The sequence below is a fragment of the Streptomyces sp. TAA486 genome (assembly GCF_000426165.1).
In genome coordinates this window covers 115,344-291,689 of record NZ_AUEV01000013.1, presented here as the reverse complement: position 1 = coordinate 291,689, position 176,346 = coordinate 115,344, and the positions used below count along the sequence as shown (strand labels likewise).

153 protein-coding genes, 4 pseudogenes and 1 riboswitch (1 of these 158 cut by a window edge) are annotated in these 176,346 nt (G+C 71.4%); of the genes and pseudogenes, 81 read left to right on the top strand and 76 right to left on the bottom strand.

What is annotated here, in order from left to right; translation table 11 throughout:
* From I004_RS0118845 to I004_RS38280, 6 genes and pseudogenes are all read left to right on the top strand, one after another.
* The coding region (locus tag I004_RS0118845) for an Hsp70 family protein (protein WP_028436774.1) at positions 1–627 on the top strand (627 nt) is incomplete at its 5' end.
* 9 nt (positions 628–636) lie between these two features.
* Positions 637–1,230 (top strand): nucleotide exchange factor GrpE, encoded by a 594-nt coding sequence (locus I004_RS34760; RefSeq protein ID WP_037976765.1) that lies wholly within the window; start codon positions 637–639, stop codon positions 1,228–1,230.
* 6 nt (positions 1,231–1,236) lie between these two features.
* Positions 1,237–2,229, top strand: coding sequence for a J domain-containing protein (locus I004_RS0118835; protein ID WP_028436773.1), 993 nt, complete (start codon positions 1,237–1,239; stop codon positions 2,227–2,229).
* On the top strand, positions 2,226–2,597 hold the full coding sequence (locus I004_RS0118830; RefSeq protein ID WP_028436772.1) for a chaperone modulator CbpM: 372 nt from the start codon (positions 2,226–2,228) through the stop codon (positions 2,595–2,597). The genes I004_RS0118835 and I004_RS0118830 overlap by 4 nt, the downstream gene beginning before the upstream one ends.
* Positions 2,588–2,710 carry a hypothetical protein gene (locus I004_RS40375; protein WP_486580121.1) on the top strand — a complete coding sequence of 41 codons (123 nt, stop codon included), beginning with the start codon at positions 2,588–2,590 and terminating at the stop codon, positions 2,708–2,710. The genes I004_RS0118830 and I004_RS40375 overlap by 10 nt, the downstream gene beginning before the upstream one ends.
* Positions 2,711–2,731: 21 nt before the next feature.
* Positions 2,732–2,968: pseudogene (locus I004_RS38280) on the top strand (DUF2267 domain-containing protein); the annotation flags it as partial.
* Positions 2,969–3,056: 88 nt separating this feature from the next.
* On the opposite strand, the gene I004_RS0118820 reads toward I004_RS38280, so the two are convergent.
* Positions 3,057–3,593 (bottom strand): DUF488 domain-containing protein, encoded by a 537-nt coding sequence (locus tag I004_RS0118820; RefSeq protein ID WP_028436771.1) that lies wholly within the window; start codon positions 3,591–3,593, stop codon positions 3,057–3,059.
* 276 nt (positions 3,594–3,869) lie between these two features.
* Here I004_RS0118820 and I004_RS0118815 point away from each other — a divergent pair, with 276 nt between their 5' ends.
* From I004_RS0118815 to I004_RS0118800, 4 genes are all read left to right on the top strand, one after another.
* Positions 3,870–4,649 (top strand): uracil-DNA glycosylase, encoded by a 780-nt coding sequence (locus tag I004_RS0118815; protein ID WP_028436770.1) that lies wholly within the window; start codon positions 3,870–3,872, stop codon positions 4,647–4,649.
* 149 nt (positions 4,650–4,798) lie between these two features.
* Positions 4,799–5,653 (top strand): lysozyme, encoded by an 855-nt coding sequence (locus tag I004_RS0118810; RefSeq protein WP_028436769.1) that lies wholly within the window; start codon positions 4,799–4,801, stop codon positions 5,651–5,653.
* Positions 5,654–5,844: 191 nt separating this feature from the next.
* A complete protein-coding gene (locus I004_RS0118805) occupies positions 5,845–6,201 on the top strand; it encodes a cupin domain-containing protein (protein ID WP_028436768.1) in 357 nt (118 codons plus the stop codon).
* 177 nt (positions 6,202–6,378) lie between these two features.
* Positions 6,379–7,068 (top strand): pentapeptide repeat-containing protein, encoded by a 690-nt coding sequence (locus I004_RS0118800; protein WP_051345165.1) that lies wholly within the window; start codon positions 6,379–6,381, stop codon positions 7,066–7,068.
* 48 nt (positions 7,069–7,116) lie between these two features.
* Here I004_RS0118800 and I004_RS0118795 read toward each other — a convergent pair whose 3' ends face one another.
* Together I004_RS0118795 and I004_RS0118790 are read right to left on the bottom strand one after the other, a co-directional pair.
* Complete coding sequence (locus I004_RS0118795; RefSeq protein ID WP_028436766.1) at positions 7,117–7,614, bottom strand: hypothetical protein; 498 nt, start codon at positions 7,612–7,614, stop codon at positions 7,117–7,119.
* A 143-nt stretch (positions 7,615–7,757) separates the two neighbouring features.
* Positions 7,758–8,333 carry a TerD family protein gene (locus I004_RS0118790; protein WP_028436765.1) on the bottom strand — a complete coding sequence of 192 codons (576 nt, stop codon included), beginning with the start codon at positions 8,331–8,333 and terminating at the stop codon, positions 7,758–7,760.
* 171 nt (positions 8,334–8,504) lie between these two features.
* Between I004_RS0118790 and arfB the strand changes: the two genes are divergently transcribed.
* Positions 8,505–8,954, top strand: a complete 450-nt coding sequence (arfB, locus tag I004_RS0118785) for an alternative ribosome rescue aminoacyl-tRNA hydrolase ArfB (RefSeq protein ID WP_028436764.1) — start codon at positions 8,505–8,507, stop codon at positions 8,952–8,954.
* A gap of 37 nt (positions 8,955–8,991) precedes the next feature.
* Here arfB and I004_RS0118780 read toward each other — a convergent pair whose 3' ends face one another.
* Positions 8,992–9,525, bottom strand: a complete 534-nt coding sequence (locus I004_RS0118780) for a flavin reductase family protein (RefSeq protein ID WP_078511419.1) — start codon at positions 9,523–9,525, stop codon at positions 8,992–8,994.
* A 561-nt stretch (positions 9,526–10,086) separates the two neighbouring features.
* Here I004_RS0118780 and cdgB point away from each other — a divergent pair.
* Entirely contained in the window at positions 10,087–11,730 is a 1,644-nt protein-coding gene (cdgB, locus tag I004_RS0118775) for a diguanylate cyclase CdgB (RefSeq protein ID WP_028436762.1), read from the top strand.
* A 137-nt stretch (positions 11,731–11,867) separates the two neighbouring features.
* Positions 11,868–12,830 (top strand): hypothetical protein, encoded by a 963-nt coding sequence (locus tag I004_RS0118770; protein WP_028436761.1) that lies wholly within the window; start codon positions 11,868–11,870, stop codon positions 12,828–12,830.
* Positions 12,831–12,863: 33 nt separating this feature from the next.
* Here the strand turns inward: I004_RS0118770 and I004_RS0118765 are convergent, their stop codons facing one another.
* From I004_RS0118765 to I004_RS0118755, 3 genes are all read right to left on the bottom strand, one after another.
* Entirely contained in the window at positions 12,864–13,805 is a 942-nt protein-coding gene (locus I004_RS0118765) for a 1-phosphofructokinase (RefSeq protein ID WP_028436760.1), read from the bottom strand.
* A gap of 150 nt (positions 13,806–13,955) precedes the next feature.
* A complete protein-coding gene (gene nagA / locus I004_RS0118760) occupies positions 13,956–15,119 on the bottom strand; it encodes an N-acetylglucosamine-6-phosphate deacetylase (RefSeq protein WP_028436759.1) in 1,164 nt (387 codons plus the stop codon).
* The gene (locus I004_RS0118755; protein WP_051345186.1) at positions 15,116–16,021 is read right to left on the bottom strand and encodes an ROK family protein; all 906 of its coding nucleotides are present in this window, start codon (positions 16,019–16,021) and stop codon (positions 15,116–15,118) included. The genes nagA and I004_RS0118755 overlap by 4 nt, the downstream gene beginning before the upstream one ends.
* A 365-nt stretch (positions 16,022–16,386) precedes the next feature.
* Between I004_RS0118755 and I004_RS0118750 the strand changes: the two genes are divergently transcribed.
* From I004_RS0118750 to otsB, 4 genes are read left to right on the top strand one after another with little or no spacing between them, the layout of a single operon-like run.
* Positions 16,387–17,676, top strand: a complete 1,290-nt coding sequence (locus I004_RS0118750) for an extracellular solute-binding protein (protein WP_037976760.1) — start codon at positions 16,387–16,389, stop codon at positions 17,674–17,676.
* A gap of 29 nt (positions 17,677–17,705) precedes the next feature.
* The gene (locus tag I004_RS38275; RefSeq protein ID WP_078511417.1) at positions 17,706–18,029 is read left to right on the top strand and encodes a DUF3263 domain-containing protein; all 324 of its coding nucleotides are present in this window, start codon (positions 17,706–17,708) and stop codon (positions 18,027–18,029) included.
* Between the two features lie 46 nt (positions 18,030–18,075).
* The gene (locus I004_RS0118740; protein ID WP_028436755.1) at positions 18,076–18,816 is read left to right on the top strand and encodes a peptidase E; all 741 of its coding nucleotides are present in this window, start codon (positions 18,076–18,078) and stop codon (positions 18,814–18,816) included.
* Between the two features lie 9 nt (positions 18,817–18,825).
* Positions 18,826–19,689, top strand: coding sequence for a trehalose-phosphatase (gene otsB, locus I004_RS0118735; RefSeq protein WP_028436754.1), 864 nt, complete (start codon positions 18,826–18,828; stop codon positions 19,687–19,689).
* A 1-nt stretch (position 19,690) separates the two neighbouring features.
* Here otsB and I004_RS0118730 read toward each other — a convergent pair whose 3' ends face one another.
* Positions 19,691–21,229: a trehalose-6-phosphate synthase gene (locus I004_RS0118730; RefSeq protein ID WP_028436753.1), complete on the bottom strand. Its 1,539-nt coding sequence runs from the start codon at positions 21,227–21,229 to the stop codon at positions 19,691–19,693.
* An 89-nt stretch (positions 21,230–21,318) separates the two neighbouring features.
* Positions 21,319–22,278 (bottom strand): glucosyl-3-phosphoglycerate synthase, encoded by a 960-nt coding sequence (locus I004_RS0118725; protein ID WP_028436752.1) that lies wholly within the window; start codon positions 22,276–22,278, stop codon positions 21,319–21,321.
* 146 nt (positions 22,279–22,424) lie between these two features.
* Positions 22,425–22,576, top strand: a riboswitch (SAM riboswitch).
* A gap of 19 nt (positions 22,577–22,595) precedes the next feature.
* On the opposite strand from I004_RS0118725, the gene thrC reads away from it, so the two are divergent.
* The 4 genes from thrC (at position 22,596) to groL (ending at position 26,896) form a co-directional block, all read left to right on the top strand.
* Positions 22,596–23,897: a threonine synthase gene (thrC, locus tag I004_RS0118720; RefSeq protein ID WP_028436751.1), complete on the top strand. Its 1,302-nt coding sequence runs from the start codon at positions 22,596–22,598 to the stop codon at positions 23,895–23,897.
* A complete protein-coding gene (locus I004_RS0118715; RefSeq protein ID WP_028436750.1) occupies positions 23,894–24,172 on the top strand; it encodes a MoaD/ThiS family protein in 279 nt (92 codons plus the stop codon). Before thrC ends, I004_RS0118715 begins: the two co-directional genes overlap by 4 nt.
* Before the next feature lie 471 nt (positions 24,173–24,643).
* Positions 24,644–24,847: a cold-shock protein gene (locus I004_RS0118710; protein ID WP_028429801.1), complete on the top strand. Its 204-nt coding sequence runs from the start codon at positions 24,644–24,646 to the stop codon at positions 24,845–24,847.
* Positions 24,848–25,267: 420 nt separating this feature from the next.
* The gene (groL, locus tag I004_RS0118705) at positions 25,268–26,896 is read left to right on the top strand and encodes a chaperonin GroEL (RefSeq protein ID WP_028436749.1); all 1,629 of its coding nucleotides are present in this window, start codon (positions 25,268–25,270) and stop codon (positions 26,894–26,896) included.
* A gap of 135 nt (positions 26,897–27,031) precedes the next feature.
* Here the strand turns inward: groL and secD are convergent, their stop codons facing one another.
* Entirely contained in the window at positions 27,032–29,404 is a 2,373-nt protein-coding gene (gene secD / locus I004_RS0118700; RefSeq protein WP_028436748.1) for a protein translocase subunit SecD, read from the bottom strand.
* 143 nt (positions 29,405–29,547) lie between these two features.
* Here secD and I004_RS0118695 point away from each other — a divergent pair, with 143 nt between their 5' ends.
* A complete protein-coding gene (locus I004_RS0118695; RefSeq protein ID WP_158677052.1) occupies positions 29,548–29,898 on the top strand; it encodes a hypothetical protein in 351 nt (116 codons plus the stop codon).
* A 205-nt stretch (positions 29,899–30,103) separates the two neighbouring features.
* Here I004_RS0118695 and I004_RS0118685 read toward each other — a convergent pair whose 3' ends face one another.
* Together I004_RS0118685 and I004_RS34755 are read right to left on the bottom strand one after the other, a co-directional pair.
* Positions 30,104–30,946: a class I SAM-dependent methyltransferase gene (locus I004_RS0118685; RefSeq protein ID WP_037976888.1), complete on the bottom strand. Its 843-nt coding sequence runs from the start codon at positions 30,944–30,946 to the stop codon at positions 30,104–30,106.
* A gap of 83 nt (positions 30,947–31,029) precedes the next feature.
* On the bottom strand, positions 31,030–31,815 hold the full coding sequence (locus tag I004_RS34755) for an IclR family transcriptional regulator (RefSeq protein WP_051345164.1): 786 nt from the start codon (positions 31,813–31,815) through the stop codon (positions 31,030–31,032).
* A 311-nt stretch (positions 31,816–32,126) separates the two neighbouring features.
* Here I004_RS34755 and I004_RS34750 point away from each other — a divergent pair, with 311 nt between their 5' ends.
* Positions 32,127–33,458 carry an MFS transporter gene (locus tag I004_RS34750; protein ID WP_037976756.1) on the top strand — a complete coding sequence of 444 codons (1,332 nt, stop codon included), beginning with the start codon at positions 32,127–32,129 and terminating at the stop codon, positions 33,456–33,458.
* 37 nt (positions 33,459–33,495) lie between these two features.
* Here I004_RS34750 and I004_RS0118670 read toward each other — a convergent pair whose 3' ends face one another.
* Positions 33,496–34,731 (bottom strand): MFS transporter, encoded by a 1,236-nt coding sequence (locus I004_RS0118670; protein WP_051345163.1) that lies wholly within the window; start codon positions 34,729–34,731, stop codon positions 33,496–33,498.
* Positions 34,732–34,860: 129 nt separating this feature from the next.
* On the opposite strand from I004_RS0118670, the gene I004_RS34745 reads away from it, so the two are divergent.
* Both I004_RS34745 and I004_RS39515 read left to right on the top strand, forming a co-directional pair.
* Positions 34,861–35,613 carry a collagen-like triple helix repeat-containing protein gene (locus I004_RS34745; RefSeq protein WP_199779419.1) on the top strand — a complete coding sequence of 251 codons (753 nt, stop codon included), beginning with the start codon at positions 34,861–34,863 and terminating at the stop codon, positions 35,611–35,613.
* Entirely contained in the window at positions 35,600–35,815 is a 216-nt protein-coding gene (locus tag I004_RS39515; protein ID WP_158677051.1) for a hypothetical protein, read from the top strand. Before I004_RS34745 ends, I004_RS39515 begins: the two co-directional genes overlap by 14 nt.
* A 203-nt stretch (positions 35,816–36,018) precedes the next feature.
* On the opposite strand, the gene I004_RS34740 is transcribed toward I004_RS39515, so the two are convergent.
* The 3 genes from I004_RS34740 to I004_RS0118650 are packed head-to-tail and all read right to left on the bottom strand — an operon-like array spanning position 36,019 to position 37,798.
* Positions 36,019–36,420: a Uma2 family endonuclease gene (locus I004_RS34740; protein WP_078511413.1), complete on the bottom strand. Its 402-nt coding sequence runs from the start codon at positions 36,418–36,420 to the stop codon at positions 36,019–36,021.
* Positions 36,417–37,340 (bottom strand): virginiamycin B lyase family protein, encoded by a 924-nt coding sequence (locus tag I004_RS0118655; RefSeq protein WP_028436744.1) that lies wholly within the window; start codon positions 37,338–37,340, stop codon positions 36,417–36,419. The genes I004_RS34740 and I004_RS0118655 overlap by 4 nt, the downstream gene beginning before the upstream one ends.
* Positions 37,337–37,798 (bottom strand): ATP-binding cassette domain-containing protein, encoded by a 462-nt coding sequence (locus I004_RS0118650; protein ID WP_028436743.1) that lies wholly within the window; start codon positions 37,796–37,798, stop codon positions 37,337–37,339. Before I004_RS0118650 ends, I004_RS0118655 begins: the two co-directional genes overlap by 4 nt.
* A 266-nt stretch (positions 37,799–38,064) precedes the next feature.
* On the opposite strand from I004_RS0118650, the gene I004_RS0118645 reads away from it, so the two are divergent.
* Positions 38,065–38,730: a TetR/AcrR family transcriptional regulator gene (locus I004_RS0118645; protein WP_028436742.1), complete on the top strand. Its 666-nt coding sequence runs from the start codon at positions 38,065–38,067 to the stop codon at positions 38,728–38,730.
* A 31-nt stretch (positions 38,731–38,761) separates the two neighbouring features.
* Here the strand turns inward: I004_RS0118645 and I004_RS0118640 are convergent, their stop codons facing one another.
* The 4 genes from I004_RS0118640 to I004_RS34730 form a co-directional block, all read right to left on the bottom strand.
* A complete protein-coding gene (locus tag I004_RS0118640) occupies positions 38,762–40,288 on the bottom strand; it encodes a membrane protein (RefSeq protein WP_028436741.1) in 1,527 nt (508 codons plus the stop codon).
* A 166-nt stretch (positions 40,289–40,454) separates the two neighbouring features.
* Positions 40,455–42,128 (bottom strand): PTS transporter subunit EIIC, encoded by a 1,674-nt coding sequence (locus tag I004_RS34735; protein ID WP_051345161.1) that lies wholly within the window; start codon positions 42,126–42,128, stop codon positions 40,455–40,457.
* A gap of 96 nt (positions 42,129–42,224) precedes the next feature.
* Positions 42,225–43,181, bottom strand: a complete 957-nt coding sequence (murQ, locus tag I004_RS0118630; protein WP_028436740.1) for an N-acetylmuramic acid 6-phosphate etherase — start codon at positions 43,179–43,181, stop codon at positions 42,225–42,227.
* 330 nt (positions 43,182–43,511) lie between these two features.
* Entirely contained in the window at positions 43,512–44,558 is a 1,047-nt protein-coding gene (locus I004_RS34730; RefSeq protein WP_028436739.1) for a MurR/RpiR family transcriptional regulator, read from the bottom strand.
* Between the two features lie 210 nt (positions 44,559–44,768).
* Here I004_RS34730 and I004_RS0118620 point away from each other — a divergent pair, with 210 nt between their 5' ends.
* Positions 44,769–45,125 carry a hypothetical protein gene (locus tag I004_RS0118620; RefSeq protein ID WP_028436738.1) on the top strand — a complete coding sequence of 119 codons (357 nt, stop codon included), beginning with the start codon at positions 44,769–44,771 and terminating at the stop codon, positions 45,123–45,125.
* 105 nt (positions 45,126–45,230) lie between these two features.
* Entirely contained in the window at positions 45,231–45,509 is a 279-nt protein-coding gene (locus tag I004_RS0118615; RefSeq protein WP_028436737.1) for a DUF4031 domain-containing protein, read from the top strand.
* Here the strand turns inward: I004_RS0118615 and I004_RS34725 are convergent.
* From I004_RS34725 to I004_RS0118595, 4 genes and pseudogenes are all read right to left on the bottom strand, one after another.
* Positions 45,469–46,680, bottom strand: a complete 1,212-nt coding sequence (locus I004_RS34725; protein WP_051345160.1) for a Cmx/CmrA family chloramphenicol efflux MFS transporter — start codon at positions 46,678–46,680, stop codon at positions 45,469–45,471. The genes I004_RS0118615 and I004_RS34725 overlap by 41 nt on opposite strands.
* Before the next feature lie 302 nt (positions 46,681–46,982).
* Positions 46,983–47,546, bottom strand: a complete 564-nt coding sequence (locus I004_RS0118605; protein ID WP_028436736.1) for a TIGR03086 family metal-binding protein — start codon at positions 47,544–47,546, stop codon at positions 46,983–46,985.
* A gap of 273 nt (positions 47,547–47,819) precedes the next feature.
* Positions 47,820–49,045: pseudogene (locus I004_RS34720) on the bottom strand (RNA-guided endonuclease InsQ/TnpB family protein).
* A 290-nt stretch (positions 49,046–49,335) separates the two neighbouring features.
* Entirely contained in the window at positions 49,336–50,079 is a 744-nt protein-coding gene (locus I004_RS0118595) for an HD domain-containing protein (RefSeq protein ID WP_486580108.1), read from the bottom strand.
* A gap of 69 nt (positions 50,080–50,148) precedes the next feature.
* Between I004_RS0118595 and I004_RS0118590 the strand changes: the two genes are divergently transcribed.
* The gene (locus I004_RS0118590; RefSeq protein WP_486580106.1) at positions 50,149–50,937 is read left to right on the top strand and encodes a copper homeostasis protein CutC; all 789 of its coding nucleotides are present in this window, start codon (positions 50,149–50,151) and stop codon (positions 50,935–50,937) included.
* Positions 50,938–51,012: 75 nt separating this feature from the next.
* Here I004_RS0118590 and I004_RS0118585 read toward each other — a convergent pair whose 3' ends face one another.
* The 3 genes from I004_RS0118585 to I004_RS0118575 form a co-directional block, all read right to left on the bottom strand.
* The gene (locus I004_RS0118585) at positions 51,013–51,603 is read right to left on the bottom strand and encodes a GNAT family N-acetyltransferase (RefSeq protein WP_028436733.1); all 591 of its coding nucleotides are present in this window, start codon (positions 51,601–51,603) and stop codon (positions 51,013–51,015) included.
* 193 nt (positions 51,604–51,796) lie between these two features.
* Positions 51,797–52,588 (bottom strand): VOC family protein, encoded by a 792-nt coding sequence (locus tag I004_RS0118580; protein WP_028436732.1) that lies wholly within the window; start codon positions 52,586–52,588, stop codon positions 51,797–51,799.
* A 218-nt stretch (positions 52,589–52,806) separates the two neighbouring features.
* Complete coding sequence (locus I004_RS0118575) at positions 52,807–53,817, bottom strand: LacI family DNA-binding transcriptional regulator (RefSeq protein ID WP_028436731.1); 1,011 nt, start codon at positions 53,815–53,817, stop codon at positions 52,807–52,809.
* Between the two features lie 389 nt (positions 53,818–54,206).
* Here I004_RS0118575 and I004_RS0118570 point away from each other — a divergent pair, with 389 nt between their 5' ends.
* Entirely contained in the window at positions 54,207–55,697 is a 1,491-nt protein-coding gene (locus I004_RS0118570; RefSeq protein WP_028436730.1) for an FGGY-family carbohydrate kinase, read from the top strand.
* 370 nt (positions 55,698–56,067) lie between these two features.
* Here I004_RS0118570 and I004_RS0118565 read toward each other — a convergent pair whose 3' ends face one another.
* The 3 genes from I004_RS0118565 to I004_RS0118550 all read right to left on the bottom strand — a co-directional run bounded on the left by I004_RS0118565 (position 56,068) and on the right by I004_RS0118550 (position 60,091).
* Positions 56,068–57,027, bottom strand: a complete 960-nt coding sequence (locus I004_RS0118565; protein ID WP_028436729.1) for an NAD-dependent epimerase/dehydratase family protein — start codon at positions 57,025–57,027, stop codon at positions 56,068–56,070.
* 47 nt (positions 57,028–57,074) lie between these two features.
* Positions 57,075–57,734 carry a DUF6226 family protein gene (locus I004_RS34715; RefSeq protein WP_051345159.1) on the bottom strand — a complete coding sequence of 220 codons (660 nt, stop codon included), beginning with the start codon at positions 57,732–57,734 and terminating at the stop codon, positions 57,075–57,077.
* Between the two features lie 287 nt (positions 57,735–58,021).
* Positions 58,022–60,091, bottom strand: coding sequence for a helicase domain-containing protein (locus tag I004_RS0118550; protein ID WP_028436728.1), 2,070 nt, complete (start codon positions 60,089–60,091; stop codon positions 58,022–58,024).
* Positions 60,092–60,351: 260 nt separating this feature from the next.
* On the opposite strand from I004_RS0118550, the gene I004_RS34710 reads away from it, so the two are divergent.
* Positions 60,352–61,542, top strand: coding sequence for a glycosyltransferase 87 family protein (locus I004_RS34710; RefSeq protein WP_078511431.1), 1,191 nt, complete (start codon positions 60,352–60,354; stop codon positions 61,540–61,542).
* On the opposite strand, the gene I004_RS0118540 is transcribed toward I004_RS34710, so the two are convergent.
* Positions 61,470–63,146 carry a DNA repair helicase XPB gene (locus tag I004_RS0118540; protein ID WP_028436727.1) on the bottom strand — a complete coding sequence of 559 codons (1,677 nt, stop codon included), beginning with the start codon at positions 63,144–63,146 and terminating at the stop codon, positions 61,470–61,472. The two genes, I004_RS34710 and I004_RS0118540, sit on opposite strands and share 73 nt — an antisense overlap.
* 291 nt (positions 63,147–63,437) lie before the next feature.
* Here I004_RS0118540 and I004_RS0118535 point away from each other — a divergent pair, with 291 nt between their 5' ends.
* The gene (locus tag I004_RS0118535) at positions 63,438–63,929 is read left to right on the top strand and encodes a hypothetical protein (RefSeq protein WP_037976754.1); all 492 of its coding nucleotides are present in this window, start codon (positions 63,438–63,440) and stop codon (positions 63,927–63,929) included.
* Between the two features lie 37 nt (positions 63,930–63,966).
* Here the strand turns inward: I004_RS0118535 and I004_RS0118530 are convergent, their stop codons facing one another.
* The 3 genes from I004_RS0118530 to I004_RS0118520 form a co-directional block, all read right to left on the bottom strand.
* Positions 63,967–64,284 carry a DUF4326 domain-containing protein gene (locus tag I004_RS0118530; protein ID WP_028436725.1) on the bottom strand — a complete coding sequence of 106 codons (318 nt, stop codon included), beginning with the start codon at positions 64,282–64,284 and terminating at the stop codon, positions 63,967–63,969.
* A 26-nt stretch (positions 64,285–64,310) separates the two neighbouring features.
* Entirely contained in the window at positions 64,311–64,844 is a 534-nt protein-coding gene (locus I004_RS0118525; RefSeq protein ID WP_028436724.1) for a PaaI family thioesterase, read from the bottom strand.
* Between the two features lie 191 nt (positions 64,845–65,035).
* Entirely contained in the window at positions 65,036–65,335 is a 300-nt protein-coding gene (locus tag I004_RS0118520; protein WP_028436723.1) for an antibiotic biosynthesis monooxygenase, read from the bottom strand.
* 104 nt (positions 65,336–65,439) lie between these two features.
* On the opposite strand from I004_RS0118520, the gene I004_RS0118515 reads away from it, so the two are divergent.
* A complete protein-coding gene (locus tag I004_RS0118515; RefSeq protein WP_028436722.1) occupies positions 65,440–66,405 on the top strand; it encodes a helix-turn-helix domain-containing protein in 966 nt (321 codons plus the stop codon).
* A 15-nt stretch (positions 66,406–66,420) separates the two neighbouring features.
* On the opposite strand, the gene I004_RS0118510 is transcribed toward I004_RS0118515, so the two are convergent.
* Positions 66,421–68,973, bottom strand: coding sequence for a helicase-associated domain-containing protein (locus I004_RS0118510; RefSeq protein ID WP_028436721.1), 2,553 nt, complete (start codon positions 68,971–68,973; stop codon positions 66,421–66,423).
* A gap of 120 nt (positions 68,974–69,093) precedes the next feature.
* Here I004_RS0118510 and I004_RS0118505 point away from each other — a divergent pair, with 120 nt between their 5' ends.
* From I004_RS0118505 to I004_RS0118495, 3 genes are all read left to right on the top strand, one after another.
* A complete protein-coding gene (locus I004_RS0118505) occupies positions 69,094–70,152 on the top strand; it encodes a hypothetical protein (protein WP_028436720.1) in 1,059 nt (352 codons plus the stop codon).
* 33 nt (positions 70,153–70,185) lie between these two features.
* Positions 70,186–71,106: a carbon-nitrogen hydrolase family protein gene (locus I004_RS0118500; protein WP_028436719.1), complete on the top strand. Its 921-nt coding sequence runs from the start codon at positions 70,186–70,188 to the stop codon at positions 71,104–71,106.
* A gap of 76 nt (positions 71,107–71,182) precedes the next feature.
* Positions 71,183–71,848, top strand: coding sequence for a haloacid dehalogenase-like hydrolase (locus tag I004_RS0118495; protein ID WP_051345157.1), 666 nt, complete (start codon positions 71,183–71,185; stop codon positions 71,846–71,848).
* Here I004_RS0118495 and I004_RS0118490 read toward each other — a convergent pair.
* Positions 71,830–72,054, bottom strand: coding sequence for a hypothetical protein (locus I004_RS0118490; protein ID WP_028436717.1), 225 nt, complete (start codon positions 72,052–72,054; stop codon positions 71,830–71,832). The two genes, I004_RS0118495 and I004_RS0118490, sit on opposite strands and share 19 nt — an antisense overlap.
* Before the next feature lie 228 nt (positions 72,055–72,282).
* On the opposite strand from I004_RS0118490, the gene I004_RS0118485 reads away from it, so the two are divergent.
* Positions 72,283–72,666 (top strand): cold-shock protein, encoded by a 384-nt coding sequence (locus I004_RS0118485; RefSeq protein ID WP_028436716.1) that lies wholly within the window; start codon positions 72,283–72,285, stop codon positions 72,664–72,666.
* A 112-nt stretch (positions 72,667–72,778) separates the two neighbouring features.
* On the opposite strand, the gene I004_RS0118480 is transcribed toward I004_RS0118485, so the two are convergent.
* Genes I004_RS0118480 through I004_RS0118470 form a run of 3 tightly spaced genes read right to left on the bottom strand, consistent with a single transcriptional unit; the run spans position 72,779 to position 75,739 of the window.
* Positions 72,779–73,666, bottom strand: coding sequence for a 1,4-dihydroxy-6-naphtoate synthase (locus tag I004_RS0118480; RefSeq protein ID WP_051345184.1), 888 nt, complete (start codon positions 73,664–73,666; stop codon positions 72,779–72,781).
* Complete coding sequence (locus I004_RS0118475; RefSeq protein ID WP_028436714.1) at positions 73,663–74,328, bottom strand: futalosine hydrolase; 666 nt, start codon at positions 74,326–74,328, stop codon at positions 73,663–73,665. Before I004_RS0118475 ends, I004_RS0118480 begins: the two co-directional genes overlap by 4 nt.
* Positions 74,329–74,353: 25 nt before the next feature.
* The gene (locus tag I004_RS0118470) at positions 74,354–75,739 is read right to left on the bottom strand and encodes an MFS transporter (RefSeq protein WP_028436713.1); all 1,386 of its coding nucleotides are present in this window, start codon (positions 75,737–75,739) and stop codon (positions 74,354–74,356) included.
* A 311-nt stretch (positions 75,740–76,050) separates the two neighbouring features.
* On the opposite strand from I004_RS0118470, the gene I004_RS34705 reads away from it, so the two are divergent.
* From I004_RS34705 to I004_RS0118445, 5 genes are all read left to right on the top strand, one after another.
* Entirely contained in the window at positions 76,051–77,067 is a 1,017-nt protein-coding gene (locus I004_RS34705; RefSeq protein ID WP_037976751.1) for a DUF3027 domain-containing protein, read from the top strand.
* Positions 77,068–77,381: 314 nt separating this feature from the next.
* Positions 77,382–80,531, top strand: a complete 3,150-nt coding sequence (locus I004_RS0118460) for a sacsin N-terminal ATP-binding-like domain-containing protein (protein WP_028436712.1) — start codon at positions 77,382–77,384, stop codon at positions 80,529–80,531.
* Between the two features lie 99 nt (positions 80,532–80,630).
* Complete coding sequence (locus I004_RS0118455; RefSeq protein ID WP_028436711.1) at positions 80,631–81,275, top strand: dihydrofolate reductase family protein; 645 nt, start codon at positions 80,631–80,633, stop codon at positions 81,273–81,275.
* 50 nt (positions 81,276–81,325) lie between these two features.
* On the top strand, positions 81,326–82,231 hold the full coding sequence (locus I004_RS0118450; protein ID WP_037976749.1) for an aminoglycoside phosphotransferase family protein: 906 nt from the start codon (positions 81,326–81,328) through the stop codon (positions 82,229–82,231).
* 484 nt (positions 82,232–82,715) lie between these two features.
* A complete protein-coding gene (locus I004_RS0118445; RefSeq protein WP_028436709.1) occupies positions 82,716–84,422 on the top strand; it encodes a thiamine pyrophosphate-binding protein in 1,707 nt (568 codons plus the stop codon).
* A 167-nt stretch (positions 84,423–84,589) separates the two neighbouring features.
* Here the strand turns inward: I004_RS0118445 and I004_RS34700 are convergent, their stop codons facing one another.
* The 4 genes from I004_RS34700 to I004_RS0118425 all read right to left on the bottom strand — a co-directional run bounded on the left by I004_RS34700 (position 84,590) and on the right by I004_RS0118425 (position 88,796).
* Positions 84,590–87,112 (bottom strand): HAD-IC family P-type ATPase, encoded by a 2,523-nt coding sequence (locus I004_RS34700; protein ID WP_051345156.1) that lies wholly within the window; start codon positions 87,110–87,112, stop codon positions 84,590–84,592.
* A 21-nt stretch (positions 87,113–87,133) separates the two neighbouring features.
* On the bottom strand, positions 87,134–87,427 hold the full coding sequence (locus I004_RS34695; protein ID WP_051345155.1) for an ANTAR domain-containing protein: 294 nt from the start codon (positions 87,425–87,427) through the stop codon (positions 87,134–87,136).
* A 204-nt stretch (positions 87,428–87,631) separates the two neighbouring features.
* A complete protein-coding gene (locus I004_RS0118430) occupies positions 87,632–88,360 on the bottom strand; it encodes an antibiotic biosynthesis monooxygenase (RefSeq protein ID WP_028436708.1) in 729 nt (242 codons plus the stop codon).
* 178 nt (positions 88,361–88,538) lie between these two features.
* Complete coding sequence (locus I004_RS0118425) at positions 88,539–88,796, bottom strand: hypothetical protein (protein ID WP_028436707.1); 258 nt, start codon at positions 88,794–88,796, stop codon at positions 88,539–88,541.
* A gap of 216 nt (positions 88,797–89,012) precedes the next feature.
* Here I004_RS0118425 and I004_RS0118420 point away from each other — a divergent pair, with 216 nt between their 5' ends.
* On the top strand, positions 89,013–89,186 hold the full coding sequence (locus I004_RS0118420) for a permease family protein (RefSeq protein WP_158677050.1): 174 nt from the start codon (positions 89,013–89,015) through the stop codon (positions 89,184–89,186).
* Here the strand turns inward: I004_RS0118420 and I004_RS34690 are convergent.
* Positions 89,149–89,394, bottom strand: coding sequence for a hypothetical protein (locus I004_RS34690; protein ID WP_051345154.1), 246 nt, complete (start codon positions 89,392–89,394; stop codon positions 89,149–89,151). The two genes, I004_RS0118420 and I004_RS34690, sit on opposite strands and share 38 nt — an antisense overlap.
* 136 nt (positions 89,395–89,530) lie before the next feature.
* On the opposite strand from I004_RS34690, the gene I004_RS0118410 reads away from it, so the two are divergent.
* The 3 genes from I004_RS0118410 (at position 89,531) to I004_RS0118400 (ending at position 92,289) form a co-directional block, all read left to right on the top strand.
* A complete protein-coding gene (locus tag I004_RS0118410; protein WP_051345153.1) occupies positions 89,531–89,998 on the top strand; it encodes a MarR family transcriptional regulator in 468 nt (155 codons plus the stop codon).
* A gap of 96 nt (positions 89,999–90,094) precedes the next feature.
* Positions 90,095–91,549, top strand: a complete 1,455-nt coding sequence (locus I004_RS34685; RefSeq protein ID WP_037976747.1) for an MFS transporter — start codon at positions 90,095–90,097, stop codon at positions 91,547–91,549.
* Between the two features lie 104 nt (positions 91,550–91,653).
* On the top strand, positions 91,654–92,289 hold the full coding sequence (locus tag I004_RS0118400) for a 2'-5' RNA ligase family protein (protein ID WP_028436704.1): 636 nt from the start codon (positions 91,654–91,656) through the stop codon (positions 92,287–92,289).
* Positions 92,290–92,489: 200 nt separating this feature from the next.
* On the opposite strand, the gene I004_RS0118390 is transcribed toward I004_RS0118400, so the two are convergent.
* Complete coding sequence (locus tag I004_RS0118390; RefSeq protein WP_028436703.1) at positions 92,490–93,491, bottom strand: aldo/keto reductase; 1,002 nt, start codon at positions 93,489–93,491, stop codon at positions 92,490–92,492.
* A 150-nt stretch (positions 93,492–93,641) separates the two neighbouring features.
* Here I004_RS0118390 and I004_RS0118385 point away from each other — a divergent pair, with 150 nt between their 5' ends.
* Both I004_RS0118385 and I004_RS39060 read left to right on the top strand, forming a co-directional pair.
* Positions 93,642–94,700: a hypothetical protein gene (locus I004_RS0118385; RefSeq protein WP_051345152.1), complete on the top strand. Its 1,059-nt coding sequence runs from the start codon at positions 93,642–93,644 to the stop codon at positions 94,698–94,700.
* Between the two features lie 100 nt (positions 94,701–94,800).
* Positions 94,801–94,911, top strand: a pseudogene (locus I004_RS39060) (ABC transporter permease); the annotation flags it as partial.
* 92 nt (positions 94,912–95,003) lie between these two features.
* Here I004_RS39060 and serC read toward each other — a convergent pair.
* The 3 genes from serC to I004_RS0118365 form a co-directional block, all read right to left on the bottom strand.
* Complete coding sequence (serC, locus tag I004_RS0118375; protein ID WP_028436701.1) at positions 95,004–96,122, bottom strand: phosphoserine transaminase; 1,119 nt, start codon at positions 96,120–96,122, stop codon at positions 95,004–95,006.
* 280 nt (positions 96,123–96,402) lie between these two features.
* On the bottom strand, positions 96,403–97,110 hold the full coding sequence (locus I004_RS0118370) for a DUF1990 family protein (RefSeq protein WP_028436700.1): 708 nt from the start codon (positions 97,108–97,110) through the stop codon (positions 96,403–96,405).
* A 19-nt stretch (positions 97,111–97,129) separates the two neighbouring features.
* Positions 97,130–97,345 carry a hypothetical protein gene (locus I004_RS0118365; RefSeq protein ID WP_028436699.1) on the bottom strand — a complete coding sequence of 72 codons (216 nt, stop codon included), beginning with the start codon at positions 97,343–97,345 and terminating at the stop codon, positions 97,130–97,132.
* Positions 97,346–97,420: 75 nt separating this feature from the next.
* On the opposite strand from I004_RS0118365, the gene I004_RS34680 reads away from it, so the two are divergent.
* The 11 genes from I004_RS34680 (at position 97,421) to I004_RS0118310 (ending at position 114,359) form a co-directional block, all read left to right on the top strand.
* A complete protein-coding gene (locus tag I004_RS34680) occupies positions 97,421–98,167 on the top strand; it encodes a DUF1990 family protein (protein WP_051345183.1) in 747 nt (248 codons plus the stop codon).
* Positions 98,168–98,333: 166 nt separating this feature from the next.
* Entirely contained in the window at positions 98,334–101,228 is a 2,895-nt protein-coding gene (locus I004_RS0118355; RefSeq protein WP_028436698.1) for an FAD-binding and (Fe-S)-binding domain-containing protein, read from the top strand.
* Positions 101,229–101,701: 473 nt separating this feature from the next.
* Complete coding sequence (locus I004_RS0118350; RefSeq protein WP_028436697.1) at positions 101,702–102,508, top strand: TIGR03084 family metal-binding protein; 807 nt, start codon at positions 101,702–101,704, stop codon at positions 102,506–102,508.
* Positions 102,505–104,250 carry an acyclic terpene utilization AtuA family protein gene (locus I004_RS0118345; RefSeq protein ID WP_028436696.1) on the top strand — a complete coding sequence of 582 codons (1,746 nt, stop codon included), beginning with the start codon at positions 102,505–102,507 and terminating at the stop codon, positions 104,248–104,250. Before I004_RS0118350 ends, I004_RS0118345 begins: the two co-directional genes overlap by 4 nt.
* Positions 104,247–105,848, top strand: coding sequence for a carboxyl transferase domain-containing protein (locus I004_RS0118340; protein WP_028436695.1), 1,602 nt, complete (start codon positions 104,247–104,249; stop codon positions 105,846–105,848). Before I004_RS0118345 ends, I004_RS0118340 begins: the two co-directional genes overlap by 4 nt.
* 117 nt (positions 105,849–105,965) lie before the next feature.
* Entirely contained in the window at positions 105,966–108,158 is a 2,193-nt protein-coding gene (locus tag I004_RS34675; RefSeq protein WP_078511403.1) for an ATP-binding protein, read from the top strand.
* Positions 108,155–109,330, top strand: a complete 1,176-nt coding sequence (locus I004_RS0118330; RefSeq protein WP_028436694.1) for an acyl-CoA dehydrogenase family protein — start codon at positions 108,155–108,157, stop codon at positions 109,328–109,330. Before I004_RS34675 ends, I004_RS0118330 begins: the two co-directional genes overlap by 4 nt.
* A gap of 144 nt (positions 109,331–109,474) precedes the next feature.
* Positions 109,475–111,049: a 4-coumarate--CoA ligase family protein gene (locus I004_RS0118325; RefSeq protein WP_028436693.1), complete on the top strand. Its 1,575-nt coding sequence runs from the start codon at positions 109,475–109,477 to the stop codon at positions 111,047–111,049.
* Between the two features lie 73 nt (positions 111,050–111,122).
* Positions 111,123–111,938, top strand: coding sequence for an enoyl-CoA hydratase family protein (locus tag I004_RS0118320; RefSeq protein WP_078511401.1), 816 nt, complete (start codon positions 111,123–111,125; stop codon positions 111,936–111,938).
* On the top strand, positions 111,926–112,534 hold the full coding sequence (locus tag I004_RS0118315; protein WP_028436691.1) for a TetR/AcrR family transcriptional regulator: 609 nt from the start codon (positions 111,926–111,928) through the stop codon (positions 112,532–112,534). Before I004_RS0118320 ends, I004_RS0118315 begins: the two co-directional genes overlap by 13 nt.
* Positions 112,535–112,802: 268 nt before the next feature.
* Positions 112,803–114,359, top strand: coding sequence for a sodium:solute symporter family protein (locus I004_RS0118310; RefSeq protein WP_028436690.1), 1,557 nt, complete (start codon positions 112,803–112,805; stop codon positions 114,357–114,359).
* Between the two features lie 123 nt (positions 114,360–114,482).
* Here the strand turns inward: I004_RS0118310 and uvrA are convergent, their stop codons facing one another.
* Complete coding sequence (gene uvrA, locus I004_RS0118305) at positions 114,483–117,128, bottom strand: excinuclease ABC subunit UvrA (protein WP_078511399.1); 2,646 nt, start codon at positions 117,126–117,128, stop codon at positions 114,483–114,485.
* A 134-nt stretch (positions 117,129–117,262) separates the two neighbouring features.
* On the opposite strand from uvrA, the gene I004_RS0118300 reads away from it, so the two are divergent.
* Complete coding sequence (locus tag I004_RS0118300) at positions 117,263–117,991, top strand: MerR family DNA-binding transcriptional regulator (RefSeq protein ID WP_486580099.1); 729 nt, start codon at positions 117,263–117,265, stop codon at positions 117,989–117,991.
* Positions 117,992–118,065: 74 nt separating this feature from the next.
* On the opposite strand, the gene I004_RS0118295 is transcribed toward I004_RS0118300, so the two are convergent.
* Both I004_RS0118295 and I004_RS0118290 read right to left on the bottom strand, forming a co-directional pair.
* Positions 118,066–118,419, bottom strand: coding sequence for a VOC family protein (locus I004_RS0118295; RefSeq protein ID WP_028436687.1), 354 nt, complete (start codon positions 118,417–118,419; stop codon positions 118,066–118,068).
* A gap of 190 nt (positions 118,420–118,609) precedes the next feature.
* Positions 118,610–119,710 carry a citrate synthase 2 gene (locus tag I004_RS0118290; RefSeq protein WP_028436686.1) on the bottom strand — a complete coding sequence of 367 codons (1,101 nt, stop codon included), beginning with the start codon at positions 119,708–119,710 and terminating at the stop codon, positions 118,610–118,612.
* Positions 119,711–120,092: 382 nt separating this feature from the next.
* On the opposite strand from I004_RS0118290, the gene pdxH reads away from it, so the two are divergent.
* Together pdxH and I004_RS34670 are read left to right on the top strand one after the other, a co-directional pair.
* Entirely contained in the window at positions 120,093–120,764 is a 672-nt protein-coding gene (pdxH, locus tag I004_RS0118285) for a pyridoxamine 5'-phosphate oxidase (RefSeq protein WP_051345181.1), read from the top strand.
* A 393-nt stretch (positions 120,765–121,157) separates the two neighbouring features.
* A complete protein-coding gene (locus tag I004_RS34670; RefSeq protein WP_051345150.1) occupies positions 121,158–122,684 on the top strand; it encodes a PAS domain-containing protein in 1,527 nt (508 codons plus the stop codon).
* A 62-nt stretch (positions 122,685–122,746) separates the two neighbouring features.
* Here the strand turns inward: I004_RS34670 and I004_RS0118275 are convergent, their stop codons facing one another.
* The gene (locus I004_RS0118275) at positions 122,747–123,499 is read right to left on the bottom strand and encodes an SIS domain-containing protein (protein WP_028436684.1); all 753 of its coding nucleotides are present in this window, start codon (positions 123,497–123,499) and stop codon (positions 122,747–122,749) included.
* Positions 123,500–123,739: 240 nt separating this feature from the next.
* Between I004_RS0118275 and I004_RS0118270 the strand changes: the two genes are divergently transcribed.
* The 4 genes from I004_RS0118270 to I004_RS0118255 all read left to right on the top strand — a co-directional run bounded on the left by I004_RS0118270 (position 123,740) and on the right by I004_RS0118255 (position 129,590).
* A complete protein-coding gene (locus tag I004_RS0118270) occupies positions 123,740–124,435 on the top strand; it encodes an iron-dependent transcriptional repressor DtxR (protein WP_028436683.1) in 696 nt (231 codons plus the stop codon).
* Between the two features lie 670 nt (positions 124,436–125,105).
* A complete protein-coding gene (locus I004_RS0118265) occupies positions 125,106–126,023 on the top strand; it encodes an alpha/beta fold hydrolase (RefSeq protein ID WP_028436682.1) in 918 nt (305 codons plus the stop codon).
* Between the two features lie 222 nt (positions 126,024–126,245).
* Positions 126,246–127,634 carry an NsdA family TPR-like regulatory protein gene (locus I004_RS0118260; RefSeq protein WP_028436681.1) on the top strand — a complete coding sequence of 463 codons (1,389 nt, stop codon included), beginning with the start codon at positions 126,246–126,248 and terminating at the stop codon, positions 127,632–127,634.
* Positions 127,635–127,772: 138 nt separating this feature from the next.
* Positions 127,773–129,590, top strand: a complete 1,818-nt coding sequence (locus I004_RS0118255; protein WP_051345149.1) for a hypothetical protein — start codon at positions 127,773–127,775, stop codon at positions 129,588–129,590.
* Positions 129,591–129,670: 80 nt separating this feature from the next.
* On the opposite strand, the gene I004_RS0118250 is transcribed toward I004_RS0118255, so the two are convergent.
* Positions 129,671–130,972, bottom strand: a complete 1,302-nt coding sequence (locus tag I004_RS0118250; protein ID WP_028436679.1) for an ABC transporter substrate-binding protein — start codon at positions 130,970–130,972, stop codon at positions 129,671–129,673.
* A gap of 215 nt (positions 130,973–131,187) precedes the next feature.
* Between I004_RS0118250 and I004_RS0118245 the strand changes: the two genes are divergently transcribed.
* Positions 131,188–131,634 (top strand): SCO4402 family protein, encoded by a 447-nt coding sequence (locus I004_RS0118245; RefSeq protein ID WP_028436678.1) that lies wholly within the window; start codon positions 131,188–131,190, stop codon positions 131,632–131,634.
* A gap of 54 nt (positions 131,635–131,688) precedes the next feature.
* The gene (gene purU / locus I004_RS0118240) at positions 131,689–132,645 is read left to right on the top strand and encodes a formyltetrahydrofolate deformylase (protein ID WP_078511397.1); all 957 of its coding nucleotides are present in this window, start codon (positions 131,689–131,691) and stop codon (positions 132,643–132,645) included.
* Positions 132,646–132,697: 52 nt separating this feature from the next.
* Here the strand turns inward: purU and I004_RS0118235 are convergent, their stop codons facing one another.
* Both I004_RS0118235 and I004_RS0118230 read right to left on the bottom strand, forming a co-directional pair.
* On the bottom strand, positions 132,698–134,212 hold the full coding sequence (locus tag I004_RS0118235) for an MDMPI N domain containing protein (RefSeq protein WP_486580097.1): 1,515 nt from the start codon (positions 134,210–134,212) through the stop codon (positions 132,698–132,700).
* On the bottom strand, positions 134,209–134,793 hold the full coding sequence (locus tag I004_RS0118230) for a sigma-70 family RNA polymerase sigma factor (RefSeq protein ID WP_028436675.1): 585 nt from the start codon (positions 134,791–134,793) through the stop codon (positions 134,209–134,211). The genes I004_RS0118235 and I004_RS0118230 overlap by 4 nt, the downstream gene beginning before the upstream one ends.
* A gap of 413 nt (positions 134,794–135,206) precedes the next feature.
* Here I004_RS0118230 and I004_RS38265 point away from each other — a divergent pair, with 413 nt between their 5' ends.
* The 3 genes and pseudogenes from I004_RS38265 to I004_RS0118215 all read left to right on the top strand — a co-directional run.
* Positions 135,207–135,584, top strand: a complete 378-nt coding sequence (locus I004_RS38265; protein WP_028436674.1) for an STAS domain-containing protein — start codon at positions 135,207–135,209, stop codon at positions 135,582–135,584.
* Positions 135,585–135,947: 363 nt separating this feature from the next.
* Positions 135,948–136,442: an ATP-binding protein gene (locus tag I004_RS34665; RefSeq protein ID WP_051345148.1), complete on the top strand. Its 495-nt coding sequence runs from the start codon at positions 135,948–135,950 to the stop codon at positions 136,440–136,442.
* A 60-nt stretch (positions 136,443–136,502) separates the two neighbouring features.
* Positions 136,503–136,817 (top strand): annotated as a pseudogene (locus I004_RS0118215) (alpha/beta hydrolase); the annotation flags it as partial.
* A gap of 51 nt (positions 136,818–136,868) precedes the next feature.
* On the opposite strand, the gene I004_RS0118210 reads toward I004_RS0118215, so the two are convergent.
* Complete coding sequence (locus tag I004_RS0118210; RefSeq protein ID WP_028436672.1) at positions 136,869–137,918, bottom strand: helix-turn-helix domain-containing protein; 1,050 nt, start codon at positions 137,916–137,918, stop codon at positions 136,869–136,871.
* Between the two features lie 70 nt (positions 137,919–137,988).
* Here I004_RS0118210 and I004_RS34660 point away from each other — a divergent pair, with 70 nt between their 5' ends.
* Entirely contained in the window at positions 137,989–139,428 is a 1,440-nt protein-coding gene (locus tag I004_RS34660) for an MFS transporter (RefSeq protein WP_486580096.1), read from the top strand.
* Here I004_RS34660 and I004_RS0118200 read toward each other — a convergent pair.
* Positions 139,425–140,375, bottom strand: a complete 951-nt coding sequence (locus tag I004_RS0118200; protein WP_051345176.1) for a helix-turn-helix domain-containing protein — start codon at positions 140,373–140,375, stop codon at positions 139,425–139,427. The two genes, I004_RS34660 and I004_RS0118200, sit on opposite strands and share 4 nt — an antisense overlap.
* Before the next feature lie 184 nt (positions 140,376–140,559).
* Here I004_RS0118200 and I004_RS0118195 point away from each other — a divergent pair, with 184 nt between their 5' ends.
* Positions 140,560–141,345: an NAD(P)H-dependent oxidoreductase gene (locus I004_RS0118195; RefSeq protein WP_028436670.1), complete on the top strand. Its 786-nt coding sequence runs from the start codon at positions 140,560–140,562 to the stop codon at positions 141,343–141,345.
* 40 nt (positions 141,346–141,385) lie between these two features.
* Here the strand turns inward: I004_RS0118195 and I004_RS0118190 are convergent, their stop codons facing one another.
* Both I004_RS0118190 and I004_RS0118185 read right to left on the bottom strand, forming a co-directional pair.
* Positions 141,386–142,528 carry a flavin-containing monooxygenase gene (locus I004_RS0118190; protein ID WP_037976743.1) on the bottom strand — a complete coding sequence of 381 codons (1,143 nt, stop codon included), beginning with the start codon at positions 142,526–142,528 and terminating at the stop codon, positions 141,386–141,388.
* Positions 142,529–142,718: 190 nt separating this feature from the next.
* Positions 142,719–143,366: a TetR/AcrR family transcriptional regulator gene (locus tag I004_RS0118185; protein WP_037976740.1), complete on the bottom strand. Its 648-nt coding sequence runs from the start codon at positions 143,364–143,366 to the stop codon at positions 142,719–142,721.
* A 650-nt stretch (positions 143,367–144,016) separates the two neighbouring features.
* On the opposite strand from I004_RS0118185, the gene afsK reads away from it, so the two are divergent.
* Together afsK and I004_RS0118175 are read left to right on the top strand one after the other, a co-directional pair.
* Positions 144,017–146,626, top strand: coding sequence for a protein serine/threonine kinase AfsK (afsK, locus tag I004_RS0118180; RefSeq protein ID WP_028436667.1), 2,610 nt, complete (start codon positions 144,017–144,019; stop codon positions 146,624–146,626).
* Between the two features lie 36 nt (positions 146,627–146,662).
* Positions 146,663–147,046: a VOC family protein gene (locus tag I004_RS0118175; protein WP_486580095.1), complete on the top strand. Its 384-nt coding sequence runs from the start codon at positions 146,663–146,665 to the stop codon at positions 147,044–147,046.
* A gap of 63 nt (positions 147,047–147,109) precedes the next feature.
* Here I004_RS0118175 and I004_RS34655 read toward each other — a convergent pair whose 3' ends face one another.
* Positions 147,110–148,030 carry a hypothetical protein gene (locus I004_RS34655; protein ID WP_051345147.1) on the bottom strand — a complete coding sequence of 307 codons (921 nt, stop codon included), beginning with the start codon at positions 148,028–148,030 and terminating at the stop codon, positions 147,110–147,112.
* Between the two features lie 197 nt (positions 148,031–148,227).
* On the opposite strand from I004_RS34655, the gene I004_RS0118165 reads away from it, so the two are divergent.
* On the top strand, positions 148,228–148,761 hold the full coding sequence (locus tag I004_RS0118165; protein ID WP_028436665.1) for a hypothetical protein: 534 nt from the start codon (positions 148,228–148,230) through the stop codon (positions 148,759–148,761).
* 388 nt (positions 148,762–149,149) lie between these two features.
* Here the strand turns inward: I004_RS0118165 and I004_RS0118160 are convergent, their stop codons facing one another.
* From I004_RS0118160 to I004_RS34640, 9 genes are all read right to left on the bottom strand, one after another.
* Positions 149,150–149,374, bottom strand: a complete 225-nt coding sequence (locus I004_RS0118160; RefSeq protein WP_028436664.1) for a hypothetical protein — start codon at positions 149,372–149,374, stop codon at positions 149,150–149,152.
* Positions 149,375–149,592: 218 nt separating this feature from the next.
* Positions 149,593–152,547 carry an SARP-family global regulator AfsR gene (gene afsR, locus I004_RS0118155; protein WP_028436663.1) on the bottom strand — a complete coding sequence of 985 codons (2,955 nt, stop codon included), beginning with the start codon at positions 152,545–152,547 and terminating at the stop codon, positions 149,593–149,595.
* Positions 152,548–153,014: 467 nt separating this feature from the next.
* Positions 153,015–154,325 carry a cytochrome P450 family protein gene (locus I004_RS34650; RefSeq protein WP_486580116.1) on the bottom strand — a complete coding sequence of 437 codons (1,311 nt, stop codon included), beginning with the start codon at positions 154,323–154,325 and terminating at the stop codon, positions 153,015–153,017.
* A gap of 221 nt (positions 154,326–154,546) precedes the next feature.
* On the bottom strand, positions 154,547–155,122 hold the full coding sequence (locus I004_RS0118140) for an ATP/GTP-binding protein (protein WP_028436662.1): 576 nt from the start codon (positions 155,120–155,122) through the stop codon (positions 154,547–154,549).
* 97 nt (positions 155,123–155,219) lie between these two features.
* Positions 155,220–155,588, bottom strand: a complete 369-nt coding sequence (locus tag I004_RS0118135; RefSeq protein ID WP_028436661.1) for a DUF742 domain-containing protein — start codon at positions 155,586–155,588, stop codon at positions 155,220–155,222.
* Positions 155,585–156,010, bottom strand: a complete 426-nt coding sequence (locus I004_RS0118130; RefSeq protein WP_028436660.1) for a roadblock/LC7 domain-containing protein — start codon at positions 156,008–156,010, stop codon at positions 155,585–155,587. Before I004_RS0118130 ends, I004_RS0118135 begins: the two co-directional genes overlap by 4 nt.
* Positions 156,007–157,989 (bottom strand): ATP-binding protein, encoded by a 1,983-nt coding sequence (locus tag I004_RS34645; RefSeq protein ID WP_078511391.1) that lies wholly within the window; start codon positions 157,987–157,989, stop codon positions 156,007–156,009. The genes I004_RS0118130 and I004_RS34645 overlap by 4 nt, the downstream gene beginning before the upstream one ends.
* Positions 157,990–158,301: 312 nt before the next feature.
* A complete protein-coding gene (locus tag I004_RS0118120; RefSeq protein WP_028436659.1) occupies positions 158,302–159,801 on the bottom strand; it encodes a CehA/McbA family metallohydrolase in 1,500 nt (499 codons plus the stop codon).
* Between the two features lie 181 nt (positions 159,802–159,982).
* A complete protein-coding gene (locus tag I004_RS34640) occupies positions 159,983–160,576 on the bottom strand; it encodes a hypothetical protein (protein ID WP_028436658.1) in 594 nt (197 codons plus the stop codon).
* Positions 160,577–160,707: 131 nt separating this feature from the next.
* On the opposite strand from I004_RS34640, the gene I004_RS0118110 reads away from it, so the two are divergent.
* A complete protein-coding gene (locus tag I004_RS0118110) occupies positions 160,708–163,338 on the top strand; it encodes a bifunctional FO biosynthesis protein CofGH (protein ID WP_028436657.1) in 2,631 nt (876 codons plus the stop codon).
* A 109-nt stretch (positions 163,339–163,447) separates the two neighbouring features.
* Entirely contained in the window at positions 163,448–164,542 is a 1,095-nt protein-coding gene (locus tag I004_RS0118105) for an ADP-ribosylglycohydrolase family protein (RefSeq protein WP_051345174.1), read from the top strand.
* Between the two features lie 104 nt (positions 164,543–164,646).
* On the opposite strand, the gene I004_RS38260 is transcribed toward I004_RS0118105, so the two are convergent.
* The 3 genes from I004_RS38260 to I004_RS34635 all read right to left on the bottom strand — a co-directional run bounded on the left by I004_RS38260 (position 164,647) and on the right by I004_RS34635 (position 167,143).
* Positions 164,647–164,856 (bottom strand): DUF397 domain-containing protein, encoded by a 210-nt coding sequence (locus tag I004_RS38260; RefSeq protein ID WP_078511389.1) that lies wholly within the window; start codon positions 164,854–164,856, stop codon positions 164,647–164,649.
* A gap of 139 nt (positions 164,857–164,995) precedes the next feature.
* Positions 164,996–165,856, bottom strand: coding sequence for a Scr1 family TA system antitoxin-like transcriptional regulator (locus I004_RS0118100; RefSeq protein ID WP_028436655.1), 861 nt, complete (start codon positions 165,854–165,856; stop codon positions 164,996–164,998).
* A 483-nt stretch (positions 165,857–166,339) separates the two neighbouring features.
* Positions 166,340–167,143, bottom strand: a complete 804-nt coding sequence (locus I004_RS34635; RefSeq protein ID WP_028436654.1) for a GOLPH3/VPS74 family protein — start codon at positions 167,141–167,143, stop codon at positions 166,340–166,342.
* A gap of 229 nt (positions 167,144–167,372) precedes the next feature.
* On the opposite strand from I004_RS34635, the gene I004_RS0118090 reads away from it, so the two are divergent.
* Both I004_RS0118090 and I004_RS34630 read left to right on the top strand, forming a co-directional pair.
* Positions 167,373–170,579: a hypothetical protein gene (locus I004_RS0118090; protein WP_028436653.1), complete on the top strand. Its 3,207-nt coding sequence runs from the start codon at positions 167,373–167,375 to the stop codon at positions 170,577–170,579.
* Positions 170,580–170,683: 104 nt separating this feature from the next.
* Positions 170,684–172,858, top strand: coding sequence for an MFS transporter (locus tag I004_RS34630; RefSeq protein ID WP_486580114.1), 2,175 nt, complete (start codon positions 170,684–170,686; stop codon positions 172,856–172,858).
* 76 nt (positions 172,859–172,934) lie between these two features.
* On the opposite strand, the gene I004_RS0118080 is transcribed toward I004_RS34630, so the two are convergent.
* From I004_RS0118080 to I004_RS0118070, 3 genes are all read right to left on the bottom strand, one after another.
* The gene (locus tag I004_RS0118080) at positions 172,935–173,321 is read right to left on the bottom strand and encodes a VOC family protein (protein ID WP_028436652.1); all 387 of its coding nucleotides are present in this window, start codon (positions 173,319–173,321) and stop codon (positions 172,935–172,937) included.
* A 192-nt stretch (positions 173,322–173,513) separates the two neighbouring features.
* Positions 173,514–173,951 carry an SSI family serine proteinase inhibitor gene (locus tag I004_RS0118075; protein WP_028436651.1) on the bottom strand — a complete coding sequence of 146 codons (438 nt, stop codon included), beginning with the start codon at positions 173,949–173,951 and terminating at the stop codon, positions 173,514–173,516.
* Between the two features lie 282 nt (positions 173,952–174,233).
* Positions 174,234–174,608 (bottom strand): hypothetical protein, encoded by a 375-nt coding sequence (locus I004_RS0118070; RefSeq protein WP_028436650.1) that lies wholly within the window; start codon positions 174,606–174,608, stop codon positions 174,234–174,236.
* A gap of 215 nt (positions 174,609–174,823) precedes the next feature.
* Here I004_RS0118070 and I004_RS0118065 point away from each other — a divergent pair, with 215 nt between their 5' ends.
* Positions 174,824–175,408: a dihydrofolate reductase family protein gene (locus tag I004_RS0118065; protein WP_028436649.1), complete on the top strand. Its 585-nt coding sequence runs from the start codon at positions 174,824–174,826 to the stop codon at positions 175,406–175,408.
* 38 nt (positions 175,409–175,446) lie between these two features.
* Here I004_RS0118065 and I004_RS34625 read toward each other — a convergent pair whose 3' ends face one another.
* On the bottom strand, positions 175,447–176,346 hold the end of the coding sequence (locus I004_RS34625) for an NHLP bacteriocin export ABC transporter permease/ATPase subunit (protein WP_078511423.1). It continues 1,932 nt past the right edge of the window; only the last 900 of its 2,832 coding nucleotides appear in the window; the start codon falls outside the window, past its right edge; the stop codon is at positions 175,447–175,449.

The following is a 176,346-nucleotide window of genomic DNA, read 5'->3' as shown; positions in this document are numbered from 1 at the left end:
CAGCCGGCCGTGGACGTCGTGGTGCTCCAGGGCGAACGGGAGAACGCCGCCGACAACCGGGTGCTGGGCCGGTTCCAGCTCACCGACATCCGGCCCGCGCCACGTGGCGAGCCGCAGATCGAGGTCACCTTCGACGTCGACGCCAACGGCATCCTCAACGTCACGGCCCGTGACAGGGACACCGGGGCGGAGCAGGGCATCACCATCAGTGAGAGCTCCAATCTCGACCGCAGCGAGGTCGAGAAGATGGTCGCCGAGGCCGAGCGCAACCGCAGCGAGGACCAGGCGCTGCGCCAGGCCGTGGACGCCCGCAACGAGTTGGACGCCGTCGCCTACCAGGTGGAACGCCGGCTCACGGAGCTGGGCGACGACGCACCCCAGCACGAGAAGGCCCGTGCGGAGATGCTCGTCGCCGACGCCCGGAAGGCCGTGGGGCAGGGAGAGGACATCGAGGGCGTCCGTTCGCTCACCTCGGAGCTGCAGCAGCTCTTCCACGCACTGGGAGCCCGTGGAGCGGCGCCCGCATCCGGAGCGGCCTCGACCGACGGATCGTCCCCGGAGGGCAGGCCCGGCGAGGGCACCTCGGGTGACGACGACGTCGTGGACGCCGAGTTCGACAAGGGCTGAGGCGGTGCCATGTCGAAGGACAACGACCCCGCGGAAGCGGAGTTCCCGCTGGACGAAGGGGACAGGGCGCACGAGCCCGACGTTCCCCGTGAGGGCGACGGCGGCCGGCAGCGGGCCGCCGCGGAGGAGCCAGAGGCACAGACAGAGTCCGGGGCCGAACCCGAGGCACAGTCGGAGGTCGTGGAGGAGCTCCGAGACCGCTGGCAGCGGGCCCTGGCCGACGCGGACAACCTGCGCAAGCGCCACGTCCGCGAACTGGAGCGGGAGCGCTCTGCGGAGCGTGCCCGTACGGCGGCCGCGCTGCTGCCCGTCATCGACCACCTGGAGCTGGCTCTCGAACACGCCGAGTCCGAGCCGTCGTCCGTGATCGAAGGCGTCCGGGCCGTACGCGACCAGGCCGTCGGCACCTTCGAGAAGCTGGGCTTCGTCCGGCACGAGGAGACAGGGGTGCCCTTCGACCCGGCTCGTCACGAGGCGGTGAGCACCGTCGAGGACGACGGGTCCGGGCCCGGTGTCGTCCGCGAGGTTGTGCGCCCGGGCTATGGCGACGGCGTGAATCAGCTGCGTCCCGCGGCCGTCACCGTCACCGCGCGGCAGGAGTGACCTGCCATGGCTCAGGACTACTACGACGTGCTCGGAGTGTCCCGCGACGCGAGCGCCGACGCGATCCAGCAGGCCTATCGGCAACTGGCCAGGAACTACCACCCCGACGTCAACACGGAGCCGGCTGCGGAGGAGCGCTTCAAGGAGCTCAACGAGGCCTACAGCGTTCTCTCGGACCCCAAGAGCCGCACGCGGTACGACCGTTACGGGCCGGCGTTCCGTCAGATTCCCGAGGACTACGACGAGCGGGTGGCCGCGGGGGCCGGTGCCGGCGCGGGAGCCGGCGCGGGAGCCGGTGCGGGAGCCGGTGCCGACTCGGCCGGTGGACGGCGGGGACGCGGCCCGCGTGTTCGGGTCTCGGAGGACCTCGGCGACGGCTTCGGACCGTTCCAGGACGTCGGTGTCGACTTCGAGGACCTCTTCGGTTCGATGTTCGGCGCGGGCGGCGCACGCGGACCCGTTCGCGGCGCCGACCAGGAGGCGGAGATACCGCTGAGCGTCGAGGACGCCTACCGAGGGGGCCGCCGGAGCATCACCCTCAGCGGGGTGGAAGGAGCCCGCACCTACGAGGTGAACATTCCCCGCGGTGTCGTCGAAGGCCAGCGCATCCGGCTCGCCGGCGAGGGCGGCCGGGGCAGTCACGCCGCCCCGGCCGGCGACCTGTTCCTGCGGGTGCGGATCACCCCGGACCGCCGTTTCCGGCTCGACGGCCGCGACATCCACGTCCAACTGCCCGTCACGCCTTGGGAGGCGGCGCTCGGCGCGACCGTCCCGGTGCCCACTCCCGACAGGCCGGCGAAGGTGACCGTCCCCGGCGGATCATCCAGCGGCAGACGGCTCCGGCTGCGCGGCGAAGGCATGCCCGACCCCAGCGGAACCCCGGGCGACCTCTACGCCGAGCTGCGCATCGAAGTGCCGCCCGAGCTCACGCGTCGTGAACGCGAGCTGTTCGAAGAGCTCGCCGCCACCTCCGACTTCGACCCGAGGAGGCAGTCATGACGACGTCACGGTCGGGATTCACCGCGCCCCGCGCCGAGAGCGGTGCGGCACGGCCGTCCTACGTCCTGGCGCCCGTGCACCGGCTCAGCCTGGAGACCGTCGCGCGCCGCTCGGGGCTGCATCCGGAACTGGTGCGGCGGTTCGTCGTGCTCGGCCTGCTCGACGACGTGCACCGCGACGCCGAGGGACGTCTGTGGTTCCCCGCGTCCGCGTCCCTGACACTTGCCCGCATCCAGCGGCTGCGAGCCGGCTTCTGTCTGAACTACGCGTCGCTGGGGCTGGTCCTGGAACTGCTCGACCGCATCGCCGAGCTCGAGGCCCGGCTGCGCCGCAGCGGCGTGAGGAGTGATGACTCGTCATGGACATGAATCGCCTGACTCAGAAGTCGCAGGAAGCGCTCCAGGAAGCCCAGTCCACGGCGACACGGCTGGGGCAGAGCGAGGTGGACGGCGACCCGCGCCACTGGACGCGGCACTACTGAGCTGGACGCGGCACTACTGAGCTGGACGCGGCACTACTGAGGGGGACCTCCGAGGCGGCCGAGTCGTTCGGCGTCAACGAGTTCCTCCGCAGGGTCGCCGAGCTGACGGGAGCCCGTCCCAGGACGGCCGAATGGGACGCCGGTGCTGTCCTCTCCACGCTCGCCGAAGCGGTCTCGGGAGGGGAGTTCAACCAGCTCCTCACCCAGCTGCCTTCCGGCTACGCGGCGATGTTCGGGGAGCCCGAACTGAGCGGCTGAGCCGGGCGGTTCCCCGCGGGGCGTCCACCGGCGGACGTCTCCGGGCGCCTGTGCGAACCGTGTGCGACGGCGGGAGGCACGCCCCGCGTCACAGCCGGTCGTACACGAGGAGGCCGTCGTCGCGCAGCCGCGCGCCCTGCGCCGGAGGGTGCTCGGTGAGCCGCCCGTCGTGCGCCAGGTGCAGCACGGGCGTGCCGCGTGCCAGGACGGCGAAGTCCGCGATGATCCGCCTGTGGCAGCGCCACCACAGGGACTCCGCGCACATCACCGCCGTACGTTCGGTCCTGGACGCCTGCTGCAGCAACTCGTCCATGGCCGCGAGGAAGCCCGGGTCACGCGTGTAGCCGGCGTAGCCGCGGAACTGGACGTGTTCCCAGAAGACGTCCTCCGAGCCGGGCGCCGCCTTGCGGAAGCCGCCCAGCCGCTTCTCCCACCGGTACTCCAGCCCCGCGGCCGGCATCCACTGCGCCATCAGCTCCCGCCGGGCGTCGGGGTTGCGGCGGCTTCCCGGCGCCGTACGCACGTCGACGACGGCGGCGACGCCCGCTCCTCGGAGAAGAGCGGTGATCTCATCGCGGGTGGCGAGGCCGTGGCCGAAGGTCACCAGCGGGGCGGGGCCGGTCACCGGATCCGGGTGGGCATCGGCGGCACGGCGGGCATGGCGGTGTCACGCTCGAGGTGTTCCCGTGGGCGCGTGTCCGACGAGAGCATTCGCATGGACCGAGTCTGCCAGCGAGCCGCGGACCTCTGCCCGACGGAGAGCCGAAGGACCGGCGAAGGCCGGTCGAAGACCGGTCGAGGAGCCGGTCGAATACGAGCAGACCGGTCACGGACCATCGGAGGAGACCGGCCGAGGACCGGGCCCATGAGACAGCCGAGGAGACCGGCCGAGGAGGACGTGGTGTCAGCGTCGTCAGCTTCCGCACGGCCCGAGGAGGCCTCCGGCTTCCCCGCGGTCACCGCCCCTCGCGCGGCGAACACGGCCGAACTCGATGCGGCGGTGCCGACCTGCCGTGCCTGCCCGCGGCTGGTCGCCTGGCGCGAGGAGGCGGCCCGTACGAAGCGGAAGGCATTCCTCGACTGGGAGTACTGGGCCCGGCCGGTCCCCGGACTCGGCCCCCCGGACGCCCCGCTGGCGATCGTCGGACTCGCGCCGGCCGCACACGGCGGCAACCGCACCGGCCGAGTCTTCACCGGTGACCCCTCCGGCGACGCGCTGTTCGCCGCGCTGCACGACGTCGGCCTCGCCTCGCAGCCCACCGCCACGCACCGCGGCGACGGCATGGAGCTGTACGGAGTACGGATCACGATGCCCGTGCACTGCGCACCGCCCGACAACCGGCCCAGCACCACCGAGCGCGACACCTGCCGCCCCTGGCTCGCCCGCGAACTGGAGCTTCTGCACCCCACCCTGCGCACTGTCGTCGTGCTTGGCGGCTTCGCCTGGCAGGCGCTGCTTCCCGTGCTCGCCGACGCGGGCTGGCGGCTGCCACGCCCCCGCCCTGCGTTCGGGCACGGCACAGAGGTGCTGCTCGGTGACGAACGGGACGGGGGCGAGCTGCGTCTGGTCGGCTGCTACCACCCGAGCCGGCGCAACATGTTCACGCGCACGGTGACCCCCGAGATGCTCCGCGACGCGCTGCGCCGCGGCGCGGAGACGGCCGGGCTGCCGAGGCCGTGACCTGCCGGGGAAAGCTGGGGACCGGGCCCATCGATGAATCCCCTCTCCGGCAGGACTCCACGCTCGGCGAGCCAACCATTTAATACGTTTTTGTCCCGATACATTCGAGGCTGCTGCTCCGCGACTCATCGACATCTACGGAGGCACGCATGCCCCTGTCCAGGTCCGGCCCGTCACGCCGTGCCGCCACCGGCTCGGTGAGGACGCCCGCCGTTCTCCTCACCGCCCTCACTCTGCTGTTCGTACTGCCCGGGATCGCCGAGGCCCAAGGTGACGATGAACGACTGGCTCACCCAGAGAAGGACTGGATGGGCTCCACCCTCAGGACCCACGAAGGACGTGCACCGGCATCGCCGGCCTCGTCACGGACCCTCGCCCCGTCCGTCGAAGGCGTCGACGTCTCCAGCCACAACGGCAACGTGGCGTGGTCCACGCTCAAGAAGGCCGGTTCCCGCTTCGCGTACGTCAAGGCCACGGAGGGCACCAGCTACCGCAACCCCGACTTCGCGCAGCAATACAACGGCTCGTACAAAAGCGGCATGATCCGGGGTTCGTACCACTTCGCCCTGCCCTCGAACTCCGGCGGCGCCGCCCAGGCGAACTACTTCGCCTCGCACGGCGGGGGCTGGAGCAAGGACGGCAAGACGCTGCCGGGCGCACTCGACGTGGAGTACAACCCGTACGGCTCGGCCTGCTACGGCAAGTCACAGAAGGGCATGGTCGACTGGATCAGCGACTTCGTACGGACGTACAAGACGCGCACCGGCCGTGACGCCGTCATCTACACCTCCGCCACCTGGTGGAAGACGTGCACCGGGAACTCGACGAAGTTCAGCAAGACCAACCCGCTGTGGATCCCCAGCTGGGGCAAGTCGGTCGGCAGTCTCCCGGGCGGGTGGCCGTTCCACACGTTCTGGCAGTACACGTCGACCGGGAAGACCGTCGGCGACCACGACCGCTTCAACGGCTCGTACGAGCGGCTCAAGGTGCTCGCCACGGGGTGAGTGTCCACTCACCACTGTCGGCGGCCCCCCGGATCACGACCGGGGGGCCGCCTTTCCGCTGTTTCCGCCGGTCCGGCGGGTTCAGGCGGGCTCACCAGCGCTGCCGGGAATTTGCCGCTCGGGACGTTCGCCGCTCCCGCTGCCGCCGACGCACCATGGAATGAGCAGGGGGTTGATTGGAGGGAAACTTCATGATCGAAGTCAAGACGGTCGACAAGGCAGACGAACGGCGCGACTTCCCGCGCGGGCACATAGAAGCCCTGCACCTCACGGGCCTGGATTTCGCAGTGGCCACCTTCGAGCCCGGCTGGCGCTGGACGGAATCGCTGCGTCCGATAGCGGGCACGGACACCTGCCAGGTGCACCACAACGGATTCATGGTGCAGGGGCGAATGCGAGTGAGGATGGACGACGGCACCGAGACCGAGGTCGGCCCCGGCGACGTGTTCGTCGCACCGCCCGGCCATGACGCATGGGTCGTCAGCGACGAGCCCGTCATCATGTACGACTTCGCAGGTCAGATGGCGACCGACTACGCGCAGGGCTGACGGGACCGGAAGTCCGGCGCGTTCCGGGAGGCCGGTAGCCGTCCCGGGAACGACCGCAGGAACCACCAGAACGGGGTCGCGGGCGGCGCGCAAGCCGGGACATCGGCGTCGTCCGCGGCCACTCGTGTGCGGCGGGTGACGCGGGGGCCTGTCAGTGGCACGGTGCACGATGTCGTGATGGCGAGCATGAGATCGAGGTCGACGAAGAAGCCGGGGGGAGCGGTCAGAGGCCCGCGCAGGCCGGAGGTGAACCTTCCGGAGCTGAGGGCCACCGATGAGGCGCCGGCCCCGGACGGGGACTACGACGGGGTGGAGTTCGAGGGTGCGGACCTGAGCCGCACCGACGCCTCCGGGGCACGCTTCCTGGAGTGCGGCATCCGCAACTGCTCGCTGGACGAGGCGGGATGGGAACGCGCACGGCTGCTCGACAGCGTGCTGGAGGCCGTGACGGGAGCGGGTACGGACCTCGCCGGCGCGGAACTGCGTGACGTCGAGCTCCTGGACACCCGGCTCGGCGGCGTGCAGGTGCACGGGGCGCGGCTGTCCAGGGTGCTGGTTCGCGGAGGGAAGATCGACTTCATCAATCTCCGCCAGAGCCGGCTATTGGACGTCACCTTCGAGAACTGCGTGCTGGTGGAGCCGGACTTCGGCGGCGCCACGCTCGAACGGGTCGCGTTCCCCGGATGTGTGCTGCGCGGCGTCGAGTTCAGCGGCGCGGCGCTCACGGACGTCGATCTGCGGGACGCGGCGGAGCTGGACATCGCAGGCGGCGTCGGGCAATTGGGAGGGGCTGCGATCAACTCCGCCCAACTGATGGACCTGGCACCGGCGTTCGCGGCGGAACTCGGAGTGCGGGTCGTGGGCTGAGCTCTTCCGGCGGGCACGACGGTGGCGCTCCCGGGGTCCGGGGGCGCGTCACATGCGGGGGAAGCGGGCGCGCAGCGTCCACACCGCCGGGTTGTCCGCCAGGCCCTCGTGCATGTCCGCCAGGTCCGCGAGGAGATCCTGGAGGAAGTCGCGCGCCTCGCGGCGCAGCACCGTGTGCGGGAAGGTGAGCGGCGGTGTGCCCGCCTCGGACCAGTCGGCGGTGATGTCCACCCAGCCGAACCGCCGCTCGAAGCGCATCCGTTCGGTGCTCTCGGTGAAGTCGACCTCGGCGTGCTGCGGTCCCGCGGCGCGGCTGCCGCGCGGATCGGCGTCGATCAGCTCGACCGTGTCGCACAGCGCCCAGGCGAAGTCCAGGACGGGCAACCATCCCCAGGCTGTGGACAGTTCGCGGTCCGTCTCCGTGTCGGCGAGATGGACGTCCCCGCTGAACAGGTCGTGGCGCAGCGCCCGTACGTCCGCGGTGCCGTAGTCCGTCTGCGGTGGGTCGGGGAAGCGCCGGGAGAGTGAGTAGCCGATGTCGAGCACGGGGCGATCGTGTCACGGGGCGGGCGTCGCGCTCGCGCCGAGGGCACGCGCCCGGGGACACGGCGAGGGCGGTGCCCCCCGACGGGGAAGCACCGCCCTCGCTCCGTACTCCCGGGAAGGGACGCACGCACGCGGGAATCGCGTCAGACGTTGACGCCGAAGTCCTGCGCGATGCCGACCAGCCCGGAGGCGTAGCCCTGGCCGACGGCCCGGAACTTCCACTCCGCGCCGTTGCGGTACAGCTCGCCGAAGACCATGGCGGTCTCGGTAGCCGCGTCCTCGCTCAGGTCGTAGCGCGCGATCTCGGTCTGGTTGGCCTGGTTGACGATGCGGATGAAGGCATTCCGCACCTGGCCGAAGTTCTGGCTGCGGCTCTCGGCGTCGTAGATCGAGACCGGGAAGACGATCTTCTCCACGTCGCCCGGCAGACCGGCCAGGTTGATGTTGATCTGCTCGTCGTCGCCCTCGCCCTCACCGGTGACGTTGTCACCGGTGTGCACGATGCTCTGGTCCGGCGTCGACTTGTTGTTGAAGAAGACGAAGTGCTGGTCGGAGTAGACCTTGCCGGTGGGGTTCACCGCGATGGCACTGGCGTCCAGGTCGAAGTCGGTACCCGTGGTGGTGCGGACGTCCCAGCCGAGGCCGACCGTGACGGCGGTCAGGCCCGGTGCCTCCTTGGTGAGGGAGACGTTGCCGCCCTTGGACAGGCTTACAGCCATGGGGATGCCCTTCCGTTTGGTGAGATCCGATGTGGGACCGGCCGGTCGGCCGGTCGGCGGAAGTCGCTCGGGAGCTCGTTCCTTACCCCTGCACAACGCAACCCGTACGTGACCGGGTTCCAGGTCCAGGGTGGAAAAAGGCGGTGACTCGGATATGGGCGGGGAGCGACCATGGGAGACATGTCCACGTCCCCATATGTCATCCGCGGATCGGTTTCGTTGCCCGAGGCCGAGCTGGTGTGGCGTTTCACGCGCTCCTCGGGGCCTGGCGGGCAGCACGTCAACACGAGCGACACACAGGTCGAGCTGCGGTTCGACCTCGCGGGCAGTGACGCGCTGCCCGAGGTGTGGAAGGAGCGCGCCCTGGAGCGGCTCGCGGGCACCGGCAGACTCGTCGGCGGCGGGGTCGTGGTCGTACGGGCGAGCGAGCACCGGTCCCAGTGGCGCAACCGTGAGGCGGCGGGCGAGCGGATGGCGGCCCTCCTCGCGGAGGCGACGGCACCCCCGCCGCGCATGCGCCGCAAGAAGAGGGTGCCGCGCGGGGTGAACGAGCGGCGGCTCCGCCAGAAGAAGCAGCGCGGTGACATCAAGCGCGGGCGGTCGGGACGCGACTGGTCGTGACTTTCCGCGGACCGCACGGCTCCACCGCGGCGGCAGCTCAGGAACCGCCCTTGGTCAGCGAGTGGTAGCGCCCCCTGAAGTAGAGGAGGGGCCCAGCGTCCGGGGCGTGCGGCAGCCTCGTGCTCAGCACCCGCCCGATGACGAGGGTGTGATCGCCCGCCCGTACGCGCTGCTCGGTGCGGCACTCGACGGTGGCCAGCGAACCGTCCACCAGGGGAGCCTCGGAGGCCTCGCCACGGGTGTGGGGGAGCTCGCGGAAGAGGAGCCTGTCGCTGAGACGTCCCTTCATCGCGAAGCGGCCGGCCGTCTGGCGCTGGCTCTCGGTGAGCAGGGAAGCGGCCCAGAAGGGGCGGCGCTCCAGCAGTTCGTCCATGCGTGATCCGTCGCGGACGCTGACCATGACGAGGGGCGGTTCGAGCGAGACGGACATGAAGGCGGTGGCGGTCATGCCGACGTCGGCGCCTTCCGGGCCGTCGTCGGGGTCGAAGGCCGTCACCAGCACCACGCCGGCTGCCAGTCTCGCCATGGCCGCCCGGAACTCGTCCTCGCTCACCCCATCAGCATGGGGCATCGGGTGGTCCGGCGCCGGGCTCGTCTGCTGCTGCACTGCGTGTGACACGTCAAAAACGCTAACTGCTGGCCTGCGCCGGGCGCATCGGACCCCGGGACCAGGACCTCAGACCCATGATCCGTAACGGTGCCTAGCGTGACTCTGTGACCGAATTGTGTTCCTTGTGTGTACACAACAAGACCACACGGTAACGAGGGTGTGACCAGGGCGGGGCCTGCCGGAAGGTCAGAGTCCGTTGCGGGCGCGGAAGTTGGGCCGCGCGAAGGTTGCAAAGAGGGGGCGTGAAAAGGGGTGCATTCCACGCTCTACGCTCCGGTAAGGCCGTACTGTCACTGGACCGGTCATTCGGTCGAGAGCGCCGGCCGAGGCCCCGATGCATGGCAGCCTCATACGGAGAGGAGTCAACAGGCTGCGGACAGTTGTGACTTGAGTCACAGCGGGCAATAATTGTTGACCCTGTGTACCTGGAGAACAGCTCGCTGTGATTCAGTGGCCGTGGCAGTCGGACAATGACGTCCCGCGAACACCTGGAGTTGACGAACGAGGCTCAGGGGGAGGGCGATGGATACCGAGTCGGAGCCCTACGTCCGCCTTGCCAGCCTGCGTCAGCTGCACCTCGTCGTGGCGCAGCTGAGTACCGCCCGCAGCCTTGCCGACACCCTGCAGACCGTCGCCGACGGAGTGGTCGACGGACTGGGATTCGAGATAGCCGCGGTCAACCTCGTGCGTCCGGAGGGCGATCTCGTGGTCGCCGCCGTCGCCGGCAGCCAGGGAGCCGAGGCGATGATGGCGGGCCGGGTCGGCTCGCGCGCCTCCTGGGACCGCCGGCTGTCGATGGGGGAGGCCTGGGGCAACCTGCGCTTCGTCCCCTACACCGAGGGCTGGGTCCTCGACGACGACGACGTCCCGCAGTGGCACTCCACCGGACCCGCGCCCCAGTCGGCCGACGACTGGCATCCCATGGACCGCCTCTTCGCCCCGCTGTACGCGTCCGACAGCGAACTGCTCGGCGTCCTGTCCGTCGACAGACCCCGCAACGGGCGGCGACCCGGGGCCTGGGGCCGCGAGGCGCTTCAGCTCTACTCGTCACAGGCCGCCATCGCCCTCAGCAACGCACGGCTGCGCTCCAACATGCAGCGCGCGCTCGTCCGCCTGGAGCGGGAGCAGTCGGCGCTGCGCGCGAGCGAGGAGAGCTTCCGGCAGGCCTTCGAGTACGCACCGAGCGGGATGGCCGTCGCCGAGATGGGCGGCGACCAGCACGGCCGCCTCATCCGCATCAACGACGCGCTGTGCAGGCTGCTCGGCCGGCCCGCCTCCGCGATGCGCCGCTACTCCTTCTCCGACATCGTCCATCCCGAGGACATCGGCACTCTCCTGCGCACCTCCGCGGAGGGCGGTCGGGCCGAGCTGCGCCTGGCCCGCCGTGACGGCTCGTACGTGTGGGTCTCGCTGCGCAACTCCGTGGTGGCCGACACCGCCGACGGGCCGCGGTTCCTGCTGACCCACGTCGAGGACATCGAGGACCGCAAGCGGCACGAGCTGCAGCTGGCCCACCGAGCGAGCCACGACTCCCTCACCGGCCTGCCCAACAGCGCCGAGCTGCGCACCCGCCTGAACGGTCGGCTCTGTGCCCGCCCGGCACCGTCGATCTCCGGCGTCATGCAGTCGGACCTCAACGGGAACGGCGGCAACGGGCTGGCCTCCGGGATCCAGTTCGAGGACGCGGGGTCCGGCGTTCTGGCGTCCACCGGCATGTACGACCCGCACCACACGCACGCGGTGCCGCCGACCGGGACCGTGCAGGGTGAGAAAGGTCTCGCAGTCCTCTTCTGCGACCTGGACGGCTTCAAGTCGATCAACGACCGCTTCGGCCACAACTGCGGCGACGCCGTCCTCGTCGAGGTCGCCCGCCGGCTCTCGGCCGGTGTGCGTGACAACGACACGGTGGCCCGCATGGGCGGCGACGAATTCGTGGTGCTCACGGACGGTGTGGGCCCGGCGGAGGCGCAGGATCTGGCCGTCCGGCTGCGGAACGCGATCATCCCCCCGATCCGCGTCGACGGCAGAGCGGTACGCGTGGGCGCCAGCTTCGGCATCGGCTGGGCGGGCTGCGGGATGACCGCGGAGGAGGTCCTGCAGTCGGCCGACCAGCGGATGTACGTCGAGAAGCGCTCCCGCTCGAAGGGGCAGCGCCGGGCCGGCTGACCGCGTGCGGAAGCCGCACGGGAGCGCGGCACGATCCACCCCTCCCGTCCATTGCGCGATCATTCAGCGTTGGCGTAGCCATCACCCTGTAGAGGTAGGCTCGGCCGGATACGTGACGCAGTTGGGAGTGACAGGGGATGACCGCCGAGAACGACGGCACCGGTGTGACGCCGGAAGGCGACGACCCGTTCGCCTACCTGTACCGCCAGGAAGGCGGTGAGGGCTCTCCAGCGCCTCAGAGCGGTACTCCCAGGCGCTCGTACAACCAGGTCCGCGCGGTCGGCGAGCGCCAGTACGGCGGATACGGCAGTCAGTACGGCAGTCAGTACGGCGGCGCTCCCGGAACCCAGCAGACCGCCGCGTACGGCCAGCAGCCCAACGCGCACTACGCCGCCCCCGAGACGATGGCCGGCGGGCGGGCGGCCACTCAGCAGATCTCCGGCGGTCCGGGCGGCGGCAACGGACACGGCGGAGGCCCGGGCGGGCGCAGCCGCAACGGCCTGCTCATCGGGGCTCTTTCCGTCGTCGCCGCCGTCGTGATCGGTATCAGCGCGGCCATCTACTTCAACTCGGGCAGCGAAGAGGGCCAGAACGCCGGTGCCACCGCCGGTGCCGACGGGGGCAAGGGCCAGGAGCAGAAGCCCGGCGCCGGCAAGCCGCGCAAGGGCAAGGCGATCGGCGCCAAGCAGGACGCCTCCGGGTTCCAGCTCGCCGGCGGGGCGGCCGCGGCCAGCGACATCCCCGGCTCCGAGAGCAAGGACGGCTCGTACGTCGGGTCCATGAACGTCACCGGTGCCTCGGCGACGTGGTCCGCGGACGTGCCCAAGGGCGGCGCCTACACCCTCTACGTCCGGTACGGCGTACCCGGCAAGGACGCGAACGCGACGCTGTCGATCAACGGGCAGCCGGCCTCGCAGCCCCTGAACATGTCGAACTTCGGCAATGCCAAGCCGGGCGACTGGGAGAAGGGCTGGACCCGGACCTACGCCTACGTCGCTCTGAAGCCGGGCAGCAACAACTTCAAGATCTCCTGCGAGCAGGGCAACAACTGCGACTTCAACCTCGACCAGGTCTGGCTGAGGGCCGGCAAGGTGGGCTGAGGGGCGCACGACCCCGCCCGTCCGGGCCCGGCCTCATCCGGGTGTGGCTTCGCTGCTCTCCTCGACCGTCACCTGTGACAGCAGGTCCGCGTGGACCTGCTCGTCGAACTCCCCTGCTGTGGGCGCCCGTACGGTCGCCGCCGACAGTGCGACGGCGCGTGCCAGTCTCTCCGGCCACGGCAGCCCCTCGACCATCCCGGACAGCAGCCCCGCCACCGCGGAGTCGCCCGCTCCGGTGGGGTTGCCCACGAGGGAGCGGGGCGGCCCCGCCTGCCATGTGCCGTCCGGGGTCACCAGCAGCATCCCCTCGGGCCCGAGCGAGGCGGCCACCGAGTGCGCCCCGCGCCGCTGCGCCGCCCGCGCCGCGCGCAGCGGCTCCGTCGTGCCGGTGATCCCGGCGAGCTCCACGGCGTTGGGCTTGACGAGGTCGGGGCGTGCGGCGAGACCGCGGCGCAGCGGTTCGCCGCTGGTGTCGAGCACGACGCGCACGCCGGCGGCGTGCGCCTCCCTCGTCAGCTGCGCGTACGCGCCCACCGGCACCCCCGGCGGGAGGCTCCCGCACAGCGCGACCGCCTCGACGCCGCTCTCGCCCAGCAGCCGCGCGTATGTCTCCTGGAAGGCGGACCACTCGTCCGGGGAGATGTGCGGGCCCGGCTCGTTGAACTGCGTGGAGCCGCCGCCCGACTCGTCGACGACGCCCACGGTGCGCCGCGTGCTGCCCTTCGTCGGTACGAGCTCGTCCGTGATGTTCCGTTCCCTGGCGAGGAGTTCGCGCAGCTCCGAGCCGGTGAGTCCGCCGGCGAAGCCGGTGACGACGGACGCGTGGCCGAGCGCGGCGAGCACGCGTGCGACGTTGAGACCCTTGCCGCCCGGGCGCTGCACCACCTCGCGCACCTGGTGCGAGTCGTGCGCGTGGAGACGCGGCACCCGGTAGGTGAGGTCGAGTGCGGTGTTGAGCGTGACCGAAAGGATCACGGGAGACCACTCCAGGGGGGAAGGGGCGGGGACGCGCGTAGACGTGGGGGACGGCAACCGCCCGAGCGATCATGCCATTTGGCCCCCAGGCGTCGCGACCCCCGCGGGCCGGGCGGGCGGCATGTGACGGTTCGTCGGGCGCACCCGAGGTCACCGCACGTCAGGCCGTACCGTCCACTCGCCCTGGCGCATCACGCCCGCCACCTCGAACGCGTCGTCGAGTACGACCAGGTCCGCGTACTTGCCCTCCTCCAGGGAGCCCGTGCGGTCCTCCACGCCGAGCAGCCGCGCCGGATTCAGCGACAGCGCGCGCACGGCGTCCTCCACCGGAAGCCCGTCGACCCTGACGGCCCGTCGGAACGCCTCGTCGAGGGTGAGCGTCGAGCCCGCGATCGAGCCGCCCTCCGTCAGGCGTGCCACTCCGTCCCGCACCTCCACCTCGAGCGGCCCGAGGGGGTAGCGGCCGTCGCCCATGCCGGCGGCTCCCATCGCGTCGGTGATGAAGGCGACGCGGCCCGCGCCCGCACTGTGGAAGGCCAACTCCAGGGCAGCGGGGTGGAGATGGGTGCCGTCGTTGATCAGCTCGATGGTGACCCGCTCGTCCTCCAGCAGCGCGGCGACGGGCCCGGGGGCGCGGTGGCCGAGGGCCGGCATGGCGTTGAAGAGGTGGGTCGCGACACTCGCACCCGCCTCGACGGCTTCCACCGTCGCCTCGTAGGTGGAGTCGGTGTGGCCGACGGCGGCGATGACGCCGCTGTCCGCGAGCATCCTCACCGAGTCCATGCCGCCCGGGAGTTCGGGCGCGAGGGTCATCATCCTCGCTGTGCCGCGCGCGGCGTCGACGAGCTTGCGCACCTCCGTCGGGTCGGGGTGGCGCAGCAGCGCCGGGTCGTGCGCGCCGCAGCGCCCGGGGGAGATGAACGGGCCCTCGAAGTGGACGCCGGCGAGGTCGCCCTGCTCGACCAACTCGCTGAGCGCGGCCGCCTGCTGGGCCAGATCGGCGAGTTCGCCGGTGACGGTGGAGGCGACCATGGTGGTCGTGCCGTGCCGCCTGTGGGTGCCGATGACGGTCAGTGCCTCCTCGGCCGTCCCCGAGGAGAACGACGCGCCACCGCCGCCGTGCACGTGCATGTCGACGAAACCGGGCACGATCCAGTGGCCGCTCAGATCGAACGTGGGTGTCTCCCCGTGCCCGTTCGCGGCGATCAGCCGTCCCTCGACCGTCAGAGTGGCGCTCTCCGCCACGCCGTCCGGCAGCACAACCTGGGCACCGGTCAGTACGGTGCGCTCACTCTTCGGGCTCGTGGGGCTCATCGGCTCGCAACCTCCGCGGAGAGTAGGTCCCGGGCGAGAAGTCCCGCGCCCAGGCAGCCCGCGGCGTCCCCCAGCGCCGCCGGGACGATGGTGGGCAGCTGCTGGAAGGTGACGCGCGCGCGCACCGCGTCCCGCAGCGGTACGAAGAGGATGTCGCCCGCCTCGGCCAGCCCGCCGCCGATGATCACCGTGCGGGGGTCGAGGAGCGTGACGGCGGTGACGAGGCCCGCGGCGAGGGCGTCCACTGCGTCCCGCCAGATGGCGATCGCGCGCTCGTCCCCGGACTCGACCGCCTTGGCGGCGTCCGCCGCCGTGGCCGAGGTGTTGCCGCTTGCCGCGGCCCAGGCCCGCCCCACGGCGGACGCCGAGGCGAGCGCCTCCAGGCAGCCGCGCTGACCGCACCCGCACTCCGGCCCGTCGGGCCGCACCACGACGTGCCCGATCTCACCCGCGCCGCCGTGTGCGCCGGGCTCCACTCTTCCGTCCGTCCCGACGGCGCCCGCGATGCCGGTGCCGAGCGCGACGAAGAAGAATCTGTCGACGCCTTCCCCGGCACCGATGCGTCCCTCGGCGAGGCCTCCCGTACGCACGTCGTGCCCGAGTGCGACGGGGATGCCGCCGAGCCGCTCGGTGAGCAGAGCGCGCAGCGGCACGTCGCGCCAGCCGAGGTTGGCGGCGTACACGGCCGTGCCGGCGGACTCGTCGAGGATGCCGGGCACCGCGACGCCGGCGGCCAGCGGCTCCGTGCCGAACTGCTCGACGCCGTGGGCCCGCAGAGCTGCCGCGAGGTCGAGGATGTTCTCGACGACCGCGTCCGGGCCGTCCTCGCGGCCGGTGCCGCGGCGCGTCTCGTACAGCAGCTCGCTGCCGCCGTCCGCGGAGCCGATGAGGGCTGCCTTCATGCCGGTGCCGCCCACGTCCAGGGCGACGACGTACTCCGGTTTCCGGGGGCTCGTACTCACGGGCCCAGTCTCCCGTGTCACCCCGCAACAGGTCTAGTCCACTCTTGCCATCCGTTCGGGTTTCCCGCGGAGGAGCGGCGGCGGAGTGTCCCGGTCTGGTACGGAAATCTGCCGCGTCCTCGCCCTTCGCCCCATGTACCGGATGAAACGGGAGAGGCTGTTGCGAAAGTGATATCACCGGTGGCCTAGACCTTAGACGGCTGTCCATGGAGACTCTCGTCCCGTACACGTCCGGCCGGGCCGGACGCGGGGGGTGGGAGGGGAGCACGGCGCGTGTCGTGCCCGTGGGTTGAGGGGTAGAAGCTGTGGAACGTCGCAAGTTCCTCGGTCTGGCAGCGGCGACCGGCGCGGCGGCAGGCGGGGCCTTCACGACCGCCGGATGCGGCACCGGGACGGGAACACAGAGCGCGGCATTGAAGGTGGTGGCGGCGGACTACGGCGAACCGGGCCGTGGCGACAGCTCCCAGGGGTACTGGGACAGTCTCGTCCGCTCCTTCCACGACAGGCATCCCGGCATCGCCGTGGACGTCGAGGTGCACGGCTGGAAGGACGTCGACAGGAAGGTCGCCGCCATGGTGGCCGCGGGCCGCCCGCCGGACGTCGCGCAGATCGGCGCGTACGCCGACTTCGCGGCAAAGGGCTTGCTCTACAGGGCGGGTGAGCTGCTCTCCATACCCGTGCAGGCCGACTTCCTTCCGCCGCTCGCGGAGGCCGGCGAGGTGCGGCGGGTGCAGTACGGGATGCCGTTCGTCGCCAGCACCCGGCTGCTCTTCTACAACCGCACCCTCTTTGCACGGGCCGGGCTCGACCCGGACGCGCCGCCCAAAACCTGGGACCAACTGGCGCGCGCCGCCGAGCGGTTGAAGGCCAAGGGGGTGAAGATCCCGTACGGGCTGCCGCTCGGCCCCGAGGAGGCGCCCGCCGAGGCGCTGATGTGGATGCTCAGCGGCGGCGGCGCGTACACCGACAAGGTCGGCAACTACACGATCGACGCCGCGGCCAACATCAAGACCTTCAACTGGCTGCGGGACAGGCTCGTACGGCCGAAGCTGACCAACGACGACCCGGGCGGCACCGACCGCAGGGAACTCTTCGACGCCTTCGCGCGCGGCGAGGTGGGCATGCTCAACGGCCATCCGACGCTGATGAAGCAGGTGCGGCGCAGCGGCGTGAAGTACGGCACCGCGATGCCGCCGGGAGCGGACGGTCCGTCGGGCTCCACCCTCGGCGTGGCCGACTGGGTGATGGCCTTCAAGGCGAACGGCAGACGCGAAGAGGCGGGCCGCTTCCTCGACTTCCTCTTCGGCGAGACGTACCACTACGGATTCGCCGACCGCTACGACCTGCTCCCGGTGACGACCTCCGCGAACGACAGGATGCGTGAGGGCGGCGAGCACAAGCCGATGCGGCGCTTCCAGGACGAGCTCATGAACGCCGAGTTCTACCCCGTCGGCAAGGTCTCCTGGGCGAAGGTGAGCGGAGACATCAAGAGGAGCATCGGCAAGGCCGTGGCCGCGGACACCGGCCCGGTCGGCGTGCTCGGCGCCGTCCAGCGCCGTGCCGAGGCGCGGGATTCGGAGGCTCGGGCGCGCTGAGTGTCGGACACCGGCGTTAGGTTGGACGCATGAGCCACGAGGCCGGCGACGGTGAGGTCGGGGACGAGAAGCGGGCCGGGACCGGCGGCCCGCAGGTTCCGGCGCAGAGGGACGGCGGGCCGCGGCAGCCCGGCCTCTCCGAGCGCGACCTGTCCGTACTCGCCGTGGAACGCCGCGGCTGGTCCGGGCCGGGCATGAAGGAACGGGCCATACGCGAGCAGCTGGAGATGTCGCCCACGCGCTACTACCAGCTCCTCAACGCGCTCCTGGACGACCCGCGTGCCCTCGCCCACGACCCCGTGACCGTCAACCGGCTGCGCCGCCGCCGCGAGGCCCAACGGGCCCGACGATGACGGGAGTTTGGGCCGACCGGGTCCTGCGCGTCACCAGGGCCAGCGCATGACCGCTCCCGAGCCGACGATCCTGGCCACCTCCGGCGGGCATCTCGTCGGCAGCCGCAACAGGGTGCTCTTCGACGCGCTGGTGCACCACGCGGTCGACCTGTCCGGCGTGCACGGCCGCCGCCCGAAGGTGCTGTACATCGGAACGGCGATCGGCGACGCCGAGCACTTCGCCGCGCGCATGGCCGAGGCCGCTCGGGTGGCCGGATTCGACCTCGCCCCGCTGAACCTCTTCCCCATGCCCAACGTCGAGGACGTCGAGGGCACCGTCCTCGACCACGACGTCGTCTGGGTCATGGGCGGCTCCGTCGCCAACCTGCTGGCCGTCTGGCGGCTGCACGGCCTCGACGCCGTACTGTGCCGGGCGTGGCAGGCGGGCGTCGTGCTCAGCGGCGTGAGCGCCGGGTCGATCTGCTGGTTCCAGGGCGGCGTCACCGACTCGTTCGGTCCCGAACTGCGCCCGCTCACCGACGCGTTGGGCTTCCTTCCGTACGGCAACGGCGTGCACTACGACAGCGACCGGGGCCGCCGCCCCCTCGTGCACCGGCTCGTCGCCGACGGAACACTCCCCACCTCGCACTGCACCGACGACGGAGTGGGCCTCGTCTACCACGGGACGCGTCTCACCGAAGCCGTCACGGAGATCTCCGGCAAGGCCGCGTACACCGTCGTGCGTGAGGGCGACTCGGCCGTCGAGGAGCGCATCGAGCCGCGCGAGCTGCCGCCCACCGGCGGGTAAGGTCGCGGCATGGCCGACCTTCCGACCCCCCGTACCGACGCAGGCAGGGAAGGGCTCGCCGCGATCCTCTCGGAGCCCCGACGCGCTGTGGTGGCCTTCGACTTCGACGGCACCATCGCCCCGATCGTCGCCGATCCCGCCGACGCCCGCGCCGACCCAGGCGCCGTGCCGGTGCTCTCCCGCCTCGCTCCGCGCCTGTGCGCGGTGGCCGTGGTGACGGGGCGCCCGGCCGAGGCCGCCGTAAGGCAGAGCGGCCTCGGGGGAGCCGAGGGCCTGGAACACCTCACCGTGCTCGGCGCGTACGGCGCGGAGCGCTGGGACGCGGCCACCGGACGCCTGAGCACCGCGCCGCCGCCGCCCGGTGTCGAGGCCGTGCGGGCCGAACTGCCGGCGCTTCTCGACGACTTGGGCGTCCCGCCCGGCACCTGGACGGAGGACAAGGGGCGCGCCGTCGCCGTGCACACGCGGCGCACCGACGATCCTGCCGCCGCCTTCGAGCTGTTGCGCGCCCCGCTGCACGAACTCGCCGACCGGCACGGACTCGTCGTCGAACCGGGGCGCATGGTCCTGGAGTTGCGCGCACCCGGCGTCGACAAGGGCGCGGCGCTGACAGAGCACCTCCGGGAGGTGGGGGCCGGATCGGTGCTGTACGCAGGCGACGACCTGGGTGACCTGGCAGCGTTCGCGGCCGTGGAGAAGCTGCGCGGCGAGGGCGTGCCCGGTCTGCTCGTGTGCAGCGGGGGCGGCGACACCGGCGAGTCGGTGCCGGAGATCGCCGACCGCGCGGACGTCGTCGTCGACGGACCGGCCGGAGTCGTCCGACTGCTGCGCGCGCTGGCCGACTCCCTTGAGGAGCCGAGCCGCAAGCCCTGAGCTACTCGCCCCGCAGCGCGTGCAGTTGGTCGAGGAACCAGCGGGTCGGTGGCGTCGCAGTCGCAGCCGCCGCGAGCCGCTTGGTGCGCTCCGCCCGCCGGCCGTGGTCCAGCGTCAGCGCCTCGTGCAGTGCGCGGGCCGTTTCCGCGATGTCGTACGGATTGACGACGAAGGAGTCCTCGCCCAGCTCCGCGTAAGCGCCCGCCTCGCGCGAGAGGACCAGGGCACATCCGTCGTCGGAGACGACCGGGACCTCCTTGGCGACCAGGTTCATGCCGTCGCGGATCGGGTTGACCAGGGCGACGTCGGCCAGCCGGTACGCCGCCAGCGAGCGTGCGAAGTCGTCCTTGAGGAAGAGCACGACCGGCGTCCAACCCGGCGTCCCGTACGTGGAGTTGATCTCGTCCGCGACGCGCGAGACCTCGCTCATGTAGTCGCGGTAGACCGCGAGGTCCTGACGTGACGGGTAGGCGAGAGCGAGGTGCACGACGCGCCCGTGCCACTCGGGACGGTCCGCGAGCAGACGGCCGTAGGCGTGCAGTCCGCGCACGATGTTCTTGGACAGTTCGGTGCGGTCGACCCGCACGATCGCGCGCCGCGGCCGCCCGTCCTCGTCGCTGCCGATCTCCTCGCGCAGCATGCCGATCCGCTCCTCGACGTCGTCCCGCCCCGCGCGCTCCCGCAGGAACTCCGCGTCCGCGCCCAGCCCGTGCACCCCGAGGCGGGTGGTCCGGCCCTCGCAGACGACCTCGAGCTCGCCCGTCGACTCGTCCTCCCCGACCGCCGCGCCCAGCACGTCCACGCAGCAGTCGGCGAATCCGCGCGCCCAGCGGCGTGTGAGGAACGCGGCGCGGTCGGTGCCCAGGATCCCGCGCAGGACCTGCCGCGCCACGGCGTCGGGCAGCATCCGGTAGTAGTCCGGCGGCGCCCACGGGGTGTGCGAGAAATGCCCGATGCGCAGATCGGGGCGGCGCTCGCGGAGCAGCCCGGGCACCAGCGTCAGGTGGTAGTCCTGCACCAGCACCGTCGCACCCTCCGCCGCCTCCTCCGCCAGGGCGTCGGCGAAGGCCGCGTTGTAGCGCTCGTACGACGCCCACTGCCGCTCGAACTCCGCGCCGAAGGACGGCTCGAGAGGCGTCTGGTAGAGCATGTGGTGGACGAACCAGAGCACGGAGTTGGCGATGCCGTTGTAGGCGTCGGTGAAGGTGTCCTCGGGGATGTCCAGCATCCGTACGGACTGACCGCCGGTGTCGGCCGGGTCCGGCTTGCCCCCCGAGCGGCGCACGGCCTCCCTGTCGCCGTCGCCGAGAGCGGCGCACACCCAGAGGGCGTTGCCTCCGGAGCCGCCGGCGCCTTCCGTCGCGATGGCCGAGAGTCCCGAGACGAGGCCGCCGCCGCCGCGCTTCACGGAAAGTGAGCCTCCCCCAGAGCCTCCGGCCCGGGTGGGGCTAGCCCCAGTGAAGGAGTACGAGACGGGACCCCTGTTCGACGCGACCAGTACGTCCGCCAGGGCCTGCTGGGATGCGCGTTCGACGACCATGGCCCGAGCTTAGCCGCGGCCCGATCCCGGCAAACGTGACGCGCGGCGCACACCCGGCGGGCCCGGTCCACGCCGCCCGGCAGCCCCGCCTACGCCGCTCGCCGGTCCGTGTACTCCGCGATCTCACGCATCGGCGGACGCTCCACCGTGTCGACCGCGTGGCTGCGGGGCGCGAACCCGCCGCGGCCCGCTTCGCCCCGCTCGAACTGCGTCAGCGTCGGCCTGACCAGGTGGCTGCCGCGCGCCAGACGGAGCTGTGCGGTGTGGTGGATCGCCGCGGCCATGCGGCCGAGCGCCTGCCCGTCCTGGTTCCGGTGCCGCCGCACGCCGACGTCGACCTGCGCCAGCGCGTCGAGGCCCACCGTGTGCAACGAGTCGATGAGCAGGCCCAGTTCGACGCCGTAGCCGACGGGGAAGGGCAGCGCTTCCAGCAGCGTGCGCCGCGCCGCGTACTCACCGCCGAGCGGCTGCACGAACCCCGCGAGCCGCGGCCAGTGGAGGTTCAGCAGCGGCCGTGCGACGAGCTCGGTGACCCGTCCGCCGCCCGCCGGGTCGTCACCGAGCGGCCGGTCGTACATCGCTTTGACCAGCCGCAGCCGGGGGTCGGTGAGCAGCGGTCCCACGACGCCGGAGACGAAGTCGGCGGAGAAGTTCTCCAGGTCGGCGTCCGCGAAGCAGACGATGTCGCCGCTCGTCACCAGCAGCGAACGCCACAGCACCTCGCCCTTGCCGGGCAGCGCGGGCAGCCTCGGGAGCACCTCGTCCCGGTGCACGACTCGCGCGCCGGCGTCCGCGGCGACCTCGGCCGTACGGTCGGTGGACCCGGAGTCCAGCACCACCAGCTCGTCCACGAGCGAGGGGGGCCCGGCCATCAGCTCGCGCCGGATCACCGACACGATGCGGCCGACGGTCCGCTCCTCGTTCAGCGCGGGCAGCACGACGCTCACCCGGGAGCCGGCCGCCGGCTTCGCCGCCAGCAGCTCCGTCATGGGACGGTCGGCGCACGAGTACGACCGGCGCGCCAGCCACTGTTCGACTTCCTCCAGCACGCGGACACTCCCTGTGATCCATCTCGCGGTACGGACACCTGTCTCAACCACCAGGCCCTTCGGTTACAGTCTTGAACAACGCGGACGGCGATCGCATGCCGGGTCCCGGCCCGGCGTTCTCGGCCACCGCCCACACAACTTCACACCGCTCATCCAGAGGGGCAGAGGGAACGGCCCGTTGAAGCCCCGGCAACCCTCCAGCCGGTCTCGCACCACGAGTAATGACATCGCGAGGCTCCCGGCTCGGGAAGGTGCCAATTCCGTCTCGTGGCGAGATACGTCACGGGGAAGATGAGGAGAAAGGGCCTCGCCGAATCATGGCTGTTCAAGCTGCCGCCAGCACGACCGCCGACAAGGCCGGAGCCGGCGTATCGCTCGGCCCCGCCGCCGCGCTCTCCTGCCGCGAGTGCGGAGAGCGCATCCCTCTCGGTCCGGTCTTCGCCTGTGAGGCGTGTTTCGGGCCGCTGGAGATCGCATACGAGTTCCCCGGCGGCGACCCAGCGGCGCTTCGTGAACGCATCGAGGCCGGTCCGGACAACATCTGGCGGTACGCGCCGCTGCTGCCGGTGCCCGCCGACGTTGCGACGAAGCCCAACATCAACCCCGGCTTCACGAAGCTCGTCCGGGCCGACCGGCTCGCGCGTGAGCTCGGCGTCACCGGCTCCCTGCACATCAAGGACGACTCCGGCAACCCGACGCACTCGTTCAAGGACCGCGTCGTGGCCATCGCCGTGGAGGCCGCCCGTGCCTTCGGTTTCACCACCCTCTCCTGCTCCTCGACCGGCAACCTCGCGGGCGCCGTCGGTGCCGCGGCAGCCCGTGCGGGTCTTCGCTCGTGCGTGTTCATCCCGCACGACCTGGAGCAGGGCAAGGTCGTCATGGCGGCTGTCTACGGTGGCGAACTGGTCGGCATCGAGGGCAACTACGACGACGTGAACCGTTTCTGCTCCGAGCTGATCGGCGACCCCGCGGGTGAGGGGTGGGGCTTCGTCAACGTCAATCTGCGCCCGTACTACGCCGAGGGCTCCAAGACCCTCGCGTACGAGATCTGCGAGCAGCTGGGCTGGCGGCTGCCGGACCAGCTCGTGGTCCCCATCGCCTCCGGCTCGCAGCTCACGAAGATCGACAAGGGGCTCAAGGAGCTGATCGCCCTCGGTCTCGTCGAGGACAAGCCGTACAAGATCTTCGGTGCGCAGGCGGAGGGCTGCTCGCCGGTCTCCCGCGCGTTCAAGGACGGGCACGACGTCGTGCGCCCGGTGCGCCCGGAGACGATCGCCAAGTCGCTGGCCATCGGCAACCCCGCCGACGGCCCGTACGTGCTGGACATCGCGCGCCGTACCGGCGGCGCGGTGGAGGACGTCGACGACCAGCGGATCGTCGACGCGATCAAGCTCCTCGCGCGGACCGAGGGGATCTTCGCCGAGACCGCGGGCGGCGTAACCGTCGGAGTCACGAGGAAACTGATCGAGGAGGGCCGGCTCGACCCGACCCTCACCACCGTCGTCCTCAACACGGGCGACGGCCTGAAGACCCTGGATGCGGTGGCTCCCACCACCGGGCCGACCGCCGTCATCCGTCCGAACCTGGATTCCTTCCGAGAGGCTGGTCTCGCATCATGAGCGTGAACGTCCGTATCCCGACCATCCTGCGCACTTACACCGGCGGTCAGGCGGAGGTGAGCGCCGAGGGCGCGACTCTCTCCGAGGTGCTGACCGATCTGGAGAGCAACCACACCGGCATCGGCGCGCGGGTGCTCGACGACTCGGGCAACCTGCGCCGATTCGTCAACGTCTACGTGAACGACGACGACGTCCGCTTCGAGCAGGGCCTTCAGACACCGACGCCCGACGGTGCCGGCGTGTCCATCATTCCCGCGGTTGCGGGGGGCTGCTGAGGTCTCGTGAGAGGTCGGTGAAGGCGCCCTGCGCCGGGCTCCGATCCCCTACTGTCGAACCGCCTTCTCCGTGCACGCCGAGCGAAACGGAGGGGGCGGTTCCGCGTGTGGGGACGCGATAGGGTTGCGGTCAATCCCACCCCAGTGACTCACCCGGCATGTGCCGGGAGCATATGAGAACGCGACAAGTTGTGCCCGAATTCGGGGCGGCAATTGTCGTGTTGGCACGCTATGCCCGGCCATGTTTGCCCCGCTTCCCCGCGGAATGCGGGCTTTTGGGCCCTCGGTCGGTGCTCAGATTTCTCGTCTTCGCGACCTGTTGCAGAGGGCGTCCGTGCAGATACATTCAGCCGCGGTCGACGCCTTCCGGTGTAAGCCTCCGCACATCTGCGGGGCCGTACCGGAGGTGAGGTCTGACCCGGGTCCGCGAAGTGCGGGCTCGTGCAAGGGCCAGTAATAGGGGAGTTAGGGATGGCTCAGGGCACCGTCAAGTGGTTCAACGCGGAGAAGGGATACGGCTTCATCGCGGTCGACGGTGGTGCGGACGTGTTCGTGCACTACAGCGCGATCCAGATGGACGGCTACCGCACCCTGGACGAAGGACAGCGGGTCGAGTTCGAGATCTCGCAGGGTCAGAAGGGGCCGCAGGCGGACATGGTCCGTGTGACTGCCTGAGCACCCGCAACACTGCGCAGAGCTGCAACAGCCGTAACAACAGCCGTAAGAGGGGCCGCACCTCGTGATGAGGTGCGGCCCCTCTTACGGCTGTTCGGACCTCTCCTCCCGGCGCCAGCCCGGCCGGGTGCGTCCACGGCGGCGCACCGCGGGACGTTCCCGGACCGATCGGTTGCGCCGGCCCCGGCCCGGTGTGATGTCCTGGGGACGCTTGCACTCGCAGGGGTCGAGTGCTAATCATTGCGTTAGCACTCTCCGAGTGAGAGTGACAGACAAGGACCGGGTCGGTGAGGCTCGTTCGTCGGGTGGAGCAAGGAACCACGCGGCTGAAGGGCCGTCCGTCGCGGGCGCCAGCGCGGTCCGGTATACCCGTCCCCTGGTTGTGCAGGGGGATCCCCAGTCCGGGAGGGACCACTTCACATGGCCAAGATCATCGCGTTCGACGAGGAGGCACGGCGCGGCCTCGAGCGCGGGATGAACCAGCTCGCCGACGCCGTCAAGGTCACGCTCGGCCCCAAGGGCCGGAACGTCGTGCTGGAGAAGAAGTGGGGCGCCCCCACGATCACCAACGACGGTGTCTCCATCGCCAAGGAGATCGAGCTCGAGGACTCCTACGAGAAGATCGGCGCCGAGCTGGTCAAGGAGGTCGCGAAGAAGACGGACGACGTCGCCGGTGACGGCACGACGACCGCGACCGTCCTCGCCCAGGCTCTCGTCAAGGAAGGTCTGCGCAACGTCGCCGCTGGTGCCAACCCGATGGCGCTCAAGCGCGGCATCGAGCGTGCCACCGAGGCCGTCTCCGCCGCCCTGCTCGAGCAGGCCAAGGACGTGGAGACCAAGGAGCAGATCGCCTCCACGGCCTCCATCTCCGCCGGCGACCCGCAGATCGGCGAGCTCATCGCCGAGGCGATGGACAAGGTCGGCAAGGAAGGCGTCATCACCGTCGAGGAGTCGCAGACCTTCGGGCTCGAGCTGGAGCTCACCGAGGGCATGCGCTTCGACAAGGGCTACATCTCCGCGTACTTCGCCACCGACATGGAGCGCATGGAGGCGGAGCTCGAGGACCCCTACATCCTCATCGTCAACTCCAAGATCGGCAGCGTGAAGGACCTCCTTCCGCTGCTCGAGAAGGTCATGCAGTCGGGCAAGCCGCTGCTGATCATCGCCGAGGACGTCGAGGGCGAGGCCCTGTCCACGCTCGTCGTGAACAAGATCCGCGGCACCTTCAAGTCCGTCGCCGTCAAGGCTCCGGGCTTCGGCGACCGCCGCAAGGCGATGCTCGGTGACATCGCCATCCTCACCGGCGGCACCGTCATCTCCGAAGAGGTCGGCCTCAAGCTGGAGAACGCCGGTCTGGAGCTGCTGGGCCGCGCCCGCAAGGTCGTGATCACCAAGGACGAGACCACGATCGTCGACGGCGCGGGCGACAGCGACCAGGTCGCCGGCCGCGTCTCGCAGATCCGTGCCGAGATCGAGAACTCGGACTCGGACTACGACCGCGAGAAGCTCCAGGAGCGCCTTGCCAAGCTCGCCGGCGGCGTCGCCGTCATCAAGGCGGGTGCCGCCACCGAGGTGGAGCTGAAGGAGCGCAAGCACCGCATCGAGGACGCGGTGCGCAACGCCAAGGCCGCCGTCGAGGAGGGCATCGTCGCCGGTGGTGGCGTGGCTCTGCTCCAGGCGTCCAGCGTCTTCGAGAAGCTGGAGCTCGAAGGCGACGAGGCGACGGGCGCCCAGGCCGTCAAGCTCGCGCTGGAGGCACCGCTCAAGCAGATCGCGATCAACGCCGGCCTCGAGGGCGGCGTCGTGACGGAGAAGGTGCGCAACCTGAAGCCGGGGCACGGCCTCAACGCCGCCACCGGGGAGTACGTGGACATGCTCGCCGAGGGCATCAACGACCCGGCGAAGGTGACCCGTTCCGCTCTGCAGAACGCCGCCTCCATCGCGGCGCTCTTCCTGACGACGGAAGCCGTCATCGCCGACAAGCCGGAGAAGGCCGCCGCAGGTGGCGGCGACCCGACCGGTGGCATGGGCGGTGGCATGGACTTCTGATCGCGCAGCGATCGGAAATCCGTTTGCGGGGAGGGCCGACTGCCTCCCGGTACGGAACGGACCGAGGGCGGCATCCCGTTGGGGTGCCGCCCTCGGCGTGCGTCGGGCATCGGTCAGGGGCCGTGGGGCGCTTCCTCAGACGCGCGCTCCGTTGTCGTGCGGCGCGCGGCGCGCCCTGGCCGCCGCGGGCTTGGGCCCGCCTCCCGGGCGGGGCGAACTGTGCGTACGGGCCTCGAGTTCGACGGCGAGTGGCGCACCGACGAACAGCGACGAGTACGAGCCCACCGCGATGCCGATCAGCAGTGCCAGGGCGAAGTCGCCGAGCGAGTCGCCGCCCAGCACCGCGAGCGCGGCGATGATGAACAGCGCGCCCATCCCGGTGTTGAGGGTGCGCGGCACCGTCTGGACGACCGCGCTGTTGACCACACTCCGGAACGATTTCCTCCGTCCGCTGCCTCCGGGCGCCTGCCCTCGTTCCTGCCTCTGCCCCTGCCTCGCGCCGGGTTCCTGCCCCTGCCATTCCGAGCGGACCCTGTCGAAGATGACGACGGAGTCGTTCACCGAGTAGCCGATGACGGTCAGCAGTGCGGCCAGGAACACCCCGTCGACGGGCTTCCCGAGCCACGCGAAGGCACCGACGAGGATCACCGCGTCATGGGCGAGCGCGAGCACCGCCGACGCACCGAATGTCCACCTGAACCTGAAGGCCAGGTAGAGCAACTGGGCGCCGAGTGCGACCCCGAGAGCGATCAGCGCGTTCTGCCGCAGCTCGTCGCCGAGGCTCGGCCCGAACAGTTCGTCGCGTACCTTCTCGGCGTCACCGCCGAGGCCGTCCAGCGTCGAACGGACCGTGTCCTCCTGGCCGGCGGTGAGCTGCTCCGACCGGACGGTGATCTCGTGACCGCCGCCCCCGCCCCCGGATCCGGAACTCTGCACGACGGTCTCCGGCACGCCCGCGTCGGCGAGCGCCGTGCGGGCGGCCTCCGGATCGACCGCTCGGCTCGTCGAGTACTCCACGAGGCGCCCGCCGGTGAATTCGACGCCGAAGTCCAGCCCGCGCAGCGCCAGTCCGCCCACCGCGAGGAGGACTGCCGCGGCCGAGACCGCGAGCAGTCTCCTGCCGTGGCGCATCCAGTCCGGATTCCGCTTCGTCAGCTGGGTCCGTACGCGGCCCAGGCCCGTAAGACCGGAGATCCGCGGACGGGCGCGCACGCTACGGCGTTCCACGGCGAAGTCCACCAGCACCCTCGTGACGACCAGCGCGCTGACCATCGAGGCCACCACACCGATGGAGAGCGTCACGCCGAAGCCGCGCACCGGTCCCGAGGCGAGCGTGAACAGCAGCAGGGCGGCCAGAAGGGTCGTGACGTTGGAGTCGGCGATCGCGCCGAACGCGCCGCGGAAGCCCTTGGCCGAGGCGGTGCGCAGGCTTCTTCCGCGTCCGTATGCGTACTCCTCGCGGGCCCGTTCGAAGACGAGGACGTTCGCGTCGACGGCCATGCCGATCGCGAGGACGAAGCCGGCGAGACCCGGCAGCGTGAGCGTGGCTCCGAACGCCAGCAGCGCGGAGTAGGCGATCAGTCCGTAGCACAGCAGGCCGACGGCGGTGAGCGCGCCGAGGAGTCGGTAGACGCAGATGACGAGACCGGAGGTGAGCAGCACTCCGGTCGCGGCGGCCCAGGCGCTGGCCTCGATCGCCTCGGCGCCCAGCGTGGGACCGACGGTATGGTGTTCGATCACCTCGACCGGGACGGGGAGGGCTCCGCCCTCCACCAGCGTGGCCAGCTCCTTCGCCTCGGCCTCGCTGAAGTCCCCTGTGATCTGGGTGTTTCCGCCGGCGATGCCGTGCCCGCAGGAGACGGACGGATCCACCTGCGGCGACGAGATGACCTTCTTGTCGAGCACGATCGCGACGCGGCGTCGAGGGTCGCCGGCCGGATTGCACGCGGCCTTGCCCGTCAGCTCCGCCCAGCGCTCCTTGCCCTTGTCGCGGAAGCCGAGATCGACGAACCAGCCTGAGCCGCGCTGCGGGTCGACGGCTGCTTCCGCGGACTTGACCTCGTCACCCGTCATGGCGGTGCCGCCGAGCCGCACCGGGCGGCCCGATTCGTCGGTGGGTGTGTCACCGCCGCCGGCCGCGGAGCTGTGGTCCCGGGGAGCGCCCTTGACGGGGTGGAAGGTGAGCTGGGCGGTGCGACCGAGGACCTCGGTGGCTTCCTCCGCGTCCTGAAGGCCGGGGAGTTCGACGATGATGCGGTTGTCTCCGGAGCGTACGAGGCCGGGTTCGGCGACTCCGAGTGCGTCGACGCGCTGCCGCAGCACCTCCATGGTGTCGTCGGTGGTGGACGGTGTCGCTTTCGCTGTCGCGGAGTCGCGGGACTCCAGGACGATCTGTGTTCCGCCCCGCAGATCGATGCCGAGGCGGGGTTGCTGGGTCATGGCGAGGACCGCGGCGAGAGCCATCACGGCAAGCGCGATCACCGCCCGCACCCTGTTGGCGCGAGTCATGGTTTGCCTCCTGCACAGGCACACCGGGCCCCTTCAGGGACCGCGGTGATGAGGATGACGGCACCGGCGCGCGCCGGAGTGCGGCGGCCGGATGCCGGTTCGGTCGGAGCTCAGATGCCTGTGCGGGCCGGGGGAGCGCGTCCTTGGCGCGGCGAGTGGTGCGTGAGGTGCGCGGCCGAGAGTTGCGGGCACTCCGGCAGCACGTGGCCGCGCTGCTCCTGCGAACCGTTCTGATCGACGGCGGGAAGCAGCGGGAGGGGAGCCTGCGTGGCGGCGTGTGCCGGGTGCGCAATCGCTTTCTGGAGATGCTGCTGGGGGTGCTGCTGATGCGCACCGGCGGACTGGCCACCGGACCGCACGTCATGGAGACCCGGCTGGTGCTGCACCGCCGCGAAGCCGCCGAACAGGGCGAGCAGCACGGCGAGGAGGACGCCCGGCAGACCCGCCCGCAGTCCGCTCCGGCGCGGCGCGCAATGCGGAGCGGTGGCCGGTGAAGGCGGTGACGGCGGCGAGGCGCGGTGTGTGAGGGCCGGGCGGCGCACGCGGTCAGCGGTACGTGGCACCTCGCCCTCCTCGCCTCGCTCGACGTCCGGAGCCGGGAGGCGCGGACCCGTCACAGCCTGCCCGAGAAGCGTCCCGGCTTCAACGGCGTATCGGGCAGGTCGTGCTGCTCCGTCGAGCCGGTCTTCGCGGGGAAGGTCACGCGGCCGGGGGAGACGGCTCCAGGTCCGTGGGGTCTCTCCACCAGACGAACACCTCGGTGCTCGGCTGCCGTTCGGAGAACCGGTCCGCCGGGGAGGCCGTCCGCAGTATCCGGCGCAGGTCGGCCTCGAACTCGTCGCGGCGCGTGCCGAACAGGTGCGGAGCCGAGAACGACATGGAGAACACCGCCGCGACGACGTCGTCGGAGGTGCGTTCCAGCGCCTGCCCGCCGGGAACGATGTGGCGCTCAGGGCCGGCGAATCCCGCCCGGGTGAACACCGCGGCCTCGTTGCCGGCTGTTCCGTTCGGCAGCAGGCCCAGGCCGGCTCGCCGTACCGGTCCCAGATGGTCCCTGACGAGCTCCTCGATGGCCGCTTCGGGCACCGCGGGGCAGGGAAGACCCTCGACGCTCCGCGTCTCCGTCTTCAGATCGGAGACGTGCACCAGGGCCCCGCCGGGCCGGAGCATGCCCTTCACGGTGGCCGCCACCGCGTCGCGGTCCATCCAGTGGAAGGACTGGGCGAAGGTCGCGACGGTGAACGTGCCGAGCCCCGCGGGCAGTTCCTCGGCCCGAGCCCGCACCCACCGCGTCTTCTCGGACACTCCGCGCCCGGCGGCTTGCCGAGCGGCCTCGGCGATCATTCCGGCGTCCGGGTCGACGCCGACGATCTCGCCGAACCGGTGAGCCAGGATCAGAGCGACGGTGCCCGGTCCGCATCCGACGTCGAGGAGCCGTCCTCGTCCGTCGAGCTTCAGAACCTCGGTGAGCGTGTCCGCCAGTCCGGGCGCATAAGGCAGCCTTCCCCGCCGGTAGTAGGCGGCCGTGCCCGAGAACAGCATCTCGTCCCACTCCTGCTCAGCAGCCACCGCGCCCACCGCTCTCCTCGGATGTCACCTGACGTCGCAAGGCGAGTCCCGGCCCGTCAGCTTCGCCGCGGGGCGAGCCCGGAGCGGTGAGGCGGTGCGCCCAGCGTCAGGGAGAAGCGTTTCGCGGCACCGGCAACGGCCCTTCCGCAGCGGGCGATCGAGGCCTCGTCGGTGAAGCTGCTCAGCGTGACCGCGCTCATGCCGCCGACGGCCTGGCCCGAGTGGTCGAAGACGGGAGCGCCCACCGCGACGACGCCGGATTCGTTCTCCTCGCGGTCCTCCGCGTATCCGCGCTCCCGTACGGCGGCCAGCTCGCCGAGCAGCTCCGCTGGGTCGGTGTGCGTGCGTTCCGTCCGCGCCGACATCCCGGTGCGCTTGAGCAGGGCGAGTACCGACTCGTCGGGCAGGGTGGCGAGTACGGACTTGCCGACGGAAGTGGAGTGCAGCGCGAGGCTCATGCCGATGCGTGAGGCCAGGCGGTACGGCTTGTCGGCCTCCAACTTGGCGGCGTAGACGGCCTCGTCGCCGCTGAGCAGTGCGAAGTGGACGGTCCAGTCCGTCTCTTCGCGCAGCGCCTCCAGCACCGGCCGGGCCTGGTCGGGCAGATCGCCCTCGCGCTGGTGGCTGCCGACGAGGGTCAGGACGCGCGGGCCGCTCGCGTAGCTGCCGCGGCCGAGGGAACGGGCGAAACCGCGTTCGACGAGAGTCTGCAGGATCCGGTGCACGGTGGGCTTGGGCAGCGATGTGACCTCGGAGATCTCCGCCACGCTGCGGTGCTCGGCCAGCGCCTCCAGCACGTCGAGTGTCTTGTCCGCCGCCGTGCGGTGCCGATCGCTGGCCATCGGCCCAGTCTAAGCAGCGGGTCGGCGGGCTGCTTTGCCTCGCGGAGCCGGTCCGTTGCTGCCGCGCGGGTTCACAGCCATGCAGGGCTGTGGCACCATCCCGTAACCCCGGGTCGGTTTCCGGAACACAATTCCGTCAGGCAAAACGCTGTCGGATGGTGGTCTGCCGGTATTCCGGTCCGCGGCGGCCAAGGCGGCAGGGACGGATGAATCGAGCGGCCATGTCCGAGGAACCACCACCCCCCACGACCACGAATCCCACCTCACCCGCGTCCGGGTCCACCACCGGGTCCGCGCCCGCGCCCAGGAACATGCGCACCGATCGTGAACTGCGGCGCGTCGTCACCGCGTCGGTCGTCGGCACCGCGCTCGAGTGGTACGACTTCTTCATCTACGGCACGGCCGTCGTGCTGGTCTTCAACGATCTCTTCTTCGTCCAGGACGACCCGGCGGCCGGTACCCTGATCGGTCTGGCGACCTTCGGCGTCGGCTTCGTTTTCCGCCCCGTGGGCGGCTTCTTCTTCGGAGCCCTCGGCGACCGCATCGGAAGGCGCGCCACGCTCGTACTGACGACGCTGGTCATGGGCCTGTCCACCGGAATCATCGGACTGCTGCCGACGTACGCCTCGATCGGCGTGGCCGCCCCCGTACTGCTCACGCTGATGCGCGTGTGCCAAGGGCTGGGCGCGGGCGCCGAGTTCGGGGGTGCGTCGACGCTGCTCGCCGAGCACGCCCCGGCCGAAAGGCGCGGGTTCTACGCCTCGTTCGCGCAGATGGGCGTGCAGGCAGGGCTCGTGCTGGGAATGGTCGTCTTCCTCTTCGTGGGGATGCTTCCGCAGGCAAGCCAGCAGAGCTGGGGATGGCGGCTGCCCTTCCTGTTCAGCTTCGTACTGATCGGTGTCTCGCTCTACTTGCGGCTGCGGGTCTCCGAATCTCCCGTCTTCCAGCGGATGAAGGACGACCGCAGCGTCGTGAAACTGCCGGTGCGGGAGGCGCTGCGCCGCTACCCGCGCAGCTTCCTGGTCGGCATCGGCGCACACATCTGCGACACCTCGGTGGTGTACATCTACGCGACCTTCTCCGTGTCGTATCTGACGGTCCAGGTCGAGCAGCCCAAGTGGGTCGCCCTCACGGGCGTGATCTCCTTCGGGCTCGTCGTGATCGCGCTCCAGCCGGTGTACGGAGCGCTGTCGGACCGGATCGGGCGCAGGCCGCTGAACCTGTTCAGCGTCGTCTTCACCGGGCTGTTCGCGTATCCGTTCTTCCTGCTGCTCGACACGGGTGTGCCCGCGGTGATCTGGCTGGCGATGATCGTGGCGACCTCGCTCGGGCTGGCCCCGATGATCGCCGTCCAACCCGTCTTCTACGCCGAGCTGTTCGGGGCCCGCGTGCGCTACACGGGGTTCGCTGCGTCGCGTGAGACGGGCGCGGCGCTCGCCGGCTTCTCGCCGTTCATCGCGGCGGCGCTGCTGGGCTACGCGGACGGAGACCCGTGGCTCGTCGCGCTCTTCATGGCGGGGACGGCGGCGATCTCCCTCGTGGCGTTCCTGTACTCGAAGGAGTCGCGCCAGACCGACGTCACGCTGGCGGAGCACGCCCCCGCGAGTCCGGGCGGAGGGCAGCCGACCGCGCCCCCGTCCTGAGCGGGAGGCCGTCCCGCGGCGAGGCATTGAGGCGGCGTCATGAGACGCGAGTGCGCCGACCGGCGCGCAGCAGCGCCGCCAGCACGGAACCCGCGAGCACCGCGACGAGCACGCTGAACGCGATCCCAGCCGCCCGGAGCCCGACCAGATCGGCCGCCAGGCCGACGCCGATCACGGGCAGCGACAGCGCCACATAGAGCACGACGAAGTACGTCGAGGCCACATTGGCGCGGCGCGCCACGGGAGCCTCGGCGTTGACGGCGGCCAGCCCGGCGCGGAAGCTCATGCCCTGACCGATCCCCGCGACCACGCCTCCGGCCACGAGGAGCGCGAACGACCGCGCGGCGAATCCCGCCGTGAGCAGCCCCATGCCCACGACCAGTCCCGCACAGCCCACCGGCAGGGACGCGTCGCCGAACCGTGGCACGAGCGCGATCTGGCCGACGGCGGACGCCGCGAAAACGGCGAAGATCACACCGCCTTCCAGCGCCACGTTGCTCATCCCCAGCAGCTTCCCCATGAACGAAGGGGACACCGCCGTGAAGAGCCCCAGCACCGCGAACCCCGCGAACCCCGCGATGCCCGCCCGTACGAAGGTGCCGCGCATCTCCTGCGGAACCCCCGGCTTCGTCACCCTGATCCGGGGACGCCGAACGGCACCCTCGACCGGCTCCGGCATGAACCACACTCCGGCTGCGACCAGCAGGAGCAGCACCAGGTGGACGGCGTACGGAAGTTGCAGCGGCGCCGGTGCGAACTCGGCGAGCACACCCGCCAGCAGCGGACCGCTGCCCAATCCGCCCATCTGCACGACGGTGGCCACCAGGCTGCCCCGCGCGGTGTTCCTGCTGTCGGCCAGGTCGACGAGGGCCGCGGTGGCCGTGCCGGTGAAGATGCCCGCCGACAGGCCGGACAGGAGCCGTCCCACGAAGAGGAGGCTCAGATCGTCGGCGGCGAGGAAGACGACGGCGCTGAGCATGGCGAGCACCAGTCCCGGCAGAAGCGTCCGGCGGCGCCCGATCTCGTCCGACACATGGCCGGCGAGCAGCAGGGCCGCCAGCACGCCCGCCGCGTACGTCGCGAAGACGACGGTGACCATGAGCGTGGAGAAGTGCATCTCCTGCTGATAGATGACGTACAGCGGGGTCGGCAGGGTCGTGCCCAGCATCGTCACCGTGAAGGCGGCCGCCACCAGCCAGAACGCCACGGCGCGTGGTGCCGTGGGACGTTCGCGTGTGCCGCGGCCGTCGGTCTGCGCATCCGTTCCACCCATGTGCCCATGCCACCACGCTCGAGTCCGTGATCCGCCCCGGCGCGGCAGAGCACGGCGTTTGCGACGGGATCGTGCGGCTACCCGGGTGCGAACTGTCCGCCACAACACGAAAACTCGGGGTGGAAGACCTTGTCCACAATTGTGATCATTGTCCTGGCCGTCGTCCTCGCAGTCGTCGTGGCCCGCCTGGTTTTCACGGAAGCACGCAAACGCGGGCGCGGCGGCGGCATGAGGAACCGCTTCGGGCCCGAGTACGACCGCGTGCTCGCCCGCCACAACGGCGACACCCGGGCAACGGACCGCGAGCTGGGCCAACGCGTCCGCGAATACGGCTCGTTCGTCCCTCAGCCGCTCCCGCCCGAGATGCGTGAGCATTACGTCGGCCGCTGGTCGGCGGCGCAGGAGCGCTTCGTGGAGTCGCCGCAGCATGCCCTCGCCGAGGTGCACGAGCTGCTCGGCGGGCTGGCTCGTGCCCGCGGCTTCCCCGGCCCGGAACACCGTGACGCGCACGTCGACGCGCTGTCCGTGCACCACGCGTCCCACCTGGACGGCTACCGGCGGCTGAGCGCCGCGGCGACGAGCGGCACCGCCGGTACGGAGGAGATGCGTGAGGCGATGCTGCAAGCCCGAGCGTTCTTCGACGCGTTGATGACGGAACAGCTCGTTCACGCGGGGCGCGGCGCGCGGTCGCCACGTGTGCGGCGCCCGCTGATGCCCAAGGGTGCGGCGCCCGGAGCGCCGGGCACCGCGGGTGCACCGGGTACTCCGGGGGCTGCGGGTGTGCCGGGGGCGCCGGGTACTCCGCACACTGCGGGACCCAGGCGTCCTCGGGCACCGCTGTTCTCCGCCCGTCGGCACGCCAAGGGAAGTGAGGCGTCGTGACGTCCCGCGAATTCGAGTTCGCCGACCCGGGTTCGCGGCAGGGCACCCCCGCAGCCGCGAATCCGCCCCCGGAGCCGCCCGTCCCGTCGGGCGCACCCGCCGACCCGGCGGCCCCGGCTCCGCGTCCGCCGCGGAGACCGAGGAACTGCGCCTCGCCCTGCGTCAGTACAAGGAGGCGACGGAGCGTCTGCTGAAGCTGTGAACGAGGCTCTGAGGTTCTCGACCGGGGCCTTTGCTGAACCCCGCCGTGTGCGGGGCCAGTCGGGGCCCTGGAGCGGCGCCGGGCTCACTGGCGCGGTGGGACTCACTGGCGTCGTTGGACTCGCCGGGTGTGACGGCCGCCTCGGTCCTCGGTCTCCGCCCCGTCGCTCCGTGATCCGCGAACCGCAACCCGGCGCAACCGGGTCAGCTGTTCGGCGCCTGCACCTCTGACAGAGCGATGTCGACGGGGAACGGGACCGAGACCTTCAGCTCGTCGTGATACACGCCCGCCGGCGCGTAGGTGAGGGTGGCCGGCTCCAATTCGAAGGTGTAGACGACGGCGCGGCCGCCGTCGTTCTCCACCCGCCAGAAGTGACGGATGCCGGCAGCGGCGTACTTGCGGTGCTTGGTGTCGCGGTCACGGTCCACCGAGTCCGGGGAGACGACCTCGGCGGCGAGGATCACATCCTCGGGCCGGTAGGAAGTCTGGGCAGGACCCGTCAGGGCCTCTGCGCGCACCAGCATGATGTCCGGCTCGGGTCGTCGTCGACGCCTCCAGAGCACTCGCACGTATCCGTCGTGCTTCATGCGAACGGGTGACGTCATCCCTGGTCGGAGACCGTGACGCGGGCCAGCGCGCCCGACTCCAGGGCCGTCCGGATCGCGCCGTCGGGCCCGACCGTCAAGCCGTGCGGTTCGCCGGCCGGCGTCGGGAGCGGGGCTTCGGTGAGGGTGCCGTCGGGTGTGATGCGGCCGATGCGGTTCGCGCCCCACTCCGTGAACCAGCATGCTCCCGCCGCGTCGACCGTCACCGCGTGCGGGCGTGAGGACGAGTCGGGCAACGGGAATTCGGCGATTCCGCCCGACAGCGTGATCCGGCCGACCGCGCCCGCGCCGATCTCCGCGAACCACACCGCGCCGCGCCGCATGTCCGCGGCGATTCCCACGGGGGCCGCGCCCTTCGTCGGCAGCCGGAACGACGTGATCTCGCCTGCGGTGGTGATACGGGCGACGGTGTCGGTCTGGTTCTGCGTGAACCAGAGCGCGCCGTCAGGCCCCGCGGTGATGACGGACGGAAAGGCACCCGGCGTCGGCAACGGGAACCCCGTCACCTCGCCCTCGACGGTGATGCGGCCGATCCGGTTCGCCGCGGTCTCGGTGAACCACAGCGCGCCGTCGGGGCCGGCGGTGATGCCGTACGGGCCCGACTCCCGCTCGGGCAGGGCGAATTCACGCACGCCGCCGTCCGTGCCGATGCGGCCGATGCGGTGGTCCCGCGTTCGGCAGAACCACAGTGCGCCGTCGGGGCCGGAGGTGATGACGGTCGGGCCGCTGTCCGGGGAGTCCAGCGAATGGAAGCTGAACTTCCGTGCGGGCAGCTCCAGTCGGCCGATCGAGCCGGCGTGGACGAGCGTGAACCAGAGCGCACCGTCCGGTCCCGTGGTGATGCCGTAGGGGCCCGCCCCCGCGCCGCCCGCCTCGACGCCTTCGATGCCGATCTCTTCGATGACGAGCGCGTCCCTCATGCCCGTTCCCCCCGTTCGTCGAGTGCCTTCGGTGTCTTCGGTGCCGCCGGTTCTGCCGGTCCGGGCGGCTGTGGTGGCTGATGATCCGGCGGTTCCAGCGCCGCGAGTTGGCGCTCCCCGGGTTGCCGCCCTCGGTCCGTCCGAGGGGCCTCGGGGTCCGCCTCCAGGACTCCCGCGTGCATGCGCAGACGGCTGCCGGTGAACCGGAGCCCGAGTGTGCGGTCGTGGGAGACGACGATGAGGGCGCCCCGGTAGGGCTGTTCGCGGTGTTCCTCGGCGGTGCCCTCGTCCCGGGGTTCCTGGCCGGCGATCAGCCGCAGCAGCGCGGACGTTCCGGAGCCGTTGTCACCGACGACGGCCACGTGTTCGCCGGGGCTCACCGTGAGCGGGATCCCGTCGAGGACGGCGCGGCCGGCGTAGGACTTCCAGACGTCCTTGAGTGTGAGCTGAGCGGTCAAGGCGGTGGATTTCCGGGGCGCATGACGGGGGACGGGGCGAGTGCGTCGGGGCGGTGTGCGGCGCCCGTGCCTGGACTCGGTCCATGTCTGCTGCGCTCCCTCGGAGTTCTGCGGTGTTGCCGCGCCCGCCCGCCCGCCCGCGGTTGCGGTGCGAAGCGGCGCGGTCCCGGTACGGTCTTCAGCGATCCATAAATGCGACAGTGTTGCGTTAGCGTGGAGCGTGACACAGGGGGTCTGACGGTGCAACGGAATTACAGGGGCCGCACTTGACGCGCGACGCCGGCGCCGAGGAAGAACACCCACCGGTGCCGGGGAGCACGCGCCCGGGCGGCCGTACGGCCCGCACCCGTGAGGCCGTGCGGGAAGCGACGCTCGCCGAGATCGCGGAGCGCGGCTACGACGGTCTGACGGTCGACGGCGTGGCCGCCCGTGCTGGAGTGCACAGGGCAACCGTCCACCGCCGCTGGAGGAACGCCGCGGGGCTCGCGGCCGACGTCCTCGACCTTGCCTCGGGGGAGCGCTGGCCCGTCCCCGACACGGGCGGCATCCAGGGCGATCTGCGGGAGCTCACGTCACTTGTCGTCACCCACTTCGAGGACCCGCACGCGGGGGCGGTCTCGCGCGCCCTCGTCTCGGCGGCCGTCCACGACCCCGTGACGGCCCGGGCGCTGCACGGCTTCCTGGCGGGCCGTCACCGCCAGGCGGCTCCGCTCGTCGCGCGCGCTGTGGAGCGCGGAGAGCTGCCCGAGGGGACGGACGGGGAAGAGGTCGTGCGCGCGGCCGTCGCTCCTCTCTACTACCGCCTGTTCATCTCGGGCGAGGTGGCCGACGCGGAGACGGCGGAGCGGTCCGCGGACGCCGCACTGGCCGCGGCACGCTCCGGGGTGTTCGTGCGGAGCGTGCGCAACTCTCCTGCCCGGGGCGGGAGTTGAGCGCGGTTTTCCGGCCCCATGTCCGTTCGGCTCACCGGCCGGATTCGCCCTGAGCCGTGGGCCGTACCGTCGCGGGCAGATAGACCTCGTAGCCGTGGAAGCGGGAGGCCGAGGAGCTCGGAGCGAGCGATTCACGCCGCCACTCCTGTGCTACGGGGTGCGGCCTGCCGCCCGGCGGCACGACGACCGTCACCGCCGAAGTGCGGGACGCGGCCCGTACTCCGGCCCCGGTGATGCTGGCGTCGGGACCGCCGGTCTGCCGCGACGTGCAGCCGGTGTAGAAGGACAGCTGCACGGAGTGGTCCCCGGAGATCACACACGGCGGACGCACACCCAGCTGGTGCAGACGAGCGGCCGCGCTCGTGAAGTCCCTGTGCGACGTGCGGACTTCAGCCGTGTTGTCGGCCAGTACGGCGTACTGGACGGCCAGATGCCCCGCGAGGCCCAGCGCCACGAGACTCGTCGCGGCCATGCGCAGCCGTCCGTGCCTGTCGGCCGCCACCCACCACAGCAACCGGGCGACGGGCAGTGCGAGCAGTGCGTAGCTGGGCAGGAGGAAGCGGGGCGCCGCGTAGTCGATCAGGAAGAGATAGGGGACCGCGACGACCACTGCTGTGACCGCGGGAACCACGGCGGTGGCACGGCGTCGGCCCCACGGCGTCACGAGGGTGCCTGCCACTGCCAGCAGCGGCAGGGCGAACCACCACAGCGCGGTGGCAGGGTTCTGCCAGGGAATGTCGCAGGGACGGCAGAGCGTGCGCCCTGCCAGGCTGCGTATCTGGTCGTCCGCAGCCATGTGCCAGCCCATGCCGCCCTGTATCTCGCCGGCACGGTGCAGCCGCTCGAACAGGCCGCCGTACCGGATGTACGCCTCGGCGATCCACTCCGCGGACCCCAACGCGAAGCCGGCGGCGAGGAGCGCCAGCAGCCCGGGTCTGCGCCAGCGGCGTACGCAGACGGCCACGGCGGCGAGAGCGAGCACGAGCCAGAATCCGTCGGGCGGCCGCATGAGCGCCACGACCGCGACGGAGACGACCAGTCCGGTACGTGCCCGGCGGTCGTCACGGTTGCGGGCGAGGCGTACGAAGCAACCGGTCGCCGACAGGACGCCGAAGGCGGTCCACAGGTTGGGCATCACCGAGGGCCCGTAGTACAGCGTGATCCACAGGCTCGCGAACAGGGCGCCCGCGGTGGCCAGGACGCGGGCCGGGAGCATGCCCCGCCACACCCACAGCGACGCGAACAGTCCCGCCCCGGAGAGCAGCGCCAGATAGATCCGCAGGGCGGTGATGGAGGAGGTCAGCGCCGCGACCGGCGCCGCGAGGAACGAGATCCCGCGGGCACGGGGCGCGCTGAAGAACGCCGCCGGCGCATGCCCGCTGACCTGGCTGGTGTAGACGGACTCGTCCCATCCCATGCCGGACCCGGGCACCACGAGGAGCAGCTGGGCGAGCACGAACGCCGCGGCGACACCGGCGAGCCACGGCAGGGGACGCCCGTCGTGCGCCGGCCTTCGCAGGGGGATCGGAGCGGTACGGGGAGCAAGGGCTTCGTGCATGTGAGACCTCGCGATCGAGCCGAGTCCCCCCTGCTGGCACCGGCCGCCCCGGCGGCCGTCCCTGCTTCCGTCGGCCCCCGGCCCGGGAGCGGCGGCGTGGTCCGTGCAGAGGGCACGCCGCTCGATGTCGCTCCCGGACCGGGCCGGCCGGTGAGAAGGAAGGGCCCTACACGCCGACCGGCTGCTTCGGCTCCCCGCCGCCTCCGCCGAGACCGCCGTCGCCCTCGGCGCCGTCATCGTCGTCGTCCTCGCCGCGCCTGCGGGTGTCCTGCGGGACACGGGGTGCGGCCGCGGGCGTACCCGTGGCGATGACCTTGCTCCCCGCTCCGGCGGCCTCCGCCTCGGGCGCGACGTTCAGCTCCGCCAGCATCTGCTTGCTGAATCCGAAGAAGTACGTCGCGATGAAGCCCGCCAGATACCCCGTCCCCATCCCGAGCGCGTAGACGGCCGCGATGGCGCCCAGCCCCTGGTTGCCCTTGAGCAGGGGGAAGAGGGCCCAGCCGGACGGGCCGATGGCCGTGGACCCGACGGACGTGCCCAGCTGGTGGAAGAGCCCCACGGCACCGCCGCCGACGGCGCCGCCGATGCACGCGGTGATGAACGGCCGTCCGAGCGGCAGCGAAACACCGTAGATCAGGGGCTCGCCGACGCCCATCACACCGGCGGGAAGCGCGGACTTGATGGTCTTTCGGATCGAGGTGTTGCGGCGCAGCCTCATGTAGACGGCGATCGCGGCACCGACCTGACCCGCGCCGGCCATCGCCAGGACGGGCAGCAGGACCGTGAAGCCGTCCTGCTCGATGAGCGTCGTGTGGATCGGGATGAGGGCCTGGTGCAGGCCGAGCATCACCAGCGGCAGGAAGAGCCCGCCGAGCACGAAGCCGGCGACGCCTCCGCCGTGCAGGAGCAGCCAGTTGGCGAAGTGGCCGATGCCGGTGGAGACCAGGCCGCACACGTACATCAGCCCGAAGAGCGTGACCATGCCGGAGACGAGGACCGTGACGGTCGGTGTGACCAGCACGTCGACGGCCTCCGGCACGCGGCGCCGGCACCACTTCTCGACGTACACCGCGACCAGAGCCGCGAACAGCGCGCCCAGCACCCCGCCCTGTCCCGGCGCGAGCTTCGCCCCGAACACCGAAACCTTGGAGACGCCGGCGAAGACGATGACGGCCGCGGCCGCGCCGCCGAGTACGGGCGTTCCGCCGAACTCCGCGGCCGTGTTGATGCCGACGAAGACGGCGATGAGCGACATGAAGCCGGTGGAGATCGCGGTCAGGGCGGGGACGATGCCCGCCGCCCACTGGGCGCCGCCGCTGCTGACCAGGTTCGTCAGGATGCCGTTGATGCCGGCGACGATGCCGCAGCCGATGAGCGCCGGGATGAGCGGCACGAAGATGTTGGCGACCCGGCGCAGCATGTGCTTCACCGGTGTCGAGTTCTTCCGTCTGCGTGCGGCGCGGATGGCGGCGCCACGCTCGGCCAGCTCATCGGCAGTGACAGCGGACTGCCCGCCTGCTGCCACGGCGGCAGGGGTGCCGGCAGTCGCCTCGGCCGTCGAGCCGGCGGCGGTGGCAGTCTCCTGCCGGGCGATGGCCTGGAATTCGGTGGTGACCCGGGCGACCTTCCCCGGGCCGAGCACGATCTGGTAGGTGTCGTCGTCCTCGACGACCCCCACCACGTCCGGCAGCGCGCGCAGTGCGGCGTCCTGGACCAGTGAGCGGTCGGCCAGGCCGAGACGCATCCGGGTCATGCAGTGGGTGACGGAGACGACGTTCTGCGAGCCGCCCACGAGGGGCAGCAGCGCTTCGGCGATCTGGCGGTTCTTGTCTGTGCTCATTGGCGCGGTCGCTCTCTGGCTGTCCGGAGGCCCGGAACGCGGTGCGGTCCAGCGATCCGGCCACAGCCGGCGGCGGCCGGCCGCTTGGCACCACTGTCAGCCTTCGTCGCCCGCCGCGCGGAGCGCCGCTCGCAGGTGACCACCCGCTTCATCGAGCAACCGGGCCGCCGTACGGCCGTCGACCCCCGCGAGGATGATGAGAATTGCGTTCTTGACCTCGTCGCCCGCTTGGGTGAGAGCGGCCTCGATGGTCTCGTCACCGGCACCCGTCGCGAGGGAGACGATGCGCCGCGAGCGGGCGCGCAGCTTCTCGTTGGAGGCGCGCAGGTCGACCATCAGGTTCCCGTAGGTCTTGCCCAGACGGATCATGGTGATCGTCGACAGCATGTTCAGGACGAATTTCTGCGCCGTGCCGGCCTTCAGCCGGGTCGAGCCCGTCAGCAGCTCGGGGCCAACGACGACCTCGATCCGCAGATCGGCCGCGTCCCCGAGCGGCGAGTCCGCGTTGCAGGAGAAGCCGACCGTGAGCGCGCCGTGCTTTCCGCGCGCGTGCTCGACGGCGCCCACCGCGTAAGGGGTGCGCCCGGACGCCGAGATGCCGACCACCGTGTCGTCGGCCGTCAGCCGTAGCGCGTCGAGGTCGGCGGCCGCCAGCTCCTTGCTGTCCTCGGCCCCTTCGACCGACCTGTTCATCGCGCCGGGGCCGCCGGCGATCAGCCCGACCACGTCGGACGGATCGGTGTTGAAGGTGGGTGGGCACTCGCTGGCGTCCAGTACGCCCATACGGCCCGCCGTGCCGGCGCCCGCGTAGATGAGGCGGCCGCCGCGGGCCATCCGTTCGGCGGTCGCGTCGATGGCGGCAGCGATCCTCGGCAGCTGCTCGGCGACGGCACCGGGCACGGTGGCGTCCTCACCCTGCATGATCCGGGCGATCTCCAGGGTGGGCAGCTGATCGATTTCGGACAGATCGCTCCGGAACGCCTCCGTGGTCAGCGTCTCCAGCTGCGCGCGCAGCTCGCTGTAGGAGGGGGGATTGTCAGCGGTGGAGGTCATGGGGAGGTGGCGCTCTCTCTGGCTCGCGCGGACACGGATTCGGATGCGGACCCGGACTTCGGCTCGGCCCGGGATGCGGATAACGGGAACGGATGAGGATCGGACACGGAATCGGACCCGGACGGCGGGACCGTCGCGAGCCCGTTCGGCCGCGCACCCTCACCGCTCGCGGCCACTTCTGCGGGTGGTGCCTGTGGGGTCGGCCCCGCCCGTTCGGACGTGTACGCCTGGCCCGTGCGCGGACGGAACCAGCCCGGGCCGGGATCCGGGACTGGAACACACGTGCCGTGTGCCGTACGGGTACTGCGTACATGCCCTCTCTGTACGAGGTCAGCGGGGCCGGGGTGAGTGCCGGTGTGCCAGCGCCTCGTACGAGGCGGAGAGCGCGGGGGCCGCGGTTTCGTACGTACGTTGCGCCACGCCGATGAACAAACAGTCAACGACGAGGAGTTGGCTCGTGCGGCTCGACATCGCGGCAGGACGCAGTTCGCTCTCGCGAGCCGTCGACGTGGTCAGCACGTGGTCCGCGTACTGCGCGACCTCGCCGTCCGAACGCCCTGTGATGGCGATCGTCGTCGCACCCTGGTCGAAGGCCGCGCGGAGCGGTTCGATGACGTCGACCGTACGACCCGAATGCGTGATGGCTATCGCTACGTCACCGGCCCCCAGCTGCACGGCGGTTGTCACCGCCAGGTGAGGATCGGCCTCCGCGTGCGCGACGTGACCGATGCGCAGCAGTTTCTGCGCGAGGTCCTTGCTGACGAGCCCCGAGGCGCCCACCCCGTACACGTCGACACGGCGCGCGGCGACGAGGGCGTTGACGGCCGCTTCCAGCTGCACGGTGTCGAGGCCTGCCGCGGTGTCCGCCAGGGTCTGCCGCTCGTCGTGAGCGAGCTTGGCCACGACGTCGGCGATCGGGTCGTCCACCGCGATGTCGGCGGTCACCGACGGGGCCGCTCCGGACTCCTGCTGCGCGGCCAGACCCGCGAGCGCGAGACGCAGATCGCGGTATCCGGGGAAGCCGAGCAGACGGGAGGTCCGTACGACGGTGGCCTCGCTCGTGCCGGTGCGTTCGGCGAGGCCGGTGACGGTGAGCTGCGCGCAGCCCGCGGGGTCCGCCGCGACGGTCTCGGCCACGCGCTGCATGGAGCGCGTCATGGACGGGGCCATCGTGCGGACCTTGGCTGCGAGAGCGCCCGGTCCAGGGGGGCCGGGCCTTCCGGAGGGGGCAGGGCGGGCGGCGGGCTGCGCTGGTGCGCCGGAACCGGCCCCCCGCGGGCCGGCTGCGTGATGGTTGGCTCCTGCGGGGCTGTTGCCGCCGCCTCTGCCGTGCGGTCTGCCGCCTCTGGCGAAACTTTCTTTCAGATAGGTGGTCATCGGTGGAAGGTATTTTCCCGTCATGGCCCAGTCAAGAGTCGTGCACATCGATTCACCACGCTTCCGTTTCGAGATCTTCGCGTGGTCTTCGCCGGGCACGTCGTGATCTTCGAGGGGGGGCGTGAAAGAAGCCGGTCCCGGGCCCGCAGACCGCTCGGGGACTGGCTGGGACCGCCGCATCGGCCTCGGCGTCTTTGGTGCAATGGAGACATGGACCAGCTCGAGCAGACACTTCACACCGCCCGTGCCCTCGTACTCGCCGACCTCGAGGCGGGCAAGGTCGCGGAGGCGGACGTGGTCTCGCTCGTCGAGGAAGCGGTCTCGCACCGCAGGTGGTGGGTCGAGCAGTGGCCGGACGGCATCGGGTTCGTGAACGGGCTGATAGCCCAGGACGTGCAGGACGCGTTGCTCGACCGGTACGGGCGCTGGCCACTGTGCCCCGTATGCCTCGGCTCCGATCCGCACGCGCTGGAGGTCGAACCGGCGCTGGGAGAGGACCCTCACTGGGTCTGCGGCAAGACCACGACCTCCGTCGCGCGTGTGGGAGCGCTGAACAAGTGGCTCTGAGCGCACGGGCGTCCCTGGACGCACCTGCTGTGTGTGAACCGGCGAGTCCGCGGCCTGGACCGGGGCACCGGCCCGCGCCCCGAGGCGTGGGCGGGCGGTGACGCGGTGACCGTCTACATCGATCCGCCCGACTGGCCGGGCAACGGACGGCTGTGGTCGCACCTGGTCAGCGACGTCTCCTACGACGAGCTCCACACCTTCGCCGCCGGCATCGGCTGCCCCCGGCGGGCCTTCGACCGCGACCACTACGACGTGCCGAGCGCCCGCTATGCGGCGGCCGTGGCGGCGGGCGCCGTCGAGGTCGGCAGCAAGGAACTGGTGCGCCGGCTCACGGACGCGGGCCTCAGGCGCCCCAAGAGGCGGGGGCCGCCGAGGGGCACGTGACGCCGAGGTGCCGGCGGGCCCGCCGCCGGCTCGTGAGCGAGGCGAGAGCAGTGGTGACGACGGCGGCCGCCGCGAGTGCCGCGCCCGTCAGCGCCACCGACTCGTAGCCCCATCCGGCGCTGATGACCAGGCCGCCCAGCCACGGGCCGAGGGTGTTGCCGATGTTGAAGGACGAGGTCGTGGTGGCGCCGGCGAGCGTCGGGGCGGCATCGGCGACTTCGAACATGCGGGCGTTGAGCGCGGGAGCGGCCGTGAAGGCCGCCACCCCCAGCAGCAGCGACAGCGCGATGGCCGCCACCGGGCTGCGGGCCAGGAATGCGAGCAGCCCCAGGGTGACGGCCGAAGCGGCGATGCCGCCGTACATCGTGCCGAACAGGTGCCCGTCCGCGATCCGTCCGCCGAGGGCGGTGCCTATGAGGCCGCCGAGACCGAACAGCGCCAGCACCGTGGGAAGCCGGTGCTCCGCCAGGCCGGACACGTCCGTCAGGAGCGGGCCGAGGTAGGAGAAGACGGCGAAGACGGCGGCGGCGTTGAGCGCGATGGTGACGACATTGAGCCATACCTGCTTGTCCGCGTAGATGCGCAGCTCGCGGCGGAGCCGCGGCTTGTCCGCGCCCTTCGCCGGATCCGTCCGCGGAACCAGCGCGATCACCCCGGCCAGGGCGATCGCCGACATCACCGCGACCGCCCAGAACGCCGAGCGCCACCCCGCGTGCTGCCCGAGCAGCGAACCGGCGGGCACGCCCAGGATGTTGGCGATGCTGAGCCCGCCGACGAGGATCGCCATGGCCCGGGCACGGGCGTCGACCGGCACCAGCGACATGGCGACCGCCGCACCCACCGCCCAGAAGCCGGCACACGCGAGGGCGCTCACCACCCGGGAGACGAAGAGCACCCCGTACGTGGGCGCGAGCGCCCCGGCGACCTGCCCCAGGCCGAAGGCGGCCAGCAGGGCGACGAGGGTCACGCGGCGGGGCAGCCGCAGCGTGGCGGCAGCGAGGAGCGGGGCGCCCACGACCATCCCGATCGCGAACGCGGACACCAGGAGCCCGGCCCGTGGAATGGAGACGTTCAGATCGCGGGCCAGCGGCTGCAGCAGCCCGGAGAGCATGAATTCGGAGGTGCCCAGCGCGAAGACCGACAGCCCCAGCACGTAGACGCCCAGCGGCATCCGGGTCCGTGCCGGGCGGGGGCCGGACCGAGCGGGTGCGGAGCGGGACGTACCGGGGCCCGAAGGGCCGGACGGAGCAGTGCCTGAAGAGTCGTTGTCGCCCGGACCGGAACCGGTGTCCGTCACGTGCCGGGTGTCCGGCCCTGCTTGGGCGCCGGCTGATTCGGGTGGCATGTCATGCACCAACCACCGCGTGGTGTCCCGCATTCCGTGCCCACCGGGGTGGGCCGGTGCGCTTCGGATGCTTCGCCCTATTCGAACGTCCGGGACGTATCAGTGCGTATCAGGCGCCCCGTGGCGACTCAGGGGTGCCGTCCGAGCAGGGCCACCAGACGGTCCTGCGGCACCGCGTCGTCCGGCACCGGCACCGGCGCGTCGAAGATCCCGCTCTCGTGCCAGCTTCCGGCCTCCGGTGCGATGTGGTCGTAGACCGCGTCGGCGAGTTCGTCCGGCATCCGCGACCGCACGCCGATGCCCTGTGCCAGGTCCCATCCGTGCACGGCGAGGTCCGTCGTCATCTGCCAGCCGTACTCCGACGCCGGGGTCTTCCCGCCGGTGACGTGCACGCTCCCGCGCAGCGCGCCCTTCCGGTGGAACGCCGGGTGCGATGCGCTGCCCGCCTCCTCCCATGCCGCCACCGGGGCGTCGCCGACCACGTCGCCGTCGAAGCGGTCGCCGACCTCGGCGAGCGTCTCGCCGTTCAGCAGGTGCGGCGCCCAAAGGTGCTCGCCGACCAGGTGGTTGACCAGGTCCCGCACGTTCCAGTCGCGGCACGGGGTGGGGTCGTCCCACTGCCGCTCACCGACCTCGTGGACGAGCCGGTCCCATTCCTTGAAGGCTGTCTCGAAGGCGTCGATCAAGTCCATGCGTCAATCGTGCGCCCGCTGGCGGACTCGGCATCCCGGGTCACCCGTACGGGGCGCGACGGGGTGACGGGCGTTCCCGTGACGGGGCAGAGCGGGCAGTCTGCCGCGTCAAACGAGGGCTCGGGAGAGTCGGTGTCCTTGCCGGTTCCGTTCCATTCCGGTGGCGGTGGAAGAATTGACTGCTCCGACCGCCTGAAGGCGGGGGATTCCCGCTCGTCCTTGCGGACGTGCGCCCCTTGCGGGGTGCCTTCAGGCTTCTGCCGGATTCCAGGCTCAGGCAGTCTCCGGGGCCAGCGGCCCCGGAGGTCTTACGCCCTCAACACCTGCCGGGCTCAGACCCGCCCGGATGAGCATCACGTACGCGGAGTTCTTGTCTCTCGCGAAGACAGCTCCGCATGCGGTGCAGGTATAGGTGAGCTCACCCAGCGGCAGTGCATGCTTGGCTCTCGTCATGCAGTGCGCGCAGTCCATGGTGGTGTGCGCGGGGTTGACCAGGTGCACGACCCGGCCGTGCTTGCGGCTCATCTCGATCAGCGCGCGCTTGGTCGCACCGATCGCGGCGTCGGCGGCCTTGCGGGCCATCGTGGACTTCGCGAGGAACTTCGGCCGGAAGTCCTCCACCGCGATCGCGTCATGGTCACGCACGATCTGTCTGGCCCACTTGCGGGCGGTGTCCTGCCGTTGCCGGGCGACCTTCTTGTGCAGCTTCGCCGCCTGCCGCTTCGCCTCCCGGTAGCCTCTCGAGGCTGCCTGGCCCTTCTTCGGCTTACGCCTGGCCATCATCCGCTGGTACCTCGCGAGCTTGTGCGCCGCGGTCCTGCCGTGCTGCGGGTGGAACAGGTCGTGCGCATCCGCGGTCGTCGTGGCAATCTGGGCCACGCCCCAGTCGATACCGATCACGGCGCCGGTCTTGGGCAGTTGCTCGGTGGTGGCGGCGACCACGAAGCTCACGTACCAGTGGCCGAGGCTGTCCCGGTACACCCGCGCGCTGGACGGCGGCTTGGGCAACGTGCGCGACCACACGGGCCTGACCGTGATCCCGCCGGCCAGGTGCAGGCGGCCGTCCTTCAACCGGAAGCCCCGCTGCGTGTAGTTCAAGCTGGGGTCGGCCTCACGCTTCTTCTTGAACCTCGGCATCCCGGCGCGCTGCCGCATCGGCAGCCGGGCCTTGATGTCCTTCAACGCCTTCGCCCGCGACTTCGCGAAATCGCGGATCACCTGCTGCTGCGGAACCGACGCACCCGCCGAAAGCCACGACGTGCGCGCCCGGGCCTCGGTCAGCATCTGGTCGAGCTGGGCCGGACCACACGTCACCTTCTCCTCGGGATGGGCCTTGTTGCATGCGTGCACGGCCTTCGACTTCGCAACGCACTCATCCACAGCCACCGGCAGCGAGCCCACTCCGCTTCCAGCGCGGCCCGCGCACCGGGCGACACCCGCAGACGGTAGGTGTAACGGGCGTGCCCGGCACCCTCCGCCACCTGCGTCGCTGTCGTCATGATCCTCAAACTATCCGGGAGGACTGACAGATGAGAGTTCACGATCAAGGCAGGCTCGCTCACTTCCGTGCGGGGTGGACGCCGCATCGCCCGGGCGGCGATACGGCTACCTCTGCCCTGCCCCGCAGGAGTCCGGTTCTCCCCCGCAAGCGGGAGGTACCCCCACCCCGGCCCGAAGGCCGGGGCATCCTCGGAGGAACCCGGTGACCACGTGGCCTGCGATCCTCTGTGAGTGGCCTCTTGGCTGGTGTGGAGTCCGAAGATGTGGGGTGCCGCACGTCGGTCTTGAGTCAATCCCCCCTGACGAGCAACTCCATCTCCGTCCGCAGGTTGCGGCGGGCCACATGTTCCCATCGTTCCTGCCCGTATCGGGTGCGGAACAGGTGTGGCAGGCCCAGGAGTTGACCCAGCACCTCCGCGCGGCCCTTGAGGAAGGCGTCGTCCGGCACGAAGGCGTACTCCCTGCGCACCGCTGACGCGTACTTCGCGTACTCGTCAGGTGGCCCCGCCAGCACGGCGAGGTCGGCGTCGCACAGCAACTCCCCGTTGATGTCGTCCGGTTCGGGGTCATGGGTCACGGTCAGCCGCACCAGCCGGGCGACTTCGTCCGTACGGGCCTGCGACACTCCGGCCTCGGGCAGTGCCCGTGCGGCGAGGGCGGCGCTGCGTTCCTCGTTCTCGCTGCGGTCGGGGCGGTAGACGGCGTCGTGAAACCAGGCCGCGAGCAGCACGGTGTCGACGTCGGCCCCCCGCGCGTGCGGGGCGAGTTCGTCGATGCGATTGAGGACGTCCAGCAGGTGATCGGCCGTGTGGTAGTGGCGCTGGGGCTCCGACCAGCGCTCGATCAGGTTCCGGCCGTACGGGGCGGGGTCCGGCTCCTCCTGGCCGTCGCGGGCGCTGACGAGCAGTGCGTTCCAGCGCGAGAGCAGGCGGTCGCGGGTCGTGCGGCCGGACGTCTCGGACGTCGGGTGGGCGGGTCGGCGTGCGGGTGAGGGGCCGGCGGCCCCGGCTCCGGGATCGTCGTTTGTCGCCATGAGGGCGATTGTGCCCGTCGGGTTCGATGTCGACTTCCGGCGGAGTCGCGGCTGTGACAGAGTGCACACGTGTCTAGACCAATTTCCGGACGGGCTCCCGACGCCGCCTCCGCTCCGGTTCTCGAGGTGATCGCGCTCGACGCGGAGGACGCCCTGGCGGCGTGCGCGGGAGGTGCCGACCGTCTCGAACTGGTCACCGACATGGCCGCCGACGGACTGACCCCCTCGTGCGAGACCTTCGCCCGCGTCCGCGCCGCGGTCGCCCTGCCCGTGCGGGTCATGCTGCGTGGCGGCGCCGGATTCGCGGCCGGTGGTGACGCGGCCCTGGACGCGCTGTGCGTACAGGCGCGGCGGCTGCTGGCCGAGGGCGCGGACGAGTTCGTACTGGGATTCCTCGACGAAGCGGGCGGGCCGGACCTGAGCGCGATCTCCGTCCTCGACGACGTGATCGACGGCCGCCCATGGACCTTCCACCGCGCCGTCGACCACGCCCCGGACCGCGAGGGCCTGCGCAAGGCGCTCTCGGAGTGGGCGTGTGCGGGGGATCCGGCAGGACAGGCCGGGGGACCGGGCAGGAAGAGGAGAGGTCCGGACGCCTTCCTCACGGCCGGCTCGCCCCTGGGAGTCGACGATGGACTGGACGTGCTGCGCTCGGAGGCGGCGCGAACTGCCGCCCGCGAACCGGGATTCGAGCCGGACACCATCGCCGGCGGCGGACTCCGCCTGGAGCATGTGGCGGAACTCGCGGCCGCGGGCATCACCGCCTTCCACATCGGGGGCGCGGCCCGGCGCGGCGGCTGGTCCGGCCCGGGCGACGCCGGACTCGTCAGGCGGTGGCGCGAGGCCCTGGACGCGTGACGAGGCAAGGACGAGGGAAGTGGCGGCCGCCGGGAGACGGGGGGCGGCACGCTCAGCGCGGTGATCGGGGAAGGATCATCCGGGGGAAGTGATCGCCCAGCGGTCGTGATCGCGCCACTCGCCGTCGATGAGCTGGAAGGCCGGCGAGTGACCTTCCCGCCGGAAGCCCAGTCGCTCCACGAGCCTGGACGAACGGACGTTCCCGGGCTGGATGTTGGCCTCGAGGCGGTGGAGGCCCAACTCCTCGAAGGCGTGACGGATCACGAGACCCAGCCCCTCGGTCATGTAGCCGCGGCCGGTGGTGGACGCGTACGAGACGTAGCCCAGGGCCCCGCACTGCAGGGTGCCCCGCACGATGTTGTTGATGTTGACGGCGCCGACGATCCGGTGCGTGTGACCGGAGCAGCCGGCGGCGCCGGTGTTCCCTGCGGTGCCGCCGCCGGTGTCGCACAGGCAGATCACGAACCCCTCGTGGGTCGGCCGGCCGCACCGGGCGACGTGGTCGGCGAAGGCCTCGGGAGTGGTCTCCCGCTGAGGCACCCAGGGCCGGTGCAGCTCTGCGCTCTCCCGGGTACGGGCGGTGAGTTCCGCGTAGTCGTCGTGCGTGACGTGCCTGATCGCCACGCGAGGTCCGCGGAGGAGGCTGGGCGCCGGTGGAGGTGGCATCGCTCGAAGTCGTCCGTAGGGCAAGGGAGTTGGAGCATAACGGCCGGTCGGTGTGGGCGTCCGGTGGCCGCGCGACTGCACCGGTCCGGCCCCGACTCGCTTGGTCCGGGGCTGAGTCGGGGCCGCGGCGGCAGTCGGCTCACGTGCGGACCACCCCCGGTGGCGGCCGGGGGTGGTCGCGTCGACGGTTCGTTCACATGGACGGCTTGAGGACGACGAAGTCCGCGCCGAAGGGGTCGAGGCAGACGGCCATGCGGCCGACGCCCTCGGCGTCCTCCGGGCCCATGACGATGTTCCCGCCGAGCTCGGTGACCTTCGCGATGGTCGCGTCGCAGTCGATGGTGTGGAAGACCGGGTGCCAGAACGGGTTGCCGCCGGCCAGGGCGAGGGCCTCCTGCGGGACCTCCATCAGGCCGCCGTGCATCCGCTCCTGCGGCGCGCCGGAGGGACCGATGATCGTGTACGTGCCGACCTCGTCACCGGGCATCGGCATGTCCGTGAAATCCCAGCCGTACAGGCCCTTGTAGAACTCCTTCGCCGCCGTGGCGTCGGTCGTGTACAGCTCGACCCACATCAGTGAGTTGGGCTCGTCCACCATCTCCACGCCTTCGGTCTTGCCGGGCTGCCAGGCGGCGAACTGCGCGCCCTGCGGATCGGTGAACTGGGCCATCCGGCCTTGGTCGTTGACGTCGAACGGATCGACCCGGACCGTGCCTCCGGCCTTGCGGACCTTCGACACCGCCGCATCCACGTCGGGCGTGCTGAAGTAGATCATCCATGCCGAGCGTGCGCCCTCGTCGAGCGGACCGAGAGCGGCCACGGTCCTTCCCTCGGACTTGAAGAGGCCGAACTCCTCCTCGCCCGACCCGAACGGCTGGAACGTCCAGCCGAAGACCCCGCCGTAGAACGTCTTCGCGGCGGCGGAATCCCTCACACCGAGATCGAGCCAGCACGGGGAGCCAACGGAAAAGTCAGTGGTGATCATGGCGATTCCCTTCGGGAGGTCCCAGACACGAATCAGGCTCCCATCGCCCACTGAGGCTCGCTCGGCGAGCCGATGCCCGGGCACCGGCTCGCCGAGCGAAACCGCTGCTCACAGGGCTGAAGAGGGCATCGAGGGCTCCCGCGGTCACGAGCGCCGAGCCGGCCGCCTACCGCACTCCTTCCTCCGCCGCGAGTCGTGGGGCGCGGTCCTGGCCGGCCTCAGCTCCGCGCGCCCGGTCCGTTCGTGCTCTCCCGTGGCTGGAGGACCGTGCGCAGGACGACGGTCTGGAGCGGCTTGTCCGAGCCCGCCAGCCTGTCCTGGAGCAGCGCGGCGGCGGACGCGCCCATGTCGTACGAGGGCAGCTGGACGGTGGTCAGCGGCGGCCTGACGAGGGACGCCCACGGCACGTCGCCGAAGGAGAGGATGCCGAACCCGGGCGGCTCGACCCCTGCTTCGCGCAGGGCCTTGAGGGCACCGACCGTCATCAGGTTGTTGGCGACGAATACGGCGTCGGGGGGCGTACGGAGAGCGAGCAGGTCGCGCATGGCGGCGTAGCCCCCGTCCACGTGGAAGTCGGCGTGCCGGGTGTGGGCGCGCGTCCACTCGTCGGGGAAACCGGCCTCGTGCATCGCGGCGCGGTAGCCGGCGAGACGGTCCTCGGAGGTGGAGGCGCCTGCGGGGCCCGTGATGCAGGCGACCCTCGCATAACCGCGTTCGAGGAGATGGGCGGTGGCGTCCTCGCCGCCGTGCTGGTTGTCGACCATGACCGCGTCGACCTCGGCCGCGCGGGGGCGCCGGTCGACGGCGACGACGGGCATGCCCCGTGTGGCGAGCGCGGAGAGGTCGGTGCGCCTGCGTGAGGCGGCAGCCACGATCACGCCCGCCATCTGTTCGGCGAGGGCGATGTCGAGATAGCGGCTCTCCTTCTCGACGTCCTCGTCGGTGTTGCAGAGCACGACGGAGAGGTTCGTGCGCTGGGCGGCGTCCTCGACGCCGCGGGCGAGCGAGGTGAAGAACGGGTTCTCGATGTCCGGGATCAGCAGGCCGATGACGCTGGCGCGCTGCATGCGCAGAGACCGGGCGACCCGGTTCGGTGAGAACCCGAGGTCTGCGGCGGCCTTGCGGACGCGCTCGGCGCGTTCGGCGGTGACGCGGCCGCCGTTGAAGACCCGGGAGACGGTCGCGGGCGAGACCCCGGCGGTCCGTGCCACGTCGCTGATGGTTGTCACCGGGGACTCCTTCATGTGCTGCGCACAGGCTCCGGGGAGCCGCCGTGCCCGAGCTCTTGACACCTTCTGCGGTGAACCCTACGTTCGCGTGAAATGGATTTCAACAAGGTCTCCGGTGCTGGTCGTGCCCCGATTCCCGGCCGTGCACGCCTCCCCTTTCCCCTCGCCCTTTCATGTCGCCCCGGCGTCCGGTGTCTCGACCCGGCGCAAGAAATCGATTTCCTACTCCTTGTTCGCGGCCTCCACGCGGGCATCCACGGAGTGTTCATGCTCTCCCGCTTCCGCAGGCAGACCGTCGAGCCCGTCAGGACGTCCGGCCTGAAGTAGCGTCCGCACAACCACCGGAGGATTTCCATGGCACGCATGGAGGACGGCGCAAGGGAGCTGCCATGACACTGCTGCTCGGGATCGACATCGGCACCTCCAGCTCCAAGGGTGTCCTCACGAACGCCGACGGCCGGATCGTGGCTCAGGCCGTGCGCGAGCACCGCACATCGAGCCCGCGGCCCGGCTGGGTCGAGCACGACGCGCAGCAGGTCTGGTGGCGGGACTTCACGGAACTCGCCGCCGAACTCCTCGCCGGCGCCCTGCCGGCCGACCGTCTCGCGGGCATCGGCGTCAGCGGCATCGGTCCGTGCCTCCTGCCCGCCGACGCCGACGATTCGCCCCTGCGCCCGGCGATCCTCTACGGCGTCGACACCCGCTCCGGCGACCAGGTCGCCGAACTGACCGCCCGTTACGGCCAGGACGAGATCATGCGGCGCTGCGGCTCCGCTCTGACCAGTCAGGCCCTCGGCCCGAAGTTCGCGTGGGTGCGGCAGCGCGAGCCGGACGTGTACGCGCGGATGCGCCGCTGGTACATGGCGAGTTCGTATCTCGTGCGCCGCCTCACCGGTGCGTACGTGCTCGACCACCACTCCGCCAGCCAGTGCGACCCGCTCCACGACCTGCGCGGCGGCGGGTGGATCGAGGAGCGGTGCGAGGAGGTGGCGCCCGGCCTGGTGTGGCCCGAACTCGTGGCGCCCTCACAGGTGGTGGGCGAGGTGACCGCCGAGGCGGCCGCCGCCACCGGCATCCCCGCCGGTACGCCCGTCGTGGCCGGCACCATCGACGCGTGGGCGGAGTCGGCCGCGGTCGGCGCCACAGGACCCGGCGATCTCATGCTCATGTACGGGACGACGATGTTCCTGGTCAACGTCGTCGGTGAACCGGTGCCGGACGTACGGCTGTGGTCCACCGCCGGGACCTACGAGGACACGTACTGCCTCGCCGCCGGCATGGCCACGTCCGGGGCGATCACCGCCTGGCTGCGCGATCTGACGGGCGCGGACTACACGACGCTCACCCAGGAGGCCGCCGAACTGCCGCCGGGCGCCGAAGGGTTGCTGATGCTGCCCTACTTCGCGGGTGAGCGGACGCCGGTCTTCGACCCCGACGCCCGCGGCGTCGTCGCCGGGCTGACCCTCCGCCACGGACGCGCGCATCTCTACCGTGCCGCCCTGGAGGCCACGGCCTTCGGTGTACGGCACAACCTGGGGGCCATGCGCGAGGCGGGCGGCGACCTGCGGCGGCTCGTGGCGGTCGGCGGCGGGGCGCGCGACCTGTGGACGCAGATCGTCACCGACGTCACCGGTCTCGAGCAGACCGTGCCGCGCCACACCATCGGCGCGGCACACGGCGACGCCTTCCTGGCGGCGGTCGGTACGGGACTGGCCCGCCGGGCGGACATCGCGGCGTGGAACCCCGCCGAGTCGGTCGTCCGTTCCGAACCGGCCCGCCGCGCGGTCTACGACGAGCTGTACGAGCACTATCTGAGCCTGTATCCGTCCACGCGCGAGGTGATGCACGCGCTGGCGGCACGCCAACTCGCGGACGGTTAGCCCCTCTTCGGGGGTCACTTGATCGTCGGTCTGGCTCAGCCGATCACCACATGCCGTGGCAGGCCTGGCACTGCCAGGCTCGTCAGCCATGACCACTTACGACCTGTTGCTCATCGGCGGTGGTGCGGGCGTCGGAAAGACGACGGTCGCATGGGAGGTGTCCGCAGCTCTCAGCAGGCCAAGGGAATGGCGCCCTGCCTGATCGAGGGAGACCGGATCGCAGGTCGCCGCTCACGTCGAGCGGAGCCTCCGGACATCTGGGCGAGCGGGCTCCTGAGGACACCGTCCACATCCCGACGGAAGCCCGGTCGGTACAGGACATCGCCCCCGATGTGCTCCGGGCAGCCGCCTGGCAGCCCCGGCCGCGCCGTCAGTCGCGGCGCCTGATGCGGTCCTCCGCGACGAGCGCTTCCACGGCCTCCTCGATCGCTTCCAGCGCGGTGTAGCGGGGCCGGTGGCCGAGCAGCCTGCTCGCCTTCTCCATGCTCCGGTGCGGGCTGTGCGCGATGTGGCTGTACGTCGCCTCGGCGTCGCCTTCGTCGACCGTGGTGCGCCACTGCTCCCAGGGCAGGAACGCCAGCCGCGGCTCGTGCCCGAACCATCCGGCGACGGCCTCGGCGTAACCGCGCAGGGTGACGGCGGTGGGCGCGACGGCGTGGAAGCTCTCCCCGACGGCCGCCGAACGATTGGCCATCGCCGCCGTGAACACCTGCGCGACGTCGTCGGCGTGGACGTGATGCAGGGTCTCCAGCCCGAAGTTGGGGAGCGTGACCTCGGCGCCGTCGGCGAGGGCCTGGAACACGCCCAGGTTCAGGTGCCCGGCCGGATTGATCGGCACCCATCCCGGTCCGGTGATGTGACCGGGGTGGATCACGGTGGCGGGGAAGCCGTTCCGGCGCGCCTGGTCCAGCAGATACGCCTCGATCTCCGCCTTGCCCCGGCCGTACTCCTCCAGCGGCCGCCTCGGCTCGGACTCGAGGGCGGGGACCTGCCCGCTCGGTCCGTACACCCAGATCGTCCCGCAGTGCAGGAAGTGCTGTACGCGACCGGCGAGCGCCTCGACCAGGTGACGTGCGCTCTCCTCGCGGAAGCAGATCATGTCGATGACGACGTCCGCGCACAGCTCGGCGATGGCGGGCCCGAACGAGCCGTCGGCCTCCGACTCCTCGCGGTCGATCACCACCGTCGTCACGCGCCGCCAGGCACCGTGCGGACGATACGGCTTGCGCCGCCCGCGGCTGACCACGACGACGTCGTGGCCCTCCTCGACCAGGCGTGGGACGAGGAAGGAGCCGACATGTCCGCTGCCACCGAGCACCGCGATCTTCATGGGCCCGATCGTAGGGCCAGGCGGGGCCCCGTCCCAGATGCGTGAGGTCACCACCACGCCTCGCCGCGCATCACCGGATGCCGCGACCGCCCGGAGCGGGCATCCCTCAGCAGACGCTCCGGGTCGCGGCGCGACCGGGCGAACCTGCCGCTCGCCGACCAGCCGGACCCCTGAGAGACGAGCGTGTCCTCGCCTCTGCCGATGTGGACGAACTCGCCGCTGACGACGGCCAGTACGCAGTCGTCGAAGTCCTCCAGCAGCAGCTCGGAGCCGCTGTCACACGCGTCGCACCCGCAGTCGGGCAGCGACTTCAGCAGCACCGCCGGCTCGCCGGCCCCTACCGTCACCGCCACATCGGGCACGCCGTCCACGGCCAGGAACCCGACCAGCAGCGGGAGGGTGCGGGCCCGCACCGGCCGCAGCCGGACCGCCCGGTCCGGGGCCAGGCCATGCCGGGGCCCGTCCCGCCAGATCCCCGCGGGGTCCGTCACCTCCTCGGAGACCGCCAGACCGAGCCCGGCGAGAGCCTGCGCCCACGCGTCGGCACGCGCCCTGAGAATGAGGTACTTGCCGGGGTCGAGGCAGCGCGAGTACTCCTCGTCGTGCGGGTCCACTCCCCACGGGTGCGGGTCCGGCCACGGGTGCCTTCCCGCGCCTGTCGTTGCGAACGCCTCGTCCACGGCGTCACGAAGCGTCGTCGAATCCATTCGACGACGCTACGACGACTCCCGCGGTCCGATCACCCGGTTTTTCGCCGCCTGAAGGCTCCGGGGGCGGGGGAGGCGTGCGTCTTCCGCAACCTCAGCCCTGCCGCACCAGGGCCCACACCAGGCAGGCGAAGGCCGCCGTGTTCACGACCGCACGGGCCAGGCCCGGCATGACCGCCGCAGGCGAAGCCGCAATAGAGACCCGCGCTGAGGCCCGGGGTGAGGGGGCGGCGATGAGGCTCGCTGTCTGCAGGCACCACAGCATCAGGTCCTCCGAGGTCGGGGTCTCAGGATGCCAGCGCGGGCGGCAGCGGTGCCGCGTGCAGAACCGCGAGTCCCGATACCGCGCGGGTGAGGGAGACATAGAGGCGGCGCAGCCCCGTGCGGATGTCCGGTTCGGCGTCGATGATCGCGGCGGGCTCGTCCAGGACGACGTAGTCGTACTCCAGGCCCTTGGCCAGCGTCGCCGGGACCAGCGTCAGCCGGGAGCCCTCCCCGGTCTCCGTGCCCGGAGCGAGATGCGGCAGCCCGGCGGCCTCCAGGGCGCCCGCCAGCGCGGGGACCCGGGCGTCCGCGGCGATCAGGCCCACCGAGCCCTCGTGCAGCAGCGCCTCGCGGCACGCCTCGACGACCGCGGCGTCCAACTCCGGTGCGGGACAGGCCCGTACGGAGAAGTCCCCCGGCGACTCCCGGACCGAGGACGCCTCGCGCAGGTCCGGCGCGATCTCGGGCAGCAGCCTGGACGCGTAGGCGATGACCTGGCGCGGCACACGGAAGCCGAGCGTCAACTCCTCGACGGCGGCGGCCGGCTTGCCCAGATGTCGCAGCGCCTCTTCCCAACTCGCCGTCGCCCACGGGGTCGTGCCCTGCGCGATGTCGCCGAGCACGGTCACGGAGCCCGTGGAGCAGCGGCGACCGACGGCCCTGTACTGCATGGGGGAGAGGTCCTGCGCCTCGTCGAGGACCACATGACCCAGCGAAGGGGTGCGCCGCACCAGGTCGTCGACCTCGTCGACGAGTACGGCGTCGGCCACCGACCAGGGGGCCGACTTGACCCCGCGGGCCGGCTTCGCCCACAGGATCGCCCGCTGCTCCGCCTCCGTGAGGATGCCCTCGGCCTGCTCGGCGAGGAACTCCGGGTCCGACAGCAGGCGGAGCACGAGCTTCGCCGGGTCCACGGCCGGCCAGCACGTCTTCACGACGGCCTTGACGGCCGCGTTCCGCGCCACCGCGTCCTGCACGCGGTCGTCCGGAGCCTCGCCGGCCTGCTCCATGCGAACCAGCACCGCGTGCGCGATGCGCTGCGGCAGGGCTTCCCGTGCGGCCCCGTACCGCATGTCGCGGCTCAGCAACTCCTCGGCCAGGGACGCCAGTTCGTCCGCGGGGACCCGCCAGCGCCGCGAGCCCCGCACCACCACGCACGGCTCCTGCGGCATGCTCACCCCGGAGCGCACCGCCCGGTGCAGCACCTGTGCCATGCGTGCGTCGCCCTTGATGCCCGCCGCCTCGGCCGCGTCCTCGCCGCGCACCGGTACGTGCGCCACCAGGCCCGTGACCGTCGCCTGCCGCACCGACATCTCGCCGAGCGCCGGCAGCACCTGCTCGATGTACTGCAGGAACGAGGAGTTGGGCCCGACGACGAGCGTGCCGGCGCGGGAGAGCCGTTCGCGGTGCGTGTAGAGCAGATACGCGACGCGGTGCAGGCCCACGGCCGTCTTCCCGGTGCCGGGGGCGCCCTGCACGCACAGGGAGCCCTCGATCCCGGCTCGGACGATCTCGTCCTGCTCGGGCTGGATCGTCGCGACGATGTCCCGCATCGGGCCGACACGCGGGCGCTCGATCTCCGCCTGGAGCAGCCGCGAGGTTCCCCCCGGTCCTGGCGGCCCGGCCGGTACCCCCGGGGCGTCGCTCGGGCCGGTCAGGTGCTCGTCCTCGAACGCGGTGAGCTCGCCGGCCGCGTAGCCGAACCGGCGGCGCAGCGCGACGTCCTGAGGGTCCTTCTTCGACGCCCGGTAGAACGGCTGCGACACGGGCGCGCGCCAGTCGATCACCATCGGGTCGCCCTCGGCGTCGTGGACGTGGCGGCGGCCGATGTAGAAGGTCCGGGCGGGCACGTAGTCGAGGCGGCCGAAGAACAGGGGCGTGTGGGCGAGGTCGGCGAGCGATCTGATGCGCGCGTCGAGGCCGGCGCGCAGCACCTCGGCGTTGACCCAGTTCGCCGTGACATTGGTGATGTCCAGCGATTCCGCGTCCTCGCGCATGGCGCGCAGCGCGGCGCGGGAGGCCGCCAGATGGGCCCGTTCGTCGTCGAGGGGATTGCGGGCGTGACCGGGGACGGAATGAGCAGGGGCGGACACGGTTTTGCCTCCGGGCGAATGCGCGGTGTGCGTACGGAACGGAAGGCCGACCGGTTTCCGAGCGGTCGGGGGTCCTCCCCGGACCGGGAGGCGGCAGACGCGGAAGCCTAGCCCCGCCGTGGTGGGCCGGGCCAACGGTTTTCCCCCGTACGGGCCGAGCACGATCGGAAGGAGATGCGGCGCAGGTGTCACGGCGGCCGGACACACACGGCGGTAGCACCACCGAGGACGGCAGCGCGGTGCTGACCGCGGCCGCCGCGCTGCTCGTGCTGTCGCTGGGCGCGCTCGCGGTGCTGTGCGTGGTGCAGCGCTTCCCGATGGCGGATCTGCTGGTCTACCGCGCTGAGGGTGCCGCCGTCGTGAACGGCGGGGACCTGTACGGCTTCGCGGTCACGGCATGGGACCTGCCCGCGACCTATCCGCCGTTCGCGGCCCTGCTGTTCGTGCCCACCGTGTGGCTCTCGCCGGCGGCCACGAAGGTCGTCTTCGTGGCGGGCAACGCCGCCCTCGTCGCACTCCTCCTCCACCTCTCCCTGCGGCTGGCGGACTCACTTCCCGGCGGCCTCCGTACGGGGCGATGGGACCGCAGGGCCGTGGTGCTCGCGGCGACAGCTGCCGCGCTCTGGCTGGAGCCCGTCTTCCAGACGCTCGTCTTCGGCCAGATCAATCTGCTGCTCGTCTGCCTCGTCCTGTGGGATCTGGGTCGTCCCGACGGCGCGCGCGGCAAGGGCCTGGCCATCGGCATCGCCACGGGCATCAAGCTCACGCCGGCGGTCTTCGTCGTCCATCTGCTGCTGACGGGGCGCGTACGTGCGGGGCTCACGGCTCTGGCGGGCTTCGCCGGCACGGTCGCGGCGGGTGCCCTCGTACTGCCGTCCGCCAGCCGGGAGTTCTTCACGCGCCGGGTCTTCGAGACGGCCAGGGTCGGCAAGGTGTGGATCGTGGACAACCAGTCACTGCAGGGCCTGGTCGCCCGCGTCGCGCACACAGTGGAGCCGGGTCTGCTGTGGCTGCTGCCCGCGGCCGTGCTCGCGGTGGCCGGGCTGACGCTGGCCCGTCAGGTGCACGTGCGGCACGGGCAGTCCGCGTGGGCCGTCATGGTCGCCGCGTTCACCGCGCTGCTGGTGTCCCCGATCAGCTGGTCGCACCACTGGGTGTGGTGCGTGCCGCTGCTCGTCGTCCTCGCCGCGGAACGGGCGCGGACCGGCGCCGGGCAGGGCGTGGTGGCAGCGGTCGCCGCGGTCTTCGCGGTGCGCACGCTGTGGCTCGTACCGAAGCACGGCGCCCAGGACCTGAGGCTGGAGTGGTGGCTGCAGCCGTTCGCCTCGCCGTACGTGCTGCTGACGCTGGCGCTGCTGTCAGCTGTCGCCGTGCGCTGTTACTCGCTCTCGCTCTCCGGCGCGGCCTCCGGCTGGGCCGTCAGCAGGTCCTGGGAGTCGATGATGCGGTAGGCGTAGCCCTGCTCCGCCAGGAAGCGCTGCCGGTGGGCGGCGAAGTCCTGGTCGATGGTGTCGCGGGCGACCACGGAGTAGAAGCGCGCCTCATGGCCGTCGGCCTTCGGGCGCAGGATCCGTCCCAGCCGCTGTGCCTCCTCCTGACGTGAGCCGAAGGTGCCGGAGACCTGGATGGCGACGGTCGCCTCGGGCAGGTCGACGGAGAAGTTGGCGACCTTGGAGACGACCAGCGTGCTCAACTCGCCCTCGCGGAAGGCGTTGAAGAGCTTCTCCCGCTGCTTGTTGGTGGTGTCGCCCTTGATGACGGGGGCGCCGATGTGTTCGCCGAGTTCGTCGAGCTGGTCGATGTACTGGCCGATCACGAGCGTCTGGTCGCTCTCGTGCCGCTTCACCAGTGCCTCCGTCACGCGCCGCTTGCTGTCGGTGGTCGCGCAGAAGCGGTACTTCTCCTCCGTCTCGGCGGTGGCGTAAGCGAGGCGTTCGGAGTCGGTGAGGCTCACGCGTACCTCGACGCAGTCGGCGGGGGCGATGTAGCCCTGCGCCTCGATCTCCTTCCACGGGGCGTCGAACCGCTTGGGCCCGATGAGGGAGAAGACGTCCGACTCACGGCCGTCCTCCCGCACCAGCGTCGCGGTCAGGCCGAGGCGGCGGCGGGCCTGAAGGTCCGCGGTGAACTTGAAGACGGGCGCCGGCAGTAGATGCACCTCGTCGTAGATGATCAGGCCCCAGTCGCGGGAGTCGAAGAGCTCCAGGTGCGGATAGATGCCCTTACGCTTCACCGTCACCACCTGGTACGTGGCGATCGTGACCGGCCGGATCTCCTTCCGCGTGCCGCTGTACTCGCCGATCTCGTCCTCCGTGAGCGACGTGCGGCGCACCAGCTCGTGCTTCCACTGGCGGGCGGCAACGGTGTTGGTGACGAGGATCAGCGTCGTCGCCCGCGCCTGGGCCATCGCCCCGGCACCCACGAGCGTCTTGCCCGCGCCGCAGGGCAGCACGACGACGCCGGAGCCTCCGTGCCAGAAGCCCTCGACGGCCTGCTGCTGGTACGGGCGCATCGACCACTCGTCCTCCACCAGATCGATGGGGTGCGCCTCGCCGTCCACGTAACCGGCCAGGTCCTCGGCGGGCCATCCCAGTTTCAGCAGCACCTGCTTGATCTGGCCGCGCTCGGAGGGGTGCACGGCGACGGTGTCCGCGTCGATGCGCTCACCGGTGAGCGGCTGGATCTTCCTCGACCTCAGGATCTCTTCCAGCACGGGCCGGTCGGTGGTCTCCAGGACCAGGCCGTGCGTGGGGTGCTTGAGCAGCCGGAGCCGCCCGTACCGGGCCATCGTCTCGGCCACGTCGACGAGGAGGGCGTGCGGCACCGGGTAGCGGGCGTGCGCGACGAGGGCGTCGACGACCTGCTCGGCGTCGTGCCCGGCGGCACGGGCGTTCCACAGGCCGAGCGGCGTGAGGCGGTAGGTGTGGATGTGCTCCGGCGCCCGCTCCAGCTCGGCGAAGGGAGCGATGGCACGGCGGCACTCGTCCGCCTGTTCGTGGTCGACCTCCAGCAGCAGCGTCTTGTCGCTCTGGACGATCAGGGGGCCACCGTTCACGCGTGCTTCCTCCGTCTCGCGGTGCTGTGCGGTCCGGTCGTTCTCCGGCTGCGCGCTTCGGACGCCTCCGGTCAAACCTCCAGTGTGCCGCATGGCTCGCTCCGCGAGCTGTGGAGCCGGTGTGGAGGGGATGCGCACGGCCACACGGGCGCCTGCCGTGCGTGTGGCCACGAATCAGGCGCAAGCGCCTATACGGTAATACGTCTGGACACAAGGTGTAGTGGTCCGTATGAGATGCGTGACCGTATCCGAGGGCGCGTTGAACGGAACTGACGAAGGAGAGCGACCGGGATGGCGACGAAAGTTGCGGTAACCGGGCACATGGAGCTGTCCGAGGACACGGTGCCGCTCGTACGGGCGGAACTGGAGCGGCTGTTGCGCATGTTCGAGCCCTCCGGGCTCGTGGGTCTGTCGTGCGTGGCGGCGGGCGCCGACTCACTCTTCGCGGAGTCGGTGCTCGCGGCGGGCGGACGGCTGGTGGCTGTCCTGCCCAGCCGCGACTACCGGCAGGCCACGGTGAAGCCGGAGCATGCCGAGACCTACGACCGGCTCACCGCCGCCGCCGACGAGGTGCTGGTGCTGCCGTACGCGAACGCGGACCGCAAGGCGTACGAGGCGGCCAACGCGGTGCTGCTGGAGCGCGCCGACCGACTGGTCGCCATCTGGGACGGCCAGCCGGGATCGGCGGAGAAGGGCCGTACGACCGCGGACATCGTCGCGGACGCGCGCAGCGCCGGTCTCGCGGTCGACGTGGTGTGGCCGGCGGGCGCCTCCCGCGCCTGACGAGGTGAGGCTGAACCCGGCGGAGCTTCCGCTGGGTTCAGCCCGCGTCCGCGAGTTCGGCGATCACCTGCGCGTGGCAGGGTTCCGGAACGCACCAGCAGCCGAGCCTGCGGCCGCGCAGTTCGGGCAGCATGGCGAGAAGGTCCGGGCGGTCCAGCAGGTGTTCGCGGTATCTCCGGAGGACCTCTTCCCGGGTGCCGTCGCGGCCGGGACGGAACGGACTCGCCAGCGGCGACCCCTCCAGATGCCATCCGCCCCGGTGCATCGGGCGGCCGACGTAGATCACGTCGGCGTAGTCGGGGTCGTCGCGGTGCCCCTTCAGATTGACGACTGTCGTCGCCGCCGTGCCGCTCATGAACTTCCTCTGCTTCCTGGTTGGCCTCAGCCCGACTGGGGCAGGGCGAAGACCGCACAGGTGGTCGTGCCGTGTGCGTACAGCCTGCCGTCGGCGGCGCCCGTCACGCGTGCCTCGGCCGTCGCGGTCGTGCGGCCCACGTGGAGGGTGGCGCCCTCGCACCGCAGCGTCGGGGTGTCACCGAAGACGGGGCGCACCAGATTCACGCCGAGCTGGACGGTCGTGTAGGCGCGGCCCGCGGGCAGGGTGGTCATGACCGCGGTGCCCAGGGCTGAGTCCAGGAGCGTGGCCAGGAATCCGCCGTGCACCGTGCCCATCGGGTTGAACAGGTGCTCACCGGGCTCGCCCTCGAAGACGGCCCGGCCCTCCTCGGCCTCGACGAGCCGGAAGCCGAGGGTGCCGCAGATCGGGGCCTGGGGCAGGTGACCTTCGAGGCCCAGCCGGACCAGTTCGAGACCGGGCCGTGCGCCCGCGTCCAGGTATGTCGTCGGGGCCGCCCAGGTGTGGGTGCGCGAGCGCGTGGTGTCGTTTCCGGCGGACCGGGCGGTGGACTGGGACATGGCGTCGTTCCTCGCTGTCGGGCTGTCGTACGAAGCGAACCTACGAGCCGCAGGCGATCTTCGGCAGTGTCGCTTCCGACGCGTTGCATATGGTTTCCGACGGCTGCGGTGCCGTGAGTGGCGGACTGGGACAGGGCGGGAGCCCCGGGCGGCGTGGATCGCGCCCGGGACTCCTGTGAGCGGCGGACGCGTCAGGGAAGCTTGACCGCCGGCACGTCGACGGGCCGGATGTCCGGTGCCGAGGCGAGCATGGTCGGGGCGGCCTCCGCCAGCGCCGCCGCGATTCTGCCCTCGAGGTGAGCGGTACGCCCTTCCTCGTTCTCGAACGTGTCGAAGACGCCGAAGGTGGTCGCGTCCTGGCGGAACGCGAACCAGGTGACCGTGGTGCCCTCCTGCTCGGCGAGTTGCCGCGCCTCGCGCAGCAGTTCCCCGACCTTCTCCGCGTGCTCCGGCTTCGCGTCGATGCGGGCCAGCAGTCCGATCTTCGTCATGTGATCCCTCCCGGTGTCCTGCCGTTGACGAACACCTGTGAATCCATGGAGCCGGACGAGCGTCTCCCAGTGTCGTCAACGACACGTCCGATACCGTTTCCGCCATGGGCATCGCCGTACTCGCATACGACGGGGTCTTCGACTCCGGGCTGGCCGCGATCCTCGACGTGCTGAGCACGGCCGACGCCATGCGGGGCGATCTGCCGCACCCGCCGCCCGCACGGGAGGTCGCGACGGTCGGTTTCCGCCGCAGGATCCGCACCGGCGCCGGGCACCTGGTGACGACCCGTCCCGTCGCCGAGGCCGCGGACGCCTCACTGCTGCTCGTGCCGGCGCTCGCCGAGCGGCGGCCGGAGAAGCTGATCGACCACGTCTCGGGCCCGGCGTCGGCCGCCGCGCGCCGGCTGGTCCGGGACACGCGCAGCAGGGATGTGCCGGTCGCCTCGGCGTGCACCGGCACCTTCCTGCTGGCCGAGTCGGGTGTGCTCGACGGCCGCCGTGCGACGACGAGTTGGTGGCTGGCGCCCGTCTTCCGGAAGCGCTACCCGGACGTCGGCCTGGAGGAGACGCGGATGGTGACGACCTCCCGCGGAGTGACGACGGCGGGCGCGGCCTTCGGACATGTCGACCTCGCGCTGGCCGTCGTCCGCATGGCCAGCCCTGCGCTCGCCGACCTCGTCGCCCGCTGCCTGGTCGTCGACGAGCGCCCTTCGCAGTCCGCGTACACGATCCCCAGCGCCCTGGCGAAGAACGACCCGACGGTGGCGGCCTTCGAGCGCTGGGCGCGGCTTCACCTGGGCGAGCCGGTCAGCATCAAGGAGGGGGCGCAGGCGGTGGGCGTCAGCGAACGCACCCTTCAGCGTGCCGTACACCGCACGCTGGGGACCTCTCCCGTCCGCTTCGTCCAGGACCTGCGCGTCGAGCAGGCGTCCCACCTGCTGCGTACGACCGGCCTCTCGCTGGAGACCATCGCCAGGAGGGTGGGCTACGAACACCCCAACACCCTGCGGATACTGCTGCGTGACCGCACCGGCGTCACCGCGGGGGCGCTGCGGCGGCTGCGGACGTGAGTGCGCCGTGCCGGGTCAGGGCCCGGCGAGTTCGGCCGCGCCCGTGATGCGGTGCAGCGGATAGGTGCGGACCTCGTCCGCGGTGTGGTCGTACGCCGTCACGAATCCGCCCTCCACGCGCACCGGCGCGATGACCCGCTGGCTGGCGGCCCCGTCGGCGTTGACGTAGCCGATCCACACCGCGTCCCCCGACTGCGCGGCCGACCGCATCATGGCGATGGTGTCCGCCGACGTCGTACGCGGAAGGGCCGCGCCCCCGGAGGCCGGGGGCTTCGGCACGCGTCCGGACGGCTTGGGCGTCTTGTGCTTCGCCGTCGCCGCGTGGTCGCCCGCCCGGATCGCGCGCACGGCGGCGGTGAGCAGCGCCCCGTCCGGCACCGGCGGGCCGTCGGGCACCGGCTCGGGCGCGGTGCGCGGCGGTGTGCGGTGGGCGTCGGCGCGGGCGATCAGCACATCGCCCTCGGCGCCCTCGGCGGCCGGCGCGTAACCCATCTCCCGTAGTTTCGCGAGCAGTTGGTCGGGCGGGAGGGGAGAGGCGAGCACCGTCGGTGCGAGCAGCCGCAGTTGGAGCGTCGCGGAACGCCTGTCCGCGGTGATCTCGGTCAGGAGCGCGTCGTCGTCGCAGCGCACGTACGAGGACGCGGCACCCACGCGCAGCCTGCCGTGCTTTCGTGCCACGTCGTCGACGAGGTAACTCAGCGGCTGCGGGACGGGGGTCCGCGAGTGCGACGCCAGGAAGGCGTGGATGTCGCTCGCGGTGCGTCCGGCGTCCAGGGCCCGCCGGACGGACGCCGGGGTGAAGCGGTAGACGGTGGCTCCGCCCTTGGACTCGACGTCCGCGAGGACGCCCAGCATGGCGGCGAGCGGCCGCTGCAGCGGGCCGGGCGCCACCGCCGTGAGATCGGCCTGAAGCAGGATGTGGTCGAGCGGCTCGGGCAGGAGCGGTGCCAGCCGCCCCGCGGCCTGTGCCGCCGCACTCTCCAGTTCGCTCGCGGTGCGGGTGCCTCCCCCAGCTACCGCTGCGGGTTCCCCCAGCTCGGGCAGGATCAGCCCACGCGCGTACGAGGCGAGGGCGCCGCGCCCGGTGAGGCCGATCAACTCGGCTTCGTGCAGGGCCCATTCGGCCAGCTGCGTCCGCAGGTCGCCCGGGCTCTCACCGACGGCACGCCCGGCGCCGCGCAGCGGGCGCTCCCAGCGCAGCCGTGCCAGGACGGAGTGCTGCGTGGGCGCCGAACCCGCCTCGAGGGCGGAGAGCAGTTCGAGAGTCCGGCGGCGCACCTCGGCCGACAGGCCGCGGTCCAGGCCCTGGCCGAGCGCGGCGAGGACGCGTCCCTTGGAGTCACGGGTGCCGACCAGGCCGGATACGCGGGTGCCGGTGAGCCAGCTCAGCACGACGTGGGACCAGCGCTCCTGCGTGGGGCGGCGCAGCCACTCGTCGTACGCGGGCGTGGGCGCGTAGGCCTCGTCGGGTTCGTTGTCGGAGGCCAGCAGGCCTGCCGCGTAGGCGAGTTCGATCCAGAACGCGGCCGTCGGCTCGGGCACGTCCAGGAGGGTGGCGGTGCGCTTGAGGTCCCGCACGCCGAGGCCGCCGGCGCGCAGCACGGACGGCGGGTCGGTCTCCCAGTCGGAGAGCAGGTCCTCCAGGGTGCCCAGCGCGGCAAGGGCCTGGCCCGCGGCCGCCTCGTCGGTGGCCTGCCCCGGATACTCGCGCCGGACCTCCAGCCGTGGTGGCAGCGGCTCGACGTCCTGGTGCGCGCGGCCCGCCCGAAGATGCAGCGCCACCTCGCGGGGGAGGACGACCGTGCGGGGCGCCGTCCTCACCAGCAGGGCGCGGTCCAGCAGCCATGTCACGGGCGACGAGAGCGAGTCGGTGTGCACCGAGCCGTACGGCGGCCCCCAGCGCAGCTTGTCGAGCATCGCCAGCGACTCGGGCGGTCCGGACCCGAGGAGCGCGCCGGTGCGCTCGCGGTCCGCGAAGAGCGAGGTGAGCTCGGCGAGAGCGCTCACCGGATCGTGCGTCGCGGGGAGCCCGGCCGTGGCGAGGATGTCCTGAAGGCGCCCCGGCGACATCCCGGCCGTCGCCTCGGCGAGCGTCGGGCCGAGGCCGGTCGGGGACGGAGCCGACGGGGAGGGGCTGAGCAACTCCCATACGGTGCGCACGAGATGGAGCCGGTCGTCGCCGCCCCACAGCAGAGCCTGTTCGCGCAGCGAGCGCAGGGCGCGCGGCAGCTCGGCGGCGACGTCGTCCGCCTGTGCGGCTGCCTCGTCCGACGCCTCGGGGTCTCCCGTGAGGAGGGCCTCGAGGGTGGCGTACGAGCACGGGTCGGGGGCGACGGCGATGGCCTCGGCGGTCTGCAGGGCGAAGCGGTCCAGCCGCTCCACCGCCCGCACGACGGACGCCCGGGTGCCCGCACGCGTGGCGAGCTGGGTGAGGTCGTTGGGAACGGGGGAGAGCAGGTCCGGGCGGGTGCGGAGCAGCCCGGCGAGGGCCGCGTCGTCGCGGCCTCGCAGATCGTCGGCGAGCGTGCGGGGTGCGGCGCTGCTGCCGCCGCTGTGCTCGGTGCTCATCCAGACCACGTTTCGGTGCTCATCCAACCCACGTTAGCGCGGGCGGCGCAGGGTACCGTCGTGGGCAAGCCTGGCAATTGGCAGGGCAGGCGCCAAGGGCAAGCAGTCGTTGGGGAATTGGTGGGGATCGAGAGCGACAAGCTCGTATTCGATTATCTGAGCCGGATCGGCGACCTGGCGCACAGCACGCCGATGACGGCTGCCGAACGGGCGCGCCTCGTCAGCGGTCTGCGTGGCCGGATCGACCGTCTGCGGGCAGAGGAGGGCGGCGCCGAGAGCAAGGCCGCCGTGAAGAAGATCCTCGCGCGGCTGGGGCGGCCGGAGGAGGTCGTCGCGGCGCGCGGCTCGGTCGCGGGCAGCTCGTCGGGCGGTGCCGGCCGGGGTGACGACCGCGGTGACGAGGGCCCGAAGGTGTCGTTCGGCAAGGGCCCTTCGGGGACCTCGGGGCCGACGGCTCCCACGGCCTCGTACGGCGCCTCCGCGCCCCATCTGGCAGGGATGGACGAGCTGGGCCCCGAGGAGTCCGACCCGGACTGGTGGCGGGTCGACCCGAGCCCCTACGGCGACGGCGGCGGCAGCCGGACGTTCGGCGAGCCGGTGCCCGGGTTCGTCGGCGGCATCGAGCTGCCCGAGCTCCTCAACCCGCCGCCCGGCGGCGGCGAGGAGGACGACGCCCGGCCGGGGAGCGGCCGTCCGAAGGTTCCCGTGCCGGCCGCCCGCAAGGCCCCCGACGACGAGGCGGTGGAGGTCGCGGACGCCGAGGCCGACGTGGCCCTGGGGGGTGCCCGTCGGCGGCTGTGGCCGCGGCGTTCGCGCCTCGCGGTGGCCGGGCCTCGCGCGGGCGGCATCGTGGAGTGGGCGGCGGCCGCGCTGCTGGTGGCGGGGGCCCTCGTCGGCTCGCTGATCACGCTCGGCGTGGGCTGGCTGGCCGCGTGGTGGTCGCCGCGTCTGAGCCGCACGGAGGCCAAGTGGGCCGCGGGCGGCATGCCCGGGCTCGTCGCGGCGGGCATGCTGGTGTGGCTCTGGGGACGCGTCGACGGACGGTGGGGGGAGCCGATAAAGGAAGGCGGCAAGGAGCTCGGTCAGGCCATCATGGACTCGGGCCCGGTGGTGCTGCGAGTCGCGGCGGTCGCCAGCGCGCTGTTCCTCGTCTGGCGTGCCCGCCGGCCCCGGGTGTGAGCTCGGGAACGCGACAGCGCGGGGAGGCGGTCCATGTCCAGGCTGACGGTGGCGACCTGCCAGTTCCCCGTGGATGCCGGCATCGAGCGCAACTGCCGTTACGTCATGCACCAGATGAGGTCCGCGAAGGAGCAGGGCGCGGACATCGCGCACTTCCCCGAGGCGTGCCTGTCCGGCTACGCGGGCGCGGACTTCGCCGACTACGGGGAATTCGACTGGGAGTTGCTCGACTCCGCGACACGGCAGGTGATGGAGCTCGCAGCGGAACTGCGGCTGTGGGTGGTGCTCGGTTCGACACACCGTCTGACCGGCAAGCACAAGCCGCACAACAGCCTGTACGTCATCGACGACGCCGGCGCTCTGGTGGACCGCTACGACAAGCGCTTCTGCTCCGGCGATCCCGACGGACGCACCGGTGACCTCGCCCACTACACACCGGGCGACCACCCTGTCGTCTTCACCGTGGGCGGCGTCCGGTGCGGCACGCTGATCTGCTACGACTTCCGCTTCCCCGAGCTGTACCGTGAATACAAGCGCCAGGGCGTGCAGTTGGTGCTGCACTCCTTCCACGCGGGGCACGCACCGCCGGCCAAGATCGCCGCGATCCGGGAGGCCGTCGGCGAGGACGTGCTGCACCTCAATACCGCCGACACCTACCCGGGCATTCTCATGCCGGCGACGATGACGGCCCAGGCCGGGGCGAACCATGTCTGGATCAGCTGCCCCAACTCCTCGGCCAGGGAAAGCTGTTGGGGCGCCTTCTTCGTCCGTGCGGACGGCGTCACCACCGGTCGGCTGCCCCGCAACCGTGCGGGGGTGCTCATCTCGGCCGTCGACACCGAAGCGCCGCTGTACGACTCCACGGCGCACTGGCGCGGCAGGGCGATGGACGGAGTCCTCAACTCCGGTACCCCCGTGCCGGATCCACGCTCCGCCGACCGCACGTCGCTGTGACCGTCCGGGCCCTCTCGACCTCGCGGCCCGCGCCACGGCCGTCCCACCTGGGGTGAACGCCGCGGGGAAGGGCAGGATGGCCGGCATGGCAACGCACGACCAGGACACCCCGTCGGCCGCGGCCGGACCGGGCCCCACCGTCGGGTTCGACCTCGACATGACGCTCATCGACTCCCGCCCCGGCATCCTGGCGACCTACGAGGCCCTGTCCGAGGAGACGGGCGTCCATATCGACGCGCACCTGACGGTGACGCGCCTCGGGCCGCCGCTGGAGCAGGAGTTGGCCCACTGGTTCCCCGACGAGCGGATCCCCGAGGCCGCCGAGCGCTACCGCGAGCTGTATCCGCGGTACGCGATCGTGCCGTCGTCCGCGATGCCGGGCGCACGCGAGGCGGTCGCGGCCGTACAGGCGGCGGGCGGCAGCGCCGTCGTCGTCACCGCCAAGCACGAGCCGAACGCCAAGCTGCACCTGGAACACCTCGGCATCGAACCGGACGCGGTGGCCGGCTGGCTGTGGGCGGAGGCGAAGGCCGAGGCGCTGCGCGAGTTCGGGGCGAGCGTGTACGTGGGCGACCACGTCGGAGACGTACGCGGAGCGGCGACGGCCGGCGCTCTCTCCGTGGCTGTGCCGACCGGTCCCTGTGATGCGGAGGAGCTGAGGGGAGCCGGTGCGGATGTCGTACTGATCGGAGGACTGGGCGAGTTCCCGGGCTGGTTCGCCGACTACTGCTCGCGGCGCTGACCAAGTGCCGACCTCACCAGGCCGGCGGCGGCCATCGCGAAGCCCACACCCATGAGCATGCAGACGAAGTAGGCGGGTGCCGGGAAGGGCTCGGTGCCGAGGAAGAGCGGGGCCACAGTGACCAGAGTGGCCAGGGCGCCGATGAGGAAGACGACGCCGCCCGATCGTACGAGAAGATCCCCGGGCCGTGACGTTTCAGTGTTCACGCGGCCAGGGTAGATCGGTTGGCAACTGTACGGAGAACCGCTCGGTGGCTCCCCCTGGCCCCAGAGGGGTCCGGAGGGACCTCCAGCCACCGGGCACCGGGGGTTAGCCTTGGTGATGAGCGGGTCATTCGGCCCGCTCAACTTGCTCTCCGGAGCAAGGTTCAGGACGTGATCACAGCTTTCAGGACGCAGCCGAGGCTGCCCGGCAGTACGAGGACGAGGACAGACGTGCCTACCGGCAAGGTCAAGTGGTTCAACAGCGAGAAGGGCTTCGGCTTCCTCTCCCGCGACGACGGCGGCGATGTCTTCGTGCATTCCTCCGTGCTGCCCAGCGGCGTGGACGCCCTGAAGCCGGGCCAGAAGGTCGAGTTCGGCGTCGTCGCCGGGCAGCGCGGCGACCAGGCCCTCTCGGTGAGCGTGCTGGACCCGGCCCCGTCGGTCGCCGCGGCGCAGCGGCGCAAGCCCGACGAACTGGCCTCCATCGTCCAGGACCTCACCACGCTCCTCGACGGCGTGGCACAGGGCCTCGAGCGCGGCCGCTACCCGGACAGGCAGCACGGCCACAAGATCGCCGGCATGCTCCGTGCCGTCGCCGACCAGCTCGACGTCTAGGCCGACGCCTGGCGGGGACGCGCGGGCGGCGGCGGGTGGGGGCACTCCCCCACGCTGCTCCCCCAGAGCCTCCGGCCTGGGAGGTGCCCCCAGGGGTCCCCCACCCGGGCCGTCAGGTCCAGGGGGAGAGAGCATCGTCGGGGATGGGCGGCACAAGGCCCTCCGCGGCGGCTCGGGTCAGCAGCCCGCGTACTGCCGCGATCCCGTCCTCACCGAGGTCGGCGGTGAACTCGTTGACGTAGAGCCCGATGTGCTGGTCCGCCACGGCCGGGTCCATCTCCTGCGCGTGCTCCAGCACATACGGGCGTGACGCCTCCGGGTCCTCCCACGCCATCCGCACGGACTCGCGTACCCACTCCGCGAGCCGGACCAGCGTCTGCGTGCCCAGTGAACGGCGGGCGATGATGGCGCCGAGCGGGATGGGCAGACCCGTCGTGTGCTCCCAGTGCTCGCCCATGTCGGCGAGCTTGTGCAGCCCGTACTCCTGATACGTGAAGCGCGCCTCGTGGATCACGAGGCCGGCGTCGACCGCGCCGTCGCGCACGGCCGGCATGATCTCGTGGAACGGCAGCACGACCACTTCGCCGACTCCGCCCGGCACTTCCTCCGCCGCCCAGAGACGGAAGAGCAGATACGCCGTCGACCGTTCGCTCGGCACGGCCACGGTCCGGTCCTTCAGCGAGCCCGGGTCGACGGGCTCACGAGTGAGGACCAGCGGTCCGCAACCGCGGCCCAGCGCACCACCGCAGGGCAGCAGCGCGTACTCGTCCAGCACCCACGGCAGCATCGCGTAGGAGACCTTCAGCAGATCGCCCTCGCCGCGCTCCGCCATGCCGTTGGTGATGTCGATGTCCGCGAACGTGACGTCGAGCGGGGGCGCTTCCGGCACGCGGCCGTGCGCCCAGGCGTCGAAGACGAAGGTGTCGTTCGGACACGGTGAGAAGGCGATGCTCAGCGCGGAGGGCGCGCTGTCGGTGCCGCCGATGCCGTCGGTGCTCATGGCTCCCATGCTCGCAGCACCGGAAGCATCGCCGCGCATCCGGTCCCGAGGGCGACCAGCGCCTCGGGGATCCGCCACGCCGCGCGGTCGCGGGGGCCGACGGCGTTGGAGACGGTGCGCAGTTCCAGCGCCGGTACGCCGTGCGCGGCAGCCGCCTCGGCGACGCCGAAGCCCTCCATCGCCTCGGCCACGGCACCGGAGTGCCGGGTGGCCAACTCCCGGGCGCGGGCGTCCGTTCCGGTCACCGTCGAGACCGTGAGCACCGGTCCTTGCGCGGCGTCGGCGGCCTCCGCCACGGCTCGTGCGAGAGCCGGGGGCGGGCGGTGTTCGGCCGTGCCGAAACCCAGGTCGGCGACGGAGGCGAAGCCGTCCGGAGTGTCGGCACCCAGGTCGGCGGCGACGATCGACGTCGCGACGACCGTGCCGCCCAGTGGCTGCCCGAAGCCGCCCGCGATGCCCGCGGAAACGACCAGGCCGAACGGCACGTCGCGGGACGCGGCGGAGCTGAGCGCGGTGGCGGTGGCGGCTGCCGCGGCGGCAGGACCGACGCCGGCGGCGAGCACCTCGACCCCGTCCGCCCCGTCGCTCCGCTCCAGACCCGCGAGCACCGCGTCCCGCTCAGCTGCGACGGCCGTGACGATCAGAATCCGCGGTGAGGGCATGGCCGCAGGCTAGCGGTGCGCGCCGTCAGGCCACCCGCGGGTGCGGGGTGCCGTGTCTGGCGGCGCGCAGCAGATTCCGTACGGAGAACACGGCGCCCGCGGCGATCACGACGGCGCCGACGCCCATCCCCAGCGGTCCGATCAGCGGCAGCGAGATGCCCAGCCCGCCGCCCACGACCCACGACATCTGCATCAGGGTCTCGGAGCGCGCGAACGCGGACGTGCGGACCTCCTCCGGCATGTCCCGCTGGATCAGCGCGTCCAGCGACAGCTTGCCGAGGGCCTGGGAGATCCCGGCGGTCATCGCGACCACCGCGACAGTGACCGTCCCGTAGATCGCCGCTGCCGAGGCGACCGCCGCCAGCGCGCAGGCCAGCACTCCCGCGATGATCACCTCGGGGGCCCTGGCCTTGAGCCACGCGCCGATCGCCGTGCCGAGTGCGTTGCCGCCGCCCGCAGCGACGGCCACGAGCCCGAGTGAGAAGGCGCCGGAGAGACCGGTCAGCGGCTGGTCGCGCAGGAGGAAGGCGAGGAAGAAGGTGAGGAAGCCGGACAGTCCGCGCAGCGAGGAGTTGGCCACCAGCGCACTGCGCACGGAGGCACCCACCGTCCGCAGCCCCGGGCGTCTCTCGCCCCGGCCGTTGCGCTCGTCCCTGCCGTTCCTGTCGTCCCGGCCGTCCAGGATCCGCGCGGGCGCGAGCCGCGCCTTACGCTCACCCTTCGCCGAGTCGACCTTCCCGGGCAGGGAGAAGGACAGGACGGTGCCCAGCACGAAGACGGCGAACGCCCCGTAGAGCGGCAGCGCCGAACCGAACTGGTGCAGGCCCACTCCGAGCGGCGCTGCCGCTCCCGTCGCCACGAGCCCGGCGAGAGTGACCCGCGAGTTCGCCTTCACCAGCGAGAACGTCTGCGGCAGCAGCCTCGGCACCACCGCCGAGCGAACGACTCCGTACGCCTTGGACGAGACGAGCACGGCCAACGCCGCCGGATACAGCTCCAGACGCCCCGTCTCCACCGCACCCGACATCGCCAGTGCGAGCAGCGCACGGACCAGCATCGACGCGGCCATCGCGGCCCGCCGTCCGTGCGGCACCTTGTCCAGGAGCGGACCGATCACGGGAGCGAGAAGCGCGAACGGCGCCATGGTGACGAGGAGATAGAGCGCGACCCGGCCACGCGCCTCCCCGGTGGGGACGGAGAAGAAGATCGTGGAGGCGAGGGCGACCGTGATCAGCATGTCGCCCGCGGAGTTGACCGCGTGCAGTTCGATGAGTTTGCCGAGGCCGGACTCGCCCGCGCCGCCCCCGTGAGTGAAACGGCGGAGGCGACGGGCCACCGCCGCGGGTGGCCGTCGCACGGCACGCGCGGCCCCACGAAGCAGACGACGTCCGCGCCCAGGCTCGGCAGCCACGAGCTTCAGTTTGCCCCACTGGCGGTGACGGATGCGGACACTCCACGCCGGACGGACATTCGTGCGCCCCGGGCAACCGAATCCCTCCGGAACGGCTCACCGATTCCGTGGGGTAGCGTGGTCGGCGGTGCGCTCCGCACGGCTCCGAGCGGGGCGCGGACGTTCGCAGCGGCTCCCCGGTTCCGCTCCGTCCGCAAACCAAGGGGCCTCCCCGCCGCAGGGAGGGGAAACCGTCGGTCGCGGCCGCCGTACGGGAGTGCACGCCGATACCGGCGCTATGGCGTAGGAGAGACGATTCTTGTGAGTGCTGCATGACCGCCGCCACGCGAAGCGGCCGTACCCGTCGCGCCCCGGTCCCCGACCGGCTCTGCGCCGAAGCCGTCGCGCTCGCGCGCGAGGCGGCGGAGACCGCCGCGGGGCCCGAGCAGGTCGGCGATCACATCGAGGCCGTGGCCGACGGGGATCGCGTCGTCACGCACTTCTTCGAGTGCCGGGAGTGGGCGTACCGCGGCTGGCGCTGGGCGGTGACGCTGACCCGGGCATCCCGGGCGAAGGCGGTCACACTGGACGAAACCGTTCTTCTTCCTGGCCCGGACGCGCTGCTGGCCCCCGAGTGGGTCCCGTGGAGCGAGCGGCTGCGGCCGGGGGACCTCGGGCCGGGCGACCTGCTGCCCACGGAGTCGGACGACCTCCGCCTCGTGCCGGGTTACGCGGAAGGCACCGGTGACGCCGCGGGCGCCGCGGGCGCCGCGGACGTGGGCGCGGGCACCGACGGTGCGGACGCCCGTACGTCCGGGACCGGTACCTCCGGGGCCGCCGAGGCCGTCGCCGCCACGGATGTCGCGGCCGGAACGGAGGAAGCGCCCGCCGAAGAAGCTCCCGCCGGCGAGGCGGTCGCCGCGGAAGCGCCTGTCGAAGAGGCGGGCCCCGAGGGCGAAGAGTCGGCGCCGCAACCCGAGATCGTCCCGCCCCCCGAGCGCGCCAGGATCGCTGCCGTCGCCCAGGATCTGGGCATGGGCCGCCCCCGCGTCCTGTCCCGCTACGGGCTGGAGACGGCGTCCGACCGCTGGGAGGACGAGTACGGGCCGGAGACCTCCATGGCACAGTCCGCGCCGGCGAGCTGTGTGACATGCGGCTTCCTCATGCCGCTGGCCGGCTCGCTGCGCCAGGCCTTCGGGGTCTGCGCGAACGAGTACAGCCCGGCGGACGGCCATGTGGTCTCGCTGGCGTACGGATGCGGTGGCCACTCGGAGGCGGCGGTCATGCCGAAGGCCACGCAGCCGCCGCCACCGGTGATCGACGAGACGCGGGCGGACGAACTCTCCTGAACGGCGCGGGATTCGCCTTCGGTGCGTGGCGCGTACCGAAGGCGGGACCGGCCCCCGGATCTCCCCGCGGAAAGCATCCGCGGCCGCCCTGCCGAGGGCCGCAGGGCCTCTCCGCCGAGGGCTGTTGAGGCATCTTCCGGCAGCACGATTCACGCCCGGGTGTCTGGACGCGCTCGCGAAGGGCACCCTTCCGGGACCGTGCACCCGCGCACGGCATGCCGGCGAACGAGAACCGGAGGCGGATGAGCCGCCTGCGGGATGCCGTACCGTCACCGGCGGGGCGAGGTGCCGGTTGCGCGACGAAGGAGACGGCGATGGGGCAGCAAGAACCGCAGGCGGACACGTTCGGAACGGCGCGGATGCGCCGCGGTGTGCTGGACGCCTGGACGGCCTCTCCCGCGCGCTTCCGTGAGGACGCCAACGCCGAGCAGCAACTGGCGCTCGGCGGCTACCGCGACCGCCTCGTCGTCGAGTTGGCTCAGAACGCCTCGGACGCCGCCGCCCGCGCACACGCACAGGGACGGCTCAGGCTCACCCTCCGCGACGACGTGCTCGTCGTCGCCAACAGCGGTGCACCGCTGGACGCCGAGGGCGTCGAGTCGCTCTCGACGCTCCGTGCCTCCGCGAAGCGCGACGACGAAGACGCGGCGGCAGTGGGCCGGTTCGGCGTCGGGTTCTCCGCGGTGCTCGCGGTCAGCGACGAGCCCGCCGTCGTCGGCGCCACGGGCGGTGTGCGGTGGTCGCTGGAAGAGGCGCGGGAGATGGTGCGCGAGGCGGCACACGAAAAGCCCGCGCTCGGGCAGGAGTTGCGTCGCCGTCAGGGCCACGCGCCGCTGCTGCGGCTGCCGTTGCCCGCGGAGGGCACCGCGCCCGAGGGCTACGACACCGCAGTGGTGCTGCCCCTGCGGGACGCGGGCGCACGGGAGTTGACGGAGCGGCTGCTCGCGGAGATCGACGACGCGCTGCTGCTGACACTGCCCGGCCTGGACGAGATCGTCGTCGAGACCGGCGAGGGTGTGCGCACACTGACGCGGCACGTGGACGGGCCGTTCGTCGAGGTACGCCGCGACGACGGCGGGGCGCGGCGCTGGCGCGTGGCGCACGAGAGCGGGATCGCGCAGGACGCCCTGATGGAGGACCGTCCCGTCGAGGAACGGATGCGTCCCGCCTGGTCGGTGACGTGGGCGGTGCCGGTGGAGGACGGCACTCCCGCACGGCCTCCCACGGCTCCCTGCGTGCACGCTCCGACGCCGACGGACGAACCGCTGGGCCTGCCCGCGCTGTTGATCGCGACCTTCCCGCTGGAACCGACGCGCCGCCACGTCGCCCCAGGCCCGCTCACGAAGTTCCTTCTGGAGCGTGCTGCCGACGTCTACGTCCATCTGCTCCGCGAGTGGCGGCCCGTGACGGCGGACGTGGTGGACCTGGTTCCGGGACCATTGGGCAAGGGTGAACTCGACGGTGAGCTGCGGCAGTTGCTGCTGTCGAAGCTGCCGGGGGTGCCGTTCCTCGCGGGCGCGGGCAAGGACGAGGAGGGCGAGGCCGTCGTGCTGCGGCCGCGCGAGGCGGAGATCGCGGAGGGCGCGGGTGCCGCCACCGTCGGCGTGCTGGCCGAGCTGTTCCCCAGCCTGCTGCCCGCCGGGATGGAGCGGCGGCCGGAGCTGCGTGCGCTGGACGTCGCGCGGGTGCCGCTCGGCGAGGTGATCGACCGGCTCGCGGGCGTGGTGCGGCCCCCCGAGTGGTGGCGCCGGCTGTACGACTCGCTCGCCGGTGTGGACCCGGACCGGCTGACGGGACTTCCCGTGCCGCTGGCCGGAGGGACGCCGCGGACGACGATCGGACCCCGGCAGGTGCTGCTGCCGCTGACCGAGTCGTCGGCGGAGGCAGCCAGGGCAGGGCAGTTGGCGCGGCTCGGCCTGAAGGTCGCGCACGAGGACGCGGTGCATCCGCTGCTGGAGAAGCTCGGTGCGACGGGCGCGACACCGCGCGCCGTGCTGACCACCCCGCAGGTGCAGGCGGCCGTCGCCGCGTCGCTGGACGAGGGCGACGCGTGGGACGCGGGCCTGGGCGAGGAGGGCGAAGGGCCCCTCGACGCGGAGGAGTTGGCGGACCTCGTGCTGGGGCTCGTACGCGACGCGCAGCTCGGCCCCGGTGACGAGCCGTGGCTCGGAGCGCTGGCGCTGCCCGACGAGGACGGCGAGATCGCGCCGGCCGGCGAGCTCGTCTTCCCCGGCAGTGCCTTCGAGCGCGTCATCCGCGAAGGCGAACTCGCCGCCTGCGACGGTGAGCTGGCGGAGCGGTGGGGCGAGCGGCCCCTCACCGCGGTCGGAGTGCAGGCGGACTTCGTGCTCGTACGGGCCACGGACGTCGTCCTCGACCCGGACGAACTGGAGCCCCGTGAGGGCGACTTCGCGGAACCCGACGACGTGGGCCTGCTGGATGCGGTCGACGTCTGGTGCGAGGACGTGCTCGACCAGCTTCCCGAGTCGACGGTGGCTGTGCCGCCGGTCGCCTCCGAGCTGGTGGCTGTGCGCGATCTGGACCTCGTCGACGACGACAGCTGGCCCGAGGCCCTGGCGATGCTCGCCCGGCCGCCGCTGCGCGACGCGCTGACCGCGCCGGTGCGCGTGCTGCTGCCCGGCGGCGTCACGGAGACGGTCCGCCCGTACACCGCGTGGTGGCTGCGCGGCCACCCGGTGCTCGACGGGCGGCGCCCCGCAGGGCTGCGCGCTGCAGGCGGGGACCCGCTGCTGGACGGGCTCTACGAGGAGGCCGACGCCTCAGGGTTCGGCGACGCCCAGGTGCTGCGGGCGCTCGGCATCCGCACGTCCGCGGCGGCGCTCCTGGAGGAACCCGGAGGCGCCGCCGAGCTGCTGCGGAGGCTCGCGGACGCGGACTCCGAGGTCGGTCCCGCCCAACTGCACGGACTGTACGGGCTGCTGGCCGAGATGGACCCCGAAGAGGTCACGCTGCCCGAGGAGTTGTGCACCGTGCGCGGCGGGCAGGCCGCCGTCGGGATCACCCCGAGAAGCGAGGCGCTGATCGCGGACGCGCCCGATCTCGTGCCGCTGGCGGACGGCCGGGCACTCCTGCCGGTGGACCCCCGGAACGCCGCGGGTCTGGCGGCCGTCCTGGAGGTGCCGAGGCTGAGCGAGCGGGTGGAGGGCCGGATCGACACGGCCGCCTCCGGAGAGGGCACGGAGCGCGAGGTGCCGCAGGCGGTGCGAGTGCTGCTTCCCGAGGCGCCCCTCACGTACCGCGAGCACGACGAGCTGATCGTCGACGGCACCGACGTGGAATGGCGGCGTACCCCCGACGGTGTGCTGCACGCGGCCACGCTGGAGGGCGTGGCAGCGGGTCTGGCCTGGGCGGCGGGCCGGTGGGCGCGCCGTTTCGAGGTGGCCGCGCTGCTGGAGGACCCGCAGCGGGTGGCCGAACTGGAGAGGGCACGCTGGTTCGACTGAGCGGCGTGCGCCGCGTGGCGTCGACCGGCATGGCAGGGCCACGCCGGCCGACGCGGTGCGGAGCCGATGAGTTCCGCAGCGTGGGCCGGTCCGAAGGGCATGACTACTCTCACGCTCACCACGTTCGTATCCCTCGACGGCGTCATGCAGGCGCCCGGCGGCCCCGGCGAGGACACCAGCGGCGGCTTCGAGCAGGGCGGCTGGGTCGTCCCCTACTTCGACTCCGGCATGGGGGCCTTCATCGAGAAGACCTTCGCCGAGGCGGGCGGCTTCGTGCTCGGGCGCCGCACGTACGAGATCTTCGCCTCGTACTGGCCGGGCGTCACCGACCCCGACGACCCGGTGGCCACCAAGCTCAACAGCCTCCCGAAGTACGTGGCTTCCACGACGCTGAAGTCCGCGGACTGGCACAACACCACGCTGCTCGCCGAGAACGTCCCCGAGCAGATCGCGGCGCTGAAGAAGCAGGAGCGGGACGGCGAGCTCCAGATCCACGGGAGTGGCGCACTCGCGCAGTCCCTGATGGCGCACGACCTCATCGACGTCTTCAGGCTGCTGACCTACCCCGTGGTCCTCGGCAACGGAAGGCGGCTGTTCGCGGAGGGGGCGATGCCGACGGCGATGAAGCTGACCGACTCCACGACCACCGGCACCGGAATCGCCATCCACACCTACGAGCGGGCCGGACGCCCTGAATACGGCTCGGTCGAGCTGCTGGACGACGATCCCTTCCAGGACAAGTAGCGGGCCACGGCGCCGAGTGGGACCCGGCCGGTACCGCATACGCTGCCCGGATGGGTGACGGCACGGAAAGGGAAGCCCCGGCGGCAACGCCGTTCACCGAGGCGCGGGCGCGGGCCGTGCTCGCATCCGCCGGCGAGCGTGCCGAGGACGCGCGGCTCCTGGCGCTCGGCGAGAACGCGGTCTTCGTACTCGACGCCTCTGAGCCCCTCGTCGTACGGGTCGGGCGCGACCCCTCGCTCCGGGAGCGCGCCGAGCGCGAACTGCGCGTCGCAGACTGGCTGCAGGAACATCAGGTGCCCGCCGTGCGTGCCGCCCGGCCCGGCGTCACCGTCGTCGACGGCCATCCGCTCACCTTCTGGCGGCGCCTGGACGAGCCCGCACGCGAGGCCGTGCCCGCGGACCTCGCCGGACTGCTCACCCTCGTACACGCCCTGCCCGCCCCGCCGTTCGCACTGCCGCGCCGGGACCTGCTCTCCGGTGTGGAGCGGTGGCTGCGGCTGGCAGGGGACGCGGTGCCGGCGGCGGACGCGGCATATCTGCGGGCCCGGCGCGACGACTTCGAGTCCGCCGTCGCCGAGCTGACCCCCGTCCTGCCGCCGGGCCCGCTGCACGGCGACGCCCTGCCGCGCAACGTCCACGTCGGTCCTGACGGCCCGCTGCTGCTCGACCTGGAGACCTTCTCCGACGATCTGCGCGAGCACGACCTGGTGGTACTGGCCCTGAGCCTCGACCGCTACGGGCTGGACGAGGCCTCCTACGCCGGCTTCGTACGCGTCTACGGCTGGGACGTGCGGGAGTGGCCCGGCTGCGCGGTGCTGCGCGGCGCACGGGAGACGGCGGCCTGCGCCTGGGTGGCGCAGCACGCGCCCGGGAACCCGGCGGCGGTCCGGGAGTTCTCGCGACGTGTCGGCTCGCTGCGGCAGGGCGACGCGGTGGTGCGCTGGCACGCGTTCTAGGCGTACCCACCCGATACCGTCCCGCGTGGCCCCAGGTGCCGCTACGGGTGCAAGGACCCGCGCGCTCGTGAACGTCCCGGCGCGCCGGCCCCCCGCCGCGGTCGTGTGGAGCTCCCGGCCCGTGGCCCCTCGCGTGATCACCTGCGGTTCCCCTCCGGGATCACCGGTGCCCGTTGATCCCGGAAGGGCCCGCCCACTCCGGAACCCCTGCCGACCGGGCCCGCACGCGGGCCCACCACGGCCCTCCCGTCAGGGCACGCGGGCGGCCCGGCCGCTCGCGCTGCATGGGTATTGGCCTGAACTTATGCTGAGGGCGACGGTGATCCCGTTGTGGGCCGCGGCGCGTCGGCAAGACGCACAGGAGGGCGCCGCGTCGCCGACGAATCGCACACACGCAGAGAGTGCTCCCGGCGTTCCGCAGCACAGGACGTCGCGGTCGGCCCTGCGAGGGCCGAAGGGTCCGGGGAGCGGGACGGAGGGAACCGTGACCACCATCACCACGGCACAGTCCACGATGACCATCGGCGACTTCCTGCTGCGACGCCTGCGGGAAGCGGGGGTCTCCCATCTGTTCGGGGTCGCCGGCGACTTCAATCTCGAGTTCCTGCTGCAGATGGAAGAGGGCGACGAGTTCAACTGGGTCGGAAACTGCAACGAGTTGAACGCCGCTTATGCCGCCGACGGTTATGCACGGCTCAACGGAATCTCGGGGCTCGTGGTGACCAACGGTGTCGGGGCGTGGAGCGCGATCAACGGTGTTGCCGGCGCGTACAGCGAACACGTTCCCGTCATCGCTGTCTGCGGGTCGCTCCCGCTCAAGTCGCTCGACCGGAACCTGCTGATGCACCACACGTCGGCCGACACCGACTACGACGCGGTGATGCGCGGATACGCCCAAGTCACAGCGGCACAGGCCAGACTGACGCCGCGCACGGCCGTCGCCGAGATCGACAGGCTCATCCTCACCGCCTGGCAGCGCAAGCTTCCGGTCTACATGGAACTGCCCTCGGACATTGCCCACCTGGATGTGGAGGTTCCGGCGGAACCGCTGCGGCTCACGATGCCGCCGAGCGATCCCGAGCGGTTGAGTACCTGCGCCCGGGCGATCCTGGACAGGCTCACCGACGCCCGCTCGCCCGCGATTCTCATCGACCTCGACGCGGACCGTTTCGATGTCGCGGACGAGCTGCGGGAGCTGGCCGAAAGGCTGAACATCCCGATCGCCGCCATCAACACCTCCAAGGGCGTCATCGACGAAACGAGCCCGTACTTCCTCGGTCTTTACGCGGGGGCGGCGAGCGAGCCCGAAGTCCGCGAGGCGGTGGAGAACAGCGACTGCCTGCTGACGATCGGGCTGCGCAGGGTGGACACCTCGTCGGGTGCCTTCAGCGAGGCGCTGCCCGGTCAGCGGATAGACGCGCGCGGCGACGCCGTGGATATCGGCCCCGAGAACTTTCAGGCCGTCTACCTGAAGGAACTGCTCAGCCAGGTCGCCGGCCGGGCACCCTCGAGGAGTCCCGAACGCACCACGACGGGTGCGCCCACGCGGGAGACGGACGCCGTCGTGCCCTCGGGCCCGCTCACCCAGGAGTCGTACTGGAAACTCGTTCAGGACTTCGTCCAGGAGGGCGACGTGCTCATCGCGGAGGACGGCACCTCCGAGGCGGGCTGCCTGGCGTTGCGACTGCCGCCGCGCTGCTCATTCATCACGCAGGTCATCTGGGGATCGATCGGCTACAGCGTGGGTGCGGTCCTGGGCACGCTCCTGGCCGCACCGGCACGCCGTCACCTGCTTTTCGTGGGTGACGGGTCCTTCCAGCTCACGGCACAGGAGATCTCGACGATGCTGCGGCACGACCTCAAGCCCATCGTCTTCCTGCTCAACAACGGCGGCTACACCGTGGAGCGCGCCATCTGCGGCAAGGAGGGCCGCTTCAACGACGTCGCCAACTGGGCCTACGCCGATCTGCCGAAGGTCCTGCATCCGGGGACGTCGGCCCAGACGTTCGTCGTGAGGACCGCGGCCGAACTGCGGGCCGCGCTGACGGCGCCGCACAACAGCATGATTTTCATCGAGGCGGTCATGGACAAGTACGACGCCCCAGCGCTGGCCGTCGAAACCGGCCACGGTATGGCAGAGATCGACTACGGCCCCCGCGGGCCGCAGCACCGGCCCGGCGTGCAGATCTGACGGGGCCGGGTTCCGGCGACCGGGGCTTCCCGCCCGTGGTGAGCGGGACATGCGGACGGCCGGCCAACGCAGTCCCCCCGCCGCTGCCCGAACTGTGCCCTTCTCCGGCCCGGTTCGGGCCGCGGTCCGGTTCGTTCCGAGCGGGCGGTCCACGGAGCTGATGAACGCTAGCCGCCCCGCGCGCGATCCGCGCCGGCCTCCTTCCACCGGTACCTATGAACGCGCCACGCGACCTCCAGCGCCAGCCCGGCAGCCACCGCGACGGCCACGGAGGCCAGCGGCATCTCCGTGCCCACCAGCTTCAGCGCGAAGAAGTCCTGCAGGGTGGGCGTCACCAGCACGACCACGAAGGCCAGTCCCATCGTGGCCACGAGCCCGACACGCCACCAGCTGTACGGCCGCGCGACGATCGCGAGCACCCACATCGTGATCAGGAAGAGCGTCAGCGTCGCCACGCTCGTCTCGGCCGCCAGCGACCCGGGGCCCGAATAGTGCTCACGGGCCAGCAGATACGTCACGAAGGTCGCCACCCCCGCGATGAGCCCGGCCGGCACGGAGTACCGCATGACTCTCCGTACGAAGTGGGGCCTGGCACGCTCCCGGTTGGGCGCGAGGGCGAGGAAGAAGGCGGGGATGCCGATGGTGAGGGACGACAGCAGCGTCAGATGGCGCGGGAGGAACGGGTAGGGCACCTGCCACAGGATCACGAGCAGGGCCAGCAGCACCGAGTAGACGGTCTTGGTGAGGAAGAGATTGGCGACGCGTTCGATGTTGCCGATGACCCGGCGGCCCTCCGCCACGATGGAGGGGAGGGTGGCGAAGCTGTTGTCGAGGAGCACGATCTGGGCGACGGCCCGCGTCGCCTCGGAGCCGGTGCCCATCGCGACGCCGATGTCGGCGTTCTTGAGCGCCAGTACGTCGTTGACCCCGTCGCCGGTCATCGCGACGTGGTGCCCGTGCTCCTGGAGGGCGTCGACCATCGTCTGCTTCTGCCTCGGCGAGACCCTGCCGAAGACCGTGCCGCTCTCCAGTGCGCGCACGATCCCCGCCGCGTCCTGCGGAAGCCGGCCCGCGTCGACGGGATTCTGTGCGCCGCGCAGCCGCAGTTTGCCCGCAACCGCGCCCACGGAGACCGCGTTGTCGCCGGAGAGGACCTTCGCGGCGACGTCCTGGTCCGCGAAGTAGTGGAGGGTGTCACCGGCGTCGGGCCGTAGCCGCTGCTCCAGTACGACGAGGGCGGCGGGGACGGCCCCGTCGACGGCTTCGGGGGAGTCCGCCACGTGATCGGTGCCGGCCAGCAGCAGCACCCGCAGCCCTTCGCGGCTGAGTTCGTCGACGTCCGTCAGTGCCGGGTGCCCGCCCGGCAGAAGGACGTCGGGGGCGCCCAGCAGCCAGGTGCGCCGGGTGCCGTCCGGCTCGACGAAGGTGGCTCCGCTGTACTTGCGGGCGGAGGAGAAGGGCAGCGACTCCGCGGTCCGCCAGGCCGTGCCGCCGTCCCGGCCGTCGAGGGGATATGCGTCGACGATGGCCCGCATGCTCGCGTTCGGACGCGGATCGGCGGAGCCGAGGGCCGCGAGCACCCGTTCCACGTAGGCGGCGTCCGCGGCCCCGCCACCGTTTCCGCCCTCCTGGCCGTCCCGGTCCTCCGGGCCGTTCCTGCGGCCCTGCCCACCGGTGCCGTCCTGGCTGCCCCTGCCGTCCTGGAGGACGCGCACCTCGGCGACGTCCATGCCTCCCTCGGTGAGGGTGCCCGTCTTGTCGAGGCAGACGATGTCCACGCGCGCGAGCCCCTCGATCGCCGGCAGTTCCTGCACGAGGCACTTGCTGCGCCCCAGCCGCACGACGCCGATGGCGAAGGCGATCGACGTCAGCAGCACCAGGCCCTCCGGCACCATCGGCGCGATGCCGCCGACCATGCGGCGGATGGCGCTGTCGATGTCGTTGTGCTCGACGACGAGCTGGCTGAGGACGAGCCCCAGCCCGGTCGGGACGATCACCCAGGTGACGTACTTGAGCAGGTCGTTGATGCCGCTGCGCAGCTCGGAGTGCACGAGCGTGAAGCGGGAGGCCTCCTCGGCCAGCTGTGCGGCATACGCGGCACGCCCCACCCGCGTGGCGGTGAAGGCGCCGCTGCCCGCGACCACGAAGCTGCCGGACATGACCGGGTCGCCGGGCTGCTTGGTGACGGGGTCGGCCTCGCCGGTCAGCAGCGACTCGTCGATCTCGAGGCTGTCGGCCTCGGTCACCTCGCCGTCCACGACGCATTTGTCGCCCGGCCGGATCTCGACGAGGTCGCCCAGCACGATCTGCGAGGTGCTCAGACGCACGGAGGCGCCGTCCCGCCTGACGACGGGCTTCACCTCACCGATGACGGCGAGGTTGTCGAGGGTCCGCTTCGCGCGCAGCTCCTGCACGATGCCGATGAGGGTGTTCGCGATGATCACGAACCCGAAGAGGCTGTCCTGCACGGGTCCGACGATGAGGATGATCACGAAGAGGACGCCGATGATGGCGTTGAAGCGCGTGAGAACGTTGGCGCGCACGATGTCCGTGAGGGAGCGGCTGCTGCGCACCGGCACGTCGTTGATCTCGCCGCGCGCGGCCCTCGCCTCCACTTCCGCGGCGCTGAGACCCCGCTGCGGGCCGTCTCCGGGGTTCGTCCCGGCGGCGGTGCCCGTCCGCTCCGTCATGCATCCGACGTTACGGGCGTTTCACGTGCCTTGCCCTGCTTGATCCCCGTACGCGGTCTTCAGTGCGGCACGCAGCGCGGTGCTCAGGGGATCGGGTAGTTCCTTGCCCTGCGTCGTCTCCACCAGGGCCGCGGCCACATGGTGCAGCTTGGTGTTGGTGTGCTGCGAGACGGCGACGAGGACGTGCCACGCGGAGTCGGGCGTGCAGCGGTAGGCCGCCATCAGTACACCGTGTGCCTGGTCGATGACCGGACGTGTTGCCATGGCCCGGCGAAGCTGCTCCAGCTCGGCATGCGGATTCTCCGCGTCGCCCATTCCTGCCCCTTCAGCTCAGGGTGACCCGTGGCGCACCGCTGAGACAGCGGGCTGAGGGGCATATGCCCTACTGCGTGATCATACGCATGACTGTGCTGTGGAAGGGAGTTGGCATGGTCGGCGCAGCGCGACGGGCCGCGTCCGGCAAGGCCGCGTGAGGCGGGTCGGAACGTCCCGGACGGCATCAGCCCGACACGGATGCCGTCAGCCCGGCACGAGTGAGAAGGCCGGCCGGAAGCGCTGGACGGTGCTCCCCTTCAGTCCCGGGTACTCCTGCACCCGCTTCCACAGCGCGGTGGGACTGCCGATTCCCCGGCCCGGCGCCTCCAGTGCCGTGATGTGCGCTTGTGTGCTTTCCCACTCGGCGTAGTTCAGTACGCGTGTGCCGTCCGTCCCGATGTGGAAGTGGGACGAGATGCCGCCGGACGGCAACTGCGGATCGTCCTGCAGCGCTTCGAACACCGTGTCCACCCAGGCACGTTGACGGTCCGGGTCCGGGCCCTGGAATTCGATGTCGACGATGACGATGCAGCCCGGCACCCGCGCGTCGCTGTCCAGCGTGCCGCTGCGGTAGAGCCGGAAGCGGCCGATGCCGAGGCGTTCGATGCCCGGGACGGCGGTGTCGATCTCGTCCACGCGGCTCTGGCGGTGCTCGCGGACGTAGGCCTCGTAGGCGTCCTCGCCGGCCCACTGCGAGTAGTGCAGCAGGGTCTCGCCGTCCTCACCTGCGCAGAGGTGATACCCGAGGAGATCGGGCGAAGGCCAGGGCTCGCGCTCCCAGACGGAGGCGATCGCGTCGAGCGCCGCCTGGATCCCGCCGCTCCGTGGCGGTTCTCCGGAGCCACCGGGCGTGGGCAGCCGCCACTTGCTGAAGAAGGCGAAGCGGGAGTCGTCGCGTTCGGGGTCGGGGCGGTCCGTGGTGCGTACGGTCATGGCCGGTTGCCTCCGGTCGTGCGGTCGTGGACGGTGCCATCGCGCTCCACGCTCGTCCTTCAACCCCTGTTGAAGTCAAGGAAGCCACCCGGAGCCGGGCGGGCTCGCCTCGAAGAGGGCTGGCCCGGCGTGCGGCGGCTCGGGATGGCGGGAGCCACGAGCCGCGGGAGGGGTGCCGTCAGGCGGAGTCGCTTGCGTCCCGCTGCATGGCGCGCTCGCGCGCCAGCACGTACCAGAGGCCGATCAGGCCCAGCCCGCCGCCCGCGCCGCAGGTCCAGATGAACCAGGTGTGCCCGTGGTCCTCGTACCAGCCGTAGAAGGGGAGCTGGGCGAGGAAGAGGACGAACCAGATGCCGGTGCCGACCAGGACCGTGCCCCTGACCGGGCCCTCGAGCGGCTCGGGGGCCTCGCGCTGGCCGTCGGTCCACCGGTTCATGAGGCCCATCGCCGCAGCTTCCTCTCGCGCTCGCAGGGCCGGCGCCCGATCGTGCGCCCGCCGGCAGGGCACAGCCTATCGAGGGCCGCGGAGGCGCGGGAGGCCGGTGGTTCTACGCGCGGAGATGGCGTTCGGCCGATCCATTTGTTCGTTCAGCTGCAACCACATTGGGCCTGGCACACGATCGCCGTCCCCGCCTTCCTGGCGGTGGTCGCGATGCCCTTCACCCGAAGCATCACCAACGGGATGGGCCTGCGAGTGCTGGCCTTCATCCTGCTCAGGGCGGTGACGGGTCAGATCCGTCAGGTGCCGCGGCTGCTGAACGTCGTCGGCGCCTGCTTCCTCGTCCACTTCATGCTCGACCTGATCGGGCGCGCTCTGGGCGTGTAGCGAGCCGGCCTCTCCTGCCGGCCGAGGAGAAGAAGCGATCCGCCTCCTCGACGGATGTCTGGAGCCGTTCGTCGAAGTCGTCGCGCACGAGCGCACGGACCACATAGTCCTGAACGCTCATGCCGCGCTTGGCGGCGTGGGTGTGCAGCCGGTCGAACAGTTCGCCGTCCATCCGCAGGCTGAGCACCTTCGAGGTCGTCGAAGTCATGAGTCAACGGTCCCGGGCGGGCCGGGGGTGATGTGTCAGATTTCCGTGCGATGTCACTCGTATGTGTGAGTCGGTAGACAGGGTGTGACCTGTTCCCTCCTATTCTTTAGAGGAGGTAATGAGTTACGCTAACAACATGCCGGAAACATCCGAGCGCCGCACGGTCGGCGCGGGCCCTGCGAACGAGCTCGACATGGCAGCGGTGAACTCACTGCGCACCGCTGTCATGCGCCTCTCGCGACGCCTGAAGCACCAGCGGGTCGACGAGTCGCTGAGCCCGACGGAGATGTCCGTACTGGGCACACTCGCCCGCTGCGGTTCCGCGACGCCCAGCGAACTGGCCCGCAAGGAGCACGTCCAGCCCCCGTCGATGACCCGGATCGTCTCCATGCTGGAGGCGAAGGGGCTGGTGCGGCTGGAGCCGCACCCCGACGACCGCCGCCAGAAGACGGTCACGCAGACGGAGCGAGCCGAGTCGATGCTCGCCGCCAGCCGCGAGAAGCGGAATGCCTGGCTGGCCGAACTCGCGGGTCGCCTCGACGATGACGAATGGGAGCGGCTGCGCGCCGCGGCACCGGTGCTGGAGAAGCTGGCGCACTCGTAGTCGGGGGAGCCCGGTCAGGGCCTGCGGCACACCCGTAAGGAGCAGTACGGCACGACGGAGACGAACGGACGCGACGAACGAGGAGGCGAAGGCGATTTGAGTACGGGCCACGGAACAGATTCCGCACCCGCACCAGATGACAAGCCACGGAACGAACCACACGGCCACCGGCCGGACGCGGCGGCGACCGGCCCCAACGCACCGGAGGGGCAGCGGCACCGGCACACCCCGGACGCTCAGGGCAAGCCCGCCTCCAGGCCATCGATGTTCTCATCGCTGCGCATCCGCAACTACCGGCTCTTCGCCGCCGGCCAGGCCGTCTCGAACACCGGCACCTGGATGCAGCGCATCGCACAGGACTGGCTGGTGCTCAGCCTCACAGGGTCAGCCACCGCCGTCGGCATCACCACGGCCCTGCAGTTCCTGCCCATGCTGCTCTTCGGCCTCTACGGCGGCGTCATAGCCGACAGATGCGACAAGCGCCGGCTCCTCCTGATCACGCAGTCCGTCATGGGGCTGACGGGACTGGCGCTGGCGGCCCTGACGCTCAGCGGCCACGTGCACGTCTGGCACGTCTACGCGCTCGCGTTCGTGCTCGGTCTCGCGACGGTGCTCGACAACCCGACACGGCAGACGTTCGTCTCGGAGATGGTCGGCCCCGAGCAGATAGGCAACGCGGTCTCGCTCAACTCCGCGAACTTTCAGAGCGCCCGCCTCGTCGGGCCCGCCATCGCGGGCGTGATGATCTCCGCCGTCGGCAGCGGCTGGGCGTTCCTCTTCAACGGCCTGTCCTTCATCGCGCCGCTCACCGGTCTGCTGCTGATGCGCACCAGCGAGCTGCAGAGCATCGAGCGCGTCCCGCGCAGCAAGGGCCAGCTGCGGGAAGGACTGACCTATGTCCGCAGCCATCCCGATCTGATCTGGCCGATCGTGCTCGTCGGCTTCGTGGGCACCTTCGGCTTCAACTTCCCGATCTGGCTGACCGCGTTCACCGACCGGGTCTTCGAGGAGGGCGCCGGGACGTACGGGCTGCTCAACACCCTCATGGCCGTCGGCTCGGTGGCCGGGGCGCTGCTGTCCGCGCGGCGGCGGGCGACCCGCATGCGGCTGATGGCAGGGGCCGCGCTGGTCTTCGGTCTGCTGGAGACCGCCGCGGCGCTCTCCCCGTCCTTCTGGCTCTTCGCCGCCCTGATGGCGCCGATCGGGATCATGAGCCTGACCTTCAACGTCACCGCCAACTCCAGCGTGCAACTGGCCTCCGACCCGGCGATGAGGGGCCGTGTGATGAGCCTCTACATGATGGTCTTCATGGGAGGTACGCCCATCGGCGGGCCGCTCATGGGCTGGGTCACCGACACCTTCGGTCCCCGTGTCGGCTTCCTCTCCGGTGGCGTGATCTCCGCCGTTGTGGCCGTCGGCGTGGGCCTGGCGCTGGCACGTGGCGCGGGGCTCCGGCTCCGCGTGGACCTGCGGCGCGGTCACCGGCACCTGAGGTTCGTGGAGCGGGAGGCCGCGGGTGCCGAGCGGGAGAGGGTGACCTCCGCCGCGTAGATGACGGGGGAACGGGGCCATGGTGCCGCAGTGCCACCGGAGCGCCGCCGTCGTCGGGCCGGGAAGCCGGACGGTGGCGCTCCAGGCGGCGGCATGCTGGGGGCATGAGACTCTTCACGGCTCTGCTGCCCCCGGACCACGTGCTCGACGCATCCGGTCAACTCGCCGACAAGGTGGCGGAGTTGCGTGCCATGGACGGCGCCGGACAACTGCGCTGGACCCACCGCGCCAACTGGCACATCACGCTCGCCTTCTACGGCGAGGTCGGCGAAGGGCAGCTGGACGGGCTGCGAGAACGCCTCTCGCGGGCGGCCCGGCGCGGCCGGCCGCTGCGGCTGCGGATTGCGGGCGGCGGCCACTTCGGCCACCGGTCGCTGTGGGCCGCGGTCACCGGCGCACCCGCCGACACCGGCGGCGCGCGCTCCGAGGCGGCCGGGGACGAGGGGCACCGTCCCGACGGCGAAGGCGTACGGCGGCTCGCCGCGACCAACGCCGCGGCCGGACGCCGCGTCGGCCTCGGCACGGACGAGCCCCGCAGGTTCCGCGCACATCTGACGCTGGCCCGCTCCAGGTCGCACCCGCTCGATCTGCGGCCGTACACCGCGGCGCTCGACGAGTTCGCGGGCGAGCCCTGGACCGCAGGTGAACTGGCACTCGTACGCAGCAATCTGCCGGACAGCGGAACCCCGGGGGACCAGCCCCGTTACGAGCAGATCGCGGGCTGGCCGCTGGGCGGGTGACGGACTTGGTTACGGTTGGGGGCGTGAATACCAAGACGAGGACGCGCATCGTGAGCGGTGTGCTCGTGCTGATGCTCATCGTGGTGGCCGTCGCAGCAGCGGTCGGCGCCTAGAGCCTGCCGAGAGGCCCAGGATCCCGGACCCCCGGGGTCAGCCCCGTGCCCGCGCTCGCGGGCACGGGACGACTGCTGTCACGCCGCCTACCAGGCGAACGCCTCCGGTGACGGACCCGGGCCGGGGAAGATCTCGTCGAGCGAGGCGAGCAGCCCGTCGTCGAGATTCAGCTCCACCGCGCGCAGCGCCGAGTCCAGCTGCTCAGGGGTGCGCGGGCCGACGATCGGGCCCGTCACGCCCGGCCGTGTGAGCAGCCAGGCCAGTGCGGTCTCACCCGGGTCGAGGCCGTGCTCGGAGAGCAGGTCCTCGTACCGCTGGATCTGTTCGCGGACCTCGGTCCTTCCCAGTGCGTCCGCCGAGCGGCCCTTCCCGGTGCGTCCCGTGCCGCCGGACCCGTCCGCCGCCTTGCGGATCGCGCCGCCGAGCAGGCCGCCGTGCAGCGGCGACCAGGGGATCACCCCCAGGCCGTAGTTCTGCGCCGCCGGGATCACGTCCATCTCGGCGCGGCGTTCGGCGAGGTTGTACAGGCACTGCTCGCTGACGAGCCCGTATGTGCCGCGCCGTGCCGCCGTCTCGTTGGCCTGCGCGATGTGCCAGCCCGCGTGGTTGGAGGAGCCCGCGTAGATGATCTTGCCCTGCTGGATCAGGACGTCGACGGCCTGCCAGATCTCCTCCCAGGGCGTCCTGCGGTCCACGTGGTGGAACTGGTAGAGGTCGATGTGGTCGGTCTGCAGCCGCTTGAGGCTCGCGTCGACGGCCCGCCGTATGTTGAGCGCGGAGAGCCGGTCCTGGTTGGGCGTGCTGTCGCCCTCCGCGGCCATGCTTCCGAACACCTTGGTGGCCAGTACGGTCCGCTCGCGGCGGCCGCCGCCCTTGGCGAAATAGGTGCCGATGATCTCCTCGGTGCGGCCCTTGTCGGGACCCCAGCCGTACACGTTGGCGGTGTCGAAGAAGTTGACGCCCGCGCTCTGCGCCGCGTCCATGATGGCGTGACTGCCGGCCTCGTCCGTCTGCGGTCCGAAGTTCATCGTCCCCAGGACGATCCGGCTGACCCTGAGGCCGGTGCGGCCAAGCTGCGTGTACTCCATGGCTGTAGAGCCAAGCCGTTGGAGTGGGCTCGAAGCAAGGACCCACCTCCAGAGCCTTCGGCCTCGGTGGGGGTCCCCTGGGGTCCCTCCCGGCGAAGCCAGGGGGAGGAGCGAGGCGGAGGACCCCCAGCTGTACGGGAGACTGTGACCATGTCTGTGCTTTGGGGCCGCGCCGTAGCGGCAGTGGGGGTCGGGGGAGCGGCGGGGCTGCTCGCATTGGCGTCGGCGACGGGGGTCGCCGCGGCGGCGCCCGGAGCGGCGGCCGGGGGCGAGGAGGGCCAGGGATCCTTCCGCATCAAGGACCCCCGCATCACCGAGTCGAGCGGGCTGGCGGCGAGCCGTACGCACAAGGGCGTCTACTGGACGCACAACGACTCCGACGACGGCCCGTACATCTACGCCGTCGACTCCTCCACCGGCAGGACCGTCGCCACCGTCACCCTCAAGGGCATCGACCCGCGTGATCTGGAGGCGATCTCCACCGGTCCCGGCGGCGACGTGTATGTCGGCGACATCGGCGACAACCTGAACGGCGGCTGGAGCGAGGTGTGGATCTACCGCTTCCAGGAACCGAAGAAACTCGGCGACGTGACGGTGACCCCCACCCGCTACACGGTGCGCTACGCCGACGGTCCGCGCGACGCCGAGTCGCTGATGGTCCATCCGAAGACCGGCCGGGTCTACATCGCCAGCAAGAGCCAGAACAAGAAGGGTGCGATCTACGCCGGGCCCGAACAGCTGTCGCCGTCCGGCGTGAACACCTTCAGCCGCGTCGCCCGTACGGAGGTCTGGGCGACGGACGGCGCCTTCTCACCGGACGGGACGCGGCTGGTCCTGCGCGGCTACTTCGGCGGCGAGATGTTCCGCTGGCGCAACGGGAAACCGGCGGCGTTGGACACTCCCGTCAGCGTGCCCGTGGCCGGGCAGGGCGAGTCGGTGACCTTCACCGGCGACGGGCGCACGCTGATGTGCGGCTCGGAGGGCAAGGGCAGCACCGTCGACCCGCTGGAACTGGACGGGGAGTTGCTGCCGGACAGCGTGCCGGCCGGTGAGCGCGAGGCGGACGGCGGAGCGAAGGGCGGTGGCGCCGCGAGCGGCGGTGACGACGGGGAGCTCGACGAGAAGAAGGTCGTCATCGGCGGGACGGCGGTCGCGATCGTCGTCGTGCTGTGGACGATGCTGCGGCGGCTGTTCCGGCGCCGCGGCTGATCCCGGCCGAGCGGTCCCGGAGCTGAGCCCGCCCACTCCGGCCGCCCTGAAGCGGGCGATCGGCGGCGACCGCATCGAGGTGACGGTCCGTGAGGCCGCTGGCAGCTGGATCGAGCAGGACTCGGCGCTGATGGCGCTGGTGTGGCCCGTGGCCGTCACGGCGATCTTCCTGCCGCTCGCGGTGCGGAGGTTCCAGCGGCTGTCGGGCTGACGCCGCGGCGCGCATGAGACGGGCCCGGATGCCGTCCCGTCCGGCACCCGGGCCCGTCCCGCGTCGGAGCCTGCTGCTACAGGTTTCTCGAACTACAGGTTCTCGATCACGTAGTCCACGCAGCGCGTGAGCGCCTCGACGTCCGAGGGCTCGACCGCGGGGAACATCGCGACGCGCAGCTGGTTGCGGCCCAGCTTCCGGTAGGGCTCGGTGTCGACCACGCCGTTGGCGCGCAGCACCTTCGCCACCGCGGCGGCGTCGACGTCCTCGTTGAAGTCGATCGTGCCGACGACCTGCGAACGCTGCGCCGGGTCCGAGACGAAGGGCGAGGCGAACTTGGCGTCCTCGGCCCACCCGTAGAGCGTCCGCGAGGACGTGGCCGTGCGGCGCACCGCCCAGTCCAGACCGCCCTGGCCGTTGATCCACTCCAGCTGGTCGTTCAGCAGGAAGAGCGTGGTGACGCCGGGGGTGTTGTACGTCTGGTTCTTGCGCGAGTTGTCGATCGCGGTCTTCAGGTCGAGGAACGCGGGGATGTGCCGGTCGGACGCGGCGATGCGCTCGGCGCGCTCGATGGCCGCCGGTGAGAAGACGCCGATCCACAGGCCGCCGTCGGAGGCGAAGGACTTCTGCGGGGCGAAGTAGTAGACGTCGCTCTCGCGCACGTCGACCGGAAGCCCGCCCGCGCCGGATGTCGCGTCCACGAGCACCAGCGAGCCCTCTTCGGCACCGGCCACGCGGGCGATGGGCATCGCCACGCCCGTCGAGGTCTCGTTGTGGGTGAAGGCGTACACGTCGGTGCCGGCCTCGGCCCGGGCGGCCGGGTGGGTGCCGGGCTCCGACTCGATCACGGTGGGCGCGCCCAGCCACGGGGCCTGCTTGGAGGCCTTGGCGAACTTGCTGGAGAACTCGCCGAAGGAGAGGTGCTGCGACCTGGAGTCGATCAGGCCGTGCGTCGCGATGTCCCAGAAGGCGGTCGTCCCGCCGTTGCCGAGGACCACCTCGTAGTCCTCCGGCAGCTGGAACAGCTCCTTGACGCCCTCACGCACCCTGCCGACCAGGTTCTTGACCGGGGCCTGGCGGTGTGAGGTTCCGAGAAGCGACGTGCCGGTGGCAGCGAGCGCGCTCAGCGCCTCCGTACGCACCTTGGACGGGCCCGAGCCGAATCGACCGTCGGCGGGCTTGATGTCTGCGGGAATCTGGAGATCAGCCACACGTGAAGGGTAGTGCGTCCCTCCACACGGAACGGCAGGAGGTCCACCGGGTGAGACGCACGGGCCCGGGATCGTGCGGAAGCCCCTCCACGGAGGGCATGTACCCCCGTGGAGGGGCCGGTAGCGGAGCTGTGTTTCTCAACCGTCGCCACCTTCATCGCGCACAGCGCTGCGGGATGCACCGGCACGGGTCTCCGTTCACGCTGTGTTCAATCGTGGTACAGGGCAACGTCTGCGCGAGATGTTGCGCACCGTTCGGCCGCGCGGGTCGACACCTCGCTCACGGCGGGCCGGGAGCGATCACGACGCGGTCGTCGGAGGGATGGTTCTCGACGGACCGGGAAGGGGCGCCGCTCAGCTCCTCCTGGACCAGCCGGTGCAGCCGTCCCGCACTCAACCGGTAGAAGCGGCGCTGGGTGCGGCGGCCGAACAGGGCGAAGCCGAGCCGGACGACCGGATTGCGGATGGGTGCCCGCCGCGAGTAGCCCGTGATGACGAAGGACACCTCGCCCGTGTGCAGATACTTGACGACTTCGTAGCGCAGTTCGCCCTGTTCGAGGTGCCCCTGGAGTGTCCGGTAGCCCCACCCCCACACCCGGCGGGCCGTCCTCCCCGCGCCCAGGGTCTCGTCGGTGACGGAGGTGACCCGTACTCCCATGTCGAAGCGCAGCCCGCAGAAGCGTCCCTCGAGCAGCATGTCGCGGCCCGGCAGCGGGTCGTCGGCACGGAAGAGGGCACGTAGGATGCGCGGCTCGGCGAAGCGGTAGTCACGGACCAGACGGCACGCGGTCTCCCATGTGCCGGCGGGGGCCGGAGCGCCGGGGGCCTCCGCGGGGAGCGAGCGTACGAGCGAGTCGATGTACCAGCCCGTGCCAGGAACGTGGTCCGGGCCGACGGTCCGCGGGCGGCGGTAGTTGACGTCCAGTCCGCCGAGGTCCCGCAGTGCCGCGAGAGCACGGTCGCCGCGAAGGCGTCGCTCACGGATCATTCGGGACCGGCCTCGGGGGTCAGTCGAACTCCCTCAGGGACTGGCTCATCAGCCACAGCGTCGGAGCCCACATGGAAACGAACAGCGCTCGGCGCTCCGCGTTCCCCCGCTCGTCCTGATCGACGCTCGCGGCACGCGACCACAGCGCGATGCAGAGGCCGATCGAGCCCCAGGCGGCCGCTTCCAGATGCCAGCTGCGCAGACCGACCTTCCGCAGCAACCGTCCGGTCTCCATCACGACCTCCCGTCCTGCCTGCGGGCAGACGAACCTCGGATGTGGGCGAACTCCTCATATGCTGTCATGAAGGACATGACCGCACCGGATCGGGCCTCTCCGCGACGCGTGACTCTCGGGCGCCGGGCGGGCGTTCTGCTGCGACTCCCCATCGGGGTCCTGCTCGTCTCCTGGCAGTACTTCTGGCGCATCACCGCCCTTCACCGCACCGAGACCAGGGGCGACGCCGGTGATCTGCCGCCGCCGCTGCCGCCGGAGGTCGTGGACGAGCAGACCAAGCCGCTGTCCGACGGTGTCGGCCCGATGTTCCACCGCCGCTTCCGGGTGCGCATCGTGGACGCGCGCATGAGCGCGGGCGACCTGGCCGCCTTCGTGGCCGCGAACCTGAACAGGGCCGCTCCGTGGACCGTCGCGGTCTTCGTCAAGACCCGCGGCCGGGAGGGAGAGCTGTGCGTGGGCGACGAGTACCGCGTGCAGATGCCCGGCCCGTGGGACGGGCCGGTACGGGTGATCGGCCGGGACACGACCTCGTTCACGCTGGGCACGCTGCAGGGCCATCTGGAGGCGGGGCAGATCCGGTTCCGCGTCCGGGCCGTCGACGGTGCGCTCGAGTTCGAGACCGAGGCGTGGTCGCGTGCGGGGGACCGGCTGGCGGACCTGCTCTACAGCCGGCTGCGGGTCGCCAAGGAGATCCAGTTCAACATGTGGGTGCACTTCTGCCTCAACGCCGCTGCCTTCTCCGGTGGGCGCCCCTCGGGTGGGGTCGTCATCGACACCCGCGGAATCCCCGGTGAGCTCTGCCGGGCCGCGGGCGGCCGTTGACCCCGTCGGACACAGGCTGAGCGCGGGCCGCGAACGGGGCGCGCTCCGGGAGCGTCCGTGGGGAGGGTGCCGTTCGGACACGATCACCGTGCACGCTTGAGCCATGGCACAGGCACATGCACAGACGCGGGCCGCGGCAGACGGACAGGCACGGGAGACGGAGCGGATGCGCGACGTCGAGGCGGCGTTGCGCGAAGCGGTACGGGGCGGCGAGGTCGAGTTCGGCACGGGCGCACGCTCGCTGTTCACCATGGACGCCTCGAACTACAGGCGCGTACCGCTGGGGGTGGTCGCGCCCCGGGACCGCGACGACGTGGAGGCGGTGCTGGCCGTCTGCCGCGAGCGTGGCGTGCCCGTGCTGGCGCGGGGCGCCGGCACGTCCATCGCGGGGCAGGCCACCGGAACCGGAGTGGTGCTCGACTTCACGCGGCACATGGACCGCATCGAGTCCATCGACCCCGAGGCGCGCACGGCGCTCGTACAGCCCGGGGTGATCCTGGACCGGCTGCGCGACGCGGCGGCACCCCACGGCCTGACCTTCGGCCCCGACCCGTCCACGCACAGCCGCTGCACCCTCGGCGGGATGATCGGCAACAACTCGTGCGGCTCACACTCGGTCGCCTGGGGCACGACCGCCGACAACGTGCGGGAGCTGGAGGTCACCGGATACGGCGGGCAGCGGATGCGGCTCGCCCGCGGCGGCGAAGGCGTCCCGGACCGGCTGCGCGAGGACGTACGGGCCCTGATCGGCGGGGAGTTGTCGCTGCTGCGGACCGGCTTCCCCGAACTGCCGCGCCGCATCTCGGGCTACGCCCTGGACGAGCTTCTGCCCGAGAAGGGCGAGGACTGGGCGCGGGTCTTCACCGGTAGCGAGGGCACGCTCGGCGTGCTGACACGGGCCACGTTGGCCCTCGTGCCGACGCCGGGGGCGCGTGTGCTGGCCGTGCTCGGCTACGCGGACGAGAGCGCGGCGGCGGAGGCGGCCGCCGGCCTGCTTCCGCACGGCCCCCTGACCGTGGAGGGCATGGCCAACGACCTGGTCTCGGATGCGGCGCGGGCCGGACTCCCGCGCGGCGGCGCGTGGTTGTTCGTCGAGGTCGGCGGGGACGACGAGGCGCATGCGCGGGCGCGGGCCGGTGAGCTGTGCCGCGCCGCCGCCGCGGACGGCACGACCGACCACCGGCTCGTCGTGCCCGCGGCGGAGCAGCGGGCGCTGTGGCGCATCCGCGAGGACGCCTCCGGCACCGCGACGCGCCTGCCTGGCAGCTCGTCCGGGGGATCCGGGCCCGAGGTGAGCAAGGAGGCGTGGCCCGGCTGGGAGGACTGCGCGGTACCGCCGGCCCGACTCGGGGCGTATCTGCGGGACTTCAGGACGCTGCTTGGCCAACACGGCCTGCACGGACTGCCGTACGGGCACTTCGGCGACGGCTGCATCCACGTCCGCATCGACTTCGACCTGATGAGCGACGAGGGAATCCGACGCTTCCGCGACTTCTCGTCGGACCTGGCGGACACCGTCGTCGCGCACGGCGGCTCGCTCTCCGGGGAGCACGGCGACGGGCAGGCGCGCGCCGAACTGCTTCCGAGGATGTACGGGGAGGAGATGGTCGGCCTCTTCGGGCGCTTCAAGGACCTGTGGGACCCGGCAGGCGGGCTCAACCCGGGCATGCTGGTGCGGCCCGCGCGCATCGACGAGAACCTCCGTTTCGAGCCGCTGCCGCGCAATCCGGTGCCGGTCGAGTTCGGCTACCCGCACGACGCGGGGGACTTCTCGGCGGCCGTACGGCGGTGTGTCGGCGTCGCGAAGTGCCGCAACACGGACGCCGGTTCGGGCGTGATGTGCCCCTCGTTCCGCGCGACCGGCGAGGAGCAGCACTCCACACGCGGACGCGCCCGGCTGCTGCACGAGATGCTGGCGGGCGAAGTCGTCACGGACGGCTGGCAGTCGGAGGAGGTGCGCGAAGCCCTCGACCTGTGCCTTTCGTGCAAGGGCTGCCGCAGCGACTGCCCCGTGGGCGTCGACATGGCCACGTACAAGGCCGAGTTCATGCACCACCACTACGAGGGCAGGCGCCGCCCGATGGCGCACTACTCGATGGGCCGGCTGCCGCAGTGGCTGCGCCTTGCCGCGGCGAGCCGAACGGTGCCGCTGCTCAACGCGGCGGCGCGCGTGAGGCCGTTGGCGGCCCTGGCGAAGCGACTCGGCGGCATCGCACCGGAACGCGACATCCCCGCGCTGCCGCGCGAGCCCTTCACTCGGTGGTGGCGCCGGCGAGGACGCGGCGGCGTGAGCGGCGCCCCGGAGGAAGCCCGGGCGCCGGGAGGGACCGGTACGCAGACCGTGCTGTGGCCCGACACCTTCACCAACTACCTCTCGCCGGAAGCCGGTTCGGCCGCCGTGCGCGTGCTGGAGGACGCCGGGCTGCGGGTGAGCGTGCCGGACAAGCAGGTCTGCTGCGGGCTCACCTACGTCTCGACCGGGCAGCTCGACCAGGCCCGCGCCGTCATGCGCCGCACCCTGGACCGCATCGAACCGGCCCTGGACGCCGGGCTGCCGGTCACCGTCCTGGAGCCGCCGTGCGCCGCCGCGCTGCGCACCGACCTGCCCGAGCTGCTGGGCGATGACCCGCGTGCTCACCGGCTGGCCCGCTCCGTACGCACCTTCGCGCAGACCCTGGAAGAGTACGCGCCGGACTGGGAGCCGCCGCGCGTCGACCGCCCCGTCGCCGGACAGACCCACTGCCACCAGCACGCCGTCATCGGCGACGCCGAGGACCGGCGGCTGCGTGAACGTGCCGGGCTGACGGGCGAGTTGAGCAAGGGCTGCTGCGGTCTCGCGGGCAACTTCGGCTTCGAGAAGGGGCACTACGAGGTGTCGGCCGCATGCTTCGAGGACCAGCTGCTGCCCGCCGTACGGAAGGCCGGGCCCGGGGCTGAGCTGCTGGCTGACGGCTACTCGTGCCGTACGCAGCTGGAGCAGCTGGGCGGGCACCGCAGCCGGCATCTGGCCGAGGTGCTCGCCGAGGGGCTGGACGAGGGTCTGCCGGGGGAGCGGGCGTAGGACCGGCTGGTCCCTTCCGGGCCGGGCCGGTCCGCTGCTCGGCCGGCCCTGGCGCCGAGAGCTGCCCCGGACCGCACCTGCCTGACCGCCGTCCGGCGCAGTGAGTTCGGCTGTTTTTGCGGCTGCCGGCGGGGGCCGCGTCGGGACGCGGGTCGAGCGGTTCCAGCACCGGGCTCTGACCACGGCCGGCGCGGCGACCGCACGTCGCGGCTGATCCAGCACGTCGCACATCGCAATCCATTCCAGCAAGGGGAGAGATACACCAGGCGCAAGTCACTCGTGGCCGTCGCGACGGCCGGCGTCCTGAGCCTCGGGGCCTTCGCCCCGTCCGCCCTCGCCCAGCCCTCCGCCCGGGCTTCGAGGCTCCGGGGCTCCGGGGCTCCGGGGCTCCGAAAAACAATCCAAGCATGCTTGCTTGTTTCCTCCGTCGCTGTCACTCTCGTGGTGCCGAACGATCGGAGAAGGGGCGCGCGATGGACGACGCCGGGAGCGTGACGGGAGCCGTCCTCGCGGACCTGCGGGACGAAGGCCAGGCCCTGGAAGTGCTGGTGGCGGGGGCCGAGGCGAAGGCGTGGGCCCTGCCGACGCCCGCGCCCCGCTGGACGGTCGCGCACCAGATCGCCCACCTTGCCTGGACCGACGAGCAGTCGCTGCTTGCCGCCACTGACGAACCGGCCTTCCGTGACGCCCTGCAGGCCGCGATCGCCTCGCCGGAGACCTTCGTCGACGAGGGCGCGGAGGCCGGCGCCGCGCAGCCGCCGGAGGAGCTGCTGAAGCGATGGCGTGCCGGGCGTGACGAACTGCTGCGTGTGCTGGGCGAGATGCCCCAGGGCCGCCGCATCCCCTGGTACGGGCCGTCCATGAGCGTCGCGAGCATGGCGACCGCACGGATCATGGAGACGTGGGCGCACGGCGAGGACGTCGCCGAGGCGCTCGGGGTGCCGCGCGAACCGACCGCGCGGCTGCGTCACGTCGTCCGGATCGGCGTGCGCGCGCGGGACTTCGCCTACTCGGTGCGCGGACTCGAGCCTCCGTCCGAACCCTTCCGTGTCGAACTGGAGGGTCCCGGCGGTGAGTTGTGGGCGCACGGGCCCGAGGACGCGGCGCAGCGCGTGACCGGCGACGCCGTGGACTTCTGCCGACTGGTGACCCAGCGGATACACCGGGACGACGCCGGCGTACGGGCCGAAGGAGCCGACGCACAGCGGTGGCTGGAAATCGCGCAGGCCTTCGCGGGGCCGCCCGGAGAGGGCCGCGCACGGCGGGAGGAGCAGCGGTGAGCGGGGCGGCGGACGTGCTGCGCGTCGGTAACTGCTCCGGCTTCTACGGCGACCGGTTCCGCGCCATGGAGGAGATGCTCACCGGCGGCGAACTCGACGTGCTGACCGGGGACTACCTCGCGGAGCTCACCATGCTGATCCTCGGCCGCGACCGGCTGAAGGACCCCTCGCGGGGGTACGCGAAGACCTTCCTGCGGCAGCTGGAGACGGGGCTGGGGCTCGCGAAGGACCGCGGCGTGCGGATCGTCGTGAACGCCGGCGGCCTCAACCCCGCCGGACTGGCCGGCGCCGTACGGGAGTTGAGCGAGCGGATCGGCGTACCGGCAGCCGTCGCGCACGTCGAGGGCGACGACGTACTGGCGCGGGGCCATTCAGGGGGCCAGGGCAAGGACGGCTGGGGCGGGGGCGTTCTGACGGCCAACGCCTATCTGGGCGGGGGCGGAATCGCCGAGTGTCTGCGCGCCGGCGCCGACGTCGTCGTGACCGGCAGGGTGACCGACGCCGCGCTCGTCAGCGGAGCGGCGGCCGCACACTTCGGCTGGGCGGCCGACGACTGGGACGCGCTCGCCGGAGCCGTGATCGCGGGCCACGTGCTGGAGTGCGGCGCGCAGGCCACCGGCGGCAACTACGCGTTCTTCGCGCAGGAGAACATCGACGTGACGCGCCCCGGCTTCCCCGTCGCGGAGGTCGCCCGCGACGGAAGCGCCGTCATCACCAAGCACCCCGGGACCGGCGGCGCGGTCACACCCGGCACCGTCACGGCACAGCTCCTGTACGAAACGGCGGGCGCACGCTACGCCGGACCGGACGTGACGGCACGGCTGGACTCGGTGCATCTGGCGCAGGAGGGCCCGGACCGCGTCCGGATCGAGGGCGTGCGGGGCGAGGCGCCCCCGCCGCAGCTCAAGGTCGGACTGACACGGGTCGGCGGCTGGCGCAACGAGGTGACGTTCGTGCTGACCGGCCTCGACATCGAGGCCAAGGCCGCGCTCGTGCGGCGGCAGATGGAGGCCGAGCTGGACGCCCAGCGCCCCGCCGAGGTGACCTGGAGCCTCGCCCGCACCGACACCCCGGACGCGCCGGTGCAGGAGGAGGCCAGCGCCATGCTGCGGCTGGTCGTCCGCGACCCTTCGGAGGAGACCGTGGGGCGCTCGGTGAGCGGCGCCGCCATCGAACTGGCGCTGGCCAGCTTCCCCGGATTCCATGTGACGGCGCCGCCCGGAAAGGCCTCCCCGTACGGCGTGTTCGAGGTCGCGTGGGAGGACGCGGGGCAGGTGCCGCACGTCGCGGTGCTGCCCGACGCGTCCCACGTGGACATCCTGCCCCCGGGGAAGACGCAGGAGCTCGCCCCCGTCCCGGAGCCCGCACTGCCCGAGCCGCCGGCGTCAGCGGGAGGGCCCCTGCGCAGGGCGCCGCTGGGCGTGGTCGCGGGAGCCCGCAGCGGCGACAAGGGCGGCAGCGCGAACGTGGGCGTATGGGTGCGCGGGGACCTCGGGGAGGACGCGTGGCGGTGGCTGGCGCACGCGCTGACCGTGGACGAACTGCGCCGGCTGCTGCCCGAGGTGCGCGGTCTGCCGGTCACCCGGCACGTCCTGCCCAACCTGCGTGCCCTCAACTTCGTCGTCGACGGGCTGCTGGGCGAGGGCGTCGCCTCGCAGGCCCGCTTCGACCCGCAGGCCAAGGCCCTCGGCGAATGGCTGCGTTCACGGCAGACGGACATCCCGGAAGGACTGGTCCCGTGAGTGTGCTGAACTCGGCGCTGGACGTATCGGGCGCCGAATATGCCGGACACCGGCGGCAGATGCTGGAGCGGATTGCCGAACTCGACGCGGAGCTGGCCAAGTCGGTCGCCGGCGGCGGTGAGAAGTACACCGAACGCCACCGCAAGCGCGGCAAGCTGCTCGCCCGCGAACGCATCGAGCTGCTGCTCGATCCGGACACCCCGTTCCTGGAGCTGTCGCCGCTGGCGGGCTGGGGCAGCGACTACACGGTGGGCGCCTCGCTGGTGACGGGCATCGGCGTCGTGGAGGGCGTGGAGTGCCTGATCACGGCGAACGATCCGACCGTACGCGGCGGTGCCAGCAACCCGTGGACGCTGAAGAAGGCGCTGCGCGCGAACGAGATCGCCTACGCCAACCGTCTTCCCTGCATCAGCCTCGTCGAGTCCGGCGGCGCGGATCTGCCCAGCCAGAAGGAGATCTTCATTCCCGGCGGGGCGCTCTTCCGCGACATCACCCGGCTCTCCGAGGCCGGAATCCCCACGCTGGCCGTCGTGTTCGGCAACTCGACCGCCGGAGGCGCGTACGTCCCCGGCATGTCCGACCACGTGATCATGGTCAAGGAGCAGTCGAAGGTGTTCCTCGGCGGCCCGCCGCTGGTGAAGATGGCGACGGGCGAGGAGGCCGGTGACGAGGAGCTGGGCGGCGCGGACATGCACACCCGCGTCTCCGGCCTCGGTGACTACTTCGCGCCGGACGAGCCGGACGCGCTGCGCCAGGCCCGCCGCGTCGTCGCCCGTCTCAACTGGCGCAAGGCGCACGGCACTCCGGCGGTTCTCTCCGTGCCTCCGAAGTACGACGAGGACGAACTGCTCGGCGTCGTCCCGGGCGATCTGAAGACGCCCTTCGACCCGCGCGAGGTGGTCGCGAGGGTCGTGGACGGCTCGGACTTCGACGAGTTCAAGCCCCGCTACGGCACGAGCCTCGTGACGGGCTGGGCGCGGCTGCACGGCTATCCGATCGGTGTCCTCGCCAACGCGCGCGGCGTGCTCTTCAGTGAGGAGTCGCAGAAGGCCACGCAGTTCATCCAGCTCGCCAACCAGCTCGACATCCCGCTGCTGTTCCTGCACAACACGACCGGCTACATGGTCGGCAAGGAGTACGAGCAGGGCGGCATCATCAAGCACGGCGCGATGATGATCAACGCCGTCTCCAACTCCAAGGTGCCGCATCTGTCCGTGCTGATGGGCGCCAGCTACGGCGCCGGCCACTACGGCATGTGCGGACGGGCCTACGACCCGCGGTTCCTGTTCGCCTGGCCGAGCGCCAAGTCGGCGGTCATGGGACCTCAACAGCTCGCGGGCGTGATGTCGATCGTCATGCGGGAGTCGGCCGCGGCGAAGGGCAAGCCGTTCGACGAGGAGGCGGACGCCGGGCTGCGGGCGATGGTCGAGCAGCAGATCGAAGCGGAGTCGCTACCGATGTTCCTCTCCGGGCGGCTCTACGACGACGGCGTGATCGACCCGCGGGACACCCGTACGGTCCTCGGCCTGTGTCTGTCCGCCATCCACACCGCGCCCGTCGAGGGCGCGCGTGGCGGCTACGGCGTCTTCCGGATGTGACGCTGTGACGACTGCGACTGCGACTGCGACTGCGACGGCACGTGCGAACGCGACGGGGACGGCGACGGGGACTGGGACTCCAACGGCGAGGCTGCGAGGGGCGGAGTGGAGCGGAACATGATCACATCGGTGCTGGTCGCGAACCGCGGCGAGATCGCCCGGCGCGTGTTCCGTACATGCGCGGAGCTCGGCATCGCCACGGTCGCCGTCCACTCGGACGCCGACGCACGCGCGCCGCACGTACGGGAGGCCGACGCCGCGGTGCGGCTCCCGGGCGACGCCCCGGCTGAGACCTATCTGCGCGGTGACCTGATCGTCGAGGCGGCCCTGGCGGCCGGGGCCGACGCGGTGCACCCCGGCTACGGCTTCCTCTCCGAGAACGCCGGCTTCGCGCGGGCCGTGCTCGACGCGGGCCTGGTGTGGATCGGGCCGCCGCCGGAGGCGATCGAGGCGATGGCGTCCAAGACCCGCGCGAAGAAGCTGATGGGCGAGGCGGGTGTTCCGCTGCTGGAGCCCGTGGCGGCCGAGGATGCCACCGAACGCGACCTCCCGCTGCTGGTGAAGGCCGCGGCGGGCGGCGGCGGACGCGGCATGCGCATCGTGCGTGACCTCGCGGCGCTGGAAGGGGAGATCGCCGCGGCCGGGGCGGAGGCCGCCGCCGCGTTCGGGGACGGCGAGGTGTTCGTCGAGCCGTACGTCGAGCGCGGACGGCACGTGGAGGTGCAGATCCTCGCCGACGGGCACGGGACGGTGTGGGTGCTGGGCACCCGCGACTGCTCGCTCCAGCGCCGGCACCAGAAGGTCATCGAGGAGGCCCCCGCACCGGGGCTGAGCGACCAACTGCGCGACGTGCTGCACGAGTCGGCCGCGGACGCGGCACGTGCCGTGGACTACCGCGGCGCCGGCACCGTGGAGTTCCTGGTCTCAGGTGAAGGTGACGGCGCCCGCGCCTGCTTCCTGGAGATGAACACCAGGCTCCAGGTCGAGCACCCCGTCACCGAGTGCGTGCACGGTGTGGACCTCGTCGCGCTGCAGATCCGCGTGGCCGAGGGCGAGCCGCTCGCCCCGCAGGGTCCGTCTGCCTCCGGCCGGCCGCGGGAGGCACCCCCGGCCCGCGGCCACGCCGTCGAGGCCCGCCTCTACGCGGAGGACCCGGCCCGCGACTGGCAGCCGCAGACGGGCACGCTGCACCGCCTGGACGTACCGGCCGCGCACGAAGGCGGCGGCGTACGTCTGGACAGCGGGATCGCGGACGGCGACGTGATCGGCGTGCACTACGACCCCATGCTGGCCAAGGTCATCGCCTGGGCGCCGACGCGCCGCGAGGCCGTACGCAAGCTGGCCTCCGCGCTGGAACGCGCGCGCGTGCACGGGCCGGTGACCAACCGCGACCTGCTCGTACGGTCCCTGCGTCACCCCGACTTCTCCCCCACGGACTCTGTCGTGGGAGGTGCCCCCAACCGGCCACGCCTGGACACCGGCTTCTACGACCGGAACCTGGACGGGCTCAACTCGCCCCAGGGGCCCGGCGACACGGAGTCGCACCGCCGGCTCGCCGCACTCGCCGCCGCGCTGGCCGACGCCGAACGCACGAGGGAAGCCGGCGGCACCGTGTCGGCACGGCTGGGCGGCTGGCGCAACGTGCCCGCACACCCCCAGTCGAAGACGTTCCGTGCGGAGCCCTCCCAGGAGGAGACCGAGGTCCGCTACCGCCTCACGCGGGACGGACTGAGCCTGGAGGACGGCGAGTTCGCCGGCGCGGAGGTGCGCCTGCTGGAGTCGGCCCCGGACCGCGTCCGTCTCGAAGTGGACGGCGTACGCCGGGACTTCGAGGTGGCCCGCTACGGGGACGACGGCTCGCACGTGTACGTCGACGCGCCCCCGCCCCTGGGCTCCCACGCCTTCACGGCGCTGCCCCGGCTGCGCGAGCCCGGCACGGCGAACGAGCCCGGCTCGCTGCTGGCGCCCATGCCGGGCGCCGTCGCACGCGTCGTGCCCGGTCTGGCCGTCGGAGCCACCGTCAAGGCGGGTGAGCCGCTGCTGTGGCTGGAGGCGATGAAGATGGAGCACAAGGTCGTCGCCCCCGCCTCCGGAACCCTCACCGCGCTGCACGCCGAACCCGGCCGCCAGGTGGAGGTCGGCGAACTGCTCGCCGTCGTCACCGAGGACGCGGACGGGACGCAGCCGCAGGCAGGCGAGCCCGCGGCCACCGAGTCCGCGCGACCGGCCTCTCCGGAACAGGCACAGCCCGCACCGCCGGAGCCCGCACAGTCCGCTTCCGTCCCGCCCGCCACGAAGGAGCCGTCATGACCAATGCGCTGCTGGAGACCGAGGAACAGCGTGACCTGCGAGCGGCCGTCGCGGCCCTCGGCAAGCGCTTCGGACGCGAGTACTTCACCGGCGTCGTGGCCGAGGGCAAGCACACGGACGAGCTGTGGGCCGAGGCGGCCTCGCTCGGCTACCTCGGCGTCAACCTCCCCGAGGAGTACGGCGGCGGAGGCTGCGGCATCACCGAACTGGCCATCGTCCTCGAGGAGTTGGGCGCGGCGGGCTGCCCGCTGCTGATGCTGGTGGTCTCGCCCGCCATCTGCGGCACGGTCATCGCACGCTTCGGCACCGAGGAGCAGAAGCGCGAGTGGCTGCCCGGACTGGCCGACGGCAGCCGCAAGATGGCCTTCGGCATCACCGAACCCGACGCGGGTTCCAACTCCCACCGCATCACCACCACCGCACGCCGCGACGGCTCGGGCCCGGGTGCGGACTGGCTGCTCACCGGCCGCAAGGTCTTCATCTCCGGCGTCGACATCGCCGACGCCACGCTCATCGTCGGCCGCACCGAGGACGCCCGCACAGGCAAGCTCAAGCCCTGCCTGTTCATCGTCCCGCGCGACGCGCCCGGCTTCACGCGGAGCCCCATCGAGATGGAACTGGCCGCGCCGGAGAAGCAGTTCGAGCTCGTGCTGGAGGACGTGCGGCTGCCGGCCGATGCTCTCGTGGGGGACGAAGACGCCGGACTCCTCCAGCTCTTCGCCGGTCTCAACCCCGAGCGGATCATGACGGCCGCCTTCGGTATCGGCATGGGCCGCCACGCCATCGACCGCGCGCTGGACTACGCCCGTACGCGCCAGGTGTGGAAGGAGCCCATCGGCAGCCACCAGGCCATCGCCCATCCGCTGGCACAGGCCCACATCGAGCTGGAACTCGCCCGGCTGATGATGACCAAGGCGGCCGCCCTCTACGACGCCGGGGACGACATGGGCGCCGGCGAAGCGGCCAACATGGCCAAGTACGCCGCCGGTGAGGCGTGTGTGAGGGCCGTCGACCAGGCTGTCCACACCCTCGGCGGCAACGGGCTCACCCGTGAGTACGGCCTCGCGTCCATGATCACAGCGGCGCGGGTCGGACGCATCGCACCGGTCAGCCGGGAGATGGTGCTCAACTTCGTCTCCCACCAGACGCTCGGCCTGCCCAAGTCGTACTGAGCGGGCGCGGGGGAGTGTCCCAGGTCTTCTGAGGAGGGACGGAACGCAGGAGACTGTGGGGCACTCCGGTCATTTCGTGTGCGCCGCACCGTACGGCACGGAGCGCGCCGCACCGCTCGAGACCACGCCGCCCGGGAGGACCGCATGATTTTCCGCAGCGAGTACGCCGACATCCCCGTCGCCGACGAGCCCATCCACGACGCCGTGCTGGGCCGCTCCGCCGGCGAACACGGCAGCCGCATCGCGCTGATCGACGGCGTCGACGGCTCCACCCTGACCTACGCGCAGCTCGACGCCTTCACCCGTCGCATCGCCGCCGCCCTGGCGGAGGCCGGCCTGCGCAAGGGCGACGTGCTCGCCCTGCACTCTCCCAACACCCTCGCCTTCCCCGCCGTCTTCTACGGCGCGACCCGTGCGGGCGCCGCGGTGAGCACCGTCCATCCGCTGGCGACCGCCAAGGAGCTGGCACGGCAGCTGCGGGACTCCGGCGCACGCTGGATCGTGACGGTCTCGCCGCTGCTGGAGACGGCACGGCAGGCAGCGGAGTTGGCGGGCGGCGTGGCGGAGATCTTCGTCTGCGACCGTGCGGAGGGGCACCGCAGCGTGCTCGACATGCGCGATTGCACGGCGTCGGAGCCGCAGCCGGCCATCGATCCGGGGCAGGACCTGGCCGCGCTGCCGTACTCGTCGGGCACCACGTCCATGCCCAAGGGCGTGATGCTCACCCACCGCAACATCGCCACCAACCTCGCCCAGCTCAATCCGCTGATGCCGGCCGGCCCCGAGGACAGGCTGCTGGCGGTGCTGCCGTTCTTCCACATCTACGGACTCACAGCGTTGCTCAACGCACCGCTGCGCCAAGGAGCGGCCGTCGTCGTGCTGCCGCGCTTCGACCTCGGCCAGTTCCTCGCGGCGATCGAGACGCACCGGGTGAACGTCCTCTACGTCGCCCCGCCGATAGTGCTCGCCCTGGCCAAGCATCCCGACGTGGACAAGTACGACCTGTCCTCGCTGGAGTTCGTCCTCAGCGCAGCCGCGCCGCTGGACGCCGAGCTCGCCGCCGCCTGCGGGAGGCGCCTGAACGTCCCCGTGGTCAAGCAGGCGTACGGGATGACCGAACTGTCGCCCGGGACGCACGTCGTGCCCCGGCACGTCTCCGCGCCGCCCGGAGCGGTCGGCAAGCTGCTGCCGTCCACCGAGATGCGCGTGGTCTCCCTGGACGACCCCGACCGCGACGCCGGCCCAGGCGAGGAGGGCGAACTCCTCTTCCGGGGGCCGCAGGTGATGAAGGGCTACCTGGGACGGACGGGCGAGACCGACGCGGACGGATGGCTTCGCACCGGGGACATCGGGCGCGTCGACGACGACGGCTGGCTGTACATCGTCGACCGCGTCAAGGAGCTCATCAAGTACAAGGGCTACCAGGTGGCCCCGGCCGAGCTGGAGGCCGTTCTCCTCACCCATCCCGCGATCGCGGACGCCGCGGTCATCGGCGTGAACGACGAGGACGGCAACGAGGTGCCGAAGGCCTACGTCGTCCGGCAGCCGGACGAGTCGGGCGCGGCGCTGAGCGAGGAGGACGTGCTGGCCTACGTGGCCGAGCGTGTCTCCCCGTACAAGAAGGTGCGGCGGCTGGAGTTCACACCGGGCGTGCCGCGCGCGGTCAGCGGCAAGATCCTCCGGCGCGAACTGCGCGCGGCGGAGGCCGGGAAGGCCTAGGCAGGCAGAACACCCCCGGCCGGGACCCCGGCGGCGAGGGACGAGCGGACGAGAGCGGAAGGACGAGCCAGAAGTGACCGGAAGCGCCGAAGAGGCAAAGCCCGAAGGGCAGTTGGTGCGCAGCGCGCACGAGCGCGGCATCACGACCCTCACTCTCGACTCGCCGCGCAACCGCAACGCGCTCTCCAAGGGCCTCATCTCCGAGCTCTACGCGGGTCTGGAGCGGGCCGCGGACGATCCGCGGGTGCGCGCGGTGCTGCTGACCCACACCGGCGGCACGTTCTGTGCGGGTGCCGATCTGCGGGAGGGCAGCGGCAGTCCGGGCGATCTCGCGGCGCTGCTGCGCACGATCGTGGAGCTGCCCAAGCCCGTCGTCGCCCGTGTCGACGGGCATGTGCGGGCCGGCGGTACGGGGCTGCTGGGCGCGTGCGACATCTCTGTGGCCGGTCCCGCTTCGACCTTCGCCTTCACCGAGGCGCGCATCGGGGTGGCTCCGGCGGTGATCTCGATGCCGCTGCTGCCGAGCCTCGACGCCCGTGCCGCCGCCCGCTACTACCTGACCGGCGAGCGGTTCGGCGCGGCGGAGGCGGCCCGCATCGGGCTGGTGACACTGGCGGCGGGCGAAGGGAGCACTGGGTCCGCCGAGGGCGGCGCGGATGGTGCCGGCGCCGTGGACGCAGCGCTGGAACCACTGCTCGACGGCTTGCGGAAGGGCTCGCCGCAGGGCCTCACGGAGTCGAAGCGGCTGGTCACGGCGGAGGTGCTGCGCGCCTTCGACCGGGACACCGATAGCCTCGCGGAGCTGTCCGCGCGGCTGTTCGCCTCCGACGAGGCCCGCGAGGGCATGACCGCCTTCCTCGAGCGACGGGAGCCCGCATGGGTGGAGTGAACACCCGCGGTGCCGCACCGAAGCAGGACCGCAGCCGCGCGACGCGGCAGCGGCTGCTGGAGTCGGCCGTCACCTGCCTCGCGGAGCACGGCTGGACGGGCAGCACCGTCACGGTCGTCGCCGAGCACGCGGGCGTGTCGAGGGGAGCGGCTCAGCACCACTTCCCCACCCGCGAGGACCTGTTCACCGCGGCCGTCGAGTACGTCGCCGAGGAGCGCTCCAAGGCGCTTCGGTCGCCGGTGGACGGTGACGGGAAGTCCGCCGGTACGCGATCGGCCGTGGAGATGCTCGTCGCCCTCTACACCGGCCCGCTCTTCCGTGCCGCGCTGCAGCTGTGGGTGGCGGCGTCGAATGAGCCCCAACTCGGGCCCCGCGTCACCGCGTTGGAGGCGCGGATCGGCCGGGAGACGCACCGCATGGCGGTCGAGATGCTCGGCGCCGACGAGTCCGTGCCCGGCGTGCGCGAGACCGTGCAGGGCCTGCTCGACATGGCGCGCGGCCTGGGTCTCGCCAATCTGCTGACGGACGACAGCGCGCGCCGTGAACGAGTCGTCGCGCAGTGGGAGCTGATCGTCAGGGACGCCCTCGCGCGATAGCGCCCGCAGGGCCCCGCGGCCACCGGCTCCCTTCCGCACCCTTGCGGTTCGCATTCACCGATGTGGATGGGGACCGCAAGGGTTCTTTGCGCTCAAGGCACTTGGCGTCGTCGCTGATATGCGTCTGTGCGCGGTATTGACGGCCTACGAGGGCACTTCTATGGTGACGCTCGATTCATGGACCTGTTGGTCGTTCAAGTCCATGAACAAGCGAACAGGTGCACCGGACGACCGGTGGCCGCCGCCTTCTGAAAACCGAGGAGTCGTGATGTCCGCACTGGACTGGATCGTGGTCGGCGGCTACTTCTTCGTCATGCTGGCCATCGGCGTGTGGTCCAAGACCCGCGTCGAGAACGTCGCGGACTTCTTCACGGCCCGGGGCCGCGTCCCCTGGTGGCTCTCCGGCATCTCCCACCACATGTCGGGCTACAGCGCGATCATGTTCGTCACCTTCGCCGCCGTCGCCTACGACTATGGCGTCACCGTCTACTTCTGGTGGCCGCTGACGATCGGACTCGGCATCGGCATCGGCGCGTTCCTCTTCGCGCCCCGCTGGAACCGGCTGCGCGCCAAGCACGGGGTCAACTCGCCGCTGGCGTATCTCGCCGTCCGCTACAACCTGCCCACGCAGCAGGTGCTCGCGTACAGCGGCGCGGCTCTGAAGGTCGTGGACATCGCCGCCAAGTGGGTCGCGATCGCGGTGCTGCTGCAGGGCTTCGCCGACATCCCACTGGTCTGGGGCATCGGGCTGACCGGCATCTGCACGATGTTCTACGTGACCTTCGGCGGGCTGTGGGCCGATGTCCTCACCGACTTCGGGCAGTTCGTCATCCAGGCCGTGGCCGGGTTCGCGATGCTCTTCGCCGTCATGGCGCACCTCGGCGGCGTCTCGTCGCTGTGGACGATGTGGGGCGACCTGCCGGAAGGACACAGCGATCCCGTCGCCGGCACCGTCACGACAGGGCTGATCATGGCGTTCCTGCTGGTGAAGACCTTCGAGTACAACGGCGGCATGTGGAACCTGGCGCAGCGGTACATGTCCGCGCCCAGCGGCTCCCGCGCGCGGAAGTCGGCGCTGCTCTCCAGCGCGTTGTGGCTGGTCTGGCCGTTCATCCTCTTCGTGCCGATGATCGCGGCACCGCTCATCGTGCCCGGCCTGGACAACGGCGAGGAGTCCTACATCAAGCTCGCCCAGGAGCTGCTGCCCACGGGCCTCATAGGTCTGCTGCTGGCCGGCTTCTTCTCGCACACCATGGCGATGGTCGCCTCCGACTCCAACGTCATCACAGCCGTCATCACCCGTGACCTCGCGCCCGTGCTCGTACCGCGGGTGAGGCGCATGACGCAGCGCGCGCAGCTGCTCTTCGCACGCGTCACGACCGTCGCCTTCGTGACGGCGAGCATGACGCTGGCACTCTTCAGCGACCCGGACGGCTTCATCATGACCGTCGTCGTGAGCATCGTGGCGGCGACCATGGGGCCGATCTCCATCCCCCTGATGCTCGGGCTGCTGCCTTGGTTCAAGCGGACGGGGCCGCTGGCGGCCATCACTTCATGGGCGGGCGGCCTCGCGGTGTGGGCCTACCTCTACTGGGGTCTCGGCAATGCCTCGGAGGCCGTCACGGTCGGGTTCCCCGTGCTCACCTCGCTCGTGCTGTACGTCGGCATCGGCCTGCTGCGGCCGGAGGCGGACGCCGAGCGCGCCGCGCTCGTCGACTCGCTCGGCAGCGACCCGACGGACGAGGAACGGATCGCGCTGGAGCGCGAGTTCCTCGCCGACCCCGACAAGGGCGGCGAGCCCGAGAAGACGACGGCTTCGCGGTAGCGGGGAACCGCCCCGCGCGCCGGAGGTCCGCGTCCCCGCCGGAGGCACCCCCCGACACCCGCGACGCGACGGGTGCCGGGAGCCCCGGGGTTGGCCCCGCCGTAAGACGCGTCCGGCAGTCGTTCAGCCGCCGTCCCCGTGGCGACGTGCCGAACCGCCGTGCAGGAACGCCCCCGTGCGGGACGCACTCACCTTCGCGACCTCCTCCGGTGGGCCTTCCGCGACGATTTCGCCCCCGGCCGCACCGCCCTCCGGGCCGAGGTCGATCACCCAGTCCGCCGCCTCGATGACGTTCAGGTCATGCTCGATGGTGACGACGGTGTTGCCCGCGTCGACGAGCTGCTGCAGCACTCCGAGGAGGCGCGCGGTGTCCGCCATGTGCAGTCCGGTCGTCGGCTCGTCGAGCAGATACAGCGTTCGCCCCGTCGAGCGCTGCCCGAGCTCCCTCGCGAGCTTGATGCGCTGCGCCTCACCCCCGGAGAGCGTCGTCGCGGGCTGTCCCAACTGCAGGTAGCCGAGACCCACTTCGTCCATCCGCCGCAGCCGCGCCGCCGCCCTGGGGACGTCCGCGAAGACGCTCAGCGCCTCCTCGACGGTCATCTCCAGCACCTCTGCGATGTCATGGCCTCCGTGACCGCCGTCCCCGCCGGGACGTCCGCCGTACCGCGCGGCGAGTACGTCACCGCGGAAGCGCCGTCCGCGGCACGCCGGGCAGCGCACCTCCACGTCGGGCAGGAAGTGCATCGGGACGCTGAGGACGCCCGCGCCCGTGCAGCGCTCGCACCGGCCGCCCGCCACATTGGGCGAGAAGTGCCCTGCGGTGAGGCCGAGTTCGCGGGCGCGGGCCGTCGCGGCGAAGGCTTCGCGTATCGGTGTGAAGGCGTCGGAGTACGTCGCGGCGTTCGAGCGCGGCATGCGGCTGATGGGCTGCTGGTCGATCGTGATGACCTTGTCCAGGTGCTCCCAGCCCTCGATCTCCCCGTGCGGGCCCGGCAGTTCGCCGGCAGCGTGGTAACGCCTGCGCGCGGCCCGGTCGAGGATGTCGAACAGCAGCGAGGACTTGCCCGACCCCGAGGGCCCGCTGACCCCCACGAACTTCCCCAGCGGCAGCCGCGCCGTGACGTTCTTGAGGTTGTGCGCACGCGCGCCCCGGATGACCAGAGCGCGGCCGTCACCGGTGCGCGGCGTGGCGGGCACGGGCATGGTCACCCGCCCGGAGAGGCAGTCTCCCGTGACCGACCCGGGTGTGGCCGCCACGTCCTGCGCCGTGCCGGTGGCGACGATGCGCCCGCCGTCGCGCCCGGCGCCCGGCCCGATGTCGATGACGTGGTCGGCGGCCCGCAGCATCTCCAGGTCGTGCTCGACGACGAGGACGGTGTTGCCCAGATCCCGCAGTCCGCACAGCACTTGGACGAGTCGCCCCGTGTCGGCCGGGTGCAGCCCGATGGTGGGCTCGTCCAGCACGTACAGCACTCCGGTGAGCCCGGAGCCGAGCAGCGACGCGAGCCGCAGCCGCTGGGCCTCACCGGCGGACAGACTCGGTGTGGCCTGCTGCGGCGTCAGATAGCCCACGCCCACGTCGACGAGGCGGCGCAGCCGCTCCCGCAGATCGATGACGACGGGCTCGGCGACCGTGCGCTCCTTCGCGGAGACCGACTCCTCGAGCGCGTCGACCCAGCCCGCGAGTTCGGTGAGCGGCATGCGGGCGGCATCGACGATCGTGAGCCCTTCGACGGTCACGGCCCGGCTCTCCGGGCGCAGACGCGTCCCCTCACACTCCGGGCACACCTCCTTGACCAGTGAACGCTCGGTCCGCTCGCGGTAGTCGGTGTCGTCGATGCGCTCGGCGTAGCGGCGCAGCACGTTCGTCACGACGCCCTCGAAGCGTCCGGCCGTGACGGTCGCGGGTGCCTCCGTGCCGGGGAAGTGCCTGCGGAACGCCTCGCTGCCCGTGCCGTGCAGAAGCAGATCGCGCTGGACCTCCCCGAACTCCTTCACCGGTACGTCCGGATCGAAGGTGAAGCCGTAGTGCCGCGCGGCAGCCTGGAGGACGGCGATGTTGCGTCCGGCGAGGACGGCGTTCCAGCCGCGCACCGCGCCTCCGGCGACGCTGCTGCCCGGGTCCACGAGGCTGTCCACGTCCGCCTGGATGACGCTGCCGAGACCTGTGCACGCCGGGCACGCGCCGGCGGGCTTGTTGAAGGAGAAGTTGCCCATGACGAGTTCGGGGACCGGCGTCCCGCAGTGGGGGCACGGCACGCTCTGCCCGGCCTCGGCGTCCTCGTCCTCCTGGCCGGTCACGTCGTAGGCGGGCGCCACCGCGCCGCCGCACGATGGGCAGGGACGGCTGCCGATGCGGGCCCACAGCAGCCGCAGCGAGGTGAAGACCTCGGTGACGGTGCCGACCGTCGAGCGCGGGCTGCGGTTCGTCAGGTACTGGTCCACGCTGATCGACGGCGACAGGCCGCTGATCGAGTCGACGGCGGGCTTGCTCACGAGCATCGTGACCATGCCCAGCGATTCGAGGTACTGGCGCTGGCCCTCCCTGTGCAGCGTGTCGAAGGCGAGCGTCGACTTGCCCGAACCGGACAGGCCGGTCAGGACGACGAGCGAGTTCTTGGGGACGTCCAGCGAGACGTTCTTGAGGTTGTGCAGTCGCGCACCCCTGATGCGGATCGAATCGTCCGGGCGACGATCCGGGTGGCTGGGGGAGGGCGGTACTGCCCGGGTCGGCGGCCGTTTCTCCGTGGCTTCTTCCGCGACATCCATACCTTCAAGTTTCCCATTGAAGTGCTTGTGGAGGCTTTTGACGGAAGGTCGTCCGGAACTCCCGTGTCAGCCATGAGTGGTCGGAGAGTAAGCTTCAACTCCCCGGTGAAGGTGCGGGTCGAGTGGAGGGCGGGGTGGCGAGAGCGATGAACGGTGTCGAGCGAAAGCTGCGCCCCGTCGATCTCGCGCGGGCCGCGGGCGTCTCGGCGCAGCAGATCCGCAACTACGAGGCGGTCGGCATCCTTCCGCCCGCGTCACGCACGGACTCGGGGTATCGCCAGTTCACACCGCGGCACCGCCATGCCGTGCTCACCTACCGTGCGCTGGCGCGCGGTCACGGTCCTCACACCGCTCAGGCCGTGATGCTGGCCGTGCACGACGGCGACGTCTCCCTGGCCCTCGCCCTCGTCGACGAAGGCCACGCCCTGCTGCACGAGCAGCGCCGCTCGCTGCGCGACACCGCCCGTGCGCTCGCGGCCATCGCCGGAGGGGACCCGGAGACCCACGGGCTGCCGAGCCCGGACATGCGGATCGGGGAGGTGGCCGCCCACATCGGCGTGCGGCCCTCGGCCCTGCGGGTGTGGGAGGACGCCGGACTTCTGACGCCGCGGCGTGACCCCGCGACCGGGTACCGCCGCTACGGCGCCCCGGAGGTCAGGGACGCACGGCTGGTCGGCACCCTGCGCCGGAGCCGCTATCCGCTGCCGCGCATCGTCTCCGTGCTCGCGGAGCTGCGCCGCACCGGCAGTACGGACGCGCTGCGCGCGGCGGTGGCGCAACGCCAGGAGGAACTGGACCGGCTGGCGCGGGCCATGCTCGAAGGGTCGAGCCTGCTGCACGGCTACCTCAGTGCGGCGGACTGAGGCCGCCGGTCCGGCTGGGCCCCCGGAGCCTCCGCTCCGCCCGGGGCAGCCCCGGGCGGAGCGGAGGCGCCGGCTCAGTCCCTGTGCTGAACGATGTTGAAGACGTTGCCGTCGGGAGCCCGGACGAAGAACCGGCGTACACCCCAGGGTTCGGTGGTCAGCGGGTGCACGATCTCGTATCCGAGCCGCTGGGCCTCATCCAGAGCCTCCTCGACGTCGTCGACCTTGACCGAGACGACCGGGTCCTCCGGGGCGGTCGCGTCGCGGGTGAGGACCTGAAGGTTCGCGCCCGTGTCCGGCGAGGTGTAGCGGGCCACCCATCCCATGTCGAACTCCTCGACGCTCAGCCCGAGGTAGTCCGTGTAGAAGCTCTTGGCCGATGCGATGTCGGCCACGCGAAGGTCGGCGATCACGCCTCTGACACGCACCCGGTCCTCCCCTCCGAAGGCAACTCGGCCCGAGCATTCTGTCAGGACGGCGACCATGGCCACCGGGCTTCGGGCGCTCGCCTCGTGGGCCGCGCAAGGTGATCCAGCGGTACGCCCGGATCGGGGGAGGGCCGATCCGGGCGTACCGCCCAGGCCTGACGGACGGACGACGCTATTTGCCGGACAGTGCCTAGTGCAGCACGTCGCCGTATCCGTCGATCTCCCGCGGATCGCGCGAACCCGGCCCCACGTACCGCGCCGAGGGCCGCACCAGCCGCCCCGTGCGCTTCTGTTCGAGGATGTGGGCCGCCCAGCCGCCCGTGCGCGCACACGTGAACATCGACGTGAACATGCTGGCGGGCACCTCGGCGAAGTCCAGGACGATCGCGGCCCAGAACTCGACGTTCGTGGCCAGCACCCGGTCGGGACGGCGGTTGTGCAGTTCCGTCAGCGCCGCACGCTCGAGCGCCTCCGCCACCTCGTAGCGCGGCGCCCCCAGCTCCTTGGCGGTGCGGCGCAGCACGCGCGCACGGGGGTCCTCCGCCCGGTAGACGCGGTGCCCGAAGCCCATCAGGCGCTCGCCGCGGTCGAGTTGACGCTTCACGTACGCGTCCGCGTCGCCCGTGCGCTCGATCTCCTCGATCATGCCGAGCACACGGGAGGGTGCACCGCCGTGCAGCGGTCCCGACATCGCGCCCACCGCGCCGGAGAGCGCCGCCGAGACGTCGGCGCCGGTCGAGGCGATGACGCGCGCGGTGAACGTGGAGGCGTTCATGCCGTGTTCGGCGGCCGACGTCCAGTAGGCGTCGACGGCCTGGACGTGCTTCGGGTCGGGCTCGCCGCGCCAGCGCCGCATGAAGCGCTCCACGACCGTCTCCGCCTTGTCGATCTCCTGCTGCGGAACCATCGGCACGCCGGGCCCGCGCGCCGACTGCGCGACGTACGACAGCGCCATCACCGCTGCGCGCGCCAGGTCCTCACGTGCCTGCCGCTCGTCTATGTCGAGCAGCGGCTTGAGGCCCCAGACCGGGGCGAGCATCGCCAGGGCCGACTGGACGTCGACGCGGATGTCGCCGGAGTGCACGGGGATGGGGAACGGTTCGGCCGGCGGCAGCCCGGGGTTGAAGCTTCCGTCGACCAGGAGGCCCCACACGTTCCCGAACGAGACGTGTCCCACCAGGTCTTCGATGTCCACGCCGCGATAACGCAGAGCGCCGCCCTCCTTGTCGGGTTCGGCGATCTCCGTCTCGAACGCGACGACTCCTTCGAGCCCGGGTACGAACTCGGACATCAGGCGGCTCCTCTTGAGTTGCCGGCGCCGGACCGCCAAGGAGGCGACCGGGTTCGCCGGTGTTGGGACGGGTTGGGGGTCCCCCCAGGCCGTAGGCCGAGGGGGAGCGGCGGTTCCACCGCCGGTGAACGGCTGGCGGACCGCGACATCGTCACCCAGGGCCTGCCCCGTGCGGAGCGTGCTCACCCGCCGGTCGGGACGGTCGTGACGTCAGGCGGGCTCCCCCGGGGCGCAGGCCGCGGTGACCCGGCAGACGATTCTGGGGCCTGCCCCGCACCGGCGGACATCCGGGGAGCGGGTGAGATCAGGCACACGCCCGCGGCTGCCGATCATGTTGCAAGATGAACGCGTGCCCGACGCTGACGAAGACGCCGCCCGCAAAATGCCCTTGACCGTCCTCGATCCCGCCGCGATGCGCGCCCGGTACCGCGTTCAGGGACTCTCGGAGACGGACCTCGAGCCCGATCCGTACGCCCAGTTCGCCCGCTGGTTCGGCGACGCCGCGGCGAGCGGGCTGCACGAACCGAACGCGATGATCGTCTCGACCGCCGATTCGGACGGACGGCCCAGCTCCCGCACGGTCCTGATGAAGCAGTACGACGAGCGCGGCTTCGTCTTCTTCACCAACTACGGTTCCCGCAAGGGCCGCGAGCTCGAGGCGAACCCTCACGCCTCGCTCCTCTTCCCCTGGCACTCCATCGCCCGGCAGGTCATCGTCTCCGGCACCGCCGAGCGCATCGGACGGGACGAGACCGCGGCCTACTTCCGCACCCGCCCGCACGGATCGCAGCTCGGCGCGTGGGCGAGTGAACAGTCCTCCACGGTGGCGTCCAGGGCGGAACTGGACCGCATGTACGAAGAACTCGCCGAGCGCTATCCGGAGGGCGAGGACGTGCCGGCGCCGCCCGGCTGGGGCGGCTTCCGGGTGAGTGCGGAATCCGTCGAGTTCTGGCAGGGCCGGGAGAACCGGCTCCACGACCGGCTGCGCTACGTCCGTACCGAGGGCGGCGCGCCCGCCGCGGCGGGCTGGAGGGTCGAGCGGCTCTGCCCCTGAGGCGCCTCGGGCACGCACGGGGCGAGCGCGCGGGAACGCAGACGACCCGTGGGCTGCTCCGCTCGCCTGAGGCGAACGGCGCCGGTCGGACGAGTCCGACGAGCCCACGGGCCGGGTGACTGCATTGAGATTGGCCGGCGATACCGGCGTCACACTGTGGCGTCGGCTCTAGGCCGCAGCCACCTCACGCGTCCGGGTAAGCATCATTTACCGGATCACCTCCTTTCCCGTGTACCCAGCACGCTAGGCAGCGTGGACGGGCACCCGCAAGCGATTTCGGGGCGGCAACGATTTCGCCGAACATCGTGTGCGCTGCGTCACGTTCGAGTTGAATGATCCGTGCGCGCAGCGGCAAGCGGCAGTCAATCGGCGCGTTCAGCTGGGGGTGCTTAGGTGTCCGCTCGATCCAGGACCCACGCTGCTTCGTCGTCCGACGGTGACGACAGGCAGGGGCCCGACGACGAATTGCTGCTCGCCGCGCTGCTCGACGGCATGGACGCGGCCCTGTGCGCCTTCGACGCCGACGGTGTGGTCACCCACTGGAACCGCGAAGCGGAACGCCTTCTGGGCTGGACCCCGGGGGAGGCCGTCGGACGGCAGGGCCTGGCGGGCTGGGCGCTGCGCGAGGCCGACGCGGAGCAGGTCCAGGCGCGCCTCTTCGCCGCGATGCACACGCCCGGACGTCAGGTGCACGAGTTCGCGCTGCTGACGAAGGACGGCCGGCGGCTGCTCGTACGCACGCAGGCGTCCGGCGTCGCCGCGGCCGACGGCAGCCCCATGGGCGTCTACTGCGCCTTCAGCGAGGTGCACGCGCAGATCGACCTGGAGCGCTCCATCGCGCTCAGCGAATGCCTCTTCGAGGACGCGACTTGGGGCGTGGTCCTCGTCGACGCAGATCTGCGTCCCGCCGTGGTGAACGTCTCCGCGGCGAGCGCCTTCCGTGTCTCCCGGGCGACGATGCTCGGACGTCCCCTGGGTGAACTCATCGACCAGGGCGTCGAGGAACTGGAGGGCGCTCTCCAGCACGTGCTGGCCGACGGCCCGCCCGTCGCCCCGGCCGAGATCTGGGTGACGCTGCGCTCCGCGCGGCGTACGGAGGAGTCCCAGGGCGCGGCCGTCGGAGAGGGGAGCGGGGCACGCAGGTGCTGGCGCAGCGGATTCCTCCGGCTGTCCTCGCCGCTGGCGGAGACGCCGGTGCCGCTGGGAGTGGCCTGGCTCTTCCAGGACGTGACGGAGTCCAAGCGCCTGGAGCAGGAGGCGGACCGGCTGCGCTTCCGCGACAGCCAGCTGCACCGTGCGGCCCGTGCGGCCTCCGAGTGCGAGAAGCCGATGGAAGCGGCCGGCGTCCACCTGGACTTCGCCCTCGCAGGCTTCGCCGACCACGCCCTGCTCGACCTTGTCCTTTCGGGCGACGAGGCCGGCGGCGGCGACGGCCACGGCCTCGACGCGGACGGCCAGGGCGGGACCCCGCACCTGGTGCGTGTCGCGGCCACGCCCGCGGCGGGTCCGTGCCCGGGGCCGTCGCTCCAGCAGTCGTTCGTGAGCGGGCCGGGCGGGCCGGGCGTGCCCGGCGCCATCCCCGTCAGCTACGCGGACGGGCACCCCGCGCACCAGGCCTACGCCCGCTGCGGTTCGGTGCGGGCGAGCGTCGGCGGGGTCGCGGCCACGGGAGCGGCCGGCAGCAGCGTCATCGAGGGCTGGGCCGCGGCGCGCAAGTGGCCGGAGGGCACGGTCCACGGGCTGTGCACGGTGCTGCGCAGCCGGGGGCGGACGCTCGGTGTGGTCACCTTCCTGCGCGGCGCGAGCCGCCGTTCCTTCGACCGTTCGGACGCCGCGTACGCGGAGGACATCGCCGTACGCATCGCGGCGGCGGTCGACATGGCGCAGCTGACGCGGCCGGTCGCCGGCTCAGCGTCGTAGGCGTTCCGCGCCCGGCGTTTCCGCTTCCGCGCCGTCTCGCCGGCCGGAGTCACGGGGGGCCGTCAGCGGTAGAAGATGCGGTCCGCGTAGCGCTCCATGACGGTCTCGTTCCAGGCGAGCCCTCCGTCGACGTTTCCGGAGCGGAGCAGCGGCGGTTCGATGCCGCGGGAGACGAGTTCGCCCGCGGCGGTGGCGACCACGGCCTGCATCAGCGCGCTGGTGACGACGGTGGAGGCGGGGGCGAAGGGTGCGGGGACTCCGTCGGTCGTCAACTCGGCGTCGCCGACGGCGATCCGGCTGTCGAGGACGATGTCGCAGTGGTCCTTGAGGAAGGTCCCGCTCGAGTGCCGCGAGGTCGTCCCGTGCGCGTAGGCGACGGATGTCACGCCGACGACCTTGATCCCGAGGCCGCGTGCGTGCGACGCCATCTCCACCGGCAGTGTGTTGCGGCCCGAGAGGGAGATCACGAACAACAGGTCTCCGGCGCGTGCCGGGCCGGTGTCGAGCACGGCGGACGCGAGCCCCTCCACGCGCTCCAGTGCGCTGCCGAGCGTGGCAGGGCGCACATCGACACCGACCGCGCCCGGTACCGGGAGGAGATTCATCACGGCGAGGCCGCCTGCGCGGTAGACGACGTCCTGGGCCGGAAGCGAGGAGTGGCCGGCGCCGAAGGCGAAGACGCGGCCGCCTTCCTCGACGGTGCGGGCCACCAGCGTCCCGGCGGCGGCGATGTCCTCCCCGGCGGCGTCCCTGACCTGCTGGAGCAGGGATATCGCGGCGTCGAAGAAGCCGTTCGCCAGCGTGTGGTCGCTCATCCCGCAGGTCCCCCCGGGTCTCGTCGTGCCCGTCGTCGCGGCTCTCGCCGCCAGGTCACCGGGATCGCCGTCCGTGCCCGCGGACCCGGCCGCGATCACGGTAGAGGTCTGGACCAGTGCTCTGTCAAGAGAGCGGCCCGTCCTGGGAGGGACGGTTGTCCGTGCGATGCGTCAGAATTGGAAGCAGGGCCAGGGACGCAGGTTCAGGGCCACAGATGCACGACTGACCGAGGGGCACGCATGTCCGGACTGATCGACACCACGGAGATGTATCTCCGCACCATTCTGGAGCTGGAGGAGGAAGGCGTCGTCCCCATGCGTGCCCGCATCGCCGAGCGCCTCGACCAGAGCGGGCCGACGGTGAGCCAGACCGTGGCGCGCATGGAGCGGGACGGGCTGGTGAAGGTCGCGGGGGACCGGCATCTGGAGCTGACCAGCGAGGGCCGCCGCCTCGCCACGCGCGTGATGCGCAAGCACAGGCTGGCCGAGTGCCTGCTGGTCGACGTGATCGGTCTCGAGTGGGAGCAGGTGCACGCGGAGGCGTGCCGCTGGGAGCACGTGATGAGCGAGGCGGTCGAGCGCCGCGTCCTCGAACTGCTGCGCCACCCCACGGAGTCGCCGTACGGGAATCCCATCCCGGGTCTCGAGGAGCTGGGCGAGGAGGCGGAGGCCGAGTCCTTCCTCGATGAGGGGATGGTCAGCCTCACGGACCTGGACGCGGGCGGCGACGCGAAGACCGTCGTCGTGCGCCGCATCGGCGAGCCGATCCAGATGGACTCGCAGCTGATGTACACGCTGCGGCGCGCGGGCGTTCAGCCGGGCGCGGTCGTGAGCGTGAACGCGGGTGCGACGGGCGGCGTGCAGATCGGCAGCAGCGGCGAGGCGGCCGAGCTGGACTCGGACATCGCGGCACACGTGTTCGTCGCGCGGCGCTGATCTCCGGGCGGATCACTACCGCTTCCTGGGGCGCGGAGCCTCAAGGAGGCGGTGTTGTGGTGCTCGGCATTTCCTGATTTTCTGACGCTCAGTCAGCAGTCCATCGCATCTGCGCCCGGCAAGTGCGCCCGGACCCAAAGCGGAACATCTTCCCAAAGAGCCCTGGCGGTACGAAAGTTACGGTAAACCGAGTGCCCGGCCATGCGGCGTGCGACGCTGTGGCTACTCATATACGGGCGGAGGGAGGCGTCGATGGATCGCGCCGAGCGGGCCGGCGGAACGGGAAGCGCGAGACGGCGCAGACCGGGGCGGTCCTGCAGAGCCGAATCCCCGTGCGACGCATCCAGACCCGAACCGTCGTACGGTGCCCCGTCCTTCACTTCCGTCTCCCGCACCCGGGCCGGAGATCTCAGACCGCTCTCCCGTCATGACAAGGGCCCCGGCGCTTTCCGCGGCCGGGGCCCCGCCTCCCCTTGTTCCCCTGAGACGACCCAGAGCCCCGAGCTCCCAGGGTCGCCCCTCCTCCCGGTAGCTGTCTTTCCACACCCCTGGAGATCAACCCTTGAGCACAGTCACTCGAAAGTAGGGGTTTCCGTCGGACTGCGGCGCGTTCGAATAGAAGTTCGATAGCGTGGGGGAGCGGTCAGAAGGAATGGGGGTGCCGGAGCGGATGGTGCGACGGCTCGACGTGACTGGTTCGAAGGGAATCCGGCTCGCAGCCTGGGAGTTCTCCGACATGCCCAAGTGCGGTCCGGAAGCGGAACCCGGCGCCGGCGCTCTGGGAGACAAACCGTTAGACCGTTCGAAGGGCGTGCTGCTGCTGCACGGCCTGATGGGGCGGGCGGTGCACTGGGCCGACACCGGTCGGTGGCTGTCGGGCCGGTATCGCGCCGTGGGCCTCGACCAGCGCGGCCACGGCCGCAGCGACAGGCCCGTCCGCGGCGAGGGCCAATTGCCCTATGGCCGCGAGGAGTTCGTCGCCGATGCCGAGGCCGCGATCGAACAGCTCGACATGGGCCCCGTCGCAGTCATCGGCCACTCCATGGGCGCCCTGACCGCCTGGCAGCTCGCCGCGAAGCGGCCCGACCTCGTACACGCGCTGATCATCTGTGACATGAAGGCGTCGGCGCTGGGGGAGCACTCGCAGCGCGAGTGGGAGGAATGGTTCAAGTCCTGGCCCGTGCCGTTCGCGACGCTCGCCGACGTCCGCAGATGGTTCGGTGAGGAGGACCCCAAGCTGGAGCGTCCACAGCCGTCGCGGGGCGACTTCTTCGCCGAGGTGATGACGGAGAAGGACGACGGCTGGTGGCCCGTCTTCTCCCGGCGGCAGATGCTCGAGGTGCGGGAGGCGTGGGTGCACGACGCGCACTGGGACGAGTTGGCGCGCGTGGTCTGCCCGACTCTGGTCGTACGGGGCATCGACGGTGAACTGGGCCGCGCCGAGGCCCAGGAGATGGTGCGTGTGCTGCCCCGCGGGATCTACGCGGAGGTGCCGGACGCGGGTCACCTCATGCATCTCGACCAGCCCGCCGATTGGCGCCGCGTCGTGGAACCGTTTCTTCAGGCGGTGCTGCCCGCCGACGGCTGAGCAAGGTCTCCTCGGGCGTGCCGCCGACAGGGACTGCGGCGCCTCGATCGGCCGGATCCGCCGCGAGGGCGCATAGGGGCACTGCGGGGGGCGCACGCGCAATTGCCTGGGCGTGACGGGTAATTGCACACTGCGCTGTGGTGTCCGGTCGGTGGTGCATCGCCTGAGACACGGGCATATGTCCTGGGCAGTGGTCATCCAATGTCGTCCTGAGGGGGATACATGACCGCCCGGCCTCTGGTCGCTCGGCAGCCCAACGAGAAGCTGCAGGCACTCATCCAGGAAGCCAACTGTTCCAACGCGGGGCTCGCACGGCGGGTCAACCTGTGCGGGATGGAGCACGGACTGGATCTGCGGTACGACAAGACCTCGGTGGCGCGCTGGCTGCGCGGTCAGCAGCCACGCGGGCGCGCTCCCGCCGTCATCTCGGAGGCACTCGGCCGCAAGCTGGGGCGCACGGTCACCCCGGAAGAGATCGGGATGTCCGACAGCCGCAACAAGGCCTCCGCCGTGGGCCTGCACTTCGCGCCGACCGTCGCGGCAGCCGTCGAGCAGGCATGCGAGTTGTGGCGCAGCGACGTCGGAGGACGCGGCCTCGTCGGCGGCACCACCGTCACCTCGTCGGCGCTCGTCGAGCCCAGCCGGGACTGGCTGATCACCGCCCCCGACGAGCAGGTGGCGCGCAGCGCGGGTACTCGCGTGGGGGCCTCGGACGTGGCTGCCGTGCGCGCGACCACGAATTCCCTCTCCCAGCTGGACCACCGCTTCGGCGGCGGCCATGTGCGTCCCGTCGTCGTGCACTACCTCAACAGCGTCGTCTCCGGGCTGCTCGTGGGCTCGTACCGGGAGGCGGTGGGCCGTGCGCTGTTCGCGGCCGCCGCGCGGCTCACCGAACTCGCCGGCTACATGGCCGTCGACACGGGCCGGACGGGCGTGGCGCAGCGGCACTTCATCCAGGCACTGCGGCTGGCACAGGCTTCCGGTGACCGTGCCTACGGCGGATACGTGCTGGCCGCGAGCATGAGCCATCTGACGGCCTTCCTCGGAAATCCCCACGAGGCCGTCCAATTGGCGCGCGCGGCACAGGAGGGGGCCCGCGGGCACGCGACGCCGCGCACCGAGTCGATGTTCTGCGCGGCCGAGGCGCGCGGTCACGCACAGCTGGGGGACGCACGGGCCTGCCAGGAGGCGCTCGGCAGGGCGCAGTCGGCGATGGAGCGTGCGGACGCCCGCGATCCTCAGGACGATCCGGTGTGGATCTCGCATTTCGACCGCGCCTACTTCGCCGACGAGTTGGCCCACTGCCACCGTGATCTCCAGAGGCCGGGCGATGCGGCGGAGAGGGCCCACGAGTCGCTCGCGTCCCACCACGACAGCCGCGTGCGGCGACGGGCGATCGGGACCTTCCTTCTGGCATCGGCGCAGCTGCAGAAACGTGAGCTTGAACACGCATGTCATACCGGCACAAAGGCGCTGGAAATCCTCACAACTCTCCGCTCGGGGCGCGGTGTCGAGTACCTGGACGACTTCCGGCGCCGACTTGCGCCGTTTGTGAAGGAGCCGGTCGTGCGAGATTTCACGGCACGACTGGAGGGTGCGACGGTCGGGTAAGTGCGCGTATCCGCCGGTTTGTTCCATATCCGAGGTGAAGGGTTGGTGTCGCCCCATCAGGCGCGTGGTCGCATTCCTGGGCACCCGGTAGCGTGACCCGTCGGTTCAGGTAGGCAGTTGATTGATCTAGGAGCCCCGGTGACAGCGCACAGCGGACGTGGACAGGGCGACCCGCCCCTCTACGAGGGTGTCGTGCTGCCGGCGAACGGCGACCCGTGGACCCCTGAACAGCAGCGCCAGGTCGACCGTTCGCACAGCCAGCCGTCCGCGGGGCAGCCGTGGGGTGAGCCCTGGGGCCCCGAGTCGCAGGCCGAGCCTTGGGGCCCGGAGTCGCAAGCCGCCGTGGCGGCGGGGGACCCGTACGGTCCGTCCCTGCCTCCGCCGCCGCAGTCACCGCCTCCGCCGCCCGCGCAGCCGCCCTACATACCGCCGCAGCAGCTATCGGCTGCGGCCTACGTGGAGGAGGCGGGCCCCGGGGCGGGCGGAAGACACGGCGGCGGTGAACAGCCGCCGCCGCACGGCGTCCCGTCAGCTGATCTGCCTCCGGTGCAGCCGCCGCAGGCGGTGGGCAACGACCTGCCCCCCATGCAGGGGCCGCAGGCACCGCAGGCACCGCAGGCACCGCACCCGCCCGCACCGCACAACGGCCAGGCATTCGACGGGAACGCGCAGTTGCCGCCGCAGCAACCGCAACAGCCGCTCGCCGGCCAGCAGTTCGCCCAGGGCCCCGGTCCGATGCAGACCTTCTCCTCCCAGCAGGGCGTCTCCCAGGCCATGCCGGCACCCTCGGCGTCCGCGGCGCCTCCCGCTGCCGAGTCGGACGCCACGCAGTTCATCCCGCCGGTCACCGGTGCCCCGCCCCAGCCCGGCCAGTACCAGGGCGTGCAGGCGCCTCCGGCGATGGACGCCGATGCCACGCAGATGCTCCCCCCGCAGACCGGCCAGGCCCCCGTCCGGGACCCGGAGTCGACGGCGCAGCTGCGTACGCCGCTGCCGCCTGAGGCACCTGCCGGCGGTCAGGGTGGTCCCGGCGACAGGCAGCAGCCGCCTGCCGGGTTCGAGAGCCTCTTCCGGTCGGAGCCCGGATCGGGCCCCGGAGGGCGCGGCGACTCCGGCGAGCAGGGCTCCACGCAGAGCCTGCCCCTCTTCGACCACGCGGCCGCCCGCCAGCGCAACAGCGGAGTGGGTGGTCTGGGCAAGGCCGGAGGCCGAGCCGGCCCCGGTGCTCCCGGTGGTCCGGCCGGGCCGTACGGCCCCGGCGCAGGTCAGAGTCCGCAGAGTGGCCAGTGGGAACCGCAGGGGCGCGCCGCCCGCCGCAACGCCGAGCGGAGCGCGCTCTCCCGCATGTCCCCCGGCATCCTGATCGGGGTCGGTGTCGCGGTCGTCGCCGGGGTCGGCATGGTCGCGGGTGCCGCCCTGAGCGGTGGCGGCGACGAGGACAAGAAGTCGGGAGGCAAGTCCTCGACCGCACCGGCCAGTCAGAAGTCCGAGGGTCCTGACCCCGTCGAGGCACAGGCCAAGGAGCTCGACAAGCTCCTCGCCGACAGCAACAACAGCCGTGCGACGGTGATCCGTTCGGTGGAGAACATCAAGTCCTGCAAGAAGCTGGGCCAGTCCGCCAGTGATCTGCGGGCCGCCGCCGACCAGCGCAACAGCCTCGTCACCCGCCTCGGCAAGATCGAGACGGACAAGATCCCCGCCAACGCGCAGCTCAAGTCCGCGCTGACGCAGGCATGGAAGGCCTCCGCCTCCGCCGACAGTCACTACGCGGCGTGGGCCGACCAGACCTCCGGCAAGAAGGGCTGCCGCAAGGGCAAGGCGCGGACCACGGCACACACCGGCCTCGGCGCCCGCTCCAGCGGCCAGGCGACCGCCGCCAAGAAGAAGGCGGCGGGACTGTGGAACCCCACGGCCAAGAAATACGGCCTGAAGGAGCGTCAGGTCGTCCAGCTCTGAGCGGACGGCCGAGGAGTCGTGGACGCCGGACGCGGCACGGGGCCGGCGGGCGTCCGCGGTGAGGCGACCGAGCGGTCAGGTCAGGACGACGGTCCGTTCTCCAGCGTCTTCTGTACGTCGACGAACCCGTCGTGCACCGTCGTCAACCTCCCCTCGCGCACGCGCTGGTAGGTCACCTTCGTGTTGACGATGCGCGGGAAGTCGCGGGCGGCGAGCATGTTGCCGTAGGTCCAGTTCAGCTTCGGTGTCAGACCGCCGGTGTCGACGGCGCCGCGTGTGTCCAGCGTGTTCCGCACGGACTTGGCCGTGACCTCTTCCTCGCCGAGGGACTCCATCACCCGCTGCAGCACGGTATAGGCGATCCATGTGGTCTGCACGCCCGGGTCCGTGGGGTCCACGCGGTTGTCGCCGAAGGCGTGTTCCCCGATGACCTTCTTCATCGGCTTCCAGCGCGGGTCGTCCGCGGCCGGGTACCAGCCTGTGGCGTACGCGCCCTCGAGCGGGCTCGCCTGCCCGCCCGACCTGTCGACAAGGGACTGCTGGAGGCTCCCGAGCACCGACGCCGTGCGCACCGGCGGACTGTCCTTCTGCACCCGCCTGAACGAGTCGAAGAAGGTGTCCGTGCGTCCGCCCAGCACCGCGGTGACGCACGGCACGTTCGTCCGGCGGCCCTCCACCGATGTGCCGAATGCCGCGGCGCCCTGGGCGTTCGCGCTGTTCAGGGCCCTGCGTGCGTGACGGGCATACGCGAAGGCGTCCTCCGGAGCCCGTACGTCCGTGACCGGCCCCGCGCCGCTGTGCGCCAGACCCGCGTTGATCAGCCTGGGCAGTTGGTCGCCCACGCTGGTGTCGGGCCGCACCAGCGAGACGTGCGAACAGCCACCGGCGGCGAGCTGGCGGCCGTTCCCCGCGACGAGCGCGGGCAGGCCGCCGTTGACCGGGTAGGACAGCGGGCTGCTGAACTCCTGGTCCGCGACTCCGTAGCCCCCGATGTACGGGATGCCGGCACGTTCGAGCGCCGACATGTACGCGCGGCCGTACTGGCTGTAAGAGCCCACGACCGCGACCACGCGTTCCTTGAGCGCTCGCGACGCGCAGTGTGCGGCACGCACGGTGTCGTTGTGGTCGTTGCAGGTCAGCACCCTCAGCCGGTGGCCGTTGATGCCGCCTCGTGAGTTGACCCAGCGCGCGTACGCCTGAGCCATCGCGGGCATGCCCGGCATGTTCGTCGCCTTGGTGCCCTGCGGCGCCCACGTCATGACCGTGACCGTCTCGTCGTCGCCGGTGCCCGGTATCACCCCGCAGCCGCCCAGCAGCATCACGCAGGCGCTCGCAGAAGCGACGGTGGCGGACAGGGCGGGGCGGCGACGCCGTGCAGTCATGTGGCGCACGCTGCCGTCCGCTGCCAAACGCCTGGGCCCCGGTGCGTCAACTGCAGATGACACGAGGGTGAAGACCGCGTCCACGTACGGCCCAGGTGAGCGAAACGTATCGCGGTACGTAACGAAGTGGGCAGGGAGTGCGCAACTGTGTCCGGAAGTGTTCTCTGCCGCAAGATTCCGTGAGGGCTTCCCGTGGCGGCCCTCGGTCCACCACCATGGGCACCATGCCCGTCCATGACTTGCCCTGGTGGCGCTGGCGCAGCAACGTGCGTTCGGCGCTGCACATGCTCTCCGACCCCGCCTTCCAGCAAGACTGCTGGGCGACGGGCCGCCCCGGCTTCGGCGACGTCACCGACGCCGTGTACCGCCTGGTCGAGGACACCTGGCTGGACAACTGGTCCGCCGAGAAGTATGTCGGCACGATCTTCCGCGACTCGCAGGAAGCCGCCCTCGTCGACACTGCCGTGCTCCGGGTGCTGCGCATAATGCACCAGGTCGGGGCGGATGCCCCCGTCGTCTCCTACATGGAGCACCACGGCTGGCCCGAAGCGGTACGTGCGGCGCGCGACGCACACGTAAGGCTGGCGACGAACGACGCCGAGAACCCGGACGAGCCGCCCCGCTCCCTGGACGTGCTGGCGATCATGCAGCACTCGGTCTGAGGAACGCAGGCCGGCGGTCGGGAGGGCACGTCGAGCTGTGCAAGGCTTGACCTCATGAGCGAGCCGCACGCCGATGCCGACAGCACACAGCACGACCCCACCTCCCTCACCGGAGGCATCGCCGCCGCACGGAAGCGCGGAGGCGACGGGGTGCGGGAGGAGTACATCCTCACGCTGTCCTGCCCGGACAAGAAGGGCATCGTGCACGCCGTGTCGAGCTATCTCTTCATGACCGGCTGCAACATCGAGGACAGCCAGCAGTTCGGCGACCACGACACGGGCCTGTTCTTCATGCGCGTCCACTTTTCCGCGGACCCGGGCGTGACGGTGGACAAGCTGCGCGCGAGCTTCTCCGCGGTCGGCGACTCCTTCCAGATGGACTGGCAGGTGCATCCCGCAGCCGAGCGCATGCGTGTCGTGCTGATGGTCAGCCGCTTCGGCCACTGCCTCAACGACCTGCTCTTCCGTTCCCGCAGCGGAGCCCTGCCGGTCGACATCGCGGCCGTCGTCTCCAACCACACCGACTTCGAAGGGCTCGCGGGTTCCTACGACGTCCCCTTCCACCACATCCCCGTCACGAAGGGGAGCGAGGAGAGCAAGCAGGACAGCGAGGCCGCGCTGCTGCGTCTCATCGAGGAGGAGAACGTCGAACTGGTCGTGCTGGCCCGCTACATGCAGGTCCTGTCCGACAACCTGTGCAAGCAGCTGCCCGGCCGGATCATCAACATCCACCACTCGTTCCTGCCGAGCTTCAAGGGCGCACGGCCCTACCACCAGGCGCACGCCCGTGGCGTCAAGCTGATCGGCGCCACCGCGCACTATGTGACGGCCGAGCTGGACGAGGGCCCGATCATCGAGCAGGAAGTGGAACGGGTCGGCCACGAGGCCTCACCGCAGCAGTTGGTGGCGGTGGGACGAGACGTCGAATGCCAGGCGCTCGCGCGGGCGGTCAAGTGGCACAGCGAGCACCGGGTGCTGCTGAACGGGCACCGCACCGTCGTCTTCGCCTGACGCACGGCACCGGATTCCGCCGGGCGCTCAAGGACCCTGCGGCGGCGGGGACTCAGATACGCGAGAGCGAGGCCGCCGCGAACAGGACGTCGCGCACCGCCTCCCGGTCGCCGTCCTGGCCGGCGGCCGTCTCCAGCGGAGGTACGTGACCGGCCACGAGCTGGCAGAACTCGTAGCGGTCCAGGGCCACATGGGCCACCGCGTCGCCCGGACCGACCGAGGCCGCGGGGGAGTCCAGAGGGATGTACCAGTCGCCTCCGCCGTCGCCTTCAACCTCCAGATGCAGGGCCCGCCCCGGGGCGCCCGCGGTGGTCAGCCGCCTCGACGCGGTGGACAGGCCGGCACGGCGGCGCGAGGCGATCGTCCCGGGCAGCAGCCGCGCGGCCAGGTCCACCATGTGATGCATGTGCCGGCCCTGCGGCGGTGCGTACGGGTAGTCGATCGCGTCGGCGATGTCCTCGGCGTGCATCCAGCACTCGAAGGCCCGGTCGAGAAGAGCGTCGCGGACCGGGAGGGTGAAGTCGCCGTAGAAGACGTCGAGTCCGGCGACGCCGCCGCCCGCGAACGACGCGGAACGGAGCATGGCGTGGCCCTGCTCCCGCCACGGCTCGCGGGCGCTCGGCGTGCGCAGTACGTCCGTGTCCGCGCGCCAGAACTCTTCCGTGCGCGAGGCGGGGCAGGACGGGAGGAGAGGAGCGGCTTCCTCCGGCGCGGCGCTCCCGGTGCGGGCGTCCAGCGGGTCGGGCAGGCCCAGCGCGGTGGCCACCAGGCCGTCGACGGCGTACAGATGGGCGATGACCCCGCCGACCGTCGTCTCCCGCTCGGCGTGCTCCCGCCCGTCGAACCAGCGCAGCAGGACGGGCGCGAGCCATTCGGCGTCCGCCATGTCCCGCAGCAGGGCGTCGAGCCGGGAGGTCTCCGCGTCGTACGGAGCCGCCCAGTCGGGCAGGGGCACCTGTGGCGGGCGCCGTCCCATGCAGCCCTCCAGCACCTGCGAACGCAGCGTCGGGTCGAGATCCAGGCTGTCCTCGGGGTGCAGCAGACCGACGGCGTCGCGCAGGCGCAGCGCCTCGTCCGCGCACGTCCCGCAGTCGCTCAGATGTCCTTCGACGGCGGCTGTCTCCTCGATGGAACACGCGGAGAGGGCCCAGGCGCCGAGCAGCGACTTCAGCACCCGGTGGTCGAACTGCGCGGGCAACTGCTCAGCCGGCTCGGGCCGTCCGGCGGACGCTGCCTGCCCAGCCGGCTCGTGAGGCGGCCCTGAGGGCCGCTCCGGCCACGCGCCGGACGGCTCGCGCGGCTCGTACTGCCTCGGCACGTCCGGGAGTTCGGCGGGCGCACCGGGCGGCGGTGCCTCCGGCAGGTCCGTGCCGAACGGCGAGTCCTCTGCGGGACTGCGGGGAGGTGGTATGCGGTGCGCACCTCCGCCCGGGCACTCGCTGCCGGCGGTGCCGCTGCCGTTGCCGGTGGCGCCCGTACCGCACGATCCCGGATCGCCGTCTCTGGGGCCGCCGTTGTCGTCCGGCTCCTCGTGGCCGCCGGGGAACTGTCCGTACGGCCCGTTCACCGGGAACGCCCGGGGCCGTTCGAGTGCGCCGGCATCGGGTGGCTCGTGGCCGACGACAGCAGCTGAAGGCCCAGCCGCAGCCGCCGCCGTGCCTCGTCCTCCGTCACGCCCAACTGCCGTGCCGTCTGGCGGTAGTCGCGGCGCTGGAAGTACGTCAACTCGAGCGCAGCGCGCAGCGAGGAGGGCATCGACGTGACGATGTAGTCCGCGCGCGCGGCCGTCGACGCGGCGCGCACCTTCTCCTCGATCTGCTCCCGCCGCTCCGGCGAATCGGGGGACTGCGGCCCTTCCTCACGGTGCTGTCTGCGCAGCCGCCCGGCCGCGATCTCCTGCGTGACTCCCGCTATCCAGGAGCGCATCGGGCCCTTCTTCGGGTCGTAGGCGTGCGGGTTCTCCCAGATGTAGCCGAACACGTCGCGCGTGGCGCGGTCGGCTGCTGTCTCGTCCTCGAGCACACGGTGGGACAAGCTGTGCACGAGCGAAGCGAAACGGTCGTACAACTCGCCCAGCGCCGCGGCTTCACCTCGCGCGAGACGTTGCTGCATCTTCCGGTCCCAGCGCGGTGGTGTCTCGTTCGCCATCGTGACTCCCAGCCGAAATCCGTGCCTCCCCCAGAGCCTTCGGCCTGGGATGCCCCCATTGCCGTGCCCGCCGCCGTCCTGTCGCAAGCCGGCACCTCGAATGTAGTGCGAGGGGCTGACAACGCACGGCCCTTTGCGGCAATGTGCTGCCAGTGCTGATCGCTGATGGTGTCGATCCCGTCACGTTGCGGTATTGCTCAGGATGTATCGACGCGCGATCACACCCGAAAATGCCAGGGAGTTATGCGGGTATGACTGCGACCATTGCGGGGGAGAACGGCCATCGAGCGCATAGGCTCTGGTTACTGGCTCGTTTTGACCGTGGGGGGCCGGGCAGCCGCACAGGGAAGGGAGCGTTCCGCAACGTGCGCAGGGCCCGGGCAGGTGTAGTCGAGCGAAGGGGATACGAGGACGTGTCGTTGAAGGTGTCTGAGGAGGAACGGGGGGAGTGGGCCGTTCTCCGGGTCTCCGGAGAGATGGATCTGGTCACCTCACCCGCCGTACGGCAGCACGTGCACGACGCGGTTGCCGAAGGCCGGCGGAGCCTCGTCCTCGATCTCTCGGAAGTGCTTTTCTGTGATTCCAGCGGTGTGGGCGTCCTGATCGCCTCACGCCGGCTGATGCGGTCCTGCGCCGGGCAGTTGCGGCTGATTCTCCCCGCAAAGGGTGCCGAGGACGGCTCGCATGTGAACCGCGTGCTGGCCGCGCTCGGAGTGCGCCGTCTCTTCGACTGCTATCCCGACCTCTCGACCGCCACACAGGAGACGGCTGCCGGTCCCCTCTCCGCCTGAGCACCCCTCCGCCAGGCCTGCGTTCGCGCCTTGTCGCGCCCGCGCCCCAGCCCGAGACGAACCGCCTTCCGGGCGAACTCCCGGCTGCTCGCGCCTGCCCCGGCCCCTTCGCCGGATGCCCTTCAGTGCGTCGCGCTCGCTCCCGGCTGCCCGCCGAGGGACGCCTTACGTCACGTACATCCGTGAAGCACCCCTCCGGGCGATGCCGCACAGTATGCAGCACCACTACTCCTTTGCGCCGGAATATGCCTGAAGCGCTTGTTGCCCCAACTATGCGTCAATCATGCTGTTCCCAGAGTTCACGGTCCGTGATCTCTCGAAAGCGCGTGGCGATGTGCTCGCCAGTTTCGGACGGAGTCAGCAGTGCGGGTGCTTCAGATGCAGTTGGAGATCGGGGAGGACCCGGCGGAGGTGGGGCGCGCACGCAGGTGGGCCAGGTCGAGGCTGGCCTGCTGCGGCATCGGCAGCGACGAGGCGCTCGCGGAGACGCTTCTGCTGCTGGTCTCGGAACTGGTGACCAACGCCGTTGTGCACGCGGGCACTCCGTCGGTGCTGCGCATGGTGCTGCCCGGCCGCCACACGCAGGGTGCCGTCCGCGTCGAAGTGGCGGACCTGAGCACATGCCCGCCCCGGCAGCGTCACACCGACGGCGAGGACACCAACGGCCGCGGTCTGGAGCTGGTTTCCGGCCTCGCGGACCGCTGGGGCTGGCAGCGCGAGGGCTTCGGCAAGCGCATCTGGTGCGAACTGGACCGTTCCGGCGGCGGTCAGGGCTCCCTCGCCGCCCTTTCCGGCCTGCCCGCCGAGCAGTTGACGGTGGGCTTGGTGAGCAGTGCGGACGGGGGCTTACTCGCGTAGCACCGCAGCCGTGGGCCCGCGATAGCGTCCGGCTGAGACGCGCTTGATGAGGAGGGGTGCGTGCGATTCGCGCTGGACGCACTGTTCGCCGACGTGCCCGCGGAGCAGGTCGCTGACGCTCGTGACTTCTACAGGTCGAGGGCGGCAGGCCGTGGCCCCGGCTCGCTGGAGGAGTTGAAGGAGGCACGAGCGAGGAGGCCGGTTCCTCGTGCCGCCGATCCGCCGGCAGTCGAGGAGACGGTCGGAGCGGCGGAAGCGCGCGTCCCCGTAAGGATCTTCACGCCTGTCGACGGTCCGCCGCGGGGCGTGCACCTCGACATACACGGCGGCGGCTTCTTCATGGACTCCGCGGCGCGAGGGGACGTCAACTCCCGGCTGCGCGACCGGATCACGCAGCCGTAGGGAAACCCGGGCGGCGCCGCGCCCTCAGGCCGCCGTTCCGTCCACGCTCGCGCTGCCCGCGGCGACGGCCGGCGACGGACCGGCACCCCGGACCCTGAAGGTGCGCCTGTAGGCGCTGGGTGAGACGCCGAGCGCCGCCTGGAAGTGCAGCCGCAGAGAGGACGGCGAGCCGAAGCCCGCGTCCCGTGCGACGTTCTCCACGGACAGCGGGCTGCTCTCCAGCAGATGCCGCGCACGCTCCACGCGCTGCCGCGTGAGCCACACCTGCGGGCTCGTCCCGGTCTCCTCGCGGAAGCGCCGCGTGAACGTCCGTACGCTCATGGCCTCCTGCTCCGCCAGCTCGCGCAGGTCCACCGGCCTGTCGAGGTGCCGCAGAGCCCACGCGCGGGCCGTGCCCGTGGTGTGGACGCCCGGCTGCGGCACCGGACGCTCTATGAACTGGGCCTGGCCGCCGTCCCGGTGGGGCGGCACGACGGTGCGGCGTGCGACCGAGTTCGCGACATCGGCGCCGAAGTCCTCGCGCACCATGTGCAGGCACAGGTCGATGCCGGACGCGACGCCCGCCGAGGTCAGCACGTTGCCGTCAGCGACGTAGAGCACGTCCGGGTCGACCTCGATGCCGGGGTGCAGCCGCTGGAGGCGCTCGCAGGAGGCCCAGTGCGTCGTCGCGCGCCTGCCGTCCAGCATCCCGGCCGCGGCCAGCACGAACGCACCCGTGCAGATCGACGCGATGCGGGTGCCGGGCCGGATCGAGGCCAGGGCGTCGGCCAGCGCCGGTTCGAGGCGGCCGCTGGCGTAGGGCTCGTCCAGCTCGTGCGACGCGGGCACGATCACGGTGTCCGCCTCGGCCAGGGTCTCCGGGCCGTGGGCGACGTGGACGGTGAAGTCCGCGTCCGTGCGGACGGGCCCGGGCGTCACCGCGCACGTGACGACCTCGTACAGCGGCTTCCCGTGCTCGTCCCAGGAGCGGCCGAACATCCGGTGCGCTATGCCGAGTTCCATCGGCAGCAGGCCGTGCCGCACGAGCACGGCGACACGGTGAAGCCCTTGGTGGCGGAAGGCGCTCGACGTCATGGCCCGATCCTCGCACAACGTGGCCTTCGGGCCACTCGTGCGCCGGTGACCCCCGGCGGAGGCTGATTCAGTGACCGAACGAGCGACCGAACGAGCGACGGGACCGGCGAGCAAGCCGGCGCCGCAGCCAGAGACCGAACCAGACATCGAGACGGGCACGGAACCGCAGACCAGGCCCACGTCCCTTGCCAAGGGACCCGGCGCCGAGGGTGAGGGCCGCACACCAGCCCCGCAGCGACGCGCCCCGCGCGTGCACCGCGCCTGGTGGGTGGCGGCCGTGTCGTTCGTCGCGCTCGTCGGCGCGGCCGGGTTCCGTGCCACGCCGAGCGTGTTCATCGATCCGCTGCACTCGGAGTTCGGCTGGTCGCACAGCACCATCTCCGCCGCCGTCTCCGTCAACGTCCTGCTCTACGGCCTCACTTCACCCTTCTCCGCCGCCCTCATGGAGCGCTACGGCATCCGCCGCATCGTCTCGGGGGCGCTGCTGCTGATCGCCGCCGGCAGCGGTCTGACCGTCTTCATGGACGCCACCTGGCAGCTCATCCTGTGCTGGGGTTTCCTCGTCGGGCTCGGCACGGGCTCCATGGCGCTGGCCTTCGCCGCGACGGTCTCCGGCAGGTGGTTCATCGAGCGCCGCGGCCTGGTCAGCGGCATCCTCACCGCGGGCGGAGCCGCCGGGCAGCTGGTGTTCCTGCCGCTCGTGGCGCTGCTCGTCGAGGGTCCCGGCTGGCGGGTGGCCTCGCTCACCGTCGCCTTCGCCGCGCTGGCGGTGGTGCCGCTCGTACTGATCGTGCTGCGCGACCGGCCGGAGGACGTGGGGCTGCTCCCGTACGGGGCGGGCCCGGGCTACGTCACGCCGCCGACCCCGCCTCCCGGTGCCGCGAAACGCGCGCTGCGGGCCCTGTACGACGCGGCGCACACCAAGGTCTTCTGGCTGCTGGCCGGCACCTTCGCGGTGTGCGGCGCCTCCACGAACGGGCTGGTCGGCGTGCACTTCGTACCCGCCGCGCACGACCACGGCATGCCCGTGCCCGCCGCCGCCTCGCTGCTCGCCGTGATCGGCGTCTTCGACCTGGTGGGCACGGTCGCCTCCGGCTGGTTCACCGACCGCTTCGACGCGCGCAGGCTGCTCGCCGTCTACTACGCGCTGCGCGGTCTGTCGCTGCTCTTCCTCCCGATGCTCTTCGCGCAGAACGTACGGCCGTCGATGCTGTTCTTCATCGTCTTCTACGGGCTCGACTGGGTCGCCACGGTGCCTCCCACCATTGCCCTGTGCCACCGGTACTTCGGCGACAACGGGGCGATCGTCTTCGGCTGGGTCCTCGCTTCGCACCAGGTCGGCGCGTCGATCGTCGCGTTCCTGACGGGCCTGGTGCGGGACACGTTCGGCAGCTACGACGTGGCCTGGATCGCCTCGGGGGCACTGTGCGGCACCGCGGCGCTGATGGCACTGGTGATACGTGGACGGGGCGGGCCGGAGGCGGAAGCTGCGCGCGCCGGAAGCGCCTAGAGGGCCCCGCCCCGGAACGTGACGCGGTAGGCGCGTGGCGAGACACCCAGCGCCGTGTGCATGTGCTGCCGCAGCGAGGCTCCCGTACCGAAGCCCGACCGTGCCGCGACGGCGTCCACCGGCATGTCCGTCTCCTCCAGCAACTGCCGCGCCCGCTCGATGCGTTGCCGAGTCAGCCACTGCACGGGGGTGAGCCCGGTCTCCTCGCGGAAGCGCCGCGTGAACGTCCGTACGCTCATGGACTCCTGCGCAGCCAGCTCGCGCAGCGACAGGGGACGGTGGAGATGACGGAGTGCCCAGGCGCGGGCGGCGCCCGTGGACGAGCGCACCGAGGGCTCCGCGACCGGACGCGGCACGAACTGGGCCTGGCCGCCCTCCCGGTGGGGAGGGACGACGGTCGCCCTGGCGACGTCGTTGGCGACCGCCGCGCCGTGGTCGCCGCGGATCATGTGCAGGCACAGGTCGATGCCCGCTGCCTCGCCGGCCGCGGTGAGTACCTCGCCCTCGTGGGTGTAGAGGACGTCCGGGTCGAGGTCGACGTGCGGGAAGAGGCGCCGGAAGTCCTCGGCCGACTTCCAGTGCGTCGTGGCCCGCATCCCGTCCAGCCATCCGGCGGCGGCCAGGACGAACGCGCCCGTGCAGATCGAGGCGATGCGCGTGCCGGGGCGGCGAATGCGGCTGAGGGCCTCGGCGAGCGGGGCGCCGAGGCGTCCCGTCGTCTCCGGGTCGTCGTCCTCGTGGGTGGCCGGGACGATCACGGTGTCCGCCTCGGCCAGGGCTTCAGGGCCGTGCGCGACGTGGACGGTGAAGTCCGCGTTCGTACGGAGCGGGCCGGGCGTGACCGCGCAGGTGACGGTCTCGTACAGGGCGGCGCCGCCCTCCGCTGCCCCTTCCGGGCTCCTCGCGGCGCCGAACATCTGGTGCACCAGCCCCAGTTCGAGCGGCATCACCCCGGGACGCACCAGCACGGCGACCCGGTGCCGCCCGTCGCCGTGGAACGGGGCGCCGGTGCGCGGCGCGGGGGAGGTCGAGCCAGACGGCGAGGGGGACACGACGGTCATGGCCAGATTCTTCCACATGCTGGCCATCTGGCCACTCGTTCGGCGACAGCGGACGGCGCAGCATCGAGCCATGAAGGTTCTCTGGATTTTCGCCCACCCCGAGCAGCGCTCCCTCAACGCGTCGCTCCTGCGGGAAGGGCTGCGCGAGTTGACCGCGTACGGGCACGAGACCCAGGTCTCCGACCTGTACGCGATGCGATGGAAGGCGGTCCTGGACGCCGCCGACGTACGCCCGGCAGGGACCGGCGCGGGCGACGCGGCCCGGCTGAGCGTCGGCGCCGAGCAGGAGCGCGCGTACACCGCGGACGAGCAGAGCGAGGACATCCGCGCCGAGCAGCGCAAGATCGCCTGGGCCGACACCCTCGTCTTCCACTTCCCGATGTGGTGGTTCGGGCCGCCCGCCATCATGAAGGGCTGGTTCGACCGCGTACTCGTCCAGGGGTTCGCCTTCGGGCTGCGGGGCCCGGACGGGCGCACCCTGCGCTACGGCGAGGGCGGCCTGGCGGGCAAGCGCGCGCTGGTGATCACCTCGGTCGGCTCCCGCGAGCCGGGCTTCGCTCCGCGCGGCATTCACGGATACGTCAACGACGTGCTGTGGCCGCTGCTGCACGGCACCTTCTGGTACACCGGCATGGCCCCTCACCGGCCCTTCGTCGTGTACGGGGCGGACCGCCTCACCGACGAGGGCCACCGGGAGTACGCCGACGCCCTGCGCGAGCGGCTGCGCTCCCTGCCCGAGGCGGAGCCGCTCGCCTTCCGCAGCGAGAACGGCGGCGACTACGACGAGACCCTGACGCTTCAGGCGTGGATCGAGCCCGGTGCCGCCGGTCCCGCCGTCCACGAGGTGTGCGCGTGAGCCGCTGCCGTCCCGGGGCCTCAGCCCCGGCCGGTGCGCCTCAGGCCGCCGCCCGCGTGACCGCCTTCGCGATCCGGCGCGCGTCCAGCGACAGCTCCCTGAGCATTCCGCTGAGCGGGTTCGTATAGCCGATGAAGTAGAGCCCGGGGGCCTCCGGGTGGGTGCGGCGGCCGTGCGCCAGCGGGCGGCCGGTCTCGTCGAGCACGCCGAGGTGCCCGACGAGGTCCTCGAGTCCGCGCTGAAAGCCGGTCGCCGCGATGACGACGTCGGGGGCGACGGCCGAGCCGTCGGCGAGCCGGACCTTCTCCCCGTCGAAGGACTCCACCGCGGCGACGGGCTCGACCTTGCCCTTCCGCACGGCGGCGATCAGCCCCACGTCCTGCACGGGGATCGCCCCCTGCCGGGCCCGGGTGTAGAGCCCGGTGTCCGGCCGCGGCAGGCCACGAGAGGACAGGTCCGGGATGGCGATCTTCGCCATGCGTGCAGCGAGGCGGTCCACCAGCCGCGTGGGCAGGCGGCGGCAGAGGATGCCGTTGGCCTGAGCGGGCCAGCCCAGGGTGGAGCGCCGCACGATGTGCGGGACGGTGCGTATCGCGAGCCGCACGTGCGCGGCTCCGCCGGCGGCGAGGTCCGCGGCTATCTCGGCCCCCGTGTTCCCGGCGCCGACGACGAGCACGTCCTTGCCCTCGTACGGCTTGGCGTTGCGGTAGCGGGAGGCGTGCAGCAGGTCGCCCTGGAAGCTCTCGCGTCCGGGCCAGACCGGGATGCGCGCGGTGTGGTTGTAGCCGGTGGCCACGACGACGACAGGCGTGGTCAGCCGCCGCCCGCCGTTCGCGTGCAGCACCCAGTCCTCGCCGCTGCGCTCGATCGTGTCGACCTCGACGCCGGTGGCCACTTCGATGCCGAAGTGCTCGGCGTAGCTCTCCAGGTAGCTGACGAAGTCGTCGCGTGCCACCCAGCGTCCGTACGAGCGGGGTATCTCGAGTCCGGGCAGCGCCGACCAGCCGCGCGTGGTGTGCAGCCGCAGCCGGTCGTAGTGGGCGCGCCAGGACGCGGCGACCGACGGGGACTTCTCGAGCACGACGGTGCTGATGCCGAGTTCGTGGAGTGCGGCGGCGGTGGCCAGCCCGCCAGGACCGGCGCCGATGATGTGAACGGGAACCCCGTCGTCAGTCATGGGCATGACGGAGAGTTTAGTGCTGGTGGCGCGGTGTTCCCGTCACGGAAGCGTCACGGGAAGAGTACGTGGAGGCCGCTGTCGGCGAGGTACGGGCGATTGCGGGAGATCGCGGAGAAAGCGCGGAGACGGAGAGCGATCACCGTCTCCGAGGGGAGAGGGAGAAACGTTTTTCGGGGTGCTCAGAGGAAACGGTTCATCTGGTGGGCTTGCGGCCCGTCACACCGAGGTGGACCAGCATCGCCAGATTCGGCTTCAGATCCGCCTGCTTGACGCCCCACGTCTGGAAGCCCTTCTGATGGCCCGCCACGGAGGCCAGCATCATCACGAGGGCGCCGGCCGTGGCCGCCGGATTGACATCCTTGTCCACCCGGCCCCTGGCCTGCAGATCCTTGATGGAGTCGGTCAGCGGCTGGTTGACGGAGTTCAGGACCTTCATGCGGATCTTGTAGAAGCGCTTGTCGCCTTCGGCCGCACCCAGGTCGATGACCCGCAGGATCGCGTCGTTCTTGCGCCAGAACGCGAGGAATCCGTCGACGAACTCCTCGGCGGTGCGCCAGCCGGACTTGCCCGCCCACGAACGGTCCGCCACCAGATCGCTGAGCGCGGCGGCGTCCTTCGTCATGGACTCGGCCAGCTCGAGGACCGCGCCCTCGACGTCCGGGAAGTACTGGTAGAAGGTCGCCGGGGACGTGCCCGCCCGCCGGGCGACATCAATGACCTTGACATCGCGATACGGCGACGAGCTGAGCATCTCGCCGAGGCAGTCGAGCAGCTTCTGCCGCGTCGCCTGTCCGCGGCGACCCGCCACTCGCCCGTCGACGGTTCGAACTTGTCCTGTCATGCCGTCAGCTTATCGACGGGGAACGGGCGCGCGATTCGGCCGCATCCAAAGGGATGGCACCCGCCGTGATACGGGGTGGGTCCCGGCCGTCAGAGCGGGCAGACGTACATGACGGGAGACGGGGCGGGAAGCGGGACGGGAGCGGGGCGGAAGGTTGCACAGACGGGCGGACCGGAGGGCAGAACACTGTGCGTTCGATCCATCGGCCTGCGCGGATTCCAGAACGCGGCTAGCGTGCCGTACGAGTGGAATCGTCCGCACACGCCGGGGGGCGGGAGCAGAACAGAGGCAGGGCGGAGCAGGGGAGGCAGACGGGCCATGGCCGTACGGGCAGAGACATCCGCCGCGGGCGGACGGCGGCCTCGCCGGGCCGCGCCGGTGACCTGCGGGCCCGCTTCGGCGGGTACCGCGTGAGGGGCCGGCAGCCGCGCGGTGAACACCGGGTTCGCCCCGTACAGACCTGCGCGAGGACTGGAATGAAGCCTCGCGCTTCGTTGTTTGGCCTGCGCAGACCCGCAGGGGTGGCCCCCGGGTTCGCAACCACCGCCTTGGGCAGGAAGAATCAGCCTGTGGACCGCGTGTCCGGTACGGCAGTGAGAAGCTGCACGGGGCGGGGAGTCGAGTGGCCCCGACGGGGAGGTGGCAGGTAAGTGGTGGAGCAGCTGACGCAGCACGATCCGCGACGGATCGGCCAGTTCGAGGTGCTCGGCCGACTCGGCGCCGGGGGCATGGGGCTGGTCTATCTCGCGCGTTCGGCGTCCGGTCGGCGTGTGGCGATCAAGACGGTGCGGACCGAGCTCGCCGAGGATCAGCTGTTCCGTGTGCGCTTCACGCGTGAGGTCGAGGCCGCGCGCGCAGTCAGCGGCTTCTACACCGCGGCCGTCGTGGACGCCGACCCCAGGGCCGCCGTGCCGTGGCTCGCGACGGCGTTCGTACCGGCGCCCTCCCTCGAGGAGATAGTCAACGAGTGCGGACCACTGCCGGTGCAGGCCGTCCGCTGGCTCGCGGCCGGAGTCGCCGAGGCGCTCCAGTCCATTCACGGTGCCGGGCTCGTCCACCGCGACCTGAAGCCCTCGAACGTCCTCGTGGTCGAGGACGGACCCCGCGTCATCGACTTCGGCATCGCCTCCGGTGTGTCGAACACCCGCCTGACCATGACGAACGTCGCCGTCGGCACGCCCGCGTACATGTCTCCCGAGCAGGCACGGGACTCCCGCAGCGTCACGGGCGCGAGCGACATCTTCTCCCTCGCCTCCACGCTGGTCTTCGCCGCCACCGGGCACGCGCCTTTTCACGGCGCGAACCCGGTGGAGACGGTCTTCATGCTGCTGCGCGACGGCCCGGACCTGGAGGGATTGAACGAGGAGCTGCGGCCGCTCATCGACCCGTGCATGCGCATGGCGGCGGAGGAGCGTCCCAGCCCGGCGGACATCCAGTCCCAGCTCGCCCCGCACCTCTTCTCGTCGGGTGGCGACGACAGCGGCACGGCCTCGGCATGGCTGCCGGCGGGGGCTGTGGCCCTCATCGAGCGCAAGCGCGGAGCACGCCCCACGCCGAGGCGGCCCGCCCACCGTCAGGACGGGCCGCCGGACGGCGGGCCCGACGGCGGTGCCGCACAGCCGGCACCGTCCGCCGCCCCCGCTCCTCCCGCCGTCACACAGGCACCGCCGGCGCACGCCGCAGGCGGAGGAGGGCGCCGGGGCGGGCCCCGGCACGCCATCCCGGCCGGTCCGGGAGGCCCTTCCGCCGTCGGGTCGATCGCGTCGTACCCCGCTCACTCGGCACAGGGCGGCCGCGCGGACCGCTCCGCCCAGGCCGCGGCACCCGTCCAGCCGGCCGAGGCGCCTTCGTCGCCCGACGCCGCGGACGGTGCTCCCATACGGCTGCCCGGCTCGCACGTGCCCATCGGGCCCGGGCCACGCCGCTCCGAGGACGCACGCGCCGAAGCCTCCGGTCCCGCGACCGGCTGGGTCCGGCCGCCGAACGGTGCACCGGTCACCGGAGGCGGAGCGGTGGCGCCCGCACCCGGCGCGGGTGGTGAGGCGTCTCCGCCTCCTCTCGCCGGGCCGACCGGAGCGGTCCCGCCGCCCGGCGCCGTCGGTGAGGCCTCCGCGGGCCAGTCGCAGCCGCAGCGCTGGCGTCCGTGGCGCTTCCGGATGTCGAACGACGTGTGGGGCACGCCTGTCGTCGCCGACGATCTGCTCTATGTCACCTCCTTCGAGGTTCACGCCCTCGACGTCACCAGCGGACGCCGGCAGTTCAGGACGCGCGAGGTGGCCTGGTCCATGGCCGTCTCCGGCGGACGTGTGCACGCTTCCGACGGCCCCAGCCTCTACGCGCTGGACGCACGCGACGGCTCTGAGCTGTGGCGGCTGGCGACCGACGGCTGGGTGTTCTCGCTCCAGGTCGACCGCGGAACCGTCGTCACCGGTACGCGTGGCGGCGGCGTACAGGTGTGGGAGGCGTCCAGCGGCGAGAAGCTGTGGGAACTCGGCGGCGCGCAGACCGAGTTCGAGACCCGCGAGGCCGGTCCCTCGGTGCACGAGGGCACGGTCTACACGTGGGGCGAGGGCCGCCTGTTCGCGCTGGAGGCCCGTACGGGCGCCGAGCGCTGGTCGTACCCCGTCGGCGACGCCGCGGCCACCGGCGGAGTCCCGCTGCGGCTGACCCCGGCCGAGGACGGCGTGGTGTACGTGTGCGCGGGCGCCCGCGTCCACGCGCTGGACGGCGTCAGCGGCGCGGAGCGGTGGCGCTTCGAGGCCCCCGCGGCCTTCCTCAGCCCACCGGCGTTCGTGCAGGGCCCCGCGGTCGCGGGCGGCGGCGTGTACCTCGCCGACTACCTCGGCACGGTCTACGCCCTCGACGCCGTCACCGGTCAGGACCGATGGCGGATCGCGACGGAGGCCCGGCACTCGACGGAGCCGGTCGTCGTCTCCGACGGGCTCGTACACCTGGGCAGCGGCGGCGCGCTGTACACGCTGGACGCGGTCAGCGGTACGCCCCGGTGGCGGTTCGCCGCCGCCGGCGACCTGGTGGGCGCGCCGGTCGTCGCGGACGGACGTGTGCACTTCGGCTCGGCGGACCACTGCCTCTACACGGTCGACGCCGTGGGCGGCCAGCTCCGCTGGAAGCTCGCCACGGGCGGCGAGATCACCGGGTCGCCGGTGGCCGACCGCGGTGTCGTCTACGCCTGCAGCAAGGACCGCTGCGTCTACGCACTGGACGCCGAGAAGGGCACCGGGCAGGCTCGCCAGGCCTGAGCGCATCGGTCACGGCTTTCGGGACGAGGAGGCGCTGTGAGCGGCGGACCGCGGACGAGATTTGCCGGCATCGTGCTAGGCGCACCCGACCCGCGTGCGCTGGCGGACTTCTACCACCACCTGATGGGCTGGCGGGTGACGTCGGACGAGCCTGACTGGGTGATGCTCGAAGCGCCGGACGGCGGGCCCGGGCTCTCGTTCCAGACGGAGCCGGAGCATGTCAGGCCGGTGTGGCCGGCCGGGCGGGGCGACCAGCAGATGATGGTCCATCTGGACATCGAGGTCGACGATCTCGACTCCGCCTCGGCCCATGCCGTCGCCGGGGGAGCGGTCGTCGCGGAATTCCAGCCGCAGGAGGGCGTCCGCGTCCTGTTCGATCCGGTGGGCCATCCGTTCTGTCTGTTCCTGCCGGGGCACTGACCCGGCAGGAGTCAGGCGCCGGGGCACACGGGCCGTGGCAGGGGCGCGCGGCCGGATCCGGCGTCAGTCGTACGGACCGCTGCGGCGGTGGTCGGGTCTTCGCGGCAGCCGCCGAGTGCCCTCAGGGCTGCGATCGTCCCTTTCCCCGGGAGGTTCGGGGGCCGGAGGCTGCTGCTGCGGGCCCTGCGGCGCCTGGTCGGCCGTCTCGTCCGACGCCTGCCCTGGCCGCTCGGCGGGCGTCTCCTTCTCCTCCCGTCCCTTCTCCACCTCGTCCTCGGCCGGACGGATGAAGGGGGGCCGGACCGTGGGCGGAAGTTCGGGATGTCCGGGGGCCCACGGGTCCCACTCCTCGGCGGGCGTGGAGTCGTCGTCGAAGTACGGATCGTGCCGCCGTCCGTAGACCTGCCAGTCGTCCGCCTGGTACGCGCCGTGCGGGCCGGGCAGCGTGTCGAACGGGCCGTAAGGCTGCGGCAGTTCGGAGTACTCGTGATTCTCGTGCGGAACCGCGCGGGCGGCGTCGCTGTCGTCCACGCGGCCGCGGCGTCCCTGGCCCTTGCGGCGGCGACCCTTCGCGCGGCGCCCCCGCATCACGAGCGCGCCGACGAGCAGCAGCACTCCGCCACCGGCCGCGTAGCCCACGCCCTCGCCCAGTCCGCCGGCGCCGGCCGTGAGGGTGCCCGCCTCCTGCCCCTGGCGGACCATCCACAGGACGGTGAAGCCGAGCACGATCAGGCCGGCCAGCGCCACGAGCAGCCGGGAACGCAGCAGCGCCGCGAGCAGTGTGATCGCGGCGGCGACCACCATGGGAAGGAACAGGCCCGTCCACACACCCGCCTGGGTGCCGGTGATGCCGGGGGACGTAAACAGCTCGTTGACCCGGTAGTCGCGGCCGAGGCGGCCGCCGTACCAGGTGAGGAAGGGGCTCCACGCGGCCGCGGCCGCCCCGACGAGCGCGAACAGGATGCCGAGCAGATTGCGGACCATCTGCTACGCCTCGCTTCCGGGCGCCGGGTCGCTCCTCCCCGCGGGGGCTTCTCCCGTCGGGAAGCAGGCGGACGACGCAGGCGTGCGCCGTCCCGCAGAAAACGGTACGCCTCGCGGAACCCCTCGGCCACCTCGCGGCGTCCCCTCACGGGGGCATGAGCCCTCAGTGACCATGTCAAGAATCGGGGGTCTCAACCATGTCGCGCCATCTCAAGCTCATCGCGGCTGTGGCGGTCGTACTTGTCGCGCTCAGCGGCTTCAGCCCCGCACGCAAGGGCGGCAGTCGCAGCAGCGGCGAGTCGGGCGGGTGCAGCAGTTCGAGTTCCAGCAGCCACAGCAGCAGCGGAAGCGGCTACGACAGCGTGAGCAAGGACCGGCACGACTCCGACAGCGGTTCCTACAGCGGCTCGCGCCGCTACAACAGCACCACCGGGACGACGGGTTCGAGGAACGGAAGCGCCGGCAACAGGACGGCGTCCGGCACCGTGACGCAGTGCGCGGCGCAGAGCGGCAGCGAGGCGAAGGCCGTGGTGGAGGTCCGGAACCCGAAGAGCTACACCAAGACCTACCGGGTGAAAGTCAAGTTCCTTGACTCCTCCGGGAGTTACGTCGACTCCGGAGAGGCGGAGGTGGAGGTCGGCAGCAGGGACACCGAGCCCGTCGACGTACGGATGGCCAATCCGAAGCGCATCGGCGACGTCTCCGAGTGCCTTGTGGAATCGGTCCGTTGACGGGCTGACAGGGCGTAGGACGCGGAAGGGGGCGGGTCGCTGAACGGCCCGCCCCCTTCCGCCGTTGTCCGGCTTGCTGAAGATCAGGGTATGTGCTCGTCCCTGTTGTCATTGATCTGGACGATGTGAGCGCTCGTCACGTCGGACGGCGACGTTCCCGCGGCCAGCGCTGGAGAGACTGCTCCTGCTATGAGTAACGAGCAAATGATGAGCGTTCTCAGAACTTTGGGCATTTCTCTCCCTGGTAGATGCGTGGTCGGTGCGGTCGGCGAACAGCCGGCAGTTTCAGGATTCCCCCTGGGCCGACGCTCAAGCAGCGGGCCCGGCGGCAGCGGCGCCCCCTCCGCGCCGCTGACGCCAAGCCCGCTGTATCCCCCGTGAAAATGGCCTACTTGCTGTCGTCCGCGGTTTCTTTCGACTGTGCCGCCTCGGGGCCGATGGGCGTGTGTTCGTCCATCGGGACCAAGACGCCGTCGTCGTCGGCCTCGGGGAGGATGGGCGTGTGCTCGTCCATCACCTCGATGCCGCTGCGGTCGCCCTTCTCGTCGCCGGTACGGGCGGTCTGGAAGTCCTTCTCGAAGTCCTCAACGGTGGACTGCGTTGTCTCGCTCATGGCCGAACTCCTGTGCTTTGGTGGCCGATTGTGCTGACGCGCCCGCCCAGCGACTCCCCCGTGGGTCGCCGGGCGGGCTTTTGGGCCGCTCACCATAGCCGGATTGCGGCCTCCCCCCAGATCCGCCTGCCCCCCGACGCGACGGATCGATGCAGTAACCATGCCGAGCCGCGATAAACGATCGATGAACGTCCGATAAGTGAGCTCGCGCAGGAGGTTTACGCAGCTGGGGCCGGGGTCAATAGACCGCGTACCTCTTCCGCGTCCGACGCTCCCATGTCGTCGAAGACGGCAAGCGCGTCCTTCCAGCACACACGTCCCCGGTCGTGCTGACCCAGCGCCACCAGTGCCCGCCCCAGCACCGTGAGCATCCTGCCGCGCATCCACTCACCGCCGATACCCCGCAGTGCGAGCGCCTGCTCCGCGTGTGCCGCTGCCTGCCCAGGGCGGTCGGCCGCCAAGTGGGCCTCCGCCATGCGGAAGTGGGAGACGCCTTCCCAAAGTGGCTGCCGGGTTTCGCGGAAGAGTGCCACGGCCTTGGTCAGCTGCTCGAGTCCCTCGGGAATGCGGTTGGCACGTGTGAGAGCCCGCCCGAGGGCGTACCTCCCGTTGGCCATTCGCATCCTGTGGTCCAGGCTCTCGTAGATCTCCAGCCCCTGCCACGCCAGCTCGACCGCGCGGTCCGTACGCCGCAGCGCCAGATTGATGTGCGAGAGGTTACTCAAGGCGCTCGCTTCGCTCGGGCGGTTGCCGTCCGCGCGGAAGGCATCGATCGCGCGCAGCAGGTACGCCTCTCCGTCGGTGTAGCGACCCTGGCAATTGGCGATGATCCCGCGCTGGTTCAGGGACCAGCAGGTCGTCAGCGTGTCCTCGGCGATCTCGGCGAGACGGGCGGCTCGCTGGGCCGTCCCGTCCGCTTGATCGAAGCGGCCCGAGACGATGTGCGTGTGCGTCAGCATGGACTGGACCCTGGCCTCGGCCAGTGCGTCGTCGGCGCTATGGGCCGCGTCCCGTACGACGGCGGCGGCACGTTCGTAACGCAGGGAATGGACACCGGAGTCGGCGCAGTCCTTTACGGCGATCAGCAGATCGGCGGCATGGCGCAGCATGCCTCGTTCCGCCGCCTGCTGCACGCAGGAGAGCACGCAGTCGGCCTCCGAGAAAAGCCAGCCGAGTGCCTCGTCTCTGCTCTCGAAGCCCATGCCGTCGGTGAGCGGTTGCATGAGGTGGTCCAGAGCTCGCTCCCCCGGGCGTTCGAGGGCGAAGACCTTCGAGGCAGTGGCGAGGTAGAAGTCCAGCAGCCGGGAAAAAGCCGCTTCCCGTTCCGACGGCGGCTGTTCGTCGCGCTCGGCGCATGCGCGGGCGAAGAGCCGTACCAGGTCGTGGAAGCGGTAGCGGCCGGGCGCCGCCGACTCCAGCAGGGACGCGTCGACCAGCGACTCCAGCAGGGACTCGGTCGTCCCGGCCGAGCGGTCGAGGAGCGCCGCCGCGGCCCGGAGGGAGATGTCCGGGCCGTCGGCGAGGCCCAACAGGCGGAAGCTGCGGGCCTGTTCGGCGTCGAGTTGTCCGTAGCCGAGTTCGAAGGTGGCCTTGACGGCCTGGTCGCCGACCTGGAGTTCGTCGAGGCGCCGGCATTCGTCGGCGAGCTTCTCCGCGAGGATGCCGACCGTCCAGGTACGGCGTGAGGCAAGCCGCGCCGCAGCGATACGGATGGCCAGCGGCAGGAATCCGCAGGCACCGACCACGGCCATGGCTGCCTGCCGCTCCGCGGTCACACGCTCCTCGCCGACGATGCGCGTGAAGAGCGTCATCGCCTCCTCGGGGCTCATCACATCGAGGTCGATGAGCTGCGCTCCGGCCAGATCGACCATGCGGACGCGGCTGGTGACAAGTGCCGCGCAGCCGGCCGCCCCGGCGAGGAGGGGACGGACCTGCGCCGCGTCGCGCGCGTTGTCCAGGAAGGTCAGCACCCGGCGGCCGGACAGCAGCGACCGGAACAACGCGGACCTTTCCTCGACCCCTTCCGGGATGCCGGTGTCGTCCACGCCGAGTGAGCGCAGGAACGAGCCCAGCACCGCCTGCGGTTCGGCAGCCGACGGGCCGGCGCCCTGGAGGTCCACGTACAGCTGGCCGTCGGGAAAGTGTTCGGCCGCGGCGTGGGCGACGTGCACCGCGAGGGTCGTCTTGCCGACGCCGCCGATTCCGGCCACCGCGGAGACGGCCATCACCGTGCCCTCCGCCTGGGCGAGTTGCTCCTTCAGCTCCGCGACGAACGCCTTGCGGCCTGTGAAGTCGGGGACGGTGGCGGGCAGTTGAGCGGGCTGGGCGGGCTTGGGTGTGGCGGGGCCTTCCGGCTCGTCGGGAGTGAGGGAGAGGCTGTCGTCGGCCTCCAGGATGCGCTGGTGGAGGCTGACGAGTTCGGCGCAGGGGTCCACGCCGAGTTCGTCGGCGAGCATCCGTCGCGTGTCGGCGAAGACCGCGAGCGCCTCGCCCTGCCTGCCGCTGCGGTAGAGGGCCAGCATCAGCAGCTCCCGGAGCCGCTCGCGCAGCGGGTGCGCGGCCGTCAGAGCCGTCAGCTCGCTCACCGCCTCGGTGTGGCAGCCCAGTTGGAGCCCCAGGTCGATGAGGTGTTCCTGGAGGGATATCTGCCACTCCGTCAGGCGGCTGCGGTGCCGCTCCGCGAAGGGTCCCGGCACGTGCGCCAGCGCCTCACCACTCCACTGAGCGAGCGCCGCGGTGTAGCTCTCGTGCGCACCCGGACGGTCGCCGCTCGCCGCGGACTTCTCCGCGTCCGAGACATGTGCGGTGGCCACGTCCAGATCCAGGACGACCTCGGAGTATGCGCGCCCGGGACGGATCGCGTATCCGCCGGACTCGCTGACCATCAGCTCCGCGTCGTCGCCGAGAGCCTTGCGGATGCGGGACGCGTACGTGCGCAGCGCGGCCTTCGCCTGGTCCGGAGGCTCCTCGCCCCAGAGGGCGTCGATCAGCTCCTCGGCCGTCGCGGTGTGACCGCCGCGCAGCAGCAGTGCGGCGAGCAGGGCGCGCTGCTGCGGAGAGCCCATGGGGATCTCCTGGTCGCCACGGCGGGCACGGACCGGTCCGAGCACGGTGAAGCACAACTGGTGCTCCTGCCGCTCGGTTACACGGCCGATGTTCCCCTCGGCGCCCATGACTTGGCCCCCCGCGCTCCTTATCCCACTCCCGCAGAGGTCAGTCTGCCTTGCTTGTCAGCTATACGTCATCAGGGCCCCAGGTCCTCTACGAGTCCTTCGAACTTCTCACGGAACAGGGGCGATTGGTGTGGTACCGCCGGGGGTACGGCCGGGCCCGCTTGGCGTCGTTGCGACAGTGTCAGCCGCCCGTCGAGAAGGACCGGCAGCGTCCGGTAGCCGTGCGCCATGAAGGATTCCACCTGGTCCAGATCCTGCGGCCGGGCCGCCAGGCGCAGCCGCGGGAAGCGGTCGAAGAGCGCGGGAAGCGCAGTGCGGGCTTCCCTGCGCGCGAGGGGGCGCCCAGACAGAAGTGCACGCCGTGTCCGAACGACAGATGCTCCACATCGGTGCGCCTGCCCGGGATCGCGGCCCGCAGGCGGCGGTGATCGGCCCCGTACGAGCCGGGTCGATCGGGACGGGGTCGGCTAGGAGCGGCCGGGAACGCCGGGGGCCTCGGCCGGCCGCTCGCCGCCCTCGCTGCTCCCGGGGCTCCTGCCGCCCTTCGTGTGCCTGCTCTCCCTGCTGTCCCATGGAGTGGCTCCTGCCTGGTCGGGGCTGATCGGAGTGAACCGGGCGGGTAGCCGTACGAGCGCGCGGTGGAACGGCCCCGGCCGGTACGCGAGTTCGTCGTGCGGGACGGTCAGCTCGATGTCGGAGAGCCACGCCGAGAGCCGTTCGATCGCGGTGGTCGCGATGAGCAGCGCGGGACGGGGAACGGGGCAGGAGTGCGGACCCGCCGACCAGGCAAGATGTGCCCCGCCGCCGGAACCGCTCGCACCGCTGCCGCTTGCTCCGGCGCCCGCGCGGCCGTGTGCGGCACCGGCCGCCGCGTAGGAGACCATGACGAGCTGCCCGGTACGGATCCACGTGCCGTGGAAGTACACGTCCCGCCTGGGGAAGTGCGCCGAGTAGTTGGAGATCGGCGGCTCGTTGAGGAGTACGTCCTGGATCGCGTCGCGCGGGGTCAGGGCGCCGCCGGAGAGCGTGCTGTAGTAGCGCTCGTCGGTGAGCATCCGGGACAGGGCGTTGCCGATCAGGTTGGTCGTCGGTTCGTGGCCTGCACCCATCGTGAGGACGATCTGGTGTGTGACCTCCTCGTCGCTGAGTCCGGCGGGGTGATCCAGGAACCAGGACGTCAGGTCCCGGCCGCGGACCCGCTTCTTGGCGGCGATCAGCTGACCGATGTAGCCCTGGTACTCGGCGCTCGCGGCCGACGCCTCCGCCGGGTCGCCCTCCATCATTCCGGCGATCGAGGAGATGAGGCGGTCGCTGGAGGAATCGGGCAGCCCGAAGAGCCGGTTGAAGAGCTTCAGCGGCAGCACCCGGGCGAACTGCCCCATCAGGTCCGCGTGGCCGTCCGCACCGAAGCCCGCAATGAGCGAGTCGGCGATGCTCACCACCATCGTCCGCAGCTCGTGTGAGGGGATCCGGTCGAATCCGTCGGTGATCACCTGCCGGTAACGGGCGTGCTCGTCCCCGTCGTTGAACATGACGTTCGGGCGCCAGCCGAGCATGGGGAGGATCGGCGAATCCGCCGGCAATTTCTCCTGCCAGAGCCGGGAGTCCTTCGACCAGGTCACGGGGTCGTGCAGCAGATCGAGGGCAGCCCGGTAGTCGGTGACCAGCGTGGCCGCTACCCCCGGTGAGATCTCGACGGGTGCCAGGGGGCCGTACTGACGGAGCCGGTCGTACACGGCCTGCGGATCGGCGGCGAACTCCGGCCCGTACAACCGCACGGGCTCGCCGTGCGATTCGGTGCCGGGCCGTTCGGCGTCATGCGGTTCGGCGCCGGGCGCGGCGCGGGCGGACGTGACGGGGTCGGCGGGTGCGGGTCGTCGGGGCGTGCCCGGTCCGGACGTACTTGGTTCCGGGGCACCAGGTTCGGGCGGACCCGGGGTGCCGGATACGGGCGGACCCGGGGTGCCGGATACGGGCGGGCCCGGTTCGGGGGTGGGGGTCACGCTGTCTCCTGGGGCGTGAAGGCGAGCACGTGGTCCATGAGTCCGATGAGCGCGTCGGTCGCCTGGTCACGGTCGCGTGCGTCGCACAGCACGAGCGGGGTGTCGGGCAGCAGGTCGAGGTGGTCCCGGAGCGTGGAGGCCTGGTGCGAGGGCGAGTCGGGGAAGGCGTTGACTGCGACCGCGTACCGCAGCCCGGCGTCCTCGATCATGTCCATCACCTCGAAGGAATCGGACAGTCGCCGGGTGTCGGCCAGGACGAGCGCTCCCAGCGCGCCCCGCGAGATGTCCTGCCACAGCGGCGAGAAGCGGCGCTGGCCGGGCGTGCCGAACATGTAGAGGACCAGGTCGCCGGGCAGCGTCAGACGTCCGAAGTCGATCGCGACGGTCGTCGTGGACTTCTCCCGGATCCCGGAGAGGTCGTCGACCAGCGCACTGCTGCTGGTCATCACCTCCTCGGTGTGCAGCGGCTCCGTCTCCGACAGCGAACGTATGAATGTGGTCTTGCCGACCCCGAACGGGCCGGCCACCAGCAGCTTCACCAGCGTCTGGGGCCGTTCGGCGTCGAGGTACATCCCGGCCCTGGCCGGGGGATCGGTGCCGGTGCCGACGCCTGCGGGAGGTACGTCACCTTCGTCTGCGGAGTCGTCACCGGGGTCGTCACCGGGGTTGTCATCGCGAGGACTTGAGGGTGCGGAGTCCATCGAGAACCTTCTCCAGAATCTGCCGCTCGGGCAGTTCGGCTTCGGGTACGGGGGCTCGGGCCGCCAGTCGGCCGGCGTCTACGAGGTCGGCCACCATGACCTTCACGAGGCTGACCGGCAGCCGCAGATGTGCCGCCGCTTCGGCCAGGGAGAGCGGTCCGGGCTGAAGCAGCTCCAGCAGGCGGCGCTGCTCGGGGCGCAGGCCGCTCCCCCTCGGGTCGGCGGGGGCGTACAGCACCGTGAGCCGGTCGAGCGTGTTGCGGCTGGGCCGCGCGCGTCCGGTGGTGGCCAGATACGCGGGCACGAGACGTCGGTGGTCACGCGGCGGCGGATTCATTCCGGACTGTCGCTCCGTGTCGGACGGCTCATGGCCTTGGAGCCGAGGGTGGCCACTTGGACCTGCATCTGGTGCGTGACGACACCCATGTTGACCTCCGGCCCGGCGAAGACGGCCAGGCATGTGTTGTCACCCGCGGGTATCGCGAAGACCCAGCCGAGATCGGACTCGATCACGGTCTGCCGCAACGTGACGTCGAATTCGCCGGCGAACGCCGCGGTCGTGGTGCGGGCCGCGCCCTGCAGGGCGGAGAGCATCGCGGCGACGCCCTCGGCTGAATCCCGCGCCAGGTCGGGAGAGCGGCCCTCGATGAGACCGTCCCCCGAGATCACCGCCGCATGGATCACATGCGGCAGTTCGAGGAGCGGAGCAAGCACCCAGGACGTGTCCTCGCGGACGGAACGGTGCGAGGGAGTGGTCATGTCGGAAGGTTCCCTTCGGATGCACCGGAGCCTGGGTCGCCGGAGTCACCGGCCCCGCCGGTCTCGCTTGTGTTGCGCGTGCGGTTTGTGCCGGCTGAACTGCCTGTGCCGGCTTCGTCGTTCGTGCTGCCCGTACGGGCTGGGTCGGTCGTGCTGCCGGTGCCGCCCGTGGTGGTGGCGTTGCCCGTGCCGGGCGTGGAGCTCGTGTCGTCCGTGCCGGTCCTGGTGCTCGCCTTCTCGGCGCTGCTCGCGCCGCTGGCCTCGCCCGTGGTGCTCGCTTTCTCCGAACCGCTGGCTTCGCCCATGGTGCTCAACTCGTCTGCGGCGGGCGGTCGTTCGGACTCCCCGGGCTCTTCCGTCCGAGTGGGCCGCACCGCCCGCGCGGACTCTTTGCCGAGCGTCTCCTCGGGGGAGTTGTCCGCACCAGGGGCACCAGGTGTGCGCGGCGGAACCGTTCCTGCGGCTACGCGTCCGGAGGCCGTGCCCTTCTGGAACGCGGACCAGCGCTCGGCGCTCTCCTCGGGAGTCGAGGGCGGGGCGAGGCCCACGCCGGTCCGCGAGCCGAGGAACAGATTGTCCACGGCGGGCTCACCGGCTCCGCTGCCGTCGGCACCCGCGGCGTTCGCCTTCTCCTGTGCATCCGCACGGTGCCGCCTGCGACGGCGCGGCAGCTCCTGTGCACATGCCGGGCGCGGAGCCAGGGGACCGTCAGCGCCCGCACCCGCACCCGCACCCGCACCCGCACCCGCACCCGCACCCGCACCCGCACCCGCACCCGGGCCCGTCTCTCCCACCGCCGGCGCACCCGCCGTCGACGCCCCCGTCGTTGCGGGGGAGCGGGACTTCGTAGCGGCAGCAGGCTCAGGAGGTACGGACAGATGGTGCGGGGATGAGGGAGCCATGGGCGACATCGGATGTTCTGCCTCGTCGAGCAGCGTGAGCAGGGGATCGCCGGGGAGGTGCACGACGGCACGTACGCCCCCGTACGGCGACGCCTCCACGTGCGTGCTGAACCCGTACTGGCGGACGAGCCGCCCGATCGCCGCGAAACCGTTGCGCGGAGGGTCGCCGAGCTCCGTGACGAGGATCGCCTCGTCGCCCGACATCAGCCGCTTGGCCCGGGCGAATTCCTCGGCGTTCATGCCGACGCCCGAGTCGTCAATGATCACGGACACTCCGCGGTTGCCCTGCTGGAGCGTGACGACGACGGGCAGGTCCGGGTGGGAGTGGTGGAGGGCGTTCGCCATCAGCTCAGTGAGCGTCACGGCGACCGGCTCGACCGCTCGGGCGATCACACCCACCGGGTCGCGCAGCAGGTTGCTGATCTGGACGCGCTCGTACCCACTGAGCCTGGACGAGGCGCCGACGACGACGTCCGCGAGGTGTGAGTTCTCCCGCGTCAGGCCCGGCCAGGCCCCGCACACCACGGCGGTCGACTGGATGCGGCGCAGCGCCTGTTCGTTGAGGAAGTCGGCGGCGAGCAGGTCCTCGGCGACGAGCGGGTCCTCGTACTTCTCCTGCATCCGCTGGAGGAGGGTCTGGAGCTGGTAGAGCAGCGCCTGGATCGTTGTGGTGGCGCCACGCATGGCTGCCTGTGCGGCGGCGTCGACCCGGTTGCGTTCCTTGGCTACCTCGTCGCGCACCTGGGCCAGGACGGCGTCGATGGACCGGTCCAGTTCGGGGCTGAGCGTCGCGGTCCCGAGCGGGCCGGGGACAGGGACGTGGGAGTGGGCGAGCGAGGTGGCCAGGTCGGGGATGCGGGCTTCGACGAGATGTCTGAGTTCGGCCTCGACGGCCCTGAGTCTCGCCCCGAGGTCGGCGGCGTACCGTGACGCACCCTCGAGTTCCGTCCCGATCGCCTCTGCGTGCAGTTGCGATCTGCTCAGCTCCTGCCGCGAGCGGACGAGAAGCAGCGCCAGAACGACGGCGACCGTACCCAGGGCGAGGAATACGATCAGCACCACCGGTGTGTCGGTCATCGGCGTCCTTGGTCGACTGGATTGCTGTGATCGATGTTCCGGACGAGCCCGGGGGAGCGAACTGCGCCCGGAGCACCGGCCCCATCGGCACTCGTCGCCCGGCGGTTCCCACATGCTGCCGCAGACCAATCGCGTGCACACCCGTAACGGGAACATCCGTACACATCGACTGATCGCATTCCGCCTTCAGGCAGGGGGAGTTCGGGCGCAGCCCGCCGTAACCCCGATTCGGGCGTGATGAGTTCCCCCTGTGACGATCCGTCAGCGGACGGGGCGGCCGTTGCTTCAGCCGCCGCCGGGCGCCGAGTTGCCTCAGCCGTCGTCGTGGCCGAGCCGGATCGGGTTGGTCATCGCGGCCATGGTGCCCGGCAGGCCGGCGGGCGAGCCGATGGGCGGACGGTGGCGTATCTCCGCGCGCACATACGCCGCCAGGGAGGCAGTCGTGCGCCACTCCAGCGGTTCGGCGCCGACCGCCCCGGTGAACAGCTCGCCCTGGTCGGTGAGGAACCTGGCCGTGGCGCCCTCAGGGGCACCCGAGACCTCCAGGCGGACGGTGACCTCCGCGTCGCGCTTCACAGCCAACCGCTCGCCGATACCCGCGTGTTCGCCGTGCGGGCCGTTTGCGGTGAACCCCACGGAGATGGCCGAGGACTCCGCGATGTAGCTGCGGCCCGCGCGTATGCCCTCCAGCAGGGACCGACGGGAGAGATCGTCCGCGAGGACGACCGTCTGCGGCAGGCCCACTTTCTGCGGCTCGGCGTGCGCGTCACTGTTGCCCATCGCGGGGAGCGGGCCGCGGCCGGACGGCGGAGCCACCAGCATGTTGTCCCATGCGGCGACCGCGAGTTCGTCGTCCACGGTCCACGGCCCGTTCCACACCTCCACCGCGTCCGCTTCCTCGTAGCCGAACTTCCACTGGCAGCCCACGAAGGGACAGTCGGGATGGGCCGGGACGACCAGACCGCCGGCTTGGCGGATGCGGCGCGCGAAGCGGGAGAAGTGACCGTCCCTCGCCCGGTAGCGCCAGTCGATGAACGTGCCGGGATCCGTGCCGAGTGCCAGCACATGGCCGTTGCGGGTGGTGATCTCCTCGCCGCACAGGATCAGGAAGTCCTCGTCCCACAGCCCGGCCCAGGCACCGTGCCCGGACGTGGTGTTGTGCTCGGTAGTGGTGATGAAGTCGAGCCCCGCGTCGCGCGCGGCCGCAGCGGTCTCCGCCGGGGTGCGCTTGCCGTCCGAGTGCACCGTGTGGAGGTGGCAGTCACCCCGGTACCAGGCGCGGCCGCGGCCCCGTGCGCGCTCCGGGGGGTGGACGGGACGGGGCGTGGTGCCCGGACTCCCGTACCGGAGGGTGACCGTCACCTCGTAGTTCAGCCCCTGGGGGGCGACGGTGTAGGGGCCGAGGACGACATGCCAGGTGCCTTCGCGCACCGGGCCTGCCAGATATCCGGGTGTCGCCTCCTCGGCGCTGATCGTGAACCGGTCCCGCGCGCCGCCCGACCAGCCACGGAAGCCCCGTCCGCCGAGCCCCGTGCCCCGCTCGTCGAAGACCCCGATGTCCAGGGCGTTGCCCTTCGTGCCCTCGGGGACGGACGGCTTCTCGTAGGTGTACGCCACCTCGATCTCGCGAACCCCGGAGGGGACCTCGACCGGCAGATACACGTAGTCCGGTGCGCCCGTGGGCAGGTGGCCCTTCATCGTCCTGGACTTCTCGGAGCCGTCGGCGGCGCGTGCGAAGCTCACCCCGCCGAGAGTGAGCACGCCCGTGGCGCCCGCCACGGCCGACAGCCGCAGCACGTCACGTCTTTCCACGCCTGACATATGTGCCTCCCCCTGCGCGCGGCCCGTGCCGCACGCCCCGCACCCGTAGTCCCACGGCGCCTGCGTGACGCCACGAGTCACTGTTGTACGCGCGGGCGACGTGCGGGGAAACCCCTGTGGAAAACTCCGGCCGTACCCGCGGCGACGCGCGGGCACGGCCCGGATGCGACCGTCAGGAGCGGCGCCGGGAGGCGACGAAGAGGGCGACGGCCACGACCGCGATCACGATGAGGACCAGCGGGATCACCAGCCACAGCCACCAGCGGCTGCTGCTCTTCTTCGTGCGCTCCGGTCCGGGGGTGCTGTGACTGCCGGCAGTGGTCGTGGTGGTCGTCCGGCCGAGGCTCGAGCCGCCCTTCGAGCTGCTGCCCGAGCTGGTCTTGCTGACGCCCCCACTGGTGCTGACGGAGCCGCCCGTGCTGCCGGAACTGCTTGTCTTGCTGCCACCGCTGCTGCTACTGCCGCTGAGGCTGCCGCCCGTGCTGCTGCTGGTCGTGGTGCTGCTGCTCGAACTCGAGGAGCCGCTGGTCGTGCCGCCCCTGCTCCCGCCGCCGGATATTCGGCCCGGCGCCGCCTGCGTATCGACCTGGTCGCCGTCCCGCGCCCGGTCGGCAGCCCCGGCGGACGTCCCGCCGGAGGCCCCCGCCGATATCCCGCCCGGAACTCCGCCGGCGGGCCCGCCCTGCGCGGCGTGCGCCGTGACGGCGCCCCCGCCCAGCACGGCGAGGACCAGCGCGGCGGTGGTCGTGGCAAAGCGAACTCGCATGAATTCCCCCGTAGTTGTGGAAAAGGCCGCCCCGGTGCGCGGCCGCGTGTCACGCAGCACCGTAGACGATGTGATATTGCCCGCAGCGGCCCCTTCCGGAGAGCCGCCAATACCGCTCGTATGCTCGGTTCATGACTTCGAACGCGCAGGATGCCCCCACCGCCAACGCAATGCGGCGCGCTCTCCGGCGCGCCCGCGACGGGGTGACGCTCGACGCCGCCGAAGCCGCTGTCCTGCTCCAGGCACGCGGTGACGACCTCACCGAACTCGCACGCTCCGCGGCCCGCGTCCGGGACGCCGGGCTGGAAGCGGCGGGCCGTCCTGGAGTGATCACCTACTCGCGCGGGGTCTTCATCCCGCTCACCCGGCTGTGCCGGGACAAGTGCCACTACTGCACGTTCGTCACCGTCCCCGGCAAGCTGCGCCGCGAGAAGGCCACGGTGGGGGAACCTCCCGAGCGGAGCTCGGGGGCGTTCCTCTCGCCGGACGAGGTTCTCGACATCGCACGCCGAGGTGCCGAAACGGGCTGCAAGGAAGCCCTCTTCACGCTCGGCGACAAGCCGGAGGACCGCTGGCCGGAGGCCCGCGAGTGGCTGGAGTCGCACGGTTACGACGACACGCTCTCGTACGTGCGGGCCATGGCGATCCGCGTCCTTGAGGAGACCGGCCTTCTGCCGCACCTCAACCCCGGGGTGCTCTCCTGGTCGGACTTCCAGCGCCTCAAGCCCGTTTCGCCCTCGATGGGCATGATGCTGGAGACCACCGCCGAGCGGTTGTGGAGCGAGCCCGGCGGCCCCCACCACGGTTCCCCGGACAAGGAGCCGGCGGTGCGGCTGCGCGTCCTGGAGGACGCCGGGCGCTCCAACGTCCCGTTCACGACAGGGCTGTTGATCGGGATCGGCGAGACGTACGAGGAGCGCGCCGAGTCCCTGTTCTCGCTGCGCCGCATCCAGCGGGCGTACCACGGCATCCAGGAACTCATCATGCAGAACTTCCGCGCGAAGCCGGACACGGCGATGCGCGGAATGCCCGACGCCGAACTCGAGGAACTGGCGGCGACGATCGCCGTCGCACGTCACATCATGGGGCCCTCGGCACGGATCCAGGCGCCGCCGAACCTCGTCGACGGCGAGTACGCGATGCTCATCGACGCCGGCATCGACGACTGGGGAGGCGTCTCCCCGCTCACCCGCGACCACGTCAACCCCGAGCGCCCCTGGCCGCAGATCGACGACCTGGCGGAGCGCACCGCGGCCTCCGGCTTCGTGCTGCGTGAACGGCTCCCGATCTACCCGGAGTTCATCAAGCGCGGCGAACCGTGGCTCGACCCGCGGCTGCTGCCGCACGTCGACGCGCTCACCGAGCCCGAGACGGGCCTGGCACGCGAGGACGCCCCCGTCGAGGGCCGCCCCTGGCAGGAACCCGACGAGGGATACCTCGCTCCCTCGGGGCGCACCGACCTGCACCGCACCATCGACACCGACGGGCGCACCGCCGACAGGCGTGACGACTTCGACGAGGTCTACGGCGACTGGGACTCCCTGCGCGAGGCCGCACGCCCGGGAATGGCACCCGAGCGCATCGACACGGACGTGCGCGCGGCCCTGTCCACGGCCGCCGCCGACCCGACGCGCCTCACCGACGACGAGGCGCTCGCCCTCATGCACGCCGACGGACCGGCCCTGGACACCCTGTGCGGCATCGCCGACGAGCTGCGCCGCGACGTCGTCGGCGACGACGTGACGTACATCGTCACGCGCAACATCAACTTCACCAACGTCTGTTACACGGGCTGCCGTTTCTGCGCGTTCGCCCAGCGACGCACCGACGCGGACGCCTACACGCTCTCCCTGGACCAGGTCGCCGACCGCGCCCAACAGGCGTGGGACGTGGGCGCGGTGGAGGTCTGCATGCAGGGCGGCATCCACCCGGACCTGCCCGGCACCGCGTACTTCGACATCGCCCGTGCCGTGAGGGAGCGCGTGCCCGGGATGCATGTGCACGCCTTCTCACCGATGGAGGTCGTCAACGGCGCCAGCCGCACGGGTCTGTCGATCCGCGAGTGGCTGCTGCAGGCGCGGGAGGCCGGCCTTGGGTCCGTGCCCGGCACCGCTGCCGAGATCCTCGACGACGAGGTCCGCTGGATCCTCACCAAGGGCAAGCTGCCCGCCGACACGTGGGCCGAAGTCATCGAGACAGCACACGAGTTGGGCATCCGCTCGTCCTCGACGATGATGTACGGGCACGTGGACCAGCCCCGCCACTGGGTCGGCCATCTGCGCAGGCTCGCGGGGATCCAGCAGTCCGCGCTCGCCAAGGGCGCAGAAGGCTTCACCGAGTTCGTCACGCTGCCCTTCATCCACACCAATGCCCCGGTCTATCTGGCGGGCATCGCCCGGCCCGGCCCCACGACCCGTGACAACCGTGCCGTGACGGCGATGGCGAGGCTCCTGCTGCACCCGTACATCCCCAACATCCAGACGAGCTGGGTCAAGCTTGGGACCGAGGGCGCGGCGGAGATGCTCCGCTCGGGCGCCAACGACCTGGGCGGCACGCTGATGGAGGAGACGATCTCCCGCATGGCCGGCTCCTCCTACGGCTCGTACCGCTCCGTCAAGGACCTCGTGGCGATCGCCGAGGCGGCGGGCCGCCCGGCCCGTGCCCGTACGACGCTGTACGGTCGGGTGCCGGCGGAGCGCCTGGAGGCCGCCCGGCGTTCCGACGGGCACCTTCCTGAGCTCCTCCCGGTGTTGGAAAAGTGAACCGGCGTTCTAGAGTGCTGACCTGCCGAGGGGCCGACCTCCCCTTGTAGCTCTTGTCCGTCAGCCGTACCAGTTGGAGTGAGACGTGGCCGCTTCCGGCGGTGATGCCATGTGGGGCCGCACCGAGCAGCAGGATTTCCGCAGCAGGGTGCGGGGCTGCCTACTGGGCGGAGCGATCGGTGACGCGCTCGGGGCCGGCGTCGAGTTCGACTCGCTGAGCGCGATCCGGCAGGCCCACGGGGACGCCGGAGTGACGGACTACGTGCCTGCCTATGGCCGGCGCGGAGCCATCACGGACGACACGCAGATGACGCTCTTCACCACCGACGGCCTCATCCGCGCTCACGTACGCCGGGACACGGGCGCCTGGCACCCGCCCACAGACGTGCACGCCGCCTATCTCAGGTGGGCCGCCACGCAGCGGGACTGGGGTCCTGACGAGCGCAAGACGGAGGACGGCTGGCTCGCACGCGAGGAGTGGCTGTACGCGCAGCGCTCCCCGGGCAAGGCCTGCCTCAGCGGACTCGCGGACGAGCGCATGGGCACCCTCGAGATGCCCAAGAATCCCGAGTCGAAGGGCTGCGGCACCGTCATGCGCTCCGCGCCCTTCGGGCTCCTGGTGGGCTGGGAGCCGCAGTTGGTCTTCCAGCTCTCCGTCGAGTGTGCCGCCCAGACGCACGGGCACCCCACCGGCTATCTGGCGGCGGGCGCGTTCTCCGCGATCATCCACGCCCTGGCGCGCAAGGACTCCCTCGACCACGCCGTGCAGAAGACCCTGGCCCAGCTCGCCACACGGCCGGGCCACGAGGAGACGACGAATGCCCTGAAGAGGGCGCTGGGCGCGGTGCGCCAGGGCATGCCCTCCGCGGAGCGCGTGGAGTCGCTCGGCCAGGGGTGGACCGCGGACGAGGCGCTCTCCATCGGCGTCTACTGCGCGCTCGTCGCCGAGGACGTACGGCACGGGCTGCTGCTGGCCGTGAACCACAGCGGCGACAGCGATTCCACCGGATCGGTCTGCGGCAATCTTCTGGGCACCATCCACGGGGAGACGGCGCTTCCGCCCGCGTGGGTCGCGGAGCTGGAGGGGCGCTCGACGGTGCTCGAACTGGCCGACGACTTCGCGATGGAGATGACTCAGGGGCCCGCGCTGCACGCCCCGGGGGCAGCCTCCCAGGCGTGGCTCAACCGCTACCCGAGGGCCTGAGCCCGCCTCATCTAGTAGGAACTCGTCTTTCGGGCGTGGGAAGAGCCCTCTCGGCAGGGACGGCGGACCGGTCGAGAGGGCTCTTGGCTCCTGGCCGAGGTGAATCAGCCGGGATGGACGGAATCGTCATCGCGCACGCCTGCCACGAAGCGCGTCCAGGCACTTGATGGGAAGTTCAGCGATGGCCCGTTCGGGACCTTTGAGTCACGCACTGCCACCGCGCTCTGGGTTGGGGACTTCGCCTCGAGGCATTCCCCGTTCATCGAGTAGCTCGACTTGATCCATTCGTTCATGTTTCCCTGCTGAATTGCCATGTCTGCTCCGGTTGTTCGACTCCGGTGAGCGACCGTACGCCTCGATTTCCCTAAGCGAAGAAGCCGTTCACTCGACCGGATGGCATATTCCGAAGGACTCTTCACGGCGCTCTTGGGCAGGGTGTACGCTCACCGCCCCTCAGTCACTGGCATAGTCCTTTGCCACATTCTCGATGAACTCGCGTGTCTGGTCCGGGTTGAGAGCTTCGGCGCGCAAATGCTCATACATGACGCTGTAGCTCTGCACGTCGTGCGTTTTCTCCAGGTAGAGGTCGCTCGTAACGCCCTCCAGGTAGACCACCGACGAGTCGGAGACGTCGGGGAATTCGAGGATGGCGTATGGCCCGTTGACACCGGGGTGTGCTCCCATCGAGAAGGGCATCACCTGAACCGTCACATGTGGCAGTTGGGAAACCTCGTTGAGCCGTTCCAGCTGCTCGACCATGGTCTGCCGGCCGCCCACCTGGCGGCGAAGTGCCGACTCGTCGAGCACCGCCCACAGTCGCAGCGGATGACGCATGTCGTGGATCCGCTCCTGACGGCGCATGCGCACCTGGACGCGCTTCTCGATGTCCGCCGCCGACACCTCGGGCTGTGCCCCCAGACAAACGGCCTGCGCGTACGCCTGCGTCTGCAACAAGCCCGGCACAACTTGCGCTGCGTAGACCCGCAGGGAGGCCGCGTCCGTCTCCAGGCCGATGTAGACGCTGTAGGGGATGTCCCCGAACGCGTGCCACCAGCCCTGCTGACGGGACTCTTTGGCCATCTGCATCAGCGATTCGACTATGCGCTTGTCGTCGACCTCGTAGACACCGCACAGGTCCCGCACGTCGCGCTGGCTGATGCTGCGGCGCCCGTTCTCCAGACGGCTGATCTTCGACTGCGAGACCAGCAGGCGGTCCGCGACCTCTTCGGCCGTCATGTTCTTCAACTCGCGGAGGCGACGCAGTTCCTGGCCCAGACGGCGGCGTCGGACGGTGGGATTGACGTTGGACGCCACAGGGGCTGCACCTCCGCGTAAGTACGACTACTTTCAAGTAGATTGCCACCACCGTGAGCGATCTCGCTGGCGAATGGCAACAGAGGGTGCGGAGCCGGGCACGCAGACGGGTCGGGTCACGGCCATGATCACGGCCATGATGCGGATTCCACGCGCGCGCTCCGGCTCGCAGGACAGGGCGGCGCGGAGGACGAGGCGTCGCGCTCCGGGCGCACACGCGCACGGTCCGCACACCCCCGTGCACGCCTCTTGCCCGCCAAGGGCCTTGCAGATCAGGGTAGTTGTGGCGCCGCTCGGGGACGTGGGGAGCGGTTGCCCGCCTGCCTCCCGCACGCCCTCGTCCATCCCGTACGCATGCGCGCGGGGTGGTGGTCCGGCTGTCCCCTTCGACAGCCTGACCACCACCCCGCGCGTCATCACCGCCCCGGCACGCGCGTTGCAGCGGTGCCGGTTGCGCGGGGTGCGCTCACGCGCACCCCTTGATCAGCGTGCGCCGGCGCGGACCATCCCGCCCACACTCGGCCGTGCCTTCTCGGGCACCTGCCTGGACTGGACGTGCCCGGAGGGTACGCCCGCGCGCGCTGCCGGGGGATGACCGCCCTGAGCGGTCGGCGTCGCCGGAGGTCCGGCCGCGCCGTTGCCCGCCGCACGCCGGGGCTGCGCCCCTGCGCCGTTCTGCACATCCATCACGGCGTGTGCGACGAGACCGCCCATCGGGTCGTGCCTTATCAGGTCCCGGAGCCGAGAGCGGCACGAGCGCCCCTCGTTACCGGGATAGAGGTGCTTGCCGAGGCCGACCGCGTGGGCCAGCGCAGCGAGCGCCGCCGTCCGCGGGTCCGGTGGCACGCCGGTACGGATGGCGGCATCCAGCCGGGTTCGGATCTCCCGGCTGATCGTCGTCTCCGTCGCCTGGTAGCGCGTCGTCGGCAACACCCCGCACATCTGGCTTGATACGGCATGCACCATGCCGCACCGCTCCAGGTGTGTGAGATAGGTTTGGCGAAGCCCCAATCGAGGCCCGCCGATCCAGTGGACGGCGCGCACCGGACTGCCACGCCTTCGCAGCAACTCCAGTGCGGAGTCCAGAGTTGGATCTCCGGTCGGCCGTGGCAACACCACGGCGATGCGGTCCCCATCTGGGGCTATACGTCCTGCGAGAGCCAGCTCGACGAGCTGGGCCCCGGCCAGGCCGAGGTCAAGCGACTGCGGCTGTGCCGTGGTGCCCGTGGCCGGGTCCAAGGCCAGCAGCAGAAGCTCCTCCGGAATAGTTCTGCGGCTCCTGCCCATCCATGCCTCCCCGCGTGGATGTCTGACAGGGTGACCCCTCTCACAATGGTCTGTCGAGGGTGCCTGGGCGTTATGGACGGGAACCAGTAGGTATGTCGTTCTCGTCTGCACGGTCGGAGAGACCTGTCCGTGACCTTGTCGGAGCCCCCGCGCGATATAGGGGGCGCGGCGGCCAGGACACTGTTAACTGTTACGGCGAGCGGCGAGCATTCATCAGCAGGAGGCATCGGTGGCGGGCGAGTCCCCCGACAAGGTGGAGCGCGAGGAGTCGTCGGGGGAGACGACTGCGGACGGCGGGGTGGTTGCGCCCAGGGGCGGCAAGAAGTCCCGGAAGAAGCGCGAACGGAAGGCGGAGGAACGGCCGGACGCCGCCGGCGTCGACTCCGCCGAGGCCCCGGGCGAAGCCCGCGAAGAGGCCACCGGAGACGCTTCGGAGACGCCCGCCGAGGACGCCGCGAGCGACGCGGCCGGAGCGGAAGCGGAAGCCGTCGGCACCACCGGTGACAGCGACGCCGCTGAGGACTCCGGCACCGATGGGACCGCGGAAGCGGAAACAGGGTCCGGTGGCGCCGGACGCAGCGACGCACGGTTGAAGGCCGCGGTGGCGGCGTGGGTCGCCGGTGCGGACGAGGAGTCCGGCGACGGGACGGCCGAGGCGGACGAGGCCGGCCGGGCCGGTGGGAGTGCCGGGACCGGAGCGGCGAAGTCCGGCGCAGGGCAGAAGAATTCAAGCCAAATCCCGACGGACGAGGTGCCCGGACACCCGAAGTCCGACGACGACTCGGAGGCGTCTGCCGCATCGGCGGTCTCAAAGGGCTCAGACGGCGCTGAGAGCTCCGCGAGGGCGGTCGACGAGGTCGACCACCCCACGGCGATGTTCAGGACCGTACGACCCGGCTATGACGACTCCGCGGCCGCGATGGACAGCGAGGAGGCGGCGAGGCGGGCCGAGCGCATGACGGCGGCCTTCTTCGGCTCGGGTAAACCGTCGGAAACCGAAGAAGCGGGCGGAAAAGCAGAAGAAGCAGAAGAGAAGGAAGAAGCAACCGCAGAGGCAACGGCAGAAGCCCAGGGGGCGGATGCCGCCGCGGACTCCCCTGGGGAACGGGAGCGGAGTCGGAGCGCCGGCGACGACGAGCGCGGCACCGGCGAGACCGGTCCGGAGCCGGGCGCGGGGAAACCGGAGCCTGGCGTGGGTGGGTCGAAGGCGGATGTTGCGAAGCCTGAGGCGGACGCCGGGAAGGCTGAGGCGGACGCCGGGAAGTCTGAGCCGGGCGCCGGGAAGGCGGAGCCGGAGGAGACCGGCGACGGGTCCGGAGGGCGCAAGGAGGCGGCCGCGGAGGGCAAGCGGTCCGCGAGGGCAGCAAATGCCGCCGACAAGGCGGACAAGGCCGGGGAACCAGCCGACAGGGCAGACACGGCAGACGAGACCGGGGGGACGGGCAGGACCGCGGGCCCGGTGGACCAGCCGACGACGGCCTTCCGCACCGTGCAGCCGGACGCTGCGACGGACGGCCCGAAGGGCTCGGCCGAGGAGAGCGGGAGCACCGGCGGCCGCGTGGACCAGCCGACGACCGCCTTCCGTACCGTCGAGCCCCCCAAGCGAGCCGACGGCGACGATGAGGACGGATCTGCCGGGTCCAAGGCGTCGGCGGACGGCAAGAAGGATGCGGACGCAAAGCCCGCCAGGCCCGTAGATCCGCGGATCGCCCCTCTCCCGGGGCCCGAGGGTGCCGGCAAGAAGACCGACGGCGAGGCCGACGCCGCGACCGAGGCCGACGCCGGGACCGAGGCCGACCCCGGGACCGAGGCCGACCCCGGGACCGAGGCCGACCCCGGGACCGAGTCCGAGTCCGAAGACGGATCCGCGACCGCGAAGCCGGAGTCCGCCGCCCCGTCCGGGAAGAGCCCGTCCGGGAAGACCAAGCCCGCGAAGCCGGGGCCCGCGAAGCCTGAGACCGGCGCCGAGTCGGACTCGGAGCGCACGAGCCAGTTCGTGCCGCTGCGCTCGGCCGACGCGCCCCCGCGCCCGACGCGTGAGCCCGGCGTCGTCGTGCCGCCGAAGCCCGAGGACAGGCCCACGGCGGGTGCGCTGCCTCCGGAGGCCGAGGCGCCCAAGCTGAGCGAAGCCGAGCTGACCCGGCAGCAGGTGCGGCCCGACCAGGCGCCGATCGACCTGCTCGCCCAGCTGACCAACACCCCTCCGAAACCGGAGACTCCGCTGCGCACCGCCGTGCGCCGGGTCAAGATCTGGACGCCGCTGGCGGTGCTGCTGGTGATCCTGTTCGCCATCGCACAGGCCGTACGGCCGCTGCCCGAACCGGAGTTGTCGCTGTCGGCCTCGCCGACTCACAACTTCCAGGGGCCCAAGCCGTCCGTGCCCTGGCCGTCCGAGGGTCAGGCTGCGCTCGACGTGCAGGGCCTCGGGTCGTTCGGCACGTCCGGGAAGCAGAAGCCGGTGCCCATCGCGAGCGTGGCGAAGGTGATGACCGCGTACGTCATCCTCCGCGACCACCCGGTGAAGAAGGGCTCGAAGGGCGCGAAGATCCCCGTCGACAAGAAGGCGGAGAAGGAAGCCGGCCTGAGCGCCCAGAACGAGTCGACCGTCGAGGTGAAGAAGGGCGACACGCTCTCCGAACAGGAGGCCGTGCAGGCGGTGATGATCGCGTCCGCCAACAACGTGGCGCGTCTGCTGGCCCGTTGGGACGCGGGTTCGGAGAAGGCGTTCGCGAAGAAGATGAACGCGGCCGCCAAGGACCTGGGGATGAAGAACACCAAGTACACCGATCCCAGCGGTCTGACGGCGTCCACGGTGAGCACTGCCAGTGACCAGGTGAAGCTCGCCAAGAAGGCGATGGGGATCGACCTGTTCCGCGAGACCGTCCGGATGCCCGGCTACACCGACACCAAGGGCGACCAGCACGGCAACTGGAACAAGCTCGTCCCCCTCGACGGGGTCGTCGGCATCAAGACCGGCACGACGACGAAGGCGGGCGGCAACCTGCTCTTCGCCGCGGAGAAGAAGGTCGGCGGGACGGAACAGCTGATCGTCGGCGCCGTGCTCGGGCAGTACCAGCCGTCGATACTCGACACGGTGCTCCGGGAGAGCAAGAAGCTCATCGACGCCGCCCAGGACTCGCTGCGGGCGCAGAAGGTGGTGCAGAAGGGAGAGGTCGTCGGGTACGTGGACGACCAACTCGGCGGCAAGACACCCGTGGTCGCGTCCCGTGACGTCTCGGCCGTCGGCTGGTCCGGTCTGAAGGTGAAGCTCGGGCTCACGGACGGCGGCAAGGCACTGCCGCACGAGGGGAAGGCGGGCGACAGGGCCGGCACGCTGACGATCGGCGACGGGCCGGGCCAGGTGAGGGTGCCCGTGACGCTGAAGGACGACATGACGGAGCCGGGCTTCGGAGCGAAGTTGACCAGGATCCTGTGATCCGGGTGCCATGACCCGGTGAGAAGGGCCCGGCTCACAAAGGAGTGGGGCGGGCCGAGCCGTACGGGGGAGAGAGCGCAGTGCCGACTGTGCAGGAGCCGCAGATGCCGGAAGGTGACGACGCCGGCATAAATCCCGGGGACGCGTCCGTCCCCGGAACCGGGACGGACACCGGCACCGTGCCCGCGCCGAGGCGGGAGGCGGACGCCGTCGCCCGCGACGGCACAGCCACCCGCACCCGCAGCCGTGCGCCCTCACGCCCCCGCCATCCGGCCTCTGACCCGCGTCCGGCTTCGGACGGGCACGACGGCGCGGCGCGCTCCGCCGCCGGAATCGACACCGCCGCCGACCAGCACACACGCGCCGACGTCGACGGCGGCGCGGACCCCGTTGGGCCCGGGCGCGAGACGCCGAGCCCCGGCCATCCCGACCCGGGCTCCGACGGGGAACAGGCCCACAGCCCCGCCCCGGAACGCACACCTCGGTCCGTACGGCGGCAGGCGGCGGAGCTGCTGCGCCATCCCGTCGCCTCGTCGGTGCTGCTCGCGACCGTCCTGCATCTGCTGTGGCTGTGGCTTCTCGCCAGCGGCGGAGGTGACCTGGCGGCTCAGGACGCGTGGGCGGAGTTCGTCGGGGAGCACCCGGACTCGGCCTACAACCTTGCCTGGTACGGCGGGCTTCACCCCTTCTCGTACAGCGTGATCTCGCCCTATCTCATGGCGTGGCTGGGGGTGCGAAGCACCCTGATACTGGCCGGAATTCTTTCTTCCGGTCTGCTGGCGCTGATTCTGCAGAGGGTTCTGCGCAAGCCGCTCGCGCCCGCCCTGTGGGGTGCCTTCTCCTTCACGTGCAACGCGGCCTCGGGCCGTGTGACCTTCGCGCTCGGCGTGCTCTTCGCGCTCGGCGCGGTCGCCATGGTGTGGGCCTGGCCGCGACGCTGGTGGCGAAGCGCCGGCAAGGGGCGGATCGCGCGGGGGGCCGCCGCGGCCCTGCTGGCGGCGCTCGCGACGACGGGCAGCCCCGTCGCGGGACTCTTCCTCGAAGTCGTGGCGGCCGCCCTCTTCCTCGACCGGCGTCGGCAGGCTGCCTATTCGCTCGCGGTCACACCGCCCGTCGTGGTCCTGCTCTCGTCGGTCCTCTTCCCCTTCCAGGGGCTGCAGCCGATCCCGTGGTGGTCGGTGCTCTTCCCGCTCGCCGGCGCCGTGTCCGCCTATCTGCTCGTGCCGCGTTCGTGGCGCACCGTGCGGCTCGGCGCGCTCGTGTACGCGGCCGGCGCGGTGCTCACGTGGATGATCCCCTCGCAGGTGGGGTCGAACGTGGAGCGCCTGAGCCTGCTCTTCGGGGTGGTGATCCTGCTCGCGGCCGCGCCGCTGATCGTCCGCGACTGGCGGTCGCGCCGCGGTGTGGCGATGATCGTCGCGCTGGTCGTCGCGGCCGGCTGGCAGATCGGCAAGCCCTCCTACGACGTCTTCGCCACGACTCCGGACGACGCGTGGACGGGTGAACTACGGCCCCTTGTCCAGCAGTTGAAGCGGGTCGACGCGTCACGCGGGCGGGTGGAGGTCGTGCCCGTACGAAGTCACCGCGAGGCGTCGGCACTTGCTCCGTACGTGAATCTCGCCCGCGGCTGGAACAGGCAGGCCGACACCGACCGCAACCCGGTCTTCTATGAGAACGGCAATCTGACGCCGGAGAGTTACCACAAGTGGCTGCGGCGCTGGGCGGTGCACTACGTGGTGCTGCCGTCCTCGCCCCCGGACGGTGCGGGCAAGGAGGAGGCCGAGATCGTCCGCAGGGGGCAGCCGTATCTGAAGGAGATCTGGAGCGGCGTGCACTGGCGGCTCTTCCGCGTCGCCGATCCGCAGCCGATGGCGGAACCTCCGGCGAGCGTGACGCATGCGGGCGCGGGTGAGGTGCGGGTGAAGGTGCGGCAGCGCGGAGCGGTCCTCGTGCGGATCCCGTGGTCGCCGTGGCTGGGCCTGGTCGACTCGCAAGGCCGCCGCATCGAGGCTCCGAAGCCGGGGGAGCCGAACCGTGAGGGCTGTGTGCGCAAGGCCAGGCCGCAGGTGGGCGGCCCGCCGCCGCCCGGCCAGGAGGAGCCGGTGACGGACACCTGGACGCTGCTGGAGGCGCCGCGCCCAGGCACGTACCGGCTGGCGGCGCCCTACAAGCTGCCCCGCGGTACGACCTGTCCGAGCGGGAGTGTCGGCCTCGGTGGGACGGCCGGGACGGGCGACGGCAGCGGGCCGGCACCCTTGGGCAGCGCGGCCGAGCGCTGAAGGCGGCAGTGACACGTCGGTGGCAGTGTCAGGCTGACGAGGGGACGAGCCTCCGGGGTGCCGGCGGGCGCCTGTGTCAGCTGCCGCTGCCGTAAGGGCGGGTGAGGATCTCCATGGAGTGCCCGTCCGGGTCGGCCCAGTAGACGCCGCGGCCGCCGTCCTTGTGGTTGATCTCGCCCGCGTGCTGCCGGAACGGGTCCGCCCAGTAGGTCAGTCCGGCGTCCTGGATGCGGCCGAAGATGGCGTCGAACTCGTCCTCGGAGACGAGGAACGCGTAGTGCTGCGGCGTCACGCCGCCTTCGCCGGCGTCCGCGAAGTCGAGCGTCACGTCGTTGGCGGCGACGACGGGAAGGAACGGGCCGAACTGCGGCTGCACTTCGAGCCCCAGCAGGCCGGCGAGGAAGTCGGCCGACGCCTTCTTGTCGGTGGCGTGGACGATGGTGTGGTTGAGCTGGACGGCCATGTGTGTCTCCCCATTCGCTCGGTACGGGCAGCGCGCCGGAAGCCATGGGTGCCGGCCACGGCCGCGCCTGTCCTGCCTTGCTCCCGGTTCCAACGGAGACCCGGCGCGGTTGATTTCGGGATCGGTGTCGGTCTTTCGTCGTAGTCCCGCGGCCGGAAGGGGGCTCCCGCGGGCGACGCCGCGGAAGTCCGGTCACGAAGGTACGCGCATGCCGGTGCGTGGCAGCAGGGGCACGAGGGCGTCCCACCGCTTCATCTCGCAGCCGTTCTCGCGGTTGAAGTGGGCGTCGACGCGCCGCCCGGCCCAGACGCCGCGGACATGTGCGCTCGCCGGTCCTCCGTACTGCATGGTGCAGCGCGTGCCCGGGGTCACCGGGGCGAAGGGATCCTTGCCCCAGACGGTCAGCTCGTCGAGCCCGTCGCAGGCTTCCTCGGCGTCGCGGTGGTCGCCCGCGGCGGGGTGGCAGTACAGCTCGGAGGTGCCGTCAGTGGTGGCACTGCCGGATTCGGCGATGGTGACCGTGAGGTGGTCGACCTGTCCGTGGCGTACGTCGGCGAACGCGTCGGGGGTGGTGACGGTCAGGGCCGACGTCAGTGCGGTGGCGGCGAGGGCGAGGCGGCGGATCAGCATCGTGGACTCCTGGACACCGGTAGGGGAGGGACGAGGGGAACGCGAGCGGGTCGGTACGAGCGACGAAAGGGCGGTATCACGGGCCGGCGGGCGGGCTGCCGGTCCGGTGGGCCCCTTGGTCCGCCAACGCGCCGGAGGGGGCACCCGTCGCGCTCGGGGCCGCACGTTGACCGGAACGAGTTACAAGGGACCGCATATGGACGGATCGAACGGAGGCGGATGGATCCGGGCCGCCTCTCGGTCCCCGGCCGCCCTCCCGAGCCCGTGCGGGCAGGCGTTCCCTCACTCGGAGGCGTCGGTGACGAGGGGTGCCGGACGGCTGTAGCCGAGGGCGCCGGGGAGCGGGCCCTTGGGGCGGAGGGTGTCGTGGGGCGGGCCGGGAACGACCTGCCGGACCTCAGGGCTCTCCGGTGAGTGCGGCTCGTCGCCGGGTCCGGGCTCGTCCGGCCCGAAGGAACCGTCCGGCAGGACCCGACGGTGTTCCCGCGGTGCTCCTGGAACGGTCCTGCCCTGGCGGTTCCATTCGTTCGCGAGTCCGGCGTAGATCGGCTCCAGCCAGTAGGCGCCGGTCAGTTCCGCGAACTGTGTGCGGGGTTCTCCGAGCCCGAGTACGTCGCCTCGTGCGGTCCTCAGAACGATGAATGACGTGTTTCCCATGCCGGAGCAACACCCGACGGCCGTGCGGGGACACCGTCCGCGTGGTCGCTTCACTGCCACGAGAGCCCTCGTTCGATCACACGTTGGTCACGGGACGTCAAGAACCGGTGTCAATCCCCGAGTCTGTACGGAAGTGGGGCCGGGAACGCCTGGCCCGGAGCGGACGGGAGCGTGGGCGCGCGGCCGACGTCACCGTCCATGACAGGGGGACCTCCGTGCGGAAGCTGACCTACTTCATCGCCGTCTCGATCGACGGCTTCATCGGAAGGCCCGACGGTGAGGCGCAGTTCTTCACCGAGTACGTGGACGAGGAGTTCCTCGAGTACCTCAAGGCGGAGTTCCCCGAGACCATGCCGACGCATGGTCGACGGATGCTGGGCCTGGACGACCTGGAGAACCAGCAGTTCGACACCGTCATCCAGGGCAGGGTCAGCTACGACCTCGCGCTGGGGATCGAGGTCACCAGCCCGTACGCGCACATGCGTCAGTACGTCGCCTCACGCAGCATCGAGAAGTCGCCGGACCCCGCAGTGGAGATCATCTCGGAGGATCTGGTGGGCCGGGTCCGTGCGCTGAAGGAGGAAGAGGGGCCGCTCGGGATCTATCTGTGCGGCGGTTCCGGGCTTGCCGGTGAACTTGTGGACGAGATCGACGAGTTGGTGCTCAAGACCTATCCGGTGGTCCTCGGCTCCGGCATGCCGATGTTCGCGTCGGGGTTCGCCTTCACGGAGTTCGAGCTGGGCTCGGTCCGTACGTTCGGCAACGGCGCCCTCGTCAGGCGGTACAGCCGGAAGCGGTGATCCGGCACCGTGCCTTCGTCGGGCCCGGTGGGGGAGGGTCAGCTGATCTGGCGGCGGACCAGCTCGTGGAACTCGCCTGAGGTGTCGGCCAGGAGCTCCGCGGGCGCCCCCTGCTGGACGATCCGCCCTCGCGACATGACGAGCACACGGTCGGCGTCCATGACGGTGGAGAGCCGGTGCGCGATCACGATGCGCGTGGCCTGCAGCTTGCGGGTGCTCTCGGTGACGATGCGCTGGGTCTCGTTGTCGAGCGCGCTCGTCGCCTCGTCGAAGTAGAGGATGCGCGGCCGCCGGATGAGCGCCTGGGCGATCATCAGGCGCTGCCGCTGTCCGCCGGAGACGGCCGCTCCGCCGTCCGAGAGGATCGTGTGCATCCCCATGGGCATGCGCTTGATGTCCTCTGCGAGACCCGCCATCTCCGCGGCCTCCCACGCCTCGTCGTGCGAGTAGATCTCCGCCCCGCATATGGAGTCGAGGATCGAGCCGACGAACGGCTGCGCGTTCTGGAGCACGACGCCGCACTGCCGGCGCACCGCCGCCTGGTCGAGGGCGGCCAGGTCCTGCCCGTCGTAGAGCACGCTGCCGGAGTTCGGCTTCTCGAAGCCGATGAGAAGCCTCAGCAGCGTCGACTTGCCGCAGCCGCTCGGCCCGACGACGGCCACGAACTCGCCGGGATCCACGCGCAGCGTGACGTCGTCGAGCGTCAGCGGGCCGTCCTCGCTGTACCGGAAGGACAGCTGCCGGGCCTCGATCTCGCCGGTGAGTTCGCCGGGCTGCGAGCTGCCGCCGCGCACCTCGGTGGGCTCATGCAGCACGGGCTTGACCTTCTCGAACATCGGCAGTGCCGCGGCGGCGGAGATCAGCGAGTTGGTCAGCTGGGTCACCGACGTCAGCATCATCGTGACGGCGGTGTTGAAGGTGAGGAAGCCGCTGGAGGA

Excerpts from the sequence above, each read along its gene's own strand:
- I004_RS34760 (WP_037976765.1), top strand. The coding sequence starts at position 637 with ATGTCGAAGGACAACGACCCCGCGGAAGCGGAGTTCCCGCTGGACGAA.
- I004_RS0118835 (WP_028436773.1), top strand. The coding sequence starts at position 1,237 with ATGGCTCAGGACTACTACGACGTGCTCGGAGTGTCCCGCGACGCGAGC.
- I004_RS0118830 (WP_028436772.1), top strand. The coding sequence starts at position 2,226 with ATGACGACGTCACGGTCGGGATTCACCGCGCCCCGCGCCGAGAGCGGT.
- I004_RS40375 (WP_486580121.1), top strand. The coding sequence starts at position 2,588 with ATGGACATGAATCGCCTGACTCAGAAGTCGCAGGAAGCGCTCCAGGAA.
- I004_RS0118810 (WP_028436769.1), top strand. The coding sequence starts at position 4,799 with ATGCCCCTGTCCAGGTCCGGCCCGTCACGCCGTGCCGCCACCGGCTCG.
- I004_RS0118805 (WP_028436768.1), top strand. The coding sequence starts at position 5,845 with ATGATCGAAGTCAAGACGGTCGACAAGGCAGACGAACGGCGCGACTTC.
- I004_RS0118800 (WP_051345165.1), top strand. The coding sequence starts at position 6,379 with ATGGCGAGCATGAGATCGAGGTCGACGAAGAAGCCGGGGGGAGCGGTC.
- I004_RS0118790 (WP_028436765.1), bottom strand. The coding sequence starts at position 8,333 with ATGGCTGTAAGCCTGTCCAAGGGCGGCAACGTCTCCCTCACCAAGGAG.
- arfB (WP_028436764.1), top strand. The coding sequence starts at position 8,505 with ATGGGAGACATGTCCACGTCCCCATATGTCATCCGCGGATCGGTTTCG.
- I004_RS0118780 (WP_078511419.1), bottom strand. The coding sequence starts at position 9,525 with ATGCCCCATGCTGATGGGGTGAGCGAGGACGAGTTCCGGGCGGCCATG.
- cdgB (WP_028436762.1), top strand. The coding sequence starts at position 10,087 with ATGGATACCGAGTCGGAGCCCTACGTCCGCCTTGCCAGCCTGCGTCAG.
- I004_RS0118770 (WP_028436761.1), top strand. The coding sequence starts at position 11,868 with ATGACCGCCGAGAACGACGGCACCGGTGTGACGCCGGAAGGCGACGAC.
- nagA (WP_028436759.1), bottom strand. The coding sequence starts at position 15,119 with ATGAGCCCCACGAGCCCGAAGAGTGAGCGCACCGTACTGACCGGTGCC.
- I004_RS0118755 (WP_051345186.1), bottom strand. The coding sequence starts at position 16,021 with ATGAAGGCAGCCCTCATCGGCTCCGCGGACGGCGGCAGCGAGCTGCTG.
- I004_RS38275 (WP_078511417.1), top strand. The coding sequence starts at position 17,706 with ATGAGCCACGAGGCCGGCGACGGTGAGGTCGGGGACGAGAAGCGGGCC.
- I004_RS0118740 (WP_028436755.1), top strand. The coding sequence starts at position 18,076 with ATGACCGCTCCCGAGCCGACGATCCTGGCCACCTCCGGCGGGCATCTC.
- otsB (WP_028436754.1), top strand. The coding sequence starts at position 18,826 with ATGGCCGACCTTCCGACCCCCCGTACCGACGCAGGCAGGGAAGGGCTC.
- I004_RS0118730 (WP_028436753.1), bottom strand. The coding sequence starts at position 21,229 with ATGGTCGTCGAACGCGCATCCCAGCAGGCCCTGGCGGACGTACTGGTC.
- thrC (WP_028436751.1), top strand. The coding sequence starts at position 22,596 with ATGGCTGTTCAAGCTGCCGCCAGCACGACCGCCGACAAGGCCGGAGCC.
- I004_RS0118715 (WP_028436750.1), top strand. The coding sequence starts at position 23,894 with ATGAGCGTGAACGTCCGTATCCCGACCATCCTGCGCACTTACACCGGC.
- I004_RS0118710 (WP_028429801.1), top strand. The coding sequence starts at position 24,644 with ATGGCTCAGGGCACCGTCAAGTGGTTCAACGCGGAGAAGGGATACGGC.
- groL (WP_028436749.1), top strand. The coding sequence starts at position 25,268 with ATGGCCAAGATCATCGCGTTCGACGAGGAGGCACGGCGCGGCCTCGAG.
- secD (WP_028436748.1), bottom strand. The coding sequence starts at position 29,404 with ATGACTCGCGCCAACAGGGTGCGGGCGGTGATCGCGCTTGCCGTGATG.
- I004_RS0118685 (WP_037976888.1), bottom strand. The coding sequence starts at position 30,946 with ATGCTGTTCTCGGGCACGGCCGCCTACTACCGGCGGGGAAGGCTGCCT.
- I004_RS34755 (WP_051345164.1), bottom strand. The coding sequence starts at position 31,815 with ATGGCCAGCGATCGGCACCGCACGGCGGCGGACAAGACACTCGACGTG.
- I004_RS34750 (WP_037976756.1), top strand. The coding sequence starts at position 32,127 with ATGCGCACCGATCGTGAACTGCGGCGCGTCGTCACCGCGTCGGTCGTC.
- I004_RS0118670 (WP_051345163.1), bottom strand. The coding sequence starts at position 34,731 with ATGGGTGGAACGGATGCGCAGACCGACGGCCGCGGCACACGCGAACGT.
- I004_RS34740 (WP_078511413.1), bottom strand. The coding sequence starts at position 36,420 with ATGACGTCACCCGTTCGCATGAAGCACGACGGATACGTGCGAGTGCTC.
- I004_RS0118655 (WP_028436744.1), bottom strand. The coding sequence starts at position 37,340 with ATGAGGGACGCGCTCGTCATCGAAGAGATCGGCATCGAAGGCGTCGAG.
- I004_RS0118640 (WP_028436741.1), bottom strand. The coding sequence starts at position 40,288 with ATGCACGAAGCCCTTGCTCCCCGTACCGCTCCGATCCCCCTGCGAAGG.
- I004_RS34735 (WP_051345161.1), bottom strand. The coding sequence starts at position 42,128 with ATGAGCACAGACAAGAACCGCCAGATCGCCGAAGCGCTGCTGCCCCTC.
- murQ (WP_028436740.1), bottom strand. The coding sequence starts at position 43,181 with ATGACCTCCACCGCTGACAATCCCCCCTCCTACAGCGAGCTGCGCGCG.
- I004_RS34730 (WP_028436739.1), bottom strand. The coding sequence starts at position 44,558 with ATGACCACCTATCTGAAAGAAAGTTTCGCCAGAGGCGGCAGACCGCAC.
- I004_RS0118620 (WP_028436738.1), top strand. The coding sequence starts at position 44,769 with ATGGACCAGCTCGAGCAGACACTTCACACCGCCCGTGCCCTCGTACTC.
- I004_RS34725 (WP_051345160.1), bottom strand. The coding sequence starts at position 46,680 with ATGCCGCTGGGCGTCTACGTGCTGGGGCTGTCGGTCTTCGCGCTGGGC.
- I004_RS0118605 (WP_028436736.1), bottom strand. The coding sequence starts at position 47,546 with ATGGACTTGATCGACGCCTTCGAGACAGCCTTCAAGGAATGGGACCGG.
- I004_RS0118595 (WP_486580108.1), bottom strand. The coding sequence starts at position 50,079 with ATGGCGACAAACGACGATCCCGGAGCCGGGGCCGCCGGCCCCTCACCC.
- I004_RS0118585 (WP_028436733.1), bottom strand. The coding sequence starts at position 51,603 with ATGCCACCTCCACCGGCGCCCAGCCTCCTCCGCGGACCTCGCGTGGCG.
- I004_RS0118580 (WP_028436732.1), bottom strand. The coding sequence starts at position 52,588 with ATGATCACCACTGACTTTTCCGTTGGCTCCCCGTGCTGGCTCGATCTC.
- I004_RS0118570 (WP_028436730.1), top strand. The coding sequence starts at position 54,207 with ATGACACTGCTGCTCGGGATCGACATCGGCACCTCCAGCTCCAAGGGT.
- I004_RS0118565 (WP_028436729.1), bottom strand. The coding sequence starts at position 57,027 with ATGAAGATCGCGGTGCTCGGTGGCAGCGGACATGTCGGCTCCTTCCTC.
- I004_RS34715 (WP_051345159.1), bottom strand. The coding sequence starts at position 57,734 with ATGGATTCGACGACGCTTCGTGACGCCGTGGACGAGGCGTTCGCAACG.
- I004_RS0118535 (WP_037976754.1), top strand. The coding sequence starts at position 63,438 with ATGGCGACGAAAGTTGCGGTAACCGGGCACATGGAGCTGTCCGAGGAC.
- I004_RS0118530 (WP_028436725.1), bottom strand. The coding sequence starts at position 64,284 with ATGAGCGGCACGGCGGCGACGACAGTCGTCAATCTGAAGGGGCACCGC.
- I004_RS0118525 (WP_028436724.1), bottom strand. The coding sequence starts at position 64,844 with ATGTCCCAGTCCACCGCCCGGTCCGCCGGAAACGACACCACGCGCTCG.
- I004_RS0118520 (WP_028436723.1), bottom strand. The coding sequence starts at position 65,335 with ATGACGAAGATCGGACTGCTGGCCCGCATCGACGCGAAGCCGGAGCAC.
- I004_RS0118515 (WP_028436722.1), top strand. The coding sequence starts at position 65,440 with ATGGGCATCGCCGTACTCGCATACGACGGGGTCTTCGACTCCGGGCTG.
- I004_RS0118510 (WP_028436721.1), bottom strand. The coding sequence starts at position 68,973 with ATGAGCACCGAGCACAGCGGCGGCAGCAGCGCCGCACCCCGCACGCTC.
- I004_RS0118500 (WP_028436719.1), top strand. The coding sequence starts at position 70,186 with ATGTCCAGGCTGACGGTGGCGACCTGCCAGTTCCCCGTGGATGCCGGC.
- I004_RS0118495 (WP_051345157.1), top strand. The coding sequence starts at position 71,183 with ATGGCCGGCATGGCAACGCACGACCAGGACACCCCGTCGGCCGCGGCC.
- I004_RS0118480 (WP_051345184.1), bottom strand. The coding sequence starts at position 73,666 with ATGAGCACCGACGGCATCGGCGGCACCGACAGCGCGCCCTCCGCGCTG.
- I004_RS0118475 (WP_028436714.1), bottom strand. The coding sequence starts at position 74,328 with ATGCCCTCACCGCGGATTCTGATCGTCACGGCCGTCGCAGCTGAGCGG.
- I004_RS34705 (WP_037976751.1), top strand. The coding sequence starts at position 76,051 with ATGACCGCCGCCACGCGAAGCGGCCGTACCCGTCGCGCCCCGGTCCCC.
- I004_RS0118460 (WP_028436712.1), top strand. The coding sequence starts at position 77,382 with ATGGGGCAGCAAGAACCGCAGGCGGACACGTTCGGAACGGCGCGGATG.
- I004_RS0118455 (WP_028436711.1), top strand. The coding sequence starts at position 80,631 with ATGACTACTCTCACGCTCACCACGTTCGTATCCCTCGACGGCGTCATG.
- I004_RS0118450 (WP_037976749.1), top strand. The coding sequence starts at position 81,326 with ATGGGTGACGGCACGGAAAGGGAAGCCCCGGCGGCAACGCCGTTCACC.
- I004_RS34700 (WP_051345156.1), bottom strand. The coding sequence starts at position 87,112 with ATGACGGAGCGGACGGGCACCGCCGCCGGGACGAACCCCGGAGACGGC.
- I004_RS34695 (WP_051345155.1), bottom strand. The coding sequence starts at position 87,427 with ATGGGCGACGCGGAGAATCCGCATGCCGAGCTGGAGCAGCTTCGCCGG.
- I004_RS0118430 (WP_028436708.1), bottom strand. The coding sequence starts at position 88,360 with ATGACCGTACGCACCACGGACCGCCCCGACCCCGAACGCGACGACTCC.
- I004_RS0118425 (WP_028436707.1), bottom strand. The coding sequence starts at position 88,796 with ATGAACCGGTGGACCGACGGCCAGCGCGAGGCCCCCGAGCCGCTCGAG.
- I004_RS0118420 (WP_158677050.1), top strand. The coding sequence starts at position 89,013 with ATGCCCTTCACCCGAAGCATCACCAACGGGATGGGCCTGCGAGTGCTG.
- I004_RS34690 (WP_051345154.1), bottom strand. The coding sequence starts at position 89,394 with ATGACTTCGACGACCTCGAAGGTGCTCAGCCTGCGGATGGACGGCGAA.
- I004_RS0118410 (WP_051345153.1), top strand. The coding sequence starts at position 89,531 with ATGCCGGAAACATCCGAGCGCCGCACGGTCGGCGCGGGCCCTGCGAAC.
- I004_RS0118400 (WP_028436704.1), top strand. The coding sequence starts at position 91,654 with ATGAGACTCTTCACGGCTCTGCTGCCCCCGGACCACGTGCTCGACGCA.
- I004_RS0118390 (WP_028436703.1), bottom strand. The coding sequence starts at position 93,491 with ATGGAGTACACGCAGCTTGGCCGCACCGGCCTCAGGGTCAGCCGGATC.
- I004_RS0118385 (WP_051345152.1), top strand. The coding sequence starts at position 93,642 with ATGTCTGTGCTTTGGGGCCGCGCCGTAGCGGCAGTGGGGGTCGGGGGA.
- I004_RS0118370 (WP_028436700.1), bottom strand. The coding sequence starts at position 97,110 with ATGATCCGTGAGCGACGCCTTCGCGGCGACCGTGCTCTCGCGGCACTG.
- I004_RS0118365 (WP_028436699.1), bottom strand. The coding sequence starts at position 97,345 with ATGGAGACCGGACGGTTGCTGCGGAAGGTCGGTCTGCGCAGCTGGCAT.
- I004_RS34680 (WP_051345183.1), top strand. The coding sequence starts at position 97,421 with ATGACCGCACCGGATCGGGCCTCTCCGCGACGCGTGACTCTCGGGCGC.
- I004_RS0118355 (WP_028436698.1), top strand. The coding sequence starts at position 98,334 with ATGCGCGACGTCGAGGCGGCGTTGCGCGAAGCGGTACGGGGCGGCGAG.
- I004_RS0118350 (WP_028436697.1), top strand. The coding sequence starts at position 101,702 with ATGGACGACGCCGGGAGCGTGACGGGAGCCGTCCTCGCGGACCTGCGG.
- I004_RS34675 (WP_078511403.1), top strand. The coding sequence starts at position 105,966 with ATGATCACATCGGTGCTGGTCGCGAACCGCGGCGAGATCGCCCGGCGC.
- I004_RS0118330 (WP_028436694.1), top strand. The coding sequence starts at position 108,155 with ATGACCAATGCGCTGCTGGAGACCGAGGAACAGCGTGACCTGCGAGCG.
- I004_RS0118325 (WP_028436693.1), top strand. The coding sequence starts at position 109,475 with ATGATTTTCCGCAGCGAGTACGCCGACATCCCCGTCGCCGACGAGCCC.
- I004_RS0118315 (WP_028436691.1), top strand. The coding sequence starts at position 111,926 with ATGGGTGGAGTGAACACCCGCGGTGCCGCACCGAAGCAGGACCGCAGC.
- I004_RS0118310 (WP_028436690.1), top strand. The coding sequence starts at position 112,803 with ATGTCCGCACTGGACTGGATCGTGGTCGGCGGCTACTTCTTCGTCATG.
- uvrA (WP_078511399.1), bottom strand. The coding sequence starts at position 117,128 with ATGGATGTCGCGGAAGAAGCCACGGAGAAACGGCCGCCGACCCGGGCA.
- I004_RS0118290 (WP_028436686.1), bottom strand. The coding sequence starts at position 119,710 with ATGTCCGAGTTCGTACCCGGGCTCGAAGGAGTCGTCGCGTTCGAGACG.
- pdxH (WP_051345181.1), top strand. The coding sequence starts at position 120,093 with ATGCCCTTGACCGTCCTCGATCCCGCCGCGATGCGCGCCCGGTACCGC.
- I004_RS0118275 (WP_028436684.1), bottom strand. The coding sequence starts at position 123,499 with ATGAGCGACCACACGCTGGCGAACGGCTTCTTCGACGCCGCGATATCC.
- I004_RS0118270 (WP_028436683.1), top strand. The coding sequence starts at position 123,740 with ATGTCCGGACTGATCGACACCACGGAGATGTATCTCCGCACCATTCTG.
- I004_RS0118265 (WP_028436682.1), top strand. The coding sequence starts at position 125,106 with ATGGTGCGACGGCTCGACGTGACTGGTTCGAAGGGAATCCGGCTCGCA.
- I004_RS0118260 (WP_028436681.1), top strand. The coding sequence starts at position 126,246 with ATGACCGCCCGGCCTCTGGTCGCTCGGCAGCCCAACGAGAAGCTGCAG.
- I004_RS0118250 (WP_028436679.1), bottom strand. The coding sequence starts at position 130,972 with ATGACTGCACGGCGTCGCCGCCCCGCCCTGTCCGCCACCGTCGCTTCT.
- I004_RS0118245 (WP_028436678.1), top strand. The coding sequence starts at position 131,188 with ATGGGCACCATGCCCGTCCATGACTTGCCCTGGTGGCGCTGGCGCAGC.
- purU (WP_078511397.1), top strand. The coding sequence starts at position 131,689 with ATGAGCGAGCCGCACGCCGATGCCGACAGCACACAGCACGACCCCACC.
- I004_RS0118230 (WP_028436675.1), bottom strand. The coding sequence starts at position 134,793 with ATGGCGAACGAGACACCACCGCGCTGGGACCGGAAGATGCAGCAACGT.
- I004_RS0118210 (WP_028436672.1), bottom strand. The coding sequence starts at position 137,918 with ATGACGTCGAGCGCCTTCCGCCACCAAGGGCTTCACCGTGTCGCCGTG.
- I004_RS0118200 (WP_051345176.1), bottom strand. The coding sequence starts at position 140,375 with ATGCCGCTCGAACTGGGGCTGGTGCACCAGATGTTCGGCGCCGCGAGG.
- I004_RS0118195 (WP_028436670.1), top strand. The coding sequence starts at position 140,560 with ATGAAGGTTCTCTGGATTTTCGCCCACCCCGAGCAGCGCTCCCTCAAC.
- I004_RS0118190 (WP_037976743.1), bottom strand. The coding sequence starts at position 142,528 with ATGCCCATGACTGACGACGGGGTTCCCGTTCACATCATCGGCGCCGGT.
- I004_RS0118185 (WP_037976740.1), bottom strand. The coding sequence starts at position 143,366 with ATGACAGGACAAGTTCGAACCGTCGACGGGCGAGTGGCGGGTCGCCGC.
- I004_RS34655 (WP_051345147.1), bottom strand. The coding sequence starts at position 148,030 with ATGGTCCGCAATCTGCTCGGCATCCTGTTCGCGCTCGTCGGGGCGGCC.
- I004_RS0118165 (WP_028436665.1), top strand. The coding sequence starts at position 148,228 with ATGTCGCGCCATCTCAAGCTCATCGCGGCTGTGGCGGTCGTACTTGTC.
- I004_RS0118160 (WP_028436664.1), bottom strand. The coding sequence starts at position 149,374 with ATGAGCGAGACAACGCAGTCCACCGTTGAGGACTTCGAGAAGGACTTC.
- afsR (WP_028436663.1), bottom strand. The coding sequence starts at position 152,547 with ATGGGCGCCGAGGGGAACATCGGCCGTGTAACCGAGCGGCAGGAGCAC.
- I004_RS0118140 (WP_028436662.1), bottom strand. The coding sequence starts at position 155,122 with ATGTACCTCGACGCCGAACGGCCCCAGACGCTGGTGAAGCTGCTGGTG.
- I004_RS0118135 (WP_028436661.1), bottom strand. The coding sequence starts at position 155,588 with ATGAATCCGCCGCCGCGTGACCACCGACGTCTCGTGCCCGCGTATCTG.
- I004_RS0118130 (WP_028436660.1), bottom strand. The coding sequence starts at position 156,010 with ATGACCACTCCCTCGCACCGTTCCGTCCGCGAGGACACGTCCTGGGTG.
- I004_RS34645 (WP_078511391.1), bottom strand. The coding sequence starts at position 157,989 with ATGACCGACACACCGGTGGTGCTGATCGTATTCCTCGCCCTGGGTACG.
- I004_RS34640 (WP_028436658.1), bottom strand. The coding sequence starts at position 160,576 with ATGCGAGTTCGCTTTGCCACGACCACCGCCGCGCTGGTCCTCGCCGTG.
- I004_RS0118110 (WP_028436657.1), top strand. The coding sequence starts at position 160,708 with ATGACTTCGAACGCGCAGGATGCCCCCACCGCCAACGCAATGCGGCGC.
- I004_RS0118105 (WP_051345174.1), top strand. The coding sequence starts at position 163,448 with ATGTGGGGCCGCACCGAGCAGCAGGATTTCCGCAGCAGGGTGCGGGGC.
- I004_RS38260 (WP_078511389.1), bottom strand. The coding sequence starts at position 164,856 with ATGGCAATTCAGCAGGGAAACATGAACGAATGGATCAAGTCGAGCTAC.
- I004_RS34635 (WP_028436654.1), bottom strand. The coding sequence starts at position 167,143 with ATGGGCAGGAGCCGCAGAACTATTCCGGAGGAGCTTCTGCTGCTGGCC.
- I004_RS34630 (WP_486580114.1), top strand. The coding sequence starts at position 170,684 with ATGCCGGAAGGTGACGACGCCGGCATAAATCCCGGGGACGCGTCCGTC.
- I004_RS0118080 (WP_028436652.1), bottom strand. The coding sequence starts at position 173,321 with ATGGCCGTCCAGCTCAACCACACCATCGTCCACGCCACCGACAAGAAG.
- I004_RS0118075 (WP_028436651.1), bottom strand. The coding sequence starts at position 173,951 with ATGCTGATCCGCCGCCTCGCCCTCGCCGCCACCGCACTGACGTCGGCC.
- I004_RS0118070 (WP_028436650.1), bottom strand. The coding sequence starts at position 174,608 with ATGGGAAACACGTCATTCATCGTTCTGAGGACCGCACGAGGCGACGTA.